We start from the raw sequence: 229261 nt of genomic DNA on the forward strand, positions 1-229261 counted from the left end.
TTTCCATTTGCTGTAGAACTGCGGGATGCGGCGATAGCCGGCATCGCGATCCTCGGGAATGTCAGGGATGTCGCCGAGCGGCTCGTCCAGCGCCACCCAGACATAGCCGTAGCGCGTGGTGCTGCGGAACGCGCGCGCCTTGGCCTCAGGGATCGGCTGCTCGAACGGGAATTGTGGGATCATCACCAGCTTGCCGTCGCGATCGTATTCCCAACCGTGATAGCCGCAGACGATATTGCCGTCGCGGCACCAGCCTTTCGAGAGTTTTGCCGTCCGGTGGCAGCAGCGGTCTTCCAGCGCGGCGGGTTCGCCATTGCCGTCGAGGAACAGCACGATCGGCTCGCCGAGCAGGGTGAAGGGTTTCGGGCCATCTGCGAGATCGGCCAGCGGCACGGTCGCGTACCAGAATTTGCGCAGGACGGGTTGCTTGGTGTTCAGCATGGCAATCTCCGAAAACGGCGGTGGTGCGTTACAGGCCTTGCAGGATGCGGATGTCGTCGGCGTCGAGTTCGACGCGCTCGCCGCCGCGGATCAGCTCGGCAAAGCCCTCGTTCGGGGTCATCACCGTCAGCGTGTAGAGCTTGTCGGTGCCGGTGTTCTCGATGACGTGTTCGGAGCCGGGATGCAGCAGCAGCGAGTCGCCCTTCTTGATCGGCAGCGTCTTGCCGTCGCAGCGGGCGATGCCTTCGCCGTGCAGCACATGAAAGAACTCATGGGCCGCGGCGTGTTCGTTGGGTGGCGTCGCGCCGCCGGGCTGGAAGATCTCGATGACGAAGATGTTGTCGATCTTGTCGGTGTCGCGATCGAACAGCATGGCGAAATAGTTGGTGTCGCCAGGCGAAATGCGGAACGCCTGGACCTTTGAAATATCGGCGACGCTGAAAGCCATGAAAAATCCTCTGGATTACGTCTTGTCGAAAGCGGTCGCTGTCGCAATGCGTGACAGCGGATAGCGGCTGATCTCGTCGATCAAGACCAGCAGGCGCCGCGCCGCGCGCTCCACGGTCTCCTTTCCGAGTTCGGCCGTGGCTTGCGTGGCGTCGCCGCAGGCGCCCTTCGGATGCAGGTCCTGCGCCTGCCAGCCGAACCCCACCGCACCTTCCGGGCTGAGCAGCTCGGACTCATCAGCGATCTGTACCGACAGCGGCACAAAATTCTCCGCGCGATCCATCTCGACCAGATCGGGATGCAGATGCAGCATCACGCTGGTCTCGCTCTGGCCGCCGTGAATGCCGTGGCGGTTCTCGTCGGCGCTGTAGAGCGCGTCCATGTCGATCAGGCTCGACCACATCGCCGACACCGCGAACATGCCGAGCTTCACGCGCAGCTCGCGGCAGACGATGTCGAGCAGTTGCGGCTGGCCGCCGTGGGAATTGAGGAACAGGATTTTTCGGACGCCGGCACGGTGCACGCTTTCGCCAAGCTGGAACCACACCCGCGCCAGCGTCTCGTAGGACAGCGTCAGCGTGCCCGGAAAGGCGAGGTGCTCGTCGGACTTGCCGATCGGCAGCGCCGGCAGCACCAGCGCCGGGCAGTCGGCGGGCATCAGTTCGACGGCGCGGGCGATGATTCCGGCATTGATGGCGGCATCGACGCGCACCGGCAGATGCGGCCCGTGCTGCTCGACAGCGCCGACCGGCAGGATGGCGACCACGCTGCCCGCGTCGAGTTCGGCGAAGTCGCGGGTCGACAGGTCCCACCACCAGTGTGATTTCAGTTTCGTCATGGCGGCGGCTCGGCCTCGCGGGGTGGTCCAGGGGCGGTTCAGTTGCCTGACCGCCGCTGCGATTGAGCACGACGGCCGGGGCGCTAGGAAGCGCGTTGTTTCGGCAGCAAAGTCGGCTTTTTAAGCAATCACGACCGGGTTCCAGCTTTGTGCCTTGCAACGCTGCCGCGGACATCGGCGGCGACGCTGGCTTCCAGCTGGGCGCGCAGCCGGCTGTGCGCCGGGTCCTTCTGGAAACGCTGGTGCCAGACCATGTACATCGGCAATGCCGTCATTGCCCCGGCGCCGGCAGCCAGCGGGATCCGCACGCTGGCAAAATCGCGCATCAATTGCTGGCCGAGCAGGCTTGGCATGCTCGCCAGCAGGTCCGAACCGCGCAAAAAGGCCGGCACGGCCGTGAAGTTCGGCACCGAGATGGCGATATCCCGAACGATGCCGCTGGCGCCAAGCCGGCGGTCGAAGTCCAGCCGCTCGTTGTCGGTGTAGACCACGGTGACGTGCCGGGCCGCGAGGTATTGCGCGCGGGTCGCGGGCGGCCTGACGGCGGGATCGTAGAAGCAGACGTAGTGATCCTGCAGCAGGCGCTTCTGCACGATATCGATCCCCACGGGCGGCACCGGGGTGATCAGCAGGTCGCAGCGGTTGTCGCGCAGCATGGCCGGGGAGGGCGATTGCGATGGGATCACCCGCAGGCTGAATTTCTGCACCGCCGCCGTGACCCGGCGCACCAGGCCGGGCAGCAGCAGGTCGCGCTGGAAGTCGTTGGCGGCGATGGTGATGGAAAGCTGCGCCGTGGCCGGGTCGAATGACGCGCCGCTGCCGAACGCCTTCATGGCGTCAAGCAGCGCGCGGGCCTCGGGCGCCAGTGCATGGGCGTGGGCGGTGGCCACGATGCCGCGGCCGGACTTGGCGAACAAGGGATCGTGGATCACCCGGCGCAATTTCTGCAGACCGTGGCTCACCGCCGACTGGGTCACGCCCAGCCGCCGCGCCGCCGATGTCACCGAGCCTTCCTCCAGCACCGCGAGAAACAGCGCTAGGACGTGGCCGTCGATGTCCAAATGATCGATCTTGCTCATGCAATACATGATAACCGATCTATTTATCTTGGGAATGGGGCAGAACATGCTGGCGCAAAGGCGAGCCGCCGACGTGGCGGTCGCTGCCATAGGGAGGCCACCCATGAACATCCATAGCGGACGGATCGACGCGCCCGCCGACGCCGGCAGCAACCGGGTCGAATCCTTTGCATCGCCACTGCGCGCCAGTGGTTTTCTGGCGCGCGACCGCTCGGTGCATCCGCCGGCCCACGCGCCCGGCTACAAGTCCTCGGTGCTGCGCTCGCCGCGCAATGCGCTGCTGTCGCTGGAGACGTCGCTGTCGGAATTCACCGGTCCGGTGTTCGGTCACAACGATCTCGGCCCGCTCGACAACGACCTGATCCGCAACTATGCCAAGTCAGGCGAGCCGATCGGCGAACGCATCGTGGTGCACGGCCGGGTGCTCGACGAGAACGGACGCGGCGTGCCCAACACGCTGGTGGAATTCTGGCAGGCCAATGCCGGTGGCCGTTACCGCCACAAAAAGGACACCTATCTCGCGCCGGTCGATCCGAATTTCGGCGGCTGCGGCAGGGCCCTCACTGACGACAGCGGCTATTATTATTTCCGCACCATCAAGCCCGGCCCCTATCCCTGGCGCAATTACGTCAACGAGCTGGCGCCCGGCGCATATCCACTTCTCGGTATTCGGCTCGGGCTTTGCGCAGCGCCTGATCACCCAGATGTATTTCGAGGGCGACCCGCTGATCAAGATCTGCCCGATTCTCACCACGGTGCCGGACCAGGACGCGCTCGACCGCCTGGTGGCACCTCTCGACCTCAACGCCAGCGCGCCGTTCGATCTGCTGGCCTACCGCTTCGATATCGTGCTGCGCGGCCAGCGCTCGACGTTCTTCGAAAACCGCCCGGAAGGAAACTGAGCCATGGTGCAGGCATTGCCCTATCTCAAGGAAACCGCATCGCAGACCGCTGGGCCCTACGTGCATATCGGGCTCATCCCCGACATGGCCGGCTTCGAGATCTTCGAGAAAAACTTCGGTGCGGTGCTGGCCGGGCCGAACACAGCAGGCGAGCACATCACCCTGGAAGGGACGGTGTTCGACGGCACCGGTACGCCGCTGCGCGACGTGCTGCTGGAAATCTGGCAGGCCAACGCCGCCGGCCGCTACAACCATCCGGCCGACCAGGGCACGGGTCCGCTGGATGCCGAGTTTCGCGGCTGGGGCCGTGGCGGCTCGGACTTCTCCACCGGTCTGATCCGCTTCGAGACCGTCAAGCCCGGTGCCGTCACCGAGCGCAACGGCCAAGTCGACGCCCCGCACATCAACGTGTGGATCGTCGCCCGCGGCATCAACATCGGCCTCAATACGAGGATCTATTTTTCCGACGAGGAGGAGGCCAACGCCGCCGATCCGGTGCTGAACCTGATCGAGCAGCCGGTGCGGCGTTCCACCTTGATCGCGCAACGCAGCGAGCGCGACGGCAAGGCGGTCTACAGCTTCAACATCCACCTGCAGGGGCCGAACGAGACGGTGTTCTTCGACGTCTGACGAGTCTTGCTCATGACAGCCGTCTGGCCGGGGATCAGCTTCGGCCAGACGGCGACAGACGTATGTCAGCCGTTGTTACTTTCGCTTATATCGACAACATCCGGATAGACCGGCTCGCGATGGATTTCAGCGCCAACCTCATTGATGACTGAAACGTGGAGGTTCGGGTCCCCCGGTGGGTCCGCTTCGCTCAGTTTCAGGGCGATCTCCCTGCTGTGCGCGATGGCGGCATCCGAGGTGATGAACTCAAGTCCCAGCCTGTCGCGGACTGCGACGCCATCCTTTAAGTCGAAAAAATAGGTACGTTTCACGTGATGATGCCACTGCTAAAAGTCAGGTCAATGAATCGGTGACACCCGCCACCGGAGGCTAATCCAGCTACGATCTTCATCAATCGGGACGGTCCGCATTGTGCTAGGTCAATTTCAGGGTCTTCCGATCCGTCTCTGACCGGGGCAAACGATGGGACACGGGGCGCCAGCTCTGTCACTGCTCCGCCAGCGCCAGCCTGGCGCCGAGCGCGGCGAAGGCGCCGGCAAAGCTGCGGCGCATCCAGGTCAGCACGCGCGGACGCGAGATGACATGGTCGCGGATCCCGGCTGCGAACAGGCCGTAGATCGCGAACACGACGAACGTCATCAGCATGAACACCGCGCTGAGCGTCAGCATCTCCGCCAGCGGATGCGCTTCGTCGGCGCGCACGAACTGCGGCAGGAAAGCCAGGAAGAAGATCGACAGTTTCGGATTGAGGATGTTGAGCAGGATCGCGTTTACGGTGACCTGCAGTGCCGAACGTGCGTCGACCTTGTCGTCCACCTTCAGCGCGCCGTGCTCCTGCAGCGTATTCCACGCCATGTACAGCAGGTAGGCGACGCCGAGATACTTGAAGACCTGAAACGCCAGGGCACTGGCGTGCAGCAGCGCCGCCAGTCCCAAAATGGCTGCTGCCATGTGCGGGACGATGCCCAGCGTGCAGCCGAACGCCGCGACCACGCTGGCGCGCGAGCCGCGCGAAAAGCCGGCGGCCAGGGTGTACAGAGCGCCGGTGCCGGGTGAGGCGATCACGATCAGCGAGGTGATCAGGAATTCGATGGTCATGGCCGGGCCCTGGATTGCGATGTCCGGCAAGCATGGCTCGGCGCCGCGGGCCATGCAACCAGGATCGGGGGTGACGCCTGACGGTAAAATGGCGTAGATGCCGGGCTTGGAGGATCGTTTCATGATAAAGCCGACCGGCAGGGCGCTGCTGTTCGATATCGACGGCACGCTGACGGATACCGATGCACTGCATCTCGACGCGTTCAACCAGGTATTCGGGCCTTACGGCCATAGCTTCGATCGCGCCCGGTTCGGTCGTGAGGTGCAGGGATTTTCCACGGCATCGATCCAGCAGAGGTTTCTCGCCGACGAGTCGCCGGAGCAACAACTCGCCGTCATGGAGCGCAAGGAAGCCGTGTTCCGCGACCTCGCGGCGGCGGAGATCCGGCCGTTGCCCGGTCTGATGGCACTCCTCGACGTCGCCGACCGGGCCGGCGTGCCGATGGCGGCCGTGACCAACGCGCCGCGCCTCAATGCCGAGATGATGCTGGCCGGCCTGGGCATCGCCGACCGTTTCGCGGTGCTGGTGATCGGCGACGAACTGGCGCATGGCAAGCCGCATCCGTTGCCCTACCTGGAGGGCCTCCGTGCCCTCGGCGCGGACCCGAAGGCCTCGGTAGCGTTCGAGGATTCCCGTGCCGGCGTGCAGGCGGCCTCGGCCGCCGGCATCGCCACCGTCGGCATCCGGACCAGTGTCGGCCATGACGATCTGCTCGCGGCGGGGGCCGCGACGACGGCCAATTCCTTCGATACGCCGGAACTGGTCGGCTGGCTCGCAGAACGGATGCAGTGGTAGCGACAACGGCGGCTCCGGCCCGAAGCCGCCGTTTTTTCGTTGTGATGACGAAGATGTGTTTGCAGAGGTCTGGCAGCAGCCACAGATTGACGGTTTTGCGACCGCGGCGCTGAATGCATGCACTTGCATCTTTCGGCGAAGGGGGGGTAGGTGAAGGCGGTTGGAATCTTCGCCGACATCTCACTTTAGAGGACTTCTCATGAGCACTCCGTACAGCGTTGCCGTCATCGTCGGCAGCCTTCGCAAGCAATCGTTTTCGTTGAAGATCGCCAAGGCTTTCGCCAGGCTGGCGCCGGCGACGCTGAAGCTGAACATCGTGACGCTGGAAGGGCTGTCGTTCTTCAACCAGGACCTCGAGGCGGCTCCGCCGGCCGACTGGGTCAAGTTTCGCGAGACCATCCAGGCCTCGGACGCCGTGCTGTTCGTGAGCCCAGAGTATAACCGCGGCACGTCCGGCGTTCTGAAGAACGCCATCGACGTTGCCTCGCGGCCTTACGGCAAGAGCGCGTTCCTCGGCAAGCCGACCGGCATCGTCGGCAACTCGCCGAGCCCGCAGGGCGGCGTCTCCGCGGCGCTGGACTTGAAGCGGATCCTGCCCGGGATCACCGGTCCGATCCTGCAGCAGCCGGAAATCTACCTCAACCACATCGGCGACGCGTTCGACGACAACGGCGAGATCGTCAAGGACGGCCTGCAGCCGGTCATGCAGGCCTATATCGACGCTTTCGCGGCATGGGTCGCGCAGATCAAGAAATAGGCGGCTGATTCGCGGCGACGGCCTGGTTTTTAGCAGTCCCTTAACCAGGTCGTCGCATGTTTCCGCCATGGTCAAGCATACCCGACTCAAATCGCTTCTCACCGGGCTCGCGCTCTATGCGCTGGCGGCGATGCTGATCGGCTATTTCGGCGTCAACGCCTACACGGGCAAATACGGCCTCAATGCCCGCCAGGAGCTCGATCAGGAAATCGTGGCGCTGACCTCGGAACTGGTGCGCCTGAAAAAGGAGCGCGCCGAGGGCGAACAGCGGGTGTCGCTGCTGCGCTCCAGCGGTGTCGATCCCGACATGCTCGACGAGCGGGTGCGCTACCAACTCGACTACGCTCACCCGCGCGACCTGGTCAAAGTGATCAAGCCGAACTGATTTTCAATCTCGAGTCGGAGCGCGGCGCGGCATTCCCGGTTCGCCGCGCAACGTCTGCAGGACCTGCCCTCGGCTCGGTGCGTGGTTGCCATTCCGCAAATTACAAAACACGCTTCATTCAATCGCGAATGTTGCTCTTCGCTGCAGTGCGACATGACTTGCCGATACTCCGCGACAGGCAGTCCCTTTCATGCCGCTGGTAGTTGGAGTAGAGAGGGCCATTCACTCTCGTATCCGGAATTCTCATGGCCGCACCGAAAAAGAGCGTCGCGCAAACGGCACAGGCAACCAGCAATGGCGCAAGCCATCCTGCGCCGCCTGACTTCAACCGGGAGCAGGAGCTGCGCGCGCTGCGCGACATGTTGCTGATCCGGCGTTTCGAGGAAAAGGCCGGCCAGTTGTACGGCATGGGCGCGATCGGCGGCTTCTGCCACCTCTACATCGGCCAGGAAGCCATCGTGGTCGGCATGCAGATGGCGCTGAAGCAGGGCGATCAGGTGATCACCGGCTATCGCGACCACGGCCACATGCTGGCCTGCGGCATGGAAGCCAAGGGCGTCATGGCCGAGCTGACCGGACGCCGGGGCGGCTATTCCAAGGGCAAGGGCGGCTCCATGCACATGTTCAGCAAGGAGAAGAACTTTTTCGGCGGTCACGGCATCGTCGGCGCCCAGGTGTCGCTCGGCACCGGCCTGGCCTTCGCCAACCGTTACCGCGGCAATGACCTCGTGAGCCTGGCCTATTTCGGCGACGGCGCGTCGAACCAGGGCCAGGTCTATGAGAGCTTCAACATGGCCGAGCTGTGGAAGCTGCCGGTGGTCTACATCATCGAGAACAACCGCTATGCCATGGGGACCTCGGTGACCCGTTCCTCCGCGCAGACCGACTTCTCCAAGCGCGGCATCTCCTTCAACATTCCGGGCGAGCAGGTCGACGGCATGGACGTCCGCGCGGTGAAAGCCGCCGGCGACAAGGCCGTGGCATGGTGCCGCGCCGGCAAGGGTCCGTTCATCCTGGAGATGCAGACCTATCGCTACCGCGGCCATTCCATGTCGGATCCGGCCAAGTACCGCACCCGTGAAGAGGTGGACAAGGTTCGCCACGATTCCGATCCCATCGAGCAGGTCCGCAACCGGCTGCTCGCCGCCAAGATGACCGAGCAGGACCTGAAGGCGATCGACGCAGAGGTTCGCGACATCGTCAACGAAGCCGCGGATTTCGCCCAGCACGATCCCGAGCCGGATGCGTCCGAGCTTTACACTGACATCTACCGCTAAGCGCGCGCAGCCCTGAAGATCGATCCGGAGTTCCTATGCCCATTCAAGTGCTGATGCCCGCGCTGTCCCCGACCATGGAGAAGGGCAACCTCTCCAAATGGCTGAAGAAGGAAGGCGACGCGATCAAGTCCGGCGATGTCATCGCCGAGATCGAGACCGACAAGGCGACCATGGAAGTCGAGGCCACCGATGAGGGCACCCTCGGCAAGATCCTGGTCGCGGAAGGCACCCAAGACGTCGCGGTGAACACGCCGATTGCGACCATTCTGGCCGACGGCGAAGATGCCTCGGCGGCTGCCGAGGCATCCAAGGAAGCCAAGGCCGCGGCCGAGCCCGCCGCGCAGATGAAGGCGGATCAGTCCGCGCCGCCGGCGGCCGACACCAAACCGGCGCCTGCCCCGCAGGGCGACACCGCCGCGGTGGCGCCGAAGGCCACGGTCGAGTCCGATCCGGAAATTCCGGAAGGCACCGAGATGGTCACCATGACCATCCGCGAAGCGTTGCGCGACGCGATGGCCGAAGAGATGCGCCGCGATGAAGACGTTTTCATCATGGGCGAGGAAGTCGCGGAGTATCAGGGCGCCTACAAGGTGACCCAGGGCCTGCTGCAGGAATTCGGCGCCCGCCGCGTCATCGACACCCCGATTACCGAGCACGGCTTTGCCGGCGTCGGCGTCGGCGCGGCGATGGCCGGCCTGAAGCCGATCGTCGAGTTCATGACCTTCAACTTCGCCATGCAGGCGATCGACCAGATCATCAACTCCGCTGCCAAGACGCTCTATATGTCCGGCGGCCAGATGACCGCCCAGCTCGTGTTCCGCGGACCCAACGGTGCCGCTGCCCGGGTCGGCGCGCAGCACAGCCAGGACTACTCGGCCTGGTACTCGCAGATCCCCGGCCTCAAGGTGGTCGCGCCGCATTCCGCCGCCGACTACAAGGGCCTGCTCAAGGCCGCGATCCGCGATCCCAACCCGGTGATCTTCCTCGAAAACGAAATGCTGTACGGCCACACCGGCGAAGTGCCGAAGCTCGATGAATACATCGTGCCGATCGGCAAGGCGAAGATCGCCCGCAAGGGCAAGGACGTTACCCTGATCTCGTGGTCCAACGGCATGAACTACGCGCTCAAGGCCGCCGAGGAACTGGCCAAGGAAGGCATCGACGCCGAAGTCATCGACCTGCGCACCCTACGTCCGATGGATACCGACACCATCGTCGAGTCCGTGAAGAAGACCGGCCGCGCGGTGACGGTGGAGGAGGGCTGGGCGCAGTCCGGCGTCGGTGCCGAAATCGCCGCCCGGATCATGGAACACGCCTTCGACTATCTTGACGCGCCGGTCGGCCGGGTGTCGGGCAAGGATGTGCCGATGCCCTATGCCGCCAATCTCGAGAAGCTGGCGCTGCCGTCCGTGGCCGACGTCGTCGCGGCTGCCAAAGCCGTTTGCTATCGGTGACGCATGGCGGGGCCTAAGGAGCAACCGCTGCCGCCAGACGTCGTGGGCCGCGATGACGCCGTCGAAGTGTTGCGTGCGTTTGTGGTCGACGGCGGCCTGTCGATCGCGTTCACCCGCGCCTTCGAGGAGCCCGACATGTGGGGCATGTTGCTGGTCGACATCGCCCGCCACGCCGCGCGCGCCTACGGGCGCGAGAGCGAGTTTTCCGAGGACGAGGCGCTGAGCCGCATCGTCGATATGTTCGAAGCCGAAATCGCGCGGCCCACTGACGTGGGCACCACGTCGCAGTCGCAACAAGGTGGTCACTGACAATGCCAATCAACATCCTGATGCCCGCGCTGTCGCCGACGATGGAAAAGGGCAACCTTGCCAAGTGGCTCAAGAAAGAGGGCGACAAGGTCAAGTCAGGCGACGTGATCGCCGAGATCGAGACCGATAAGGCGACCATGGAAGTGGAAGCCGTTGATGAGGGCACCATCGCCAAGATTCTGGTGCCGGAAGGCACCCAGGACGTGGCGGTCAACGCCATCATCGCGGTGCTGGCTGCGGACGGTGAAGATGTGAAGGCGGCAGGGGCAGGGGCCTCTGACGCAAAGCCGGCGCCGGCTGCGGCCGAAGCGCCCAGGGAACCGTCGAAGCCTGCTGCCGCGCCTGTGCCTGCGCCGGCCGCGGAGAAGGCGCCGGCGCCCGCCGCGGCCGCACCGGCTCCGGCGAAAGAAGCTGCGCCGGCGAGCAATGGCGCGCGCGTCTTCGCCTCGCCGCTGGCCAAGCGCCTGGCCAAGGAAGCCGGCATCGAACTCGGCCGCATCAACGGCTCCGGTCCGCACGGCCGCGTCATCGCCAAGGATGTCGAAACCGCCAAGTCCGGCGGCGGCCTCAAGGCGGCAGCGGCATCGTCGGCTGGTGCTCCCGCCGGCGCGACGGCGTTGATCGGTGCGCCGGCCATGTCCGATCAGCAGATTCTCGGTCTGTACGAGCAGGGCGATTACCAAAGCGTGCCGCATGACTCGATGCGCAGGACCATCGCGCAACGTCTCACGGCTGCAACCAACTCGATGCCGACCTTCTATCTCACCGTCGACTGTGATCTCGGCAAGCTCTCTTCCGCGCGGGAAGAGATCAACGCTGCGGCCGGCAAGGACAAGGATGGCAAGCCGCTTTACAAGCTGTCGGTCAACGATTTCGTCATCAAGGCAATGGCGGTTGCTCTGCAGAAGATTCCGGAAGCGAACGTATCGTGGACCGAGGCCGCCATGCTTCGCCACAAGCACTCGGACATCGGCGTCGCTGTGGCGTTGCCGTTCGGCCTGATCACGCCGATCATTCGCCAGGCCGAGATCAAGTCGATTTCGGCGATCTCCAACGAGATGAAGGAGCTTGCCGGGCGCGCCCGGGCCAAGAAGCTCAAGCCCAATGAATACCAGGGTGGCGCGTCGTCGGTCTCCAATCTTGGCATGTTCGGCATCAAGGATTTTACCGCGGTGATCAACCCGCCGCAGTCCTCGATCCTGGCGGTCGGCACCGGCGAGGAACGCGCCGTCGTGCGTAACGGCCAGATTGTCGCCGCCACCATGATGAGCGTGACGCTGTCCTGCGACCACCGCGCCATCGACGGCGCGCTCGGCGCGGAATTGATCACCGCCTTCAAGAAGCTGATCGAAAATCCCGTGATGATGGTGGTGTGAGGCTCAGGTCCGGTGGCTCATGAAAGTCAGAACTTCATGGCCCTGGATATGGCTGCTGATCGCCGCCGCGGCGGCGTTGAATCCGGTCGGATACGACATCCTCTACAACGCCTACAATTCCGGTGAGCAACTGGCGCGCAGCCTCGGACAGTTCCTGATCTATTGCGCGCTGGGAATCCTTGCGGCGACGGGATTGATCGAATTCGGAATCCGTCGATTTTTGATTTCAAGACAGCGCCGGTCGGCGCGCGGAGTGCAACATGGCTGATACATCCTTCGACGTCGTCGTCATCGGCTCCGGCCCCGGTGGCTATGTCACCGCGATCCGCGCCGCGCAGCTCGGCTTCAAGACGGCGATCGTCGAGAAGGCCTATCTTGGCGGCATCTGCAACAACTGGGGCTGCATTCCGACCAAGGCGCTGCTGCGCTCGGCGGAGATCTATCACTACATGCAGCACGCCAAGGACTACGGCCTGTCGGCGGACAACGTGTCGTTCGACATCAAGGCGGTGATCGCGCGCTCGCGCGGCGTCGTGAAGCGCCTCAATGGCGGTGTCGAATACCTGATGAACAAGAACAAGGTCTCGATCATCTGGGGCGAGGCGATGCTGGACGCGCCCGGCAAGTTCACGGTGAAGAAGTCGGAAGCCGCTGCGCCGAAGGGCGCGCTGGGGCCGGGCGCCTATACTGCCAAGCATATCATCGTCGCCACCGGCGCGCGGCCTCGCGCGCTGCCGGGCCTCGAGCCCGACAAGAAGCTGGTCTGGACCTATTTCGAGGCGATGAACCCGGACAGGATGCCGAAGTCGCTGCTGGTGGTCGGCTCCGGCGCCATCGGCATCGAGTTCGCGTCGTTCTATCGCACCATGGGCGCCGAAGTGACCGTGGTCGAGGTGCTGCCGCAGATCCTGCCGGTCGAGGACGCCGAGATCGCCGCCGTCGCGCGAAAACAGTTCGAGAAGCAGGGCATCAAGATCCTTGCCAATACCAAGGTGACGAAGCTCGACAAGAAGGCCGACAGCGTCGTCGCCACCATCGACGACGGCAAGAAGCCGGTGACCCAGGAATTCGACCGCGTCATTTCCGCGGTCGGCGTAGTCGGCAACATCGAGGGCTTTGGCCTGGAGAAGCTCGGGGTCAAGACCGAGCGTGGCTGCATCGTCATCGACGGCTATGGCAAGACCAACGTGCCGGGCATCTACGCCATCGGCGACGTCGCGGGGCCGCCGATGCTGGCGCACAAGGCCGAGCATGAAGGCGTGATCTGCGTCGAGGCCATCAAGGGAATGCATCCGCATCCGATGGACAAGCTGCTGATCCCCGGCTGCACCTACTGCCAGCCGCAGGTGGCTTCCGTCGGCCTCACCGAGGCCAAGGCCAAGGAGAGCGGTCGCGAGATCCGCGTCGGCCGCTTCCCCTTCGTCGGTAACGGCAAGGCCATCGCCATGGGCGAAGATCAGGGCCTGGCCAAGGTGATCTTCGACAAGAAGACCGGGCGGCTGCTCGGCGCGCATCTGGTCGGCGCGGAGGTCACCGAACTGATCCAGGGGTTTGTGGTGGCCATGAACCTGGAAACCACGGAAGAAGAGCTCTTCCACACCATCTTCCCGCATCCTACCATTTCGGAGACGATGAAGGAGGCGGTCCTCGACGCCTACGGGCGCGTCCTGAATATGTAGAAAACCCGAGCGCGGGTCGCGATGGCAGGCTCCCGAGCCGGCCATCGTCGTTTGGACTGTACCTTAGTCGCATTCCAGAGGGTTGCTGTGCGGCAACGAATGTTGCGCCCAAGCAACAGTTCCCCAACATTTGGCCGGTGCCACCGCCGGCCCTTGCGTGCGCCGCTATTTAGCCACACGCCTCCGTGAAATCATTCTTCGTCAGCTAACGGCCACGGCGCTCGCGAAGACAATGGGAAATCACAAGATTTTCCGGGTTCAGGGAGATGGCCGGGGAAACGGGTTCAAGATGGACGCCAAGACGCCAGCCAGCAACCTCAAGTCGCGCCTGCCCAGCCGTCATGTGACGGAAGGGCCGGAGCGGGCGCCGCATCGCTCCTATCTCTACGCGATGGGGCTGACCACCCAGCAGATCCACCAGCCGTTCGTTGGCGTGGCGTCGTGCTGGAACGAAGCCGCTCCCTGCAATATCTCGCTGATGCGTCAGGCCCAGGCCGTCAAGAAGGGCGTCGCCTCCGCCGGCGGCACGCCGCGCGAATTCTGCACCATCACTGTCACCGACGGCATCGCCATGGGCCATGACGGCATGCGTTCGTCGCTGCCGTCCCGGGAGTGCATCGCCGACTCGGTCGAGCTGACCATGCGGGGCCACGCCTATGACGCGCTGGTCGGGCTCGCCGGCTGCGACAAGTCGCTGCCGGGCATGATGATGGCCATGGTCCGGCTCAACGTGCCCTCGATATTCATCTATGGCGGCTCGATCCTGCCCGGAAATTTCCGTGGCCAGCAGGTCACCGTGCAGGACATGTTCGAGGCGGTCGGCAAGCATTCGGTCGGCGAGATGTCCGACGAGGATCTCGACGAGATCGAGCGCGTGGCCTGTCCGTCGGCCGGCGCCTGCGGCGCCCAGTTCACGGCCAACACCATGGCGACGGTATCGGAAGCGATCGGTCTGGCGCTGCCCTATTCCGCCGGGGCGCCTGCGCCCTATGAGATCCGCGATGCGTTCTGCACCACTGCCGGCGAGAAGGTGATGGAGCTGATCGCGCGCAACATCCGGCCGCGCGACATCGTCACCCGCAAAGCCCTGGAGAATGCTGCTGCCGTCGTTGCCGCGTCCGGCGGCTCGACCAATGCTGCACTGCATCTGCCAGCCATCGCGCACGAGTGCGGTATCAAGTTCGACCTGTTTGACGTGGCGGAAATCTTCAAAAAGACACCCTATGTCGCGGATTTGAAACCGGGTGGCCGTTATGTCGCCAAAGACATGTTTGAAGTTGGCGGCATACCGTTGCTGATGAAGACATTGCTCGATCACGGCTACCTGCACGGCGATTGCCTGACCGTTACCGGCCGTACGATTGCGGAGAATTTGAAGAACGTGAAATGGAATCCCCACCAGGACGTCGTTCGTTCTGCCGACAAGCCGATCACCGTCACCGGTGGCGTTGTCGGACTCAAGGGGAATCTGGCTCCGGAGGGCGCGATCGTGAAGGTCGCCGGCATGTCCAACCTGAAATTCACCGGACCTGCGCGCTGCTTCGACCGCGAGGAAGATGCGTTCGAGTCGGTGAAGAGCAAGACCTACAAAGAGGGCGAAGTCCTCGTGATTCGCTATGAGGGGCCGCGCGGCGGTCCCGGCATGCGCGAGATGCTCTCGACCACGGCAGCCCTGACCGGGCAGGGCATGGGCGGCAAGATCGCCCTGATCACTGACGGTCGTTTCTCCGGTGCCACCCGTGGCTTCTGCATCGGCCATGTCGGCCCTGAAGCCGCCATCGGCGGCCCGATTGCTTTGCTCGCAGATGGCGACATCATCGAGATCGACGCAGACAACGGCACACTTAACGTAAAATTGACTGACGCGGAATTGGCCGAGCGCAAGACCAAATGGAAGCCGCGTGCGACAGACCACACGACCGGTGCGCTTTGGAAATATGCCCAGCAGGTTGGACCGGCGGTCGATGGTGCCGTCACCCATCCGGGCGGGGCGCACGAGAAACAGTGTTATGCGGACATCTAGGCGTATCATTCTTGTAGCGTTTGCTTTGGGAGCCGCAGCCGTGGCCGGTCCCGCGTCCGCCTTTGATGGCGCCGCGGTGAACGGCACGGATACGGCGATCCCGGTGGTATCGGCGCAGTCAGGTACCGCCGCCGCCTTGAAGAAGGCGGCCCCCTCGGATAATTCGACCCAGCCGACCGCCCTGCAATATGCCGCCGAAGGCGGTCACCCGATCGCCCAGTGGAAGCTCGGCCGGATGTATGCCGACGGCAACGGCGTGATGCAGGACGACCTGCGCGCCTTCGAATATTTCAGCCGCATCGCCAATGCGCACGCCGAGGATAGCCCGTCGGCGCCGCAGGCGGCGATCGTCGCCAACGCCTTTGTGGCGCTAGGCCGCTACTACCTCGACGGCATTCCGAATTCCAAGGTCAAGGTCGACACCGAGCGGGCGCGCGAGATGTTCTCCTATGCCGCGTCCTATTTCGGCAATGCCGATGCGCAATACGATCTGGCCCGCCTGTACCTCAAGGGCATCGGCGCGCCGCGCGACACCAAGTATGGCGCGCGCTGGCTCGGCCTTGCCGCGCAAAAGGGCCAGCACCAGGCCCAGGCCATGCTCGGCCAGATGCTGTTCAACGGCGAACAACTGCCCAGGCAGGCGGCGCGCGGCCTGATGTGGCTGACGCTGGCGCGCGACAGCGCTGCGCCGGACGAGACCTGGATCAAGGACAGCTACAACAAGGCGATCGCCAAGGCCTCCGAAGACGACCGCGCCATGGCGCTGCAGATGCTCGAGCACTGGGTGCAGGGCCGCAAGGACTGAGGCTGGGGAAAGCGCCTCGGGCTCGGTTGTCGTCACCCGGCTTGACCGGGTGACCCAGTAAACGCCGGCTTCAGTTTGGATTTCGACACTGCTGGCAGTTGTCTTCGTATTTTCCCAATTCCTTCACGGAATACTGGGTCGCCCGGTCAAGCCGGGCGATAACAGCTGCGTCTGTGGATCAGGCCGCGCGCGATCAACTCACGCGACCTCAAGATCCAGATCAATCCATACCGGCACGTGGTCCGACGGCTTTTCCCAGGCGCGGACATACTTGTCGATGCCGACATTGGTGAGCCGGTCGCTGGCCTGCGGCGATAGTAGGAGATGGTCGATGCGGATGCCCCAGTTCTTCTGCCAGGCGCCGGCCTGGTAGTCCCAGAACGTGTACTGGCCGGGCTCGTCGGTGACGGCGCGCAGGGCGTCGGTGAGGCCGAGACCGAGCAGGGCCTGGAAGCTTTCGCGGGTCTGCGGCTTGAACAGCGCATCATTGGCCCAGGCGGCGGGGTTGTGGACGTCAGCCGCCGCAGGGATCACGTTGAAGTCACCAGCCAGGATCAGCGGCTCTTCGGTCTTCAACCGTTGCTGCGCGTAGTCGTGCAGCCGCGACATCCATTTCAGCTTATAGGGGTATTTCTCGGTCTCAACCGGATTACCGTTGGGCAGATACAGACAGGCGACGCGCACCACGCCCGATTTCAGCGACACCACGCCTTCGATGAAGCGAGCGTGCAAATCCTCGGCGTCGCCGGCCAGCCCCGGATTTGCTTCCTCGAGCGGATACTTCGAGAGCAGCGCGACCCCGTTAAAAGTTTTCTGGCCGTGGGTGACCACGTTGTAGCCGAGTGCCTCGATGGCCTCCCGCGGGAATGCCTCGTCGACGCATTTGATCTCCTGCAGACAGACCACGTCTGGCGCGCAATCGCGCAGCCAGGTCAATAGATGGTCAAGCCGCTGCCGGACCGAATTCACGTTCCACGTTGCAATTCTCATTGGATGGGATTCCGGTAACAACAATGGCAAAAATAAGTCAGGCTGGCATACCATCGGATGGAGGGGCATGATACGCTTTAAGCATAAAGCGCACTAAGTCGCTGTGAGGGACGGAGAATCGAGGAGTGCTCCCGATGCTCCAGACCGGTTGACGTGGGATGTGATGAAGAAACGTACATGGATCTTCGTGGGCCTGTTGGGGGCCGTCGCACTGACGGCCTATCTGACAAAATCGTCCTGGACCACCGGGAATACGGCAGCCCAGAAGGCGCCGCGCCCTCGTGTCGTTTCGGTGGAACTGGCCAAGGCCGAACGCAAACCGATTCCTTATGAAGTGGATTCCATTGGCTCCGTGACGCCGATCTCCAGCGTCGCTTTGAAATCCCGCGTCGAGACCACCATTGTCTCCGTGCATTTCGAGGACGGCGCCAAGGTCAACGAGGGCGACCTGCTGTTCACCCTCGATTCTGCGCCAGATCGATGCCCAGATCGAGCAGGCCGAAGGCACGCTGGCCCGCGATCGCGCGCAGCTCGCCGGCGCAGAACGCGACCTCAAGCGCTTCAGCGACCTGATCGGCAAGGGCGCCACGACCCAGGTCAATGTCGACAACGCCAAAACCCAGTCCGACATTCTCGCCGGCACGATCCAGGCCGACCAGTCGGCGCTCGACAATCTCAGGGTGCAAAAAAGCTTCACGACTATCCGCGCACCATTCGCTGGCCGGATCAGCGCCGCCAACGTGAAGGTGGGCAACTTCGTTCGTCCGGCGGACACGGCGCCGCTGGCAACCATCAACCAGATGGCGCCGGTCTATGTGTCCTTCGCGATTCCCCAGCGCATTCTCGGCGATCTCCGCGAGGCCATGGCTGCGGGATCGACCACGGTGATCGCCACCATTCCCAACAGCGGCCGCTCCGAGGACGGCAAGGTGGCCATGGTGGAGAATAGCGTGGACTCCACCACCGGCATGGTCACAGTGCGGGGCATCATGAACAACGGCAATGAGACGCTGTGGCCTGGGACTCTCGTTCAGACCAAGCTGATTGTGCGCACCGTGGATGGCGTGGTGGTGCCGACGGTCGCGGTGCAGCGCAGCCAGACCGGCAACTTCGTGTTCGTGGTGAAGGAGGGCGTCGCCCAGGTTCAGCCGGTTACCGTTGAACGCACCTTCCAGGGCTTGTCGGCGATCTCCTCCGGCCTCTCCGGCAGTGAGGACGTGGTGGTCGACGGCCAGTTGCTGCTGTCGAGCGGGACGCGCGTCGAAGCGCGGCCGCGCAAGGCTGGAGCCTGAGCCATGACCCTTTCGGAGCTGTGCATTCGCCGACCGGTGATGACCACGCTCATCACCGCATCGATCATCGCCTTTGGCATTTTCGGCTTTCGTCTGCTGCCGGTCTCGGCGCTGCCCAAGGTCGATTTCCCGACCATTGCCGTAACGGCGACCCTGCCGGGCGCCAGCGCCGACACCATGGCGGCATCGGTCGCCGGCGTCATCGAGCGCCAGCTCTCGACCATCGCCGGCATCTCGTCGATGTCGTCGAGCTCGTCGCAGGGCACCACCGCGATCACCATCCAGTTCGACCTCAACCGCAGTATCGACGCCGCGGCGCTGGACGTGCAGACCGCGCTGACCATCGCGCAACGCCGCCTGCCGATCGAAATGACGACGCCGCCGAGTTTCCGCAAAGTGAACCCCGGTGATTTCCCGGTACTTTTTGTGGCCCTCAGTTCGTCGACGCTGCCGCTGTCGACGGTCAACGAATATGGCGACATCACCATCGGGCAGGCGTTGTCGCAGATTCCGGGCGTTGCCCAGGTCACGATCTACGGCGCGCAGAAATTCGCTATACGCGTCCAGGCCGATCCCGAGGCCGCTGCGGCGCGTGGTCTGTCGCTGGAAGACATCCGCACGGCGGTGTCCCGCGCCAACTCCTCGACGCCGGTCGGCACCCTCAACGGCCCCAAGCAGGACATCTCGCTGCAGGCGTCCGGACAGATGGACAAGGCGATCGACTACCGCCAGGTGGTCGTGGCCTGGCGCAACGGCTCGCCGGTCAAGCTCGACGAGGTCGCCAAGATCTATGACAGCGTCGAGAACGACAAGGTCGCAACCTGGCTGAACAGCGAACGCGCCATCGTGCTGGCGATCCAGAAACAGCCCGACGCCAATACCGTGGCAGTGGTCGATGGCGTGCGCGCCAAGCTGCCGTCGCTGCGCGCGCAAATCCCGCCGTCGATCGCCGTCAACGTCATGATGGACCGCTCGGTGTCGATCCGCCAGGCGGTCAGCGACGTCGAGGAGACCCTGCTGATCGCCGTGGCGCTGGTGATCATGGTGATCTTCCTGTTCCTGCGCTCCGCATCCGCCACCTTCATCCCGGCGCTGGCGGTGCCGATCTCGCTGCTCGGCACCTGCGCCGTGATGTACATGCTGGATTTCTCCATCAACAACATGACGCTGCTGGCGCTCACGTTGTCGGTCGGCTTCGTGGTCGACGACGCCATCGTGATGCTGGAAAATATCGTCCGCCATATAGAGCACGGCATGCGACCGTTCGAGGCGGCGCTGAAGGGCGCGCGCGAGATCGGCTTTACCATCATCTCGATCACCTTCTCGCTGATTGCCGTGTTCATTCCCGTGCTGCTGATGGGCGGCATTGTCGGGCGCGTGTTCCGCGAATTTGCGATCACCATCGCCGCGGCCATTATTGTGTCGGGCTTCGTGTCGCTGACGCTGACTCCCATGCTCTGCGCGCGCGTGCTCAAGGCGCACGACCCGCACAAGAAGGACAACATCATCCTCCGCGCCTTCGAGGCGATGTTCGCTGCCTGGTTGAGGGGCTATGAGTGGGCGCTCGACCATGTCCTGGCGCACAAGGCGGTGATGCTGCTGCTGACCATCGCCACCCTGGGCGGCACGGTCTATCTCTACATGATCGTGCCGAAGGGCTTTTTCCCGCAGGAAGACACCGGCTTCCTCACCGGTGTCACCGAAGCCGCCACCGACACCTCGTTCGAGGCGATGAAGGCACGGCAGCAGGCACTGACCGAAGTGCTGAAATCCGACCCCGCGGTCGATTACATCAACTCGACGGTCGGATCCGGCGGGCCGAATCCGACCGCGAATTACGGCCGGCTGTTCATTGCGCTCAAGCCGCAGAAGGAGCGCGACAGCGCCCAGGCGGTGATGACACGGCTGCGCCAGAAGGCCACCGCGGTGCCGGGCCTGCAGGCGTTCTTCCAGAGCATTCAGAACCTCAATATCGGCGGCCGGCCCTCGAAGAGTCAGTACCAGTATGTGCTGCAGAGCGGCGACACCGAGTCGCTGTACCGGCTGGCGCCGGAAATGCGCGACAAGATCGCCCAGGTGCCCGGACTGCTCGACGTGACCACGGATCTCTACATCAAGAATCCGCAGATGACCGTCGACATCGACCGCGAGAAGGCCGCGGTCTACGGCATCACCGTCGATCAGGTGCGCAACCAGCTCTACAATGCCTTCGGCTCGCGCCAGGTCGGCACTATCTACATGCCGTCCAACGACTACCAGATCATCCTGGAAGCGCAGCCGCAGTTCCGGATCGACCCGTCGGACATCTCAAAACTCTACATGAAGACGGGCAACAACCAGACCATTCCGCTCAGCGCGGTGGCGAGGCTGGTGCCGACGGTGGGGCCGCTGCAGATTAATCATCAGGGCCAGCAGCCGGCGGTGACCATCTCGTTCAACCTGGTGCCGGGAACCTCCCTCGGCTATGCGGTGGACCAGATCACCGCCATCGAGGGCGCATCCAACCTGCCAGTGACCATCGCGACCGGCTTCTCCGGCACCGCGCAGGTGTTCCAGGACAGCTTGCGCGGGCAGGGCGTGCTGATCCTCGCCGCCGTGTTCGCCGCCTTCGTGATCCTGGGCATTCTCTACGAGAGCTTCATTCACCCGATCACCATTATCTCCGGCCTGCCGTCGGCGGGCATCGGTGCGATCCTGACGCTGATGCTGTTCAACATGGAGATGTCCGTCATCGCCATGATCGGCATCGTCATGCTGGTCGGTATCGTCAAGAAGAACGCCATCATGATGGTCGACTTTGCGCTGGAGCGCCGCCGCGTCGGACTGTCGGCCGAGCACGCGATCCGCGAAGCGGCGCTGCTCCGGTTCCGACCGATCATGATGACCACCTTCGCAGCGATCTTCGGCACGCTGCCGATTGCGCTCGGTGCCGGTGCCGGCGCCGAATTGCGCCAGCCGCTTGGCATCGCCGTGGTCGGCGGCCTCTGCGTGTCGCAGCTGCTGACGCTGTTCATTACCCCCGTGATCTACATCTATCTCGACCGCATCGATCGCAAGCTGAAGCGCCGCCTCGAGCCGCAATACGACGAAGCCGAAGAGGCTGGGCGGCAGCACGGGATCGCGGCGGAGTAATCCGCACCGACTTTGCATCCGCGCCGCGACGCTGGGCTAAAATTCGCGACTCGCGCGGCGCGTTGTCGGATCGCAGCGGAACGCCGCGCCAGCTAATTGCAACGAACTCGTGACGCGCCGGCGATAAAGCATGGCGAGTTTGACGGGGAGGAACTTTCCGCAAGGTTGAACGCGCACGGCGAAGGTCGTAGCAAGATCAATGAAAAAGTTCTTGGGCGTCCTGTTCGTGTGCCTCGCTGGCATCGTCTTCACGCTCGCCGACGGCGCCCCGCTGTCGATTGTGCGCCATCGATGGCAGGAGATCATCACCGAGAGCAACCACGCCGCGCTGCGGCCGGGCTCGGTCTACGACATCCTCACACATTTCGAGCAGGACTTCGGCTTCTCGCGTCCGAAATTCAAATACCTGTTCTTCGATACCGGCCTGGGCGCGGCCGATCCGATCTATCCGGTGTTCCAGCTCGGCTACCAGCAGAGCTGGCCGCAGCCGGTCAAGGCCGGCTTCTCCGAGCTGAACCGTCACATCGATCACTTCTCGACCGGCGACACGCCGGAGGGCTGCCGCATCCAGTCGGTCTACTGGGTTCGCCACATCGACGAATTCCCCGACATGTACGGCGAGCTGCGCGCTGCCGGCTACAGTCTGATCGACATCAGTTTCGACTACTATGTGAAGCTGCGTCCCGACGCCCAGTGCGGCAAGCACCATGCCCACGAACTCAGCGAGCTGTTCGATCCGGTCAAATCCATCTACGGCTATGCGCAGAGCTTCAGGACATTCGCGGACATTCCGCCGGAGCTGCTCGCGCACTACGAAGCCAAGGTCGGCGTGCTCAAGTTGATTTCCGAAAAGTTCAAGACGTCGCAGGACCAGTGGGCGAGCTACGACGATAGCTACAGCCTGCGGCACAATTCCATGTGGTTCTACCCCGACGGCTTCGCGCCCGACCATGGCATCGATACGCCGCGCACGCAGAGCGGCCTGCGCTTCCTGACCCAGCCGAAGCATCTGTTCTTCGCGGCCGAGCCGGTGCTTGAACAGCGCTTTGCCCTCGGGGCGACGTTAGGCAAGGACGGCTTTGCGCAGGTCCTGAAATTCCTCAACGGCCAGCCGGTGGCCGGCTTCGATCCGGCGACGGAGCCCGGCGGCGACACGCTCAACATCGCCACGCAGGTCAGCCCGAAGAATTTCTACACCTCGGGCACGACCATCGAACCGATCCGCGACGTGACGGCCGACGTCTCCGACCCCGGGCATTTCAAGCTGGTGTCGGTGATCCTGCGTCCGGGCGAGCCGGAGACCGACGTGCACTTCGCGGCCCCCCAGGAGATTCCCCAGCTCCGCATGGTCTACCAGCTGATGAGCCCGCGATTTCCAGGCCGGGCCTACGAGCAGTTGTTCATCCATCTCGATTTTGACGCCGTCGACCGGCTGCTGCCCGCGCCGGAACGGCGCGTCGCCATTGCCGAATTCCTGCACTGGGCGGACGCCTTGACGGGAGTCCGCGCGGCCGGCGGATCGGGGACCGACACGGCCACCGCAGACTTCATTCGGGATTCGATCGGGCCCCGGCCGGTTCAGACCGTGGCCTGGAGTTCGTCGCTGACGGGGCTCTGGGTGTTCGGGACGCTGAGCCGATCCTACAATTTGGACAGGGTGCTGGAAGCGGTGGCGGTGGTGCGGGAGGGGGTGAACGTCGGCTTCTATTCCAGCGCCTTCGACACCCCGCTGTTCCGTCTCGCTGCCGACAAGTCCGTCGGCTCTCGGAAAGCCGAGCTGCAAAGCGTGCTCGACGACCTCATGCCCACAACTTACCGCGATCCCCGGCGCCACGATCCGGAGGCACTGACCTTCAACCGCATGACCTGCGCCCAATGCCATCAGATGGCCGGGCGTGACGGCGTGCACGTGCTGCTCAACGATGGCCTGGATCGCCGGATTTCGACGCCCTACAAGGCGACGGAATATGTCTTTCGCGAGCTGGATCGGCAGCTGCGACGCATACCCAGGCTTGACGAGTCTGAGCCGACGGCCATCTCAGGGAGCGTGGGACGGACTAGATAGACGGAAGCCGATACACCGGACGTGGGAGCGGCGCATGACACGCGCCATTCCGGCGATCGACGATCAGATCGAAAAACTCGTGCCGCAGCCGCACGACGCCGTGGCATTCGGATTGACCACCCGGAACGACGCGCCGATCAGGTCATCGACGAAGTCGACCTCGGAGCCGGCCAGGAACGGCACCGAAGCCGAGTCCACCAGCACCACGGCATTCTCGCGGGCGATCACCATGTCATCATCGGCCTTGGCGCGATCGACATCGAACTTGTAGGAAAAGCCGGAGCAGCCGCCGCCTTCGACGGAAATGCGCAGCATGGCGCCGTCGCCCTCGGTCTTCAGGATCTCGCCGATGCGGCGGGCCGCCCGCTCGCTGATGGTGACGTTGGCTGCAGTCATGATCTGGCTCCGTGACGCGGGTATTCATTGGTTTGAATATGCCGCCGTCCATAGTTAAGTGCGCCGGGCCGTGGAATCAATTGGATAGAGGATAAACACCCTTGTCGGTCGGAATGGCGGCTCCCCGCGCTCCCTATGCCTGTGATCCCGCGCACAGCCGCGGGCGACTGTTCGCGGAGCCGGAAAGCCGAACCCGGAGCGCGTTCCGGCGCGACTGCGACCGGGTAATCCATTCCACCGCCTTCCGCCGCCTCAAACACAAGACCCAGGTGTTCGTGTTCCACGAAGGCGATCACTACCGAACACGGCTGACCCATACGCTGGAGGTGGCGCAGATTGCCCGGGCGATCGCCCGCCAGCTCGGCCTCGACGAGGATCTCACCGAAACCCTGGCGCTGGCCCACGATCTCGGCCATCCGCCGTTCGGCCATGCCGGCGAGCGGGCGCTGGACGAATGCCTGAAGGATCACGGCGGCTTCGACCACAACGCCCAGACCTTGCGCGTCCTGACCTCGCTGGAACATCGCTACCCCGACTTCGACGGTCTCAACTTGACCTGGGAGGCGCTGGAAGGCGTGGTCAAGCACAACGGCCCGCTCACCGACGCGTCCGGTGCCGCCATCGGGCGCTATGCCGAACATGGCCTGCCGTTCGGAATCACCGACTACGACCGCACCTACGATCTGGAACTCTCGAGCTTCGCCTCGCTGGAGGCGCAGGTCGCCGCCCTGGCTGACGATATCGCCTACGACGCCCATGACATTGACGATGGCCTGCGCGCCCGCCTGTTCGGCGTCGACGATCTCAAGGAGATCCCGCTCACTGCCGGGATGATCGCCGAGATCGCGCAGCACTACCCCGATCTCGATGAAAGCCGGCGCGGCGCCGAACTGGTGCGCGAACTGATCTCCTATCTGATCGGGGCGGTGGTCGGCGAGACCGAGAGGCGCCTCGCCGATGCGCGACCGGCTTCGGCCGCGGACGTCCGTCATCACGGCGAGGTGCTGGTCGCGTTCCCGCCGGAGGCCGCCGCTGCCGAGGCCGCCATCAAGGCGTTCCTCAAGCTGCGCATGTATCGACATGAGCGGGTGATGCGGGTGATGGGCGAGGCCGAGTGCATCCTGTTCGACCTTTTCGCACGCTATCAACGGGCGCCCGAGGATCTGCCGCCGGAATGGCTTCCGGTTCGCGGCGCCGGGCCGGAGAGCGAGACCGATCGGGCACGCCGGATCGGCAACTTCATCGCCGGGATGACTGACCGCTTTGCCATTACCGAGCATATGCGACTGTTCGATTCATCTCCCGAGTTACGTTAAAGTGTCGATATAAGTATCTGATTATATGTATTATTGGCAGTTTCGGTAGTGCGGCGCCGACTCCATCAAAGAAATGGCGGTGAGCCCGCAAAACGTCTATCCAACCCCCTGCAATCCAGCCGGAATCGTCCGGCGCAAGTTCTGGTTTCAGCGATGTCCGTTCCGTCTCCGCATCTGTTCGCCAATGTCCTCGCGCGTGTCCATGCGGCCTGCCAGGCGCTCGCCGCCGAAGGCGCGCTGCCGGCCGGGCTCGATCTGTCGCGGGTGGTGGTCGAGCCGACCCGCGAGGCATCCCATGGCGACATGGCGACCAACGCCGCCATGGTGCTGGCCAAGGAAGCCAAAGCCAAGCCGCGCGACCTCGCCGACATCATCGCCGCCAGGTTGCGCAACGATGATCTGATTGCGTCGGTCGACGTCGCCGGACCCGGCTTCATCAACCTGACCCTGAAGACCGTGGCTTGGGCGGATGCGCTGCGTGCGGTACTGCGCGACGGCGTGCGCTACGGCCACAGCGCAGTCGGCGCGGCCGAGAAGGTCAATGTCGAATACGTCTCCGCCAACCCGACCGGGCCCATGCATGTCGGCCATTGCCGCGGCGCGGTGTTCGGCGACGCGCTGGCCAGCCTGCTGGAGACCGCCGGCTATGACGTCAACCGCGAATATTACATCAACGACGCCGGCGCCCAGGTCGACGTGCTCGCGCGCTCGGCGTTCCTGCGCTACCGCGAGGCGCTCGGCGAAGAGATCGGTGCGATCCCCGAAGGTCTGTATCCCGGAGACTATCTGGTCCCGGTGGGGCAGGCGCTGGCCGCCGAATTTGGCGACAAGCTGAGGGCACAGCCGGAGACCGAATGGCTGCCGACCGTGCGGGCGAAGGCCATTGCCGGGATGATGGAAATGATCCGCGGCGATCTCGCGGCGCTCAACATCACCCATGAGGTTTTCTTCTCGGAGCGCTCGCTGATCGACGGCGACGCCGATCTTGTCGCTGCCACCATCGATTTCCTGCGCGCCAAGGGAGACGTCTATCTGGGTCGGCTGCCGCCGCCCAAGGGCAAGCCGGTCGACGATTACGAAGACCGCGAGCAGACACTGTTCCGCGCCACCGCCTATGGCGATGACGTCGACCGTCCGCTGCTGAAGTCGGACGGCGGCTACACCTATTTCGCCTCCGACATCGCGTATCACAAGACCAAGTTCGACCGCGGCTTCCGCAACATGGTCGACGTCTGGGGCTCCGATCACGGTGGCTACATCAAGCGGGTGCAGGCGGCCATCAAGGCGGTGACCGACGGGCAGGGCGTGCTCGACGTCAAGATCGTGCAGCTGGTCAAGCTGCTGCGCAACGGCGAGCCGGTGAAGATGTCGAAGCGCTCTGGCGATTTCGTCACCCTGCGCGAGGTCGTCGACGAGGTCGGCTCCGACGCGGTGCGCTTCATGATGCTGTTTCGCAAGAACGACGCGGTGCTGGATTTCGACCTCGCCAAGGTGATCGAGCAGTCCAAGGACAATCCGGTCTTCTACGTCCAGTACGGCCACGCGCGCGGCCATTCGATCTTCCGCAATGCCCGCGAAATGCTGACTGACCTGCCTCTGGAAACCGGCGCCCGGGTTGCCTATCTCACGGATGCGGCGGTCGAGCGGCTGGACGATCCGGCCGAGCTGGGGTTGATGCGGCAGCTGGCGTTGTATCCGCGGATGATTGAATCTGCGGCATTGGCGCATGAGCCGCACCGTATCGCTTTCTACCTGTATGATCTTGCCAGCGATTTTCATGCGCTGTGGACCCGGGGGCGCGATATGCCTCATTTACGCTTCATTATCACTAATGATGCAGTACTTACCAAGGCGCGGCTGGCATTGGTCCAGAGCGTTGTCTCGGTTCTGGCCTCGGGCCTCGCCGTACTCGGCGTTACCGCACCGGACGAGATGCGTTAGGCAGGGGACGGTCGGTCACGTGGGGATCCGTGGCGGCTTAAGCAGCAGTCTGTTTCGTCTTGAAAAGCGGGCCGGCAGCTTTCCCGAAGGGGATGCGACATCACGATGGCTAATCTGTACCAGGACCGACCCTTTCCCGCGGACGCCGATTACGATCGCGGCGATGCCCATGCGCGTCCCAAGGCGGAGGGCGATCCGCTGGCCGAGCTGGCGCGCCTGATCGGCCAGACCGATCCGTTCGCCAACTTCGGTCGCGACAATCCCGCGCCGGGCCGCGATGACAGTGCGCAGGAGCAGGACGACGATAACTCGCCGTCCAGCCCGCCGCCGTGGATGCAGCGCGCCAATGCTCACGATGCGCGGCATGATACCAGGCAGGATTATTCCCCGCAGCCACCCGCGCAGCGCTATCAGGACGAGCATTACGAGGCCGGTGCGGACTATCATCAGGCGCCGTCCTTTGCGGCTGCGAGCCATGACGCGCCGCAGGCGGATCCCGGTCGCTATGACGACGCGCTTTACGGCCAGTTGCCGGGCCACGACGTTCACGCCCAGGATGAGAACTATCAGGACGACTCCTATGCCTATCCGGACGGATATGGCGAAGTGGCCGAAGAGCCGCAGAAACGCCGCGGCGGGATGATGACGGTTGCCGTCGTGCTGGCGCTGGCCGTGGTCGGTACCGGTGCGGCCTTCGCCTACCGCACCTTTGTCGGATCGCCGCGCAGCGGCGAGCCGCCAGTGATCAAGGCCGATGCTGGTCCGAACAAGGTCGTGCCGCCGTCGGCCACGGGTTCGACGGACGCCAGCGGCAAACTGATCCAGGACCGCCTCGGCGGCGCCGCGCCGGAGAAGCTTGTGTCGCGCGAAGAACAGCCAGTCAATGTGCAGGACAACACCAAGGCCGGACCGCGCGTGGTGTTTCCGCCGCTGAACGTCAACGCCAATCCGCCGTCGACCGCCAGCGTTTCGCCGGCGGGCAAGGCGATGACGGGCAATACGAACGTTCAGGGGGCTGACGAACCGCGCAAGATCCGCACCTTTTCGGTGAAGGGCGACCAGGATCCCAACGCGACGCCTGCGGCCAAGCAGGTCCCAGGGCGCAATACGGCGGCTCCGGCCGCTGCGGTCCGCACGCCCGCTGCCAACGCAAACGCATCGGCCAACGCGCCATTGTCGCTGTCCCCGCAGGCTGCCCCCGCGACAGTGCCGGCCGCCCGCGTGGCGTCGACCACTGCGGCACCGACCCAGATTGCGCCGACGTCCGCCAGCGGAGGCTATCTGGTGCAGATCGCGTCACAGCGCAATGAAGCGGATGCTCAGGCATCGTTCAGGGCGCTGCAGGGCAAGTACCCGTCGGTACTGGGTTCCCGCACTGCGACGATCAAACGGGCGGATCTGGGCGAAAAAGGTACCTATTACCGCGCCATGGTCGGTCCGTTCGGGTCGCCCGATGAAGCCACCACGTTCTGCGGCAACCTGAAATCTGCCGGCGGACAGTGCGTCGTCCAAAGGAATTAACGGCCGTTTCCTTGACCCTGGACGTTGATGGGGGCTAATCGGCCCCATGAGCACGCGCGCATTTATCACCGGCATATCCGGACTGGAACTCACGGCCGACGAGCGCGATTTTCTTCGCGCCGAGCGGCCGTGGGGTTTCATCCTTTTCAAGCGCAACATCGACACGCCGGCGCAGGTCGCCCGGCTGGTGTCCGATCTGCGCGCCGCGGTCGGCGCGCCAGATGCCCCCGTCCTGATCGATCAGGAGGGCGGGCGGGTGCAGCGGCTTGGCCCGCCGCACTGGCCAGCCTATCCGCCGGGCGCGGTGTTCGGCACCCTCTACGATATCGATCCGCAGCTCGGCCTTGCCGCGGCGCGGCTGAGCTCGCGGCTGATCGCCGCCGATCTGATCGATCTCGGCATTACCGTCGACTGCCTGCCGCTGGCTGACGTGCCGGTGCCCGAGGCGGATGCGGTGATCGGCAACCGGGCCTATGGAACCGAGCCGGTCAAGGTCGCCGCCATCGCCCGCGCCGTCACCGACGGACTGGAGCAGGGCGGTGTGCTGCCGGTCCTCAAGCACATTCCCGGGCATGGCCGGGCCACCGCCGACACCCATTTCAAATTGCCGGTCGTGGATACCTCCACCGCGGAACTCGAGCGGGTGGATTTCGCCGCTTTCCGGCCCTTGGCCGATTTACCCATGGCGATGACTGCACATGTTGTGTTTAGCGCCCTCGACGCCGCCCAACCCGCGACGACATCTGCGACAATCATCGCTCAGGTGATTCGCGGCAGTATCGGGTTCCAAGGTTTGTTGATGAGTGATGACGTGTCCATGAATGCGCTGGCGGGATCGATCGCCGAGCGGACCAGGGCGATCGTCACGGCCGGCTGCGACATGGTCCTGCATTGCAACGGCAAGCTCGATGAGATGCGTGCGGTTGCCGCCGAGACGCCATTGCTGGCCGGTCAGGCCCTTGTGCGGGCCAATGCGGCGCTGGCTGCGCGAAAGCCGCCCGAGGCGTTCGACCGCGCGACCGGTCGTGCGGAACTGGATGCATTGATCGCTCGCGCAGGGATGGCCAGCACATGAGCGCAGAGATATTGTCGTTTGAAACCGGACGGCCCGCCGAAATCGCCGTGGACGACGAGCCGTCGCTGGTCGTCGACGTCGAAGGCTATGAAGGTCCGCTCGATCTGCTGCTGGCTTTGGCGCGGCAGCAGAAGGTCGACCTGCACAAGATCTCGATCCTGGCGCTGGCCGACCAGTATCTCATCTTCATCGAGGCGGCCCGAAAGATCCGCCTGGAACTTGCGGCCGACTATCTGGTGATGGCGGCGTGGCTGGCGTTCCTGAAGTCGCGGCTGCTGCTGCCGGAGGCGGCGACGCCCGACGGTCCGAGCGCCGAGGATATGGCCTCGGCACTGGCCAACCGGCTGCGCCGGCTCGAAGCCATCCGCGAGGCCTCCAACCGGCTGATGACCCGGCCGCAATTGATGCGCGATATTTTTCCGCGCGGCCAGCCGGAGTCGATTTCCGAGGTCAAGCATCCGCATTTCACCGCGACGCTGTACGATCTGTTATCCGCCTATGCTACCCAGCGCCAGGCGCGGGTACTGACCACGGTGCATCTGGCCAAGCGCACTGTGTGGTCGCTGTCCGAGGCGCGCGCCTCGCTCGAGCGACTGGTGGGCGTGGCCGAGGACTGGAGCCGGCTTGATGAGTATTTGCTGGCCTATGTGGTCGACCCCGCGCAGCGGGCCACGGTGATGGCGTCGAGTTTTGCCGCGGCGCTGGAAATGGTCCGCGAAGGCACCATGGACCTGCACCAGAAGGACGCGTTCGCACCTTTGTATTTCCGCAAGCACCCGGCGCAGTCTGCGTCGGCGGCGCTGGTGGAGCCGGACGCTCCGGTCGAGTAAGTGGAAGAAGGAGATTCACCCATGGCAAGCCGTGCCGAAAAACGCGTCGCTGACGACGACGCCGAGGTCGCTTCCGTGCAGGTCGATTCTGTTCAGGTCGACGCTGTGGACGTCGAAGCCGTGGCCGTCGAGGCAATCGTCGTCGAAGAAGCTGTCATCGTCGAAGACGCTGTCGTTGTCGATGATGCTGTCGTTGTCGATGATGCTGATGTCGCCGAAGATGCTGACGTTGTCGAAGAAGCCGTTGCTGTCGAAGAACCTGCCGTCGTCGAACCCGTAGCCGTCGAACCCGTAGCCGTCGAAGCCGCGCCGGAACAGCCTGCCGAGGTCGAGGTCACGGCCGGACGAATTGCGGCTGCTCGAAGCGTTGCTGTTCGCCGCCAGCGAGCCGCTGGATCAAGCGGCACTGGCGAAGCGCATGCCCGACGGCGTCGACATCAAGGCCGCTTTGGCCCGGCTGCAGGCCGATTATTCGTTGCGCGGGGTCAACCTCGTGCGCGTGGCCAACAAGTGGACGTTCCGCACCGCCGGCGATCTGTCGTGGCTGATGACGCGCGAGACCACCGAGACGCGAAAACTGTCGCGTGCGGCAATCGAGGTGCTCGCCATCATCGCCTATCACCAGCCGGTGACCCGCGCCGAGATCGAAGACATTCGCGGCGTCGTCACCTCCAAGGGCACCCTCGACGTGCTGCTGGAGACCGGCTGGATCCGGCCGCGCGGCCGTCGCAAGACGCCGGGCCGGCCGCTGACCTTCGGGACCACCGAGAGCTTCCTGTCGCAGTTCAGTCTCGAAGCGCTGGGCGATCTGCCAGGGCTGGAAGAGCTGAAGGGTACCGGCCTGCTGGATCTCGCGGCTGCCCTCGGGCTTCAGCGTGCCCAATCCGTCCGACGATCCTGCCTTGCGCGACGACGAGGATCCGCTGGAAGTCGACGATCTCCAGCCGATGCTGTCGCCTGCCGCCGAGCTGGAGTTCGAGAATCCCGCCGCTGCCGCACCGCAAGCCGTTGAATCCGTTGATGCTGTCGCATTCGAAGCCGAATCGGTCGAGATCGAGATCGAAGCAGAGACCGGCGAGGCTGAGGCCGTGCTGACGCTGGAGGATCTGGAGGCCGAGGATCTCGAGGAATCCGAAGCGCTCGACGTCGAAGATGCCGAAGCGGAACTGGACGAGCCCGAGGCGTTGGAAGCCGAAGCTTCGGCAGCGGACGAAACCGAGGCCGAGGCGGCGGACGCAGGCACTGCTGAGCCGAATGCCGTCGACGGCGACGACGCAAAGCCGGAAAAGGACCACGAAAGCTGATCCGTGCGGCCGGGTGGCGACACCCGCGCGAGACCACGGCGCGGGGATTAACGATCCCCGGAGCCTGCGGCATTATCAGCGATTCCACGCAGGTCTAAGTCCTTGTTTTTGCCACCTCCTGCGCCTACGTTCCGGTCAGATTGAGGTCGGGCAACCGGCCTGACGCTTGGAGGATTGCAGGATGGGTTCACTCAGCATTTGGCACTGGATCGTAGTGATCGGGGTGGTCCTGCTGCTTTTCGGGCGCGGCAAGATTTCCGACCTGATGGGCGACGTTGCCCAGGGCATCAAGGCCTTCAAGAAGGGCATGCAGGACGACGACAAGGTGGCGGAAAAGCCCGCCGAGCCGGTCCGCACCATCGACAATCCGCCGCCGCAGCCGGCTGCACGGACCGACGTCGGCAGCAAGGCTGTCTGAACGCATTGTGACGGCTTGCGGCAAACCCGTGGCAGGCCTAGGTCTTGCGGCAGCTTTGTGGCGGGCCAGTTGAGGGAACGCGGGGGCCCCGATGGTCGGGCAACGTGCCTCGCGTGAGCGGAAGTTTTCATGTTCGACATCGGGTGGAGTGAACTGGTCGTCATCGCGGTGGTCGCGTTGATCGCCATCGGCCCGAAGGAATTGCCCGGCGTGCTGCGCATGGTCGGGCAATGGATGGGCAAGGCGCGCAAGATGGCCGCCGAGTTCCAAGGCCAGTTCAACGAGGCCATGCGCGAAGCCGAGATGGCCGATGTCAAGAAGGCGTTCGACGACATCAAGGACACCGCCTCCGGATTCTCCAAGAACAACATCATGACCTCGCTGACCAAGGACGTCAGCGACGCCATGACCATCGACAAGATCGAGAACATCGACACGCCCGTGGCGACACCGACCACGCCGGAGCCGCCGACGCCGGAGACCTTTGTCGAGGCTGAGGCCCACGCGGCCCAGATGGAGCCGCTGGCCATCACCCAGGAAGTGCAAGCCACGCAGGACGTACAAGCCGTGACCCCCGAGACGCCGCCGGCCGGGCTTCCGGTCGTGGCCGAGAGCCACGCGCTGGCCGATCCCGAACTCACCAAGGACACCCGCGCATCATGAGCGCCGAGGACATCGAAGCCTCCAAGGCGCCGCTGATGGATCACCTGATCGAGCTGCGGTCGCGGCTGATCAAGGCGCTGCTGGCCTTCGCCGTGGCGTTCATCTTCTGCTTCTTCTTCGCCAAGCAGATCTACAACGTGCTGGTCTGGCCGTTCGTCTGGGTCGCCGGCCCCGAGAATTCCAAGTTCATCTACACCGCGCTGCTCGAATACTTCCTCACCCAGCTCAAGCTGGCGATGTTCGGCGCCGGCTTCATCTCGTTCCCGATCATCGCCGCGCAGATCTACATGTTCGTGGCGCCCGGCCTCTACAAGCACGAGCGCGGCGCGTTCCTGCCGTACCTGATCGCAACGCCGGTGTTCTTCGCGCTCGGCTCGCTGCTGGTGTATTTCCTGGTGCTGCCGATGCTGATCCGCTTCTCGCTGGGCATGCAGCAGACCGGCAGTTCCGAGACCGCCCAGATCCAGCTGCTGCCGAAAGTCGGCGAATACCTGTCGCTGATGATGTCGCTGATCTTCGCCTTCGGCGTCGCGTTCCAGCTGCCGGTGGTGCTGACCTTGCTCGGCCGCATGGGCGTGATCACCGCCAAGCAGTTGAAGGACAAGCGCCGCTACTTCATCGTCGTCGCCTTCGTCATCGCCGCGGTGCTGACGCCGCCCGACGTCATCAGCCAGGCCTCGCTGGCGATCCCGCTGCTGGTGCTCTACGAGGGCTCCATCATCGCCGTCGGCATGGTCGAAAAGAACGCCGCCAAGGCCGCCGCCGCGAAGGCTGCTGCAGACGGCACGTCGCCGCCGGACGTCACGCCGACGGAGTAGGGACTGCCGCCCACTCTGCCGTCATCCCCGCCGAAACGCAATTGCGTTTCGGCTGGAGGCGCCGTCGCAACTTGCGGCGGCCTCGAAGGATGGCCGCAAGCGAGTTCGTGGCCGCATCCTTCGAGGCTCGCCCCAAGCGAAGCAAGGGCTCCGCCTGGGGGCGAGCACCTCAGGATGACGACAGTTTTTTCCATTTCATGTTCCAAATCAGGGGTATTCGGGCTACTGGATGCGCAATGCTGACTCTCCGTATTCTTGCGGAAGGTCAACGTCGCCACGCTCAGGACCCCTGCCATGCACGACATCAAAGCGATCCGCGACAATCCCGAGGCTTTCGACGCTGCGCTGAAGCGGCGCGGGCTGGCGCCGCTTTCGGCGTCGCTGATGGCCATCGACGAGCAGAGGCGGACGGCGATCCTGGCATCCGAGCAGGCGCAGGCGCGGCGCAATGCGGCTTCCAAGGAAATCGGCGAGGCCAAGAAGAACAAGGACACCGCGCGCGCCGATGCGCTGATGGCCGAAGTCACCGAACTCAAGACCACCATGCCGGCGATGGAAGCCGCGGTGAAGGACGCCGAAGAGCAACTCAAGACCGCGCTGGCCGGCATTCCCAACCTGCCGCTCGCCGAAGTGCCCGAAGGCAGCGACGAGCACGGCAACATTGAGCGTCACAAGTTCGGCGCCAAGCGCAGTTACGCCTTCGCGCCCAAGGCTCACTACGATCTCGGCGAGGCCATGGGCTTCATGGACTTTGAAGCGGCGGCGAAACTGTCGGGCGCGCGCTTCGTCGTTCTGAAGAAGGGGCTGGCGCGGCTCGAGCGGGCGATCGGGCAGTTCATGCTCGACCTGCACACCAACGAACACGGCTATATGGAAGTGAACCCGCCGCTGCTGGTGCGCGACGATGCGATGTTCGGCACGGCGCAGTTGCCGAAGTTTCACGATGATCAGTTTGCCGTATACGCAGAACCAGATTTGCGTGCGAATTTTGAATCCGATTTGAAGCGAAGCAGAAATTCCGCCTTGGATCATGCGCAGTTACTTGGATTTGATGCTGCTCGTCAGGCTCCGTTCCAAGAACTGAAACTTCACAATGATCCCACGCGCTACTGGCTCATCCCCACCGCCGAAGTCCCGCTCACAAACCTCGTCCGCGAATCCATCCTCGACGAAAAAGAACTGCCGCTGCGCATGACCGCGCTGACGCCGTGTTTTCGCGCCGAAGCCGGCGCTGCCGGACGCGACACCCGCGGCATGATCCGCCAGCATCAGTTCACCAAGGTCGAGCTGGTGTCGGTAACCACGCCGGAAGAGAGCAGTAACGAGCACGAGCGCATGCTGGCCTGCGCCGAAGAGGTGCTGCGCCGTCTGGAACTGCACTACCGCGTCATGACCCTGTGCACCGGCGACATGGGGTTTGCCGCGCAGAAGACTTACGACATCGAGGTGTGGATGCCCGGGCAGGGCGACGGCGGCGCCTATCGCGAGATCTCGTCGTGCTCGGTGTGCGGTGATTTCCAGGCGCGTCGCATGGACGCGCGGTCGCGCGGCCCCGACGGCAAGCCGCGCTTCGTGCACACGCTGAACGGCTCCGGCACCGCGGTCGGCCGCGCGTTGATCGCGGTGATGGAAACCTATCAGCAGGAAGACGGCTCGATCGCCGTACCGACGGTGCTGCAGCCCTATATGGGCGGGCTGAAAACGATCTCGGCCGCGTGAGGATCTGTCGCATGGCATTGCGGATCGCGGCGCCGGCCGCGCTGGCGCTGTTCGCCTTTCTGATGGCGTCGCTTGCGCCGGCGCTGGCGCAATCCTCGCCCGCCGAACTGATCTCGCAGTTCCGCGCCAAGAACGGCGAGGGCCCGGTGACGATCGACGCGACGCTGAATGGGATCGCCCAGCAGCAGGCGTCGGCGATGGCGGCGAAGGACGTGCTCGATCACGATGTCGCCGGCAATTTCAACGTGCGCGTGGCGCCGTCCAAGGCCGGCAGCGCCGCCGAGAACATCGCCTATGGCTATGCCGATTTTCCGCGCACGCTCGGGCAGTGGATCAATTCGTCCGGCCATCGCCGCAATCTGCTGCTCAAAGACGCGTCGAAAGTCGGCATCGCCAACGCCAAAAGCGCCAGTGGGAAGACCTATTGGGCGATGGTGATCGCCGGCGCTTACGAGAAGCCGAGGCCCAAAGCGAAGCCGCCGGCGCAGGGCGCCGCAAAGGGAGCGGCCAGGGACAAGCCTGCGAAGCGGGCGCCGCGCGACTGCACAGTCAAGATGCTCGGCCTCTGTTTCTGAGCCGATGGCAAGGCGCGCGCCGCACGACTTGCCAGCAGTGACGTCGACAGCCTGCTCTGTCTTCGGCTGGATTAGGTCCAACCACTGACTTGGTTCGGCATCATACCCGCGCCGCCGCCAGCAGCCGGCATTTTGCCTTGGCAGCCGTGATGCTGACGTGGCCGACATGGATCTTCGGAAATGCCTTGCGGCTTTTCGGCGCGATGGTTTCGGGGATGGTGCGGCGGCGCTCGGTAACGACGCGGCCGTCGCGTCCGCGGAATGCGCAGAGCAGTTCGAAATCCTTGACGGCATAATCGTTGCGGTTGCGGATGGTGAAGGTCATCAGCGCTTTCGCGCCAAGTCCGCCGCGGCGGAACGATTGCCTGGAGATGCTGAGGCGCTGCAGGGACGCGGTGGCCTCCGGCTCCGCTTGGCGGCTGGTCGGCAGCGCCGATGTGGTGGCCGGCTCGGACCCATCGTCATCCGCCGTGCTGGCCAGAACGACGCCTAGTGGCGGCAGCGGCGGCGCGGGTGCGGCGGGGTAGTTGCGCGATTCCGTCCACATCCAGCCGGCCAGCGCTGCGATCAGAATCGGCGGCAGTCCTGCATCCATCAACCTGCTAAATCGTTCGGTCGGCATTGCGCGATCCCGACGGGGGCGGGCGCAACCGGCTTCGGCCGCGCTGTCGCGCCTCGGACGTCCATCGTAATGGACTTGCGTGACAAACCGGGCTCGGACGGGAATGTTCCGGCGGCCGGCCCTGTGCGCTGCAATACGACCGGGGGAAAATTAGCTTGGCAAAACCGGCCGCGTGCTGGCAAAAGTCCGCTGCCCGGCCCCGGCTGCCCAATGACCTCTGAAAAGGCGCGCGAATGCGGATTCTCTGTACCAATGACGATGGCATTCACGCGCCGGGCCTGAAAATCCTCGAACAGATCGCCAGGGAATTGTCCGACGACGTCTGGGTGGTGGCGCCCGAGCTCGACCAGTCCGGTGTCTCGCATTCGTTGTCGCTCAACGATCCGCTCCGCCTGCGCGAAATCGGCCCGCGTCATTTTGCTGTCAGGGGTACGCCGACCGATTGCGTGATCATGGGCGCGCGGCACATCCTGCTCGACAAGCAGCCGGACCTCGTGCTGTCCGGCGTCAACAAGGGCCGCAACGTCGCCGAGGACGTGGTCTATTCCGGCACCATCGCCGGCGCTTTGGAAGGCACTATTCTCGGGCTGCCGTCCTTCGCGCTGAGCCAGGAATTCAGCCTCGAGACCCGCCACAAGCCGCTGTGGGAGGCGGCGCTGAAGTTTGGGCCCGGCATTATCAGCAAGGTGCTTGCCGCCGGCGTGCCGAAGAACACCGTGATCAACGTCAACTTCCCGGCCTGCGCGCCGGAGGAAGTGCAGGGCGTGATGGTGACCCGGCAGGGCAAGCGCAACCAGGGCTTCCTGCGCGTCGACGAGCGCCGCGACGGCCGCGGCAACCCGTATTTCTGGATCGGCTTCGAACGCGTCGCGGTGGTGGACATGCCGGCCGAGGGCACCGACCTTGCAGCCCTCGCCGCGCGCTTCGTCTCGGTGACCCCGCTGCGGCTCGACCGCACCGACGACGCATTCTCCGCCGCGCTGACGAAGACGCTGGGGTAGCTGAGCTGGCGGCCCATCCTTCGAGGATCGCCGAAGACGGCGAGCGCCTCCAGTCTGAACGCAATTGCGTTCAGACGAGGATGATGGCGGAGTGTGTTGCGATTCGGGGGAGGGTGATTTGAGCCTGCCAGCCCCATACTCCACCGTCATCCTGAGGCGCTCGCCCGCAGGGCGAGCCTCGAAGGATGCATGTTCAGCGCTCTCTACCGCCACGACGCCGGGACAGCTGCTGCAAAGCGGACCAGTCGGACCGGATCAAAGCTTCCTTCTTGGCGCGGCTCCAGCCCTTGACCTTTCGCTCGGCAGCGATGCCATCGGTGATACGGTCGAAATAATCGGACCACACGACGACGACCGGGCGTCTGGAGTAGGTGTAGCCCTTGTAGACCCCGGCGTTGTGCTGGTGGATGCGAGGCTCGAGGTCTTCGCCGGTCGCACTGCCGACGTAATACGAGCCGTCTGAGCAGCGCAGCATATAGACGAAAACACCCATCGCCGTCGTCCTTCGAGGCTCGCTACGCGAGCGCCTCAGGATGACGTCGATTAGTCTGTTGTCAATTTGGGTAGCTTAAACCGCGACGCCCTTCAGTGTGGTGGCCAGCACCTGCGCCAGGGTTTCCATCTGGAAAGGCTTCTGCAGGGTGGGGCGGTCGCGGTACATTTCAGGCAGGCCCTGGGCGCCATAGCCGGTGGCGAAGACGAATGGCCGGTTGCGGGCATGGATGACGTCGGCGACCGGCGAGATCACCTTGCCGTTGACGTTGACATCGAGGATGGCGATGTCGAATTCGGTGGTCTCGGCCAGGCGAATGGCTTCTGTGATCTCGCCGGCTTCAGCGGCAACACTGTAGCCCAGCTCTTCGAGCATATCGGCGACCATCATGCGGATCATCACCTCGTCCTCGACGAGGAAGACCGAGCCGCCGGGCGGCTTCGATGAAGTCATAGCCGGTTTCCTTGGTTCATTACGTGACAAAATCGCAAATTACGGGATTGAAGGCAATCACGCCGTTGTCTCGCTTCAACCACAGTGAGGCGACCAAATCCCCAATGTCGGGCGATGACAAGCCTCAACAATTTTCTGGATTAACGCCCCGCGGTGCAACGATCTGGATCGGTTCTGGTTCCCCGAGGGGATCCCGATCCGGCGCCGCCTCGGCGCTGCCATTGCGTCAACCTATCTGCGCTAATGGGTAGACGATCAAGTGAAGTATTGCGTGAGGTCGCCATGCCGCCGGTCAGTCCGCCGCCCGAAAAGATGATGTTTCGGCTGTCGTTGCGCCGTCGCGGGATCAGCGACCTGCGCGTGCTGCGGGCGATGGACGCGATTCCGCGCGAGGTATTCGTCGAGGCCGCCGACCGCGCCGAAGCCTGGCGCGACACCGCGCTGCCGATCGCCTGCGGCCAGACCATCAGCCAGCCCTTCGTCGTGGCCTATATGACCGAGCAATTGCGGCTCGAGGCGACCCATCGCGTGCTCGAAATTGGCACAGGCTCGGGATACCAGGCCGCGGTTCTGGCGCATCTTTGCAAGACAGTCCTGACTGTTGAGCGGTTCCGAACCTTGGCTGACACCGCGCGGGCGCGGTTGGAAAAGCTCGGCCTGCACAATGTCGAGGTGATGCTCGGCGACGGATTCGATTTGCCCGCCAATCTCGGCGCTTTCGACCGCATCATGGTGACCGCGGCGATGGCCGAGGTGCCGGCGGCGCTGACGGACCGGCTCGAGGTCGACGGTATCCTTATCGCACCGGTCGGGCCGCATAACGGCGTCCAGACCCTGGTCCAGATCCGCAAGACGGCCGACGGACTGGAGCGGAAGCCGCTGGTGGATGTGAGGTTTGTGCCGGCGCTGCCCGGCATTGCGCGCGAACTCTGACAAAAGTTCGACGCCCCCCACAGCTCCTGCCGGCAGGGTTAAAGGCTTGGTAACGCGGACGGTGTTTACTCTTTTCAGTAATCAGTTGTTGCGTATGAGTGAGTAACCCATGTCCAGCGTTGTCGAGTTGCTTTGCTCGCGCCGCGCCCCGCAGGCTGCGGTGCTGGCGCTGATGTCGATCGGTTTTGCCGGCTGCAGCGCCGATATGCAGACGCGATTGTCACAAGCCCCAAGTTTTGATTCCGGTCAGTCCCGCGGCTTCGGCTGGCAGGGTGAGGCGACCGGTTCGGTACCGCGGTCGGCGCCGACCGCGCCGGTGCAGCGCAGCGAACTGCCGCAGTATCAGCGCCCGCAGTATCAGCCGCAGCCGCAATACCAGTCGCAGGCCCTGCCGCCGCCGATCGCTGCGCCGCAGTCCTATCCGACCGGTCGCCCGATGGCCGCCGCAACCACCGCCGCGCCGGTTTCCGGCGGCGGGCGTGGCCTGGCGTCCTATACGCCGCCGACCCATGCGCCGATCGAGACCACCGGCACCGTCGCGCCGAAATCCATTGCCGCCACCAACGGTCTGGCCCGCGATGGCGGCACCCGGATCATTGTCGGGACGTCGGATACGCTCGAGACCCTGTCGCGCCGCTACAACGTGTCGTCGGCGGCCATCCTGCAGGCCAACGGCTACAAGGGGCCGCGCGCGCTGTCGCCGGGCCAGCAGCTGATCATTCCGCGCCAGACCGCCGCTGCTGCGCCGGCTCCGCTTGTCGTTCCTGCTGCCAAGCCGGTGGCGATGGCGGCGCCTGTCGCCGGGCCCGCGTCGGTTCACGTGGTCAACAATGGCGACACGCTGAACAGCATTGCCCGCCGCAATCACATTCCGGTCGCCGATCTGGCGCGGGCCAATGGCCTCGACACCAAGGCGCAGTTGAAGATCGGCTCCAGGGTCACCGTGCCGTCGGCGCGAGCCGCCGTCGCAGCCGCACCGGTTGCCGCACAGCCGGTGGTCGCCGCGGCGCCTGCCGGTGCGGTCGCCACCGCGCCCGCCACCAAGCTGGCTTCCGCCGAACCGGCGCAGAAGGCACGCATGGCGGTTGCCACCACCACGCCGGAAGAGGCCGCACCGGAAACGCCGGCTAAGGCCGCCGATGCCACCGGCGCGCTGCCGACGTTCCGCTGGCCGGTGCGCGGCCGCGTGGTCACCGGCTACGGCGCCAAGACCAACGGCAAGTCCAATGACGGCATCAACGTCGCGGTGCCCGAGGGCACCCCGATCAAGGCCGCCGAAGACGGCGTCGTCGCTTACTCCGGCAACGAACTGAAGGGCTACGGCAACCTGGTCCTGGTGCGCCATTCCAACGGCTACGTCACCGCATATGCCCATGCGAGTGAGCTGATGGTGAAGCGCGGAGAGACCATCAAGCGCGGCCAGGTCATCGCCAAGTCCGGCCAGTCCGGCGAGGTGGGATCACCGCAGCTGCACTTCGAGATCCGCAAGGGCTCGTCGCCGGTCGATCCGCTGCAGTTCCTCAATGGCGCGTAAGCGCGGTTGATATCAGTGAAGTAGCAAGGGCGCCGTCTGGAAACAGGCGGCGCCCTTTTTTGCTGCTGTCTCGTGTCCCGGACGCGGCGCAGCACGAAGTGCTGCTCCGCAGATCCGGGACCGTCACGAACGCTGGCGCTTGGTAAGGCCCCGGATCTGCAGCGCACCACGCTGCCTGCGGCAGCGCGTTGCGCAGCGTCCGGGGCACGAGCGCGGAGTTGACTGCTACTTCCCCGCCAGCCTGACGCCCAGGCGGCCCGCCAGTTCCTGGGTGAACTGCCACGCCACGCGGCCGGAGCGCGAGCCGCGGGTGGTCGACCATTCCAGTGCGTCGCGCTGCAGTTCGGCGTCGTCGAGCCTGATGCCGTAATGGCTGCAATACCCGTTGACCATGGCGAGGTACTCGTCCTGGCTGCATTTGTGGAAGCCGAGCCACAGGCCGAAACGGTCGGACAGCGAGACCTTTTCCTCGACAGCTTCGCCGGGATTGATGGCGGTGGAGCGCTCGTTCTCGACCATTTCGCGCGCCAGCAGGTGGCGGCGGTTGGAGGTGGCGTAGAGGATGACGTTGTCGGGCCGGCCCTCGATGCCACCTTCCAGCACCGCCTTCAGCGACTTGTAGGAGGCGTCGTTGCCGTCGAAGGACAGGTCGTCGCAGAACACGATGAAATGGAAGTCCGAGGCGCGCACCACGGCCATCAGCGCCGGCAGGCTCTCGATGTCCTCGCGATGAATCTCCACCAGCTTCAACCGGCCGGCGACGCGCTTGTCGGCATTGACGCTGGCGTGGGCCGCCTTCACCAGCGACGACTTGCCCATGCCGCGCGCTCCCCAGAGCAGGGCGTTGTTGGCGGGCAGGCCGGTGGCGAAGCGCTCGGTGTTCTCGATCAGGGTGTCGCGCATCCGGTCGATGCCCTTGAGCAGCGCGATGTCGACGCGGCTGACCTTGGGCACCGGCGCCAGCCGCCCGTCGGGATGCCAGATGAAGGCGTCGGCGGATTTCAGGGAATCGGCATTGGCCGCGGTCGGCGAGGCGGCGGCCATGCTGGCAGCGATCGTCTCCAGGGCGCGGGCGATGCGCTCGTCCATGGCGGGCGGTTTGGTCGCACGCGGACGTTTTGCCGCGGCTTTCGCCGGTTTCCGGGCTGCAGGCTTCGCAACGGCGCGACGGCTTGTTTTATTGGGCTTTTTTGTCATTTGGGGCCTTCCTTGGCGCGAACCCATATCGGCCCCCGCGGGCGCCCGCAAGCGGGCAAAATGAGGGCCAAATCAACGGTCTGGCAGCGTTGCAATTGGGCGGCCGGTGGTTATAGTCCGCGCGAATTCGCCCCCGGGCCGGTCAGAGCACCGCCGCGGCACCGGGTGGCTCCTGTTTTCACGAGGAATTTCCGATGTTCATTACCCCAGCCTTTGCCCAGGCCGCTGCGGCCGGCGGCGACACCAACAGCATGCTGATGTCGCTGCTGCCCTTCGCGCTGATCTTCGTGATCATGTACTTCCTGATCCTGCGTCCGCAGCAGAAGAAGGTGAAGGACCACGCCGAACTGGTGAAGAACATCCGCCGCGGCGATACCGTGGTCACCTCCGGCGGCCTCGTCGGCAAGGTCACCAAGGTGGTCGACGACGACCAGATCGAATTCGAGATCTCCGACGGCGTCCGCGTGCGCCAGATGCGCCAGATGATTTCGGGCGTGCGCACCAAGGGCGAGCCGGCCAAGGAAAAGGCCGACAAGTCGGAGAAGGTCGAGAAAATCGAGAAGGCCGACGCCGGCAAGGACGAGACCTCCGCGAGCTGAGGCTCATCATCGGCGCGGCTCCGGCCGCGTCTTCGCGTCGCCATTTCAGGATCTGACGGGTTAACTCGATGTTGTATTTCACGCGGTGGAAGGCGCTGGCGATCATTCTGACAGCGCTGGTGGTCTGCCTGTGCGCGGTTCCGAACTTCTTCCCCGAAGCCACCGTCAAGACCTGGCCCAAATGGGCGCAGCGCCATCTGGTGCTGGGCCTCGATCTGCAGGGCGGCGCCCATCTGCTGTTCGAGGTGGATGCCAACTCGATCAAGAAGGACAAGCTCGAGCAGGTCCGCGACGACGTCCGCCGCACCCTGCGCGATGCCAAGATCGCCTATACCGGCCTCAGCGCGCGCAATGACAGCGTCGAGGTCCGTATCGGCAAGGACACCGATGTGCCGACCGCGCTGACCAAGCTGCGCGAGCTGTCGCAGCCGCTCGGCGGATTGCTCGGTTCCAACGGCCAGCGCAGCCTTGAAGTGGCCGACGCCGGCGGCGGGCTGATCCGCCTGACTGTGCCGCCCGCGGCCATTGCCGACCGCGTGCGCCAGACCGTCGAGCAGTCGATCCAGATCGTCGAGAAGCGCGTCAACGAACTCGGCACCGTGGAACCGGTGATCCAGCGCCAGGGCGCCGATCGCATCCTGATCCAGGCTCCCGGCGAACAGAATCCGCAGCGGCTGATCGATATCATCGGCAAGACCGCCAAGATGGACTTCCGGATGGTCGACTCGTCGGTGCCGGCCGATCAGGCCCAGCAGGGCCGCGTGCCGCCGGACTCCGAAGTCCTGCTCGGCGCCGAACCGCCGAACGCGCCTTACGTCATCAAGAAGCAGGTGCTGGTGCCCGGCTCGGATCTGATCGATGCGCAGCCCGGCTTTGACCAGCGCACCAACGAACCGATCGTCAGCTTCAGGTTCAACACCTCCGGCGCCCGCAAGTTCTCCGAGGCCACCCTCGCCAATGTCGGCCAGCCCTTCGCCATCGTGCTCGACAACAAGGTGATCTCGGCTCCGGTCATCCGCGAGCCGATCACCGGCGGTTCGGGCCAGATTTCCGGCAGCTTCACCGTGCAGGCCGCCAACGATCTGGCGATCCTGCTGCGCGCCGGCGCGCTGCCGGCGCCCCTGACCATCATCGAACAGCGGACCGTTGGCCCCGGCCTCGGCGCCGACTCGATCGCCAAGGGCGAGCTCGCCGCCTATGTCGGCTCGATTCTGGTCATCATCTTCATGCTGCTGACCTACCGGCTGTTCGGCCTGTTCGCCAACATCGCGGTGGCGATCAACGTCGCCATGATCTTCGGCATCCTGTCGCTGCTCAACGCCACGCTGACGTTGCCCGGCATCGCCGGCATCGTGCTCACCGTCGGCATTGCGGTGGACTCCAACGTGCTGATCTATGAGCGCATCCGCGAGGAAATCCGCGGCGGCCGTACCGCGATCTCGGCTATCGATGCCGGTTTCAAGCGCGCGCTGTCGACCATCCTGGATTCCAACATCACCACCTTCATCGCCGCTGCGGTGCTGTTCTATATCGGGACTGGTCCGGTGCGCGGCTTCGCCGTGACGCTCGGCATCGGCATCGTCACCACGGTCTTCACCGCCTTCACCGTCACCCGCCTCATCGTTGCGGCCTGGGTGCGCTGGAAGCGGCCGACCAGCGTGCCGATTTGAGATTGCGGAGCTGGCTGTGACACACATCGTTCTCTTCGGGCTGTTGGCCCTGATCATTGTCCTGAGCATCGTCAGCGCCTTCGGCTGGCTGCCCTCCTTGCGTATTGTTCCTGACGATACCAAGTTCGACTTCACGCGGTTTCGCCGCATCAGCTTTCCGATCTCGGCGTTGCTGTCGATTCTCGCGATCACGCTGTTCTTCACCCACGGGCTGAACTTCGGCATCGACTTCAAGGGCGGCACGCTGCTTGAAGTGCGCGCCAAGTCCGGCACCGCCGATATCTCCGCGATGCGCAAGACCCTGGGCGGGCTGGGCCTCGGCGAGGTGCAGCTGCAGCAGTTCGGCGGCCCCGCCGACGTGCTGATCCGCGTCGCGCAGCAGCCCGGCGGCGATGCCGCCCAGCAGGGCGCCGTGGAAAAGGTCCGCGGCGCGCTCGGCGACGCCGTCGAATACCGCCGCGTCGAAGTGGTGGGGCCGCGCGTGTCCAGCGAGCTGCTGGCCTATGGCATGCTCGGCCTGATGGTCGCGATCTTCGCGATCCTGGTCTACCTCTGGTTCAGGTTCGAATGGCAGTTCGCACTGGGCGCCATGATCGCCAACGTCCACGACATCGTGCTGACCATCGGCTTCATGTCGATCTCGCAGGTCGAGTTCGATCTCACCAGTATCGCGGCACTGCTGACGATCCTGGGCTATTCGCTGAACGATACGGTGGTCATCTACGATCGTATTCGCGAGATCCTGCGGCGCTACAAGAAGATGCCGATGCCGGAGCTGCTCAACGAGTCGATTAATTCGACGCTGTCGCGCTCGATCATAACCCACGTCACGGTGACGCTGGCGCTGCTGGCGCTGCTGTTGTTCGGCGGTAACGCCATCCACTCCTTCACGGCGGTGATGATGTTCGGCGTGGTGCTGGTCGGCACCTACACCTCGATCTTCATCGCGGCCCCGATCCTGATCTATCTCGGCGTCGGCGAAAATCGCGACACCGCGCCGGACAAGCCGAACAAGCCGAAGAAGGGCTGAGCATGCCGGTGCCTCCGGACGCACCGCACCTTCCACGCGCCGCCGCCATCGAGGCCTATGGCAAGGGCGGCTTCGTGTTCGACACGATGTCGCACACGGGGTCGCTGCTGTGCCTGCCGGATGCGATCTGGGCCTGGCCGGTGACATCAGCCGGCGACATCGACCGGGCCTCGCTGGCGCGCATCTTCGAGAATGCGCCCGTGATCGACACGCTGATCATCGGCACCGGCAATGACGTGTGGATCGTGCCGAAGGACCTGCGCGAGGCGCTGCGCGCCCGCCACGTGGTGATCGACGCCATGCAGACGGGGCCGGCGGTGCGCACCTGGAACATCATGATCGGCGAACGGCGGCGCGTCTCGGCGGCCTTGATCGCGGTACCATGAGCGAAGTCTCCGACCAGAACGCGGCGTTCACCGCGGATTTGGTGCGCAGCCACGATTTTGCGCGCTATGCCTCGACGCTGTTCGTGCCGGCCGACAAGCGCCGCGCGCTGCTGGCGCTGTATGCCTTCAAGGTCGAGATCGTGCGGGTGCGCGAGCAGGTCAGCCAGCCGCTGCCCGGCGAGATCCGGCTGCAATGGTGGACCGACATGCTGGCGGGGGCCGGCCACGGCGATGTCTCCAGCAATCCGGTTGCCGCCGAACTGCTATGGGCCATTGGCCAACATCAGTTGCCGGCCGACCGGCTGGCGAAACTGATCGATACGCACATCTTCGATCTCTATCACGACCCGATGCCGGATCTCACGGTGCTGGAAAGCCATTTTGCCGATACGTCATCGACGCTGTTGTCGCTGGCAGCAAGAATTCTTGGAGCGCCGTCGGAGGCTGCCGATCAGGTCGCCGATCATGGCGGGTTGGCGCAGGGCGTGGCCCAGGTGATCGCGCTGCTGCCCTACGACAGCGCGCGCGGGCAGTTGTTCCTGCCGCTGGATATTCTGACGCTGCACGGCAGCAGCGCCGCGGAAGTGTTTCTGGGCAAGCCGACGCCTGCGATCCGCGCCGCGCTCGACCAGTTGATTGAAGGCGCGCGCGCGCAACTGGCCACCGCGCAGTCGCTGCTGCCACAGGTGCCGGCCGAGGCGCGGCGCGCCTTCCTGCCGCTGGCGCTGGTGGCACGCGATCTCGACCGCATGGCGATGGCCGATACCGATCCGTTCGCGGTTTATGTGCCGTCGCGGCTGCGGATTTTGTGGACGCTTTGGCGGGCGTCGCGGAGCAAGATGTTTTCGTAAAGCAAGGTGGCCGCCAGGTCGCTGCACGCTCTCATGTCATCCTCCGCGAAAGCGGAGGATCCAGTATATGGCGGCTTCTCCGTTCTATCACCGCAGCCAGCGTTTACTGGGTCGCCCGCTTTCGCGGGCGATGACATCCGCGTGGGATAGCACGCGGTCGGTGTCGCTGGTCATCATTGGTTCGATCAAGTCGAGCTGGCTCATCGCCACCAGCTGCAGAATCCCGGTGCTGATATTTTCGACTTGGCTCGCGGAGCAAGATGTTTTCTTAGGTTCTCGCAAACTCCACTGCCGTCATCCTGAGGCGCTCGCCCGCAGGGCGAGCCTCGAAGGATGCGGAAGCGGGCGACAGAGTTAGCGGCGCATCCTTCGAGGCGCGCAAGAGCGCGCTCCTCAGGATGACGGCGAGTGTGTGGGGAGCAAGTAGCGTACCTACGGCGTGCCGTGCTCCGGCGATTCAAAATTGAAGCGGTCGCGCAGATTCTTTCGCGACTCGAGAATGCCTTTCAGGAACACGCGGTCGGTGTCGCTGGTCATCATGGGCTCGATCAGATCGAGCTGGTTCATCGCCACCAGTTGCAGGATCTCGTTGCGGATGTTGCCTTTGGCGTCGCGGGGCAGGGACGGGATGACCTGAATGTGTTCCGGCGGCTTTGCACCCTTCGCCGCGGCCATGGCGGCCTGCAGCTTTGTTTCCAGCGCGACGTCGTCGGCCTCGACGAAGGCGTAGAGGCCAACGCCGGTGCGGCGGTCGGCGAAGGCGACGATGGACGCGTCGCGCACCGCGGGATTGCTCTTGATGATGGCCAGCAGCGGCGGCGCGTCATTGACGAGACGGCGGCCGCCGCCCTCGCGATCGGTGAAATTGAAGATGCCGCGGGTGATGGCGCGGTAGACTTTCTTGCCGGTCATCAGCCAGATCCGCGCGAAAGCGGATTTCTTGGCGAGGATGCTGCGCTCCTTCGGCGTCAGCGCTTCCGGCGCGTAGGTGCGCTTGTGCTTCAGCAGATGGCGCAGGTCCTCATAGGCGGCGATGCGGAACAGCCGGCTGCGCGACTTGAAGCAGACCGCGAGCTGGAAGTCGGTGACGTAAGCGAGGCCGTCGGTGCCGCGCAGCCAGTTCTGCTCCTTGGCGAGATCGTTGTGGCAGACGCCCATGCGATGCAGTTTTCGCAAAGCCAGTTTGGCTGACTTGAAGTAGTTGATGTCGCCGACTGGCTTGGCCATCTGCAGCGCAACGCCGTCGATGAAACCGCGTACCAGCGCCTGATCGCCGGCCCACAGCAATTCCGGCCCGACGTGCAGCTCGCGCGCCAGGGTCAGCGCGCGACGCTCGCGCGTAAACAGGTGGCGCGCCACCACATAGGACCACCAGGGCACCTGGTCGAGGCGGCGCAGCACGGCGTCGACTTCGCCGGTGGCCGTGCGAAAGCGGCCGCGCTCCACGGTGGAGAATACGTCGCGCTTGAGCAGCACGCCTTCGGTCCATTGCGCGGACAGCAATGCTGCGTCCTGTTGCGGCAAACTCATGACATGGTCCTGGAATTCAAATCGACTGCTGTCACGCCGCCGCCGGGATGGCCGGCAGGCTGGCGGCGATCCATGCATCCATGTCGGCCAGCGCGCGGGCGCTCAGCGCCTGCTTCTTGGCGACGGTCTTTTCGTTGCCGCGCAGTCGCGAGCCGTCGGGCTTCTTGGTCGGCGGGGTGGCCAGCGGCGGGAACAGGCCGAAGTTGATGTTCATCGGCTGGAACGAGCGCGGGCCGGAATCGATGGTCTCGATATGACCGCCGGTGATGTGGCCGAGCAGCGAGCCCAGCGCCGTGGTGATCGGCGGCGGCGCCAGCGTCTCGCCCTTGACTTCGGCAGCGGTATAGAGCCCGGCCATCAGGCCGACGCTTGCGGATTCCACATAGCCTTCGCAGCCGGTCATCTGGCCGGCGAAGCGCAGCCGAGGTTGCGCGCGCAGCCGCAACTGCTGGTCGAGCAGCTTGGGCGAGTTCAGGAAGGTGTTGCGATGCAGGCCGCCGAGCCGGGCGAACTCGGCATTCTCGAGGCCGGGGATGGTACGGAATACGCGGGTCTGGGCGCCGTGCTTCAGCTTGGTCTGGAAACCCACGATGTTGTAGAGCGTGCCCAGCTTGTTGTCCTGGCGCAGCTGGACGATGGCATAGGCCTTCACGGTCGGATCGTGCGGATTGGTGAGACCGACCGGCTTCATCGGGCCGTGGCGCAGCGTCTCCTTGCCGCGCTCGGCCATGACTTCGATGGGCAGGCAGCCGTCGAAATAGGGCGTGTTGAGCTCCCATTCCTTGAAGTCGGTCTTCTCGCCGGTGACCAGCATGTCGACGAAGTTGTCGTACTGCTCCTTGTCCATGGGGCAGTTGATGTAGTCGGCGCCGGTGCCGCCGGGCCCGACCTTGTCGTAGCGCGACTGGAACCAGGCCTTGGACATGTCGATGGAATCGAAATGCACGATCGGCGCGATGGCGTCGAAGAAGGCCAGCGCCTTCTCGTCGGTAATGCCGCGGATGGCGTCCGCCAGCGCTGCCGAGGTCAGCGGCCCGGTGGCGACGATGACGTTGCCCCAGTCGGCAGGCGGCAGGCCCTCGACTTCGGCGCGGTCGATGGTGATCAGGGGATGGGCTTCCAGAGCCTTGGTAACCGCGTCGGAGAACCCATCGCGGTCGACCGCCAGCGCGCCGCCGGCGGGCACCTGGTTGGCATCGGCGCAGCGCATGATCAGCGAGCCTAATTTGCGCATCTCGGCATGCAGCAGGCCGACGGCATTGTTGGCAGCGTCGTCAGAGCGGAAGGAGTTGGAGCAAACCAGCTCCGCGAGGCCCTGGGTGAGGTGGGCCTCGGTCATGCGGTGCGGGCGCATCTCGTGCAGCACCACGGGAATACCGGCGCTGGCGACCTGCCAGGCGGCTTCCGAGCCGGCAAGACCGGCACCGATGATATGGACGTGATTTTGGGAGTGGGGGCCTGTTGTCATGGGCCTGCATGTAGCGTGTTTTCACGCGAAGTGGAATCCGCTTCAAGAGGAACCCACGTCTCATTGCCGTGGCATCAACGGCCCGGCATGCGATGCCCCGACACGACAACGCCCGCAAGACGCGGGCGCTATCCGGAAGGCATCAGCAACGGGATCAACCGTTGTAGGCGCCCGAGGCAACACGCGGAATGTCCGAACGGTCGAGACCGATATCGGAAAGCTCGCGGTCGGAGAGCTGGGACAGCTCGGCAACGTTGCGCTGATAGTCACGGAACGCCTGGATCATGCGAATGAAAGAAACCAACATTTTATTTCTCCTGAGTTTGGCGGTTCATCTCTTGAAGGTGTCCCGCCGTTGAAGTGAATATAGAGGACAATATCGCGTTGCGGCAGCGTAAATGTTGCGGTGCAGCTAGGCGTCGATTGCATGGCTAGCGCAAGAAATGATTAACCTGTTCGCACGCTGCCGCTTTTGCAGCGCCAACCCTGCGTAATCGGGCACCAGTGGTCCCTCGATTCAAGTTAATTAAGCAGTTAAATCATGGATTTGAAGGGTGTGCTGTCGCCAAGCCGCCGTCAGTGGCCGACTCGGCGCGGCGGCCTACCGATTGGCCCTTCGGGGCGCGCCGGGCGAACGTTTCTTCGAGATTTGTCGTGAAGCCGTCATGCGTGATTCGCATAGGACGTTTATAAATGAACAAAGATTCAGTTTCGTTTAAGAGATTCTGAATGGCCACCGGTTCCATTGCCTTGGAGGCTTGGACGCGCGGGTGGGAGTCGGCGATGTGTCTCTCTCTCTCTCTCTCTCTCTCTCTCTCTCTCTCTCTCTCTCTCTCTCGCTCTCGCTCTCGCTCTCGCTCTCGCTCTCGCGATGGCAATGTCCTGACTCGACCCGCGACCCTCGCGCATCCGGGCCGCTCGCCCGCCGGTTGTGTGGACCGATGGCAGATTCTGCGAGGTCTGCCGGTCAAGGTCAGCCGGTTCGAGACCGCCCGCCGAAGGCCCGTTCGCAAGGCGCGTGCACGAAGCCCGATCAATCATGCCCGTCCCATCGATCATCAACGAGCGCTGACGGGTCGAAGCGTGCTCGCGCGCATTGCAGTTTCGTAAGCTTGTGTCTGTACATGTCTATGCCGTCGTCCGAAGTGTAGTTCATGCAGCATCACGCGATGCTCACACGGAATTTATCGGCAACCGTTTTCCACCGTCGCGCATCAGTCGTATCAGTTTGCTCGCAGACTCCGGCAATGATGCCGGCTCTGCGCAACAGGGAAAAGTAACATGATGAAAAAGTTACTGGGCGCGGCCGCAATGGCCGCAGTGGTGCTATCCATCGCGCCGGCGTCGGCAGCGCGCATGGAAGGTTGCAGCGGTACCAACATCGGAAAGGTGGAGACCACCGTCGAGGGATGGGCTGATGGTCCTGCCAAGTGGGCCGCCTTCAAGGAAATTACCGATGCGCAGACGGCAATGCTCGATGGCAAGATGGGCCCCTGCAGCAGGCATCTCAGCAGCGCCATGCATGCCGGCATGACGAAATAACAAACCGGGCGAGGGGCCGCACGCGTACCTGCGGCGGCCCATCGTTCAATCGTGCATTACGGCATCCGCGACAGCTGGGTCGCGAAAGAAGCGATGGTCTTGGCGTAGACCTCGCTCTTGTTCCATTGCTGGATGACCGCGAAGTTGGCGCTGCCTGGCTCCCAGCCTTCTCCGCGCTTCCATCCGTAGCTGGCGAGATAGTTGGCCGTCGAGGCCAGAACGTCCGCGGCGCTGCGCAGCAGGTCGCGCTTGCCGTTGGCGTCGAAGTCCACCGCGAATTTGATGTAGGACGACGGCATGAACTGGGTCTGGCCGATCTCGCCGGCCCAGGCGCCGCGCATTTCGGCAGGCGTCAGATCGCCGCGATCGACGATGCGCAGCGCATCCATCAGCTCTGCACGGAACTGCGCGGCGCGCCGGCAGTCATAGGCCAGCGTCGCCACCGACCGGATGGTGGGATACTTGCCGATATTGACGCCGAAGTCGGTCTCCAATCCCCAGATCGCCACCAGCACCGGGCCGGGCACGCCGTACTGCTGTTCGATGCGCGACAGCATCGAACCGTAACGCTTCAGCATGTCACTGCCGCGGGTGAGGCGGGGTGGCACCATGCGGCCGGAGAATTGCTCGAAGCTCTGGCTGAACACCTGCTGTCCGCGGTCATGCGACAGCACGCTGGCGTCGGGCGTGAGGCCGTTGAGGCCGGCGGCGATGGCAGCCGCCGAGATACCCTTGGCGGCGGCTTCGGTTCTGACGTCGGCCAGCCAGGTGTCGAAGCTGCCGCTGCCGCAGGCCGATGCCGCCAATGCCGGAGAAGCGGTCGACAGCAGCAGCGCACTGAACAGCAGCACGCGGGCAAATGGGCGGACAGACATGCAAACGCTCGCTCTGAATTGAAGCCGGCTGGAGATGACCGGCTTCGAAATGTCAGGGCGAACAGCGGCCAAAGCAAGGCTTCTCTTGCGACGCACCCGCTCGGCCGAGCCAAACAATGCTTCGCCTGGTGGGAGAAGTTTAGGGAGCGCCGATCTCTGGCGATTCAGCGCTCCTTGATTCAGAGCCTAGTCATTCCGCCACTTGAACAGCGACACCGGGAAGTCCGCGGCCGAGCGCCGGATCTTGTTGCGCGGCGGCACTACGGGGGGCGTCGGATTGCGCTCGACCACCTTGCGATAGAGATGCCAGGTGGCGTGGCCGAGCAGCGGGATCACCACGGCGAGGCCGAGAAACAACGGCAGCGAGCCCAGCACCAGCAAGGCCGCGACGATCAGGCCCCAGGCGGCCATGGGCAGGGGATTTTGTGCGACGGCACGCACCGATGTTGTCATGGCGTCGATGACACCGGCATGACGGTCGAGCATCATCGGAAACGACACCACGCTGACGCATAGCGCCACCACGGCGAACAGGAAGCCGACGCCGCAGCCCGCCACGATCAGCCCCCAACCGGCTTTGGTTGTCAGTACCTGCGAGGCGAAGCCCTTGATTTCGGCGGCCGGCGTATAGCCGAAGGCTGCGACGTAGATGGCCTGCGCGCTGGCGATCCACACCGCGAACAGGATGAACAGCAGCGCACCGAGCCCGAGCATGGCGCCGAACGATGGCGAGCGTAGCACCTCGGTGGCATGCCAGGCGGACAGTTCCTCGCCGGTTTCGCGGCGGCGGCTGAGTTCGTAGAGGCCGAGTGCGGCGAACGGTCCGATCAGCGCGAAGCCCGCCGCCAGCGGAAACAGCAGCGGCAGGATCGAATAGCCGAGCACGGTGCGCGCGATCACCAGTCCGATGAAGGGATAGATGATGCAGACCATCACGGCATGACTGGGCACCGCCTTGAAGTCCTCCCAGCCGAGGCGCAGGGCATCGCGCAGATCCGCGAGGCCGATGGTTCGGATGGCGGGCGGGGCGGTGGCGGCGTCAGCGGTGCTGGCGGTGAATGGCGTGACATTGCCGGGGTAGAGTGTGGCCATGGTCGTTGTCTCCCTTGGCGCAGCCGCCTGTTTCACGCCAAATGATGGCGCGGAGCAGCTTGCGAAAAACGATCACGATCAAGCCAGACGCGAGTGCAATGAGACTGTCATAAAGAACTGGTCTTGCCGCGAACTGTCATAGGAGCGTACCGCCGATCATGGCGGGCCGCTCGTCACGCTTCAGTGACTGCGCGACGATTGTTGCACAGCGGCCGGGAGCGCCGCGATAACCGGCAGGTCGACTGCGACCATCGCAACCGCGGCGATGTATTGGCAAGCCGGCGGCAGACGGCTAAAACGCAGGTCCGGGCGAGCGGTTGTCACCACGCTCGGAACCAAGTGCGGCGCAATCTCTTTTACCCAGACATTTACCCATCAGGGAGCATCACCATGAGCATTTTCGGCAAGATCATGAGCGCGATTTTCGGCAGCAGCGCCACTGCCGCCACGCCCGCATCGACGCCCGGTGGCACCGCCGCCGGCGCTCCCCCGGCCGCAGGCGCAGCACCTGTCGCGCCGATGGACTCCGTCGACGTCGCGGCCCTGCTGGACAAGGCCGTTGCCGCCAAAGGCGAGAAGCTGGAATGGAAGACCTCGATCGTCGACCTGATGAAGGCGCTCGACATCGACTCCAGCCTGACCGCGCGCAAGGACCTTGCCAAGGAGCTCGGCTACACCGGCGACATGAACGACTCCGCCAGCATGAACATCTGGCTGCACAAGCAGATGATGGCCAAGCTGGCCGCCAATGGCGGCAAGCTGCCGGCCGACATCAAGCACTGATCGATCGCGTTTAGATCGACGACCAGGGCCCGCGTTCGCGCGGGCCTTTTGTTGTGCCGGCCTCGACAAGGGAATATTGGGCAATGCCGGGTGTTCGCCGGACAGTGCCATGCACAGAACGAAAAGGACGCGGGATGGGATTCATGGGACGTGGCGTGCTGGCGATCGCGCTGGCCTGGGGGCTGATGTTGCCGGCGCAGGCCGAGACGCTGAAGGTGTTGACCGCCGGCGCCTTCAAACAGGTGCTGCTGGCCATGCTGCCGCAGTTCCAGGCGATGGGGCACGACGTGCAATGGGAGACCGATACGGTCGGCGGCCTCGTCAAGCGGGTCGAGGCCGGCGAGACCTTTGACGTCCTGTTCGCCTCGCCCGCGGCGCTGGCGCAGCTGCGCAAATCCGGCAAGGTCGGCGACGGCGTCGATCTCGCCCGCGTCGGTGTCGGCGTCGCGGTGAAGGAGGGCGCTGCGAAGCCGGATATCGGCACCGTGGAGGGCTTCAAGCAGGCGCTGCTGGCGGCGCGGGCGGTGGCCTATATCGATCCGGCCGCGGGCGGCAGCAGCGGTATCTATGTGGCCGGGCTGATCGACAGGCTCGGCATCGGCGATGCCGTGCGCAAGAAGTCGGTGCTGGTGAAGGGTGGCTACTCCGCCGAGCGCGTGGTCTCAGGTGAGGCCGACATCGCGGTGCAGCAGATCAGCGAATTGCTGCCGGTGAAGGGCGTCGTGCTGGCCGGTCCTTTGCCTCTGGAGATCCAGAACTATACGGTCTACTCCGCGGCGCTGGCACCCGGCACCGCAAAGGCTGCGGCGGGGCAAGCGCTGATCGATCTGCTGCAGGGCAGGGACGGCGCCGCCGCGATGGCGACCAAAGGCATGGAAGCGGTCGACCGGGCGCCGGGCAAGTAAGACCACTGAGCAACAAAAACAAAAGACTGGAGAGAACGCCATGGACAACATCGACCGCAGGACGATTCTGACCACCGGCGCGCTGGCGCTCGCCGGCGCCGCCGCGCAGACGGCGCCGGCGCGCGCGCAGTCCGCGCCGAAGACATTGTTCGCCGTGCCGGCCGTCACCATCCCCATCGTCGGCGCGAGCGAGGTGTTTCCGGTGCGCCGGATCTACTGCATCGGCCGCAACTACGCGGCGCACGCCATCGAGCGCGGCTCCGATCCCACGCGCGAACCGCCGTTCTTCTTCCAGAAGCCCACCGACGCGATCCAGAATGTCGGCATCGGCGAGGTCGCCGAGCATCCCTATCCGTCGCTCACCAAGAACTATCACCACGAGGTCGAGCTGGTCGCGGCGCTGAAATCCGGCGGCACCAACATTCCCGCCGACAAGGCGCTGGACCACGTCTACGGCTATGCTGTCGGTCTCGACATGACCCGCCGCGATCTGCAGAACGCCCAAGCGGCCGAGAAGAAGCCATGGGAGATCGGCAAGAGTTTTGACCATGCCGCGGTGATCGGGCCGATCCATCCGGTCAGCAAGACCGGGCATTTCACCAAGGGCGCCATCTCGCTGGCGGTGAACGGCACGGTGCGGCAGAATTCCGACATGGACAAGATGATCTGGAGCGTCGCCGAGCAGATCGCCAAACTGTCGGAAGCGTTCGAGCTGAAGGCCGGCGACATCATCTATTCCGGCACCCCGGAGAATGTCGGCCCGGTGGTCAAGGGCGACGTGCTGCTGTGCAAGCTGCAGGGGCTGCCGGACATGTCGATCAGGATCGTCTGAGATCCGAGACAAGCGCGTCGCCTGCATCGAGGCTCCGTCATGGCCGGGCGTGTCCCGGGCATCCACGAGGTGATGAAGAGCGTGGATGCCCGGCACAAGGCCGGGCATGACAGCGTGAAGCGCTCGTCAGCCCTTCAGGTCCGCCACTTCCGGATGCTGCGCGAGATAGTCCACGACGAATGAACACCCGGCGACCACCTTGTGCCCGTCGGCCCGGATCAGCTCCAGCGCGCCCTTGACCAGCTCTGAGGCGATGCCGCGGCCGCGCAGGGCCGGCGGCGTCTCGGTGTGGTGGATGATCACGCGGTCGCCGGCCAGACGATAATTGGCGAAGGCGAGCGAGCCCTCGACGGCGAGTTCGAAACGCTGGCTGGTCTTGTTGTCGGTGACGTCGGTCATGTCTGCCTTCAGGTCTTGAGAGAATCGGTCAGCAACTGGCGCACCGACCATGCTTCGCCGTCGACCGCGCCGCGGATGTCGTCGATCTTCCAGTGCCCGCCGTCGCGCACGAAATCATAGCGGATGGTGTTGTCTTCGGCGTGCTTGCGCGGCTCCTGGGCGCTCGAGCTGGTGAGCGCCACGGCGACGGTGGCGAGGGCCGCGTCGAGCTTCTCTGCTGTCGCGGTGAAGGACTTGACGTCGGGATTTTGCGAATTGGTGACGGGATCGAAATCCACCGGCCCGACCTCACCCTTGGGCGTCCGCGCCTCCGCCTTGTTCCACAGCGCTGCCAGCGATTTCGACAGGTATTTGGCCCGTGCCGGCTTTTCCAGTGTGACGAAGCCGCCGCCTTCGTCGCCCTTGCCGGCGGTGACCCGGGCATAGATGGCGTTGACGATCGCCAGCGGATCGTTGGCGACCGGCGCGGCATGGGCTGAGGGCGTGGCGAGCAAAGCAAGTGCTGCGACCACAAAGGCACGGCGGGCGAGCATCAAATCCTCCAAACGGTCAGGTGTGACGCTTATAAACCGGAACTGGCGGCCGGTTAATGCTAAGAGGATGCATAGCGGCGCAGCATTTTCAGTATTGCGCATCCGTCTCACGGCGCGCCCCGACCGGGCGCGCCCACAACATCCATTGGAATTTTACGATGTCGAACGCGCCCAATCAAAAAGGCCCCAACACCAAGAAGAAGCAGAAATGCAAGAACTGCGAAGGCAAGGGCCTGCTCAAGAAGGGCGACAAGGTGGTGACCTGCCAGCGCTGCAAGGGCACGGGGCTGCGGTGACAGGTTAGGATCCCTCGTCGGGAATGTTCAGCACCGTGCCGCAGGCCTTGCAGTGCACTGCGTCGCTGTCGTGGCGCTGCAGGCCGCAGTCGGGGCAGGGAAAGCGTACCTTGCTCGGACTCAGCAGGGCACGGGCGAGATTGAAAAACAGCGTGACGCCGAAAATCATGATGACGACGCTGATCAACCGGCCCACCGTGCCAGGCAGAGTGATGTCGCCAAAGCCGGTCGTTGTCAGGGCGGTGACTGTGAAATACAGCGCATCTGCATAGTTGGCGATTTGCTCGTTGTGGAATTTCTGCGTCTCGTAGACCACCGCTGTCATCACGAAAATGAAGACCGCGAGGTTGGTCACGGCGCCGATGACCTCCTCGTTGCGCCGGAAGAAAACACTGTCGGCGCGCAGCCGTTCGACCATCTGATAATCGCGCAGCAGCCGCAGCGTCCGCAGAATGCGCAGGAACCCGGCGGCCTCGCCGGCAAACGGCGCCAGAAACGAAATGATCGCCACGATGTCGGCCCAGGTCGCCATCCGCGTGAATTCGCGCAGCCGATGCGGGCTGATAAACAGGCGCGCCGCGAAATCGGCCAGGATCAGCACGCCAAACATGACGTCCAGCGCCTCGAACAGGTCGCTCGATGGCAGGAACGACGTGGCGATGATGAACAGCACCGTGACGATATCGAACGCTAGATGTTTGGTCCCAGCATTTGATGGTGCATTATTCTCCGACGGTTGGAAGGATGCGCTATGGGACAGGTTCACCACGGGAGCGCCACAACGACAGCGGCGGTCCGTCGAGCGATACAACATAGTCAAGAGAGCCTGAGGGTCTTGGCCAGGCGGCATGGGATCAATCCCAAGACCGTCGCCAAGTGGAAGGCGCGGGCCTCGGTCGAAGATCTACGAACCGGGCCGAAAGACCCGAAGTCGACGGTTCTGACGGTCGAGGAAGAGGCGCTTATTGTCGCCTTCCGGCGGCACACGCTGCTGCCGCTCGATGACTGCTTGTATGCCCTGCAACCAACCATCCCGCATCTGACGCGCTCGTCACTGCATCGCTGCCTGCAGCGCCACGACATCTCGCGATTGCCTGAAGTCGAGGGCGACAAGCCAGATCGGCGTAAGTTCAAGACCTATCCGATCGGCTACTTTCACATCGACATCGCCGAGGTCCGCACCGAGCAGGGCAAGCTCTATCTGTTCGTGGGGATCGACCGGACCTCAAAGTTCGCCTTCGTCGAGTTGCACGAGAAAGCCACTCGGCGCATCGCCGGCGACTTCCTGCGCCACCTGATCGCGGCCGTGCCCTACAAGATCCACACCGTGCTGACCGACAATGGCACGCACTTCACCACGCCCGGTGCCGGTGGCTCAGCGGTCCCTGAGATCAAGCTGGCCCTCGAGCGTGGCGAGCCGGTCTGGGCCCATGGCTTTGAGTTGGCTTGCGCCCAGGCCGACATCGATCATCGCCTCACCAAGCCCAAGCACCCCTGGACCAATGGCCAGGTCGAACGGATGAACCGGACTATCAAGGAAGCGACCGTCAAGCGCTTCCACTACGAGACCCACGACCAACTCCGTCGCCACCTCGGCGACTTCATCGACGCCTACAACTTCGCGCGTCGGCTAAAGACCCTGCAGGGCCTCACACCCTACGAGTACGTTTGTAAGATCTGGACAAAAGAGCCCACCAGATTCAATGTTGATCCGACCCATCAAAGTCCGGGACTAAACATCTAGGATCTAAGCCATTAGGTCTCACTCCGCCGCCTCGACCTTCCGCTTCTTAGGCTTGCCGGCCTTCTCCAGCACCGGCTTCAGGAACTTGCCGGTGTAGCTCCGTGGCGCCTTGACGATGTCTTCGGGCGGGCCCCAGGCGACAATTTCGCCGCCGCCGTCGCCGCCTTCGGGGCCGAGGTCGATGACCCAGTCTGCGGTCTTGATGACTTCGAGATTGTGCTCGATCACCACCACCGTGTTGCCCTGCGACACCAGCTCGTGCAGCACTTCCAGCAGTTTTGCGACGTCGTGGAAGTGCAGGCCGGTGGTCGGCTCATCCAGGATGTACAGCGTGCGGCCGGTGGCGCGCTTGGACAGCTCCTTGGCCAGCTTGACGCGCTGCGCCTCGCCGCCGGACAAAGTCGTGGCCTGCTGGCCGACATGAATGTAGTCGAGGCCGACGCGCTGCAATGTCTTGAATGTCTCGCGGACGCGCGGCACCGCCTTGAAGAAGTCGGCGGCTTCTTCCACGGTCATGTCGAGCACGTCGGCGATCGACTTGTTCTTGAACAGCACTTCCAGGGTTTCGCGGTTGTAGCGCTTGCCCTTGCAGGTGTCGCAGGTGACGTAGACGTCCGGCAGGAAGTGCATCTCGATCTTGATGACACCGTCGCCCTGGCAGGCCTCGCAGCGGCCGCCCTTGACGTTGAACGAGAACCGGCCGGGCTCGTAGCCGCGCGCCTTGGATTCCGGCAGGCCGGCGAACCATTCGCGGATCGGCGTGAAGGCGCCGGTATAGGTCGCTGGATTGGAGCGCGGCGTGCGGCCGATCGGCGACTGGTCGATGTCGATGATCTTGTCGATATGCTCGAGGCCCTCGATGCGGTCGTGCGGGGCCGCGCCCTCGCTGGCATTGTTGAGTTTGCGCGCGATCGCCTTGTACAAAGTGTCGATCAGCAGCGTCGACTTGCCGCCGCCGGACACGCCGGTCACCGCGGTGAACAGGCCGAGCGGGATTTCCGCCGAGACGTTCTTGAGATTGTTGCCGCGGGCGTTGATCACCTTGATGGTACGGCGATGGTTCGGCGGCCGGCGCTCGGGCACCGGCACCGACAGTTCGCCGGTGAGATATTTGCCGGTCAGCGATTTCGGATTGGCCATCACCTGCGCGGGCGTGCCCTGGGCGACTATGTGGCCGCCATGGGTGCCGGCGCCGGGGCCGACGTCGACCACGTAGTCCGCCGCCAGCACCGCATCCTCGTCATGCTCGACCACGATCACGGTATTGCCGAGGTCGCGCAGCCGCCGCAGCGTGTCGAGCAGCCGGGCGTTGTCGCGTTGGTGCAGGCCGATGGACGGCTCGTCCAGCACATAGAGCACGCCGGTGAGGCCGGAGCCGATCTGCGACGCCAGCCGGATGCGCTGGCTCTCGCCGCCCGACAATGTGCCGGAGGCGCGCGCCAAAGTGAGATAGTTGAGGCCGACGTCGAGCAGGAACGACAGCCGCTCGCGGATCTCCTTGAGGATGCGGACGGCGATCTCGTTCTGCTGGGTGTTCAGCATGGTCGGCACGGTCTTGAACCATTCGCCGGCTGATCGTACCGACATCTCGGAGACCTCGCCGATATGCTTGCCGCCGATCTTGACCGACAGCGCTTCCGGCTTCAGGCGATAGCCGAGGCAGGCATCGCAGGGCACGTCGGAAAAATACTTGCCGAGCTCCTCGCGCGCCCACTCGCTCTCGGTCTCGCGGAAGCGGCGGTCGATATTGGTGACCACGCCCTCGAACGGCTTCTTGGTGTCGTAGGCGCGCACGCCGTCCTCGTAGGAGAATTTTATCTCGTCATCGCCGGAGCCATGGAGGAGGGCGTTCTGCGTCTTCTTCGGCAGGTCCTTCCACTTGGTATCCAGGGTGAACTTGTAGAATTTGCCGAGCGCGGTGAGCGTCTGGATGTAATAGGGCGACGACGACTTGGCCCAAGGCGCGATTGCGCCTTTTCGCAAGGTCAGTTCCTTGTCGGGGATCACCAGTTCGGCGTCGATGGTCTGCTCGATGCCGAGGCCGCCGCATTTCGGGCAGGCGCCATAGGGATTGTTGAACGAGAACAGCCGCGGCTCGACTTCCGGAATGGTGAAGCCGGACACCGGGCAGGCGAATTTTTCCGAGAACAGGATGCGTTCGGCGCCGGTCTTGTCGTGGATTTTTGCAACCTTCTTGTCGGCTTTCTTCTCAGCCGCGGGGGGCGCGGCCGGCGCCGCGGGAACGTCGGCGTATTCGATGACCGCGAGGCCTTCGGCGAGTTTTAGCGCGGTCTCAAAACTTTCGGCCAGGCGCTGGCCGATGTCCGGCCGCACAACGATGCGGTCGACCACCACGTCGATGTCGTGCGGGAATTTTTTGTCGAGCACCGGCGCTTCGGCGAGTTCGTGGAAGGCGCCGTCGATCTTGACGCGCTGGAAGCCCTTCTTGAGGTATTCCGCCATCTCCTTGCGGTATTCGCCCTTGCGGCCGCGCACCACCGGCGCCAGCAGATAGAGGCGCGTGCCTTCCGGCAGCGCCAGCACGCGATCGACCATCATGGAGACGGTCTGGCTTTCGATCGGCAGGCCGGTGGCCGGCGAGTAGGGCACGCCGACGCGGGCCCACAGCAGGCGCATGTAGTCGTAGATCTCGGTGACGGTGCCGACCGTGGAGCGCGGGTTCTTCGAGGTGGTCTTCTGCTCGATGGAGATGGCCGGCGACAGGCCGTCGATCTGGTCGACGTCCGGCTTCTGCATCATCTCCAGGAACTGGCGGGCATAGGCCGACAGCGATTCGACGTAGCGGCGCTGGCCCTCGGCATAGATGGTGTCGAAGGCGAGCGACGACTTGCCGGAGCCCGACAGGCCGGTGAATACCACCAGCTTGTCGCGCGGGATCTCCAGGTCGACGTTCTTGAGATTGTGCTCGCGGGCGCCGCGAATGGTGATCGAGCGCAGGTTGGCACCGGTCTGGCGCTTCGCCTTGATGACTTCATCCATGACAGACATTCCCAGACGCGCGAGACGCGCCGCATTCGGGCGCGCATCGCCGGCGGACCGGGATCGAACGCCAATTGATTGATTTCAGAACATAGGAAGAACGATGGCGGATTTCCAGTGCCGCCGGCGCTTCATCAACGATTTGTTGCACGGCCGCCTGGGGGGCGCGCAGTCGTGCAGATGGTGATGAAGGGCCACATAAAAAAGGCCGGCTTTTCAGCCGGCCTTTTCCAGATCAGAAGGCCTTGAAGGCCTGCGAAGCTCAGTACTTGGCGACGACCGGACCACCCCAGCGGTAGTTGATGCGGGCGGTGACCATATCGACGTCCTGACCGATGCGATCCGAGGTGGTCGCCGGCGAGGTGAAGGTCACGTTGCGCGAACCGAGGAAGATATGGTCGTATTCGACGCCGACCGACCAGTTCGGGGTGAAGCCGTATTCGAGGCCCACGCCAACCGTGCCGCCCCAGCGGGTTTCCGAAGCGGTGCCGGTGTTCACGGTCGCGCCGTTGAGGAAGTAGTTGTACTTGTCGGAAGCAACGCCGGCGCCGCCCTTCACGTAGAGCAGGGCGTTGTTCCAGGCGTAGCCGACCTGACCGGTGAACAGGCCGAGAGCCTGGATCTTCGAACGGTTGGTGAAGGCCGGGAAAGCGGTGCTGACGTTGGAGCCGGAGAGGTCAGCCCAGTCGCCCTGCGCTTCCAGACCGAACACCCAGGCGCTCGACTGCCAGCGGTAGCCGATCTGGCCACCGGCGACAGCGCCGGATGCGTCATGGCAACCTTCCGAAACCGCAAGGGTCGGTGCAGCGAGGCTGCCGAGCGAGTCCCAGCACTTGCGGCTGGTGCCGTAACCGGCGTTGGCGCCGATATAGAAGCCCGACCAGTCATACATCGCGACCATCATCGGCGGCGCCTTGGTGTAGGGGCGGGCGGCGAGATCAGCGGCGGAAGCGGACGTGGCCATCCCCAGGGTGGCGAGAGCTGCCGAAGCGAGCAAAAACTTTTTCATCGAATTTCCCCTCAGTACATGCGCTTCCAACCGAAGCGGCCAGGTGCAGCGCTGTCGCTGCCGATTCCATGCCGTAAATATACGCGAGGTTGCAAAAAAAGTCCGTCACCCAAAAGCAACAGTCGTCTGCGATCTGCGAAGCACCGTAAATTATTGTTCTGTTTACGAAAGTATTGATTTACCGCCCGCCCGCGGCAGCAACCGAGCGGTTGTGCGCTGCAGGCCACAGCGCAGCGGACGAGGCCGCCGTCCGGGCTCGGACGCCGGCAGTCTTGAGAACAAAAATGGAACATGCTACTGATGATCCCGTGGATAAGTCGTGATCGGCGGCCTGACGAAGCCCGGACCGTATAGGGTCGGAAAAATGGCGATCGCGCGGGGGCCTGACGGTCCGGCGGATATCCAATCAGCAATTTGAGTTTCGAGTGCAGGAGAACGGCGATGGCGGGAAGCGTGAACAAGGTGATTTTGGTCGGTAATCTCGGCAAGGATCCCGAGGTTCGGCGGATGCAGAACGGCAATCCGGTCGTGAACCTCACCGTTGCGACCTCCGACACCTGGCGCGACAAGGCGACCGGCGAGCGCAAGGAAAAGACCGAGTGGCATCGCGTGGTGATCTTCAGCGAGGGCCTCGCCAAGGTGGCTGAGCAATATCTCAAGAAGGGCGCCAAGGTTTACATCGAAGGCGCGCTGCAGACCCGCAAGTGGACCGATCCGCAGGGCGTAGAGAAGTACTCCACCGAGATCGTGCTGCAGGGCTTCAATTCGACGCTGACCATGCTGGACGGCAAGGGCGGCGGTGCGGGGGCCGGCGGTGGCGACAGCTACGGCGGCGACATGGGCGGCGACTTCGGCGCGAGCAGCCCGTCGAGCGCTCCGCCGCGCCGTGCCGCAGTGGCCGCCTCGTCGGGGGGCGGCCGCAGCAGCGACATGGATGACGACATTCCGTTCTGAGGCGCGCGTCTTAGAGCATCTTCCGGCACGCCGGCGTCCTCGGACGCCGGCGTTTTTTTTAAGCGGGATGACAATCCCGGATGATAATCCGGAGTCGTGCCGTCTCAGCACTCTCACGGTTCACGGATGCGCTCAGTCCCAGAGTGCGCCGCCGCGCCGCGAGCCCGCCGACTGCACCTCGGCAGCGGCCTACATGCGATGAACTTGACAATGGAAAGATTGATGTAAAAGATGTTTACATTCGTTCGAGCCCGTTCAGGTGCCTGTCATGTCGCTCCAGCCGTTGCTCGATGCTGCCACGCCCATCCCGCTGCACGCACTGGCGGCGATGGCCGCGTTCGTGCTCGGGGTGGTCCAGCTCGTCGCGCCCAAGGGCACGCTGCCGCATCGCACGTTGGGCTGGGTCTGGGTGGCGCTGATGGCCACCGTGGCGATCAGCTCGTTCTGGATCCATGGCCACAGTTTCCGCCTGTGGCGGAGCTGGAGTCCGATCCACCTGCTTTCGATTTTTGCCCCGTTGATGCTGGTGCTGGCGGTGGTCCGCGCCCGGCAGCACCAGGTCAGGGCGCACTCCATCATCATGATCTCGATCTTCACCGGCGCCCTGGTCATCGCCGGCCTGTTCACGCTGGTCCCGGGCCGGATCATGCATACGGCGATGTTCGGACCATAGCGCCGGCGCGGATTCGCCCGTCGCGGCATGGCCGATCGCGGGACCCGCTGCAAGGCCCGATAGCCTCCCTTAAGTGATTGGAAAACCGGAGATAAAATCCGCTGGCCGGGGACGGGCAGGGGTGGCTTGCGGGCGCGCGATGCGCTATATGATTCCCAGCAAAACCTGACCGGAAATCATCATTGTCCGACACTGAAGACAACAAGCCCGGGGAGCCGCCGGCCCCCTCGGATATTCGTCCCGTTTCGATTCTCGATGAGATGAAACGCTCGTACCTCGATTACGCCATGAGCGTGATCGTGGCGCGCGCGTTGCCCGATGCGCGCGACGGCCTCAAGCCCGTGCATCGTCGCATCCTGTTCGCCATGTACGAGAACGGCTTCGAATGGAACAAGCCGTACCGCAAGTCGGCTCGCACCGTCGGCGACGTCATCGGTAAGTATCATCCGCATGGCGACCAGTCGGTCTATGACGCCATGGTCCGCATGGCGCAGGACTTCTCCATGCGCGTGCCGCTGATCGACGGCCAGGGCAATTTCGGTTCGGTGGACGGCGATGCTGCGGCCGCCATGCGATATACGGAATCGCGCCTGACCAAGATCCGCGCAGCTGCTGATCGACGACATCGACAAGGACACCGTCGATTATCAGGATAACTACGACGGTTCGTTCCGCGAACCGCGGGTGCTGCCTGCCAAATTCCCCAACCTGCTGGTCAACGGTGCCGGCGGCATCGCCGTCGGCATGGCCACCAACATCCCGCCGCACAATCTCGGCGAAGTCATCGACGCCTGCACGGCGCTGATCGACGAGCCCGGCCTCACCATCGATGACCTGATCAAGATCATCCCCGGGCCGGACTTTCCGACCGGCGGCATCATTCTCGGCCGCGCCGGCATCCGGCAGGCCTATCTGACCGGCCGCGGTTCCATCGTGATGCGCGGCAAGGTGTCGATCGACACCATCCGCAAGGATCGCGAAGCGATCGTCATCTCGGAAATTCCCTACCAGGTGAACAAGGCCACCATGGTCGAGCGCATCGCCGAACTGGTGCGCGAGAAGAAGATCGAGGGCATCTCCGACCTGCGCGACGAATCCGACCGCGACGGTTTTCGCGTGGTCATCGAGATGAAACGCGACGCGGTGCCCGAGGTGGTGCTGAACCAGCTCTACAAGTTCACCCCGCTGCAGACCAATTTCAGCGCCAACGTGGTGGCGCTCGACGCCGGCCGGCCGCAGGTGATGAACCTGAAGGACCTGCTGACGCTGTTCATCGCGTTCCGCGAACAGGTCGTCACCCGGCGCACCAAGTTCCTGCTCAACAAGGCGCGCGATCGCGCCCATATCCTGGTCGGCCTGGCCATCGCGGTGGCCAATATCGACGAGGTTATTCGCGTGATCCGCACCTCGCCCGATCCGGCGACGGCGCGCGATATCCTGATGTCGCGCGACTGGCCGGCCAAGGACGTGGCCACGATGATCATGCTGATCGACGATCCCCGCCACACGCTTGCCGAGGACGGCACGGCGCGGCTGTCGTTCGAGCAGGCCAAGGCGATCCTCGATCTGCGCCTGGCGCGCCTGACGGCCCTCGGCCGCGAGGAAATTTCCGACGAGCTGGAAAAGCTCGCGGTGGAGATCGCCGACTATCTCGAGATCCTGCGTTCGCGCGCCCGCGTGCAGAGCATCATCAAGGACGAGTTGTCGGCGGTGAAGTCCGAATTCGCCACCCCGCGCAAGACCGTGATCATGGAGCACGAGGGCGAGGTCGAGGATGAGGACCTGATCCAGCGCGAGGACATGGTGGTGACCGTGTCCCATGCCGGCTACGTCAAGCGGGTGCCGCTGTCGACCTACCGCGCGCAGCGCCGCGGCGGCAAGGGTCGCTCCGGCATGGCGACGCGGGACGAGGATTTCGTCAGCCGGCTGTTCGTCGCCTCGACCCATACGCCGGTGCTGTTCTTCTCGTCGCGCGGCCAGGTCTACAAGGAAAAGGTCTGGCGGCTGCCGATCGCGCCGCCGAACGGCCGCGGCAAGGCGCTGATCAACATCCTGCCGCTGGAGCAGGGCGAGCGCATCACCACCATCATGCCGCTGCCCGAGGACGAGGCGACCTGGGAAACCCTCGACGTCATGTTCGCCACCACCGGCGGCGGCGTCCGGCGCAACAAGTTGTCGGACTTTGTCGACGTGCGCCGGTCCGGCATCATCGCCATGAAGCTCGACGAGGGCGAAGCCATCGTCGATGTGCAGATCTGCACCGAGCATGACGACGTGCTGCTGACGGCCGCGGGCGGCCAGTGCATCCGTTTCCCTGTCTCCGACGTGCGCGTGTTCCAGGGTCGCAGCTCCATGGGCGTGCGCGGCATCACGCTCGGCGACAAGGACAAGCTGATCTCGCTCACCATCCTGCGCCACATGGATGCGAATTCCGAGGAGCGTGCGGCCTATCTGCGGCGCGCCAATGCGGTGCGCCGTGGCGGCGTCGAGGAACGCGGTCTGGTCGAGGACGAGGCGGCCGCCGCCGAGACGGAAGAGGCGACCGCGGCGATCGAACTCGGCGAGCAACGCTATGTGGAGATGTCGGCCTCCGAGCAGTTCGTGCTGACCATCAGCGAGAACGGCTACGGCAAGCGGACCTCATCGTTCGAGTACCGGACCACCGGTCGCGGCGGCAAGGGCATCGTCGCCATGTCGGTCAACGGCCGTAACGGCCGGCTGGTCGCCTCGTTCCCGGTGGAGGACGACGACCAGATCATGCTGGTGACCGACAAGGGGCAGCCGATCCGCTGTCCGGTGGGCGGCATCCGCATTGCCGGCCGTTCGACCCAGGGCGTGACCGTGTTCGACACGGCCGAGGACGAGCATGTGGTGTCGGTTGAGCGGATCGGGGAAACTGGTGAGGAGCCGGAAGGCAACGGTACGGCACCGGTCGTCGACGAGTGAGTGACCGGACTTAAAAGCTCGCTGGAATCAAAAAGCCCCCGGTGGAAGCCGGGGGCTTTTTGATGGAGCGGGCAGGTGACGGACGGTTACTTGCGCTCGGCGGTCACCAGCCGGGCCTCGCGGATATTGGCAGACTTGGTGCCGGCGTTGCGCAGGCAGGAGGCCTCGAAATTGGGCCAGGCCTGCTGCGAGCAGTCGCGGCCGAGCGGCTTGATGTCGAGGCGGTCGCCTTTTGCCAGCGCCACCGGCACCGACGCTTCTACCTGCGGCGCGAAGCCCGGGAGAACGGTGAGGGCGGCGGCGACGAAAGCTGCGATCGCGATGGCTGAAAGTGTCTTGATCATGACGGTCCCCTGTCATTTGGGCCGTTTTGGCCCGTTTTGGCTTGTCGCTTCCTGTGGGTGCCTGAATAGTCAGGCGCTGTTTCAAGAAGTTGTCGTCACCTGGAAAACTGGTTTCGTCCGCCCCGAATTTCTGTTTCGTCCATCCTTCGGGACGACACATGAGGTCGGAAACCGCTGTCTTTTCAGCCACGTCGCCGGCTCCCCCAATAGACGCGCCAGCCCCCGTGTTGGTTCGATTCACGGCTTAAAATAAACCTTGGCAGAAGGTGGGGTTTTAGGGGAACCAACTCGGCTTGCAGCGTTTCCAAGGGCGCGCTAGAGGGGGGGATGCCCCGTATCGCGCTTTATCCCGGCTCATTCGACCCCGTTACCAATGGTCACCTCGACGTGGTCCGCCACGCCGTCGGCCTGTGCGACAGGCTGATCGTGGCGATCGGCGTGCACCCCGGCAAGAAGCCGCTGTTCTCCACCGAGGAGCGGCTGGAAATGGTGGAAGCAGTATTCGCGCCGCTGGCCGCCGCCGCCGGCTGCGCCTTCGACTGCACCACCTACGACAATCTGACCATCACCGCGGCGCAAAAGGCCGGCGCCACGATCATGATCCGCGGTCTGCGCGATGGCACCGACCTCGACTACGAAATGCAGATCGCCGGCATGAACGAGACCATGGCTCCCGCGGTGCAAACCGTTTTTCTGCCGGCTTCGGTGAGCGTTCGCCCGATCACCGCCACACTGGTGCGGCAAATCGCGGCCATGGGTGGTGACGTCTCGGCGTTCGTGCCGCCGGCGGTCGCCGAAAGCCTGAAGCTGAAATTCGCCTGACGTTCAAACTCGCCGGTTGACCGGCTTTCTCTGATCCGGAGTTTTCATGATCCGCATTTTCGCCGTCGCTGCTGCCCTGCTGGTCGCAGCTCCCGTGCTCGCGCAAGCGCCTGCCGCCATGGCGCCCGCCACCGCGCTGCCGGCTGGTCTCGACAAGGCCAATGCCGTGGTGATCGACACCACCAAGGGGCGCATCGTGTTCAAGCTGCGCACGGATCTGGCGCCCAAGCATGCCGAGCGCATCAAGCTGCTGACCCGCGAAGGCTATTACAACAACGTGCCGTTCCATCGCGTCATGGACGGCTTCATGGCGCAGACCGGCGACGGCCAGAATTTTAACGGCACCGGCGGCTCGAAGTATCCGAACCTGAAGGCCGAGTTTTCTTCGGTCCCGTTCAAGCGCGGCATCGTCGGTATGGCCCGCGCCGCCTCCGAGGATTCCGCCAATTCGCAGTTCTTCATCATGCTGGCGGAGAATGCCGGCCTGAACGGCAAGTACACCGTGGTCGGCGAAGTCGTCTCCGGCATGGATGTCGTCGACAAGCTCAAGAAGGCCCCGGCCGGTTCGCCGAGCGGCGCGGTCACCGACCCCGACAAGATGGTCAAGGTGCAGATCGCCTCCGACATCAAGTAACCATCAATGCTGCGACGATCGACTTCGGTTGTCGTCGCGGCAGGCCTGCTGGCCCTGACGTTTGCGGGCGCAGGCAAAGCGATCGCTCAGGATCGGCCGGTCGCCACGCTGGAGGAGATGTTTGCGAGGCTGCAACGCTGCTGGCGAGCGCCGGCGCTGCCCCGCGGACATCCGGGGATGCAGATCACGGTGCTGTTCAGCCTGCAGCGCGATGGACAGATCTTCGGCAAGCCGCGGATCACATTTGAAACGCCGGACGCTTCCGCGGCCGACAGCATTGCCTACCGAACGGCTGTGATGGAGACATTGCAACATTGCACGCCGATGCCATTTACCGGGGGCCTGGGCGACGCCGTCGCAGGACGCCCCTTCAGAGTGCGGTTTGACGACCGCAGAAACCAACCCAAACCAGCAGAGAAGCAAGCATGGCTGTTACCGAAAACACTTTGATCCTCGAAACCACCCAGGGTCCCGTTACCATCGAGATGCGCCCGGACCTCGCGCCGGGCCATGTCGCCCGCATCAAGGAACTGGTCCGCGAAGGATTCTATGACGGCATCGTGTTCCACCGCGTCATCGACGGCTTCATGGCGCAGACCGGCTGCCCGCAGGGCACCGGCACCGGCGGTTCCGGCAAGAAGCTGAAGGCCGAGTTCAACAAGGAGCCGCATGTCCGCGGCACCACCTCGATGGCCCGCGCGGCGAGCCCGGATTCCGGCGACAGCCAGTTCTTCATCTGCTTCGACGACGCCTCGTTCCTCAACAACCAGTACACGGTGTGGGGCAAGGTCGTGGAAGGCATGGAGAACGTCGACAAGATCAAGCGCGGCGAGCCGGTGCAGAACCCCGACAAGATCGTCAAGGCCCACATGGCCGCCGACGCCGCGGCGTAAGCAGAACGTCGCTCACTACCAGAGTTCGTCATGCCCGGGCTTGTCCCGGGCATCCACGTTTTAAGACGTCATCGCAAGCGACACGTGGATGGCCGGGACAAGCCCGGCCATGACGTACCCATAGAACGACAACGTATGCGCACCGACCTTTTCGACTTTCATCTGCCGCCTGAGAATATCGCGCTGCGCCCCGCCAGCCCGCGCGATTCTGCGCGGCTGCTGGTGGTGCAGCCCGGTGCTGGGCTGCAGGACCAGACCGTTGCCGATTTGCCGGGCTGGCTGCGGCCGGGCGATCAGCTGGTGGTCAACGACACCAAGGTGATTTCCGCGCAGCCTGGCCGGCCGCCGCATCGGCCGCGAGCCCGAGACCAGGATCGACGCCACGCTGATCAAGCGGCTCGACGGCTCACGCTGGCAGGCGCTGGTCAAACCGGCCAAGCGGCTGGTACCCGGCGATACCGTGCGTTTCGGCAGCGAGGGGCGGGTCTGCCTGCTCGGCCATCTCGATGCCGTCGTCGAGGCCAAGGGCGAGGCCGGCGAAGTGACGTTGTCGTTCAGCTTTCACGGTCCCGCACTCGACCAGGCCATCGCCGAACTCGGCGCGCCGCCGCTGCCGCCCTATATCGCCGCCCGCCGCAAGCCGGACGAGCGCGACGCCGAAGACTACCAGACCATGTTCGCGACCCAGGACGGCGCGGTGGCCGCGCCCACCGCCGGGCTGCATTTCACCCCGGCGCTGGAAGCCGCACTGCGCGAACGCGGCGTCGGCCTGCATCGGGTGACGCTGCATGTCGGGGCGGGCACCTTCCTGCCGGTCAAGGTCGAGGACACCACCGAGCACAAGATGCATTCGGAGTGGGGCACCATCTCGCGCGAGACCGCGGATGCGCTGAACGCCGCGCGCACGGCCGGCGGCCGGGTTGTCGCCGTCGGCACCACTTCGCTGCGGCTGCTGGAAAGCGCCGCCACCGAAGACAACATCATCCATCCCTTCGCCGACGAGACCGCGATCTTCATCACGCCGGGCTATCGCTTTCGCGCGGTCGACCTGCTGCTGACCAATTTTCATCTGCCGAAGTCGACGCTGTTCATGCTGGTCTCGGCCTTCAGCGGCTTCGAGACCATGACGAAGGCCTATGCCCACGCCATCGCGTCCGGCTATCGGTTCTATTCCTATGGCGACGCCAGCCTGCTGTTTCCGGATAAAACCAACTCATGACCGTACCCAATCATTTTGAACTGCTCGGCACCGACGGCGCCGCGCGTCTGGGCCGGTTGACCACGCCGCACGGCGAGGTTCGCACCCCGGCCTTCATGCCGGTCGGAACGCTCGGCGCCATGAAGGGCCTGCACTGGCGCGAGGTGCGCGACGCCGGCGCCGACATCGTGCTCGGCAACACCTATCACCTGATGCTGCGCCCCGGAGCGGAGCGGATCGCAGCCCTTGGCGGCCTGCAGAAATTCACCACCTGGAACGGGCCGATGCTGACCGATTCCGGCGGCTTCCAGGTGATGTCGCTGGCGCAGCTGCGCAAGGTCACGGAGCAGGGCGTCACCTTCCGCTCGCATATCGACGGCGCCAAGTTCGAGCTGACGCCGGAGCGCGCCATCGAGATCCAGCGGCTGCTGAATTCCGATATCGCCATGCAGCTCGACGAATGCGTGCGGCTGCCGGCCGAGCACGCCGACATCGACCGCGCCATGCAGCCGTCGCTGCGCTGGGCGGAGCGCTGCAAGCGCGCCTTCGAGACGGCGCCGGACGGCTACATGCTGTTCGGCATCGGGCAGGGCGGCGACGTGCCGGCGCTGCGTCGCCTGAGCGCGCAGGGCCTCGTCGATATCGGCTTTCATGGCTATGCCATCGGCGGCCTTGCGGTCGGCGAGCCGCAGGACGTCATGCTGGCGATGATCGAGGAAGTCGTGCCGATCCTGCCATCAGACCGGCCGCGCTATCTGATGGGCGTCGGCACGCCGGACGACATGCTGGAAGCGGTGGCGCGCGGCGTCGACATGTTCGACTGCGTGATGCCGACCCGCAACGGCCGCCACGGCATGGCCTTCACCCGCCACGGCCAGCTCAATATGCGCAACGCCCGCCACATCGACGATCCCCGTCCGCTGGATGAAGAAAGTACCTGGCCGTCGACGCGGGACTATTCCCGCGCCTACATCCATCATCTGGTGCGCTCCGGCGAGACGCTGGGCGCGATGCTGCTGTCGGAAATCAACATCGCCTATTACCAGAGCCTGATGCAGGGCATCCGTGCGGCGATCGCGAATGGGACCTTCGCCGAATTCCGCGAGCGCACCCGCGCGGGCTGGGCACAGGGCGATATCCCGCCGCGTTGACGGCGCAGGGGCTCGGTGAAGCCGGGAGCCCGGCGAAGCTAGTTGCGGGACGGCGATGACGCAGGTGCCGCGAGCACGTCGCACAAGACGTTCGTCAGTCGCGCGCGCGCTCCCGAATGGGTGAAATTGTGATCGGCATCAGGGATGATCGAAATCGAAGCGCTGGGATAGCGGCGGAGCCGCGCGCCCTTGCGTCCCATATAGGTGCGAAATTCGCCGAGAGCGTGATCGCCTTCCGCAAACAACATCGCCAGACCAACGCCTCGACTTTCGAGGGTCTGGAAACGGCGATGCCCCTCCTTGTAGAGCTGCTGGCCCGGCCCGCCCGCAAGAATCTCGCTTGGCTTCAGCGAGACCATGCGAGCAAGGCGTTTTGACACAAAGGCCGCTGCGGTCTTGAAACGCAAATTGCCCGACAGCAGCCGTCTCAGGCTTCGTTTGCTGAACAGCATCGCAACCGAACCGCTGATGGTGCGGTGGGCCGACTGCACCGCTTCTGCGACGGTCTCCCTGGGGTCCCAAACAAAACGCATGATGTTGATGACGACGACATTGCGAACGCGCACATCCTGCACGGCCGCCTGGAATGCTGCGTAAGCACCGCTGCAGCGTCCGACCAGAGCGATCGGGCCGGCATCGAGCTGCTCGACATAGTCGATCGCGTGGCCCATGTCGGCAATTGTCTCGTCCGAATAAAGCACTTCGGCCGGCGCGTTTGCCGAAGCCGGACTGTCACCGATGCCGCCTGCATCGAATCTCAACGAGGCGATGCCCCGCGCCGCGAGGGCGCGCGCCTGTTCCACTGCTGCGCGACCCCAGCCGATGTGATAGTCGCGTCCGGAGTTCGCCAGCACGGCAATAGCCAGCGACGTTCGGCCGAGCGGTCGGCACAGCACACCGAACAGCCGCTCGTCGGGCCCGAACCGGACTGGCAATTCCTCGAAGTGTGGGCCAGCGATCGGCCGCGCGGGCTCCGGCGCCTTGGCTGAAAGGTTGCCGTCAGCCATCGGAGAAGGCGCGAGGTCGTCGATCCATGACACGATGCGTGCCAGCGTGCCGAGCTGCGGTTCGGCCGGCGTGGGATCCTCCAGGATCGTTTCATATCCAGCGTAGTTGATGGAGCAAACATCGGCTCCGAGCGTCTTCAGGTGGTTGCCGATCGGGCTGCTCTGAGCCATTTGACCACGTTCGACCAGCAGGACCTTTGCGGCCGGGCGCTGCGTTGCCCGGGTGAGGTCGATGGCCTGGATGGCCGCGGCGCGGCTGCTCGCCAGTGGAATGCCGGCGACGTCGTAGCCGTTGTCACCCAAAGGGTCAGGTCCGATCCCCATCCGTTCGGTCACCATGCGCGACCAGGCTTGAAGTTCGCGAAGATAAGCGCGGCCCTTCACCAGCGGTGTCATCAGGACCGTCGCGGCGACGTCGGGCAGCTCCGGCCCGATCTGGGCTGCCAGACTGGCGCCAAGGCCTTGTCCGACCAGAACCAGCTCGATGCCGGGGTTATGTTCGCGCAGGAACGCAACGCCCTGACGGGCGGCAGCGAACCAGTCGGAGATGCCTTCGGGCGCGCCGACGGGATCGATGGCATCGGCGGTGCCGGGATAGTCGAATCGGAGGCAGGGGTGGCCGGCTGCGGCAATGCTCTCGGCCAGAACGCGCCATGTGGCGCGGGTACACAATTCCTCGTAGCCGATAGGCGCCAGCAATAACACCGCCTTGCGCCCTGGCCGATCGATGCGGCCCGGGTAGTAGAAGCCGCCGAAAGTGCCAAGCGTTACCGGTAGGCCATATCGAGAATTCATGATCTTCAAACTGTCACTGTTCGCCTGATCCAGTTCGCCAACCGAACGGGCCGGAACTTCGATATTCGCAATCCAGCAATCACCCTAGCGAAAGACCGATTTCATAGCTTACGGGCAACTACGGTGTCATTCGATATCGTTGTCCATCATTAACACGTGCTACTGCGCGTTAGAGGTCTTGTACCGCGATCTTCTTGAGGCGATGCAGTCGCCGCGAACGCGCCGACCGCCATGGGACGAGCGCGTCAATTTTGCGCGCCGAAATTTCCATTTCATTAAGCTTGACGCCGAAACGGTGCGTCGCATCCGGGAGTGTTTAAGATTCGCTCGACTTTTAGCTGATATTGGTCCGACAACTCTGACACCGCCCCGGCCTCAAGGGGACATAACTGTGGAGAAAAAGAATGCGTGATCGGGTGCGCGCCATTGTGGGATCGATGAACATTGTTCCCGTTCCGGTCGATGGCTTGTCCGACGAGGACAATCTGTTCGATGCGGGGATGACGTCGTTCGGTTCGGTTCAGCCGATGCTGGCGATCGAGGAGGAATTCGACATCGAATTTCCCAACAGCCTGTTGACCCGCAAAACCTTCGCGACGTTTGGCGGTCTGATTTCCGCCGTCGACCAGCTCGTCTCCGAGAAGGTCTGAGGTCATGATGCCGAGCGCGGTGAAGCAAGGCGTCGACGCGCCGGTGGCCGCGTCGTGGCGTGACGTAATGCGGCGGGTCGCCACCGACGTGGCGGCTCCGAATGCCGATGTTGCAGACCGGGATGGGACGTTCCCTGCGCAGACATTCGAGGCGCTTCGCGGCCACGGCATGCTCGGCCTGATGGTGCCGAAGAGCCTTGGCGGGGAAGATCTGGATTTGCGCAAGATCGCCAATCTTTGCGCGATCCTCGCGGGAGCCTGTGGCGCCAGCGGCATGATCTACGCCATGCACCAGATCAAGCTGTCGAGTCTGGTCGCCCATGGGATGGAGACCGATTATCACCGCGCTTTGATGCGCGATGTTGCGTCCAAACAGCTGCTGATTGCGTCGTCGACCACCGAAGCCGGCATCGGCGGCGATATGCGCGTGTCAAATTGCGCGATCGAGACGACGGGGGGTCGTGTCTCGCTGACCAAGCAGGCGACGGTCCTGTCCTACGCAGTTGAGGCCGACATCATCATGGCGACCGCGCGCCGCGGCCCGGCGTCGGTAGGGTCCGATCAGGTCCTGATCGCGCTGCGGCGTGACGACTATCAGCTGCAGCGTACCGGCGATTGGAATACGCTCGGCATGCGCGGCACCTGCTCCGGTGGCTTTCTGCTGACGGCAACGGCCGACGCCGAACAGATCTTCCCAAAACCCTTCCGCGAGATCGCCGTGCAATCCATGCTGGCCACCGCCCATGTGCTGTGGGCCAGCGTCTGGTTCGGCATCGCGAGCGATGCCTTGTCGCGCGCCCATGCTTCAGTTCGCGCGACCGCACGGCGCATGCCGTCGGACTTCGCGGGCCCGCTGCCCGGGGCGGTGCGGTTGGCCGAGGCCACCGCAAAGCTGCAGACGTTCAAAGCGACCCTCGTCGCCCATATCGATCGGTTCGAGACGGCGAAGTCCGACGAAGACGACCTCAGCTCGATCAATTTCGCGATCGAAATGAACAATCTCAAGATCATGGCTTCGACGATGGCCGTCGACGTCGTGCGTGAGGCGCTGATGGTGACCGGCATCGCTGGCTATCGTAACGACGGTCCATTCTCCGTTGGCCGCCATCTCAGGGATGTGCTGTCGGCACCGCTGATGGTGGCGAACGACCGTATCCTCGCCAACACCGCCGGCCTGGTGGTCGCGAGCCGATTTGATTCAGATCTGGAGTGAGTGTGATGAACGCGCCTGCTAAAATCGTGCAAAGCCCGGAAGCATTTCTCACCGCCTTGTTCGACGAGTCGATCCTGATCAAGACCGGCGTCGACGGCCTCTACGGCCGCGCCGGCGTGTTCGAAGAGGTCATCGACGGGTTCGAAAACGCGGTCACCAAAATGGCCGTCGGCGATCAGGCCACGCGGATTCATTTTCCGCCGGGCATGCCTCGCAAGAATCTCGAGAAGGCCGGCTACATGAAGAGCTTCCCGCAGCCGGCCGGCTGCGTCCACTCCTTCATGGGCGACACCATCGCTCACGGCAAGCTCGTCGCCATGATCGATCGCGGCGAGGACTGGACCGAAATGCAGGACCCGACGGAAATCGCCCTGACGCCGGCGGCTTGCTATCCGCTGTATCCCACCGTCGCCGCGGAAGGTCCGGTGCCCGAGGGCGGCCGGCTGTTCGACCTCAAGTCCTACTGCTTCCGCCATGAGCCCTCGAAGGATCCCGGTCGGATGCAGCTGTTCCGGATGCGCGAATTCGTCCGCATCGGCACGGCCGGCGAGGTGACCTCGTTCCGGGCGACCTGGCTCGAGCGCGGCGAGAAGCTGATCTCCTCGCTCGGCCTGCCTTGCGTCATCGATGTGGCCAACGACCCGTTCTTCGGGCGCACCGGCCGCGTGCTGGCGTCGAGCCAGCGCGACCAGGGCCTGAAGTTCGAATTGCTGATCCCGGTCGCCAGCGATGACAATCCGACGGCGTGTCTGTCGTTCAACTATCATCAGAACCATTTCGGCAGCCTGTGGGGCATGAATTTCGCCGACGGCGAAGCCGTGCATTCGGCCTGCGTCGGCTTCGGCCTGGAGCGGACCGCGCTGGCGCTGTTCCGTCACCACGGCACCAAGGTCGATGCGTGGCCCGCGGACGTCCGCCGCGTGCTGTGGGGCTAGGCCTTGCACCCCGTCTGCGTCATCGAGGGACTGGATCCCGCCACCTATGCGCGTCACGCCTTGCATGACGCCGCGCGAAATTGGCCCGAGACCAACTGCTACGTCGATCTGTTGATCGAGGTGCTGGCCCAGCGCGGGCACGATCCGCGCGCAGCGCTGGCTTTCACGGTCGCGCAGGATTACGAGGGCGACCAGTTCACGTTCTTCAAGTTTCCGCCCGCCGATCTCGCGCTGCTGTACGGCGTCGAGGTTCTGGAGCTGGCGATCTTCGACCAGTTGGAAGAGCACGTCCGCGTGCAGCTGGCGCGCGGCCGTATCCCCATGATCGAGGTCGACTCCTGCTATCTGCCGGATACCCGCGGCATCACCTATCGCCAAAGCCACAGCAAGACGACCATCGGCGTCAACGTGCTGGATTCGGCGGGCCGCCGGATCGACTACTTCCACAATGGCGGTTACTTCCGCCTCGATGGCGAGGATTTCGACGCGCTGTTGCGACCCGCAAGCGACAACGGTCTGCCGCTGTTCCCCTATGTCGAATTCATCAAGTTCGGTGCAGCGCCGCCGGTGCACGCGCAGATGGACAAGTCCCGTACGCTGCTGGCGCACCATCTGCGTCGGCGGCCGTCGCAGAATCCCTTTACCGCATGGGGTGACGCGATCGGTGGCGACATTGCCAGGCTGATGGAACGGCCGGCCGGGTGGTTTCACACCTACGCGTTCAGCACCTTGCGTCAGGCCGGTGCAAATTTCGAACTGCTGGCGACCTATCTGGCATGGTTGCAGGAGCAGGGTGACCCGGCGCTGGAGCGCGCCCGGCTTGCCGCGGAAGCGATCGCCGGCGGCACCAAGATCATGCAGTTTCAGTTCGCCCGCGCCTCGGCCCGCGGCAAGGTCCCGGATGTCACCGAGGCCATCCGCCAGCTCGCTGATGATTACGACATCGCCCTCGACTGCCTCATGAACGGTTTCGCTGCGCGCGGCGCCGCAGCCTGATCGCCCCGCGACCTGATCGGCTATCATTGCCATGACCGACATCCGCGCCATGACGGGACGCAAGGTGCAGCCGCTCGACAGCGGCTGGGAACTGGCGCTGTCGCCTCCTCAGGCATGGCAGGCGCCCGGCGGGCTGGGTGACGCAGTCTGGTTACCCGCACTCGTTCCTGGAACGGCCGCCGGTGCGTTGCGGGCTCTCGGACAGTGGAGCCTCATTGAGCCGCAGCCGTTGCACGACAAGGACGTCTGGTATCGGCTCCGCGTCAATGGACAGGGCAAGCGCAAGCTGCGGTTCGAAGGGCTCGCGACGTTCGCCGAGGTTTTCCTCGACGGCCGGCTCATTCTGACCGGCAGTTCGATGTACGAACCCTACGAGGTCGACATCGGACTCGGCGGCGAGCATTGGATCCATATCGCATTCAGGAGCCTCCGCAGGGTGCTGGCGGGGACGAAGGGGCCACGTCCGCGCTGGAAAACCATGATGATCGAGGAGCCGAAGCTGCGGTTCCTGCGCACCACGCTGATCGGGCATATGCCCGGATGGTGCCCGCCGGTCGATGTGGTCGGCCCGTATCGGTCCGTGCTGCTCATCGAGGAGGGGACGGTTCGTGCCGGCAATGTCGATCTGCGCAGCCGGCTCGAACACAGCGAAGGCGTTGTGACGGTCGCGCTCGATCTGTCGGGAGTGGCCGAAGGCGTGACGCCGGTGCTGCACTGCGCGGGGGCGGAGGCGTCGCTGAGACTGCTCGGCGCCGAAGGCCAGACGACGCGCTGGCAGGGCAAGTTGCGGATTCCCGATGTGGACCTGTGGTGGCCTCACACCCACGGCAGCCCGACGCTGCATGCCGTGACCATTGACGTCGGCGCCGTTCGGATCGATCTCGGGGAAGTCGGATTTCGCCGGGTCGAAGTCGACCGCGGGGCTGACGGAAATAGCTTCACGCTGCATGTGAACGGCGTCCGCGTGTTTTGCCGCGGCGCGTGCTGGACGCCGATCGACGTGGTCAGCCTGCAGGCCTCCGATGCGGACTACGCCCGGGAGCTTGGCCTGATGCAGGCTGCCGGACTCAACATGCTCCGTCTCAGCGGCACCATGGTCTATGAAACGCCGGACTTTCACCACCTCTGCGACAGGCTCGGCATCATGGTGTGGCAGGACGCCATGATGGCCAATTTCGATTATCCGCCGGATGCAGCCTTTGCTGACATCATCCGCAGCGAAATCAAGACGCTGGTTCGCCGGCTGGGCGCGTCGCCGTCATTCGTGGTGATGTGCGGCGGCAGCGAGGTCGGCCAGCAGGCGGCGATGATGGGCCTGCCGCGCGAGCTGCGCGACGTGCCGCTGGCGGAATCCGTCATTCCCGAGGTCCTGGCGGACTTGAGTGACGTCGCCTATGTGCCGGGCTCGCCGTCCGGCGGCGCGCTGCCCTTCGTCGCCGAAGCCGGCCCGTCGCATTATTACGGCGTCGGCGCCTATCTGCGGCCGCTCGACGATGCGCGCCGTGCCAATGTCCGCTTTGCCTCCGAGTGCCTGGCTTTCGCCAACCTGCCGGATGATCGTCACTTCGCCGAGCATCGGCTCGATCCTGCCAGCGATCCGGACCGCTGGCTTGCCGGCGTGCCGCGCGACGGCGGCGCGTCCTGGGATTTCGACGACGTGCGCGAGCATTACCTGCAGGCGCTGTGGAACGAGGACGGCCGCAGCCTGCGCCACAGCGATCCCCGGCGCTGGCGCCAACTGTCGCGCGCCATTGCCGCCGAGGTGATCGAACGGACCATCGACGAATGGCGCCGTCCGGCCTCCACCACTGCGGGCGCGCTGCTCTGGCTGTGGCGCGATCTGCAGCCCGGCGCAGGGTGGGGCCTGGTGGATTGCGATGGCCGTCCGAAATCGACCTTCTACGCCCTGCGCCGCGCCGCGCTGCCGTTGCGTTTGTCGATCACGGATGAAGGCACCAACGGGCTTTATCTGCATCTGGTCAACGACACGCCGGAGGCGGTCACGGGCAGCCTTGCCTTGCGTTGCCTCCGAGACGGCAAGACGCCGGTGATCGAAGCCGAGCGCCACGTGACCGTGGCGCCGCACAGCGGGCTTTCCATCGGCGCGTTCGCGCTGTTCGACCGGTTCTTCGACGCCGGTCATTGCTATCGCTTCGGACCCGCGGCGCACGATACCGTGCATGCCACGTTCGCAGCCGAGAACTCCGATCGACCTCACGAGGCCTTCCATTTTCTGGGCCCCCCGACGTCAGCGGCGGATCAGACGATTGCCGTGGCGCTCGGGGAAGACGCGGCCGGTTTCTTTCTCGACTTGCAAGTCCCCACGGCAACGCGCTTCGTTGAAATCGCGGACAACGAGTTCCTGCCCGACGACAATTATTTCCATATGGCCTGTGGGCATCGCAGGATCGTGCGCCTGGCGCCGCCCCGGCATGCGTCCGGTCATTTGCGTCCGTCGGGGCGGGTCTCGGCGCTCACTCTGAGCGGTGACGTCAACTACTGACCAAGCGGCGGTCCGCAATTCTCTCCGACGCATTCGAATGGGACCGCCGGGCCGGCACGCGCCAATGGTCAGAAGGCCGCGCGGACGTCTCACTTAGTTGGAAACAACAATCTCCGCGCTGTGGAGAAAAGACTAGTCTGTCCATTAGAACGCTCGAAACCCCGCGTTTTGTGGGTTTTTCCTAACCCGCGTTCGAGTGTAATGTCCATGAATTGCAGCCTAGTTTGACCTTCAAAGAAGCAAAAAAAGCTCCCGAAAATGGGAGCTTTTAGTTTATCGGGTGATTGCTTAGATCTTAAGGTCAGATCGTTTGTAAAAAGTAGCTTCGAGACCCGCCAATTCCTCAGCCGGCATGATGTTGTCCGCTGCCAGTTTCCTCCGAACCCAACCGCCTTGGCGACCATCCCTCAGATGATTAAGAGAGACATAATCAAGGCGAAAGCGTTCAAGTTCCGCAAGCGGGAAAACAATTCGTGAACTGCGGTTTACAGGATCCGCGCATCGGATAGTTTTAATAATACCGCGGCGAGCAATCTCGCGAAGAACGGGTGCTGTGATCTGCAAAAAATGGCCTGCCGGGACGGCCGTCAAGCCTTCAAATGTTGGTCCTCTCACTACGGCTTTGACTTCGTCGAGTCTTAGCACGAGCGCTTCAATTCCTTTCACTTCGGGTAGCCTACCAACCCAGCTCACTTTCCGATCAAGAATCAGCTGAATGACGTCAGAAAGTGACCGCAGAGCATAGCGAGCGACGGATCGAATTTTCATGACGTTCCCATTTTCCTTTTTGATCGGTTGGGCATTGATCGAAAGATTGTCCAGGAACTGATCGATCTCGTAGTCAAAGTATCGGTCGCCCCTTTTACCGCTGGTAACGCGATGGCGGTTGATGAGGCCCGCCTTGAGCAAGACATTCATGGAGACTTCGCTAACGTTGAGGCGCTCTTGAGCCTGCAAAAGGGTCAAGCTATGCTTTTCGCGCAGAACGACTCGTTCTACGTCAGCAACATCGATCAGAACGTCGTGATCTGTAGCTGAAGGATCTGGCACCAATCCTTCGACCTCAAGCGCTTTCCGAAGACGCTTGGCGTAAACTCCATAAAACTTAGCTGCTGTTTGGATCGAGTGTAGCCGACGGGTCTTCACGGGCACGCCGAACAGGATTTCGCCAGGTCCAATTGGGAACTTTGACAAGATGTGATCGGTCACGATCGCATGTACCGGTGCGTACGTCGCCTGTTTCAAACCATGGGTCAGACGGGAAAAAGTTTGCCATAGACTGAGGCAGGGCCGGAGGTCTTCCAGCCGCCCACATATTCACGGTCTAACTGGGATAGGAGTTCAAGAATTCCTTTGGCACCTTCTTTGACAATTGGAAATCCAGCGACTGCCGCCGTACGCCTAAGCACCGACGCGGGGCCCCGAGTTGCACGAATGCCAACCTATTGATCTAGCGAGCGACTAGGTAAAAATGGGATCCGGATCGGCGCCGATCCGGATCCATCCCGAACAATTTCCCTTTGCCAGATCAAAGTACTGCGATCATCCGAGTGGGGTCCCATTCGGTGCTTATTCACACCAGAGGCCGAAGCACCTATGAACTACCTAAAACGCCGTTCGGTCCTCCCGTTCTGTCTCTGGCTCCTTTGCGTCTATACGTGTGTAGGCTTGCGTCCGGATGTCGCGGTCGGTGCCGAGGGCGAACAGCAAAACTATGCCATTCCATCTCAGGACCTGAAGGCTGCCTTGAACGCTTATGCCGAGACAAGCGGGCTGCAGGTCCTCTACGAGACCTCGCTGGTGGCGGGGCGCGTGTCCGCCGCCGTCACGGGATACCAACTATCGAAGGCCGCACTCGACAAGCTGCTATCGGGGACCGGCCTCGTCGGACGCCGAACGGATTTCGACGCGGTGACCGTCTCCCTCAGGCCGCAGGAGAGGGCGGAGCTGCTGTCCGATCAACAGCGCATGTTTCTTGGCCATGTACAGGCAGGGATCATCGGCGAGCTTTGCAACAGCGTTGAAACACGGTCCCGCGACTACCGGATCGCCGTCCAGCTTTGGCTCACCGACTATGGGACCGTGCGGCGCGCGAAGTTGCTGAGTTCGACCGGAAGTTTTCGTCGCGATGATGCAATCGCCCAGGCCCTTCAGCGCCTGAGCATCGGCGCTGTTCCGCCTCCGGGGATGCGACAACCGCTGACCATGGCCCTGTTGCCTCACGAGCCCGGTTGCGAGCCATGAAGTCGATGTGCTTCGCCTTGTAGCAGAACCGTCACAAAAGCGGGCTACATAGCGGCGCATCGGGGTGAGGGTTGTCTGGACGTGTGTTCTTTGCCGACATCTTCCCGGTTGTGGTGTTTGGGTCGCGGGGCCACGAGCTGGTGTGCGCCAATCCAGAGCGCCGATACGGTCGCGGCGCGATGAGCTGGGCGTCGCTGCGCGACTTGCTGACCGCCCGCTATGACGATTTCCGTGCGCGGCTGACCCGAAGGCTCGGCTCCGAGGAGCTGGCAAGAGAAAGTCTGCAGGAGACCTGGCTGCGTCTCAATCGCAGCGACGAGATCGGCATGGTGCAGAGTCCGGCCGGCTATGTGCTGCAGGTGGCGATGAACATCGCGACCGATCGTCGGCGCAGCGAACAGCGCATGTCGCGGCAGCATACAGGCAATGTGCCGCTCGATGCGGTGCCAGACGATGCGCCCGGGCCCGAGCGCGAGATTGAATCCCGGTCTGAGCTGGATGCGCTCAACCGCGCCATTGCGACTTTGTCGCCGCGGACCCGCGAGATCCTGATGGCCGCGCGGATCGAGGGACTGTCGCAGAACGAGATTGCCGATAGGTTCGGCATTTCGGCGCGCATGGTGCGGTTCGAACTGCGCAAGGCGCTGGATCACTGCGAAGCCTGCCTGGCCGATCACGGGGGCGACGAGCCGCCTCAACGGTGGCTAACATGAGCGGCCCGGTGCCAGATCCAGTGATCGTGATAACGGATGACCCCGCTGATTTGCGTGCGCGCGCCAAGGATTGGGTCGTGCAAATCGCGACATGCGATGCGAGCGAGGCCGAGTTGCGCGAATTCGAGCGCTGGCGCTCGGCGAGCCCTCAACATGCCGAAGCCTATGCGCAGGCGGAGAGGCTGTGGCGGATGCTCGAAGCTCCGTTACAGGCGGCGGGTCTTCAGAGCGGGAAGGCAAGCGCAGCGCGAACACGTACGATTGGCCGGCGTGGTTTCGTCGGCGGCGCCATCGCGGCATCGGTCGCAGCGGCGGGCGGCGCGATGCTGGTCCGTCCGCCGCTCGGTTTGTGGCCGTCGCTGTCGGAACTTGCATCTGATTATCGGACGGCTGTGGGAGAGCAGCGCAAGCTGGACCTGGCCGGGGGTGTTTCGGTGGAGATGAATACGCGTACAAGCCTGAATATTGGTGCGAGTCGCCCGGATCAGCAACGCATTGAACTCGTCGAGGGCGAAGCAGCGGTCACGGCAGGAGCGATGCCCGTTCGTGTTCGGGCCGGTGGCGGCACCGTTGCTGCGGCCAATGCCCAGTTTGTGGTGCGGTGCGACGCGGCGGGCGTGCAGGTGACTTGCCTTGCGGGCCGCGTCGATATCGCCGTGGGTGGAAAAGACGCCGATATCGGCGCCCGGCAGCAGATCGGCTATGGTCACGATCTCGGCACGGTCGTGAGCGTCGATCCCTTCGTCGCCGCCGGCTGGCGCGATGGCATGCTGGTGTTTGAGAACAAGCCACTCGCTTTTGTCATCGATGAAATCAATCGCTACCGGCCAGGTCGCATCGTGCTGACAAATGCCGAACTCGGCCGGCGTCAGGTCAGCGCACGCTTCAAGCTCGCGCGCCTAGACGCGGTGGCTACCCAATTCCGGGAAGTGTTCGGCGCAAAGGTCACAACACTTGCGGGTGGCATCGTTATCGTCGGCTGATTGCGACGATCACGTGACGTATATCGCGTTGTCCACACAGTATATTTTTGCGGTTTGCGTTTCCGCTTTCCGCAGGGGCGAGCGTCCTTAAGGCAGCCGGGGAGTCCGGCGAGCGCGTTGGTCGTCTGGTCCGCGCGCGGCTGCCTTTTTGAAAGATTGTCCGATGCTGCCTCGCATGTCTGGCTCCCAGTCGCGCTCTCCTCTGCGTCATAACAACAAGTCTGGCAGGCGGGGGGCGCGGCGTTGGCTGCTCGCGGGGAGCAGCGGGCTTGCAATCGGCATGATGCTGGTGTCGGGCGATGGGGCCCATGCGCGCGCGCTGAATGGCGGCTCCACAGCGCCGTCAGCGCCGAACATTGCGTCGGACGCAGCGGCCTATGCGGCGCAGCAGGCGGCTGCGGCGGCGAAGCAGACGCAGAACTCGCTGGCGCGTGCGGCGCGTACGATCCAGGACATTCAGGGGATGCAGGCTGCGGCGCGTGCGGCGGCAGCCGCGCAGCAGACGTCGCTGACGGCGCCCGTCGCGGTGCCAAATGGTCTCGGCGCCGGCGGCCTGCTGCCGGACGTGCCGGCGGGTTGGAGCGGCGCCAACACTCCGACGCAGGGCGTCGATAGTGCAGGCCAGACCCAGGTCGGCATCCGCCAGACGCAGTCGCAGGCGATTTTGAACTGGACGTCGTTCAATGTCGGCTCGCGCACCACGCTGACCTTCGACCAGCAGGGCCAAGCCAATTGGGTCGCGCTCAATCGCGTCACCAACGCCACCGCGCCGAGCCAGATCCTCGGCAATATCAAGGCCGATGGCCATGTCTATGTGATCAACCAGAGCGGCATCGTCTTCGGCGGCAACAGCCAGGTGAATGTCGGCTCGCTGGTCGCCGCAGCAGCGAAGATTACGGACGACCAGTTCCTCAAGGGTATCTATTCGACGCAGACTGGCGCGACCTGGACGCCGAGCTTTACCGAGGCGCTCGGTGCGATCCACGTCGAGGTGGGGGCGCAGATTACAACACGCGCGCCTGCATCGGTGACCGCGGGCGGCGGGTCGGTCGTACTGCTCGGCCACTCGGTCGGCAATGCCGGTACAATCTCGACGCCGAAGGGGCAGGCACTGCTCGCCGCCGGTGACAGTTTCATTCTGCGCGCCGGGTTCGGGACCGACGGAAACACCGCATCGACCACGCGCGGCAATGAGGTGTCGCCGGTCATCAATGTCGGAAGCACGAGCGGCCGGGTCGGCAATACGGGTCTGATCTTCGCGCAGCAGGGCGATATCACTCTTGCGGGTCGCGAACTGGTGCAGAGCGGGGCGCTGATCTCGACGACATCAGTCAACACCCGCGGCACCATTCATCTGCTGAATGCGGCGTCGGACAGCGCAGGGAGCATCACGCTTGGCGCCGGCAGCCTGACCAGCGTGGTTCCCGAACTGGATAGCAGCGAGACCGCGCTCGACAGCCAGCGTGACGCGCTGATCGCGGCCTCTGCTGCCGCCAATCCGGCCCGCGCCGGCAGCTCCGTCGGGGCGTTCGACAACCTCTCACTGCTGGCCGACCGCCAGGATCAGTCCCGCGTCGAGATCGTCACTGGCGGAACCGTCATCTTCAAGGGCGCTTCCTACACCGCGGCGCAAGGCGGCCAGATCGCAGTGTCCGCGAACAAGCGCATCTTTACGGAAGATGGCGCCGCGCTCGATGCATCGGGCGTGCGCAACGTCGCGCTGGCGATGGCGTCGAACAATATCAAGATTAACGTCCAGGGCAATGAACTCAGGGATTCGCCGCAGAACCGCGATTCCAACGTGCTCAAGAACAACGATGCCTGGATCGATGTGCGCAGACTCACGCTGGTGCCGGCCGGTACCGGCGGCTATGCCAGCGATCGCTACTACACCGCGGGCGGCTTGCTCGAAGTCGGCGGCTATCTCGGCAACATCGCGCATACGATCGGGGAATGGTCGGCGGTCGGCGGAACTATCACGCTGGCGGCACCCGAAGTCGTCGCGCGGCAGGGCGCGCGGTTCGACATTTCCGGCGGGGCGCTGGACTATGCGGCGGGCTGGATCCGCTCCACCAACCTCGTCGGCAGCGACGGCCGCCGCTACAGTGTCGACACGGCGCCGGCAAACATGACGTTCACAAGCTTCGCTGGCGGCTTCACCCGTACCCATAACATCCAGGGCAAGGTCGACGATCGTCTCACCGAAACCTGGACCTCTATCTTCGACCGCGGCCGTACCTCGCTGCGCTGGGAGGAGGGCTACAGCGTCGGCCGCGATGCCGGCAAACTCGTCCTCTCGACACCCACATCGATCTTCGAGGCGGATATCATCGCCGACGTCGTCAAGGGCGCGCGCCAGACCAGTGCGCGCGCCGCGGGCCTCTCCGACGGCTACAAGCAGGTGCAGAACGCCGTGCCGCTGCAGGGCACGCTCGGGCTGGGCCGCTATGACGCGACGCCAAGCCAGGTTGCCGCCTACGGCTCGGATGTCCGCTTCGGCAATGTCGCGGCCATCAGCGCCGGCCTGTCCGCCACCGACCTCCTGCCGTCGGTCCGCACCAATACCGCCTGGTTCGATGCGGACCGTCTCAGCGAACAGGGTCTCGGCGGCCTCACGATCGCCACCAGGGGCTCCATCGCGGTCGATGCGACGCTGACGCTGGCCAATGGCGGGCAGGTCAAGCTGCTCGCGCCGACCGTCGACATCAATGCCGGCATCGTCGCCCGCAGCGGCAGCGTCACCGTCCAGACAGATATCCTGGGCATGGTCGCAATCCTGCCCACGATGCCGGGCGTGACGCTGCGCACCGGCGCGATCATCGACGTGCGCGGACTCTGGACCAACGGTCGCACCGATCCGAACGAACTCTCCGGTCTCGCCTATGTCGATGGCGGCAGCGTCACCTTCGATTCCACCCGGAACGTCACGCTCGCGAGCGGCAGCACCATCGACGTCTCTTCCGGCGCCGCCATCCTGTCGACCGGGAAAACGCGCGGCGGCAAGGGCGGCGACGTTACGCTCTTGGCCGATCAAGGGAATGTTCGGTCTGGCGGCCGGCTGACCCTTGACGGCAAGATCGCCGGGTTCGGCGTCTCAGGCGGCGGCAAGCTCAGGATCGAATCCGGCCGGGTGATCGCGATCGGAAGCAAGGCTCAGCAAAGCGACGGCGATGCGAGCCTCGTGCTGAATCTCGATGCGTCGCTGTTCCGCAGCGGCTTCGCCAGCTACAGCGTCAACGGCCACAAGGGCCTGGCGGTCGCCGATGGTGCGACGATCGACGTCACCATGCCGGTCTATCGTTTCACTGCGGGCGCGTTCGCCGTGGCCACGGGCAGCGATCCGTCTGCGGGGCTCGAGCTTTGGACGCCGCCGCTGTATCTGGAGGATTCCGCCAAAGGCCGGTTGATCCAGCGCGGCGGGGCCAGCCTGTCGCTCTCCGCGGGCGTCCTATCGTCGGATCCGGCGGCGGTCGGTCTGGTCGTCGGCAAGGGCGCGGCACTCACCGTCGATCCCGGGCAGTCGATCGATATCTCCGGCGTCGGGCAGGTGACCGTCAACGGCACGCTGAACGCCTGGGGCGGTTCGATCCGCATCGGCGGCGGTGGCGGCATTTCTGACAGCAATTCGATCTGGATCGGCCAGACCGCCGTGCTCGATGTCGCAGGCCGCGCCTTCAGTGCTGTCGATATGCGGGGCCGACGCTATGGCACGGTGCTGGACGGCGGCAGCATCACCATCGGAGGCGCGATCAATCTGTCGTCGGGTCAGCCGGGCGGTCCCCTGGCGTTCGTCGTCGTGCGCGACGGAGCGCTGCTCGACGCATCCGGCGCCGCGACGACGTTGGATCTGTGGAACGGCGGTTCGACCGAGGTGGCCAGCCGTGGCGGCGCGATCTCCTTCGCATCTTCGGACGGCTTGGATCTCCGCGGAACCTGGCGGGCCAAAGCCGGCGGCGCGGGAGCTGCCGGCGGCACGTTGACGGTCAGTCTGGGCACTCCGCAATATCGGGATGTGAACGCCAGTGGGTACCGCTCGCGCGATCTCATCGTGACCCAGACGGCGCCAGGCAGCGCGCTGGCGGCCGACGCCACGCCGGCTTCGGCCAACGGCAGCCTGGTTTTTGGAAAGGCCGCGATCGGCGTCGACCAGATCGAGGCCGGCGGCTTCGGCAATCTCAATTTGCTCAGCTACGGCATCATCGCCTTCGATGGCGACGTGTCGCTGGCGATGAGCCAGAGCCTGCAGTTGTTCTCGACGTCGCTGGCGCTGGCGGAAACCTCAAAGGCCGACGCCCGCGTGACCCTCTCCGCGCCCTATATGCACCTCTCGGGCGTGCCTGATATCCGGTCGGACGGCGGCGGCCATCTACCGGTCATCAATGGCGGCATCTCATCGGCACGGCAGACCACCGCGCGGTTCAGCGCGACGGCGGGATTGCTGGATGTCCAGCGCTCCGTCACGTTCGGCGTCAGCGGCAAGGGACCGAGTTTCACGCTCGACCGGCGCGGGTTCGCGGATGTCGCGTTGCAGAGCAGCGGGGATATCCGCTTCCTGCACAGCGGCAGCCTGAATGCGACCTTGCTCCAGACCCGTGGCGATCTCGTCCTTGCCGCGCAGCAAATATATCCCGCGACCGGCGCAAGCGCCGAAGTCCGGGCCGGTTGGCTGAAAGGCCTCGACGAAAATCGTGCTTTTGATCCCGCCTACAGCCTCACCATTCGCGGCACCGGCCAGGCACCGGTGGCCCAGCCGTTTTCGGCGTTCGGAAAACTGACGCTGGGGGCTTACACGATCAACCAGGGCGGCGTGGTTCGCGCGCCGCTCGGGACGATTGGCCTGGGCAGTGAATCCGGAGCAAACACGATCAATCTCCTGCCCGGCAGCATCACCTCGACCAGCTCGAAGGGGCTGATCATGCCCTATGGCGGCACGGTCGATGGCATCGATTGGTACTATGCGGACAAGAAGATCGCGCTGGAAGGCGCTGTGTCCGCGACGCGCGGCGTCTCGCTCTTCGGCGTCAAGGTCGATGTCCAGAGTGGCGCGCTGATCGACTTGTCGGGCGGCGGCGATCTGACCGGGGCGGGCTTCGTCAGCGGCCGTGGCGGCTCGATCGATGTGCTGCGCAATCCGCTGATCAAGGCCAATCCGGTCTATGGGTTCAGCGCGTCCGGCAACACCGTCTATGCCATCGTGCCGAACCAGGCGTCCGGCTATGCGCCGGTCGGTCCGGACGCCGGCGCCGGCAATCCGTTGGTCGGCCAGCAGATCACGCTCGACGGCAGCGTGCCCGGTCTGCCGGCCGGTACCTACACGCTGATGCCATCGACCTATGCGCTGTTGCCGGGCGCCTTCCGGGTCGAGATCGCGGCGACGCCAGATCTCGCGCGGTCTCATCGGCCAGGCGGCGATGGCCGATGGCTCTTACCTCGCCGCCGCGCGGCTCGGCGTCGCCAACACCAACATCCGCGACAGTCTTGCGCGGCAGGTGATCCTGACTCCGGCCAAGGTGACGCGAACCTATTCGCTCTACAACGAGACGAACTACGCCAGGTTTGCGCTGGCGGATGCGGCGCGTCTCGGCGTGCCACGCGCGATGTTGCCGCTCGACGGCCAGAATCTCTATCTCAACCTCGTATCCGGCGCGGGTGCGAACGCCTTCCGGTTCCACGGCGCAGTGGATTTCAGCGCCGGACAAGGCGGCTATGCGGGTTCGGCAAGCCTGCTCGGAAGCAGCTCGAGCCGAGAGATCGAGATCCTGGCGGCGGGGGCGCCGGCGAGCGAGGGCTTCACGGGCGTCTCGGTCTACGCCGACGACCTCAACGCGCTGTCCGCGCGCCGGCTGACCATCGGTGCCAAGCCGACCATCACCTATGGGCAGACGGGCAATTACGTCGAGTTCGCGAGCGCCGACCAGACATTCGGCATCACGCTGCGTGAGGGCGCGATGCTGCGGGCGGCGGAGGTTTTCCTGGTCACGGGCTTTCAGTGGCCCTCCGGCCAAACGGGCGCGATCACGATCGAGGCCGGCGCCGGCATCAGCACATTGGGCATGGGGGCCACCCCGTTCGATTCGACGAGCGGATTCATCTACACACCAATGAACTACGGCCATGGTGGCTCGATGCTCGCCGTATCCAACGGCCGGTTGGACATATTGCCGGCGGGTTCCTCCATCACATCGCAAGGTGCGATCCTGATCGGCGCCTGCGGCGCGAGCGGCAATTGCAATGCGCCGACCACGCTCTACTCGGAAGGCACGATCGGGTTCGCCACGACCAACCGTTTTGAACTGGGCGACAATGTGCGGTTCGGCACCCGCAACCTCGCGCTCGGTGTCGGCGCGGTCAATGTCGGGACGCGCGAGGCGCTCGCCGCTGCTGCCGCGACGAACGTGCTGCCCTCGGGGCTCACGCTGAACCAGACGGTGCTCGACCGGTTGCTCAAGGGCGACACCTCGACCGGCGCTCCGGCGCTCGAAAGCCTGATCCTGACCGCGCGTGACGCGGTCAACTTCTTCGGCACGGTGAAGCTCGACACCTATGACGCTTCGGGCAAGTCCCGCATCGCCAATCTGGTGTTCGGCACCCCCGCCATCTACGGGGCAGGTGGCTCCGGCGATGTCGCGACGATCCACACCGAAAACCTGGTCTGGAGCGGCGGCACCGGCGGTCCGGGCTCTGTCATCACCGGCGGCGCCGGTGCCGGCAGCGGCTCGCTCGTCATCGACGCCGAACGGATCACCTTCGGCTACGGCCCCAAGACTCAGGTCAGCGGCGTGGACGATGCGGGACGGCTAACGCTCGGCTTCGCCAGCGTCAATCTCAACGCCAGCGATCGGATCACCGCCAATCACAAGGGAAGTCTCGCGGTTTATCAGAGCCAGGGCGCCTATGTGCCCGGTGCAGGCTACAGCTACAGCGGCGGCGCTCTCAACATCTCGACCCCGCTGCTGACCGGCGAGGCCGGCTCGGTCAACCGCATCACGGCGGGCGGCGCGATCTCCGTCACCGCGCCATCCGGCGCGATGGCCGGGACCGTGCTTGGAGCGGAGGCGTTGGGCGCCGAACTCGCACTCGACGGCGCGACCGTGTCGATTGCCACGGCGGTGACGCTGCCGAGCGGACGGCTGACGGTAAGCGCCACCGGCGACATCGTGCTTTCCGACGCGGCGCGGATCGACATGGCGGGCCGCGAGGTCACGTTCTCCGACGTCAAGAAATACAGCCGGGGCGGCGAGGTCATTCTCGAGAGCCGCAACGGCGACATCCGCCAGGCGGCCGGTTCGACCATCGACATTTCGGCCAAATACAATCACGCTGGCCGGCTGACGGCGTCGGCGCTCGGCGCGGGCGCCGGGAAGGTGGATCTGCAAGGTGCGATCCTCGGCGCGACCAGCGGCCAATACGTTGCCGGCGGCACGATCGTGCCTTATCGCGGTGGCTTCATCGACGTGCGCGCACAGCGGCTCGGCGGCAGCGGCACGCTCAGCGACCAATTCGCCGCGCTCAACGCGCGGCTCAATGCGGGCGAGGTGTTCGGCGGGCGCAGCTTCCAGCTCAAGCAAGGCGATCTCGTGATCGGCGACGGCCTGCGCGCGGGTGACGTCAACCTCTCGCTCGACGGCGGCCACCTCACCGTCACCGGGACGATCGACGCCAGCGGCGCGGAGGTCGGATCGATCCGGCTCGCGGCCAATGGCGGCTTGACGCTGACCGGCAGCGCGGTGCTCGATGCCCATGGCGAGCGGCTGCGCGTCGATAGTTATGGCAAGATCATCGACAGCCCGAACCGGGCCATCGTCCAACTCAGCTCCGGGAATGGATTGTTGACGCTGGCATCGGGCGTGCGGATCGATCTGCGGCACGGCACCAAGGCAACCGTCGGCACCGCACCCGGTCAGTATGACGGCGTCCTGCGCGGTACGCTGGAATTGAACGCGCCGCGTCTCGGCGCCGACGACATCGCCATCGACGCTTCCGGTACGCTGACCATTCAGGGCGCGCGCTCGATCGCGGTCAACGCGGTGCGGGTCTATTCCGGCGCCGAGGTGCCGGTCGGCCCGGAGACCACGGCGAGCGGCCGGCCTTATCAATTCATCGATCAGGACTGGCTGAATCACCGCCACACCGAAAGCAGCAACTTCATCAACGCAGCGCTCGGCAATGCGACGTTGATGAACGGCAAGCTGGCGGGACTGAACAACGCCGCCTATCGCGACGCCTTCCACCTGCGGCCGCTGGTCGAGGTGCGGACCGAGGGCGATCTGGTGGTCAAGGGCGACCTCGACCTGTCGGGCCATCGTTATGACGGGGTCAATCCGCACTTTCCGCACAACCCGTCGGTCTATGGATCGGGCGAGGTCGGCGTGCTCAATCTGCGCGCCGGCGGCAATCTCGACATCTATGGCAGCATCAACGACGGCTTCGCGCCGCCGCCCGCCACACCGGACGACGACGGCTGGATCCTGCGGCCCGGTCTGGTGTCGTTCGGCGGCGATGTGATCGTGCCCAACGGCAGTGTGACGCTCGCCGACGGCACCACCTTTACACCCGGCCGCACGCTCAATTACGATCTGCCGGTCAAGGCGCTGACCGTGCCGACGGGCACGCGACTGCCGGCCGCGGCGGTGCTGAACGGTGCCGTCCTCCTGCCGGCCAACACCATTCTGGCGGGCGACGTGTACGCGGCGGACGGCAGCCTGCTCTACGCCGCGGGCACACGTCTCGCGCAGGCCGTCACGCTCCCGGCCGGTACACGGCTCGGTGCGGGTTTCGTCGCGCCTGCCGCCCTGTCGCTGAAGGCGATGGTCTGGCCCAAGGGTGTCGCACTGCCATACGTCCCAGTGCCATACACCGTGACGCTCGACGGCAACCTGACGCTGCCGATGGGCGGCCTGATCCCGTCGCAGACCGTAGTCAAGCTGCCCAACGGCGCACTTTCCGTTCGATTGCGGCCCGCCGACGCGAACGGCCGTCAGGGCGCCAACTGGGCGGTGGCCAGCATGCTGCCGGCCGGCTCGCAAAGCTGGTCGATGCGGCTGGTCGCCGGTGCGGATCTCGGCGCCGCCGATAGCCGCATGCTGCGCCCGCGCGACGCGACCGGCAATCTGACGCTGGCCGATAGCCATTATTCGGTGTTCGACAAGTACCAGAAGACCATCATTAAGGGCACGCCGGCGCGGCCGGGCGGCAAATGGTATTGGAGCGACCAGGGAGCGGCTGATTTTGGAGCGGCACCGGGAACACCAGTTGGGGATGAATGGGGCCCTGACTTTCTTTGCGCCGACGCTCCCTACGCATGCGTCAACTACCACTATACTGTCACTGCGCTGGCCGTCGCAGATTTGGGTCTCGATACTGACTGGGCGTCATGGGGGCTCTCAGGTCCGATGAAAGCGGGCGATCCCGTGCCCCTCTATCTCGAATCTACCCTCGACTATCCAGGTTACCGCGTCTCGCTCGGCGAACCGATCCCCGCCACCCCGGACAAGGTGATCATCGGCGATTTCCTCGGCTATATTCCGCTCAATCCGATCTTCAGCGTGGTTCGCACCGGCACCGGCGATCTCGACCTCGTTGCCGGCGGCAATCTGGCCCAGCGTTCGCCCTATGGCGTCTATACCGCGGGCACACAGTCGCAGGGCGTTGGCGCGGCGTTCGATCAGCCACGGGCACTGATCCGCGATGGCAAGGTGCTGGGCAAGGAGGGCGCGGACTATGAAAGCCTCGTCAGTGGCGATGGCCGGCTCTCGCATGCCTGGTATCCGACGGGAGGCGGCAATCTGCTGTTGCGTGCCGGCGGCAATCTCACCGGCGATCTCTGGCAATTCGGTGGTTATTCGGAAGAATTCCGCATCTATCAGAAGCCGAGTGCGGATCCCACCAACTGGCTGTGGCGCCAGGGCGATGCGGCCGGCAGCGACGCGGGCGCGGCCTGGTGGATCAACTTCGGCAGCTATGTCAGAAGCGATGACTATCCGACCTTCGAATACGACAGGCTTCCCTATCTGGTGGGGTTCACCGGCTTTGGCACGCTCGGCGGCGGCGATCTGAAGGTCGAGGTCGGCGGCAACGCTGGCGCCATCGACAGGATCGTCGAGGCCAACCCGCGTCCTTTCCGCAGCCAGGGACTGGTGCTCGCGGTCGGATCGACCGGCCGGGTCAACGCCCAGGGCGATCTGGTATTGACGGGCGGCGGCGATCTCGATGTGCGCATCGGCGGCAGCCTCAATCCCAACCTGCTGGCGACCGCCACCGATCTCGTGGTCTCTGGATCGGCGCCGATGCTGGATGGCGTGATTGCCAATTTGCGGGGCAATAGCTCTGTCAGCGCAGCGAGCATCGGGAATATCCGTTTGCAATACGGAGCCAATGCAGTCGCCCAGAACCCCAGAGAGGTGCGCCCCTACGATCCCTTCACGGCGACGCAGGCCGGCATGTTCGGCGGGCCGACCCTGCTGCCGGGCGATGCGACCTTTGCCCTGACCACGCGCGCCGACCTGGTGGTCGGCGGCGTCATCGATGCCACCCGCCGCGAAACCATCGATCCGGATCCGAACACGCCCTCAGTCTGGTTCAGCCTGTGGAGCGATCAGACCGCGATCGATCTGTTCGCCGCCGGCGGCAATCTGACGCCGGGCAATGCAAAGATGCCGCTCATCAGTGGGGGAAGCGATGTGTCTTACCCGTCGATCCTGCGCGCCGTCGCGCCGTCCGGCAGCATCTATGCGGCCAGGGATGTGGCCGGGACGCTGATCCTCGCGCCGTCACCGCACGGCGAGCTCGAATGGCTGGCGGGCCAGTCGATCTATGGCGGCGTCGTGTCCCGATCCAGCGCCGATCCGGCAATACTCACGACGCCGTTCCGGCCCGCGACGCTGGCGAGCCTCGATCCGCAGGCGTTCAGGGACGGTAATAATCTGTTCGCCTTCGGGGCGAATACCGCCTCGGGCCTATATTCTCTGGATCCGGCGCGCTTCTATGCGCTGGGCGGCGACATCGTCGGCCTGATGACCGGCGAGTTGCAGACCGGTTTCTATGGCGAGCTCGCGGGGAAGACCTTTTACAGCGCGGGCGGCGCGGTCTGGATGAAGGCCGGGCGCGACATCGTCAACAGCGGCCACAATCTCGGCGAGTCTGGAGTCGCTGTCACTGGTTCCAGCAACACGGGCCAGACGAAGAGCAACCTGATTGTTCATACCGCCGAATCCGATGTATCGATCATCTCGGCCGGCCGCGACATCATCTATTCCAGCTTCAACATCGCAGGTCCCGGCACGCTGGAGATCAGCGCCGGGCGCAACATCCGGATGGAGGACCGCGCCAGCGTCACCTCGCTCGGCGCCTACAGTCCCGGCGACAGCCGCCCCGGCGCCAGCATCCTCCTGCAGGCCGGCGTCGGCGCTTCGGGGCCGGACTATGCGAAGCTCGCGGCGCTCTATCTCGATCCCGCCAATCTCGCGGTGACAGGCGTGCCGCTCGCCGACCAGAACGGCAAGGTCGCCAGAACTTACGAGAAGGAGTTGGCGGACTGGCTGAAGGAACGTCACGGTTTCGCGGGCAAGGTCGAGCAGGCTCTGGCCTATTTCAACGCCCTGAAGCCGGAGCAGCAGCGCATCTTCCTGCGAACGGTCTATTTCGCAGAGCTGCGGGAAGGCGGCCGCGAGTACAACGACCCGAGCAGCAGTCGCTTCAACTCCTATCTGCGCGGCCGTGCCGTGATCGCCACGCTGTTCCCGGGCAACGACTACGACGGCGACATCACCATGTTCGGCGGCGCCGGCGTGCGCACGCTGTTCGGTGGAAGCATTCAGATGCTGACTCCCGGCGGCAGTCAGGTGATCGGTGTCGAGGGGCAGGTGCCGCCGGCATCGGCGGGTCTGGTCACGCAAGGATCCGGCGACATCCAGCTCTACAGCAAAGGCAGCATTCTGCTCGGCCTGTCGCGCATCATGACGACGTTCGGCGGTGACATCCTCGCCTGGTCGGCGGAAGGCGATATCAACGCCGGACGCGGTTCGAAGACGACTGTGCTCTACACACCGCCGAAGCGCACTTACGATCTCTACGGCAATGTCACTTTGGCGCCGCAGGTGCCGTCGTCCGGTGCCGGCATTGCCACGCTCAATCCAATCCCCGAGGTGCCACCGGGCGACATCGATCTGATCGCACCGCTGGGTGCTATCGACGCCGGCGAAGCGGGCATCCGCGTCTCCGGCAATGTCAACCTCGCGGCCGTACAGATCCTGAATGCCGCCAACATCCAGGTGCAGGGCAAGTCCACGGGCATTCCCACCGTGCAGGCGCCCAGCATCAGCGCCGCGCTTGCGACCTCGAACGCCACCGCGGCGACGCAGCAGACGCCGACGCCGAACCAGGGCAGCGGCAATGCGCAGCCCTCGGTGATCATCGTCGAAGTGCTGGGCTATGGCGGAGGTAATGGCGGAGAGGAGCGTAAGATTGACGAGGAGGATCGCCGGTCCCGCGGCGAGCGGGCGCGGGGTTACGATGCTTCGGGCTCGGTGCAGTTCGTTGGAATGGGGCAGTTGTCGGAGAGCCAGAAGGACAAACTGACGGCTGAGGAGCGAGACCGACTGGTTGCGCAATAGGTGTGCAATGAGCGTGAACGTGAAAGTGCGACGCGATGTTACAATTGGACTGCTTCCGGTCTTGTGGACAAATCCCAGCCTCACGCCGCGGCGCATTCGAACGCCTCGGGACTGACGCCGCCCAGATGGCTGTGACGGCGGGTTCGATTGTAGAATGCCTCAATGTAGTCGAAGACGTCGGCCCGGGCCAGATCCCGGGTTGTGTAGACGCGTTTGTAAATCAGCGCCGAAGCGTGGGTCTGACTCACATCTGATGATTTTTCTGCCGAACTTGCGGTTCTCCAACGGGGAATCAGCGCCATGCAAGCCGGTATTCGAATTTCTTCGCTTGTGCCGAGTGGGTTGGTGATCGGGAGCGTAAGCGATTCATCTGACTCGATTATTTTAGCCGTCCGATCCGAAGACGGCATGGCGGAGTGCCCATTGTGCGGGGCGAGATCACGCCGAATCCATAGTCGATACGACAGACAAGTCGCGGATTTGCCATGTGCGGGCAAGCAAATGTGCCTCCGGGTGATCACGCGACGGTTCGTTTGCGAGGTTCCACATTGTCGGCGGCGGATCTTCGCTGAACGGTTCGGGGATGATGTTCTCCCGACCCGGTCGCGCCGGACGGCGCGGCTCGAATGCATCGTCCACCATCTCGGGCTGGCACTCGGCGGCAGACCGGCAGCGAGCTTCGCCAAGCGACTGATGCTGCCGGTGAGCAACGATAGGCAAAAAGACGAACGCGATCATATCCCTTTTCGGCGGTCAAACCGGCACCGCGGTCATCGACCTCGGTTATGATTCTCGCCGCAAATTCAATCGAGCCATAAACCAAGGTGAAGATTTTCAGTGCGCATTTTCGATCCCACTCAATGTGCAGGGTTCGAGGCCGTTGGAGGCGCTTTCGCTCCTACAACTCGCTCATAAAGCCAAACTAAACGATCTCCTTCCTGCATCCCGCGCCGCGGCCGAACGCATTTTTGGCCGAAAAGGTAATTGACGGTAGTGCACGGTTTCATATTCAATCGGTCGATGACGCGTTGCGAATTTTAGTCCTTGCGGACACACGACGGCTCGCACTTTCAAGCGCCCGACGGTTGCCTCGACGTCATTTTCCAACGTTCGCGGATTGCCGCATTTTTGACCCGGATCGAAGACTAGGCAGATCAGGGTATCGACCGTCGGCAACTGTGCGTACCGTGCCACGTCGATTAAGAGTTGATTGCCTACATCCCGTTGTCCCAAATTCGGTCTTGTCATCTTCGCCTCGACCACGATCCGTTCGCGAGGAAAAAAAGCGACGCGCGAAGCGTTTCCCGCATAACTGGGCGTCACCTCCTCAGGCCGCACGTCGTCGAAATGCAATTTGAGAATGGCATGCAACAAATCTTGGACGTCGTATTCGTCATCGACCGAGACGGGCGCTCGGCCTTGCTGCCGCTTCTGTAGCCGGTCCACGAAAAGAGGAAACCGTCGGCACAACGCGACGATGCGATCCACTGGATTGGTCTCTTGTCCATCTAAGACTGCTCAGTCTCCCGCCCTCGTCGCCAATACTGCGAAGACTGCAGCTTCGGCCGCATCGCCGATCGGAACCGCCTCCGTCAGTGCGCGCGACATCAGCGATCACTCAATGCGGATATCGTCGTCGGCTATAGGGTCGCAGAACGCCAGAGAGAGCCTGCTGGCGAGGCTGAACGGCTTCCGGCGCTTGTTGGTCAGCATTCGATTAAAACCGCTCCTGTAGTCCGCGCAAAGCGCCTCGTAAAGTATCGGGATGGCGCGAACGAGTGGTCCGGCTGTGGAAGTCCTCCGGCCTGGGTTAAGGCCAAGGGTGATTCGCTTGAGAACTTCCGCGTGTTCACCGTCAGCACCCTTGAGACAAATTGAGGGACTTCACGAAGGGAGGATTTCTGGTTCATCGTAGCCGTAAGGAGCGAAGATGAAACAGAAATCCGGACCGGGCAAAGCGCCCGCAGAACAAGTGCTGAAGGACATCCGGCGCCAGACGCGTCGGCATTATTCGGCCGAGGAGAAAATCCGCATCGTCCTGGAGGGGCTGCGTGGTGAGGAGAACATCTCGGAGCTTTGCCGCCGGGAAGGCATCGCCGCCTCGATGTATTACGGCTGGTCCAAGGAGTTCCTGGAGGCCGGCAAGCGTCGATTGGCCGGTGACACTGCGCGAGCTGCAACACCTGGCGAGGTGAAGGATCTTCGTCGCGAGGCTACAGCTCTGAAAGAAGTTGTTGCCGATCTCACCCTGGAGAACCGTCTGCTCAAAAAAAATATGAGCGAGGATGGGGAGGACGAGGCATGAGGTATCCCGCATCCGAGAAGGCCGAAATTATCGAGCTGGTGGAGCAATCGCATCTGCCCGCCAAGCGCACGCTGGACAAGCTCGGCATCCCGCGCGCCACGTTCTATCGCTGGTATGACCGTTACCGTGAGGGCGGGCTGGAGGCGTTGGCGGACCATCGCTCCCGACCGGATCGCGTCTGGAATCGCATCCCGGACGACGTCCGCGGGCAGATCATCGATCTGGCGTTGCAGGCTCCCGAACTGTCACCGAGGGAGCTGGCAGTGCGCTTCACCGACGAGAAAAAGTACTTCGTCTCCGAGGCGTCGGTCTATCGGCTGTTGAAGGCGCATGACCTGATCACCAGCCCGGCCTATGTGGTGATCAAGGCGGCGAACGAGTTCAAAGAAAAGACCACCGCGATCAACCAGCTCTGGCAGACCGACTTCACCTACCTCAAGATCACCGGCTGGGGCTGGTATTATCTGTCGACGGTGTTGGACGACTTCTCGCGCTACATCGTGGCGTGGCGGCTCGGCCCCACTATGTGCGCTTCCGACGTCACGGCTACGTTGGACCAGGCGCTGGCGGCATCGGGCCTTGACAGCGCCACGGTCGTGCACCGGCCGAGACTGCTCAGCGACAACGGCGCGTCTTATGTTGCAGGCGATCTCGCCGACTGGCTCGAAGACAAGGGCATGCGTCATGTGCGGGGAGCACCTTATCATCCGCAGACCCAGGGCAAGATCGAGCGCTGGCACCAGACCTTGAAGAACCGCATTCTGCTGGAAAACTACTATTTACCTGGAGATCTTGACCGACAGATTGGAGCCTTTGTCGAGCACTACAATCACGTCCGCTATCATGAGAGCATCGAAAACGTCACACCTGCCGACGTTTACTTCGGCAGAGCACAGACGATCCTCGCAGAACGCAGACGCATCAAACTCGCCACCATCGCAAACCGTCGCTTGCAGCATCGACTGCAGGCCGCTTAAACTCTAACCCTGATGAGCCAGAGCCTCTCTTCTCGAAGCGCCTGATCAGTCTCAAAGTGCCTGACGACGAACAGTGAGGGCCATTGGCCGGGATTGAAAACCTGGGAGCGGTGAGGGGCCTCAAATCCGTGGCCTGTGCAGAACTGGTGCCGGTACTCGACCTTCACTGGCTGACTGAGCTGGTTTGCAATCTCTTGGGCAGCCGCGGTCGCTTCGGCGGCGGTCAGCATTTCTTCAATAGCTGGGTGCTGGAATTCTTCGTCGGAAAACTGGTTGGGGCTGATGTATCCGAACTCGGGAAGCTCAACGGCATTGGTCGGATTGTTCGGATGTTTGTCGAGAAAATCTATGTAGTCCACGTCTGGTTCTTTCTGTTGCGAAAGAATCCTGCGCCGTGTTCAACTACCTGACAAGCGAAGTGCGAAAATAAACTGCAAACGTCGAAGGAGCGCGATGTTCTTGCAACAGAAAGACGCGCTCCTGCAACACGCCACCAAGAAAGGCGCGCTAAGATTTCGCGCACAAGCTGTTGTAACCGTCAATACAATCATTACACTCGTGCTTATAGAATCATCACTCTGGGTGTGTAATGCTGCTCGCATCTGAAGTTAACAAATGGCATTGGGTGATTACTTGGGATAACCCCGTTCCACCAAATTCTTCAAAAATGCTTGCAGCCTTAGGCAGGCTCGGCAAGTTGACCTCGCTTCAAACGAAAACCACTGTGCTGCTGGCTCCTCGAAAATTCGTTTCTGCTGCCAGAATACGGCGCGTTATCGTTGCGCACTTACATCCCATGAAAGGCAACGCCGTTTACGTCAATCTGCGCACCAAGAATGCGTGGCACTACGGCAAGGTGACGGGCCACCATTGGCAAAAGGTCAACTAGCTTATGGTGGAAAGGGGATGCCGAGCATCACCCCTGCCTCGCGGCGAGTAGCGGGGGTAGGCCGGTCAAGGGAGGCTCCGAACGCGGGCAGCCCGTAGGGATACGTTTGGATGGCCTTGACGGGCGAGGGGCAGCGCCCCTAAACGAAAAACCCCCGCCGAAGCGGGGGAGTGGCTCAATCGTAATCGTCGAGCATATCCTGGAGTTCTTCGTCCCGCATGGCCTGTTGGGCTTCTTCATGGCGGGAATGCTTGGTGTGGACTGGTTGTTCTTCTTTGTAGAAGTCGATCTCGATAAAAATAGTGAAGTCCTTGATACGCACAAACATCCCGAGTCCCTCGGTCAAATTTGGCTCTGTGGTGGGAGTGCCTTGGGGAATCCGAGGAACGACCACCTGACAAAGCCAGGTTGGCTGAATCCTCGATGTTCTGCTGTTTCCATCGAAGGCGAGGTAGGCTCGGATGCCGCTAGCTGTTTTGTCAGTCTGAGCGTGGTCTCGTTCAATCATAAGCGCCGCAAGCAGAATTGGCGCCGGGGGACTTTAACGAGGTTTGGCAATCCGATTTAGTTTGTATGGCATCTGTTCGCGGCAAATCAAGGGCATGTAAAACCCCGCCTAAGCGGGGATCTCCATGATGTCGGGCGCCATGATGGTGCGGGCGTGAGGCAGGATGGCGGGGCAGAACGACGCCACACGGAAGTCGATGGCGGAGTACAGCTCCTGCCAGAGATTCCGGCACATTAGGATTTGCTCCGCGGACGGCTGCAGCCCTTCGACCTGGACGAGAACCGGTGTGTCCGGCCGCAGCCGATGTTTGTGCAGCTTAGTTTGGCCGTCGTCGAAGATGATGACGCCGCCCGACCAGGGGTGTTCGACCATCTGGAAGTGCATTGAGTGTCCAGTGCTCATGTTGGCTCCTTCGCTGGCCAACCGTGGACACGCTTTCCCGCTGGCGCGAGAGGCGCCACGGGGCGGTAGGGTTCAGAAGAGGGTGAGTTGGACGGGGCCGCTTATTCCGTTGTCGGCCCTGTACTTGTCGGTGTCAGTGTCCTCACTTGCCCATGGCTCGCAGACTTTCTCGCACATAGGGCATGGTGAGTTCGATGTCTCACGGGTGGTAGTTGTCCACTGCGTGCAGCAGATGAACCAGTTTCGGAACGGCATACGGCCTCCGGGAAAAGATTCTCCGCGGCACATTGCGGGTCACAGGCTCTCAAAACGGCTTCTTAATCCCTCGCCGTTCCAGCGTGCCTAGCCGCTGTTCAGGGATGAATCGCACCGCCGATAGAAAGGTTGAGATGTCGGGTAGAGCGGGAATCTTGCGCCGATGGTGCGATGTCGTAAAGTCGAATCGAACCTGGGGGGCTCGACCTTGCAATATCTTCTGTATGCCGTGATTGCGCTCGCTTACCTTGGTATCGGCGCCTGCAATGTCTTCTTTTACTGGGCTGTGTATTTCAGGCCCGAGATGTTTCGAGAGCCATTGAGGTACAGTTCGTATGGTGGCTGGCAGGGCTTGATATTCATTCCGGTTTACATCGGCACGGGCATCTGCATTTACCACGGCGCGCTTGCGTGCCTCTCGTGGATTCCAGAGGGCTGGGACTTCGCAAGCTATGGCTCCGCAACATCGGCTGAAACGCTATCTATGATTTTCGCAGGCAATGCCGGGTGGATATTCCCGTTGGGGGCGGCCAACATGGCAATCAAGTTCACAAATCTGAATGACCAGCTTGAAGATTTGAGAGCACGTGGCAAGGCGTGATTTTTATTTAAGCGAAGCCGTTGAAGTATACGATTTGCGCCCGCACTCTGTTTCCAAGGAGCCGCATTCCAGTCGGTGTGGCTCCGCCGAAACTGCGACTGGCGGAAACAATGAAAGACTGGAGACGTGGATAAGCTACGCGCGCTTAAGGCCGCAAAATCATCACTTGAATTCTGGGGGACTAAAGAACCTCGCTGTCCCCACTGCGGAAAGCTGCAGAGCGTTGACCGTAACGAGTGGTATCACCTTTACGGTAGTGATGACCAACACACCGTCACATGCGGTGATTGCAGCCAAGATGTCGAGGTCTCGGTTCGAACCCAATACACCTTCAATACAGATGAGCAGGACGAGGACTAATGAGCCGCGTCTGGAGCTGGCGGCAAGCCATATGGGAGTCGCCCTTGGGGGCCACAACCAAAATCATCCTGCAGGCCTCGCAAGCCACCTGAACGATATGGGCGAGCCCATGTTTCCAAGCCAAGCCCGCCTGTCGCGCATGTGCTCACTATCGGAGCGCGCAGTTATCGCGCACCTTCACATTGCCGAGCAAGCTGGTTGGATTGCGCCGCGCAAACGTGACCTCAGGGCAGCAAATGGGCTGCGAACGAGTACGTCGCCACTTGGCCAGATGGGGTGCGCGTCGGGCGTAGGCTGCCGTCTATTGGAGGCAGCATGTCAAAGATCATAACCGACTTCAAAGCCCTTTCATTGGATGCCCAGACTGAGGCCTTCCCAGCGATCTTTGCCGCCTTTAACGCATCGAAAGATGCTCGGCGCGAAGAACTGGAAGCCCAAGTACGCCAGCTTGGCTTTAAAGCCGCCTTCATTGCCGACGTGAAGTTGGCCATTGGAGCAGGGGTGCTGGAGCGAAGAAAGCTTTTCGGTCGCATTTCCCTAAACTTAGACGCAGCAACTACTTGCGGACTGATCGCATTTAGGTTGTATTTGGACGTCTAACTTGGGCTTGGGGGAGCTGATGCCTCGTTTTGTTATTGCTCTGGTAGTTTGCTTGTTTTGGGCGGCATACGCACATGCACAGGAAACGGTCTACAAATACGATCTCGACACAATCGATTCATCCATCAAATGCGAGTTGAGCCGGGTAGCTTCACGCTACGGACCAGCTCGAGCTGGCAGGCCAACTATGAAGGTGTCGCTAGAGGTGACTGGGACAGAGACCGTCACCAAAAAGGTCTCCGTCGACTTCTTCGGAAACGCTTCGTACGAGACATCGCGCAAGAATATTGTTGGTAACAGTTGGACCCGCAATATCCATGAGAAGAACAGGGTCAATTGCGGAAAGTCCTTCGTGGTCGATGTCGGTCTTTACTCTTGTATGCAGCAAGAGCGGGGACGGTTCTTCGAAGGGCGGACCGTGACGTGCGGGACTTCGACATCCGCGTCTACTCAGGCAGGGGCTGGCGTGAAATTCGTTTGGTTTATTGAAACGAAGATTGAGGGCAATCTAGTCATTAAGCGGGAGTGGGAAATCAAACTCAAGGCTCCTCCCTCGGCTGCTTGACTCATGTTTCACTTTTTGTTCTCATGGCCCGAACCTGGGATGTAGCTTACTTCAACTCGGTACCCATCCGCATGGCGGCCTAACCCCGGGAGAGGTCCACTTATCGACGCGGGAAATCTGTTCAGACAAGCGGGACCTTTTTCCATCACGCAAACGCAGATCAGGAACCGATGGCATCTCCCAGGGGACAGAAGGAAGCTTTTGCCAAGTTCTTTGAAGAACCCACGCGAGACAAATTTCGTGGGATTCTCAAAGATCATTCAGGTGAAACAGAATTCCTTGATTTCAAACAGGAGTGGCCGAAGCATTCGGCACTAGCAAAGCAGATATTGGGTTTTGCAAACACCGGTAACGGTTGCATCATTGTTGGAATTCAGGAAACGCCGGAGGGGACGCTAGAGCCCATCGGAATGGCCTCTATCATCGACAAGGCAAATATTTTCGATGGGATCAAAGGATACCTACCTGCCGAAATGATGGGGCGAATTGATGTGCACGACTTTCACTTCGAGGCTTCAGAGTACCCGACACTGATCGGCAAAAAATTCCAGGTCATGTTCGTCGAGTTCAGCTCCGAACATATACCTATTGTTTCTCTTCGCGAGGGCGATGGTATTAAAGCTCCAGCCGTTTATGTACGGCGCGCAGGCCAAACATCCGAAGCCACGCATGACGAGCTACAAAAAATCATCAATCGGCGCATCGATACCAGGTATTCCACTTCCGAAGAAATTACGCTCAAGCAACATATGGAACAGCTCAAAGTTCTGTATTCCGAACGCGCTAGTAATAGCCCGCTGTTCTCGAATCTGGCTCGATTGTTCGCGTTCTCCCAATTCGACGATGATGGCGATGGGGATAACTACAATAATTTTGTAAAGAGGGCGATTTCGATCAAAAAGTCTATCATCTTGAAATCAATCGGATCATCGCCAGAGGTGTTGCAGGCGGACGCATTGGTCGCAAAACTTATGAAGTCGCCGGTGGCAAAACCAGTCAAATAAGCTCGCGTCATGCGGTGAGGGGCGGCAAGTCGTATAGGGTAGGCTCTCTGAATTCTTCTGGCGTCTTAATAGCATAGATCTTTCGCCCCATAGATGCCGTCGCCGCGCCTTTGAAGAGAGGATCGTCCTTCTCCCGGGGATAGGTCCAGCCACCCACACACGCAGCCCAGACGCCCGGTTGTGAATAGGCACGCCATTTGACCCAGATCGGCTTACAAGGTTGCCCCACCCGTGCCGCTCGATGTCCCTGACACTGTGATGGAAATCAGGCCAAGCGCCACCACGATGACGATCGAGCGCATGGGCCAAACAGCAGCGCCAGGCAATTGGACTGTCGCGCACCCCGCCTAAAGCATCTGCAGGCGTGTGGCCTCTCCGTTCGCATGAAAATCGTCTTGACGGGCGCGGATTCGATTGCAATCATAAATTGTGTTCCCGAAGGTCTGTCAGCGAGATCACCATGGCATCAAGCCCGAACGGCACTTTCTGTTACGTTCTGCTACCAATGATAATTGCTATGTTGTCCGATCCCGCTGTTGCCGCGGAAGTCACCAACCCACCCCAATGCAAGAACTGTTTTATCGGCGAGCTTCAACTCTCCCCAAATCCAGCTGACCCTTCTGGCAATACCAAGCTGTTGGCCGCCGATCTGCTGTACGTGGACGGCAACGCACAGGTCTGGAAGGCGGGCGCCGGGGATGTCACCGACGGCGCATCAATCCCGGGATTATTTCAGCCGATCATTGGCGGCCCCTGGGAAAAGGCCTACCTCCCCGCCGCTGTCATGCACGATCATTACACCAATAACGCCCACATGGTCCGGACCTGGCAGTCCACTGCGCGCATGTTCTTTTCCGCGATGGTGGTCGGTAATGTCGAAATCATCCGGGCCAAGCTCATGTACTACGCGGTGTATGTCTTCGGACCGCACTGGGACAAGCTGGCGCCTGGGGTTCCTTGTGGGACCAATTGCATTTTTTCCGCTACATCGCAAATGACATTCAAGCCTGCCGACTATGCGAACGCGCACGGGGCCGAGCTTGAGCAGTTGAAAGCAACTATTGCGGCCCGCGAGATTTCCGGGGACCCGCTGAACCTGAACGATATTGAGAATATGGCGAGAGCCAAACACCCGACCCACGTCTTCTTTGTGAATGATAATACGCGCTAGGCCTCTTCAGACAGCGAAAGAGTTTCTGACAGGAGTTTTCTAGGATCCGCACGCAGAGTGAGCATCGGCTCCGAGAATGTTGACCCCCGTCGGCGTCCAACTGCCCCCCCCGTAGCTCAGGAATCAAAAATAGGATCATGTCCGGGAACAGTTAGTATCCGGCAGCGCCAGGTAGCATATACGTGGTAGTTGGTTAGAATGGCGCCTTTCGGGGCGCTTTTACTTTGGGGATATGATGGTGTTTGATCCTGCCTACCTTGGACGTTCTCTCGATAACCGATTGCCTGACATTTACGAATCTGTGACGCGTGAAGTCAAAGCGCTACAGAACAAGCACGCTGCAGCCGGAAGGCTCCAGAGTGGTGCAACCCTCATTGCCTTTGAAGATATAGCGGTCAACATCCTAAAAACGACCATCTCTGACGCGTCGAAGTTTACATTTGAGTTTACAGGCGGCCATGAGCCAGAAGCTTTGGCTTATCTCAAGAATTTTGCTGGACGCGTGCAACACACCATCATGTCGGAGATCTCAGAAAAAGCAGATCGGCTCAGCCTGGGAGATGCAACGGCAAACCATCTTCACAAGGTTCGGACCAAGTTGGACCGATTGCGAGAACAGGCTCTGGATGATTTCTCACATGGCATGCAAGGGAGCGAGCGCTTGAAGAAAGACGCTGTGGTAAATATCGTAGCCAACCAGACGGGAAACGGAATTCAGCAGATCGGGGTCGGTAACTTCTCGCAGAAAGCGTTTGTCGAAAACCATCAACAGTTGATCGATGCCATTGCCAAAGCCTTGGCGTCATCCGAATTTGCGAAGCTCCTTCCTCAGCACAAAGAAGGATTTAAGGATATCGCGGACACCTTATTGGAAGAGGCCAAGAAGCCAACGCCAGATCCTGGAAAACTGAAAAGGTGGGGTGCGCGTCTCGGGGAGCTATCCGTCCAATTAGGTTTGGAGGTGGCTGCCTCCGAGATCGTTGAACTTATCGGACAGATGTTCCCTTAATCTCTCCCTAGTGGTTTGAGGACCATAGCGAGCGCGCTCGTGACTTCTCTGGCGGTCTTTGAACCTAAAATCGTAACCACCCTTTCCAATCTACCTGCAGCTAAAATGGATCCTGTTCGCGAATCAGGAGCACCCATGCGAGAAATCTTCCGGAGGTGGTGGGAGGGCCAATATGTCCCCTACGAGAATGATCCGAACGCCGCCGTGTTTTTCGTTGGCGGCGCCGATGAGCGCCATTGGACGGCTAACCTGGCCCGATGGGCATGGGGATTCTATCAGCGTGAGTGGAAGTGGACACTAAATACGCTGGCTTTTATCTGCAACCGGCCTGCTCACGTCGTGAAGCGCGCTCCGCCATCGCAGATCAGCGTCAGTGTGCCGCGCTCCTACTTGTGTTACACAAGATCTCTCGCCGTCCGCTGGAGGTAGCCACGACTTCCCGTGCTCATCGTGACGCGTCAGATTGCTCCAGTAGTCGCCGCGCCTCGGCCGCAATCTGATCATCAACGCGCGCCGATCGTAGCACCGCCTTTAAATCCGCTGCAGCTGCCGATGTGCTGACCCTGCTGGGCCAGCACATCGGCTCGCAGTAGCCGTGCTTTGGGTGAGTACTCGTCGTCCACGCCTGCTAGCTGCAGAACGGTCGTGTAATTGAAAGCTTCACCGGAGGGAGTCTTTGATGCGATCGACCCACCGGTTGTAGCGCGCGCAGGTAGGGGGGCTTTTGGGACCCAAAATCCGGAGGGCAACCTGCCGGCTCAGGCCGGCGAAGCCGACCGCTACCACTTTTAAGGTGACTAAGCCATCGGCTTTGGCTGGGATGTCGGCACTTACGGCGCGCCCTCCCTGTCTTCTTGTGCGCCGTTGCTGATTTCGCCAATGACGATGCCCGCAGCAATGGTGAGCATGGCGTCGAGGATCTGCCGCTTTAAGGCAGAAATTCCACTTATCGTCCTGTGCAGATTTCCGGGGCCACCTCTCTCACCAAGAAGAACAACTGTGACGCGTGTAAAGGATTGATGCAATTTTAGCTTGACACCAAAATCACATTTGGTGAAAATGCAGTTGTTAGAATTCGATCCGTTTTCATTGCGTGCTTTGGTACCTAACATTCTCAGCAAGGAGAAAAGTGTTATGGCAGCAGCAGCGGTTCAAGAAGCCAATATTCGTGAAGTTCTTAGTATTGCGATTTCAAAAAATCAGACAATTCAGCAGGCAATATCGAACTATGCCGATCCGCTCTCGCAGCAGGAAAAAGACCTCTTGCTTTCGATTACTCCTGCCGAACTCTCAGCGCTGAGAGACATAGAGACGAAAATAAAATCTGCTCATCAGTCGACCAGAGGCGTCTGGGCGGGAGCAATTTGGTAAATAGCAACGCATAGATGAACCATTGGTGGGTATGTTGCTATGGACCACTCGTTGGACCAAATCGGCAGTGTTGCGCCCAACGTGGAACAGTCCCTCTCCTTTGATGAGTACGAACAACTCCACTTCGGATTCTATAGAACTCTCTTTATTCAGCTGACCCTTGCCTGTCCGCTGGAATGTGATCATTGCTGTGTGAACTCTGGACCAAAGCGCCGCGAAGCACTTTCGGCGGACGTCATTGAAAGAGGAATCCGAAGCTTCGCGGCGCTGCCGGATGCCGAAGTAGTTTGCCTAACAGGCGGGGAACCATTTGTAGCACGCCGGGCACTGCATCGTGCGCTTGCCGTTTGCCAGGAGGTCGGTCTGCGAGCCTACGTTATTACTGCCGCCCATTGGGCTCCCACGGTAACGGCAGCGAGTAAGGTCTTGGACTCGTTGCCTCCCATCACGCTCCTCTCTGTCAGCGCTGATCGGTATCACGAAAAGTTCGTTCCGCTCGCGAATGTGCGAAATGCAATCGAGGCCGCCACTCGTCATCGCATTGCGGTCAATCTATTGCTGACGTTGGACCAGGACGATGACCCTTACCGTTCCACCGTCGCCACCGCTCTTGGTGGCTTCTGGCACGAGATTTCAATCCGGGTCACCTATTTCCAGCCAGTCGGTCGCGCGCAGCCGGAGGGGATAGGGTGCTACCCCGCCACCGAGCCCCTCCCAATGGGGTTATGTCCGATGATTGGTACGCCTGCAGTTACAGCCGATGGGTCAATAAGTGCGTGCTGCCAGGCACAGGAGACAAACCTCATAGTGACGGGAGTGCCGCATGCATTAAGGCTCGGCTACATGGGTGACACAGACTTCGCGACTGCACGGGACACGGTTCGGACCGATCCTTTGTTGCGTGCGATCCGCAACCTGGGGCCCGGCTGGGTATTTATGCGAGCGCTTGAGCGCGGTCGTGATTTGGGGGAACGCCGGTCGTTTGCGACCATTTGCGATGTGTGTTCGGAATTGGTTCGCAACGTCAAACGAGCGGATGACCTAAGAGGCATGCTGGCTGAGCCATCGCTGAAACTTCAATTGGATATTGCTGGAAGGAGTTCAGACGGTGTTTGATCTGATTGATCTTTTTGTGGGTAACGCGCAGCGGGCGTTCTCGAACTACTGCTCAGAAAATCCGAGTCCTGTTTCATATTGCGAGTTGCTCTACCAAACGCATTTTTACGTGAAGGAGACGGTTCCCGTCATGACCGCGGTGCACGCGGCGCGAATGGATCATCCGCTTGTGGCGCAACTGGCGGTTCATTGTGAGGAGGAACGTGGACACGATCAGCTACTCCTCGATGACCTACGTCGCCTTGGGCTGTCGCCTTCTGGCCAGGAAAGCCCACCGCTAAGAAAGCTAGTCAACCTCGAGTGGAGCGCGACGCAAGAACCGGATCCTGTGTCGGCCCTGTTCGGTCACATTCTAGTTATGGAGGGGTATCCCCCCAGTGAAGAAGACATTTCGCGACTTGTTTCGACGTTCGGTTTGAGCCTGGATGTGGCTCAGGGGTTCCTCGCTCATGCCGAGGCGGACGTTGCGCACTCGGAAACAGCGCGCGCACTTGCCTACCATCCCTCGATAGACAGGACCGTCCTGCTGAGCCGGGCACTGGCAACATGCCGGCTTCTCGGAGAGCACTGGCAATGGATGGCTACCCGGCAATCCCATGCCGTTCACTAGAGAGCTTGGATTTGAGATAACAACCCGGTGCCCGCTTGAATGTGCGCACTGCATAGTCGACTCCGGTCCTTGGCGCCGCGAACGCGCTTCCGATGAGCTGGAGCAGTGGCTGAACGACGGGGCCGGCCTGGCGGGTCTTGACACGGTCGTGGCTACCGGCGGAGAGCCGTTCCTCTATCCCAAGGCGCTTGTTTATCTGGCGGGAATTGCCCGCCGACACGAATGTCGGTTTCGTGTGGTGACGAGCGCATCCTGGGCGCACACGCTTCCGAAGGCAACCAAGATGTTGTCGCTGGTTCCTGTCGACCATCTGGTTGTGAGTGTGGACCGATACCATGAAGAATTTCTGCCCTTTGAAGCGGCGGTGAATGCGTTGCGGGCGGCGCTCAACCATAACATCTCCAGCACCGTGAATGTCTGTGCCTCGGTAGATGAGCTGGGTCACGAAGTGAAGGATATGAACGTCCGGTTGATCCACTCCTTGGGTGCAGCGGAAGCGGCATCGATTGAGATAACCGGACAACCCATCCTCACAGCCGGGCGAGCAAAGGCTGCACCAAACGGCAGTCTTTTGCCATGGCAGGTGTTCGACTCATGCCCAATGCTTCAGAAACATGTCGTGAAAACTGACGGAGATGTGATCGCTTGCTGCGGACCGCCGGCGTATCGAAGCAATCGTTCGACGGATTGGCTCAAGCTAGGTCGTCTTGGCAAAATGCCGATTGCCGAAATACTCGGCGCGGCAGAACGGAATTGGCTGGTGCGGGCGATCCATACTCTCGGGCCAGCGTTTCTGTATGAACTGGGCGGCGAGATTGCATCACGTCTCGGAGATCAGTTCGACACGCGATGTACTCTTTGCGTAGCGGCGCTCTCTGACGAAGAAATAATGAGCAGAGTAATTGCCCGTCTTGGGGAGCCCGCAATAAGACGCCGGATTGCGTTGGCCGCGGCACTGAAGTTTGGCGATCTTTCACTGCTCGAAAACAACGTCATTCCGGCTAACGCCGTAACTGCAACGGAAGATGTTGATCTCGGATCTTCGGATGTCAGCCCCGCGGATACCGGATTGCTTGATTTTTAATTGTTCCGTTGACTTGGGGGGGCAGATGGGCACCGCAAAGTGGACTTTCATGGTCTACATGGCCGCCAACAATGACTTGTCCGACTTTGCAAGTTCGAACCTTGATGACATGAGAAAGGTCGGCTCCAACGACGACGTCAAGGTTGTCGTATTCGTAAAGCAGCAGGGCGCGCCGGGCACTCCGACCAATGCCCGTCGTATCCAGATTGGAAAGAAAGGTCAGCCAGACGTTTTGGAAAACCTCGGTTCCGTCGATTCCGGCCATCCACAGACAGTGATAGATTTTATTCGCTGGGGCGTTCAAACGGCTCCCGCCGCCCGATATGCGGTTATTCTGTGGAGTCACGGCTCCGGCTGGAGTCCCGACGATATGGACCAGCTTTACAAGAAAGTGCAGTTTAATGCGGCAGCCCTGACAAGAGGCGAAGCGAAAGTTCTGGCGAACTCTTCCCTCGGTCGAGTGTTTTTTTCTACCACCTTGGCGACCGTGCTCGCCGCTCCCACGTCCCATGCAAGAGCCGTGCTTGCGGACGACGAAACCGGGCACTCGCTCGATACCTTGGAACTCGGCTCCGTTTTAAGCAGTGCAACAAGTGCAATGGGTCATCGAATCGATCTGCTAGGCATGGATGCGTGCTTGATGAACGATCTAGAAGTGGCCTATCAGGTGGCAAATGATGTTGGCGTGATTGTCGGCTCAGAGGAGCTGGAGCCGGGCGCCGGCTGGTCCTACGATTCAATCCTGAGTTTTCTCGTAAACGATGCTGATGCGCATGCAACCGATTTGGCCAAGACTATCGTCAGCAGTTACATCTCACGCCATGGCGGGAGTCCAGAGCTGTGGCCGGTCACGCAGTCTGCGCTGAAGAGCGATGAACTCGGAAATTTTGCGGATACACTCGATGCGCTAGTGGCGGCTTTGCGTCCACAGTTGCAGACCGGGTGGCCGATGATTCAGAGAGCGCACCTTGGCGGCGCACGGTTCAAGATGAATCTGGTGGACCTTCTGACGTTTTGCACGAAGCTGGAAGAGTCGGCTGTGGACGGAGGCGTGAAAGCGGCTGCAAGAAAAGTGGCCAGGGCGTTGAAGCCGGGTGGCTTGATCATTACCGAGGGCCATTTTGGCAAGACCGTCGCTGGGTGCGGGGGGGTCTCTATCTATTTTCCCCCGGCGGGCCTGGGCATATCAAAATACTATGGGGATCTGCAGTTCGCCAAAGAGCGAAGCTGGTCTCAGTTTCTGAGCGAGTATCAAGCAGCCGCAGGCGGGTAGAGGTTGCAACGTAAGCATCCGGAGAGGAGCAACAAAGTCCACGAGCACCGAACCCTGAGGCAAGCCCCGCGCGACAAGTTCGGCATTCTTTCCAAACAGATGTAGATAAATTCGATCCTCCGGGACCGATCTCGCGAGCGTGCGGTCTCAAGCGTTTCGATTGCTGCCCGCACGTGCTCCATTGCAAGAGCGCTCGTCGTATCCGTCAGACTGCCGGCCGATCTGAGCCTTGATCGCAGCAGGCGCCGCCGAAGCCGGCGTAGCGGCGTAGCTCCATTTCGACCCCAGTCAGCAGGACAAAGCCACTGTATCGCTGCAAGCGCTCGGCTGCCGATTCAATGCCCTTACGGCGTAGTACACAATCGTAAGCTCGGAGCGCTCGGCTCGGCGTAGTGCATCGGCTCCGAACTTTGACCCCTATCTGGAGTGGTCCCGATCCGATGCCGATTGACACCCTGAGATTGCCGCCGTCATCGTCGCCACTAAGGGGGTATGGCGAGGAAGCAGTGCACGCGCTGCAACGGCGGGTGCGGGCGAACCTGTCCTATCTGCGGGAGCGGCAGCGGGTGGTGAAGATGGGGGATCGGTTAACCGCCAGATGGGCGCTCCGATTAGGAGGTGCCACCATATAAAGCCTTGTATTCGTTTAGTCTTTGAATAATAGAACTTCATAAGATGCTGGAATCACTAGTCGAATCCCGGCGCCCCTATTGACTATGGGCAAAATTTCCCCCATATTAATAACTGCAACAGGCCCGACGTTGGGGTGGTGAGATCCCAAAGCCGAGCCTGCCGCTAACCCTATAACGCGCGGTTTTTCCGCACTACGCACCACCTGCCTTCCTATTTACCCTCGGTCAAAGGGCGGGTTAGTGGGCACCACCCACCAGATACGGGCCTTGGAGACTCATGATCTCCTTGGCCCGATTTCTTTTAGCTATTCAAAGCCAACTCCGGCTTCTGTGTTTCAAAATTTCCCGCACGTTCTGCCAGCGCCACTTTAAGCCCATCCCGAATGATCAGGCCGGAGCCTTTCATGTTGGAAAGCGTTGGCGACATCGTGGACATAGGGACCTCGCGGCCCTTCAATATGGAAACCCATTTTTGAAGGTCAGCTGAGGTTTGCCAAGGGTAGCTGACCGACTTCAAGCACAGCAAAATTAGGCTGTCGGTTGATTCTTTGCCCGTGATCCCTCGAGAAAGCTTAAACTTTTCCCACTGTTCTTTTTCAGTTGGCGGCGGCGACACTACTTTTGGTGCAGACTGAGAACCATGCTGTGAAGATCCCGCAGTCTTGTCGTCTACTGGCCCGCTTCTGGTGGCCATGCGCTCCAGCACATGGGCGGCGATCGACAGCTCGTTTGCCTCCGCTGCCAAAGCAGTTTCGCGTCGCGCGATCCCCTCCCGTTCCTCGGCAATCTCTGCCAAGCGGGCCTTCACATCTGAGAGCGTTGGGTTGGTGGTCATGGAACCTATATGACACAAACAATCGGCTTGTACAAGGCCCTTTATCGATCGGGCAAGAACTTAAAGTGAACTTCCCGCTACGGCGTCGTTAGCGAGAACTTGCAGCCCAAGGCGATTGATGCTGACAACGACAGAATTGGACTGCTTAGGCGCTAACCTGCCGTTGCCAGTAGCCGGTGAAATCCACCGACTTGCCGCGCTTCATAGCCAGCGACGCACCGCGGGTCCGCACATCGACAGCCTGCGGCTATTGCCCGCGACTTACCATGACGCCGTACGATGAGCCTCCCTTCGCTACCCGTCTACTATTCTCCATCATTTCAAGGAGATGCTCGACTTCGCCGCGGAGACCAACGCGTCAAGGTCCGTCCCGGATGGGGGGATCCGCGAGCAGGTTCGCTTCGATGGTGGCTGTGACCGCACTGCGGCCGGTCGGTCACTGGCACTTGGCCATCCGGATCAGAACGGGGAGTCGCGATAGGGACGGGTATCCATAAACGGTCGTTCGGGGTCGCCGCCGCCTTGATGCAGCGAAGCGGCTGCCATGCAGCGGTAGGTATAGATCTTGCGCTTGAACGAGAATTCATATAAGTGACCACAATGGTGTATAATCTATCTCGGTGACCATTGTGGTGTCGTATGGACCAGAATCCGTCAGAAGAGCTCACGCCGCAGGAAATTCGCCGCATCCGTGAGAAAATCGGATTGTCGCAAGTCGAGGCGGGCGAGTTGCTCGGCGGCGGCCCGCGCGCTTTCACCAAGTATGAGAGCGGTACCATCCGGCCCGCCATGGCGATCGCGAACCTGCTGCGGCTATTGGATGCCAAGCCTTCGGCCATAATCACGCTGTCCGGCGGGAAGGTCGCGCCGATGGAATCGGATGACACCCGATTGTTTGAGGTCACCGGCAAGCACATCGCTGCGCTCAGCCCGCGCAAACTCGTCCTTCTCATGCGTCGGCTCCTCGATGGCGAGGCCTTCAGCGGAGATCTCCCCATGGACGGCATCCATGTGGCTGCCAACATCACCGCCGCAGATGGTGGTGAAGACGCGCGCATCGAGTGGCAAGGCGGTCCCGACCGAACCAAGTTTTTGCCAAACCGCATTTCGCAATTCCAACTCAAGGCTGGAGCCATCGGACCCGCGGAGGCGGGGGGCGATGTATTGACCCCGAGCGGCGAGGTGAAGGCGATGGTGCGCGACGTCCTCGAGCAGGGCGGCGTCTACATCATGGCGAGCGGGCAATCATACGAAAACAAGCTCATCAAAGCACGGGCCGAAAGCATCCGAAAGGCGCTCGCGAAAGCCGGGATGAAGATCTTTCCGGAACAGGTCCAGTTTCGCGATGCCGACCAGCTTGCCTCATGGGTAAATTCTCTGCCGCCCGTCGCTGCTTGGGTTCTGGAGCAGACCCAGCCGGGGATCGTCGGTCCTTTCAAGGACTGGACGCACTGGGCGGGTCGCTACGATGCGTCGCCTTGGATTCCCGATCCGCGACTGCCCGCCTTCCGTGAAAAGCTGCGTTCGCTCATGACCAAGCCCAGAGGTGTCGCACGCATCGTCGGCTTGTCCGGTGTCGGCAAATCGCGGCTTACGCACGAGGCACTGGGACCGACGGAACAGGAAGAAACCTCGGGTGTGCGTCTGTGCGATCTGATCCTCTACTCGGTGGAGTCGGAAGTCGGATCCGTGGCGATCAAGAATGCCGTCCAGAGCTTGGTGGATTCTAATTTCCGGGCGATCGTTGTCGTTGATCGTTGCCCCTTGGATTCCCATCACGATCTGGTCGGCATGGTAAAGCGGACCGGCAGTCGTGTTTCGCTCGTGACCATCGACCATGAGGTGCCACCCACACTCAAGGGCGACGACACGCTGTTATTCGTTGAAGAGGCCGCGGATTCGGTCGTGGAAGGTATGATCAAGCAGATTGCCCCCGATTTGCCGAGTGAAGACTATCGCCGACTGCTGAATTTTGCCCGCGGTTATCCTCAGATGGCGATCTTGCTTGGGCAAGCGTGGCTGAAGGACATTCCGATCGCCGCTGCCACAGACGACGATCTCATCGACCGAATTCTGCTCGGCCGTAAGCCGTTCGATCAAGCCTTGCTGAAAGACGCGGGTATGTTGCTCGGAACGTTCCGGCTTCTGGGCACCAGCGGCGAACTGGACGATCTTCCACACGTCGCCAAATACGCGCGTGGTCGTTCGCCGGAAGATCTCCGCGCCGCACTGGCCGATCTGCAACAACGCGGCGTCGTGCAGCAGCACGGCCGCTTGGCAAGCCTTCAGCCCAAGTCGCTTGCCCTCAAGCTTGCTGAACGGCAGTGGCGGCATTGGGGGCAGCACACGTGGGATCAGGTGCTGGCGGGCGATCTACCCGACCGACTGCGCCGGAACCTGGCTCGTCAGCTCACATTTCTCAATACTGAGGCGATCGGGCCCCAGGTCGCGCGGCACGTAATGCGCCTGGGTGGTCCGTTTGCCTCGCTGGAAGCCCTTAGCCGCGAGGGTAATCCCGACGTCCTGAACGCAATGTCCGAGATCGACGCGGATGCGGTGGTCACTCTCATTGAGCGGCTGTTGAATCCTCTGACGCTCGATGAGATGAAGCGCATCGAAGGTGACCTCCGCCGGAGCCTTGTTCACGCACTGGAAAACGCTTGCTTCCTCAACGACACATTCGAGCGCGGGGCACTGCTTCTTCTGAAACTCGCAGTGGCTGAAAATGAAAGCTGGGGAAATAACTCGGTAGGTCAGTTCAAGGCGCTTTTTCCAGTCTTCGGCGCAAACACGACTGCCCCGGCGGAACCTCGTCGACGATTGCTTGATGAGCTGATCCATGACGACGATCCGGCGCAGATGCCATTGGTCGTGGATGCGCTGCTGGAAGCGTCGAGTTTGCATTCAAGCGCGCGCCTCGTTGGCCCCGAGACCCACGGCAGCCGACCGCAATTGATCCCGTGGCAGCCAAAGACGTGGCAGGAAGCGTGGGATTATATCATCCCCTGCGTCGATCGGCTCGTCGATATCAGCCTTCGCGACGATGCAGTCGGGGCCCAGGCTCGAGACGGCTTCCCTCAGCAGTTTCGCGCATACATCCAAGGGAGGCAGATTGACCAGATTGAGCGCTGGGTGGCGAAGGTCAGGACTGCGCACCCGTATTGGCCAACGGCACTCAACGCATTGGGCGACGTCATCCAGTATGACCTCAGCGGGCTGAGGGCAGGCGAGGAGGCGCGTGTCCGTAAGCTCATGGCCGATCTGTCCCCGCAAGATGCTTTCAGTCGCGTTCGTTTTCTTGTGACTGAAATGCCTTGGGACTATCCAGTGGGTGAGAAGCTCTCGTTCTCCCAGCGCGAAAAGCGGCAGGTCGAAGCCATCCGCGATCTGGCTCGAGATATGCTCGCGCAGCCGGAAGCCTTACACGCAGTACTCTCGGACCTCTCGATCGGTCAGCAGCGCATGTCGGTTCAATTCGGCAAGGCGATTGCCGAGATGGCAGTCGATTCGATGTCATGGGAGGAGCCGATCAAGTCTGCCTACTTGTCGATACCCCACGGAGACCGAAACTATGGACTTTTGTCTGGTTACTATGCCGGGCTGGAATCTCGCTACCCAGATGCGGTGGCGAAGTTCAAGCACGAAGCTGTTCAGTCGGTCGATTTCGCGGACACGCTGCCGTTCGTCTGCCTGATGATTGGCATTACCGCGGACGACGTGCGCTTGGTGTGCGCCGGTCTCAAGACAGGCATCCTTAAGCCAGGCGCGATGTCGCACTGGAGTATGGGCGGAGTTCTCGCCAAACTAGACCCGCCGTCAGCCTCACCATTGTTCGATCAGCTGCTCACAATGGATGGCGTAGGCTATTCGATTGGCCTCGATATCATGGGCATGTTTGTGCATGATGCGCTTGATCGCCTGAACGAACTGCGGCCACAGGTGATGATCGCCGTTCAGAACGTGGGCAGGCGGCCTAAGCGGCCGGGCTCGCACATGGATGCTCACCACTTCGAAAGGATCGTCGGCTGGTTGCTAGGCAAAGGGCTGGAGCACGCAGATGCGCGTGCCGCAGCTTCTAGCCTGGCGGTGTACCTTGCATCCGATCCCGATGGTAATGCGCGCGACCTCATTAAGCCGCTGCTCCCGATCATGATGAAAGAGTTCGCTTCTGTCACGTGGACGCCGTTCGGAAACGCCATCCTTCAAGACCGCGCCACCGCTTGGCGGATTGAGCATGCCCTTGGTGACGGCCTTTCTTTCGCCGACCCCAAGAATCCAGCGATTCTTTCTGTCCCGGAGGATGTTCTCTTTGCATGGGCGCACGCGAATCCAGAAACTGGTCCTGCGTTCTTGGCACGCGTTTTCCCGGCTCTGGCCAGCCGTGCCGAGGATGCGGAGCGGGCATTTCATCCATCGATGAGCCGACTTCTGAATGAATTTGGTGACCGAGATGATGTGCGCCGCTACCTCACGCAGAACATGCACACCTTCGGCTGGTCTGGCTCTCTGACGACCTACTATGCCTTGTACGAGGAGCCACTGCGTTCGCTCTTTGACCATCCGATCGGCTCCCTTCGTCGTTGGGCCAAGGAGGCTCACACGCATATCCGGAAGCAGGTTGAGGCTGCTAAGCAGGATGATGACGAGAAAGACGCGGAGTGGAAGGCTTAGGCCCCTAGTCGTCGCCCCACCGCGTTCGACGTGCTTTGGAAGTCCTCATTTCCCGTTCTGTGGCAGCCGAAAGGTGGCTGTTCGCGGAAGCGTCCCGGGGTGGACATCCTATACTTACCTGACCTGGCGCTTTGAGCGGGCCTGTGGAGGGGTTTTGACAATCGGATGACCTACGAGCGGGGAAAGTCGCTCAAGGCCACAAACACATAGCCTGTTTGAGCCCGTGTCTAATCGGAAAGCCCGGATACGGACCCACCATCGGGTGGGTGGGCTTTCTAATTAGCGCCTCGGCGGGGCGACCTGTGAATAGTGGGCTTAACCGGCCTTTCCATCCTGCCTCCCGCTAGAATGGGTGCTGTTCGCGAATCAGGAGCACCCATGCGAGATTTCTTCCGGAAGTGGTGGGAGGGCGAATACGTCCCCTACGAGAATAAGCCCAATTCACCCATCGTATTTATCGGCGGGGATTACGAGCGCCACTGGACTGTGAATAAGCACCGAAGCGGGACCCCGAGCTCCGTGAAGTCCAACCTGTTGATCTAGCGGGCGAAGTAGGCATACGACGGAGTCACGATCGGCACGGATCCGGACCCCATCCAGAACGAATTTCCCCGTGCTACATCAAAGCACTGCGATCATTCGAGTTGGGGGTCCCACTTCGGTGCTTATTCACAGCCGATCCGAGAAGCCTTCCGCCGAAAGGCCTTCGGACGCGAGATATCTACATTCCTGACCTGCACTTAGACAATACAAAGGTGAAGACCCAGGATCTCCGATGAACAGGGTAACGGCTTAATATTTAGCTATCGCGCCCTGAGGCTGGTGACTGCCCATCTGATATCTTTCCATAGGCGTTCATCTGGATCCTCAAGAAACTCAGTTCTAAATCGATCATGCTCAATGACTGGTGTCGGAGTCCCTTCGGGGTGTCGATCTATACCCTCAAATGCAACGCGCAACTTTCTCTTTCTTTCTCGGTAAATCTGGTCCGCATACCCCATCGTTTCGACGACGATGGTAGAATGTCGAACGCCTGTTCCGCTGGCGCGGAGCACGAAGTCAGGAAGGCAGGGGCCCCTTGATACGTCTGCCTCTTCGGTCCCCATGTCAAAAAGGGGCTTTTCGATAAGCATTGAAATCATAAACTTGTTGAAGAGCCAATCTCTACAATTCAGAATTTCTTGGAGGGAAGCCCTCTCAAGTCCGCTGTCCAATAACGTAAGACGATCCCACCGCACGCATGGGTGCGCGTAAGCGCGAACAATTGATGAAGCACCAGACTCAGGCGCATCTTTTGTCACCAATCCAATCACCAAGTATGGCGGCCTGTCTCCCGAATCGATTTCGCCGAAAATCGAAAGCGTGCCTTGAATCTCAATAGGCGGAATGTCCGAGCGCTGTGGAATCAGCCTCCCATTCTCGATCCGATTAAACGTCGATATAAAGATCCCATGAGGTCTGGCGCCGCCCCAGTCCTTTGTCTCAACAGCTAGCCTTGCCTTTAAGGTTTGAAGCTCGCCGAGCGACAAAGCAAGCCAACCATCGAGCGCAACGTTGTCTGCGATGTCCACTTTGGCGGCGGCCGCCCGAATCGCAGCCAATTGAGCAGCAAGGTCCCATGTCGGCCCTTCGTGCTTCTGGATCTTGTCCAAACCAGCCGCCACCATCAGTTCGCATAATAGTCTTGCCAATCCTGGTCGACTTCGATTGGTCGATACCCGATTGATTGTACGGGGTTGACGCGGCTCCGCCCGCACGAACGGGAGCGCCAGTCGGAAGCGCAGTCTATTTCCTGGATTTCTTGAGGATCGATAAGAATGATTGAGCTCGATCTGCGAGGCGGCATCCCTCGAGAATTCGCAGGTCTCAGCGTGTTCAACGCCGTCACCCCTATCTTCTCGCTGAATGCCGCCGCCTGACACCGGAAATAGCAGCGGAGGCCTGCCGTTAACGTTTCTGCAATCACAAGCAAGCCAGCGCCCCATCAATTTATAATTTATTGTCAGGGCGTCTCCCGCAGATCGAAATTGCGGTCGGGAAAATCTACCATACGCCTTTTTTAAGGTGACTACTTCGTGTTCGGGAAGCGGGGTCCCGTGTCTAAAACTTTCTTTCCTAACGCTTAGCACAGGTGGAGACCGCTGGTGTCATGCATGGAAAGGCCTTCCCTTTAGTGGTTGTCTAGACGAGGGCTTTTTGTTGTGATGTCAAGAAAATGAGAAAACCTATCATAAGTTATGAATCGGGACTGGAAATGCAATGGCCAAGCGGCTGGGTGCTGTTTGTGAGGTTGTCAGGTTCGTTGCCCCAGAATGCAGCGGCTCAGTGTAGTCTTGTGTCACCGGAGGGTGATGGCTATTGGAGTCACAGAAACATAAAAAATACAGATGAGTTCAGGATGGCGATTGGCAGGTTACTCTCGAGAGCGATGGATGACGGTTTCAGTCCACCACGTGTGGGACAGATAAACGATATCGTTCCAGATCGATATCTTGAGCATGAGATCAGAAGAGATTCTGAGCTTATGCGGATCCAATGATTACAAAAATCTCACCGGTTCGGCGACGCCGTGACACATCAAGGAAACGGCTGACGGCTCAAACGCGTGGCGGGTGATAGACCAACGCGTCGTTGTCGGGAATTCGGAGGCCGAAGTCGAGACCGCCTATGCGGATTGCGGGATAGCCTAAATGCTGTGCGTACCTCGCGTCGAGGGGCATCCTCATCACGGTGCGCCTGAAACGGGCCGACCGAACGCGTCCGGATTGACCGAGCCGAGTTTTGTGTCCGGAACGGCGGTTGGCGCCTTGAAGTATCGGACGCCTCCGGAAAGGTAATCTATCGGTCTTTCAAACCGGAGAGAATGAGACGGGTTAGGCTGGAAAGCCGAAGGCCGTTCGAGCCGAGATGCTACGTGCGGGAAGCAGCTCCCCGGCCAAGTTTGATCCAGGCCGGTGCATGGTCGCTCGCGTTCTGAACCCCTCGAAAGTCACGGTCCACGCCAGCGTCCCTCAGTCTCGAAGCGACTGCTGGGCTGAGCAGAAGGTGGTCAAGACGCAAGCCCGCGTCGCGCGGCCATCGGTTTCGCAGGTAGCTCCAGAAAGTGAACATCGGTTCGTCCGGATGAATCGACCGCAGACCATCGACCCAGCCCATGTCGATAAGCTGCGCAAAAGCCGCGCGCGGCTCCGGCTGGAGGAGTGCATTGTCAGAGAACGATCGGGTCGAGTAGATGTCGAAATCGGTCGGTACCACGTTGTAGTCCCCGGCCAAGACCGCCGGGATGCCCTCGAAAAGCAATGAGGCGGCATGGTCGAGAAAGCGATCAAACCAGTCCAGCTTGTATTGGAATTTCGGCCCGGGCTGTGGATTTCCGTTCGGCATGTAAATTGAACCAACCAGGACGCCATTGACCGCAGCCTCGTTGTATCGGCTCTGCTCGTCATCGGGATCGCCGGGCAGAGCGTTCCGGATAAGCACCGGCTCGGCTCCTCGGGCGAGGATCGCAACGCCGTTCCACGTCCGCTCGCCCTTCCAGACAGCGCCATAGCCAACGGCGCGGATCGCCTCAATGGGAAACGCCTTATCGGTGCTTTTTAGTTCTTGAAGACAAACCACATCAGGCTTTGACGCATCTAGCCATGCCAACAGGTTCGAGAGCCGCCGGTTAACGTCGTTGATGTTGAAGGTTGCGATTTTCAATCGAGCGGCTTGTCGTTATCGGCCGAAGGCTCCGCTTCTATCGAACAGATGTCGCCTCCGCCAAGATGATGTTCCAGAGCAGGATGCCCGCCAAGCTTCGCTTATAGATCCAGCTTTCGCGCCGCAGATGTCGTCCAGCCCTCGATGAACACGGGATGCTGCGCCATTTATTGTCTCCGAGTTGGGCAACGCGGTTCGCTGAGAGATCCGCGGATTGCAAAAACAGAAAAGCCTCTTCTACGAGCCAACGATTGGGAGCAGGTTCGGATGTATCTTCGATAGTCTTTCCAGATAGTGCGCGGCGGCATTTGTCGTACGAATGTGCACGCCGACTTCCCCTTCCGGAAAATCCGCATCCGACGTCGCCGATGCCCAGTTTACGCTGGTGATTACTAGGTCGTCATTGTCCCACGCGAGAAACTTGCCGTGTAGCGGAATCTTCCCAGATTTCACTACCCTCACACCGCTTGCTTCGCCTTCCTGCTCGAGATCGCGCACGTGGCGTGATTTGAGGGGTTTCGACACGACTGTATACATGAGCGTAGCCGTCACGCCGGGCTTTGCTGCAATTTGGCTTGGAAGAAATGCCCCTGGACGGACGGTCGACCCTAGTCGATGGCTGCCGACGACGAAACGTGCCTCAGCCTTTCCACTCGCTTCCCGGATGAGCTCGTCATGCGCTTCGCCAACAAGCACAGCGATTTTTGCGTTCGCTGAGGGGTCAACATCGCCAGCCCTCAGTTTTCGTCGCGCAAGTTCAAGTTCTTCAGCGACTGCGTCGGACAACCCTCGTCGACCGATGATCCGCTGCATAATCTTCATGGTGTCGCCAACCACCTGCTGGTCGCGAAGCAAAACGGTGACCTCCGTGCTACGGAAGGGCGACTTCAACCAGTTGCACGATCCGACGGCCGCGACCCAATCACCGGATTTGCTGTCGGCGAGCATGATTTTGGCATGTGATCCGGTCGTTCGCATGTTGATTCGGAAGCGCTCTGCCATGTCAGGGTCGGCCGCCACTAGCTGCATTATTTTGGCGGCCTCTTCAGCGTTTCGTATCTCGGTCTCGTCGTCGTATTCTGCGCCCCAGAACACGCTAAATTCCACCCCACGTCGGCATGCTTTCGCGAAGCATTCCATGAGGGGGCCGGAATCTTTGGCACTAAGAAACGTCGAGTGGATGATCACTCGTCGATCCGCATTCTCGATGAGCCCCTCGAACTCGGTGCGCTGTACGGACCCGCCTATTACGATATCAGCCGGATCGAAACGGCAGGTCCTGTAAATTGGGCCGTCACGAGGAGGACTTTCGCTGTATTCCACACGGACTGACGAATTCGGGGTGGAAGTGGCCGCTGCTCTGACGATGATGTCGCGGAGACCGTCCCGCGACGTGTCCGGCAGTCCCCGCGGCTCACCGTCTATGACCCGGACAACCATGTACTGATTGTCGATCACGTTCGCGCCGCGCCCAACAATGGCGCCCAGGTGTTCATCCCAACCGCCCGCGAAAATGGAGCTTAATCGGGCGATGTTGGCCTCCGGCGTCATCAAAGGGCCGTCACCTTCTATCGCCACGAAACGGACATCGGCACCGGCACTGCGGTCTTTTTCGAGGGATTGCAGTGATCTATAGCGAATCTCGGATGTCCGGAAGAAGGATCCGGCGGCGCGCTCGATAGAAAATCGGGCGGGCCGATACTGTTCCTTCGGAAATAGCGGTAGCGGTTTGCCGCCAGCGGTTGCATTGAATCCGAACGGACTGGCTCGGAAGGCGATTCCGTCTTCCGTCACTTTGCTCTCCACTAACCGGAACTTCATGAGCCGGGAGATAGTGGCGAGAATCAACTGTCGAGGCAGATTGCTTGCGCTCGCAAGCATGTCAATTGATTGGTATTTCCGTGCGATGGCGACCATCACAAGTTCGTCGACGATGCTCCACGGGGGCGCTTTGTCGATTCTTACACGGCAAGATATCCGAAAGATCGGTATCGCGACGGTGACGCTCATGACTTCACCCGCAATTCGTCGGGATTCATGATTGTCGCCAACGGAACGTCGATCCGTTTTTCTCCGGTGGCCTTGCGGATCTCTACGATCATGGTCGTAAGGAAATCAAGCTCGTGCTTCTCTTTTTCGTTATCGGGATTCACGCCGCGCACGGCTTCTTCGAGGAACTGAAAACTGGTTACTAGCACCAGCTTCCATTTCGCCCGACTTATCGCGACGTTCATCCGCCGACGGTCCCTGAGAAATCCGAGAGCCGACGAGCCGCTTCCTTCGTTGTTACGGACGAGGGACATCACCACAATATCGGCTTCGCTTCCTTGGAATGAATCGACCGTTCCGACGAAGCCCTGACCTTCGTCGCGGGCGGACCGGAAGCTGTTGAGATGCGCGAGCTCTCCGTTCTTGATCGCCCCGCCTATCCTTTCTGTTAACAAATCGACCTGTGCCGAATATGGGGAAAGGACGGCAAGCGTGGGAGCGTCGCCGGAGTCAGTGGCGCGTATTAATCTCAAAACGTCAACGACCGACTCGATTTCCGAGGGGTTGTGCCAACGCGGCTTGGCTTGCTCAAGACTTCTCCGCGAACCGGTTGCGTTCACATGCGGGAAATCGACAACGACTATCGGAGAAACCGGCAAGGGCGATAAGTGAAGGATCGGCGAAGGACCAGTTTCGGCCAGCTTCCGGCGTTTCGGCGCGGTCTGCAGATCGCCCTTGTAGAACGCTTGCGAGACAATCTCGGCTATTGCCGGGTCCATCCGGCGTTGCTCCGTGAGCGTAGCGGAGACGCGACGATGTAACGATGTCTCTTTAAGGCGTTTCTCGTCCTCTTCTACGGTAGATCTGAACGGCTCGAGCAGTCTGTAAGCCAGCATGCCGACCTCCCTGAGCTTTTCCGGGTTCGTACGCATCGTCTGAAGCTCCTCGATCTCGCCGTTCCGCAGCAGCGACCCGATATACTGTTCTGCGACATCCAGGGTGGTTTCGACGAGAGAATGGTCCTGGAGGATCTTGCCGGTCTGGTCGGCCCCGAACGGCGGGAGCTGCCGATGATCCCCGATCAGCAGACGACGGTTCGAAAGCATCATGGGACCGACGAGTTCGGGGCCGGTAGCCTTGGCGGCTTCCTCAATGATCACCCAGTCGAATTGCTCGCGGGCTTCGACGAAGCGTTCGATTTCGGAGGAGTTAGCGGCGGCGATCACAATATCGGCGCCGTCTAGGACGAGGTTTTGCATTGCCCTCAGTCCTGTCCGAATGTCCTCCGGCATTGTCTTCGACAATCTGGCTTGTGTGTTCTTGACGCTGTCACGGTTGGATTGCTTGATCTCCTTTGCAAGGGCGCCCACCCGTTCGCGTTGACCCTGCGGCGCTTCTGAAACCATGCGGCTGTGAGACAGTAGCTCTAGGTACTTTGCTGCAACGATCGGTGCGTCGTCTGGCGTCTTTTTCTTTCGGCCGAGCGATGGCGAGCGGACGAGGATCACGCTGTCGATGCCCTGCGTGACAAGAGCTTTCTTCACCTCCCTCTGTAGATTGTCGAGGGCATCGTGACCTTGCGAACTCAGGAGCACGCGCGCGGAGGTCGAATCGAAGCGACGCCATATGAATTCGGTCGCAAGCTTGGTTTTTCCGACGCCCGGCGGGCCCACGACGAAGAACGATGGCCGTGTATTCCAGATGGCTCGCAGCGCGACCTGCTTTGGGCCGTCCAGGTCGTCGAAGTTGGACTCGTCGACGGCATCGTTGGTCGACGTTCTCACGCGCCAAGAATCGTCGAGCATTTCGGCTAGATCGATACGGGTTTCCAGGGCTCTGATCGCCGCCAGGTGACGGCCCACGACGCGTTCGGTGCCCGTTTCGGAGTCCGCCCGAAGATAGAGCCGAGACTCCAAATTCACGTCGTCGTCGACCTCGAACTGATAGGCGTCCGCCCCCTTACGTGGGACGACATCGACGAAGGTGGCTACGACGTCGTCGTATCTGGAGCTTCCAAGGTCAGACGAACTGCTAATCCTCCATTGGCGCGCGGCATCGCGATGGTCTTCGCCGAATAGCCTATGCAACGCTGAGGCTGTCTCCAGAAGCCCGATTTTCTTTCCGATCTTGTCACGTTCGCTGCCGGGGAGGGCACGGATCACGGCGAGACGCCGCCCACCCGGTTCGACGCTCGTCTGCAAGACCTCGATCGGAAAGATGCCGAAGGCTTTCACCAGCGTGTCGACTATCTCAACAAGGTTGAGGGCTGTCCGAATGGTCCCGACACGGTCGAGCTCCTCGGTCTCGACTGGAGCCGAGAAGCCGCTCCAGTCGAGTGCATCCGGGCCTAGGCGGTCTCGCAGACGAACGGCGCCACGCACGCCTTCGACTTGGATGGACTGTCGAACAGCGTGCTCTTCTAAGGCACCGTATCCCATCAATCCGCCTTTCGCCTGAGCTCCGCCGCAAAAAGCGATCTGCCACGTCTGCCCGTCGTCCGCATCGAAGGATGACAGATTGTAGGCCATGATATCGGTCATTAGGGTCAGGCGTCCCGATTTCGGCCTAAAGCTCGAGGGAATGAGTAGAGAGGCCCCACCGGCCAGGTCGGCTCTAATGAAGTCAAGCTGGCCCCTGAAGTCGTCGACCGCTACCTGGCCTCCGCTCGCGACATAAATGGCGTCAGCTACGCCTTTCTGCACAAATGCAATGATGAAAGTACCGTTGCCGACGGTGCGCGTATGGGGAGTACTCGCGAGGATGTCGTCTATTGCCCGGCCGACGGTGGCCGCATCGTTGACGTCTTGACGTGTCGGCACGAACAGACTTTTGAATAATGCCCGCTCGGAAGTGTCGACATAGCTGGAATCGCTCCCTTCAGGTAGTACAAGATCTCCGGAGGCTTCCACCCGCAGGCCGAGGCAATCGGCGATCAGACTTCCAAAAGACCGCCAATCGTCTTCGAACGAGTAGTGTTTGCCTGCGCCAGCCGCTGCCCTTTCTGTTTGCAGCTTCGCATGTGATGCGTCGTCCTCTCCGGCACTGAACCACAAGCTCCATTCGAAACCACCGAGCACAAAGTCGGGTTGGTGGCTTCCCGTGGTCATCACCGCGCCTGTCCCAATATGTCCGTGGACCAAACCATGTAGGTGCACGATTCCTATCGCTTTCGCGATGCGGGCCACGTTGTGCCAAAAAAGTGTCCTGCTCTGCCGCAGCGCCAGATTTTTGAGCCAGTGGTCCGGCTTGGCGCGGACCATTCTGCTAGAAAGCGTTTGACCGACCTGACGAAGCACAATTCCGAAGCTTGTCTCGTCCTCCACGATGTCGACGACTTCTACAATGACGTCTCGGGCCCCTTCATACGCCCCGAGCCGCTGGATCTGCCGCATTTCGTGCAGCCAAAGTTTCCGCAGATCATCGTCGACCGCTGTCGAGGTTTTGGTCCAGAGCTTCAGGTTGAAGGGCGTTCCGGTTCGCCGGTCATCGACTTCGAAGATTGCCGAGCTGAGCGGTGATCCGCCTCCGGCCGTCATTCCATCGCCGAGAAACTCGAAACGCTCCTCTAACGGCGGCAGCCCCTTGGTGCGCATTCGAAATTCCCGCTCCGAATCAATTCTTTGACCAAAGCATAGGAACCTGCGGGTCGTGATCAACGAATAAGTTTAGCAAGGAGCCAACCATGGTTGATAGCGTACCTTTTGGCCGAACGGTGAGGTGGCCCCGGAAATCTGCACAGGACGATAAGTGGAATTTCTGCCTGACAGCGGCAATAATCGCCGCGTACAGGAGAGACCATGAGCAGACGACCACGCCGGAACCACACACCGGGCTTCAAGGCGAAGGTGGCATTAGCGGTCATCAAGGGTGATCGCACGATCACGCAGCCTGGCCGAGCATTTTGATGTTCATGCCAATCAGGTCACGACCTGGAAGGCGCAGCTCGAAGGTGCCGCTTCCGGGGTTTTTGGGGCGGGAGGCACTGCGCCGGCGGAGCCCGCCGTTGATGTCAAATCGCTGCATGCCAAGATCGGCGAACTGACGCTTGAGAATGATTTTTTAGAAGGCGCGCTCACCAAAGCGGGATGCTGAGCGCAAGACGATGATCGACCGTGAGAACGATCTGTCGATCTCACGGCAGGCGGAGGTTTTGCAGATCAGCCGCCGCAGCGTCTATATTATTGCGTTTGCATGCGAGACGCCGCCAACAATCATCGTTTGCAATGGTGTTTCGAAGGAAGAGGCCTCCGGTAGGTTTAGCCGGTTGATCGCCCGTGCTTACTTCGGTGAGATAAGCAGCACGAGTGAGTTCAGCTAGGAGATGCCATGGGGTGAGGGCTATCCTCAGCTCACGCAACCGAGGCGCAATAGCGACCATGACGGCGGCGCTTTTCGCGAATCGAACGAAGGTGGTTACCTGCGCTGGCGATCATCTTCAGTTAGAGCCCAATGTCAGAAGCATGATAACATTTAGTAAAAAATACCCGCACTTTTATGAAAATTCCATTCATCGCGGGAGCGGATCTGACACCGGGGTCGTGTAATCTACCCCGCGGCTGTCAGATTGGTCGTTTGCACCGCGCCCCGGCATCCTGATCTCAGCAATGGGAGAACGACATGAGCTATGAAGACATCAGGATCTCCGGAGATCTCGCCGAGGCGTTAGAAGCCTGGGTCGTGCAGAGGTACGGTAAGGTAGTCGATATCGAGGTGGGAGGGGTCAACGAGGGCGAATACGCCGCCGTCGCTTATGCGGCCGTTGAAGATGCGCAAGCCGGGGAGGGAACGGTGGAAGGCGTCGTTCTCCTGCTCAAGCACGATCCAGAAGGCGGGTCGGACAGCTACCTCATCAATGACATGGGGGAGAACGAGGGGCCGGTGGTCGACTTTTGCCCTATCAGAATTCTCGACCAGCTCTCGCCCACCGAGGACCAACTTGCCATCCACTGGAGGGACCGGTGCCGCGAGCAGGCGCTCAGGCAGAGCGGCCGGTCCGCATTTTCGTTGAATTCCTGAGAACCACTTTTGAAGACCCGCCGCTCTCGGCGGCGGCTTCACTTCAGACCGTATTCCAACTTAACGCCTGAAGGTCGCCGTCGAGGAGCGCACAAATCATCGACCCGTCGGCCTTGCATGGATACCCCCGCGCCGCTCGAAGGGCCGGTTACCAGATCGACGGATGTCGAAATTTTCAATGCGCTAGGCGTCACTGAACTCAGCGGGGCCGCCGCTCTCGGAGCTTCCCGTTGACCGCTTCACACTTCATGTGTGTCAATGGACACCTGCTATACTGATTTATGGACACAGAAATACGCGGGATGGACACACTAGTCTGGCCTCAACAACGCGCAAGCAATCCGCGGGATCATGTGCTTGGTCACGAACCCGTATCCGCAGGTGTCGCAGGTCCAGAGATAGCTGACCATGTCGCCCGGCAGGAATGCGGATGCCTCGGCTGCGACCATGGAGTCGGCGCAGACGGGGCAGGCGGGAAGATCGCTTCCACGCGGTGAGGGACGGGGGACTTTGGTCGATCGGATTGCAGCGCGGGCTGACATCGTGACCTCCTCGCCATCTGATATGTGTGGAACTTTACACTGATTTGCTTGACGATGTCGCAACACAAATGCGTTGGTTTTACGATTTTTAGGATCGACCATGTTTGCGGTGCAGCGAATGCGCTGCTGTTCTTGAAGGCTTGCGTCTGGTTGCGCGATACCACATCTGAACACAGATCACGGTACAGATCCGGGGTTGCCGAACGAAACGGAGGAGCGGTCATGGACACGTCGCCAGATAAGAATGCAGCGCACACGCAGCGTCCGGGTCGCGGACGGATTTTCGGCAGTATCGTGGAAGCCATCGGCGACACGCCGATCGTCCGGCTGGTGCGTCTGCCGCAGCAGCACGGCGTGCAGGCCACCATTCTCGCCAAGCTGGAATATTTCAATCCTGCGTCCAGCGTGAAGGACCGTATCGGCGCGGCGATGGTCATCGCCATGGAGAAGGCCGGCGTGATCAATGCGGACACCGTGCTGATCGAACCCACCTCGGGCAACACCGGCATCGCGCTGGCCTATGTGGCGGCGTCGCGCGGCTACCGGCTGAAGCTGGTGATGCCGGAGTCCATGTCGATCGAGCGCCGCAAGATGCTGGCGTTCCTCGGCGCCGAAATCGTACTGACACCGGCCGGGCAGGGCATGAAGGGCGCGATCGCCACGGCTGAAGAATTGGTGCGCACCACGCCCAACGCAGTGATGCCGCAGCAGTTCAAGAACCTCGCCAATCCCGAGATCCATCGCCGCACCACGGCGGAGGAAATCTGGAACGATACCGAAGGCAACATCGATTTCTTCGTGGCCGGCGTCGGCACCGGCGGCACCATCACCGGCGTCGGCCAGGTGCTGAAACCGCGGAAGCCGTCGCTGCAAGTTGTTGCAGTCGAGCCCGAGGAAAGTCCGGTGCTGTCCGGCGGCCAGCATTCCCCGCACAAGATCCAGGGCATCGGTGCCGGCTTCGTGCCTGATATCCTCGACCGCTCCGTCATTGACGAAATCGTCAAGATCAACAGCGCCACCGCCATCGAGACGTCCCGCGCGCTGGCGCGCAACGAAGGCATTGCCGGCGGCATTTCGTCGGGGGCCGCGATCGCTGCCGCGCTGCAGATCGGCAAGCGCCCGGAGAATGCCGGCAAGACCATCCTGGCCATCGTGCCATCGTTCTCGGAGCGTTACCTGTCAACCGCACTGTTCGAGGGAATTTGATATGTCACAGCCGCCGCGGCGTCCCCGCACACTCCACGACGCCCGCACCGAAGCCGAGGCCGCTTTCAAGCAGACCACCACCAAGGTGCCGGAGTTGCCCGAGAAGAAGCCGGCACTGCCGGGCGTCCGCGAGTTGGTGTCGTTGCGAATCGACCAGGACGTGCTGGAGCATTTCCAGGAGGGCGGTCCGGGCTGGCAGGACCGCATCAACGCCGCACTGCGCAAGGCCGCGGGCATGTGACCATGGTCAGGACGGCACGGGGGCGCGGAGCGGGGCCGGGCCCTTCAGGTTGAGCATGTTGCCGGCAAGGATGAGGGCGGCGCCGAGCGCGGTGTAGACGTCGATCTGCTCGGCATACAGCAGCCAGCCAATGATTGCGCTGAGCGGCACGCGCAGGAAGTCCATCGGCACCACCACAGTGGCATCGGCATAGAGCAGCGCCCGCGCCATGCAGAAGTGCGAGAACGTGCCGCAGAACGCGACCATCACCAGCCAGATCCATACTTGGGCCGTGGGCCATTGCCACAGGTAGATCGCGGGAATTAGTCCGGCAGCGCTCTGGACCACGATCATCCAGAAGATGATCCTGAGGCTACTTTCGGTTCGCGTCAGCGACTTGATGAGGATGATCGAAATTCCGAAGCCCAGGGCGGCCGCCAGTGCGATCACCTGGCCCGGATTGACGGTGGCGACAGCCGGTCGGACGATCACCAGCACGCCGATGAGGCCGAGCACGATCGCCACGATCTTCCAGACCGTCATGCGCTCGCCGAGAAAGAATGCGGCCATGATGGCGATCCAGATCGGCATGGTGAACTCGATCGACACCAACTGGCTCAGGGGAATCAGCGTGAGCCCATAGAACCAGCCGAGTTGCGCCAGATAGTGCACCAGGTTGCGCGCGACATGCGCCAGCGGCCGCGTGGTTTTCATGGCTGACAGGCCGCCGTTGAGCTGCACGATCGGCCACAGCATCAGCAGCCCGAGCACCGAGCGTACTTCCATCACCTGGAATACGTTGAGTTCGCGCAGGCTTTCGCGTCCGGCGACCGCGACGATCAGCATCAGCGACAGCCAGCCGCCCATCCACATCGCGGCTTTCGATTTCGAAGGTTCGCGGGTCATGTTGGACAGTTGATACTCGGCATTCGCGCTGCTGACTGCAGTAGCGGCAAGGCATATAGGGCCGCGTTGTATCGGTGACATCATCCGGCTTTGCAACGTGCAATTCTGCCGGGCAGCACTGCCCTCGTACCGCTGCAGCGCAAAAAAACCGGCCGCTCAGGTGAGCGGCCGGCGATGCGCGAGATAGCAAATGAGAAAGTTCTAGCTGCGCGACAGAGCGATGTTGGCACCCTTGAATGCGCCTTCCGAACTGATCGCCACGTTCTGCTTGTTGCCATTTGTGGTCATCGTCAGCGTCGCGGTGAAGGCGGGCGCGGAAACGATGACGTTGAACTTGCCATTGCCGGCGCGACCTTGCAGCGTTCCGCTGACGTTGCGCGTGGTTTCGGCCCAGGTTCCCGACAGTGTTCCGCCCTTGGCAAGCACGTCGCTCTTGAGCTCGAACTTGTAGCTGTCGCTGGCGCAGAGCAGGCTCTGGTTGAGCCCGGTGCCTTCGCTGCTCACCGCATAGGTCGCCTTGCACCGAATCCGCTCCTTGGAACCATCCTCCAGCGAAATGCTGCCGCTGCCGGACCAGACGCCCGCCATGCCGGCGAACGGTGCGGATTCCGCGCCGATCGCGGATGCCGAGGCGCCCATGGCTGCGCAAACAACAGCGGCGCGAGCGAGCAGTCGTGGAGAGACGAGAAAAGTGGTCATGCGCGAGTTCCCGTTGTGATGAAGGTTATTGGCGTGAGGCTTCCCATCGGCCGCTGCAGGGCACGCCGCCGGACGCGCCGCTCCATTTGCCGGAGCCGCTGTTGCCGCTGAGCTGGCCGTTCGCATAGGCGGCGCCGATCGACACCCGCACGGCGCCCTCGCGGCCGACCTTGCCGGATACGTCTGCGCCAGGCGCGGTCACCTTGCCGTCGGAGACGGTCAGGGGGTAACGCGCAGTCGGCTCGCAGCTGCCTGTCTTGGTGACGATGGTGACGTTCCACAGGCCGTCATACGTTGATTCAGCCAATGCCGGGGCGACGGACACGGCCGTGGCGCCCAAAATGATGGACATGCAAAAAATGTTGCGGATGCGGTTGTGACGCATGAATCAGATCCCCGATTTTATGATGGGCGTCTTATTCAGGGATATTGTGTTCAAATATTGCTGCACCGCGGCAATCTTGCCCTAAACGTCCCGCAATGAAACGAGCACGCCGGGCAATGGTTCCCCTTCAAGGGAAAATTGTGGGGAATTCAGTGGCTTGGCTCAGGCCAGCTTGGGCGCCTTGGTGGCAAACTGCTCGTCCTGCGGGGTCGCGGGAAGGCTGCTGTGGGCGATGGCATGGTCGATGACTTCAGCCAGCAGTTTCTGTCCGAGGGGCGCCAGCGCGCGTTCCCACAATTCGCGGGCGGTCTCGCCCTTCTTGACGAAGCACCATTCCTGCAGGGCGATGGCGCCAGCGTCCATATGGTCGGCGAGGTGGTAGATGGTGCCGCCGGCGATCGGGTCGCCCTCGCGGATGGTCCATTCCACCGCGGCGATGCCGCGGTGACGCGGCAGCAGCGACGGGTGGTAGCCGATGCCGCCCAGTCGGGAGGCGGCCAGCGCGTCCTTGCCGATGCGGGCGTGGCTGTGCGCGGTGACGATCAGGTCGGTGTCGGGGGCGATCTCGGAGGCCACCACCAGCTTCGGATCGGCCTGCACGGTCACTTCGATGCCGGCTGCACGCGCAGCTGCCGCCAAACGGTCCTCGGCGTCGGCGACGACCACCCGGGCGATCTCGACGTCATGGGTCCGCAGCATCTCCAGGGTGATGACGCCGAAATGACGGGAGCCGACGAGGGTAATGCGCATGAGTAAAAGTGTCCGTGTCTTGTGACGTCCGAGGCGGCCCCGTGGGTCTGTCTGGGCGGGCAGTGTGGTGATCGCGGTGGGACTCGAACCCACGACCATTCGATTAAAAGTCGAATGCTCTACCAGCCGAGCTACGCGATCTAAGCCCCCAAACGGCTCGCTCGAATGCAGCTTTCGCCACCGTCCGAGCGACGCCCCACGTGACGCGCTGTGTAGGGGGCGGGTCCGCGCGGGTCAATAGCGCGACCGGCCTGCGCTGCGGCCGTGCACAATTGACGGCGGGCAGGCCGGCCTAGCTGGCGTCCCGATGGACCTCCGAGGCCGCCGGCTGCGCGACAGTCGCTGCGGTCGGCATCGCCACCGGGCGCAGGCCGATCAGTTCCGCGGTCCGCACTGTGGTGGAACGCCAGAACGCAAAGTCGTTGGCGCGCGAGTTCTCGAGGATGGCGATCGCAACCGCCGACAGGAATGGCAGGCTTTGCAGCACCAGCACGGCGGCGAACACGTAGATCTCGTGCACCTGCTTGAAGCTGTTGGAAACGATCAGAAGTGCCGCGCCAGCCAGCAGCAGCACGCCGAGCACCGCTTCCCAGAACGCCTGGAACTCGATGGACATGCTGGATTTGCCGCCCTTCGAGGTGACCGCAAAGGGCAGATGCTCGGTAATCAACCCGTTGGCTACCGCGCGCGACACCGTCCACTGTACCGACATCGCGGCGATCATGGCGCCGAGCATCTGCCAGGTCTTCACGTGCACGCGCAGGCGGTACAGCGTGAGGAAATGGGCCAGCGACACCACGAAGGCGGCGATGATCGGGATCGTCAGGATCTTGTCGGGGATGGCGATGTCGGCGAACACGACGATCGGCACCCAGATCAGGTTCAGCATGGCCACCACCACACCGAGGCTCTCGGCGCCGAGCCAGTTCAGCCAGCCAAGGCCGAATTCGCGCTTCTGGTCCTGGGTCAGCCGGCTGGCGCCGGGCATGAACAGCCGCCAGTGCTTCTTGATGATCTGGAAGCCGCCATAGGCCCAGCGGTGGCGCTGCTTCTTGAACGCTTCGTAGGTGTCCGGCAGCAGGCCGTAGCCGTAGCGCTTGTTGGTGTAGTGGGTCAGCCAGCCGTGTTCCATGATGGCGAGACCGAGATCGCTGTCCTCGCAGATGGTGTCGCCGGCCCAGCCGCCCACCATGTCCATGGCGGCACGGCGGATGAGGCACATGGTGCCGTGAACGATGATGGCGTTGGCCTCGTTGCGCTGGACCATGCCGATGTCGAAGAAGCCGGCATATTCGCCGTTCATGATGTAGTGCATCAGCGAACGGTCGCCGTCGCGATGGTCCTGCGGCGCCTGCACCAGCCCGACGTTGGGATCGTTGAAGGCCGGCACCAGATCCTTCAGCCAGTCCGGCTCGACCACATAGTCGGCATCGATGATGCCGATGATTTCCGCGTCGACCGCAGTCCGCGCCATGGCGATGCGGAGGGCGCCGGCCTTGAATCCTTCGACCTTCTCGGCATTGATGAAGATGAAGCGCTCGCCCAGCGTGCGGCAATAGTCCTGGATCGGCTGCCAGAAGGCCGGGTCCGGTGTGTTGTTGATGATCACCACACATTCGAAATTCGGGTAATCAAGCCGCGCCACCGCGTCGAGCGTCTGTTTCAGCATATCCGGCTGTTCGCGATAGGCCGGGATGTGGATCGAAACCTTGGGGAACGTGCCGCCGGCCGGAATCGCCTGCACCGAGGTCTGCTCGGGCGTCAGCAGTCGACGGGGCGCGCGACCGAAGGCTATCGCGGCGATCTCCTCGATCCGCGCCATCGCGATCAGGATCAGCGGCACCAGCAGGATCAGGCCCAGCGTCAGCGCAAAGGCCGAGCCCCAGACGAAATAATGGCCCTGCTGATAGGCAAAGATGGTCGCGACCCAGGCGCCGACGCCGTTGGCGGCCACGGACAGCAGCAGCGCCTGCATCGCGGTGGGCGCGACCAGTTGCAGGATCGGCAGCGACAACAGGACGCCGACCAGCACGGCAATGAGAGCAAGCTTCCAGTAATCCTGGTTGACCACCGGACCGGCCCAGGCAAATTTCGGCTCGCGCGCCGCGTTCAGAATGCCCCAGTACGGGCCGACGCCGCCTTCGAAGAACTTCCAGGGCTGATCGATGGCCTCGACGATATTGTATTCCATGCCGACCGCTTCGGCGCGCGCGACGAAATTGCGCAGCACAACAGCTTGCTGGAACGGGCCAGGAACGGCGTTGCGCAGATTGTAGCCCGCGCTCGGCCAGCCGAACTCGGCGATCACGATACGCTTGCCGGGAAGCGCCTCGCGCAACAAGCCGTAAATATACATCGCCTGATCGACGGCCTGGGTATCCTTGAAGTTCTCCCAATAGGGCAGGATATGCGCGGCAATGAAATCGACGGAGGAGGCGAGCGTCGCCTTGCCGTCAGGTGTTTCCGCGAGATTGTCGCGCCAGATGTTCCAGATCTCGCCCGTCGTCACGGGGACATTCACCTGCCGCTTCACGCGGCGGATGTATTCGATCAGGTCGTCGGCCTTGAGTTCGCCGCGATAGATCGTTTCGTTGCCGACCACGATGGCGATGACGTTGGAATTGCGCTTGGCCAGGTCGACGGCCGCGGCGATTTCGCGTTCGTTGCGGTCGACGTTCTTGTCGATCCAGGCGCCGACGGTGACCTTGAGGCCGAATTCGTTGGCGATCGCCGGCACCATTTCGACGCCGCCCGTCGACGAATAGAGGCGAATGGCGCGCGTCATCGTCGCGAGCTTCTTCAGGTCCGCGCGTATCTTCTCGGCGCTGGGAATATTGTCGATATCGGGATGTGCCGTGCCGTCGAACGGGGCGTAGGAGACGCTGGGGAGCATGCCCTTGAAGTCCGGCGCTTCCTGCTTGTCCTGCAAGATGCCCCAAAGGGCGGCATGAGCGGCAGTCACGAACAACAGAACGGCGACGACGGCGCGCATCGCGGAAAAACCATAACGGGGCGAGGCGTGGCCGGTCAGCGGACCCGTCCCCTAGGTCCGACCAGTAAGACGGCAGCAAAAGAATATCGCTACCACCAGAATTAACAACTCGTATGACGCCGTGGCGTTTTAAGGGCGCCAAATATCCAAACCGCGAATATTTGCCGGCGTTCCGGCAGGCGGCGACTTATTTCGCGGGTTCTGCGGGAGGCGCCGGGGTCGCGGGCGCCGCCGGAGTCGCAGCGCCGGCAGCGGGCGGAGTCGCGGGCTGGGTGACGGCAGCGGTCTGCGGCTGTGCGTTGGGATTGATCCAGCAGGCGTGGACACGGCCATTCAGACTATCGGGCACTTTCGGATCCAGCGCACCGAATCGCACCAGGCAACGGAACGTGGCCTGGACGTGCCCGCCGGGGCAGCCGAAGCGATCGTACAGATCGAGGTGGCGAAATGCAGTGTCGAGATCGTCGCGCCACATCAGCACGACGACACGGCGACCGAGCCATACGCATTCCGGGTTGCCGGCCGGACCGTTGATCGCGGTGGACGCCTCAACGAACTCGTCGGTCTTCTTCTGGCTTTCCTTGGCGACGTCGGCGGGAGTGGCCGGCGCATTCGCGGCGGGCTTTTGGGCCTGATCCTGGGCGCGCAGCGCGCCGCTCTGGGCTATCGCGCCGCCGAGGCCAAGCAGCAACGCAAATCCCGGGATGGCAACACAACGCAGAACCGCATTTTGGAACCCGACCAGCACTCGACGCATAAAGTCCCCGATTTGTTGTCTGCCACGGTCGCTCCGACGCCCTGTCAGATGCCGCCAAAATAGGTCCCCAATACGGCGGAGACACTCCAGAATGCCATGACGGACATTTGAGATTTTGTCCAGCAATGCCGCAACGGGATTGCCCTTTTGGTAAAGCGAACGGCGACAGTTTGCCGCGTCCGGAGCGAATTGGCGAGGCCGCGCGCGTTGTTCCTGTTTGTTCGAGAGATCTACGGCCGATCTACTCTTGGCAGATCGGCGGCGACGGGCTAATCGACGGGGCTTCCTGGAGGACGGAACCCATTTCCTACCGCACGCCGCTGGCGCTTCTCCTAATATCCCTGAGCATGATCGCAGCGGTTTGGTGGTGGCTCGCCACGCCGGTGTCGCTGGTGCGCGCGCCGATCGATCCGGCGGCCAAGCTGGAATGCGTGTCCTATGCGCCGTTCCGCGGCGACCAAACCCCGCTGATCCCGTCGACCCAGATTTCGGCCGGGCAGATTGCACAGGATCTGGCCCGGCTGGCCAAGATCTCCAAATGCGTGCGCACCTATTCTGTCGACAACGGTCTCGACCAGGTGCCGGAACTGGCAGGCAAGGTCGGGCTCAAGGTGATCCAGGGCATCTGGCTCGGCAGCAATCGGCTCAAGAACCTCGCGCAGATCGCCACCGTTGTTAATTTGACCAAGGAATACCCCGGCGTGATCAGTGCTGTGGTGGTCGGTAACGAGGTGCTGCTGCGCGGCGAGATGACCGCGGCCGATTTGGAGGCGACAATTCGCTCTGTGAAGTCGCAGGTCCAGGTTCCCGTGACCTATGCTGACGTCTGGGAATACTGGCTGCGCAACCGTGAGATCTATAACGCGGTCGATTTCGTCACCATCCACATCCTGCCTTACTGGGAGGATTTTCCGATACGCGCGAGGAACGCCGCGGCGCATGTCGATTCGATCCGCAAGCGGGTGGCCGTGGCATTCCCTGCCAAGGAGATCCTGATCGGCGAGACCGGCTGGCCGAGCGCGGGCCGGATGCGCGATGGCGCATTGCCGTCACGCGCCAACCAGGCCCGGGTGGTCTCGGAAATTCTCGATCTGGCGAAGCGCGAGAACTTTCGCGTCAATCTCATCGAGGCCTATGACCAGCCGTGGAAGCGACAGCTCGAGGGCACCGTCGGCGGCTATTGGGGGCTGATCGATGCCGACCAGCGGGCGGAGAAATATCCGGCCGGTGTTCCGATCACCAATTATCCTGCCTGGAAGCTGCAGATGGGCGCCGGCCTCGGGCTGAGTGCGCTGGTGTTTGCGGTGGGGATGCTGACGCTGCGGCGCCGGCCCTGGCCGCCGCGCTTCGTCTCGTGGCTGACGGTGGCTATTTCAGCAACCGCCGCCGGCATCCTGCTGGGGGTCGCCATCGACAAGATGCTCTATGAGAGCTTTGGGCTCGGCGTCTGGATGCGTTGGGGCGGTTTGCTGGCCGCGGGTATCGCCTCGCCGCTGCTCTGCGCCTACGCGACCATGTCCGGCCGCTCGTTGCCGACATTCCTCGAACTGCTTGGTCCGCGCCCTGGCCGGACCCATTCGTGGTCGACGGTGCTGCTGGGGGTGACGCTGCTGGTGACCACGCTGATCGCGGCAGAGACCGCGCTCGGCTTCGTATTCGACCCGCGCTACCGGGATTTCCCTTTCGCGGCGCTGACCATGGCGGTGGTGCCGTTCGCCGGCCTGATGCTGGTGAACCGGCCGCAGCTCGGCCTGCGTCCGATTGCAGAATCGGTGTTCGCCGGGCTTCTGGTCGTCTCGGTGCTGTATATCGGCTTCAACGAAGGGCCGGACAACTGGCAGTCGCTGTGGACCTGCGCGATCTATCTGCTGTTCGGCGTTACGCTGTGGCGGGCGCGGGCCGCGCAAATCCCAGAATGAGCAGCCCGATCGCAACGCCGGAAAGTCCGATGTTGTAGAGCACGATGCCGAAGCCGGCGGCAACCAGGCCGCCGGTCATCAGCACGATCGACGGCCGGATGACATGCAGCACCGCGATCGCCAGTGCGACGATGCCGAACACCGAATTCTTGAACAGGTAGGTCACAAGCAGCCGCGTCTTGCACAGCATGGTGGGCAGTCCGGCGTCGCAGGCCAGTGCCACGGTGGAGAACTCCACCGCGAGATAGCGCAGATACAGCGCATAGCCGACGCTGCAGAAGCCCACGATGAGCAGCCACTGGACCTGGCGGGCGGTCAACCGAAACGGATCTTTTTTCATGGGCCAGTTATGGTTCGTATCCGGTGAGGAGACAAGTGATCGCGCGGGAATTGTCCGGCCCGATCTTCAATCTCGATGATAGGTTCTGACCTCAAGTCGTTGCGAAATTTGGCTTCTTTTGCGTGCTAGTTGAGGCCAAGAATTGAGGTCAGCGACGATTGCGGCTTCGGCGGCGGCGCCGGTTCTTCGACGGGCTTGGCCGCCGGCGGCAGCGCGCTGCGCTGCTCCGGTTTGGCGCTGCCGCGGTGACGCTGCGTCGGCGCGGCCGGCCGGGCGGCGGTTGCCGCAGGCGGCGTTGCCAGAGGCGGGCTCTCGTTCTTGAGCGCCAGGCGCTGGCCGTCGAACACCGAGGTATCGCAGCCGCGCCCGCTTTCGCTCATGACGGCGCACAGTTTGGCTGCCGCCGCCGCGTCGCCGAGCGGACCTGCCACCAGCCGCAGCCGCATGCCGTAACCGTTGGTGCGTTCCTTCACCATGATGACCGGCCGCAGGCCGGCGAGCGCCTTGTGGGAGGCGACAAGGCCGCGCCACAGCGCGCGCAGGCCGTCGACGGAATTGGCGCTGCCGAGGTCGACGCCGAATTCGGTGCGTTGAACGGGAACAGCAGGCAACTCGGCTTTGACCGCTGCAGTCTCGGGTGCGATCGCCGACGTGGTCTCGGCCATAGGCTCAGCGGCAGGCGGCGCGGCCGGCTCGCTGAGTTTGGTCGCGGCCGGATCCGGCGGCGCCATCATGGATCTCGCCGTCATCAAAGGTCCCGACATTGCGGGCAGCGCAGACGCCGCCACCAGCGACGGCGATGGCCTCGGCGCAGCCGGCTCGGCAGTGGCGGGGGCTGCGGTCGGAACGACTGCCGCCTGTTTGGCGGCAGGTTCCGCGACTTGCTTGGCCGGTGGTTCGGCAGGCGTCGCCGCCAGGACCGGGCCGATCAGTGGCGCCGCCGATGCCTGCGGGGCCGGCGGCTCCGCGACAGGCGACGGGGCGGGCGCCGCCGGGGCCGCAGCCTGGCGCTTGATCGAGCCTGTGACCGACTCCAGACCCTGCTCGACCGAGGTGACACGCGTGTACAGCCGGTCACGGTCCTGGTTAAGGGTTTCGATGGCGGCGGACAGTCGCCGCGCTTCGGCCTGGGTTTGCGCGGCGACCGACTGGATCTGCTCCGATTGCCGGCTCAGCAGATCGGCGGAGGCAATATGCTCGCGGCGCTGCTGCACCGATGACTGGCTGGCAAGAACCGCGACGACCACGGCACCCAGCGCGCCGACACCCCACAGGCCCAGACGCAATTTGGCACGCCGGTCGAAGCCATGCTCTTCAGCCAGAAAACTGGTGAGCCAGCCGCCGCCGGGCTCTGCCGAAAATCTGTCGGCCCACTGGTTGCGATCATCTGCCATTCGACGTCTGTGGCCCCCCGAGGCCGTCCGAATCATTGGCAAACATTACCAGCAAACCGCGCGCGAACTCATCTCCGGGTTGATGCGGATACCGCGAAACGGATTTCCACTTCAGGACAAAACCCACTATGAGGGCGGCGGCGCCATGCGAGCCGAGCCTGGGCGCCGCAACAACGGGGATTCGGATGACCGGCAGGACCAGCCTCACTATCGTGCTCGCGGCCGGCGAGGGGACGCGGATGCGCTCGTCGCTGCCGAAGGTGCTGCACCAGGTGGCCGGACAATCGTTGCTGGCCCATGTGCTCGCCGCCGCACCGCGCGGGGCCGGCGCTTCGCTGGCAGTCGTGGTCGGACCGGATCACCAGGCAGTGGCCGACGAGGCGGTGCGGGCGAGGTCCGACGCATCGACCTTCATCCAGCGCGAGCGGCTGGGTACCGCGCATGCCGTGCTGGCGGCGCGCGACGCCATTGCGGCGGGTGCCGACGATCTGCTGGTGGCGTTCGGCGACACGCCTTTGATTTCGGCGGCGACCTTCGAGCGGCTGCGCGCGCCGCTGCAGGCCGGCGCGGCACTGGCGGTGCTCGGCTTTCGTGCTGCCGATCCGACCGGCTACGGCCGGCTGCTGGTCGAGGGCCACCAGCTGGTGGCGATCCGCGAGCATGCCGATGCCACGGCAGCGGAGCGGGCCATCGACCTCTGCAATGCCGGCGTGATGGCGTTCGACGGCAAGACCGCGCTGAAGGTCATCGAGGCCATCGGCAAGGCCAACAGCAAGGGCGAATATTACCTGACCGATGCGGTCGAGGTGGTGCGTTCGCTTGGCCTCAAGGCCGCCGTGATCGAGACCGGCGAGGATGAAGTGCGCGGCATCAATACCAAGGCCCAGCTCGCGCAGGCCGAAGCGATCATGCAGACGCGGCTGCGCAACGCAGCGCTCGAGGCCGGCGTGACCCTGATTGCGCCCGAGACGGTCCATCTTGCCGCCGACACCAGCTTCGGCCAGAACGTCACGATCGAGCCTTTCGTGGTGATCGGCCCCGGCGTCAGCATCGCTGACGACGCAGTGATCCATGCATTTTCCCATGTGGTGCAGGCGGCGATCGGCAGGAATGCTTCGATCGGCCCCTATGCGCGGCTGCGCCCGGGCACCTCGGTGGGCGAGGGCGCGCGGATCGGCAATTTTGTCGAGACCAAGGCCGCCATTCTCGAAGCCGGCGTCAAGGTCAATCACCTCACTTATATCGGCGACACCCATATCGGCGCCGGCGCCAATATCGGGGCTGGCACCATCACCTGCAACTATGACGGCTTCAACAAGCACAAGACCACGATCGGCGCCGGGGCCTTCGTCGGCTCGAATTCATCGCTGGTGGCGCCGGTCAGGATCGGGGCGGGCGCCTATATCGGTTCGGGATCGGTCATCACCCGCGACGTGCCCGACGACGCGCTGGCGGTGGAGCGCAGCCCCCTGATCACGAAGGACGGCTGGGCGAACCGTTTCCGCGACATCAAAATGCGCGACAAGAAGAAGTAGCAGGCCCCACGGATCCGGCGGGATCGGCGTCAGTCGTCATTGCGGGTCAGAATGCCACGGGTGATCCGGAAACCGGCGGGCCTTTTGTAGTCCTCGTCCCGTTCCCGGTCTGCGACATACCTGATCAAAGCCGGCTTTTCCGCACCCAGCCGGAATGGCGGCGGCCAGTGAGCGAGTCGGGATGGCGCCCCCGGTTTCACCCTGTCGCGCGTCAGACAGCTCCAGTCAGTGGTTTTGGTCGGTCGCATGTCGGTCATGGACTCCCTTTGCGTGATGCTTCAGCAAAACCGTTGATGGTTTGTTAAACCCGTCGCCGAAAAAGGCAGGCGGTTACGGCTAAATCTGTCTCAATCGGCAATAATTATTGAGTAACAGAATGTCCGCGATTGTGGCTAAGAGGTTCCATCGTCGTCGTCGACTGTTTTCCCCAGCCGGAGTTATTGACCCGCATGTGCGGCATTGTTGGAATCCTGGGACGCGGTCCCGTTGCGGATCAGATCGTCGATTCGCTGAAGCGCCTTGAATATCGCGGCTATGATTCCGCCGGTGTCGCAACGCTGGAAGGCGACCACCTGGAACGCCGGCGAGCCGAAGGCAAGCTGAAGAACCTCGAAGCCGCGCTCGGCAAGTCGCCGCTGGCCGGCCACATCGGCATCGGCCACACCCGCTGGGCCACCCACGGCAAGCCGACCGTGGCCAACGCGCATCCGCATGCTGCTGGCGGCGTCGCGGTAGTTCACAACGGCATCATCGAGAATTTCCGCGAGTTGCGCATCCAGCTGGAGGCGCAGGGCGCCAGTTTCGCCAGCGAGACCGATACCGAGGTCGTTGCCCATCTGGTCAATTCGTACATCCTGCAGGGGATGTCGCCTCCCGACGCCGTCAAGGCGTCGCTGCCGCAGTTGCGCGGCGCGTTCGCGCTGGCGTTCCTGTTCAAGGATCATCCGAACCTGCTGATCGGCGCGCGAAAGGGCTCGCCGCTGGCGGTCGGCTATGGCGATGGCGAAATGTATCTTGGCTCCGATGCCATCGCGCTAGCGCCGTTCACCGACGATATCAGCTATCTCGAGGACGGCGACTGGGTGGTGCTGAACCGCAAGGGCGCTGTGGTGCACGATGAGCATGGCGCGGTCGTCAAGCGCGACGTGCTGAAGTCAGGCGCGTCGTCCTTCATGGTCGACAAGGCCAACTACCGCCACTTCATGGCCAAGGAAATCCACGAGCAGCCGGAAGTGGTCGGCCACACGCTGGCCCGCTATGTCGACATGGCCAGCGAACGGGTTCTGCTGCCGACGACGCTGCCGTTCGATTTCAAGGACATCCAGCGCATCTCGATCACCGCCTGCGGCACTGCCAGCTATGCCGGCTACGTGGCCAAGTACTGGTTCGAGCGGCTCGGCCGGGTGCCGGTCGAGCTCGATGTCGCCTCCGAATTCCGCTACCGCGAAGCGCCGGTCCGCAAGGGTGACCTGGCGATCTTCATCTCGCAGTCCGGCGAGACCGCCGACACCCTGGCGGCGTTGCGCTACGCCAAGGAGCAGGGCATGCACACCCTGTCGGTGGTCAACGTGGCGACCTCGACCATCGCCCGCGAAAGCGAGACGGTGATGCCGACGCTGGCCGGGCCTGAAATCGGTGTTGCCTCGACCAAGGCGTTCACCTGTCGGCCGATGGTGCTGGCCGCATTGGCTGTCGCCGCCGGCAAGGCGCGCGGCGAATTGTCGGATCAAGACGAGGCCAAACTGGTGCATGCGCTGGTGGAGGTCCCGCGGCTGATGGCCGAGGCGCTGACCACCGAGCCGCAGATCGAGAAGCTCGCGCGCGACATCGCCAAGTGCAAGGATGTGCTCTATCTCGGCCGCGGCACCTCCTATCCGCTGGCGCTGGAAGGCGCGCTGAAGCTGAAGGAAATCTCCTACATTCACGCGGAAGGCTACGCGGCCGGCGAGCTCAAGCATGGGCCGATCGCGCTGATCGACGAGAACATGCCGGTGGTGGTGATCGCGCCGTTCGATCTGGTGTTCGAGAAGACCGTATCCAACATGCAGGAGGTCGCCGCGCGCGGCGGCAAGATCATCCTGATGACCGACGCCAAGGGCGCGGAGGAGGCCACCGTCGATTCGCTGGTGACCATCGTGATGCCCGACATGGCCGCGACCTTCACGCCGCTGGTCTACGCCATTCCCGTGCAGCTGCTGGCCTATCATACGGCTGTGATCATGGGTACCGACGTCGATCAGCCGCGCAACCTGGCCAAGTCGGTGACCGTGGAATAGGCACTCCACGGATATATGGTTTCAGGAAGACTTGAATTGTGTGCATCGTCAGACTGGTTTAGTGCACCGGTGAAAATCAGTGCTGACGATGGAATACAAGAAAATGAGCAGAGAAGACCGCTTCCGACAAATTGCCGTTGAACTCGGCTATGATTTCGGCGGTGAGATCAAGGTGGGTGGAAACTACTCGCCGTTGGTCGTGCACGAGAATGTCACTTATATCAGCGGACAGATCCCGCGGGTCGGCGATACCGTCGTTATTCAGGGCGCCGTTGGCAAGGATGTTTCGCTGTCGCAGGGACAGTTGGCAGCAAAGATCTGCATCATGAGAGCTGTGGCTCTTCTGCTCGCGCGATTTGGGGCGCTGGATAACGTCAAACGAATCCTGTCCATCAATGTTTATGTCCAGTCGGCGGGCGGCTTCACCCAGCAGAGTGAGGTCTCCGATGGCGCATCGGAAGTTCTCTATGCGATCTTCGGAGAGGACGGCGTTCACGCCAGAACCTCGGTCGGGGTCTTTCAACTTCCCAAGAATGCTCCCGTTGAAATCAGTCTTGTGGTGGCGACGCACTGACGGACGTTTCCCAGCCAACTGAGGCGTGCCGAACAACCGGTCTTCCATGTGCCGGTTCCGCCGGAGGTCGAATTGGCGGTAGTGGTCAGCTGGCCCGACTGGCCAGGCTCTCGCTTCCTTCAAACGGCCGTTAAATGGGCTGATCGGGCGTCCGGTCGCAGTCCGGCTCGCCATATTGCCGCTACCGCACTGGCAAATTCTGCTAGACTGACGGTTCAATAGTCACGGCGCCCGGCAAAGGCCGCGCCGATCAGCAGGGACGTTCATGGACCGCACCAATATGTCATCGACAACGCCGTCCGGTGACCTTCCGCCGGAGGCGCCGCGCGGATTCATGGCCCGGATCCGCAATTACTTTCTCACCGGCCTCATCGTTGCCGGCCCCATCGCCATCACCTTCTACCTGACCTGGTGGTTCGTCACCTGGGTCGACGCGTTGGTCCGGCCGCTGGTGCCGGAGGCCTATCGGCCCGAGCAGTATCTGCCCTATGGCATTCCGGGCTCCGGCCTGATCGTCGCCTTCGTGGCGCTGACCCTTCTCGGCTTCCTTACCGCCAACCTGATCGGGCGCACCCTGGTCGATCTCGGCGAACGGCTGCTCGGCCGGATGCCGGTGGTCCGCGCGATCTATCGCGGGTTGAAGCAGGTGTTCGAGACGCTGTTCTCGGGCTCGGGCTCGAGCTTCCGCAAGGTCGGGCTGGTCGAATTCCCGTCGCCCGGCATGTGGTCGATCGTGCTGATCTCGCAGCCGCCGAGCGTGGAGATCAACAACAGTCTGCCGGGGCAGGAGGAGCACATCTCGGTGTTCCTGCCCTGCGCGCCGAACCCGACCACCGGCTTCTTCTTCTACGTGCCGAAGAGCAAGATCATCGACATCGACATGTCCGCCGAGGACGCCGCAACGCTGATCATGTCCGCCGGCGTGGTGCAGCCCGGTTCCGATCCGCAGAAGAAGATCGCGGCGCTGGCCGAGACCGCCAATGCCGCACGCATCGCCAACGAGGCGGCGATCAGGCCGGAGCCGGCGAAGGTGGATTGATTCACACGCTGTCATTCCGGGGCGCGAGCGCGCCAGCGCGAGCGAACCCGGAATCTTGACGTGATAGGCATCTCCGGTACCCAGTTCGCATGCCAGTGGCCACGCCGCTGTCCCGCGCCCCGGAATGACAGTGACGCTCGCTATCCGGCCCCCGATCAGGGGGAATGCCTCGTCGAATTACTTTCATGCAGCCATTGATTGTCAGGATCGGCTTTACAGCCTGTGCATGATTGATACTGTTTTACCGGGCGAGTTGATGACCTGACGAGCAGTTGGGTGGCTGCCCTCCAGGCAGCTTCTGATGTTGGCAGGCGAGTATCTATTTGTGGCAAAGATGCGTGAGGTTGCGTGGCGCGCAATCTTTACCGTGTTATTGGCCTCGGCCATTCTGGGACTGGCCGGGTGTGGCCCGTCTGAGCGAGATGACTTCAAGTTCGGCTGGTTCTACCGGATGGTCGTGGAGCTGGACCACGGCGACGAACCGCTCAACATTGAAGTCATCATCGCCTGCGGCTCGCAGGTCAGGCAGATCCTGGGCGAAGGGCGCAGTGCGCGCGGCGTCTGGGCGCCGTATATCTATGGTGTGCGCACGAGCAATGGCGAAGGGGTGCTGGTGCAGAGCCCCAATGTCTGCAACCGGGAGCTTGCCAAGCAACCAATGCCCGCGGATTTTCTCCCGGTCGTGTTCCTGGCACCCGATGCGAGCAATCTCGAATTCATGATCGCGTATCTGCACGAGCAGGCCTACGCACAGCCGTTTTCCAAACTTAAATTTCACCGGGCGACGTTCACGGAAGTGAGCCGGGCCGATTATGACATCTGGCGCCTGACAAAATGGAAAGAGAACATCGTTCCGATCGGCGATCGCAATGCCGAATATCTGCGAGGCAGCAGCTTCTTTCGTGGTGAAGGTTTTTTTCCTAGTGGCGATCCACGCAATGCGGGCGGTCTGCGGATGACCTGCCATTCCTTCATCCGCACCCCGTTGCCTGACGCACCGAAAGAGACCGTGCGTTCGCACTGGCCGGCGGACCATCCACAGTACTGGCTGCTGAACTGGGATGTTGTCAATCCGATCCTTACGCAATACGGGCAAGAAATGCGTGAAGACGCCCGGCGACTTCTGCTCTGGGACCGTGAAACGCTTGGTGGCCACGCCAGCTTCACGGAGGCAAAAGGTGTCAATCGCCGCTCTGGCGTGGGTCAGATCGAAGAAAACCCAAGCCCTTTCATCGTCACCTCAGGCCGAGCTCCGCGCATCCCCTATCGGGTGGACACTGGTTTTCCGTGGGCAAGCAAGGACCTCTTCGCGCGGACTACATTGGATGTTCACGCAGATACCGCAAACGGCGCGGATCAGGGCTTCGCCTACTGTTACCGCGATGTTTTCGCGTACTACTTTCCCAGGCCGCAAGGCGGAGAGGTCAGGTCTACTGATCGAAAAGTCTTTATCGATGATCAACTCATCGGAAGGTGGCCGGGTGCAACCCAGATGGGCGCTGGCGGTGTCATCGTTGAGAACGATGAGTTTCTCTGGCTGCAGAGCTATTTCGACCTAACGCATGAACTCGCGAGGATGCAATGAAAAGGTCCAAGCTGTAAGATGAAGCTGGATTGAAGCCGGCCCACACTGTCGTTCCGGGGCGCGCGCGCATCGACGCGAGCGAACCTCAGCCACTCCAATTGCAGTGGCGGGGAACCTCGATGTGGGACGATGAACATTTTGGGATTCCGGGTTCGCGTGCGGCTGTCGCCGCCCGCGCCCCGGAATGACAGTTAAGGGCTACCCCGCGCCGATCAGCGGCAGTGCCTCGTCGCGCTCATAGAGATACAGCAGGCAGCGCAGCGCTTCGCCGCGTTCGCCGGTCAGTTTCGGATTGTCCTGCAGGATCCGCATCGCCTCGTCGCGGGCTTGCGTCACCAACTGGGCGTGGACCTCGGAGCGGGCGATGCGGAAACCGGGCAGGCCGCTTTGTCTGGTGCCGAGCACGTCGCCTTCGCCGCGCAGTTTCAGGTCTTCCTCGGCAATGCGGAACCCGTCGGTGGTTTCCTTGATCACCTTGAGGCGCTTAGACGCGATCTCGCCGAGTGGCTCGCGATATAGCAGCAGGCAGTTCGAGGCTTCCGAGCCGCGGCCGATGCGGCCGCGCGGCCGGTGCAGTTGGGCGAGGCCGAAGCGCTCGGCATTCTCGATGACCATGATGGTGGCGGCGGGCACGTCGACGCCGACCTCTACCACGGTGGTGGCGACCAGGATCTGGGTTTCCGCTTCACTGAAGCGCGCCATGGCCGCATCCTTCTCGGTGCCGCGCATCCTTCCGTGCACCAGCCCCACTTTTTCGCCGAAGCGTTGCTGCAGGCTTTCGAAACGCTCCTCGGCATTGGTCAGCTTCGGGCCGTCCATCTCGGACTCTTCCACCAGCGGCACGATCCAGTACACCAGCTTGCCGGCGGCGACCTGACGGCCGACGCCGTCGATGACCTCCTGCAGACGGAGGCTCGACATGGTCCGGGTCTCGATCGGTTGGCGTCCGGCCGGTTTCTCACGCAGCTCCGAGATGTCCATGTCGCCGAAGTAGGTCAGCACCAGGGTCCGCGGGATCGGCGTCGCCGACAGCACCAGCACGTCGACGGCATCGCCCTTGTTGGTCAGGGTCAATCGCTCCCGCACGCCGAAGCGATGCTGCTCGTCGACCACCGCCAGCGCCAGCGACTGGTAGATCACGTCGTCCTGGATCAAGGCGTGGGTGCCGACCAGCATGTCGATCTCGCCGGCCGCGAGGCGCGCCAGGATGTCCTTGCGCTCGCGGCCCTTCTCGCGTCCGGTCAGGATCGCGACGCGCAGGCCGGCGCGTTCGGCCAGGGGCGCGATGGTCTTGATGTGCTGGCGCGCCAGGATTTCCGTCGGTGCCATCAGCGCGGTCTGCTTGCCGACCTCGGCGACGGCGGCGGCGGCCAGCAGTGCCACCACGGTCTTGCCGGAGCCGACATCGCCCTGCAGCAGCCGGAGCATGCGGACCGGCTGATTGAGATCGGCGGCGATGGCAGCGGTGGCCTCCTGCTGCGACTTGGTCAGGGAGTACGGCAGCGCGTCGATGATCTTGTGGCGCAAATGCCCGTCGCCGGCGTTGCGGTCGCCGGCCGGCCGACGCAGTTGCGCGCGCACCAGCGCCAGCGCCAGTTGCCCGGCCAGCAACTCGTCGAAGGCCAGCCGCGACCAGAACGGGCCTTCGGGCAGGATGTCGGTCAGTTCGAGCGGCACGTGGACGCGCTGCAGGGCCTCGGCGATCGGCGGGAACGAGCAGCGGCGCATCACGTCCGGGCTGATCCATTCCGGCAGTTCCGGCAGCCGCGTCAGCGCGAGGCCAACGGCACGGCGCAGGGCGCCGATGGCGAGGCCCTGGGTCAGCGGATAGACCGGGTCGATGCCGCTGAGCTTGGCAAAGCCTTCCTCGTCGATGACGCGGTCGGGATGAACGATCTGCAGCATGCCGTCGAACAACTGCCCGGTGCCGGAGACGTAGCGCTTCTCGCCGACCGGCAGCAGCTTCTCGACCTGACCGGGATAGGCCTTGAAATAGGCCAGGATCGCCGTGCCGGTGTCGTCGCTGACATAGACCAGATGCGGCGCGCGGGAGCGGCCGGCGGGGGCAGGGCGATGGCGGTCGACCGTGACCTCCAGCGTCACCATGGTACCGGGAACCGCATCGCAGATGGTCGGCCGCTGGCGGCGGTCGATGACGCTGACCGGCAGGTGCAGCAGCAGGTCGGCGATCCGCGGGGTCTCGTCGCGGCCGAGCAGGAACCGCAGCAGCTTGTCCAGCTTCGGTCCGATGCCGGGCATTGTGGTGACCGGCGCAAACAGCGGATTGAGCAGTGCAGGGCGCATCAAGCGACTCGGAAACTCGATTTCTGGCCAATTTCCCCAAGGCTTGAATGCATTTTGGCGCGAATGCAATGCGCCCAGGGCCGCATTGCGTCCCGTAGGTGCTGACAGCGGACCCTGCGGCGGCTATATCAACCGAGCCCGGCACGTCCGGGCTTTTGGCGTTCGGACGGGATGGGAAGATGACGGGAACGACACGATCGAGCAACGGGCTGGATGAACGCCGCAAGCGGCTGCTGTTCCGCTGCTGGCACCGCGGTACCCGCGAGATGGACCTGATCCTCGGCCGTTTTGCCGATGCGGAGATTGCCGGTCTGGCCGACCTTGAAGTCACGCAGCTCGAGGCTCTCGTGGGCCTGGAGGACCCGGACCTGTATCCGGCGTTTGTCGGCGACATCGAACTGCCGCCGGAGTTTCGCACGCCGCTGTTCGAACGCATCAAGACTTTCCGCAATCTGGACTACACCCTATGAAGGCGCCGACCGTTTCGCCTGCGGCGCAGCTTGCGCCCGGGCGTGCTCTGACGTTCGCCAATGTCGCCGAGGGCGCCGAGGGGCTGATCGTCAGCGATCTCGCCCGCGCGGTTGCCGCGCGGCCGAAACCGCCGGCGGTCAGTCTGGCGGTGACCTGTCGCGACGGGCCGCGCATGCAGAACCTGGCACGGGCGCTGGAATTCTTCGCACCCGATCTTCCGGTGCTGCAGTTTCCGGCCTGGGACTGCCAGCCCTACGACCGCGTGTCGCCCCATGGCGGCGTCCTGGCGCAACGCCTGACAACGCTGGCGCGCCTGTCCCGCCTCAAGGGCAGCGAAAAGCCACTGATCGTGCTCACCACGGTCAACGCGGCGGTGCAGCGGGTGCCGGCCCGCGAGGTCATTGCGGCGCAGGCGCTGTCGGTGGCACCCGGCCATATCGTGCCGATGGATTCGATTGTCGGCTGGCTGGAGCACAACGGCTATAACCGCTCCGGCACCGTGCGCGAGCCCGGCGAATACGCCGTCCGCGGCGGCATCCTCGATCTGTTTCCCGCCGGCCTCGAGCAGCCGGTCCGTTTCGACTTCTTCGGCGACACGCTGGAGTCGATCCGCACCTTCGACTCCGAGACCCAGCGCACCCATCTCGACATGCGCGCCCTCGATCTGGTGCCGATTTCCGAATTCCGGCTGGTCACCGAAACCATCAAGCGGTTTCGCATGGGCTATGTCGCGCAGTTCGGCGCACCCGAGCGCGACGACCAGCTCTACGAGACCGTCAGCGAAGGCCGCCGCTATCCCGGCATGGAGCACTGGCTGCCGCTGTTCCAGGACCGCATGGACACGTTCTTCGATTACCTCGACGGCGCACCGGTGATGCTGCAGCCGCAGAGCGAGGACGCGGCCTCCGAGCGCTTCAAGCAGATCAACGATTACTACGAGGCGCGGCGCGAGGCGCTGGAGCATCGCGGCGGCGGCGCATTGTACAAGCCGCTGCCGCCGGACCGGCTGTATCTCGCCGACGCCGAGTGGTCCAAGCGGCTGGAGACGGCGTCGCTGGCGCGGCTGACGCCGTTCGCACTGCCCGATGGCAAGGACATGGTGGATGCCGGCGCCCGCCAGGGTCGCAACTTCGCGCCCGAGCGCACTGACGGCAAGATCAACGTGTTCGAGGTGGTGGTCGCCCACGTCCAGGCGCTGCAGGCGCAGCGCAAGAAGGTGATCGTGGCGCTGTGGAGCGAAGGCTCGCGCGACCGCATGGCGAGCATGCTGAAGGACCACAAGCTGCTCAACGTCACGTCGGTTAATTCCTGGCGCACCGTGCAGGCGACGCCGCGCAACGAAACCATGCTGGCCGTGGTCGGCATGGAATCCGGCTTCGAGACCGACCAGGTCGCCATCATCAGCGAGCAGGACATCCTCGGCGATCGTCTCGTTCGCCCGCGCAAGGCCAGCCGCAAGCTCGACAACTTCATTTCCGAAGTCACCAGCCTCGCGGCTGGCGATATCGTGGTCCATGTCGAGCACGGCATCGGCCGTTTCGTCGGTCTGCAGACCCTGCAGGTCGGCGGCGCGCCGCATGATTGTCTCGAATTGCGCTACGCCAACGAAACAAAACTGTTTCTGCCGGTGGAGAATATTGAGCTTCTGTCGCGCTACGGCACCGACACCGCCAATGTCGAGCTCGACAAGCTCGGCGGTTCCGGCTGGCAGGCCCGCAAGGCCAAGCTGAAGAACCGCATCCAGGAAATCGCGGGCGAGCTGATCAAGATCGCCGCCGAACGACACCTGCGCGAGGCGCCGAAGACCTCGGTGCAGCCGCAGCTCTACGACGAATTCTGCGCGCGCTTCCCCTATGAGGAGACCGAGGACCAGCAGAACGCCATCAATGCCACCCTGGGCGATCTCGAAAGCGGCCGACCCATGGACCGGCTGATCTGCGGCGACGTCGGCTTCGGCAAGACCGAGGTGGCGCTGCGCGCGACCTTCGCGGTGGCGCTGGAGGGCAAGCAGGTGGCCGTCGTGGTGCCGACCACGCTGCTGGCGCGCCAGCATGCCAAGAATTTCACCGAGCGCTTCAAGGGCTTTCCGGTGAACGTGGCGCAGGCCTCGCGGCTGGTCACCACCAAGGACATGAACCAGGTCAAGAAGGGGTTGGCTGAAGGCAATATCGACATTGTCGTCGGCACCCATGCGTTGCTCGGCAAGTCGATCAAGTTCAAGGATCTCGGGCTCGTGGTCGTGGACGAAGAGCAACACTTCGGCGTCACTCACAAGGAGCGCCTGAAGCAGATGCGTGCCGACGTCCATGTGCTGACGCTGTCGGCGACGCCGATCCCGCGCACCCTGCAACTAGCCTTGAGCGGCGTCCGCGATCTCTCGATCATCGCGTCACCGCCGGTCGATCGCCTTGCTGTACGCACCTTCGTGGCGCCGCATGATCCGCTGATGATCCGCGAGGCGCTGCTGCGCGAGCGCTACCGTGGCGGCCAGGCCTTCTACGTGGTGCCGCGCATCGATGACCTCGCCGAGGTCAAGGACTTCCTCGACAAGCATGTGCCTGAGATGAAGGTGGCGGTGGCCCATGGCCAGATGGCGCCGACGGTGATCGAAGACATCATGTCGGCGTTCTACGACGGCAAGTACGACATCCTGCTGTCTACCACCATCGTCGAGTCCGGCCTCGATATTCCCACCGCCAATACGCTGATCATCCATCGCGCCGACATGTTCGGTCTGGCGCAGTTGTATCGGCTGCGCGGCCGGGTCGGCCGCTCCAAGCTGCGCGCCTATGCGCTGTTTACACTGCCGGCGCAGGCCAAGATCACCGCGCATGCGGAGCGTCGCCTCAAGGTGCTGCAGTCGCTGGAGACGCTGGGCGCCGGCTTCCAGCTCGCCTCGCACGATCTCGACATCCGCGGCGCCGGCAATCTGCTGGGCCAGGAGCAGTCCGGTCATATCAAGGAAGTTGGCTTCGAACTGTACCAGTCGATGCTGGAGGAGGCGATCCTCAACCTCAAGGCCGGCCTGTCCGAGCCTGTGGCCGACCGGTGGTCGCCGACCATCACCGTGGGCATGCCGGTGTTGATCCCCGACGATTTCGTCGCCGATCTCGCTGTGCGGCTGTCGCTGTACCGAAGGCTTGCGGATCTCGAAACCGACGCGGAGATCGAGAGCTTCGCGGCCGAGCTGCGCGACCGTTTCGGCGTGCTGCCTGACGAGGTGCGCTATCTGTTCAAGATCGCCGCCATCAAGGCCTATTGCCGTCGCGCCAACGTGGAGAAGGTGGATGCCGGCCCGAAGGGCGCGGTCATCACCTTCCGCGACAACAAGTTCGCGCAGCCGGATCGTCTGGTGTTCTTCATCCGCTCCTACGGCCAGGCCGCCAAGGTGCGTCCGGACATGAAGGTGGTGTTCCTGCAGGACTGGGAGACGCCGGAAGAACGCCTCGAAGGCGCCACCGAAATCCTGCGCGCGCTGGCCAATCTGGCGGAGAAGAAAAAGGCGGCGTGATTGCGGCTGCCTCGGTCGCCGCCGGCATCCTGAGGCGCTCGCCCACTTGGGCCAGCCTCGAAGGAGGCATGTTCAGCGCCTGCCACTATCCTTCGAGGCGCGCAAGTGCGCGCTCCTAAGGATGACGGCGGTGTGTGTTGCAGAAAATGAAAAACGGCCGCCGGCATTCCTGCCGACGGCCGTGTTTTATTGAAGCTTGACGCTTACTTCGGATACTTGAATTCCGGAGCGGCCTTCAGGGCTTCCTTGGTGGTGTTCATCGTGGCCAGCCACTTGTTGTTCTTGGTGTCGTACTTGACGTTGACCGACGACGGCGACACGGCGACGTAGTGTTCGCCCATGCCGAGGAAGCCGCCGACCGAGAGGATCATGGCTTCGATCTTGTCGTTCTTGAACGCCAGATCGCTGATCTCGCCGACGGTCTCGTCCTTCTGGTTGGTAATATTCAGGCCCTTGAGCTTGGAGCTGAACATCTCGTCCTTCGACACCGTCGAGAACTTTGCATCGGCCGGCGCCGTGCCGGTCGTGGTGGTGCTGGTCTGCGCCAGGACGGGAGTGGCAAGCAGAGCAAGCGAAGCGGTGATCAGTGCAAGTTTCTTCATGGTGTCCTCCATCGCAGAATGCGTGCTCTATAATGCGAGGAGGTAACAATCGTTCCGTACGCAGTTCTGGAACCCTACGAGGCGACGCGGCGCGCGTCCTTTCCGTGCAGGCGCGACAGCAGCGACTTCGCGGTATCGCCGGGCAGCAGGGTCGCGACCACGACACGCGGCTCGACCCGCTGGTCACGTTTGGCGCTGTGCAGGGTGTGCTTCATCACGCTGGAGAGACGCTTGGCGATCATATGGGCATTGCGCAGATCGGTTTCGGCAAACGCCACGATCACCGAGCCGTCGTCCTGCAGGGCGCCGAAATCCATCTGTCGCATCAGCCGGCTGAGGATGCGCGCCGCATCGAAGCGCGCGCGGTCGGGGATCTCGTCGAACGAGAAGCGCACCACCGACATGCCGCCGCCGCGCGACTGGGTCTGGTAGACGGCGGTGGAAAAATCGCGTTCGAACGCGGCGCGGGTCAGAAGGCCGGTGCGGGCATCCAGCAGGCCGTCGGAGTCCAGCGCCTTCAGGGTGCGGCTGAGGCGGGCTTCGAAGGCGTGTTGCCGAACCAGAGGCAACGCATGCGCTGCCACGTCGGCGGCTTCGCCGGAGATCATTTCGAGATTGGGCAGGTCATAGGCCGGCGCGAGACCGGCGGCGGTGACGGTCACAGGCAGATTGCGAAACCGGGCATCCTCGGTGAGCACCGTCAGGAAGGCATCGACCACCCGCAGGCTGAAACCCTCGCCGATAATGATGCCGTCGATGTCGCGTGCGTTGAGGTGCTTGGCGGCGGCCTCGATGCTGAGGGCGCCGATCACGCCGACGCGCTCTCCCAGCGCCACCGACAAAGCGGGGTAGCCGGCGCCGCGGCCGATCAGCAGCACATTGGCGTCTTCGAGCGGATCCGGAGTCTGCAGGGCGGTACGCTTGACGGCGTCTGCGGTGAGACGGCGAACCACTGTGGCGTGCAGGGTGCGGACCCGCAACGCGGCACGCAGGCGCGCGTTGAGGCGATCGAAGCTACCGGCAGACTGCACAAACGGAATGGCGTGGGCGGGAAGCGGCGCTATGGGATCGATGGCGATCAGCGGCACGTAAGGCTGCTTGGCCGCCAGTCGCCGCGCCAGCGCCTCGAACGTTGGCTCGTCGGCCGCCGTTGCCGAGACCAGCACGGCTGCGGGTTGCACGCGCGCGACCGCGTCCAGCGCTTCCGGCCAGGTCGCGTCGATGACCGGAAACATTTTGGTATCGGCAAGGGCAGCGGAAAACGTCGGCGGCCTGGTCGCGGAGATGGCGACGATGGGAGCCTGATCGGACATTGTCGATGACCTGGACTGAGCGATGATTGGGTCGCGTCAGGCTAGTCGGGCGTCCTTAATACGGCGTCAATGATATCCCTCGATTGCGATCAGTCGACGCTGGCGCGATCGCGAAACGCCTCCACCATCAGCGGGTTGAGGCCCAGTTCGGTCAAAGCGTCGCGCGCGCGCGTATTGTTTGCGGCGCGGCCGGCGAGCCGGTAGCCGCTGAGGCGATCGGGCAGGGCTGTCAGCATGGTGTTCTGGCCGAGCCGCCGGGCCCACTCGCTGAGATCCTGCGCCAGGAAGCGGTAGCCTCCGACGGCCATGATGCCCGATGGCGGCGCTGTGATGCAGATGGCGCCGGTGGAGCGGTCGAGCCGTGCGGCAAAGCCGGTATCAACGTGGTCGGCGGCCGGCCCGGCCGACATCAACGACTGGCTGGGCTCGACGGGGGCCGCGTAGGCTAGTACCGGCACCATCGGCCCGCGCAGGCCGAGCGTGCCCTTGGGCGTAATCAGGATCTCGCCGGCGATGGAGGAACTGGCCACCGCGCGCGGCGCGCCGTGGGAGCCGGGCATGATGGCAACGGGCAGGCCGTCGCTGCCGCGGCGCGCGCCGAACAGTCCGGCCTCGCCGAACAGATAGATGTCGGTCAGCACGGCCTGTTCGCTCGTCCACAGCGCGCTGGTGAACACCTGTTCCGGGGCGCGCCAGAGACCGACCACGTGGTGCAAGGTCGGCGTGCGCGCCAGCATGCCGGCATCGGCGAGCCGCTGCGCCAGCGGGGCGGGTGCCACCAGCACGTCACAGGCGAGACCGTTGATCTGCTGCTCCAGCACCTCGCTGTCGAACGGATGGTGTAGTGCCAGGGTGCCGCCTGACAGCAGCCAGGTCACCAGCGACGACGCGACGCTGGCGAAGGAGCATGGCGCCAGCGCCGACATGATGGTCGCGCCTTGCGGCAGGCCGCTTTCGAGGAACACTGAAAGTCCGCCGGAGATCAGGTTGAGATGGGTGCGCGGGACCGCGCGAAACCCGTCGGCGGTCACGTCGAAGGAAATGATCGCTGCGCGCCGCGCGTCCTGCGTCACCAGCAGCGGTTCGCTGAATTCGGCGGTCATCGCCGCATCGAGCGAGGCCATGCCTTCCGGCAGGTCGTTCCCGAAGCCGCAGACATGGCGGATCGAGAACGCCTCGGCGGCGGCGTTCATCGCCAGGTCGGCATGGCTGACGCCGTCGATCCGGCTCGATGTCACGATGGCGCGGGCACCGGTGCGGTTCAGCGCGATCGTCAGTTCGGCTTGCCGCCACAGTTGCGGCAGCAAAGCGACCACGAGACCTGCGCGGTGCGCGGCCAGCACGGTGAGCATGAATTCGACGGTGTTGGGCAACTGAACCGCGATCACCGAATTGGCCGGCAGCCCGCTGTTGATGAAATGCGCGGTCAGCGCCGCGATCCGCTGTTCGGCCTCGGCGAAGGTCAGGCGCAGCGGCGGCGTGCTGGTCACCCGCATCTTGTCGGCGGGGTCAATCAGCGCCAGCGCGCCCGGCTGGCGGGCGAGAATGCGGCGGAACAGGCCGTCGAGCGTGGGCGATGCGTTGGCTGTTGTCACGGGTCACTTCCGATCGGGTCTGTGCCACCAAGTCTCGGGGAGGTAGCCCGTCAACGCCGTGGCTGCAGGCCGTTCTATCCGATTCCATCGGGCAATCCATTGTTCCCCGACGTAGTAGAGCGGAATTGCGTAGAAGCCGGACATCAGCACCCGATCCAGTGCACGGACCGCCGTGACGAAATCGGGACGGTCGTGGGCTACCAGCATGGCCGAGATCATCGCATCGATGGCAGGATCCCGGGCGCCCATGTAGTTGCGGGTCCCCGTGAGGTCCGCCGCCTGGGTGCCCCAGTAGAAGGATTGTTCGTTGCCGGGCGACAGCGACTGGTCCCAGCGGTTCTGGATCATGTCGAAATCGAAGCTGAGACGGCGCTGGTCGAACTGCACGCCATCGACCGAACGCACCGAGGCCGTGATGCCGGCGCGCTTGAGATCGCGCCCATAGGCCAGCGCAATGCGCTCCTGGTCGCGGGTCGTCACCAGGATCTCGAAGGTGAAGGGAATCTTGGTGCCGCGCTGCCGCAGCAGGTTGCCGTCGAGATCGTAGCCGGCCTGTGACAGCAGCGCCAGCGCCGTGCGCAAGGCGCCGCGGTCGCGCCCGGAGCCGTCGCTGACCGGCAAGCGGAAGCTGCCGTCGAGGATCTCGGATGGCAGCCGGGCCAGATAGGGCTGCAGCAGGGCGCGTTCGCCGGAATCGGCGGCGCGGCCATAGGCGGACAGTTCGGATCCCGCGAAGAAGCCGCCGGAGCGGGTATAGAGGCCGAAGAAGTAGTTGCGGTTGATCCATTCGAAATCGAACAGCAGGGTCAGCGCGCGGCGGACCCGGACGTCGGCGAACATCGGCCGCCTTGTGTTGAACACCAGGAACTCGGACGGCTTCGGCAGCCCGGTCTTGATGCTGTCGCGGGCCACATCGCCGCCGCGCGCGGCGGGGAAGTCGTAGCCGTCATGCCAGCGCGACGGTTCGTTCTCGACGCGGTAGTCGTACAGGCCGCGCTTGAACGCCTCGAAATGGCCGTTGGCCTCGCGATAGAAATCCAGCCGGATCTCGTCGAAATTCCACAGCCCGCGATTGACCGGCAGGTCGCGGCCCCAATAATCGGGGTTGCGGGTCAGGGTGACGCTGGCGCCGGGCTTGACGGTGGTGACGCGATACGGCCCGGAGCCCAGCGGCGCGGCCATCGAGGTGTCCTCGAAGGTGGCGACGTCGATGGCGTGCTTCGGCAGCACCGGCATCAGGCCGAGGATCAGTGGCAATTCGCGGTCGCCCTGGCCGCCGAAATCGAACCGCACCGTGCGTGCGTCCAGGGCCTCGGCCTTGGTCACCTTGGCGTAGAACTGGCGGTGGTTGGGGCGGCCTTTGTCGCGCAGCAGCTCCCAGGAGAACAGCACGTCGTCCGCCGTGACCGGCCGGCCGTCGGAGAATTGCGCCCGCGGATTGATCCGGAAGGTGACATAGGTCCGGGCGTCGTTGGTCTCGATGCTCTCGGCCAGCAGGCCATAGAGCGTAAAGGCTTCGTCGTTGCCGCGGGTCATCAGGCTTTCGATGACGAAACCGCGGACCTGCTGCACCGCCTGGCCGCGCACGATCAGGGGATTGAGGCTGTCGAAGGTGCCGAGAATGCCCTGGATCAGGCGGCCGCCCTTGGGGGCGTCCGGATTGGCGTAGGGCATGTGCGTGAAACCGGCTGGCAGGGCAGGCGAACCGTGCATGGCGATGCCCTGAGCGCCCTCAGCCCGTACCGGAACCAGGCCTGCCAGCATGGCCAGCCACGTGACGGCAACGCAACTCCAGCGCGGACGGCTGCGGACATGCGATGCAACGGCACGGTTTGATTCGGCGGGGTTCACCCGGAAATACTAGCATGACCGCCATGCGCACCGCCGCGGCCTATCAAATATGGTTGTCGCCATTGATCTTTTCGTCCGCCGATGTATTGAAGGCGGGCAATTGACGAGGTCGGCGCGGCTTGTCACGTAAGGGCCTCAATTGGCAACGAGACACCGGCCAACGGGTCAGAGTCAGAACTCGCTTTGGCGAGGCGCCACCGTTCAGAAAGGGTTTTCCGCAATGAATTTCCGTCTCTTGGCCGCGTCGGTGTTTCCGCGCAGGCGGGTTTTCACCCTGCTGACGGCAACGGCACTGACCGCCACGATCACCGTTTCCGCCGCCCAGGCCCAGGCGCCCGCGCCGGGTGCGCCCGCCGCTGCCCCGAAGGCCGCTCCCAAGGCTGCGCCGAAGGCCGCTCCGAAGGCCGCGCCTGCTGCCCCCGCGGCCCAGGCCCCGGCCGGTGCTCCGCCCGCCGGCGCGACGCCGCCCGAACAGCAGGTTCAGCCGATCTATGCGCCCTGGACCAAGTTCTGCCTCAAGGGCCAGGATGCAGCGGCGAAGCAGGTCTGCTTCACCGGCAAGGACGGCCGTATCGAATCCGGCCAGCCGGTCATCGCTGCCGTGATCATCGAGCCGGAAGGCGAACCGAAGAAGATCCTGCGCGTGACCCTGCCTCTGGGCATGCAGCTGGTGCACGGCACCCGCGTCATCGTCGATGCCAATGCGCCCGCGCAGAGCCCCTACGTGATCTGCTTCGCCAATGGCTGCATGTCCGATTACGAAGTCACCCCGGAATTGCTGGCCAATATGAAGAAGGGCCAGAACCTGATCGTCCAGGCGATAAACTCCAACGGTGCGCCGCTGACCCTGCCGCTGCCGCTGGCAGAATTCGCCAAGGCCTACGACGGTCCGCCGACCGATCCGAAGGTGTTCGAGGAAACCCAGAAGAAGCTGCAGGAAGAGCTGCAGAAGCGCGCGGAAGAAGCACGCAAGAAGCTTGAAGCTGCAGCCCCCTCGGGCGGCGCGCCAGCCAACCCCGCTGCGAAGTAAGTTTCGCCAAAGCAATGCTAAAAGGCGCTCAGAAATGAGCGCCTTTTTTGTATCGGTCATTCCGGGGCGCGAACGGCATCAGCCGACCGCACTCCGGAATGACAGTATAGGAATTCAGTTTAGCGAGGGATTGCGTGGCCGGTAGCCGCCGCTCTTGTCCTTGACGAAGATCTCGGCGACCTGGGAATGCCGGATCGGTTCGCCGGAGTCATCGGGCAGCAGGTTCTGCTCGGACACATAGGCGACGTATTCGGATTCCGAATTCTCGGCCAGCAGATGGTAAAATGGCTGGTCCTTGTGCGGCCGGACTTCTTCGGGAATCGACAGCCACCATTCCTCGGTGTTGTTGAATTCCGGATCGATATCGAAAACCACGCCCCGGAACGAGAAGATCCGGTGGCGTACGATCTGTCCGATCTGAAATTTGGCGGTCCGCGCTACGATCATGCCTCGTCGAATAGACCAGGATTGTGGCCGATGCTAGAGGCCGCGCGATGATTTAATGCGGCCAGGCCGACTAACCGCCGTCTCGAATGACTGGAAACCCTCGGCTCGGCACTATCAAGGATTGTATTCCGATTTGTAAGCGGAGCTTTATCGGGGCTAACCAAAGTGCTTCGTAACGGATGGACGCGAGATCGCGGGCATCTGCGGCCGGCATGGGGCAATCGGTCGCGTGAAAACCGAGACTGGGCAGGGATTTCGGCGCGTCTGTGATAGTGTTCGCATGCGATCTTCGTTATCATTGTCGAATGGAACGCAACGCAAATCAAAGTTTGCCTGTCAGGCAGTCGAACGGGCTACGCCGTTCGATGCTGATGTTCCTTGCGTTCGTTTACCTGTTCGTTGGTATCGCTCACAATATCTCCTGCCTCGATCAAGCGGTCGCTTCGAGCGTCGCGATCGAGCATGTCTCCGACGCCACTGACGACGGCGGGACAAAGACGGGCGTCGCCATTTGCGATCATTGCCCGACCTGCGTTCCCGCCGTGCTCCCGGCGCCTTCTGTCGCTGCCGCGCCGTCCGCCGTTCCGGCCCCACCCGTCGTGACGATCGCGTCCGTGTTGCTTGCGGGCCAGTCCCGGCTCGACACCCCACCGCCCAAAATCCTGACCTGAACGCCTTCGCCGGGCGCGCGAGCGCCTAGACTCGACCGTTCTTCAGGTTCCTGAATTCATGTTTATGAGAAGCGTCGCCACGCTGTTCGCGTGCGCGTCGGCACTGCTTGTCAGCCCGTTGCTGACCGCCGTGTCCTATTCGCAGACCATCATTTTGCAAACCGCACTTCAGCGTGCGCTGGCCACCAGTCCACGGCTGACGGCAGCGGAGCGCGATGTCGGCATCGCGTCGGGCCAGCGGATCCAGGCCGGAGCGCTGATCAATCCGGAGGTGTCCTACGAGCAGGACAATTCGTTTGGCTCGCGCACCTATCGCGGCACGCGCTCGGCGGAGACCACACTGCAGATAAGCCAACTGTTCGAATTGTTCGGCAAGCGCGACGCGCGCATTGCAGCCGGGCAGGCGGGCGTCGAAACCGCCGCGATCCAGCGCAAGGCAATCCGGCTGGAAGTGCTGGCGGAAACCGCCGGCGCATTCCTCAACGTGCTCGGCGCCCAGCGCCGGATACAGATCCTTGACGAACAGATCGCCGAGATCGACCGGATTGCGCCCCTGCTGCAACGGCGCACGGAGGCGGGTGCTTCATCCGTGGCCGAGACCGGACGTGCGGAAGTGGCCTCCGCTTTGGTCAAGGCCGATCGTGAACGGGTTCGGTCGCTCCTTGCCACTTCGAAACGAGAACTGGCCGTGCTGATGGGGGATACGACGCCCAAGTTCTCGGCCGTCTCCGGGCGGCTCGATGCCACCGGGCGCCCGCCGTCCTTCAGCGCCGTGATTGCGGCTATCGATGCAGAATCCGCAACTGATGCGCTGGACCGCCATCTATGCTCAGCGCAACGCCGAGCTTCTCATCGCGCGGCTGCGTCCCTATCCGGACGTGCGGGTCAACGCCGGTTGGCGGCATTTTAACGACACCGGCGACGACGCCGTTCGGCTGGGGGTCACGGTTGCGATCCCGGTGTTCGATCAGAACCAGGGCAATATCCTTTCGGCGCAGGAGAGCCTCGCCAAGACGCGCGCCGAGCGGGAGGCCAACCGCAATGCACTGATCGTACTGGCAGGACGTGCGTACGACACCTTGCAGGGGTCGCTCCGCGAACTGGCCATCCTCCGGGAGTCCGCGATCCCGAAGTCGCGCCAGGCATCCGATGCGATCTTCGAGGGATACGGTCAAGGGCGGTTTTCGCTGCTCGAGGTGCTAGACGCCCAGGCCAGTGTCGCCCAGGCCCGGCTGCGCGAACAGGAGGCCCAGCAGAATTTTCATGTCGCCGTCGCCATCATCGAGGGGCTCGTCGGCAATCCATTTGCACTGGCGCGGGAGAGCGCACGATGAAGAAACTTGTCGTCATGATCGTCGGCGCGCTCGCGGTCTTCGCCGTGGGAACTGGCGTCTACGTCGCATCGTCGGAGAAGCCATCCGCCTCGACGGCGGAGCCGTCGAAGCACGAGGAGAAGGGCCACGAGGAAGAGGGCCACGAGAAGGAGGGCGTCGTCGAGATGAGCGACGACAAGGTCGTGTCTTCGACCATCGAAATCCTTCCGGTCTCCGAGGCGACCTTGAAGGACTCTATCACGCTGAACGGCATCATCCAGCCCAACCAGGAAATGCTGGTCCAGGTTACGCCGCGTTTTCCGGGCGTCGTCCGCGAGATCAGGAAGCGCATCGGCGATCCCGTCGAAAAGGGCGAACTGCTTGCGAAAATCGAGAGCAACCAGAGCCTCACCACGTATGAAATGCGCGCTCCAATTTCGGGAACGGTGATCGACCGCCAGATCTCGCTCGGCGAATATGCCTCGGAGCAGAAGCCTTCCTTCATCGTCGCCGATCTGTCGACGGTTTGGGTCGATCTGTCCGTCTACCGGCGCGACCTGTCGCGCGTGAAGGTAGGCGATACCGTGGTCATCGATGTCGGTGACGGCGGAAAGCCGATCGAGACCTGGATCTCCTATGTCTCGCCGGTGGGAAGCAGCGATACCCAGAGCGCGTTGGTACGCGCGGTCGTCCAGAACGAGGGCCTGCGGCTGCGCACGGGACTGTTCGTGTCGGCGCGGCTGATCCTCTCCGCAAAGAAGGTGCCGATGGCCGTGAAGGCGACCGCGATCCAGTCGGTGGAGAACCGGAACGTCGTCTTCGTCCGGAACGGCAAGAAGTTCGAAGTGCGGGAGGTCGAGATTGGCGCCCGGGATCGGGAAAATGTCGAGATCCTGTTCGGTCTTCTGGAGGGCGACAAGTACGCGGCGCGGAACAGTTTCATCGTGAAGGCCGAACTCGGAAAGGGCAGTGCCGGTCATGAGCACTAACCCCAGCCTTTGGGCGTCAGCGCCTGACTCCGCAATCCAGCACCGTTCGCTTTCCGCTCTTGAGAATCCGCCGCAGGACTACGTTTCCGGAGCTTCACGATGATCGACGCCGTCCTGGCCTTTTCTGTCCGCCAGCGTTGGCTGGTGATGATCGGCGTTGTGCTTATGGGGGCCTTCGGCGCCTGGAATTTCAGCAGGTTGCCGATCGATGCCGTTCCCGACATCACGAACGTGCAGGTTCAGATCAACACGAATGCGCCGGGCTATTCGCCCCTCGAAGTCGAGCAGCGCATCACCTTTCCCATCGAGACCGCGATGGGCGGCCTGCCGAACCTGGTCAACACCCGCTCGCTTTCCCGCTACGGCCTCAGCCAGGTGACGATCGTTTTCAAGGACGGGATCGACATCTATTTCGCGCGGCAGCTCGTCAACGAGCGCGTGCAGCGCGTGAAGGACATGCTCCCGACCGGTATCGAGACCGCCATGGGACCGGTCTCGACCGGGCTTGGCGAGATCTATCTCTATACGGTTGAGGCGAAGCCGGGCACCAGGAACGCCGAGGGTCAGCCATTCAGCCCGTCCGACCTGCGGACGGTTCAGGACTGGATCATCAAACCGCAGCTCCGCAACGTCACCGGTGTCAACGAGGTCAACACGATCGGCGGTTTCGAGAAGCAATTCCATGTGCTTCCGGACCCCAGCAAGCTGATGGCCTACAGGCTCAGCTTCCGCGATGTGATGGCCGCGTTGGCTGCCAACAATGCCAACGTCGGCGCTGGCTATATCGAGAAGAACGGCGAGCAGTACCTCGTCCGTACGCCCGGCCAGGTCGCTAATCTCGATGAGATCGGGCAGATCGTCATCGGGTCTCGCGGCGGTGTCCCCGTCAGGATCTTCGACGTTGCCGACGTGAAGGAAGGAAAGGATCTCCGCACCGGCGCGGCCACGCTCGACGGGAATGAAACGGTCATGGGAACCGCGATGCTTCTGATCGGCGAGAACAGCCGGACGGTTGCGCAGCGTGTTGCCGCCAAGCTCGAGCAGATCGGCAAGTCGCTTCCTGACGGCGTGTCCGTCCGGGCGATCTACGACCGGACGCATCTGGTCGATGCGACCATTGCGACCGTGGAGAAGAATCTCGTCGAAGGGGCGCTGCTGGTCATCGTCATCCTGTTTCTCATCCTCGGCAACTTCAAGGCGGCCATTGCTACGGCCCTGGTCATTCCGCTCGCCATGCTGTTCACGATCACGGGGATGTTCGAGAACAAGGTCAGCGCCAACCTGATGAGTCTCGGGGCGATCGACTTCGGCATCATCATCGACGGCGCCGTGATCATCGTCGAGAACTGCCTGCGCCTGCTCGCCCACGAACAGGTGAAGCGCGGACGGATACTGACGCGCGACGAGCGTTTCGAGACGATCATCGCGGGCTCGCGCGAGGTCATCAAACCGAGCCTGTTCGGCACGCTGATTATCGCTGTCGTGTATCTGCCGGTCCTGACCCTGACAGGCGTCGAGGGCAAGATGTTCACGCCGATGGCGTTGACGGTCCTGATCGCGCTTCTCGGGGCCAGCATCCTTTCGATGACGTTCGTTCCCGCCGCCGTGGCGCTGATGGTCACGGGCAGGGTGTCGGAGAAAGAGAACTGGTTCATGCGGCTGGCCCATCGGTCCTACGTGCCGATCCTGAACCTCGCTATCCGGTTCCGAGGGGCCGTGGCCGTGATGGCCGTCGTGCTGATGGGCGCCAGCGGCTATGCGGCATCGCGCATGGGCGGCGAGTTCATCCCGAGCCTGGACGAGGGCGACGTCGCCATCCAGGCCATCCGTATCCCCGGGACGAGCCTGACGCAGTCGCTGGAGATGCAGCAGGCTCTGGAGCGGCGTCTGCTGAAGATTCCGGAGGTGAAGGAAACCTTTGCGCGCACCGGCACCGCCGAGGTTGCCACCGATCCCATGCCGCCGTCGATCTCGGACGGCTATGTGATGTTGAAGCCGCGCGACCAATGGCCGGATCCGCAGAAGCCGAAGGCCGACGTGGTGAAGGCGATCGAGGAGGCGGCCGAGGAGGTCGCCGGTAGCAGCTATGAATTGTCTCAGCCCATCCAGCTGCGCTTCAACGAACTGATCTCCGGCGTCCGGAGCGACGTCGGCGTGAAGATCTTCGGGGATGACCTGGACGTGCTCGCGCAGATGGCCGGCAAGGTCCAGACCGTGCTGCAGGCGGTGCCGGGAGCCGCAGACGTGAAGACGGAGCAGGTCGCCGGTCTGCCGGTTCTGACGGTGAAGCTCGACCGCAAGGCGCTGGCGCGCCTCGGCATCAGCGTCGCGGACGTCCAGAGCCTGGTCGAAATCGCGGTCGGCGGCAAGAGCGCGGGCCTTGTTTTTGAAGGCGACCGCCGGTTCGATCTGGTCGTGCGATTGCCCGAGGACAGCCGCTCGGACATCGAAGCGATGAAGGCGCTGCCGATCCCGCTGCCGCCGCTGGACGGGCAGGCCAAGGTCCAGCCCGCCGTGCTGGGCACTTCGCCGCTGAGCCAGATGCGCTACGCGCCGCTGTCCGAACTCGCGGAGATCACCGTGTCACCTGGTCCGAACCAGATCAGCCGCGAGGACGGCAAGCGACGCATCGTCGTGTCCGCCAACGTCCGTGGCAAGGATCTCGGCTCCTTCGTGACCGATGCCCAGAACCAGATCGCCCAGAAGGTGAAGTTGCCCGCGGGATACTGGATCGGGTGGGGCGGGCAGTTCGAGCAGCTGGTTTCGGCGTCACAGCGTCTCATGATCGTCGTCCCGATTGCGTTGCTTCTGATCCTGCTCTTGCTGTTCATCAGCCTCGGATCGGTCGCCGACGCATTCCTTGTCTTCAGCGGCGTGCCGCTCGCGCTGACCGGAGGCATCTTCGCATTGCTGCTGAGGGGGATTCCGCTTTCGATCAGCGCGGGCATCGGGTTCATCGCCCTTTCCGGCGTCGCGGTACTCAACGGTCTGGTGATCATCACCTTCATCGAGCGTCTGCGTCATGAGGGCAAGACGATCATGGAGGCGGTCCATCAGGGGGCACTCACCCGACTGAGGCCAGTTCTGATGACGGCGCTTGTTGCCTCGCTTGGCTTCGTTCCGATGGCTATTGCAACCGGCGCCGGTGCCGAGGTCCAGCGGCCGCTGGCCACTGTCGTCATCGGCGGAATCATCTCCTCGACCATCCTGACGCTTCTCGTTCTTCCGGCGCTCTACATCCTGTTCCGTCGGGAATCTTCGCCTGCCGCCGGGCCGGCGATGCATATCCTGGCCGCCAATGGAGACCGCTAGATGAGGAAAATACTGCTCGTCGCGAACAAAACATTGGCTCATAAGACCGGAATTATGAGTCCCCACCAAATCGGGCCAACAGCAAGAAGAACACGCCCCCATGATGGACGTCCTTAACCTGGCGCTGCCGTATTTCGGTTTGATCTTCATCGGCTTCGCCTGCGGGAAGCTGAAGAAACTACCGGAGGCCGGGCTCAGCTGGATGAATTTCTTCCTGCTGTATGTGTCGCTGCCGGCGCTGTTCTTCCGGATCATGTCGAAGACCCCGTTCGAGGAGTTGAACAACCTGCCGTTCGTGGTCGCGACGACCGCGGCGACGGCGACGGCATTCTTTCTGTCGGCCTTTGTCGGGCGGCTGATCAGCGGGCTGCCGGTGCGGCAGGCCACCATGGCCGGGCTGTCGGGGGGCTACGGCAATATCGGCTATATGGGGCCGGGACTGGCGCTCGCGGTGCTCGGCACCCAGGCGGCGGTGCCGACGGCGCTGGTGTTCTGCTTCGACAGCATTTTCCTGTTCTCGATCGTGCCGTTGGCGATGGCCCTGACGGCCGCAGAGAAGCGACCGCTGCTGCCGACCATCGGCATCGTCATCAAGCATATTCTGCTGCACCCGCTGATCGTGGCTGCCTATCTTGGTGCACTGGCGGCGGCGCTGCATGTCCAGCTTCCCGTGGCCATCGACGGCATGCTGGTTTTCCTGCAGAACTCCGCGGCGCCGGTGGCGCTGTTCGTGCTCGGCGTCACCGTGGCGCTGCGGCCCATGGGGCGCGTGCCCTGGGAGGTTCCGGGCGTGATCGCCGTCAAGCTGATCGTGCATCCGCTGATCGTGTTCGCCCTGATGTGGCTCACGGGGCCGTTCCCGCCGGAATGGGCGGCCACCGCTGTGCTGCTGGCGTCGCTGCCGCCGGCGCTCAACGTGTTCATCATCGCCCGGCAATACGATACCTGGATCGAGCCCGCCTCGGTGGCGGTGCTGATCGGCACCTTCATGTCGGTGATCACGCTGACGTCGGTGATGTATCTGCTGAAGACCGGCCAGATCGCGTTCTGAGCGCGCGCGCTAGCGGGCGCGCCATGACAGCGCCAGGCCCTCGCGCATGGCGAGGCGGCGGATCGGCCCGACCGAACCCATCAGATGCATGCCGAGCGCGCGCATCGTCTGCACCGGCAGGAGATCGCTGAGCAGCGAGCGGTTGGCCATGTCGATGGCGAAGGTGCGGCTGGAAATGTCGCTGCGCCGCGCCTGCTCGAATTTCGTCAGCACCATTGGCGCGCCGGGATCGTCGCCCGCGGCGAGGGCGTCGCCGACGATGGCGGCAATGTCGCCGGCGTCGCGCAGCCCGAGATTGAGGCCCTGTGCGCCGATCGGCGGCACCACATGGGCGGCTTCGCCGGCCAGTACGATCCGGTTCCGCGCGACCTGTTTGGGCTGCTCGATGGCCAGCGGGAACAGATAGCGGCCGGGCTCCACCTGCATGCGGCCGAGGATCGAATGGGCCTGCTTTTCCACGGCCTGCGACAGCGCCTCGTCACTGAGGGCCATCAGCTGCTCGGCTTCCCTGGGCTCGGCGACCCAGACCACGCTGGAGCGATCGCCTGGCAACGGCACGAATACGCAGGGGCCGTGCGGGGTGTGGAATTCGGTGGAGACGTTGCGATGCGGCCGGGTGTGACTGACGTTGAAGGTGAGGGCGGCCTGGCCGAGCGTGCGGCGCTTCACCTCGATGCCGGCGGCGTCGCGGCACATCGACTGCCGTCCGTCGGCGCCGACCACCAGGCTGGCCGAGAGGGAAGGCCCGCCGCGCAGGCGCACGACCGCGCCGATGTCGTCGACCGCGACCGACTCCGCCTCGTCGTCGAAACGGGTGAGCCTGTCCATTTCCGCGGCGCGCGCTTCCAGCGCGATCATCAATTCGCGGTTCTGGATATTGTAGCCGAACGTCTCCATGCCGATCTCGTCGGACTGGAACTTGACCTCCGGGGCGCGGATCAGCCGTCCGGTGTCGTCGACCAGCCGCATGGTCGTCAGCGCCGCAGCCTTGTCCGCGCAGCGCGACCAGACGTCGAGCCGCTCCAGCAGATCGACGGAGCCGCCGAGCAGGGCGGTGGTGCGGTTGTCCGCATAGGGCAGTTGGCGGGCGACCAGCGCCGTGGCGGCACCGGCTGCGGTCAGCGCGATGGCCGCCGCGAGGCCGGCGGGGCCGCCGCCGATCACCACGACATCGTAAACAATGGGATTTTCAGCTTGGTCGGTCATGCCCGAACCATCGGCCTTTGCGCGGATATTTTCAAGGCCGCAGCGCCGCCGCCGAGCGTTCCCGCGCGGCAGAACGACGCAAACCGGCATGTGCAATTGCGAGTGATTCCTGATAGCACTGGGCGGGAAATGACCGCCAGCCCGCACGATGTTCCGATCTCTTCCCGATCCGCGCGCGCGGCGGCGTTTTCCGTTCACATCTTCACCGCGCTGGGCGCCGGCGTCGCGCTGATCGCCATGCTGGAGGCGGTGCGCATGCACTGGGCCGGCATGTTCGGCTGGCTCGGCGTGGCGCTGGTGATCGACGCCATCGACGGACCCGTCGCGCGGCGCCTGAACGTCGGTCAGGTGTTGCCGGACTGGTCCGGCGAGGCGCTCGATTTCGTGGTCGATTTCATCACCTACGTGTTCGTGCCGGCCTATGCGATCACCGCCAGCGGCATTCTGGCGCCGATGAGCGCGGCGCCGCTCGGCGTCGGCATCGTGGTGTCGAGCGCGCTGTATTTCGCCGACCGGCGCATGAAGACCTCGGACAATCATTTCCGCGGCTTTCCGGCGCTGTGGAATGCCGTGGCGTTCTATCTGTTCCTGCTGCACCCCGCGCAATGGGTCGGCAGCCTCGCGGTGCTGGCGCTGATCGTTTTGACCTTCGTGCCGCTGCACGTCATCCACCCCGTGCGGGTGTCGCGGTTGCGCCGGCTCAACCTGGCGCTGATCGCGCTGTGGGGCGTGCTGGCCATCGTGGCACTGGTGCAGGATTTCAGGGTTGCGACGCCGGTGAGTGCGGCGCTGTGCGCCATTGCCGTCTACATTGTCTGCGGCGACACGGTCATCCGCCTGCTGACGCCCACAGCTCGATAGTCGCGTTCGGCCGATCCCAGCTGCGCTGCCGATCCTGATCGCCGGGGCTCTCCATGGTTTCGTTGGCGTCGTCGCGGTGTGCGCAAAGCACAGCATATTTTGCGAACCGGTGGCCGCGCCAGCGGGCCGCAGTTGACAACGATGGCTCGTCGGCTATCGCATTGGTGAGAAGAAATTCAAGGGAGCCAGATGATGACCAAGGCCGTGCGCGTTCACAAGGTGGGGGGCCCCGAAGCTCTCGTTTACGAGGCCGTCGATGTGGCCGCCCCCGGCCCGGGTGAGGTCCGCATCCGGCAGCACGCCATCGGCGTCAACTTCATCGACGTGTACTTCCGCACCGGCCTCTACAAGGCGCCGCAGCTGCCGTTCATCGCCGGCAACGAGGCGTCCGGCGAAGTGGTCGAGGTCGGCCCCGGCGTCACCGGTTTCCATCCCGGCGACCGCGTCGCCTATTATTCGGCGCTCGGCAGCTACGCCACCGACCGCGTGTTCGCCGCCGACCGCCTGGTCAAGCTGCCCGACCGCATCACCTACGAGCAGGGCGCCGTCCTGATGCTCAAGGGCCTGACGGTTTGGTATCTGCTGCACAAGACCTTCAAGGTCGAGCCGCACCATCGCGTGCTGATCCATGCCGCGGCCGGCGGCATCGGCCTGCTGGCCTGCCAATGGGCCAAGGCGATGGGCGCCCATGTCATCGGCACCGTCGGCTCCAAGGAGAAGGGCGAACTGGCGCTGGCCAATGGCTGCGATCACGTCATCTACTACAACGAGGAAAACTTCGTCGATCGCGTCAAGCAGATCAGCCGCAACGAGTTGTGCGACGTGGTCTATGACGGCGTCGGCAAGACCACTTTTCCGGGTTCGCTGTCGTGCATCAAGCCGCGCGGCATGTGGGTGTCGTTCGGCAACGCCTCCGGCCCTGTGCCGCCGTTCTCGATCGCTGAACTCAACAATCACGGCTCGCTGTTCGCGACCCGGCCGAAGCTCAACGACTACGTCGCCAAGCGCTCGGACTTGCTGGAAGGCGCCGACACGCTGTTCTCGGCTGTCATCGACGGCAAGCTGCACGTGCCGATCAACCACGCCTATGCGCTGAAGGATGCCGCAAAGGCGCATATCGATCTGGAAGCGCGCAACACGACGGGTGCGTCGATTTTGAAGCCGTAGGGATTGGAGGCGACGCGGCGCATTTTTCTTCACCCTCCCCTTTGAGGGGGGGTCGACAACACGGCGCGCAGCGCGGTGTTGTCGGGGTGGGGTGACACCGTGTTTGTTCAGCATCGAAGCTGACATCAGCGCTGTCACCCCACCCCGCCGCGCATCCGCTGCGCGGACTGCGCGCCGACCCTCCCCCTCAAAAGGGGAGGGTGAAGATGCGCGCCTTCGCGCCAAATCTCTATTCGAATGTCAAACAGCCAGGTGCTCTTGTTCTCGCGGCGCCGATGACGTCCGAGGTGTGAGCAGTCCTCCCCTCCAGACATGAGGGGAGCGGCGCGCCGGCAGGCGCGGTTGTGGTGGTTGGGACGCGATCCGTCACGCCGTCGCAACGGCGAAGCGGGTCGCGGCGCATGCGGGCGCGCCACCGCGGGATTTAGGGCCACGGGACCGTGCTTCCGGGACAGTGCGTGCGCGCCCCTGAGAGACGCCACTGCGGCGGGATTTCGCCCGCCTTTACTGTCCGCGTCCAGCCACTCAAGGCAGACCCTCTTAGTGGGGCCGGACGGTTCCCCGCGCCTCCCGGGGGCGTGCTTGCGAGGCACGCGCGCGGGACACCGCATCCTGCTCCACTACCAAGACGCCTCATGACAGCGCCCCTCGGTGAACAGGACGGGGAGACTATAAGGCTTAAATAGGATAATAGTCAATAGTCTCTGTGAGAGATTCTTGCGCTCGCCGTTGCCGGCCTCGTGTCCCGGACGCGCCGCGACATGGCGATGCGCAGCATCGCATGCTGCTGCGCAGATCCGGGACCGTATCAGGCGCCGTGATTGGACCGACCCCGGATCTGCGAAGCACCACGCCGCCGAGCGGCGTAGTGCATCGCGTCCGGGGAACGCGCAGTCGCACAAGCCAACGACGGACAACACGGACTCGCAAGAGATCTCATGGCCAAAGGGGTGCGCCGTCCAGCCCCGTGGTTTCCGGCAGGCCGCAGATCAGGTTCGCATTCTGTACCGCCTGACCGGCCGCGCCCTTGCCGAGATTGTCGACGACGCCCATCGCGATCACCAGATTGCGCTCCGGATCGGCGGCATAGCTGACGAATGCGAGGTTCGAGCCGGTCGCCCATTTGGTCTGCGGCGGCTTGTCGGTCACGCGGACGAACGCCCGCCCGGCATAGAAGCGCCGGGCCGCGTCCAGGCACTGGTCCGTGGTGGCGCGGCCGCGGCAGTAGATGGTGACGAGCACGCCGCGGGTCATCGGCACCAGGTGTGGCGTGAACACCAGCCCGGCCGCGCTGCCGCCACTCAGCCGCTCGATCGTCTCCGCGATCTCGGGCATGTGGACGTGCTTGAGCAGACCGTAGGGCTGCAGGTTCTCGTTGCTATCGGCGTAGCCGAACCTGCTGTCGGCGCCGCCACGGCCGGCACCGGAGATGCCGGTCTTGGCGTCGATCACGATGTTGCCAGGCTCGATCAGCTTGTTGACCAGCAGCGGCGCGAGAGCGTTCAGCGTCGCCGCGGGAAAGCAGCCCGGGTTGGCAACGCGGGTCTGCCCCCCGATCTGGACTGGCCAGACATCAGCCAGCCCGTACGTCCAACCCTCGACGTAGCGGTGGTCGCCGCCGATATCGACGATCTTCACGTCCCTGGGGACGCGCGCCAGCGCCTCGGCTGAGGCGCCCGTCGGCAGCGACGCGAACAGCACGTCGAGCTTCGGCAGGGTCGCGGGATCCCACTTCTCAATCACCAGCTCGGCCAGCATGGCCGGGACACCGGGGAAGCGGTCCACCAACCGGCTGTCGGCGCTGCCGTCGCCCGCGGCGTAGACGAGTTCGAAAGACGGGTGGCTCGCGATCAGGCGCATCGCCTCGCCGCCGCCAAAACCACTGATCCCGACAATACCGACGCGAATACTCATCATTGTGTCCTCATGTTTGAATTTTGGGAGCGATGCCCCGGGTGGCGCACACGCGCATAGAGCCGGTCGAATTCTGGTGGATCACGCCTGGCGCCTCATCCGACGCATCTGGCAGCGCCCATCCGCGTCAGGATCGCATCGAGCATGGCGATCATCTGGCTGATCTCGGCGCGGGTGACGTTGAGTGCCGGCATCAGCCGCAGCGCGTCGGGCCGCGGCGCGTTGAGCAGCAAACCGTCCTCAAGCGCTGCGGCGACCACGGCGGCAGCAATCGGCCGCTTCAGGTCGAGCGCCAGCAACAGCCCGCTGCCGCGCACGCCGCCGAGTCCGTGCCGCGCCGAGATGCGCTGCAGCTCGTCGGCGAGAAACAGGCCGTGGTCGCGCACCGACTTCAGGAAGGCCGGCTCGGCGATGTGCGTGAGTACCGCAAGTCCCGCCGCGCACATCAGCGGATTGCCGTTGAAGGTACCGCCCTGGTCGCCGTGCTCGAACACGGCTGCATGATTTGTCGCGAGCAGGGCGCCGAGCGGCGCGCCGCCGCCGATGCCCTTGCCCAGCGTCATGATATCCGGCGCGATGCTGGCCTGCTCGTAGTTGAACAGCGTGCCGGTGCGTCCCATGCCGGTCTGGATCTCGTCGACGATCAGCAGCAGCCCGTGCTCTTTGGTCAGCGCGCGTAGCGCCTGGAGGAATTCCGGCGTCGCCGGCCACACGCCGGATTCTCCCTGGATCGGCTCCAGCATGACCGCGATGGTGTTGGCGCCAATCAGCCGTTCCACCGAGGCGATGTCATTGGTGATAGCCTTGGGGAATCCCGGCACCTTCGGCTCGAACAGCGGCTCAAAGGCTTTCTTGCCCGACGCCGACATGGTCGCCAGCGTGCGGCCGTGAAACGAGTTCTCGAAGGTGATGATCTCGTAAGCGCCATTGCGATGCAGCGCGCCAAACTTGCGCGCGAGCTTGATGGCGCCCTCGTTGGCTTCGGCGCCGGAGCTGGTGAAGAACACTTGGTCGAAAGCGCTATGGGCGATCAGCGCCGCGGCGAGCTTGAGGCTGGCGTCGTTGTAGAACGCCGGACTCGGCGTGATCAGCCGTTTGGCTTGCGCGGTCAGTGCGTCGATGAGAACGGGCGGCGAATGGCCGAGGCTGTTCACCGCCCAGCCCTGGATGAAGTCGAGATAGCGCTTGCCGGTGTCGTCCCACAGCCGGCTGCCTTCGCCCCTGGCGAAGACGATATGCGGGCGCGGGGTGATATCCATCAGGGCGTCGAACGGATGGGTGGCGATGGTCATGGCGGTCTCCTGTGCTGGGAATGAACAGGCGGCCCCGAAACGGAAGAAGGCCGCACTGCGGGTGCGGCCTTCTCGAAACGTACTGAACGTCAGGCGTTCAGCGTCGTCTTCGGACATGGCGCAACCCGGCATCGTCGCAGGAGCGACGACGGAGGGCAGCGCGGGTCAAGGTCCGGTTGAAGGTCATGGCGGGCGAATACAGCCGAGGGGTGAGGTGTGTCAAGTGGAGTTGCGGAATCGATGCGGCGGCGGTGTCGCATTCTCTGGTGTCATCCCCCGCGAAAGCGGGGGATCCAGTATCCGGAAGCATCGCGGTTCTATCGCCTGCGCCGGCGTTTACTGGGTCGCCCGGTCCTGGCGCGCAAGTGCGTGCAGGCCGGGCGACGACAGTTCGCGTGGTATCAAAACCCCGCGACACTCCCATGCAGGTCATACGCGTCGGCGCGTTCGATCTTGGCGGTGACGATCTCGCCGACCTTGAGCGGGCGACGTGCGGAGACATAGACCGCGCCGTCGATGGCCGGCGCGTCGGACTTCGAGCGGCCCTTCGACACGGTCGGGCCGACCTCGTCGATGATCACCTGCTGGCGGGTGCCGACCTTGCGCTTGAGGCGACGCGCGGAGATCTTCTGCTGGCGCTCCATCAGCGCGTTCCAGCGCTGCTGCTTGATCTCTTCCGGCACGGCGTTGCCGAGCGCATTGGACGGCGCGCCGGCCACCGACTCGTACTTGAACGCGCCGACGCGATCGATCTGCGCTTCCTCGAGCCAGTCGAGCAGGTACTGGAAATCGCTCTCGGTCTCGCCGGGAAAGCCGACGATGAAGGTCGAACGCAAGGTCAGGTCCGGGCACTCCTCGCGCCACTTCTTGATCCGTGCCAGGGTCTTGTCCTGGGCCGCCGGGCGCTTCATCGCCTTCAGCACCTCGGGTGCGGCGTGCTGGAACGGGATGTCGAGATAGGGTAGCACGTTCTTGTTGGCGTTCATCAGGCCGATGACTTCGTCGACATGCGGGTAGGGGTAGACGTATTGCAGGCGCACCCAGGCGCCGAGCTCGCCGAGTTCCTTGGCTAGATCGTAGAATTTTGCGCGGACCTCACGGTCCTTCCAGATGGAGGTCGCGTACTTCACATCGACGCCGTAGGCCGAGGTGTCCTGCGACACCACCAGCAGTTCCTTGACGCCGGCCTTCACCAGGTTCTCGGCCTCGCGCAGCACCTCGGCAGCCGGGCGCGACACCAGATCGCCGCGCAGCTTCGGGATGATGCAGAAGCTGCAGCGGTTGTTGCAGCCTTCGGAGATCTTCAGATAGGCGTAATGCCGCGGCGTCAGCTTGATGCCCTGCGGCGGCATCAGGTCGAGATGCGGATTGTAGACCGGCGGCAGCGCGCGGTGCACCGCCTCCAGCACGCTCTCATATTGCTGCGGGCCGGTGATGGAGAGCACGTTGGGATAGGCCGCCTCGATCTGCTCGGGCTCGGCGCCCATGCAGCCGGTGACGATCACCTTGCCGTTCTGCGCCATGGCGTCGCCGATGGCCCCCAGCGACTCCGCCTTGGCGCTGTCGAGGAAGCCGCAGGTGTTGACGATGACGATGTCGGCGCCGTCATGCTTGCGCGCCAGTTCATAGCCCTCGGCGCGCAGCCGCGTGATGATGCGTTCGGAATCCACCAGGGCCTTGGGGCATCCCAGCGAAACAAAGGAGATTTTGGGCGCGGGGGCCTGCTGCATGTTCGATCTGCCTGATTGAAGGGCAGGAGCTAGTCCTATTTACTCATAAATACAAGGCTTTAAGCGGCCTGAGCCCGTGTTATGGATGGACCAGCAGGGAATCCCGACACCGATGCCGAACGAAACGTCGCCAAAGATCGTCATCGTCGACGAAAGCCCGATCCGGGCCGCGATCCTCGAGGAGGGGCTGCGCGAGGCCGGCTATCTGGATGTCCAGCATATCAGCGAGATGCACAACCTGCTGGCGCGGATCTACGCGCTGGACCCGGACGTCATCCTGATCGATCTCGAAAACCCCAGCCGCGATATTCTGGAACAAATGTTCCAGGTCAGCCGCGCGGTGCGCCGGCCGGTGGCGATGTTCGTCGACCAGAGCGATTCCGAGTCGGCGCGCGCCTCGGTGGACGCCGGGGTATCGTCCTATATCGTGGACGGGCTCAAGAAGGAGCGCATCAAGCCGATTCTCGATCTGTGCATCTCGCGCTTCAATGCCTTCTCCAAGCTGCAGGACGAACTCGAGCGCACCAAGTCGGCGCTGGAGGACCGCAAGATCATCGATCGCGCCAAGGGCATCGTGATGAAACTGAAAGGCCTCACCGAAGAGGAGGCCTATGTGCTGCTGCGCTCCACCGCGATGCGCGAGAAAAAGAAAATCGGCGATATCGCGCAGTCGATCATCACCGCGGCGGAGTTGCTGAAATGACCGGTCAACCGCTTCACATCGGCTTCATCCCGCTGGTCGATGCGGCCTCGCTGATCGTCGCTGTCGACAAGGGCTTTGCCAGGGACGAAGGCCTCGATGTCACCCTGGTGCGCGAGGTGTCGTGGTCGAACGTGCGCGACAAGCTGAATATCGGCCTGTTCGATGCCGCCCATCTGCTGGCGCCGGTGGCGATCGCCTCGAGCCTCGGGCTCGGCCATGTGAAGGTGCCGATCATTTCGCCGTTCACGCTCAATCTCAACGGCAACGCCATCACGGTGTCGCCGGCGCTGCACGACCAGATCGTGGCGCATCTGCAGGGCGACATCGCCGATCCCCTGGCGACCGCGCAGGCGCTGGCCCGCGTCGCGGCGGACAGGCGCAAGAGCGGCGCCGAACCCCTGACATTCGGCATGACGTTCCCGTTCTCGACGCATAATTACCAGCTGCGGTTCTGGATGGCCGCCGGCGGCGTCGATCCCGACGAGGACGTGCATCTGGTGGTGCTGCCGCCGCCCTACATGGTGGACAGCCTGACCAACGGCCATGTGGACGGTTTTTGCGTCGGCGCGCCGTGGAACGCGGTGGCGGTTGAACGCGGCATCGGTCGCATCCTGCATTTCGGCCCGGACATTCTGACCCGCGCCGTCGAGAAGGTGCTGGCCGTGCGCAGCCGCTGGGCCGAGGAGCATCCGGACACCGTGTCGGCGCTGATCCGCGCGCACCAGAAGGCCGCCGACTTCATCGATGAGCCGGGCAACCGCGACGAGGTCGCGGCGCTGCTGGCGCGTCCCGACCGCGTCGATGCCGACGCCGCGATCATTCATGCGGTGCTGGCGGGGCGTTTGGCGACGGCGAAAGGCGGGGCGCCGCGTGAAAATTCGAACTTCATGGCCTTCGGCCGCAATGGCGCGGCAAGGCCCGACCCCACCCAGGCGGCCTGGCTCTATGCCCAGATGGTGCGCTGGGGCCAGGCGCCATTCAACCCGGAGGCGTTGAAGACTGCCGAGGCGGTGTTCCGGCCGGATCTCTACGACGCCGCGCTGGGCCTCGCGGCCCCGCCGGCCGCCGACGGTGACGCTATCGGCGCATTTGCCGGCCCGGCCTTCGACCCCCGCAATATCGCCGCGCATCTGGCGGCGTTCGAGATCGCGCGCGTGAAGGGGTGAGGCTCATCCGCGCGGTTCGAGGCGGCGCCGACGAACGTGCCTGACCCGAGTGACTGCGATTTAGTCGCCGTCTAATTATTGAGCGTGCGGTGCAAAATGCCGGCATGCCGCGCTAAGCCGACCGCCGCAGAGCGACATAACGTTCTGAAGTTTATGACGAATATTTTTCCGAGCCGCTGGCACGAGACTTGAATGTCTTGTCCCAGCCGGCGTTCGCAGATGCCCGCCGGCCACTATCCAAGATGGATTTCCGCAGCAACGAGGCTGATCGGACCGCTCCAGACATCAGACGCGCTATGTGCCCTGAGTTCTGTGCGGTTAGTCGTTCCGTTTCCCCGTTGGCGCCACGCGAGTGGCTGCAGGAGCTTCGTCGCAATCATGAAAATCGAGACCGTCTCCGTCGATTTCACCGACGACCAGAAGCGCTACCTGGAAGGCTTTACCACCGGGCTGCAGATCAGCCGCGTCGGCAAGGGCTTTGGCGGCGGCGCATCCCCTAAGGCGACTGCCGAACCGACCGGGCCGGAAGCGGCGCATATCAGGGCGCAGGATCGCACGCTGGCGGCCGGCAAGAAGCTGGTCGATCAGGAAAAGTGGAAGCGCGAATATCACCCGTTCGATGCCTATCACAGGCTGAAGGAGCAGGCGCAGAGCGATGCGCGGCCGTCACCGGCCGACAACTTTCGCTGGCGCTATTACGGCCTGTTCTATGTGGGACCGACGCAGGATTCCTATATGTGCCGGCTGCGCATTCCCAACGGCATCCTGACCCACTGGCAGTTCGCGGGCATGGCCGACCTGCAGGACCGGCTGTGCGCGCCGTTCGCCAATGTCACCACCCGCGCCAACCTGCAGTTGCGCGAGATCCCGCCGAAGCATGCGGTAGCGTTGATCGAAGGCATCCAGGATCTTGGCCTGTGCTCGCGCGGCTCCGGCGCCGACAACATCCGCAACGTCACGGGCACGCCGACCGCCGGCATCGATCCGCAGGAGCTGCTGGACACAAGGCCTTATGCGCGCGAGTGGCACTATCACATCCTCAACGACCGCTCGCTGATCGGCCTGCCGCGAAAATTCAACGTGGCCTTCGATGGCGCCGGCAAGATCGCGGTGCTCGAAGACACCAACGACATCGCGTTCCAGGCCGTCGAGGTGAAGGATGGTTTCGGCGTCGAGTCGGGCATCTGGTTCAAGCTGGGGATCGGCGGCATCACCGGCCACAAGGATTTTGCCAAAGACACCGGCATCATCGTCAAGCCGGCCGATGCGACAAAAGTGTCGGACGCCATCGTGCGTGTGTTCACCGATCTCGGCGACCGCACCAACCGGCTCAAGGCGCGGCTGAAATACGTCATCGACGGCATGGGCATGGACAAGTTTCTGCTGCTGGTGGAGGAGAAGCTCGGCCACGCCTTCACCCGCGTGCCGGCCGAGGCACTGGCACCGCGCCCGGCCTTCGACCGCAACGCGCATCTCGGCGTGCACCAGCAGAAGCAGGCGGGGCTGAACTGGATCGGCGTGGCGCTGCCGCTGGGCAAAGTGACCTCGTACCAGATGCGCGGCCTGGCTAAGATCGCGCGGGATCTCGGCGACGGCGATATCCGCCTCACGGTCTGGCAGAACCTGCTGATCCCAGGCGTGCCCGACGACAAGGTGGCGCTGGCCACCGCCGCCATCGAAGCCATCGGCCTTTCCATCGCCACCACCGAAATCCGCGCTGGGCTGATCGCCTGCACCGGCCGCGCCGGCTGCAAGTTCGGCAATGCCGATACCAAGGCCACCGCGGCCACATTGGCCGACTGGTGCGATCCGCGCGTCACCTTGGATACGCCGATCAACATCCATCTCACCGGCTGCCACCATTCCTGCGCGCAGCATTACATCAGCGACGTCGGCATGATCGGCGCGCGCGTCGCGGTGGGCGACGGCGATGATACGGTCGACGGTTTTCATATCTTCACCGGCGGCAGCTTCGGGCCCGGTGCGGATGTCGGGCAGGAGGTCTATCGCGACATCAAGTCGGACGACGCGCCGCTCGTGGTGGAAAAACTGCTCAAGGCCTACATGGCGAACCGCGCCTCGCCCGATGAAACCTTTCTCACTTTCGCGCGCCGCCACGACGGCGAGACGCTGCGCAAACTCGCCGACGCACAGGTGTCCGCATGAACCAGATGACGCCGCCTCCCAAAGTCGAGATCATTCCCGCGTCTGCGCCGTTCTCGGAAGCGCAGCGTTCGTGGCTGAACGGCTTCTTCGCCGGCCTGCTGTCGGATGCGCCCACGCCGCTGTCGGCGGAGCAGGGCGCTGCCGTGATGGCGGAAGAGGACGACGGCGCGCCGTGGCACGACCAGACCATGCCGATCGCCGACCGCATGAAGCTCGCCGAGGGCAAGCCGATCAGGCGCAAGATGATGGCGGCGATGGCGCAGCAGGACTGCGGCCAGTGCGGCTACAACTGCAACGACTACGCAGATGCGCTGGCCGGCAAGGCCGAGGCGCGGCTCAACCTCTGTGTGCCCGGCGGCAAGGAAACCGCGCGGATGCTGAAGACGCTGCACGAGGAGCTGGAGAAGGCGCCGGCGGCAGGTGGTGCACCAGCCGCCAAAGCGGTGGACGAGCCGGCGGCGCCTGCCGCGCCCGATCCCGCGACGCTCGGCCGCTCCCGCGACAATCCGGCGCCTGCGACCTTCCTTGGCCGCCGCCTGCTCAACGGCAAGGGCTCGGAGAAGGAAACCTGGCATATCGATTTCGACCTGTCGGGCTGCGGGCTCGACTATGTGGTCGGCGACAGCTTCGGCATCTTCGCGTCCAATGATCTCGGTCATGTCGACCAGATCATCGCGCTGCTCGGCGCGTCGCACACCACCGAGGTGCGCGGCAAGACGCTGCGCGAGGTGCTGCAGAACGAGGTGTCGCTGGCGCCGGCGCCGGACAGCCTGTTCGAGCTGATCTCCTATCTCACCGGTGGCACGACGCGCGCCAAGGCACGCGCGCTGGCGCAGGGCGAAGACCCCGACGGCGATGCCGCGACGCTCGACGTGATGGCGGCGCTGCAGAAATTCTCCAATGTGCGGCCGCATCCGGAAGCCTTCGTCGAGGCGCTGGAGCCGCTGCAGCCGCGATTGTATTCGATCTCGTCGTCGCACAATGCCACGCCTGGCAAGTTGTCGCTGACGGTGGACGTCGTCCGCTATGTGGTGGGCAAGCGCAAGCGGCACGGGCTGGCTTCCAGCTTTCTCGCCGATCGCATCCAGCCCGGCGACCAGCTCAAGGTCTACGTGCAGAAGGCGCACGGTTTTGCGTTGCCGGAGAACCCGGAAACGCCGATCATCATGGTCGGACCTGGCACCGGCGTCGCGCCGTTCCGCGCCTTCCTGCACGACCGCAAGGCGACCAGGGCGCCGGGCAAGAACTGGCTGTTCTTCGGCCACCAGCGCAGCGCCTCGGACTTCTTCTATGCCGATGAGCTCAACGCCATGAAGAGCGAGGGTTTTCTCACCCGGCTGTCGCTGGCGTGGTCGCGCGATGCCGGCGAAAAATTCTACGTGCAGGATCGCATGCGCGAGGTCGGCCGCGACCTCTGGACCTGGCTCGCCGAGGGCGCCCACGTCTATATCTGCGGCGACGCCAAGCGCATGGCCAAGGATGTCGAACGCGCCATGGTCGACATCGTCGCCCAGCACGGCGCGCGCTCCACCGACGAGGCGGTGCTGTTCGTCGCCAACCTCAAGAAGAGCGGGCGCTTCCAGCAGGACGTGTACTGAGACTGCCGGGGGCGACGATCAGGAATACCGTCAGTCCATAAAACTTGAGCGAATAAAATTCTCGCGATGAATCGATCCGGAGATGTTTCGTCTCTGCAGCGTGGTTTTGCGGAGTCCGTATCGTTATTTTCGAGGCGCGCTTGCTTCAGGGGCAAATCAGCATTTTGTTATGCGTGAGATGCCCGATTGGAGAACCACGATGCGTGAACTGTCTGCGGAAGCCCGCTTGCATGGACGTGCCCGCATGGCATCGCGCGGCTCGGCCGTCCATATCCAGACCTTCGCGCTGTACAGCTCGCTGGCGCTGATCGCCGCCATCGTGCTGGGGACACTGTCGGTCCATCCGTTCTGATCGTCCCGCGTAGGAGCCTTCCTGCATCCGCGAATCCACGTATGGCTGCGCGACCGTAGCTGGCTGACTGTAGCGCCCGTTCGACGCGGCGCGATGTCGGTGGCCTGGTCCTCCTTGCATGACGCCGACAGACGTCGGTTCTGGCAGGGAGTTCAGCGATGCACCACGGCGATATTTCATCCAGCAAGGACACCGTCGGCGTCGCCGTCGTGAACTACAAGATGCCGCGGCTGCATACCAAGGCCGAGGTGCTGGCCAACGCGCAGAAGATCGCCGACATGATCGTCGGCATGAAGTCCGGACTGCCCGGCATGGATCTGGTGATCTTTCCGGAATATTCCACGCAAGGGATCATGTACGACTCCGCGGAGATGTACGAGACGGCGTCACAGGTTCCGGGCGAGGAGACTGACATTTTTGCCGCAGCGTGCCGCAAGGCCAAGGTGTGGGGCGTGTTCTCGCTGACCGGCGAGCGCCATGAGCAGCATCCGCACAAGGCGCCGTACAACACGCTCATTCTGATGAACGATCAGGGCGAGATCGTGCAGAAGTATCGCAAGATCATGCCGTGGGTGCCGATCGAGGGCTGGTATCCCGGCAACTGCACCTACGTCTCGGAAGGCCCGAAGGGCCTCAAGGTCTCGCTGATCATCTGCGATGACGGCAACTATCCGGAGATCTGGCGCGACTGCGCCATGAAGGGCGCCGAACTGATCGTGCGCTGCCAGGGCTACATGTATCCGGCCAAGGACCAGCAGGTCCTGATGGCCAAGGCGATGGCCTGGGCCAACAACGTCTATGTCGCAGTTGCCAATGCGTCGGGCTTCGACGGCGTCTATTCTTATTTCGGTCATTCGGCAATCATCGGCTTCGACGGGCGCACCCTCGGCGAATGCGGCGAAGAGGATTACGGCATCCAGTACGCCGCGCTGTCGAAATCATTGATCCGCGACGCCCGCCGCAACGGCCAGTCGGAAAACCATCTCTTCAAGCTGCTGCACCGCGGCTACACCGGCACCATCAATTCCGGCGAAAGCAACAAGGGCGTCAGCGGCTGCCCGTTCGATTTCTACTCGACCTGGGTCTCTGATCCCGAAAAGGCGCGCGAGAACGTCGAGGCGTTCACGCGCACCACGGTGGGTGTGGAAGAATGCCCGATCGAGGGTCTGCCGCATGAGGGGATGTTGAACGACAGGTGATGTAGGCCTGAGCAAGGCCACAACCTCCGACCTCATCCTGAGGAGCGGCGTCTTCGCCGCGTCTCGAAGGATGCCACGCGCGTCATGGTTCGAGACGCGCGCCGAGGAGACGCGCTCCTCACCATGAGGGCGGTGCTTGCCGTGGTGGAGGTTTATCCCGCCTTGAACGGCTTCACATCGATCCCCGCCGCCTTCAACCCGTCGCGTACGTGGCGGCCGAGCTCCACGGCGCCCGGCGTGTCGCCGTGAATGCAGACCGTGTCCATCTTCATCTTGATGACCTTGCCGGTGATCGACGTCACCGCGCCGTCCTGCACCATGCGCACCACGCGTTCGGCGACCATGACGGGATCGTGCAGCACCGCGCCGGGCTTCTTGCGTGACACCAGGTTGCCATTGTCCTCGTAGGCGCGGTCGGCGAACACTTCGTGCGCCGGCTGCAGGCCGGCGGCTTCGCCGGCGCTGACCAGCTTGGAATTCGACAGCACCACGAACACCAGGTTGCGGTCGACGCCCTTGATGCCAGCGGCGATGGCGCGCGCCGTCATGTCGTCCTCGCAGGCGACGTTGGAGATGGCGCCGTGCGCCTTCACGTGGGTGACCTTGTAGCCTTCCATGGCGGCGATCGATTGCAGCGCGCCGATCTGGTAGGCGACCAGGTTCTCGATCTCCAGTGCCGTCAGGCCGACGATCGGCCGGCGCCCGAAGCCGTGCAGGTCGCGGTAGCCGGGATGTGCGCCGATCGAGACGTTGCGTGCTTTGGCGAGTTGCACCGTCTTGCGCATCACGTCGGCGTCGCCTGCGTGATAGCCGCAGGCGATGTTGACCGAACTCGCCAGATCGATCATGGCGGCGTCGTTGCCCATCTCCCAGACACCGAAACTTTCGCCCAGATCGCAGTTCAGATCGATGCTCATGGTTGTGCTTTCCGCTTCGCAGGGTTTTGAAAACTAGTCGCCGGCCTCCGCCGGCATTTGGGTCTGCCAGCTCCAGGCGTCGGTGGCGCTGACGGCGACGCCGGCGACATTGGCCGAGGTCAGCGCCTCGATGTCGAGCGACTGCGTATCGGCGTCCTGGACGCGGCCGGGCAGGCTGCGCAGCAAGTCGGCGGTGGCGCGGTATTCCGCCTGCGCTTCCGCCATGCTGATGGCCTTGAAGCGGAAGCCGCGGCCGGGCTGGGTCTGGCCGAAGCGGCCAAGGTCCGTCGAGATCACCGTGGCGATCTTCGGATAGCCGCCCGAGGTGCCCCGATCCGGCATCAACATGATCGGCGCGCCGTTGCCGGGCACCTGGATGCTGCCATTGACGGTGCCGTCGGAGACGATGTTGTGGCCGTGCAGGTGCTTGATCGCCGGACCTTCGAGGCGATAGCCCATGCGGTCGCTCATGGCCGAGATTTTCCACTCGCTGTCGAGAAACGCCCGTATGGCGTCGTCGCCGAACTCGTCGTCCTGCGGGCCCATCACCACGCGAATGGGGCCATCCGCCGGTGCCGGCAGATCGATGCGCTTCTCACTGCCACTGCTGCCGACGGCCGTGGCGAGCTGCAACTCGTCGCCCGGCTGCAGCGGGCGCGGATAGGGGCTGCCGAGTCCGGCGCGGGCATTGACCGCAAGGCTGCCGAACATCGGCTCGCCCTGCACGCCGCCGACGATGGCGAGGTAGCCGAACACGCCGCCGCGGGCGACACCGATGTTCAGGCTCTCGCCGTCATTGAGCGTCACCGACGTATTCAGCGCGACCGGTTGTCCGGCGATGTCGGCCGGGCGCGTGGCGCCGGTGAGGGCGACGCGGACTGCGCCGCCGTGCGCGGTGACGACGGCATTGAGCGGACCGATCTCGATGGCGGCGGCAAACAGCGCATTGCCGAGCAGCGCATTGGCGGCAGCGAGCGCCACCCGGTCGACGGCGCCGGACGGCACCAGGCCGTAACGTTGCGCGCCGAACCGGCCGGCGTCCTGCACTGAGCTTCCGGGACTGATGGCGGTGATGAGGAGCTTGCTCATGAGGGCATCAGTTCGGCGACGAACTCGCCGGCGTCGGCGGCGCGCTCCTGTTCGGCGAAGGTTTTTTCGTCCACTGCCGAGAAGGTGATGGCATCGCCGGGCTCCAGCAGGAAGATCGGATCGCGATGCGGCTGATAGGTGCGGACTGCTGTACGCCCGAGCAGGTGCCAGCCGCTGGGGCCGGCGAGACACTGGATGCCGGTCTGGATGCCGCCGATCGAGACGGTGCCGGCCGGCGTCAACAGCCGGGGATTTTGTCGTCGCGACATCTGCATGTCCGGCGACAGGCCGCTGAGATAGGACCAGCCCGGCGTGAAGCCGATCATGGCGACGCGATAGTCGCCGGCGACATGGCGCGCCACCACCTCGTCCGGGGTGATGTTCAGGGTCCTGGCGACATCTTCGAGATCGATGCCGTTCTCGCCGCCATAGGCCACCGGAACGCGCCAGCGCCGCGCCGGGGCGGCCGCAGGCACCGGCAGCTGGCCCAGCACCGCCAGCTGTTCGCCGAGCATGTCGAAGGGGATCTGCAGCGGATCGTAATGCACCAGCAGCGAGCGATAGGTCGGGACGGTCTCGGTGATCCCCGCGATCGGCTCGCGCGCCAAATGGCGATCGAGCGCCAGCACGCGGCGATTGGCGTCGGCGTCGATGGTGCGGCTGAACTCGACCGTGATCGCGGCGTCGCCACTGGGCAGGATACGGGGCGGGGAAAGGGGCGCGATCATGGCCTCACAACATCGGTGTTGGACGCTGCGGCTGTAGCGCGTTTCACCGCGGAACGGAATTCGCTTTCTTGCAAATAGCCGTGCGACTTCAATAAATTAATGCACATCAGTGCGATAAGCTGGGGTGATCGATTGCCATGCGTGGCGCGCCTTGCGATGCGCGCTGACGCCCCTTGACGCGGCGGCCTTGCCCCGCAAGATGCGCCGCCAATCAAACCTCACCGGAAGAAGCCGCGCCATGTCCCTGACCCCCGAAGCCATCGCCATTCTGTCGAAAGTCTCAACGGCGACCATCACCACGGTCCTGCTGAAGAAGGGGCTGCGGAACGTCTGGCTGCGCGGCGCCCGGCCGCTGCGTCCCGGCGCACCGCGCCTGGTCGGCCCGGCCTTCACGCTGCGCTTCGTGCCGGCGCGCGAGGATCTCGCCACGCCCGAGTCGTGGTCGTCGCCGATCTCGACCCGCACCGCCATCGAAGCCATGCCGGATGGCTGCATCGCGGTGGTGGACGCCATGGGCGTCGTCGATGCCGGCATCTTCGGCGACATCCTCTGCGCGCGCATGAAGAAGCGCGGCGTGACTGCATTGGTCACCGATGGCGCCGTCCGCGATCTCGAAGGCGTGCTCGGTACCGACCTGCCGGTGTGGTGTGCCGGCTATGCCGCGCCGCCGTCGGTCGCCGGCCTCACCTTCGTCGGCTGGGGCGAACCGATCGGCTGCGGCGGCGTTGCCATTTTCCCGGATGACGTCATCGTCGCCGACCAGGACGGCGCGGTGGTCATCCCCAAGGCCTTCCTCGACCTGATCCTCGCCGAAGGCGCGGAGCAGGAGCGCATGGAGGCGTGGATCGTCGACGAGGTCAACAACGGCGCCGTGCTGCCGGGCCTGTATCCGATGAACGCCGAGACCAAGGCGCGCTACGCCGCGTCGAAGAAGTAACGACTGTTGTTATCAACCCTCATCCTGAGGAGCGGCGGCTTCGCCGCGTCTCGAAGGATGGGGGAATGTTCATCCCTCATGGTTCGAGACTCGCGCCAAGAGCGCGCTCCTCACCATGAGGGTTGCTCAGGAGGTCATGCCATGAAGATCATCGCCGCCGGTTCGCGTCCTACGGCACGCGCGCCGCAGGACTATTTCACCGGCACTGTCTGGCAGGACCCGATCGTCGCGGCGGAAGCGCCGGCGCGGCTGGTGGCGACCCGCGTCGGCTTCGAGCCCGGCGCCCGCACCGCCTGGCACAGCCATCCGCTTGGCCAGACCCTGTATGTGATCTCCGGCGTTGGCCGGGTGCAGACGCTGGGCGAGCCCGTCAGGGAAATCAGGCCCGGCGACACCGTGTGGATTCCGCCTGGCGAGAAGCACTGGCACGGCGCCTCGCCGAGCAACGGCATGGTCCATATCGCCATGCAGGAATCCCTCGACGGCAGCTTTGCCACCTGGATGGAGCAGGTGTCCGACGCGGACTACAATGCAGCGGTGGGCGGCTGACAAACGTCTGTTGTCGTTCGGGGCAGGCGCAACGTCCGCAGTGGGGCGAAGTGACGCTCAGTTCACCCGGCTCCAGGTCTGGCCGCCGCAGAACATCCCGCCGAAGGCGCAGCCCTGTACGCGCAGGCTGTCCGGGCTCTTCAGCGCGGTGGTGGAATCATATGTGCTGCCGCTGTTGGGATCGAAGATCCGGCCGCTCCATTTGATATCGCTCACAGGCTTCATGTTGATCAGCACCTGATCGGCATTGGCGTCGGTCTGTGTGTTCACAGAATAGCCGCACAGGTTGGTGCCGCAAGGCTCGATGCGAACCTTGCCTTCCTTCTCCTCGGTGAGCCAGACCCCGAGCGGGGAACTCGGCGGACGCGGAGCCACGGGCTGCTGTTTCTGCAGCGACGCCACAACCGCGGGGTTGGTCACCGCGGGCGTCGCCGGCTTGGCCACCGGCATTTCGGCGCGCGCCGCGGCCACCGAAGCCGGCACCGCGCTCAGTTTGGTGACCTTGTCGGCGGACTTGGCCGCGTTCGCGGCGTGCGGTTTCACCTGAACCGCGGCCGGTGCGGCGGCGCTGTGTTTGGCGGGTGATGGCGTACGCGCCGGAATCGCCGTCGCAGGGCAGGGTGTATTACGGCAATCGGTGCTATTGGCTATCGAGACATCGGTCGCCTGGGCGGCGGTGCCGGCCAATAGCAGTGTGGCGAGGGTCACAAGCCGTTTCATGATGACCTCCTGAGCGGTTTGCTATCAGTCTGGTTTCATACGCGGCGCGCAGCGTCGGTGATCTGCCGCAGGCGCGTTGGCGACGGCCGCGATGCGCGACCGGTCAATGCCGAAGCCACGCCAAGGCGTGCCGACGCCGCACAAGGTGCCCGCGGATGGCGACATTTTCTTGGCGAAATGCGACCGCCGATGTGATGAAAATCTAGTCGAACCAGCGGCTGTAGATGGACTTGTAGCTGCCGTCCTCGATGACGATGTGCAGCCACTGATCGACGAACGCCTTCAGCGGTACATCGCGCTGCAGCCAGTAGGCCTTTTCGGCGAAGTCGAACGGCTTGCCGGGATGTACCGCGCACAGCACGCCGCGATGCAGTTTCTGCTGGTACAAAGTCTCCGATGAATCGGTCATCATCAGGTCGGCGCGGCCGTTGGCGATCTCATCGAAGATGGTCACATTGTCGTTGTGCATCCTGATCTCGGCGTTCTTCACATGGGCCCGCGCAAAGCGCTCGTTGGTGCCGCCGGGATTGACGATCACGCGGACGCCGGGCCGATCGATCTCGGCGAGCGTCTCGAACTTGCCATTGTCGGCGCAGCGGGCGATCGGCGTCTTGCCCTCGCGCATGATCGGGGTCGAGAACAGTCCCTTCTTCTGGCGATCGAGGGTGATGGATACGCCGCCCATGGCCATGTCGAATTGATCGGCCTCGAAATCCGCCATCAGTTTCGGCCAGCTGGTCTTGACGTATTCGGCCTTGACGCCGAGAGCCTTCGCCAGGGCTTCCGCCATGTCGACGTCGAAGCCGCGAAAGGTCGATGTGTCGCCCTGGTACGAACTGAACGGCATGTAATCGCCGGTCAGGCCGACGCGAATGGTCCCGCGCTTGACGATGTCGTCGAGCCGCGACGGCGTCTGAGCGAGCAACGGCGCGGTCATGAACATCAGCGCGGCGCACAGGCCGGCTGCGAGGCGTCCCCTCATATTGTGTCCCCCATTGTCCCACATCACCGCGATTGGATGCGCAGGTTGACGGCCATTCTACAGGGATGCCGGCGCGTTTCAACGCGGGGAAGCGATCGACACACCGTTGTCCGACGGTGGGATGCGTCAGCTCTCGCCGGCTTCGTAGCCGTCGTGGTCGGCGTCGTGCGGGCGGAGTGTCATCTGGCTTTTCAGCGCGTCAAAGCGCTGCTGCGCCTCGCGGGCTCGCGCGTCGATGAAACCGATCACCTCGTCCTTCGGCATCGGCCCGCTGCTCAGCGGCCGTGAATTCGAACCGATGGTCTCGTCGACGAAGTAGCGGCCTTCGTCGTCGCGCCGCGCTGCCCAGCGAAACCGGATCGCCTCGAGCGGACCAGGGCCGAGTTTCACGTAGTGATCGACGTCGATGGCCTCCGGTTCGGGGGCAATGCTCGGAGCCGGCTCCTCCACCGGTTCGGCAGCGTGGGCCGGTTCGTCAGCCGCCGGCGGGGCAGCGGACTCCGTCCTGGGGCTCAGGTTCTCGGCGGGATGATCGAGAATGCTCGCAATCGCCGCGAGTGCATGATCGGTCGGATCGTTCTGGTTCAAAAACGCATCTCCCGGCAACCTGCTGAACTACAAATATGACTCCATCAACTATAGCAGGTTCCTTGTTAAGAAAGGCTTTTGGCCGAATTCAGGCGCAGATCGGCGGCCGCTTGTGCCGCCACGGACGGATCTGCTCGAGCTGCGCTGCAACGCAAAACAGCGTCGCCTCGTCGCCAAAATGACCGGTGAACATCATGCCGAGAGGCAGTCCACTAGCGCTCCAGGCCAGCGGCACCGACATCGACGGCTGGCCGGTCATGTTGGCCATGCTGGTGCCCGGCATATAGCGCCGCAGCAACGGCGCGATGCCGCCGAGATTGTCCGACATCGTGTCGATCTCGCCAAGCCGCACCGGCGGCAGGCACAGCGTCGGCGACAGGAATACATCGCAGCCCGCGAAGAAGGCGGTCACGGCGCGTGAGATCAGGAAAGCATTTTGCTGCGCGGCGACATAGTCGACCGCGCTGGCTTTTCGCGCATTGTGGGCGCTGCCCAGGGTCAGTTTCTCGAAATCATCCGCGGTCACGGCACGGCCCAGTTTCTGCTCGGCGAGCCGCACCGTCAGGGCGGTGTTGGCGGCGACGATCGCCGCGATCACCTGCGCCGGATCGGCCGGCAACACCGGCGCGCGCTCCTCGATGTGGTGGCCAAGTCCTTCCAGCAGGGTGGCGACGTCGCGTACCGCGGCGGCAATCTCGGGATCGATGGCGTCGCCATAGGGCGACTTGTCGGTGAAGGAGATGCGCAACCGGCCGGGCTCGCGGCTGATCTCGTCGAGGAACGGACGCTGCGGCACCGGCGCGTGATAGGGGCTGGTCGGCTCCGGGCCGTGCACGGCGTCGAGCATCGCCGCGCTGTCGCGCACGCTGATGCTGACCACATGGCTGCAGGAAAAGCCGCCCCAGCCTTCGCCGCGATCGGGGCCGACAGGATTGCGGGCGCGGGTCGGCTTCAGGCCGAACACGCCGCAGGCCGCAGCCGGAATCCGGATCGAGCCGCCGCCGTCGCTGGCATGGGCCACCGGCAGGATCCGCGCGGCTACGGCGGCTGCGGCGCCGCCGGATGAGCCGCCGGAGGAGTGTGCGAGATTCCAGGGATTGCGGGTCGGGCCATGCAGGCGGCATTCGGTGGTCGGCATCAGCCCGAATTCCGGGCTCGCGCTCTTGCCGAAGATGGTCAGGCCGGCCTTGAGGAAACGCCCGGCGAGGGTGCCGGTGTGGTCGGCGACGTTGTCCCTGAAGAGATTGGCGCCGAAGGTGGTGCGGGTGCCGTCGAGCAGGTCGAGGTCCTTGAGCAGGAACGGCACGCCGGCGAACGGCGCGTCGGGCAGGCCGTCCCTGATCTGCTGTCGTGCGTAATCGTCGTGCCGGACCACGACCGCGTTGATGGCGGGGTTGACCGCGTCGGTGCGCGCGACGGCTTCATCCAGCAGTTCGCCGGCACTGACCTGCTTGCTGCGCACCAGTTCGGCGAGACCGACGGCGTCGAACTCGGCATATTCCTTGAAAGCCATGCGGGATACTCGGAGGAGGGAGTCCGTTGCTAGCGCGGACGGGCCGCGCCAGCAATGCACAGTGAGGCGATGCAGAGTTGCGCGGCGCTCCGCAGTGTGTCGTCGCGCAACTCTCGCAGTTTCAGTGCGATCGCCTAACCCAGCACGTCCACATTGATGACGTTCTGGCGGATCGGTTCGCCGTCAAGCACGCTGAGCATGTTGCGCGCGGTCTGTTCGCCCATACGGTCGAGCGCCTCGCGGGTGACGCCGGCGACGTGCGGCGCGATGATCACGTTGGGCAGATCGAACAGCGCATGGCCGAGCGGCGGCGGCTCCTGCTCGAACACGTCGAGCCCGGCGCCGGCGAGTTTTCCCGACACCAGCGCGTCGTGCAATGCGGCTTCCACCACGATGCCGCCGCGTGCCGTGTTGATCAGATAGGCGGTGGGCTTCATCCGTGCGAGCCTGCTGGCATCGATCAGGCCGGTGGTCTCTGGCGTCTTCGGACAATGCAGGGTGACGAAGTCGGCGCGCGCCAGCGCCGCGTCGAGATCGCTCACCGCCACGCAACCGGCGGCCTCGATCTCGTCGGCCGTCTTGTAGGGATCGTAGACCAGCACGGTCATTTCCATCGCCAGGCAGCGCTTGGCCATGCGGCTGCCGATGCGGCCGAAGCCGACAATCAGCACGGTCTTGCCGAACAGGTCGAAGGGCAACGCGCCGAGTCGCGTGCTCCATTTGCCATCCTTCACCAGCGCATGCAGCTCGACCGCGCGCTTGGCCAGCGTCAGCATCATGAACAGCGCCTGTTCGGCTACCGAGGGTGAGTTGGCGGTCCCGGCCACCATCAGCGGCACCTTGTGGCGGCTCAGCGCGGGCACGTCGACGGAGTCGTAGCCGACGCCGATCCGCGCCACCACCTTCATGTCGCGCGAGGCCGCGAGCTCCGGCTCGCCGAACCGGGTGGCGCCGAGCGCCACGCCATGCACCGGCGCCTCGCTCTTCAGAAGGGCGTCGAAATCGCCTGCCGAAATCAGGTTGGAAAACTCCACGATTTCGATGTCGCCGCGCTCGTTGAACAGCGACCAGCCCTGTTGCGACATGGATTCGGTGATCAGCAGTTTCTTCTTGTTGGTGGTCATTCCCGGCCCTTTATGATGTTTTTCATTCTTGCGCACTGCAGCACGACGACCGCATGTGGCTTGTTTAGCAGGACGGCGCCGGCCGGGTCCACAACGGAACCGATGCTCCCGCGGCCCGTTGGATGGACTTGTGATCGCGCCAAACGGTATTGTGGCCTGTGGCGATTGACCTGTGAGCGCCGCGAGGGGGAGACCACGACATGATCCGATTGATGCGGCCGATGCGCATGCGCGCGGTGTTCGGCGCTGGCGCGATGTTGCTGCTCGGACACCTCGCGACCGCTCAGGCGCAGGGCCTGGTGCAGGGCGTAGAGCAGGGCGCCAAGGCCGGCAACAAGGCCGCCGGCCCCATCGGCGGCGTGCTCGGCGGCGCCATCGGCGGTGTTGTCGGCGTGGTCGGCGGCGTGCTCGGCGTGCCCGCCAACGGCAACAGGAACGTGCAGGGTCCGGCCGGCGCCAAGCAGGCCGAGACCGCCAAGGGTGCCAAGGCCAAGGGTAAGAATGCCAAGACCGCAAAAGCGGCCGAGGCGGCGCCGCCGCAGGAACTCACGGCCGATCAGATCGTCGCCGAAAGCGACGCCAACATCGCCCGTATCAAGAGCGCGCTGAACCTGACGCCGGAGCAGGAGAAGCACTGGACCGGCTTCAACAGCGCGATGCATTACCTCGGCCATAACGGCGCCGACCGGCTCAACCTGCGTATTGCCCGCGCCAAGCGCGACCCGCCGGACGACATCATCGAGCAAATGCGCAACGAGGCCCAGTTCCTCAACGATCGCGCCGTCGACCAGCGCGCCGTGGCCGACGCCGCAGAGCCGCTGTTCGCCAGTCTCGACGCCAAACAGAAGGCGCTGTTCATCGAGGAAATGGTGCGACTGAGCCGCGAACGCGCACTCGACTAGGCGCGGCGCCGGCAGGCGGTCGCGCGGTTCATCCCGTTCCAGATGGGAACCAGTTGTTCTCCGATACGTTTGATTTGAAACGGAGAGCGACATCATGACCGAGAAATTCGATCCCGCACCGCATGACAAATACGCTGTCGGTGTCAAGGAAGCGGCGCGCGCAGACCGCGCCAAGCACCAGGAGCTGAAGACTGGCCTGGAAGATTCATTCCCCGCATCGGATCCGGTCAGCGCCACCCAGCCGGCCAAGAGCAAACAGGACGGCGACGAGGACCCCTCGCTGTGGGACAAGATCACCGGCGCCTTCCGCTAGCGCGGCGGCCCTCTCGCGCTAACTCCTCGTTAACCAAGACGCCGCAGTATTGGCGAAGGCATGCGGCGAGCGATGGAGGATTCCGTTGGCGACGATGATCTTGGATACGGTTCTCGAGCGGCCGGCACGGCCGTTCACGGCGGAAGCCGCCGGTGTTTACACCATTCACGCGGTTCGTAACGATCAGGCCATCGTCACGCACAGGATCATTCCCGATGTCGCGGTGGCACAGGCGCGCACGCTGAAGGCTGCCGGCTGGCGGGTCAGCATTTCGACCGCCGCTGGCCGCCAATACGCGCCGTCCGAATTCGACCAGTTGCTCAGCTTCGATCTCATCTGAGGCTTCTCGCCAAGCGGCTGTCTTACAGCCGGTCGACGCGCATCAGGCACGCCCAGATCGCGGCGAGGATGGCTGCGACCACCAGCCATGTCGGGTTCATGCAGAAAACATCGCCATAGCGGCACACCTGTGCGGCCCATCCGGCGCTGTTGACGCTGGCGGCGGAAAATACCGCGGCGGCGATGGCGAGCAGGGCTGCGATAAGAAACATCCGGCGCACTCCAGAGACACGCCAGCGTGGTCCGCATTCTTGAAACGCCCGTAAATCCGATCGCTGAAATATCGGGGTATCGGCCTTAATCTCGTCGTTTCGCGGGCCGATGCTTCACGTCCATGGTTTGCGGTTTGTTAACTGCGAGTCGTCGAGACTTACCGAGAGTAGCAATTGCGGGAGACAGGCTGTTGGCGACGTTCGAAACCACCGATTATGCGCAGATGCGTCGCTGCCGGATGGCCCATCTGCACGGGCAGCCCGTCGATGAGATGTTCGAGCATGGCGCTTGCGCCACCGGCTTTGTCCAGACGATTCGGCCGGATCTGACTTGCTGGCCGCTGCGCTGGACGATCACCATCGCTCAAAAATCCGCTGCTCAGCAGTCTACGGAGACCCCGGCGCTGCTGCTGCAGGCCTGAACCGCGCGGCATGGTCGGCCCAGCAAAAAGCCCCGCAGTGCGGGGCTTTTATTTTGCATCGATTGCAGGGCCGACGCGGATCAGTAGCGCGCCACCGGGGCGCCGCCGAAATGGTAGTTCAGCCCGCCGCGCAAGGTATTGGCCTTGAGATCCACGCCCTGGTTGACGATCGCCCCGGTCGGGGTCTGGCCGGCCAGCACCGGGCTCGCCACGGACTGCTTGCCGAAGTCGGTGTAGAGATATTCGACCTTTGCCGACCAGTTGTCCGTGAAGGCATGTTCGACACCGGCGCCGGCGGTCCAGCCCGCCACCGTCCTGGAGAAGCTTGCAGCCTCGTTGGCGCCGGTGGTGTCGGCAAAGCTGCCGCTGTATTTCATTTCGGTCAACGCCAGTCCGCCGGTGGCGTAGAACAGCGTGCGATCGACGGCATAGCCGACCCGCGGCCGCAGTGTCATCAGCCAGTCGGCGGTGACGGCATTGTTGGTGGAGAAGGCGCCGACGCTGACCGGGAAGGGCGCGGTCGTGCTGCGCGACTGCCGCAGGCCGAGATAGCTGACGTCGGCCTCGACGCCGAACAGCCAGCGATCGACCTGGTGATTGTAGCCGACCTGGCCGCCGCCGGTGAAGCCATCGGACTTCAGGCCGGGCGAACCAGCCGCGGCGGCGGCCTGCTGGTTGGCGATCGGCGCGGTGCCGTTGACGAAGGCGCTCGACACGTCGCTGCGGCCCCACGCGCCCCCGGCATTGCCGCCCACATACCAGCCGCCCCAGTTATAGGAGGCATCGGTGACCGCGGGCGCCTTGGTCCAGCCATGCGACGGCAGATCGGCTGCGCCAGCCGAAGCGGCGCCCAATGCTGCGACGATCGCGGCGAACCAGGGAAGTTTCATCAAGAAGGCCTTTCACCGCCCTCAAGATGCTGGCGATTTCAGTTCCTTCCTAGCGAACTTCGCCGTCGAAGGCTGTGACATGAGGGCCACAGCACCGCCTTGATTCCGGCCATGGTCAACGAAATCCCGGCCGCGCCAGGCGACAAGCGTCGCCCGGGACGGCCGGGATTTGCCGGGAAGCCGATCAGAAGGCGCAGACGTTGACGAGGCGGACCCGCTCTCCGCGGCGGGTCTGCACCACCCGGCGCTGCCAGCAGTCGTCGGTCAGGCCGCCCACATAGAGCCCCGGGGCGCCATAGAAGCCGTGATGGCCGAAGCCGCCGTGCCAGCCGCCATGCCAGCCGTGGTGCCAGCCATGGGCGGAAGCCGCGGTCGGGGCGAGGGCAGCGGCACCGAGCGAGGCTGCCGCGATCAGTCCGAGGGTCATTTTGCGAAACATGGTCGTTCTCCGTAGGTTGGCGCGCTGCGCCGCTGTGGTGTCCCTGCCGATCTGTCGCGCCCCACGCGGAGCGCGTTCAAGCCGCAGCCAGGGTTTCTGGTTTCAGGCGTGTTTCGCGGGCAGGGAGACGACGTCCCGGCGGACGGAGCGGTCGCGCCCGACTCGCCCCCACCGCACCCCGGCAATCAAAGCTTCCCCGGCGGGGCCGGCTTTGCTAAGTCGAATCCCACGCGGAAGGGTGGCCGAGTGGTTTAAGGCAGCGGTCTTGAAAACCGCCGTGCGGGAAACCGTACCGTGGGTTCGAATCCCACCCCTTCCGCCACCGACGTTGGGCTCCCAGGGCCGTCTACCGCCAAAGTCCCCAAATTCCCCAATAAAAACAGTCTTTTTTGAATTGATGCCGTACGAGAGAACCGCCGATTTCGGAGATTTGAGGCTGGAGACGCCGTTTTTCTCCAAAGCTTAGTACTGCGGCGATTTAGTACGGTTTCCAAAGGCAGCCATCTAAGGTGTTTGAAGCCGCAGTCTCGCTGACGGTTCGAATCCCTGTCGGACAAGCGCCACCGACTGAGACCACGGTGTCACGGTAGAAGACGTGAAAAATGTCTGTGCAATCAACGGCAACAGCGCACTTTCTGCGTGCAACCTCATTTGGTTTCGTATTGTGTTTAGCACGTTCCCCTGCGTTTGGGGCGCGCAACCTAACGCTTAGGTAAGTCTCGAGATGTCTTTCAAGCGGCCAAAGGCGGCGGGCGCACCGGAACGCGGAAGCGGTGACGGCAGTGGCGCCATTGTCGAAATGGTGCGTGAGGGCATTCTAAAGGCCCGCGAAAAGCTGATCGATCTCAGCCTTCGAAACGGCATGTTGAATTACCGCCATTCGGAATCCTCCAGCCGCCATGTTCGTGTCGTGCATCAATTGCCGAGCGCGGTCGTAGATTGCCTTGCCTCCGAGAAGAGCATCGATCTCGTGCCGTTACCCCCGCTCGAAAGCATACCTCGCGACGAGGAAACCGACGTCTTTCGTGCGGCATTGAGGGACGCTAAGGCAGTCGACCCCGAATGGCTTGCGACGGAAGATGCCAAGCGCGCTGCGGGCAATCGGCGCCGCAGTAAAGATAAGGCGGCTGAACGCTCCCTCAGGAATCGCGTTCGCGGACTGCTCGGCATGCAAGAATGGCAGGCTGCGACAGATCCCAAAGTCCGGGCTCATGAACTCGGAATTGAACCGTCCTATGATCTGAAGGATGGAATAGCAAGCGGGGATGCATCCTCGGGGCATCTCCAGCTTCAAACTCTGTTCTTCCCCGACAGGCTCGAGCCGAAACTTTCTGCCATCCATGCGGCTACGCGGACTTTACAAGAAGACGCTGGCATTGCCGCGCTATCGTGCGCGGTGGGCTTCCTGGAATGGTACGAGACCGACGACGGACCCACGGCTGCCTTTGCACCACTTTTGTTGCTGCCGATCAACATGGAGAAGCGCGTTTCCGGAGGCGAATACGTATTCTCCATTGTGGGCCGGGACGACGATGAGACGACGAACGTCGCCCTTCGCGAGAAGCTGCGGCAGCACGGGATCGAACTGCCCGAATACGATCCGGAACAAGGCGCTGAGCACTATCTCGCTTCGGTCACCGCCGCAGTACGAAACCGCCCACGTTGGCGCGTACGACGGTGGGTTACGATAGGGATTTTTTCGTTCTCGCGGCAGGCCATGTGGACCGATCTCGACCCAGAACGTTGGCCAGCAGCGGGACGGCCGGAACAACACCTTCTGCTTCAACAGATTTACGGCGATGCACCAGTCGGAGACCTGAATACGCTCGCCCCGGTACACGACATCGATCATCCGGAGGTCGAGCTGCAAGCGCCGGTGCTCGTGACCGATGCCGACGCGTCGCAGGTAAGCGCCGTGATCGACGCGGCTGCTGGGACCAGCCTCGTGATACAAGGGCCGCCCGGCACGGGAAAGTCGCAGACCATCACCAACATCATCGCGAATGCGTTCTGGCAGGGAAAGTCGATCCTCTTCGTATCCGAGAAGATGGCGGCCCTCGGGGTGGTGAAGGATCGGCTCGACCACATGGGGCTCGGTCTTTTTTGTCTAGAGGTTCATTCCGCCAAAGCGTCGAAGGCTCAGGTTCTCAAGGCCCTGAAGGAGCGAATGGATGCGGGCCGCGTCCGCTCTAATGCCGAGGAAATTGAACGCGCAAGAACGGCGCTTCAGGAGGCGCGTCAGCGGCTGACAGACTACGCCGGCGTGATCAATTCCCCAGCGGGCGATACCGGCCTCACGACGCACGATATCCTTTGGGGCGATGCCAGCCGCGGAACGCTGCCGGCCGGTGTGCCTGTGTCGGCCCTCGATTTTCGGTTTCCGGATGCTGTCTACATCGATCGATTCAGACTGCGAGAGCTCGTCAGTGCGGGCAAGGCACTGGACGACCAGGCGGCCGCCATGGGAGCTTTCGCGGAACCTGCGCGTCAGCCGTGGCGCGGTGTCGGTAATCTTAACATCACTCGCTTTGACCGGGCGAGTGCCATCGAAGCCGTGCAGGAGTGGTCGTCCGCTCTCGCCGACTTGTTGCACGCGGTGCGGGCCATCCGTGCCGCCACGCAATGGGAAGGAATCGATACGACAGAAGCCTCAGGGCAAGCCGTCCAACTCATCCGAGCCTTGCCGCCGCCCGAACCGGAGATCGCCTGCGGGTTGCTGGCCAAGACGCTTGATCCATCATCGGCGGCTGCATTGTCGCGTTGGGCCGATTTGATAATGTCTGCGCGCCAATTCGAAGCGTCGGCCGATGCGATCTGTAAACGTGAAGCAATGCAATCCTCGCTGGGTAGCGTTCGGACGTTGCTCGAGGCGGCCGAAACCCTCGAGGTGGAAGGAGCAACGCTTGATGAACTGGTAGTGATTCATGCGAAGTCCCGCGCTCGCGCTGAGGAGCTTGCCGGGGCCGTCGGTTTGATGCGGCAAGTCTTGAGCGTCACAGACCGCGATTCGGCAGCCGGCCTCGACGTCCGAGCCGAGGCGCTCGCCGCGAGCTTCCTCCGCAACGTTCAGGCTTTTCCGCACGCCAAGGCCCATTTGCGCTCGATGCGCCTGGCCGAAGACGGCGTGCTGGAAGACGTTCGGGTCGCGCTCGGGTTTGCGACAGAGGCTTCCGACGCGGCTGCCAAGGCGGGGTTCGGCGAACCTCCGACGGCCGCCCTCGCGGCATCGCTCCCGAGCGCGCGGGAAGTGCGCGCGGCCGCCGCCGTCATCAAGAGCACCTCGTTTGTCGGGAGGCTCTTCAGCGGCGAAGGGCGGCGGGCCAAGGCTATTTGGCGACAGTGCTTTCCTGGCGAGAAGGTGTCTGGATCGAGTGCTGAACGGCTCATAGCAGTGGCAAAGTGGAAGGAAGGGCTGGAGTCGCTCGAAGGCTGTTTGACTGCCAAGGACGCCATAGCATCCCATTGGCGGGGGAGTGCCACACCCTTCGCAGACATTTTGGTCGTGGGCGAATGGATGAAGGCTGTTCAGAAAGTGACGCCTGTTGCCGTTGACGGCGCGCGAGCCTTGCGGCGGCTGTTGTTCGATGGCCCTTCGGAGGACGTCAGGAACTTGGCCGAGGCGGCCGGCAGTGCCGAGGCGATGGACCTGATCGGGATCTTCGGTGCGTGCTACGGGAAGCAAAGCACGGTCAGCGAGGAAGCTAAGCGCGAGTCCGACCGTGTCAACCGAATGGGAACGCTGCTCGATCAGGCGCATGCGAGCGGACTTAGGCCTGGCGTTGCCCTCCGAAAACTCAGCGAGGCGGCGACGAGCTTTGCCCAGGCGTTAGAGTGCCGGGCCGCGATCGCGGCGCAGCCGACCGGCGCGATCACGGTTTGCGAAACGTCAGGCGAAAACGAGCTCGCTCAGGTGCTCTCGGTTCGAGCAACGCTCGCTCGTGCGGAAAAAATCGGCGGCGCCGGGCTCCCCGCAGGCGCCGTGAAATGGCTCCTTCATCCGGACCATATCTCACGCGCCGAAATACTTTCGCGGATGGCGTCGGCGGTGGAAAGGGCCATCAAGGCAGAAGGCGCGGCCCGCGAGCGAGCGGATGCCCTGCTTCAAATCGATGCGGCCTCGTGGTCCGGTGGGCCGTTCGCCGTTGTTCCTATCGAAAGACTGCTGGAAAAAGTTCAGCGTGCGGTCCAAGCGCCTGACAGTCTCGAGAAGCAGATCACGTTGCTCGCAACCGAGGACGAGGCGCGTCGATTGGGACTCGACGACCTGATCGCCGCCTGGAGCAACGAGGGATTGCCATACCAAGGCGTATCATGGACGGTCGAAGCCGCGTTCTACCGTTCGGCCGCAGCGCATCTGATGCGCGAGCAGCCCGCCCTTGCGAGGCATACCGGAAGCACGCACGAGCAGGTTCGCAAGAGATTCCAGGAGCTCGACAAGGAAATCCTATCGTTGAACCGTCGCCTGGTGGCAGCGAAGCTGTTCGCCCGGCAGGTGCCCATGGGACAGCGCGCCCAGTCGACGCGCGACTACACCGATAATCAGATGCTCGATCACCAGACGAGTTTGCAGAAGCCACGCATCGCTCTCCGCCGGCTTTTCGGGAATGCGGGTGCCGCCATCCGCGCCTACAAGCCCTGCATCATGATGAGCCCGATGTCGGTCGCGCAGTATCTCGAACCGGGCAAGCACCGCTTTGACGTCCTGATCATCGATGAAGCCTCGCAGATGCGCCCTGAAGATGCGCTTGGGGCGCTTATCCGCTGCGCGCAGGCTGTGGTGGTCGGTGACCCCGAACAGTTACCGCCGAGCGACTTTTTCGTCGCGGCGGAAACCCGCGACGAACAGGATATCGAGGATTCTCCGGAAGAGTCCATCCTCGAACTCGGACGGCGCTGCTGGCGTCCGATGCGAATGCTGGGCGTTCACTATCGCTCGCGTCATCAATCGCTCATCGCATATTCAAACCGTGAGTTCTATGATGATCGGTTGCTCGTCTATCCGAGCCCGGTCCTTAACGATCCCGACTTCGGAGTTACCTGTCACAGGGTCGCTGATGGCGGGTACGAGGCCGGCCAAGGCCGCAATCCGTTGGAAGCCCAAGCGATCGTGGCCGAAGCCGCGGACCTCATGAGGAGGCGGATCGATAGATCGATCGGCATCGTGGCCGTCAATAAGGCGCAAAGCGAGCTGATCGAGACGTTGATGGACGAGGTGGCCGCGTCCGACCCCGAGATCCAGGCTTATCGCCAGCGTTGGGACGATACGCTTGAGTCGTTCTTCGTGAAGAACCTCGAAAACGTGCAGGGCGACGAGCGCGACATAATCTTAGTCTCCACTGTGTACGGCAGAACGGCCGAAGGCATTTTCCATCAGAATTTCGGACCCATCAATAAGGCCTACGGGCATCGCCGCCTTAACGTGCTATTTACGCGCGCAAAGCGCAGGCTGGCGCTGTTCACCTCTCTCGACCCATCGCAGATCCTTGCCGAAGGCAAACAGCGCGGTGTGCGCGTGCTCAAGGAATTCCTCGAATACGCTGCGAGCGGTACGATCCAACACGGGCGGCAAACGGGGCAGGAGCCGGACAGCGACTTCGAGCGATGGTTTCTCTCGCGTCTCAAGTCGGCGGGGTATGTCGCCCATCCACAGGTCGGCGTGGCCCAATATAGAATCGATATCGGAGTTGTCCATCCAGACCGGCCAGGGAGCTACATCATCGGTCTTGAATGCGATGGAGCGACGTATCATTCCTCGAAGTCCGCCCGCGACAGGGATCGATTGCGGCAATCCGTTCTTGAGGAATTAAATTGGAGAATCCACCGCGTGTGGTCGACCGACTGGTATCGCGACCCCGAGCGAGAATTCAAACGTCTGGTGGATAAGATCGAAAGCTTCCGAGACAGCACCCGAAGCAAAGATGCAATGCTGGAGACGACCGTAGTCAAATGACGCTCCGCTCTTGAGGTCTGAAGATTCGTAACGCAGATTTAAGTGAGAGCCGCAACCTCTTGGTAAAGTTTGCGCAGGTGCTCGTCTGACATGTCTATGATGGGCTCGTACATGAACGAGTTCAGGTGAATGTTCTCAGGGGTCATTAGAATGACTCGCTCAACTGTCGATATGGCCGCAACCTCTGCGCCGAACCGTCGCTTGTATTCACTCAGAAGTTTGGGTGTTTGAGTCGACTTGATTGTAGCCAAAAATGCTGCGTCGTTTATCTTCGTTACCATGAACTTCTCAGCGCTCAGTCGAACAGCGATCGACAGCACAACCTTGTTCTCGAAATTTGCGCCATCCGCGGCCTGCAAGCATTCGTCCGCAAGAGTATGAACTAGATCGAGCACGGAAAGACTCGGTTCTTGTGAAGTGATCGCGGTTCCAAATAAGGTATTATAGATCGCGACAAGGTCTCCCTGAGTTATGGCTGACGAATCCGCCTTCCAGTGCAACAGCGAAGTGAGTTTCAGGTAGTCGGGATCCTGGTCACCCTTGGTGAACTCAATCAGGTTCCTGATGAATGGAATCGATGCAATTCGCTTCTTGCCGTCCGATGCAAAGTTCTTCTTCCAGTCATTGACGAATACATTCTGAATGCCGGCGGCCTTCGTCAAGGTGAGTCCAGTGGACGTCTTCGAGGCCATATAGCAATATGAATATTTGACAAATCGACTGTTCACTGTGCGGAAGAAATCAAAGTTATGAGTCAATATGATTTGGTCAAACGTCGTGTCATCAGCAATATCTTTTAGATACTGGATAATAGCGTATTTGTTTTTGTAATCGAATGAATCTGCAATGTCGTCCACGACTAGCACTGTTTTCTGTGCTGCCTTCCTGCGTGCCTGGATCTCAAAAATAATATTGAGAACATAGAGAGCCTTCTTCTCTCCGGTGCTCAACACGCCCATCAACGCGGCGCGATCAATCGAGGCGGATTCGGTGCCATCCTTAAAGATGAAGCCGAGGCTAAGCACTGCTTCTTGACCAAGAATGACCGAAACCCGGTTCTTGGCCGTCAGGGTGAACGGAACAAAGAATCGAGAATTGAAGATATCGATCACTTCTTCCCACTGCGTTCGCTCGCTCGCAGCCTGTTTTTCGATCTCCCCCTTTCTCTTCTGAGCGGCTTTGTATTTTTCCAGCAAGTCTTTGTAGAGATCAAGGTGAGAATAAATGTAAGATTTCCAGACTTCTTCCTTGAAGACGTCGATGTTCGCCAAGCTAGCCAACAGTTCTTCGTGCTCTTCAATGTATGCCTGGAAGTCTCGAACCGTCGCATTCTTTAGAATTAGCTTGTCTATGTCGGCAAACTTCTTGCGAAGGTCTGCGTCGGTTGAGATGCTGTCCTTTTCCTTTTTGACTAGCAGTCTGCTGAAAAACCCTAGATTTGAGAGTTTTCTTGTCTCTCTGCGGTCGTTATCGAAGTGGGGAGCGGTGAGGGAGCGCGCTTATCGGCGGGGTGCCGGGGTTGTCCCCGAAGCCGGTGGCCTATGCTGCGAGCAGTTTGGGGATGCGGATCAGATTGTAGGCGATCAGGTTAAGGAGAAAGTCGGCGGCGACGCGACCGATGCCGCGATGCTTGGTCTTGCGCATGGTGCCGTGTTGTTTGCCCCAGCCGAAGATGCACTCGATCATCGCTCGGCGTGATTGCGACATGCCATAGCCGGGATGTCGTGTGGTGCGATCGTCGATGGCGCTGGTGCGGGTCTTGCCGGCTTTGGTGACGGCGTTGTTTTGCGTCACATGCGGCGTCACGTCGATGGCGCGAAGCTTGGCCACATGATCGGCGGTGTCGTAGGCCTTGTCCTCACCGGCCGTGATGCGGCGGCGGGCCGTCTTGCGCCGAGCCTTCAACATCGTCTCCGAAGCGCGGCGCTCGGCCGTGCCATTGGCGTGCGTAACCATGCCGGCGACTGCCAGGCCATGCCGGTTCTCCATGGTCGCGTGGCCCATATAGCAAAGCCTGGCCTCGCGCCCGGCCGCCTTGCGGTAGAGCCTGCTGTCGGGATCGCTGGTGCTGGCATGGGTGTCGTTCTTGCGCTTCTGGCCATGGAAATTGGCGCCGTTGTCATCGTCGCCACTGCCGTCCTTGGGACGAAAGCTCTTCTGCGAAGCCCAGGCTTCGATCAGCGTCCCGTCCACCGAAAAATGCTCGTTCGACAATAGCGGCCTGACCTGGGAATGGTTCAGGAGCCTGGCCATGAACTTCGCAAACACCTCGCCGTTCTGCAGCCTGTCGCGGTTCTTGGTGAAGGTGGTCGGGTCCCAGACCGGATCGTCCGGTGAAAGCCCTACGAACCAGCGATATAAAAGATTATAGTTCGGCTGCTCCATCGGCTGGCGTTCCGAGCGGATGCCGTAGAACACCTGCAGCAACAGCGCGCTCAGTAATTGTTCGGGAGGAATCGAAGGACGTCCCTCGCTGGCGTAAAGCTTCGCCAGGCTACGGCTCAACTCACCCAGCACATCCCGGACAAGCTCGCGGATCTTCCTCAGAGGGTGGTTCGTCGGCACCCGCTTGTCTGGTGAAATGTACGAAAACAACCCGCCCTGATCCACAAAATTGCCGCGCATGCTCGTCTCCACCGATTCGAGATGACAAAGTGAATCATCAAGAAAACCGCTTGGCGAGCTGGTTTTTCAGCAGACTGCTAGAGCTTCAAGTTCCTTCTCATCGCTAATTTCCAATCGTGCGTCTGCGTTGAGATTGATAGAGTGCTTTGCCTTGAAGAATCCGTGATCCGCAAGAATCTTCGCGATAGTGGAAGCGTTGTAGTAATTGAATACACCCTTCTTAAAATACGTAGAGGCGGCCAATAGCTCGTTATATTTGGTGATGTAGGCTTCGATCGCTGTTTTGAAGTCTTTAGTTCCTAGGAAGGCTATTACCTTATCGTCGAAAATTGTGTCGTATTGAACGTCGGAAAACGGAGCTGCTGTTTGAGTGAGCATCTCAGGTTCGATCCGAACTAAAGCTCGTTGCAGGTTTTCCTCTGTCTTGGTGAAAGTGAGAGACAATTCCTTTTCCAAGTCCCTCTTTGACCCAGATTGCTCCTTGAGTGCTTTCAGAAACTTCGCCTTAGCCTCGTCAATCTCGATGTGTAGCTTTTCATATTCTTGCCTTAACGTTGCATTGTGTTCACCGTCAGCACCCTTGAGACAAATTGAGGGACTTCACGAAGGGAGGATTTCTGGTTCATCGTAGCCGTAAGGAGCGAAGATGAAACAGAAATCCGGACCGGGCAAAGCGCCCGCAGAACAAGTGCTGAAGGACATCCGGCGCCAGACGCGTCGGCATTATTCGGCCGAGGAGAAAATCCGCATCGTCCTGGAGGGGCTGCGTGGTGAGGAGAACATCTCGGAGCTTTGCCGCCGGGAAGGCATCGCCGCCTCGATGTATTACGGCTGGTCCAAGGAGTTCCTGGAGGCCGGCAAGCGTCGATTGGCCGGTGACACTGCGCGAGCTGCAACACCTGGCGAGGTGAAGGATCTTCGTCGCGAGGCTACAGCTCTGAAAGAAGTTGTTGCCGATCTCACCCTGGAGAACCGTCTGCTCAAAAAAAATATGAGCGAGGATGGGGAGGACGAGGCATGAGGTATCCCGCATCCGAGAAGGCCGAAATTATCGAGCTGGTGGAGCAATCGCATCTGCCCGCCAAGCGCACGCTGGACAAGCTCGGCATCCCGCGCGCCACGTTCTATCGCTGGTATGACCGTTACCGTGAGGGCGGGCTGGAGGCGTTGGCGGACCATCGCTCCCGACCGGATCGCGTCTGGAATCGCATCCCGGACGACGTCCGCGGGCAGATCATCGATCTGGCGTTGCAGGCTCCCGAACTGTCACCGAGGGAGCTGGCAGTGCGCTTCACCGACGAGAAAAAGTACTTCGTCTCCGAGGCGTCGGTCTATCGGCTGTTGAAGGCGCATGACCTGATCACCAGCCCGGCCTATGTGGTGATCAAGGCGGCGAACGAGTTCAAAGAAAAGACCACCGCGATCAACCAGCTCTGGCAGACCGACTTCACCTACCTCAAGATCACCGGCTGGGGCTGGTATTATCTGTCGACGGTGTTGGACGACTTCTCGCGCTACATCGTGGCGTGGCGGCTCGGCCCCACTATGTGCGCTTCCGACGTCACGGCTACGTTGGACCAGGCGCTGGCGGCATCGGGCCTTGACAGCGCCACGGTCGTGCACCGGCCGAGACTGCTCAGCGACAACGGCGCGTCTTATGTTGCAGGCGATCTCGCCGACTGGCTCGAAGACAAGGGCATGCGTCATGTGCGGGGAGCACCTTATCATCCGCAGACCCAGGGCAAGATCGAGCGCTGGCACCAGACCTTGAAGAACCGCATTCTGCTGGAAAACTACTATTTACCTGGAGATCTTGACCGACAGATTGGAGCCTTTGTCGAGCACTACAATCACGTCCGCTATCATGAGAGCATCGAAAACGTCACACCTGCCGACGTTTACTTCGGCAGAGCACAGACGATCCTCGCAGAACGCAGACGCATCAAACTCGCCACCATCGCAAACCGTCGCTTGCAGCATCGACTGCAGGCCGCTTAAACTCTAACCCTGATGAGCCAGAGCCTCTCTTCTCGAAGCGCCTGATCAGTCTCAAAGTGCCTGACGACGAACAATCATGGTCGATGCGATGGCGATCTGGTTGGCCATCTTGGTGTGCTGACCCGCGCCCGCGGCACCCTGATGGACGATATTATTCCCCATTAGCGCCAGCAACGGCATCACGCGCTGCAGGGCTTCGGCATCGCCGCCGACCATGATCGCAAGCTTGGCGTTGCGTGCACCGACGTCGCCGCCCGAGACGGGAGCGTCCAGCACGTGGCAGCCATGCCCGAGTCCCGTTTCGGCGATGCGTTGCGCCAGCAACGGGCTGGATGTGGTCATGTCGATCAGGATGGAATCTCGTCGAGCCCTGGTGATAAGGCCATCGGCGCCGAGATAGATCGCTTCGACGTCGGCGGGATAGCCGACCATGGTGATGACAACGTCGCAGACCGCCGCGATTTCACCGGGCGCGTCGTGCCAGACCGCGCCTCTGGCCAGGAGGTTATCGACTTTGGCGCGGGTTCGATTGAACACGTGCAGTTCATGGCCGCCAGCCAGTAGATGCCCGGCCATGCTATTGCCCATGATGCCGAGCCCGATGAAGCCGACCTTTTGAAGAGGCATTGGATTTGGCACGATGTCAGTTCCTGTCATTAGATGTGGCCGCGCAGCAGGCTGCGGATATAGGGAGGTGTCAGGGGAAGCTTGTCGGCGGTCACGCCGAATGGCGCAAGCGCGTCATTGACGGCACCGGTCAGAGCGCCGATGGCGCCCATCACGCCTCCTTCGGCCATGCCCTTGATTCCTGCAGGCGTGCGCCGGTTCGGCGTATGCATCGGCAGGATCTCGAAGTTTGGTAATTCGCAGGCCGTCGCCACCAGATAGTCGGCCAGCGTGCTGCTCAGGTTCTGGCCGCTTTCGTCGTAGTAGACCTGCTCCAGCAACGAGCCGCTCAGCCCCATGGCAATTGCCCCGCGCTGTTGCCCCGCCACCACGATGGGATTCAACACTGTGCCGCAATCCTCGGCCACGACGTAGCGCAGGATTTCAATGCGGCCGGTCTGCGGATCGATCTCGATTTCGCACGCATGCGCGGAATTCGAATAGGTCATCGGCGGCGGGTCGTAGGTCAGCGAGAAATCAAGACCGGGCGGAATTCCATCCGGCAGTGCTGTTGGATCGAGGTAGCTGATCCGCGCCACGTCAGCCAGAGCCACGCCGGTCGCAGACCACGCGCCGTCGATCAACCGCTGGACCGTGGCACCGGTGAGCCGGAGGTCCGCTGCGCTGTTCAACGCCAGCAGATGCGCAGCGATCCGCAGCACTTGATCCTGCGCCTTGCGCGCGCACAGATACAGCGCGCCGCCTCCGGCGGTCGCGCCCCGGGCGCCGCGCGTCCCCATGCCGTAAGGAGAGACGTCGGTATTGCCCAGGTCGATGCGCACTACCTCCGCGTCGACGCCGAGCCCTTCGGCGACGGCCTGGGCCAGCGATGTTTCATAGCCTTGTCCGGCGCCCATCAGGCCGACCGAGGCGTTGACGGCGCCGCTCGGTTCGATGCGCACCCATGCAGCTTCGTGGCCGGAACCGGCGATGCCGGCTTCCTTGTAGAACCGCGAGCCGTAGGTGGTGGATTCCACCACCGAGCAAAGGCCAATCCCCCGCAGGCGCGCGCGCGCCTTTCCTTCTTTGCGGCGCGCGGCAAGTCCGGCGTAGTCGATGCTCTCCGCTACGGCGGCGAGGGTCTGGCTGGGCGTGATGTCATCCACCACCTCGCCAGTCGCCATCGTGTAGGGGAATTCGCCGGGCTGCAGCATGTTGATCTGCCGAACCGCCAGCCGGTCGAGCCCAAGACGACGGGCGATCGCGTCGAGGGTCCCGTCCATCACCCAGCTTGTCATGGCCATGGGTGCCCGCATCGGGCCGGCGCCGCATTTGTTGGTCATGGCGACGCGTATTTCGTAAGAGTAGTCGCTGATTCGGTAAGGACCCGTCAAAATCAGGGCCACGACGCGGGCAATGTAGTTGCCGGGAAAAAAGCTGTAGGCGCCAAAATCCTCGGAGATATCGAGCTCCAGCGCGAGGATGCGGCCGTCTTCGGCGACTGCCGCGCGGGTCCGGCAAGTGGCTTCGCGCGCATGACAGGCCGCCTGGAGGTTTTCCATGCGGTCTTCCCGCCAGCGCACCGGCCGTCGGAGCTGCCGGGCCATCGCCGCCACGATCAATTCTTCCCGGTACAGCACGATCTTCTGGCCGAACGCTCCTCCGACATCCGGACAGATGACCGTCACCTGCGACTCCGACAGCGACAGCCGGCGGGCGAGTTGCGTGCGCAGTGGATGTGGCGCCTGATTTCCGATGTGCAGTGTCAGGTGCTGGCGACCTTCATTCCATATCGCCGCACAGCCGCGCGTCTCCAGCGGCAGGTGAGTCTGGCGCTGTTGCGAAAAGCTCGCTTCGACGATGGCGTGCGCGGCGCGCATGCCGCCCGCGACGTCGCCTGCCGCGAAGGATTGCTGTGCCAACAAGTTGCCAGGCACCGCATCGTCGACCAGTGCGGCACCGGCGGCAAAGGCCGACGGCAGATCGGTGATCGCAGGCAGCATATCGTAGTCGACCTCGATCGCCTCGATCGCGTCTTCGGCAAGGTAGCGATCGCGGGCGATGACACAGGCGACGATGTCTCCCTGGAAACGCACCTTGTCGATCGGCATCGCCGGCATCGCGGTCGGGGCGAGGCCGTCGATGGGTGGTGCCATCTGCAGGATGGTGGTCCATGCGGCGACGTCGCGGCCCGTCACCACCTTCACGACGCCCGGAAGCGCCGCAGCGGCTTCGGTGCCGATCGAGATAATGCGGGCATGGGCGTGGGGCGAGCGAAGAAATGCCGCATGCAGGGCGCCGGCGATTGTCATGTCGTCGAGGTACTGGCCCTGACCGGTCAGAAAGCGGCGATCCTCCCGCCGCGGCAAGTCGCGGCCGATTTCGGTGAAGGTATCGGTGGGCGCCTTCATGACCGGCGCCTCAGGTCAGCGGCAGCCTTGAACACGGCTGCGACAATGCCCTGATATCCGGTGCAGCGGCAGAGGTTGCCGGACAGCACATCCCGGATGTCTGCTTCGCTGGGATCTGGATTGTCGCGCAGATAGGCTTCGAACGTCATGATGATGCCTGGTGTACAGAAGCCGCACTGCAACCCGTGTTCTTCGTGCATGGCCTGTTGCAACGGGCTGTAAACGTCGTCATGCGCCACGGCCTCGATGGTCGTCACCTCATGCCGCTCCATCTGGATGGCGAAAGTGATGCAGGCGCGGGCGGGCCGACCGTCGATTAGGATGGTGCACGCGCCGCAGACGCCGTGCTCGCATCCAACATGGGTGCCGGTCAGGCCGAGATCTTCACGGAGCACATCGCTCAGCAGGCGGCGCGGCGTCACGTCGACGACATGACGGGACCCATTGACGGACAGGTTGATCCTGGCGGATTCTGCTCATCGCTCGGATACTCCCTCCGCCCGCTGTGCCGCCATAGTCAGCGCGCGCTCGGTCAGCGTCGCGGCCAGCTCCCGACGGTAGGCGACAGGAATCCGCGCGTCGTCGTCGGCTGTCACCGCCGCTGCCGCAAAACGGCTGATCTCTTCGCTTAACGCATGGTCGGGTACGCGGCCGACAGCCGCCAGCTCTGCGTCCGGAAGTCGGATCGGCACGACGCCGGTGCCGCCGAGGGCGAGCCGCAGGGATTTCACCACACCGGCTGCTGACAACTCGACCGTTGCGGCGACCGAGACGATGGCAAAATCGCCTTGCCGTTGCGCAAATATCTCGATGCCCCAGCCGGATCGGCTGGGAAATACCGGGAATTCGATGGCCGTGATCAGCTCGTCTTCGGCAAGCTCGGTGACGAGGCTGGAAACAAAAAAGCACTGCGCATCGACGGTCCGGCTTCCGTGTTGCGAACCGACGCGGATGCCGGCGTCGAGCAGAACCGCGATGAGCGGCAGTTGCGCTGCGGGATCGGCATGGGCCAGGCTTCCGCCGATCGTGCCACGCTGGCGGATGGCATAGTGGCCGATCGATGAGGCCGCAGCCGACAGGATGGGGCAGGCCGCGGCGATCTGTGGATCGGTCGCCAGCCGGTGGTGACGAACCAGGCTGCCGATCTCGATCCGATCACCATTGACGTTGACCGATTCAAGATCGGAAAGGTCGTTGATATCGATCACGTGCGACGGTCGCGCGACGCGCAGGTTCATCATCGGCCCAAGACTCTGGCCGCCAGCCAGTAATTTCACGTCGTCGCCAAGCGTGGCGAGCAGGCCGAGCGCATCGGTCACGGTCTTCGGGCGATGGTAGGTAAATTCAGCGGGTTTCACAGCTTCACCAGACCAGATTCACGCCGCTGTCCGCGTCGAAGAGATGCAGGCGCTCTGTGTTGACCGACAGCGCGATCACTTCGCGCTCGGAATGGCGCACGCTTTTGCCGATCCGGAAGAACATCTCAATGCCTTCGACGCGCATGCCGAGGAACTGGTCGGAGCCAACCGGCAAAATCGAGGTCACTGGACCGCTGAGGGTGCTGCCATCCACGTGAGGCGCTGCCTCGCTGATATCCTCGGCGCGAATCCCCAGCCGCACAGGGCGACCCTCGATGTTTGCCAGACGTTCGGTGACAGCCGATGGGAGCGCGAGCTGCAGGCCGCCGCTGCGAAACCGGGCGCCCTCGATTCTGCCATCGATGTAATTGATCGGCGGGTTGCCGAGAAATGACGCAACGAACGTATTGGCCGGCTTCTCATAGATCTGATCAGGCGTGCCGATCTGCTGGACGACGCCGTGCTGCATGACGACGATACGGTCGGCGAGAGTCAGCGCCTCGGCCTGGTCATGGGTCACGTAAACGAAAGTCGTCTGCATCGCCCGATGCAGTTCCTTGATCTCAGCGCGCATGGAGATGCGAAGCGCGGCGTCGAGATTCGACAGGGGTTCGTCCATCAGGAAAACGCCCGGACGCCGGACCATGGCGCGGCCTAGAGCGACGCGCTGGCGCTGCCCGCCGGACAGTTGGCTCGGGCGGCGTTCCAGCAGATGGGTGATCTCCAGGCGTTCGGCGATGTCGCGCACGCGGCGATCGATCTCATCGGCCTTCGTCTTGCGCATGCGCAGGCCGAAGGCGAGATTTTCATAGACGGATTTGTGCGGATAGAGCGCATAGCTCTGGAACACCATTGCCACATCCCGGCGATGCGGCGGCGTGAAGTTGACGATGTCGTCGTCGAAGCACAGTTCTCCGTCGCTGACTTCTTCGAGACCGGCGATTATGTTGAGCGTCGTCGATTTTCCGCAGCCGGACGGACCAAGCAGGACGATGAATTCCTTGTCCTTGATGGAGAGATTGAGATTGTCCACGGCAAGGACGCCGCCGGCATAGCGCTTGTTGACATTCTTGAAGGTAATGCTGGTCACTGAGTTATCCGATCTAGCCCTTGACGGCGCCGGCGGTCAGACCGGAAACGATATAACGCTCGAAGAGAATGGCGACGAGGACGGGCGGCACGATGGCCAGCACCCCGGCGGCGTTGATGAACGAGAAGCTGATCGTGAAGTCCGATGTGAACGACGCCACGAGGATCGGCAGCGTTTGTGACTTCGCAGTCTGGGTGAACATCAGCGCGAACAGGAACTCGTTCCGGCTGGTCAGGAACGTGAACAGGATCACGGCTACCAGCGACGGCATGGCCAGCGGAATGAAGATCCGGATCAGGGCCTGGAACCGGGAGCAGCCGTCGACACGCGCCGCCTTGTCCAGTTCGTCGGGAATGCCTTCGAAATATTGCAGTAGGATGAACACTGTGAACGGGACGGTGACGGCCAGATAGGTGATGACCAGCGACCAGATATTGTCCAGCAGCCCGAGCTTCCGGATGACCAGGAAGAACGGCACGACCAGCGCGATGTCCGGCACGACCCGCGTCAGCAGGATGAAGTAGATCGAGCCGTTACGTCCCCAATAGTGGATCTTGGCCATTGCATAGGCTGCCGGGGTGCCGATCAGCAGATTGAGGATTACCACGATGCTGGCAATCAGAAAACTGTTCCACATGGCCGGCAACAGGTTGCTGGCCGTCGGAGGAATGTAGCCGCCGGACGATGCATCGCCAACCTTGCGGTTTTCGTAGGTGACCTTCTCGCTACCTGCGGAAAAGATGGCGCGGAAGTTCTGCGCCGTCGGTTCATCGGGGATCCAGTGCGGCGGCACCGACACAATTTCCTTCTCGGTCTGGAATGAGGATGAGACCAGCCATGCCACCGGCGCAAGCACGTAGGTTAGCAGTACAAGCGATCCAACGAAGATGGCCAGGTTGCGCGTCCATCGGGACAATGCGGCTCGCCGACGGTAGTCGGGGCTGCTCTTCCGCCGGGCTGGCGCGACGATCTCGTTCATGTCAGGTCGTCCTGGCAAAGGCGCGTATGATGAAATAGGCGAGGCCGAAAGTGATCATGGCCAGCATGTAGGACATCGCCGCGCCCGTGCCGAACGACAGGCTGCGGAAGGTCTCCACATAGATGTGCCAGGACAGCGTATGGGTCGCGTTGGCGGGGCCCCCTTCGGTCAGCACGAAGAACAGGTCGAAATGGCGGATCGCGACCATGGTCTCGTAGATCAGCACCAGCATGAAGCCGGGCCGCATCGATGGAAGCGTGATATGGACGAAGCGGGCCCAGACTGTCGCGCCGTCAACCCTGGCCGCCCCATACAGATCCTCGGGAATGGATTTCAGCGTGACCAGCAACAGGATTGCCGCCAGCGGCACTTCCTTCCAGACAAAGGCATTGGCGATCAGCCACATCGTCTTGTGCTGGTCGCCGAGCCAGATCAGATATTTGTCGATCAGGCCGAGCTGGTACAGCAACCCGTTCAGGGCGCCGTAGCCGGAGTCATAGATCCACTTCCACATTAGGGCGTCGGCGACATAGGGAATCGCCCAAGGGATCAGAATGACGGTGCTGAGGATGCGTCGGCCGCGAAAATTCTGGTTCAGCAGTAGCGCAACCAGCAGCGCGATCACGGTCACCGCCGCGACCGATATCACGGTGAATGCCACTGTGTGCCGAACGGAGGTCCAGAACAGCGGCAGCTGCAACAATTCGGTGTAGTTCTCGAACCAGACGAACGGCATCCGGTTCGGCCGCGTCAGCTTGACCTCGAAGAAACTCAGGTAAAACGAATACAGGATCGGAAATACCGCGACGGTCATCAGCACGGTCATGACCGGCAGCAACAGAAAAAATGCGCTGCGTTCCTCGTAGTTGAAGCGGCGCCGGGTATTGCTGACGGCTATCTGGGGCTGGCTCATCGCCTTGGGCTTTCCTGGCAAATCCAGCCTTGTTCGGACGGTGTCGATGCACGCGGGCGCGCATCGGCCGTTGTTTGCCATCGACCGCGCGAGCAGCGGCGGCCGATGGCGATCATGGGCGGGTGGGCGGTCAGGCGCGTGACTTCAGCTTGTTCCAGGCCTTGGCGGACTGGTCGAGCGCTGCTGCCGGCGTCGTGTTGCCGACGATGGCCGCCTGCCAGGCCGAACCGTTCGTCTCGTTCCACTCGCCGAACCACGGCTGGATCGTATCCTTCTTGCGGGCGAGCGCCTGCTGCTTCTTGATCATTTCGAAATCGGCATACTTCGCATAGGCCGCCTGAACCTCGGGGTCCTGGTACAGCGGCGTGACTGCGAAGTCGGAACCGGCGTCGAGGAACACCAGCTTCTGGAACGTGTACTTTCCGTCCGCCTTGCCGCCGAACCATTCAAGGAGGCGGGCGGCATTGTCGGCGCGCGTCTTGTTCTTTGCAGTCTGCGCGGTCATGCCATGGAAGCGCATCCAGCCGACGGTCTCGTGCGAGCCGCCGGGTCCCATCGGCATCAGGGCTTCCTTGATCTTGCCGGCGACCTTGGACTGGGCGGGATCGTTGAGCGTGCGCAGCCGGTATTTCGGCAGCAGCGCAAAGGCGTGGTTGCCCGCCGAGAGCGCCTTGAGCCCCGCCAGTTCGCCGGTCTCAACGCAGGCCGGCGACACGATCTTGTGCTTGCGAACGGCATCGACCACCCACTGCAGCGCCGTTACGGCGCCATCCTTGGGATGCTGCATGATAGCGTTGTTGCTGGCGTCGGTGAAATGGCCGCCATGCGAATAGATCAACGCGGTCATGAATTCGATCAGCCAGCTCTCCTGCGCCATGGACAGCATCATCGGGAATTCCGCGATTCCCTTCTGCTTCATGACGATGGACTGCTGCACCACTTCTTCCCAGCTCGACGGCGGTGCGCTGAAGCCGGCGGCGGCGAGCTTGTCGGCGTCGTACAGGAACGCCATGAAATCCGTGTAGTAGGTCAGCCCGTACTGGTGGCCCTTGTAGGTCATCGATTCCGTGCAGAACGGAATTGCGTCTGCGTTGTACTGCATGAGGGAGCTGTAGCCGTCGATCGGTGCGATCCATCCGGCCTCGGCCCATTCAGGAAGCCATGCGTCCGACACCCAGAGCAGGTCGACGGGCGCGCCGCCGGCGAACTTCGCCACCATGGCTTCGCGATATTGCGCGTAGGGGCCGTTGCCGTAGTCGACGTGAATGCCTGTTTTCGACTCGAAAGCCGCCAGATGGCTTTTCACCACATCGACAGCGGCCGACCATGTCTGCATGTTGAGGGAGTCTGCGGCGGCTGCCGGTCTCACCAGCCCCGGCGCCGCAAAAGCCGCGGCGCCGATGGCAGCGCCCTTGAGGAACTGACGTCGTGCTACGCCGTGAGCGGGCGGGGTGAGCGTGCCTGAATTCTTCATCGATATGCCCTGTCGGATCGGATTGCGGCAACCTCCCGGCGTATCGACCCCCCGCGCCGTTGGCCAACGAACATCGAAAGCCTAGTGAAAGGCCAATAAGTCGTCAACTGACGATTTATACCGGTCGCGTCGTCAGGCCGGCTTTTGGCCCGCCGCGGCGACAGCGGCCCGAAAGCCGCCGAGAAACTGGGCGATGTGGATTGCCACCACGCTTTCCTCGGGGACCGACTGGTCGAACCGGTAGAGGTGTCGTCGAATTGCGTAGTGCGAAAGCGCCCCATGCAGGGTCCAGGCGATCTCGTGCAGAAGGTCCTTGTCGGCTGGCAGCTTGATCGATTGCTCGTGGGCCGCTTCCGCCATGATGGTCTCGAGCAACTGGATCACCACGGTGGAGGTGTAATTCGGCGCCATCCCGATATCCGCCAAAGATGCATACATAAATAGACGCAGCCAGCGACTGGTGAAAATGGTTGCGAAATAGTCGCGGTAGAAGACCGTAAGCCGGGTTTCCAAGGGAATAGTGCGGTCCGCGAGTTCCGCAAACCACACTGCCTTGAAAGGCCCGGCGATGGCGCTCTTGTAGACCTCGTCGAGCAGCGCCTCCTTTGTCGGGAAGTAACGATACAGCAGCCGCTGCGAAATTCCGCACGCTGCCGCCAAACCCCGGGTCTGGGCCGTCAGCCCGAATTGCGAGAAGAAGTCGGCGGCCTCGTCGAGGATCTGGCGCCGGCGGTCCTGCGGGCTCATCCGGACCTGTTCGGGTTTGCCACGCTTGGCTAGTTTGGTTGCGGCTTTTTTGCCCGCCCCGGCGCGCAGCTTGGTTGATTGTGCCTTCACAGCATACCCTTGGTCTGATGCCTCTGAAACCGGCGTGTCATGCATCAAAACGCGCCGGATTGCAATTTTTCAGGGCAACAAGTATTCACTTGACGACTAATTCGCGCATGGTAGTACGCGTCGTCGGCGGGCTACGCCATCGCTATACAGGCGGCTCTTGCGGGCGTGGCGATCGGGAGGGAGAGACAACGATGATTTTCGAACATCGCACATATCGGGTTCATCCCGGCCAGGCGCCGGCCCTGTTGGCGCTATACGAGCGTGAGGGGCTGCCGATCATTTCGAAGTATGCCAAGCTTATCGGTTGCTGGACAACGGAGAGCGGGGTCTTGAACTCTATCGTCTTCATCTGGGCGTATAACGATCTTGCAGCCCGAACCGCCCGGCGTGCCGAACTTGGACAAGATGAGGACTGGAAAGTCTTTGTGCCGAAGATGTTGCCTTACCTGGTGCATCAGGAAAGCTTTTTTCTGGCGCCCGCCGCGTTCTCACCAGTCCGCTGATCGCGCCTTTATCTTTTGATGATCTCAGCCCACGGCGTGGCAAGGAGTCACGCACAAATGAGTTGCCAAGGCGGTGCCCACTGGGCGAGACACTCGGGATGCGAGTGATGGACAGCAATGCCTGGCGGGTTATCGCCGGCCGATCGATGAGCAGGCTTCGTGCGCTCGTCGCGTTGTTGTGCGTGCTGTGTATCGTTATCTCGGCGGTGTTTGTGATCCGTCCTGTGCCGGCTGCCGCTAGGGCTTTCCAGGGGTATGAGGCGATTTTGACGGTGTCGCAGAGTTCCGGAAGCAAGAAACCGTGCGAACGCGGCGGTCTGTCCCGCGTCGGTACCACCTGCAACACCGTGGTCTTTCTCGATGCATCGGCGGGCGCCGTCGGCGTGATCGAGCGCTCCGCCAGCGCCGCGGGCATCCGCCCGCTGTCTGGTAACGCCCTTGGCGTACAATGGCTGGCGGGCTCTCCCTTCCGACCTCCCAGGGATTTGGCGTAGCACCGCCGCGTCAGCGGCCGATAGCCTAGCTGCGTCCGAAATCCCTGGAGATCTTCATGATAACGCAATTCGCCGCGCGTCGCGCGGCACGTCCGCTGCTGCGTGGGCTTTCTCTTGCGGGGCTTGCCGTGTTGCTGGGGGCCTGCAACCAGACCTTCGCTCCGCCCGAAGCCCATTTAGCTGCCGCCGTGCCGCCGCAATACGCCGCCATGTCGAACGAAAAATTCCCGGTTCCGGCGGTCGAGGCCAATACGGTCTCGTCCAGGTATCTCAAGCAGCGCGTGAGTTATGTGACTGAGCAGCAACCGGGGACAGTCGTGGTCGACCCCGGCGCCAAGTTTCTCTATTTGGTGATGGAGGGCGGATACGCGATGCGTTACGGCATCGGTGTCGGCCGCGAAGGCTTTGGCTGGAGCGGCACCGCGGAAATCCGCCACAAGGCGTCGTGGCCGACCTGGACGCCGCCAGCGCCGATGATCAAGCGGCAGCCCGAGCTTGAACAGTATCGACGCGGCATGCAGGCGGGGATCGACAACCCGCTCGGCGCCCGTGCGCTGTATTTGTACCAGAACGGCAAGGACACGCTGTACCGGATCCACGGCACCAACGATCCCGGCAGCATCGGCAGCAACGTCTCCAGTGGCTGCGTGCGGCTGATCAACCAGGACGTCATCGACCTGTTCAACCGGCTGCCGGTGGGCACCAAGGTCGTCGTGCTGACTGACCGCAAGCATGGGGCGCCCACGGTGCGCCTCGATCAGGCCGCGCCGGCCGACGCGCCTGCGAAGGAGGGCTAACGATGACTGTCCGCTCCCGCTGCTGGTCGATGCTCGTTTTCATTCCGCTGCTCGCCGGTTTCGCCGCTCCGCCGTCCGCGGCGGCGCCCGCGAGGCCCGATATCACCGCCAACCTCATTGTCGGCAACACCGATATTGCGGACCCGCATTCGATCTGGCTAGGCGTCCGCGTCTTGCTCGGTCCGGGCTGGAAGACCTATTGGAAATCGCCAGGCGATGCCGGGCTGCCGCCTGAGTTCGACTGGACGGCGTCGTCCAACATCAAGGCTCCCGAGGTGAACTGGCCGCTGCCGCATCGCACGTCCATCCTCGGTCTCGACACCATCGGTTATTCCGGCGAGGTCGTATTTCCGGTGAAGATCGTGCGGCGCGATCCGGCGGCAGACACCGCGATCGTCCTCAAGCTCGCGATCTATGCCTGCAGCAACGTTTGCGTGCGGGAGGAATATGCCCTCAAGGCCACGTTCGGCCCGGATCTGGCGCCGCGCGCCGGCCAGCAGCAGATCGTAGCGTGGCTGGCAAAGGTGCCGTTGCCACAATCGCCGGCGATCACGGTCCACTCCATCACCCGGCTCGGCACCGATCCGGAGAAGCTGCAGATCACGGCGTCGGCAATTGCGCCGTTCGCCAGCCCGGACGTGTTGATCGACAGCGATCCGCCGATCGTCGCGGCCAGGCCCGAACTGGTGCTGGACGGCGACGGTGTGGCGACGTTTACCGTGGTGCTGCCGGACAGCACCGCGGCCGGCCTCGCGGAACGCACGCTGAATGCAGTCGTGGTCAACGGTGACCAGGCGGTCACGGCCAGTTCCTCGCGGCGGTCCGCGCCGGTCGCGCAGCCGGAGGCCCCGACAGCGGTGTCCTGGCTCGCACTGCTGGTGATCATCGCCACCGCGCTGCTGGGCGGGCTGACGCTCAATCTGATGCCCTGCGTGTTTCCGGTGCTGTCGCTGAAGCTGATGGGGTTCGTGCAGGAGGACAGCAGTGACCGTCGCCGGGTACGCGCTGGCTTTGCGGCCTGCGCGGCCGGCATGATCGTCTCGTTTCTGGTTCTGGCGGCGGCGCTGGTGCTGATGAAATGGGCCGGGGTCAGTCTTGGCTGGGGCATTCAGTTCCAGCAGCCGCTGTTTCTCGCGGCGATGGCAATCGTGCTCGCACTGTTCGCCGCCAGCCTGTTCGACCTGCTGTCGTTCAATCTGCCGTTCGGGCTGAACAACCGGCTGGCGGCGAAGGCCCACGGCACGTCGCTCGGTTCGCATTTCATGGCAGGGTTTGTCGCCACGCTGCTCGCGACACCGTGCTCGGCGCCGTTCGTCGGCACCGCGGTGGGCTTTGCACTGGCGCGCGGCGCGCCGGAAATCTTCGCGATCTTTACAGCTTTGGGGATCGGGATGGCGTCTCCCTACCTGCTGGTGGCGGCGTTTCCGTCGATGGCAAGGTTTATTCCGCGTCCTGGCCGCTGGTTGCTGCTGGTGAAGCGGGTACTGGCGGTCGGACTTCTCGGCACCGCGGCCTGGCTGGTGACGGTGCTCGGCAGCGTCGGTGGCGCCCGGCCGGCGATAGCCGTGGGCGGAGCGATCGTCATTGGCCTGGCCGGACTGCGCCTGGCGCGCGCGGCGCGGCCGGCGCTGGCTGCCGGCATTGCCATCGTTGCAGTAACGCTACTGGCGTGGCTCGGTCCGCTGGCATTGTCGTCGCAAACCGGCGGCCAGGCGATTGCGTGGCAATCGTTCTCCAAGTCCAAAGTCGACGAACTGGTCCGCGCGGGCCGCACCGTATTCGTCGATATCACCGCCGACTGGTGCGTAACCTGCAAGGTCAACAGACTGCTGGTGATCGACACCGCCGAGATCGCGCAGCGGCTCGGCTCCGACGTGACGCCGGTGCAGGGCAACTGGACCCGGCCCGACGAATCCATCGCGCGGTTCATGCGCGCACACGGCCGCTACGGTATTCCGTTCAACATCGTGTTCGGGCCTAACGCTCCGGACGGCATCGCGCTGCCCGAATTGCTGTCGACATCTGCCCTTATCGCCGCCTTCGATCAGGCGGAAAAAGTTCCTCTTGCATCATCCAAACCAACGGAGACCACGAAATGAAAACGCGCAGAAACTTTCTGGCGACGGCCTTCATCGGCATGGGCGGCCTCTATCTGACGGGCGTCGATGCGGCGGCGCAATCGGCGGCCGACGCGGCGCTATCCCGCGATGCCGTTTTGCGCGACAAGGAAAATCCGATTCTGGGTAATCCCGACGGCAATCTTACCGTCGCCAGCTACTTCGACTACCAGTGTCCGTACTGCAAGAGAGCGGAAAAGGACCTGCGAAATGTCGCGGGCGAGGACGGCCAGTTGCGCATCGTGCTGAAGGACTGGCCGATCCTCGGCGGCGCCTCCGGCTATGCGGCGAAGTTGACGCTGGCGACCAAGTATCAGGGCAAGCACGCTGAGGCGCATGCGGCGCTGATGCAGACCTCCGGGCGGCTGAGCGAAGGCAGCGTGCGCGACTATCTGCAGAAGGCCGGGATCGACGTCGCCCGTGCCACGCAGGATCTCGCCACCTATCAGGCCGCGGTCGACGCTGTGTTGGCGCGCAACAACGCGCAGGCCGAAGCATTCGGATTCCAGGGCACGCCGGCGTTCATCATCGGCACTTTCCGCGTGCCGGGCGTGCTCGATGCTGCCGGATTCAAACTGGCTATAGCCGACGCTCGTAAAGCGGCGGCGAAGTAAGCGGGGGAGGCGGCGTCACCGTCTGGTGGTGGCGCCCGCCGCAACATCGAACCCGGTTCAGCGGGTATTCCGGATTTATCGCCCATCGATCCATCCGATCGCCATGTTAGCAGAGGTAGCTGTTGAACAAAAAGCTCAGATACATCAACATGCCTAATGATTGTTTGGCCGAGCCGATCGATCAATCGGAGTCGTCGAGTCGGCAAGGCATCCACAAAGCGAGCGGAGAAAAGATGAGCGAACACGATGTCTGGGAGACTCGTTTCGGCGGACCAGATTTCATCTTCGGCAAGGAGCCAAACCATTTTCTGGCGTCTTGCAAAATGTTGCTGCCCAGATATGGCAAGGCGCTTGCGATTGCCGACGGCGAAGGACGCAATGGCGTTTGGCTGGCCGAGCAGGGGCTCGACGTCGTGTCGCTCGATTTTTCAGAATCGGCGCAAATCAAGGCCGCCGCGCTGGCAAGGGAGCGCGGCGTCGATATCGCGCTGATCCGGTCGGATGTCCAGGCGTGGGATTATCCGGCGGATACCTTTGACGTCGTGATCGATATCTTTACCCAGTTCAGTTCGCCGGCGGGGCGCGCGGAGAAGTGGCGCGGTGTCCTTCGTACGCTCAAGCCAAATGGACTGCTGATCCTCCAAGGATACACCCCCAAGCAGCTCGAATACGGGACCGGGGGCCCGAAGAACGTCGAAAACCTGTACACGCGCGAAATGCTGCAGGAGGCTTTCAGCGCTTGCCGCGAGATTACCATCACTCAAGAAGAACGTGAGATGCACGAAGGCGCAGCCCACAGCGGGATGTCGGCCGTCATAGGACTGACGGCACGTAAAGCGCCGTAATGGCGATCATTCCGGAACGCCCTGAACGCCAGGTCACGAAACATCGGAAGGACTGGCGTTCCGGGTGCGGAACGCCAGTCCTTCGGAGGGGCGGTCTCGAATGCCGCTGCGTCAATCGACGTTGGTCAGCCGCAGGTAGGGGCGCGGCGCGTCCCAGCCCTGAGGAAAGGCTTTGACCGCATCGTCGTCCACAATCGAAAGCGGAATAATGACCTTGTTACCGGGGTGCCAGTCCGCTGGCGTGGCTATATGCTGCCGATCGGCCAACTGCAGGGCATTAATCACGCGGAGAATCTCGTCGAAATTTCTGCCCACATTCATTGGATAGGTCATCATCAGGCGGATCTTCTGCTTGGGATCGATGATGAAGACCGACCGGACTGCCGCGGTGTCACTTTGGCTGGGGTGGATCATATCGTAGAGCCGGGCGATCTTCAGGTCTGCGTCGGCGATGATCGGAAATTGGAGGTCGGTGTCCTGGGTGTCGTTGACATCTTCGATCCACTTGAGATGCTCGGCCACCGTGTCGGTAGAGAGCCCGAGCGGTCTCGTGTTGCGGGCCGCGAACTGCTGCGCGAGCTTGGCAGTCTTGCCCATTTCCGTCGTGCAAACCGGTGTAAAATCCGCCGGATGGCTGAAGAAAAACACCCAGGAGCCCGCGGCCCACTTATGGAAAGAAATCTCGCCTTTTGTGGTTTCGACCGTAAAGTCAGGTGCTGTATCGCCGATATGAAGAGACATCATTATTCATCCTCGTGGTTGTAGATAGCTGCGTCCCGGAAGTGCGACAGACGCAATCGCCGCCGGGCGGCAACGTCGGGTTCCCCTAGCGGTGGGGTGTCAGTGGGACTCGAATGACCTCGTTTACTTCGAAGTCGCCATGGGTCGAGTAGATAACAATCCGACCCGCCAATTCCGACAGCGTGCGTTTCAACAGCCGTGTCGCTTGCCCGGAATCCAGATGTTCGACGGGTTCATCGAGAAGCACGATTGGGCTATCGCTGAGAAGCGCGCGGGCGAGATTTAAGCGCTGACACTCGCCGAGCGAAAACATGTCCTGTGTGATCCATGCATCGAGCCCGCCGGCCAGCTCCATCCGGTCCTCGAGTTCGACGATGGCGAGGGCTCGCCAGCAATCGGCATCCGACCGGTGAGACGCAAACAGGTTTTCGCGGACTGTGTCGGACAGAATTGCCGCGTCGTGGAGGCACAGATGCGACAAGGCCCGACGATATGCGCTGAGCATGACGACGCCGTTGCCAATGAATTGACCGCGGCTGTCTGCGCCAACCCAACCAGCGATCTGCTTAAGCAGGGTCGTTTTGCCTGAACCGCTTGCGCCGAGCAGGGCGGTAGGGTGTCCGGCCCGGAAAGTCAGGTTGACCGGGTCGCCGAGTCGGCGGCCATCCGGCGCCTGCCGCGGCACATTCCGCAGGACCATTGTTTGGAGCCTTGGCGTGTCGGACGATAACGCTGGTTCGGAGCCCGTCGAAGCCCAGTCCCGAAGGCTCTCCGTGGCTGCTTCCTGTCGCACCCGTCCAAGCACGATGCGCGAGACGTTCTGGACCGTCTCCCCCAGAGCAAGCCAGCCGAACGCGATAAAAGCCGGGACCAGAAGCGCGGCGCCGCGGTCTCCCGCATACCACGCTGCGAGCAGGATGCTGACGGCCGCAAGCGGGCCGGCCAGACCCGCAACCATGTCAAGAACAGCCAATGCGCGCTTTTGCGCCAGACGATTGGATTCGACCTCATTGAAGTGCGCGAAACCGGCCGCAAGAACGACCGGAAATGCGCGCTCCGCCTGCAGCGGGACGACGGCACCAAGCGCGGCTCCGAGCCGGCGTCCTGCTGAGCGTTGGGATGACCTGGCCGCGGTCCATAGAGCCGTCGCCCGAGGCATGGCATGACGTAACGCCATCGCGATGGCGGCGAGCACGACCGCGATGGGCACCAGAGCAAGTGGGGCGAGGAGGGCCGTTGCTCCGGTCAGAACCACCAATCCCGCCAACAGGACAGCCGCGGGCATTCCTACGCGCAAACGCGCATAGTCGACGTCCTCGACGTCCTCCATGTAGTCGGACAGTCTGTCCTGATTGCCGAGCTGCCAACTGGCAGCGCGTGTCATCGGCGCTCGCGCCATGGCGATGAAGAGCTGCGAGCGGCGTCGAACTTGGTCCAGCAAAGCAGCGCGATGACCCACCACCCGTTCGCCATATTTGCCCACCGTCTTGCTCAATGCGAACAGTCGCACGAAGGCGGCCGGCGTATGAAAATTGAACAAAAGTGCAGCCGGGCCCAATCCTGCCAAGGCAACGGCACCCAGGAACCAGACCGAGATGCCGGTCAGCAAGATGCCGGAAGCCGCGGTCGCAGCGGCGAGCACCAATGCCAGCCGCCATGGCGATTTCGCGGCTACCGGGGAGAGGGGGTGTTCCGCTCTGACGAGTATGGGAATCGGTTGCGCAGTCATGCCGCGACGGCCTTCCGGGATTGTTGCTGCAGGACGAGCGTGAAGCGAAGGTTCGCAGCCTGGATGAGCGCCTCATCGTGGGTCGCTACGATAACGAGACGCTGTCCTGCCACCTCGATCAGTGCCCGCCGGACCGATTGGGCGGTCAGTGGATCGAGCTTGGCTGTGGGTTCATCGGCTAGAACCACACCATGGGAAAGCAGCGCGCGCGCAATCCCGATCCGCATGCGCTGACCTCCGGAGAGATTGCCGCCCCCTTCGACGATTCGCGCATCGAGACCGCCCGGCAGCAAGTTTTCATCGATCAGCCCGACGTTTTCACACGCTTCCTGCAAGGCGAAGCGTCTCACGGGGCCGCGGTTCCATGCGACGACCTCCGCCAGAGTCCCCGCCGGCACGTAGATGTCCGTCGCGATCCAGTCGCATCCGGAGGTCTCGATCGGCAGGGGAGCGGCGATGTCGGACGATGGCGTCTCGATGCCGGCCAGCATGCGCAGCATGGTCGACTTTCCGGATCCGCTCGGGCCGGAGACGACGACAAGGCCCGCCGGCGGCAGTGTGGTCGTCTCGCCGGCGCAGAGAGGAACGAATGGCCATACGGTATCCGTGTCGCTTCGCTGCGCGGCATTCCTGCCGTCGAAAAACCAATCCAATTCCTTGGCCGCGGCCTGGCCTTCGGCCTTGACGTGATACAGCTCTGCGTAGCGCCGGAAAGGCACGAAAAACTCAGCCGCGATGATCAGAACGAACAGGGTCTGCCACAGCGCGAGTCCCGAAAAGCCCGGAACATGAGCCAGTCCGAGATGGCCGAGTCCGAGCAGCACGGCGAGTACGGCGATGGCGAGCGCCGAGAAAAAGTCGATGATGCCGGCATTCAGGAATGCGACCTTGAGAACGCCCATCGTGCTGTCAGCGTAGGCCGTCATCCTGCGTTCGATTTTGCCGTGCTCGCTTTGCAAGGCGTGATTGGCGAGGACCGTCGGCAGCGTCCGGATGCGGTCAGAAAATTGCGCAGCCAGCCGACCGAACGCCTTTTCCTGAATCTCGGCCTTGCCGCGGATCATGCTACCGAGCATCACAAAGAAGACGATCATCACGGGGATCGCCAATAGCAGCATCAGCGTCGCTTCCCATGACACGAACGCGAGCGTCGCGGCGACGAGCAGGGGACCGATCCCGAGCAGCGACTTCGCGGCAGTGTGGCTGATCACCAGACTGGCGAGCGCAGGTGGATGCCGTTGAAGGCCGGCGATCAAATCTCCGGCAGGCTTTGTTCGGATACGCGCAGGCGACATTCTAGCCGTGGCGTCCTGCAGTGATGCGCGGATCCCATCGACCAGCTCGGCCTCGGCGCTCGCCGCCCGCAGATCGGCGAACAGTCCGCCAATGGCCGTCAGGCCGAGGCTGGCAAGCGTGAAGGCCAGCACAACCGAGTCGAAGATACCGCTTTGGATCAGGCGCCCGGCAAAGACCGCCAGCGAGCCGGCGAACAGAAGTCGAAGCAATGATCGTGCGACCTGCCACGCCAACGTCGCGCGAAACCCGGCGGCGCCGATACGGCGCGCAAGGTCAAAAGCACCCTCATCGGCTGTGGTGCTATTTTGGACGGACTGGAGATTTTTCACCATGTGACCGATCGGCTGCCGCTGATTCATCATCCACTATTTATCGTCGGGTTTCCGTCGCTCTATATTGATTCATCACAATATGGCCCGTCGGAGCGGCCTGTCCGTCCATATTGGAGTGCAGCCGCTGCGCACACTTTGCGGTTGATTGACCTGTCGCAATGCGCCGCCATCTCGGACTTTTCATAAGGTTAAAGGCCTGCCTCCCGATCCGCTCCGGAGCTGGAGATGGTCGTTCGAGGACAATTCCTATGAAGCTTGGCCGGTCACTGTCTGCGAGCATCGGAGCCTCTGTCATTCTTGGCGTTGCCTGGATGACGGCTGCACTTGCAGCGGAGGAAAGAGCCATTCTCCAGCCAGCTTCCGATTCCGCGCAAGTTTCCTCGCTGATCAAGCGCGGCGAATACGTCGCGCAGCTCGGCGATTGCATCGCGTGCCATACGGCGGCCAACGGTCCGGCGATGGCTGGCGGGCGCGAGCTTATGACGCCGTTCGGAGCGCTGTACTCGACCAACATCACGCCCGACCCCGAAACCGGTATCGGTAAATACTCGTTCGAACAATTCGATCGCGCGATGCGACGCGGCGTGGCCGCCGACGGGCACAACCTCTACCCAGCGATGCCGTATCCCTCCTATGCCAGGATCACGGAAACGGACATGCGCGCGCTGTTTACGTACCTGAAGGACGGGCAGGCGCCGGTCAAACAGACGAACAAGCCGTTGGCCATGAGCTGGCCCTTCAACATGCGCTGGACGCTGTCGTTCTGGAATTTTGCATTCCTGGATGCCGCGCCGTTCCAACCGGATGCGGAGAAGGACGCGGTCTGGAATCGCGGCGCCTACCTTGTCCAGGGCCCGGGCCATTGCGGCGCTTGCCACACGCCGCGCGGCATCGGTTTCCAGGAAAAGGCCATGGGCGACGCCGGATCCAGCGGCAAGTTCTTTCTGGCGGGCGAGACGGTCGAGGCCTGGCGTGCTGTCAGCCTTCGAAACCTCTGGACGGTGGAAGAGACCGCACTGCTTCTGAAGACCGGCCAGAATGCCTTTGCAACAGCCTCCGGTGGAATGACGGAGGTCATTCACAACAGTACCCAGCATTTTGCTGATGCCGATCTGACCGCTATTGCCACCTACCTGAAATCGCTGCCGCCGGGAGAGGGCGATTTGCCAGCCCCCGCCGCGTCGGTCGCCGAAGCGGATACGGTGCCAGCCACCCTGTTCACCACGCGTGGAGGCTTGGGCTATGCTCAGTTCTGCGTCGATTGCCACCGTCCGGACGGTGCCGGCGTAAAGGGCGTGTTCCCGCCGCTCACGCAAAATCCCACGGTCGCGACGGCTGATCCGGCAACGCTCATCCATCTGACATTGACTGGCTGGAAGACCGCCGCAACAGCCACCCATGCGCGCGTCTATACGATGCCAGCCTTCAGCAGGCTGTCCGACGGGGAAATCTCCGAAATCCTGAGCTTCGTTCGGGAAGGTTTCGGCAATCACGCCGCGCCGGTTGCCGCTTCTGCGGTCAAAAAGATGCGGGCTGAACTCGATCCAAAGGAGACGGATTCTTCCGCTTTCGACACACCTCGACTGGCGGATCTCCTCGCGTTGCCTAACGCCGACC

Annotated in this window: 188 protein-coding genes, 2 tRNA genes and 13 pseudogenes (2 of these 203 only partly in view); 121 read left to right on the forward strand and 82 right to left on the reverse strand. The window is 62.9% G+C overall.

Annotation, left to right across the window (positions count from 1 at the left end; all coding sequences use genetic code 11):
- The 4 genes from ACUXVA_RS20305 to ACUXVA_RS20320 all read right to left on the reverse strand — a co-directional run.
- Window positions 1-441 carry the 5' end (the start) of an aromatic ring-hydroxylating dioxygenase subunit alpha gene (locus ACUXVA_RS20305; RefSeq protein ID WP_265078701.1) on the reverse strand. The gene continues 585 nt to the left of window position 1, outside the view, so 441 of the gene's 1026 nt are visible here — the first part of the coding sequence; the start codon lies at window positions 439-441; the stop codon falls past the left edge of the window.
- A 28-nt stretch (window positions 442-469) separates the two neighbouring features.
- Window positions 470-889, reverse strand: coding sequence for a cupin domain-containing protein (locus tag ACUXVA_RS20310; RefSeq protein ID WP_265078700.1), 420 nt, complete (start codon window positions 887-889; stop codon window positions 470-472).
- Between the two features lie 15 nt (window positions 890-904).
- Window positions 905-1726 (reverse strand): creatininase family protein, encoded by an 822-nt coding sequence (locus tag ACUXVA_RS20315; protein WP_445487761.1) that lies wholly within the window; start codon window positions 1724-1726, stop codon window positions 905-907.
- 128 nt (window positions 1727-1854) lie between these two features.
- Complete coding sequence (locus ACUXVA_RS20320) at window positions 1855-2814, reverse strand: LysR family transcriptional regulator (protein ID WP_445487763.1); 960 nt, start codon at window positions 2812-2814, stop codon at window positions 1855-1857.
- Window positions 2815-2908: 94 nt separating this feature from the next.
- On the opposite strand from ACUXVA_RS20320, the pseudogene pcaH reads away from it, so the two are divergent.
- Both pcaH and pcaG read left to right on the forward strand, forming a co-directional pair.
- Window positions 2909-3707: pseudogene (pcaH, locus tag ACUXVA_RS20325) on the forward strand (protocatechuate 3,4-dioxygenase subunit beta).
- 3 nt (window positions 3708-3710) lie between these two features.
- A complete protein-coding gene (gene pcaG / locus ACUXVA_RS20330) occupies window positions 3711-4337 on the forward strand; it encodes a protocatechuate 3,4-dioxygenase subunit alpha (RefSeq protein ID WP_265078696.1) in 627 nt (208 codons plus the stop codon).
- Window positions 4338-4402: 65 nt separating this feature from the next.
- Here pcaG and ACUXVA_RS20335 read toward each other — a convergent pair whose 3' ends face one another.
- Both ACUXVA_RS20335 and ACUXVA_RS20340 read right to left on the reverse strand, forming a co-directional pair.
- A complete protein-coding gene (locus ACUXVA_RS20335; RefSeq protein ID WP_445487765.1) occupies window positions 4403-4648 on the reverse strand; it encodes a DUF6894 family protein in 246 nt (81 codons plus the stop codon).
- Window positions 4649-4823: 175 nt separating this feature from the next.
- Window positions 4824-5435: a LysE family translocator gene (locus ACUXVA_RS20340; protein ID WP_445493317.1), complete on the reverse strand. Its 612-nt coding sequence runs from the start codon at window positions 5433-5435 to the stop codon at window positions 4824-4826.
- Between the two features lie 121 nt (window positions 5436-5556).
- On the opposite strand from ACUXVA_RS20340, the gene ACUXVA_RS20345 reads away from it, so the two are divergent.
- The 11 genes from ACUXVA_RS20345 to ACUXVA_RS20395 all read left to right on the forward strand — a co-directional run bounded on the left by ACUXVA_RS20345 (window position 5557) and on the right by ACUXVA_RS20395 (window position 16296).
- Window positions 5557-6231 carry an HAD family hydrolase gene (locus ACUXVA_RS20345; RefSeq protein ID WP_265078694.1) on the forward strand — a complete coding sequence of 225 codons (675 nt, stop codon included), beginning with the start codon at window positions 5557-5559 and terminating at the stop codon, window positions 6229-6231.
- A 199-nt stretch (window positions 6232-6430) separates the two neighbouring features.
- Complete coding sequence (locus tag ACUXVA_RS20350) at window positions 6431-6988, forward strand: NADPH-dependent FMN reductase (RefSeq protein WP_265078693.1); 558 nt, start codon at window positions 6431-6433, stop codon at window positions 6986-6988.
- A gap of 67 nt (window positions 6989-7055) precedes the next feature.
- Complete coding sequence (locus tag ACUXVA_RS20355) at window positions 7056-7373, forward strand: FtsB family cell division protein (RefSeq protein WP_265078692.1); 318 nt, start codon at window positions 7056-7058, stop codon at window positions 7371-7373.
- Window positions 7374-7618: 245 nt separating this feature from the next.
- On the forward strand, window positions 7619-8650 hold the full coding sequence (gene pdhA, locus ACUXVA_RS20360) for a pyruvate dehydrogenase (acetyl-transferring) E1 component subunit alpha (protein ID WP_265078691.1): 1032 nt from the start codon (window positions 7619-7621) through the stop codon (window positions 8648-8650).
- Window positions 8651-8685: 35 nt separating this feature from the next.
- Window positions 8686-10104, forward strand: coding sequence for a pyruvate dehydrogenase complex E1 component subunit beta (locus ACUXVA_RS20365; protein WP_265078690.1), 1419 nt, complete (start codon window positions 8686-8688; stop codon window positions 10102-10104).
- A gap of 3 nt (window positions 10105-10107) precedes the next feature.
- Window positions 10108-10413 carry a DUF5076 domain-containing protein gene (locus tag ACUXVA_RS20370; RefSeq protein WP_265078689.1) on the forward strand — a complete coding sequence of 102 codons (306 nt, stop codon included), beginning with the start codon at window positions 10108-10110 and terminating at the stop codon, window positions 10411-10413.
- A 2-nt stretch (window positions 10414-10415) separates the two neighbouring features.
- Window positions 10416-11789 carry a pyruvate dehydrogenase complex dihydrolipoamide acetyltransferase gene (locus ACUXVA_RS20375; protein ID WP_445487770.1) on the forward strand — a complete coding sequence of 458 codons (1374 nt, stop codon included), beginning with the start codon at window positions 10416-10418 and terminating at the stop codon, window positions 11787-11789.
- Between the two features lie 19 nt (window positions 11790-11808).
- Complete coding sequence (locus ACUXVA_RS20380) at window positions 11809-12057, forward strand: hypothetical protein (RefSeq protein ID WP_445487772.1); 249 nt, start codon at window positions 11809-11811, stop codon at window positions 12055-12057.
- Entirely contained in the window at window positions 12050-13468 is a 1419-nt protein-coding gene (lpdA, locus tag ACUXVA_RS20385) for a dihydrolipoyl dehydrogenase (RefSeq protein WP_445487774.1), read from the forward strand. Before ACUXVA_RS20380 ends, lpdA begins: the two co-directional genes overlap by 8 nt.
- 289 nt (window positions 13469-13757) lie before the next feature.
- On the forward strand, window positions 13758-15491 hold the full coding sequence (gene ilvD, locus ACUXVA_RS20390) for a dihydroxy-acid dehydratase (protein ID WP_445487776.1): 1734 nt from the start codon (window positions 13758-13760) through the stop codon (window positions 15489-15491).
- Window positions 15478-16296 carry a tetratricopeptide repeat protein gene (locus ACUXVA_RS20395; RefSeq protein WP_445487778.1) on the forward strand — a complete coding sequence of 273 codons (819 nt, stop codon included), beginning with the start codon at window positions 15478-15480 and terminating at the stop codon, window positions 16294-16296. The genes ilvD and ACUXVA_RS20395 overlap by 14 nt, the downstream gene beginning before the upstream one ends.
- 198 nt (window positions 16297-16494) lie before the next feature.
- Here the strand turns inward: ACUXVA_RS20395 and xth (ACUXVA_RS20400) are convergent, their stop codons facing one another.
- Window positions 16495-17286 carry an exodeoxyribonuclease III gene (xth, locus tag ACUXVA_RS20400; protein ID WP_265078684.1) on the reverse strand — a complete coding sequence of 264 codons (792 nt, stop codon included), beginning with the start codon at window positions 17284-17286 and terminating at the stop codon, window positions 16495-16497.
- Between the two features lie 163 nt (window positions 17287-17449).
- Between xth (ACUXVA_RS20400) and ACUXVA_RS20405 the strand changes: the two are divergent.
- From ACUXVA_RS20405 to ACUXVA_RS20415, 3 genes and pseudogenes are all read left to right on the forward strand, one after another.
- A pseudogene (locus ACUXVA_RS20405) lies at window positions 17450-18578 on the forward strand (efflux RND transporter periplasmic adaptor subunit).
- A 3-nt stretch (window positions 18579-18581) separates the two neighbouring features.
- On the forward strand, window positions 18582-21710 hold the full coding sequence (locus ACUXVA_RS20410; protein ID WP_265078683.1) for an efflux RND transporter permease subunit: 3129 nt from the start codon (window positions 18582-18584) through the stop codon (window positions 21708-21710).
- Between the two features lie 199 nt (window positions 21711-21909).
- A complete protein-coding gene (locus ACUXVA_RS20415; protein ID WP_445487781.1) occupies window positions 21910-23775 on the forward strand; it encodes a hypothetical protein in 1866 nt (621 codons plus the stop codon).
- Window positions 23776-23838: 63 nt separating this feature from the next.
- Here ACUXVA_RS20415 and erpA read toward each other — a convergent pair whose 3' ends face one another.
- The gene (erpA, locus tag ACUXVA_RS20420) at window positions 23839-24171 is read right to left on the reverse strand and encodes an iron-sulfur cluster insertion protein ErpA (RefSeq protein WP_265078681.1); all 333 of its coding nucleotides are present in this window, start codon (window positions 24169-24171) and stop codon (window positions 23839-23841) included.
- A gap of 101 nt (window positions 24172-24272) precedes the next feature.
- Here erpA and ACUXVA_RS20425 point away from each other — a divergent pair, with 101 nt between their 5' ends.
- The 14 genes and pseudogenes from ACUXVA_RS20425 to ACUXVA_RS20490 all read left to right on the forward strand — a co-directional run bounded on the left by ACUXVA_RS20425 (window position 24273) and on the right by ACUXVA_RS20490 (window position 36351).
- The gene (locus ACUXVA_RS20425; protein WP_265078680.1) at window positions 24273-25487 is read left to right on the forward strand and encodes a deoxyguanosinetriphosphate triphosphohydrolase; all 1215 of its coding nucleotides are present in this window, start codon (window positions 24273-24275) and stop codon (window positions 25485-25487) included.
- 153 nt (window positions 25488-25640) lie between these two features.
- Window positions 25641-27428, forward strand: coding sequence for an arginine--tRNA ligase (argS, locus tag ACUXVA_RS20430; protein ID WP_265078679.1), 1788 nt, complete (start codon window positions 25641-25643; stop codon window positions 27426-27428).
- A gap of 105 nt (window positions 27429-27533) precedes the next feature.
- The gene (locus ACUXVA_RS20435; protein ID WP_265078678.1) at window positions 27534-28949 is read left to right on the forward strand and encodes an SPOR domain-containing protein; all 1416 of its coding nucleotides are present in this window, start codon (window positions 27534-27536) and stop codon (window positions 28947-28949) included.
- 46 nt (window positions 28950-28995) lie between these two features.
- On the forward strand, window positions 28996-30024 hold the full coding sequence (gene nagZ / locus ACUXVA_RS20440) for a beta-N-acetylhexosaminidase (RefSeq protein WP_265078677.1): 1029 nt from the start codon (window positions 28996-28998) through the stop codon (window positions 30022-30024).
- Complete coding sequence (locus tag ACUXVA_RS20445) at window positions 30021-30854, forward strand: segregation and condensation protein A (protein WP_265078676.1); 834 nt, start codon at window positions 30021-30023, stop codon at window positions 30852-30854. Before nagZ ends, ACUXVA_RS20445 begins: the two co-directional genes overlap by 4 nt.
- 31 nt (window positions 30855-30885) lie before the next feature.
- Window positions 30886-31134, forward strand: a complete 249-nt coding sequence (locus tag ACUXVA_RS20450) for a hypothetical protein (protein WP_445487785.1) — start codon at window positions 30886-30888, stop codon at window positions 31132-31134.
- A 39-nt stretch (window positions 31135-31173) separates the two neighbouring features.
- Window positions 31174-31828: pseudogene (gene scpB, locus ACUXVA_RS20455) on the forward strand (SMC-Scp complex subunit ScpB); the annotation flags it as partial.
- Window positions 31802-32158: a hypothetical protein gene (locus tag ACUXVA_RS20460; RefSeq protein WP_445493387.1), complete on the forward strand. Its 357-nt coding sequence runs from the start codon at window positions 31802-31804 to the stop codon at window positions 32156-32158. The pseudogene scpB and the gene ACUXVA_RS20460, both read left to right, overlap by 27 nt.
- Before the next feature lie 181 nt (window positions 32159-32339).
- On the forward strand, window positions 32340-32576 hold the full coding sequence (locus tag ACUXVA_RS20465) for a twin-arginine translocase TatA/TatE family subunit (protein ID WP_265078674.1): 237 nt from the start codon (window positions 32340-32342) through the stop codon (window positions 32574-32576).
- Between the two features lie 129 nt (window positions 32577-32705).
- Window positions 32706-33239 (forward strand): Sec-independent protein translocase protein TatB, encoded by a 534-nt coding sequence (gene tatB, locus ACUXVA_RS20470; protein WP_265078673.1) that lies wholly within the window; start codon window positions 32706-32708, stop codon window positions 33237-33239.
- The gene (tatC, locus tag ACUXVA_RS20475; RefSeq protein ID WP_265078672.1) at window positions 33236-34057 is read left to right on the forward strand and encodes a twin-arginine translocase subunit TatC; all 822 of its coding nucleotides are present in this window, start codon (window positions 33236-33238) and stop codon (window positions 34055-34057) included. The genes tatB and tatC overlap by 4 nt, the downstream gene beginning before the upstream one ends.
- A 294-nt stretch (window positions 34058-34351) precedes the next feature.
- Window positions 34352-35023, forward strand: a pseudogene (locus tag ACUXVA_RS20480) (serine--tRNA ligase); the annotation flags it as partial.
- Window positions 35024-35107: 84 nt separating this feature from the next.
- A pseudogene (gene serS / locus ACUXVA_RS20485) lies at window positions 35108-35776 on the forward strand (serine--tRNA ligase); the annotation flags it as partial.
- Between the two features lie 11 nt (window positions 35777-35787).
- Complete coding sequence (locus ACUXVA_RS20490) at window positions 35788-36351, forward strand: CAP domain-containing protein (protein ID WP_265078670.1); 564 nt, start codon at window positions 35788-35790, stop codon at window positions 36349-36351.
- A 100-nt stretch (window positions 36352-36451) separates the two neighbouring features.
- On the opposite strand, the gene ACUXVA_RS20495 is transcribed toward ACUXVA_RS20490, so the two are convergent.
- On the reverse strand, window positions 36452-36973 hold the full coding sequence (locus ACUXVA_RS20495; RefSeq protein WP_265078669.1) for a hypothetical protein: 522 nt from the start codon (window positions 36971-36973) through the stop codon (window positions 36452-36454).
- Window positions 36974-37206: 233 nt separating this feature from the next.
- Between ACUXVA_RS20495 and surE the strand changes: the two genes are divergently transcribed.
- Window positions 37207-37974 carry a 5'/3'-nucleotidase SurE gene (gene surE / locus ACUXVA_RS20500; RefSeq protein WP_265078668.1) on the forward strand — a complete coding sequence of 256 codons (768 nt, stop codon included), beginning with the start codon at window positions 37207-37209 and terminating at the stop codon, window positions 37972-37974.
- Between the two features lie 193 nt (window positions 37975-38167).
- Here the strand turns inward: surE and ACUXVA_RS20505 are convergent, their stop codons facing one another.
- Together ACUXVA_RS20505 and ACUXVA_RS20510 are read right to left on the reverse strand one after the other, a co-directional pair.
- Window positions 38168-38467, reverse strand: a complete 300-nt coding sequence (locus ACUXVA_RS20505; protein WP_445487790.1) for a GIY-YIG nuclease family protein — start codon at window positions 38465-38467, stop codon at window positions 38168-38170.
- Between the two features lie 75 nt (window positions 38468-38542).
- The gene (locus tag ACUXVA_RS20510; RefSeq protein ID WP_265078666.1) at window positions 38543-38920 is read right to left on the reverse strand and encodes a response regulator; all 378 of its coding nucleotides are present in this window, start codon (window positions 38918-38920) and stop codon (window positions 38543-38545) included.
- Window positions 38921-39202: 282 nt separating this feature from the next.
- Here ACUXVA_RS20510 and ACUXVA_RS20515 point away from each other — a divergent pair, with 282 nt between their 5' ends.
- Both ACUXVA_RS20515 and ACUXVA_RS20520 read left to right on the forward strand, forming a co-directional pair.
- Window positions 39203-39853, forward strand: a complete 651-nt coding sequence (locus tag ACUXVA_RS20515; protein WP_445487792.1) for a protein-L-isoaspartate(D-aspartate) O-methyltransferase — start codon at window positions 39203-39205, stop codon at window positions 39851-39853.
- Window positions 39854-39962: 109 nt separating this feature from the next.
- On the forward strand, window positions 39963-41387 hold the full coding sequence (locus tag ACUXVA_RS20520) for a peptidoglycan DD-metalloendopeptidase family protein (RefSeq protein WP_445487794.1): 1425 nt from the start codon (window positions 39963-39965) through the stop codon (window positions 41385-41387).
- A gap of 225 nt (window positions 41388-41612) precedes the next feature.
- Here the strand turns inward: ACUXVA_RS20520 and ACUXVA_RS20525 are convergent, their stop codons facing one another.
- Window positions 41613-42584: an ATP-binding protein gene (locus ACUXVA_RS20525; RefSeq protein WP_445487796.1), complete on the reverse strand. Its 972-nt coding sequence runs from the start codon at window positions 42582-42584 to the stop codon at window positions 41613-41615.
- Between the two features lie 194 nt (window positions 42585-42778).
- On the opposite strand from ACUXVA_RS20525, the gene yajC reads away from it, so the two are divergent.
- The 5 genes from yajC (at window position 42779) to ACUXVA_RS20550 (ending at window position 47120) form a co-directional block, all read left to right on the forward strand.
- On the forward strand, window positions 42779-43183 hold the full coding sequence (gene yajC, locus ACUXVA_RS20530) for a preprotein translocase subunit YajC (RefSeq protein WP_265078662.1): 405 nt from the start codon (window positions 42779-42781) through the stop codon (window positions 43181-43183).
- Window positions 43184-43251: 68 nt separating this feature from the next.
- Complete coding sequence (gene secD, locus ACUXVA_RS20535) at window positions 43252-44853, forward strand: protein translocase subunit SecD (protein ID WP_265078661.1); 1602 nt, start codon at window positions 43252-43254, stop codon at window positions 44851-44853.
- A 16-nt stretch (window positions 44854-44869) separates the two neighbouring features.
- The gene (gene secF, locus ACUXVA_RS20540) at window positions 44870-45883 is read left to right on the forward strand and encodes a protein translocase subunit SecF (RefSeq protein ID WP_265078660.1); all 1014 of its coding nucleotides are present in this window, start codon (window positions 44870-44872) and stop codon (window positions 45881-45883) included.
- 2 nt (window positions 45884-45885) lie between these two features.
- Complete coding sequence (locus ACUXVA_RS20545; RefSeq protein ID WP_265078659.1) at window positions 45886-46269, forward strand: Mth938-like domain-containing protein; 384 nt, start codon at window positions 45886-45888, stop codon at window positions 46267-46269.
- A complete protein-coding gene (locus tag ACUXVA_RS20550) occupies window positions 46266-47120 on the forward strand; it encodes a phytoene/squalene synthase family protein (RefSeq protein ID WP_445487800.1) in 855 nt (284 codons plus the stop codon). The genes ACUXVA_RS20545 and ACUXVA_RS20550 overlap by 4 nt, the downstream gene beginning before the upstream one ends.
- A gap of 432 nt (window positions 47121-47552) precedes the next feature.
- On the opposite strand, the gene ACUXVA_RS20555 is transcribed toward ACUXVA_RS20550, so the two are convergent.
- From ACUXVA_RS20555 to ACUXVA_RS20565, 3 genes are all read right to left on the reverse strand, one after another.
- Window positions 47553-48650 carry a serine/threonine protein kinase gene (locus tag ACUXVA_RS20555; RefSeq protein WP_265078657.1) on the reverse strand — a complete coding sequence of 366 codons (1098 nt, stop codon included), beginning with the start codon at window positions 48648-48650 and terminating at the stop codon, window positions 47553-47555.
- A gap of 31 nt (window positions 48651-48681) precedes the next feature.
- The gene (gene trmFO, locus ACUXVA_RS20560) at window positions 48682-50118 is read right to left on the reverse strand and encodes a methylenetetrahydrofolate--tRNA-(uracil(54)-C(5))-methyltransferase (FADH(2)-oxidizing) TrmFO (RefSeq protein ID WP_265078656.1); all 1437 of its coding nucleotides are present in this window, start codon (window positions 50116-50118) and stop codon (window positions 48682-48684) included.
- Window positions 50119-50272: 154 nt separating this feature from the next.
- Entirely contained in the window at window positions 50273-50425 is a 153-nt protein-coding gene (locus ACUXVA_RS20565) for a DUF1127 domain-containing protein (protein WP_265078655.1), read from the reverse strand.
- 974 nt (window positions 50426-51399) lie between these two features.
- Here ACUXVA_RS20565 and ACUXVA_RS20570 point away from each other — a divergent pair.
- Window positions 51400-51660 (forward strand): hypothetical protein, encoded by a 261-nt coding sequence (locus ACUXVA_RS20570; RefSeq protein ID WP_445487803.1) that lies wholly within the window; start codon window positions 51400-51402, stop codon window positions 51658-51660.
- Window positions 51661-51716: 56 nt separating this feature from the next.
- Here the strand turns inward: ACUXVA_RS20570 and ACUXVA_RS20575 are convergent, their stop codons facing one another.
- Together ACUXVA_RS20575 and ACUXVA_RS20580 are read right to left on the reverse strand one after the other, a co-directional pair.
- A complete protein-coding gene (locus ACUXVA_RS20575) occupies window positions 51717-52535 on the reverse strand; it encodes a lytic murein transglycosylase (RefSeq protein ID WP_265078653.1) in 819 nt (272 codons plus the stop codon).
- 186 nt (window positions 52536-52721) lie between these two features.
- Window positions 52722-53627: a DUF2189 domain-containing protein gene (locus tag ACUXVA_RS20580; RefSeq protein WP_265078652.1), complete on the reverse strand. Its 906-nt coding sequence runs from the start codon at window positions 53625-53627 to the stop codon at window positions 52722-52724.
- A gap of 390 nt (window positions 53628-54017) precedes the next feature.
- Here ACUXVA_RS20580 and ACUXVA_RS20585 point away from each other — a divergent pair, with 390 nt between their 5' ends.
- The 3 genes from ACUXVA_RS20585 (at window position 54018) to ACUXVA_RS20595 (ending at window position 56147) form a co-directional block, all read left to right on the forward strand.
- Complete coding sequence (locus tag ACUXVA_RS20585) at window positions 54018-54410, forward strand: DUF3597 domain-containing protein (protein WP_445487805.1); 393 nt, start codon at window positions 54018-54020, stop codon at window positions 54408-54410.
- 143 nt (window positions 54411-54553) lie between these two features.
- Window positions 54554-55315: a molybdate ABC transporter substrate-binding protein gene (locus ACUXVA_RS20590; protein WP_265078651.1), complete on the forward strand. Its 762-nt coding sequence runs from the start codon at window positions 54554-54556 to the stop codon at window positions 55313-55315.
- A 40-nt stretch (window positions 55316-55355) separates the two neighbouring features.
- Window positions 55356-56147, forward strand: a complete 792-nt coding sequence (locus ACUXVA_RS20595) for a fumarylacetoacetate hydrolase family protein (protein ID WP_445487808.1) — start codon at window positions 55356-55358, stop codon at window positions 56145-56147.
- 126 nt (window positions 56148-56273) lie between these two features.
- Here the strand turns inward: ACUXVA_RS20595 and ACUXVA_RS20600 are convergent, their stop codons facing one another.
- Window positions 56274-56546 (reverse strand): GNAT family N-acetyltransferase, encoded by a 273-nt coding sequence (locus tag ACUXVA_RS20600; RefSeq protein ID WP_265078649.1) that lies wholly within the window; start codon window positions 56544-56546, stop codon window positions 56274-56276.
- An 8-nt stretch (window positions 56547-56554) separates the two neighbouring features.
- Window positions 56555-57079, reverse strand: coding sequence for a DUF3828 domain-containing protein (locus ACUXVA_RS20605; protein ID WP_265078648.1), 525 nt, complete (start codon window positions 57077-57079; stop codon window positions 56555-56557).
- 158 nt (window positions 57080-57237) lie between these two features.
- Here ACUXVA_RS20605 and ACUXVA_RS20610 point away from each other — a divergent pair, with 158 nt between their 5' ends.
- Entirely contained in the window at window positions 57238-57375 is a 138-nt protein-coding gene (locus ACUXVA_RS20610) for a hypothetical protein (protein WP_265078647.1), read from the forward strand.
- Window positions 57376-57379: 4 nt separating this feature from the next.
- Here the strand turns inward: ACUXVA_RS20610 and ACUXVA_RS20615 are convergent.
- Window positions 57380-58069, reverse strand: a pseudogene (locus tag ACUXVA_RS20615) (potassium channel family protein); the annotation flags it as partial.
- A gap of 57 nt (window positions 58070-58126) precedes the next feature.
- Between ACUXVA_RS20615 and ACUXVA_RS20620 the strand changes: the two are divergent.
- The gene (locus ACUXVA_RS20620; protein ID WP_265078738.1) at window positions 58127-59119 is read left to right on the forward strand and encodes an IS481 family transposase; all 993 of its coding nucleotides are present in this window, start codon (window positions 58127-58129) and stop codon (window positions 59117-59119) included.
- Between the two features lie 18 nt (window positions 59120-59137).
- Here ACUXVA_RS20620 and uvrA read toward each other — a convergent pair whose 3' ends face one another.
- A complete protein-coding gene (gene uvrA, locus ACUXVA_RS20625) occupies window positions 59138-62119 on the reverse strand; it encodes an excinuclease ABC subunit UvrA (protein WP_445487811.1) in 2982 nt (993 codons plus the stop codon).
- Window positions 62120-62381: 262 nt separating this feature from the next.
- Entirely contained in the window at window positions 62382-63128 is a 747-nt protein-coding gene (locus ACUXVA_RS20630) for an outer membrane protein (RefSeq protein ID WP_445487813.1), read from the reverse strand.
- A gap of 441 nt (window positions 63129-63569) precedes the next feature.
- Here ACUXVA_RS20630 and ACUXVA_RS20635 point away from each other — a divergent pair, with 441 nt between their 5' ends.
- The 3 genes and pseudogenes from ACUXVA_RS20635 (at window position 63570) to gyrA (ending at window position 67701) form a co-directional block, all read left to right on the forward strand.
- The gene (locus tag ACUXVA_RS20635; RefSeq protein WP_445487815.1) at window positions 63570-64082 is read left to right on the forward strand and encodes a single-stranded DNA-binding protein; all 513 of its coding nucleotides are present in this window, start codon (window positions 63570-63572) and stop codon (window positions 64080-64082) included.
- Between the two features lie 268 nt (window positions 64083-64350).
- Window positions 64351-64755, forward strand: coding sequence for a DUF2306 domain-containing protein (locus ACUXVA_RS20640; RefSeq protein ID WP_265078644.1), 405 nt, complete (start codon window positions 64351-64353; stop codon window positions 64753-64755).
- Window positions 64756-64937: 182 nt separating this feature from the next.
- Window positions 64938-67701, forward strand: a pseudogene (gene gyrA / locus ACUXVA_RS20645) (DNA gyrase subunit A).
- 86 nt (window positions 67702-67787) lie between these two features.
- Here gyrA and ACUXVA_RS20650 read toward each other — a convergent pair.
- Entirely contained in the window at window positions 67788-68045 is a 258-nt protein-coding gene (locus tag ACUXVA_RS20650; RefSeq protein ID WP_265078642.1) for a hypothetical protein, read from the reverse strand.
- Window positions 68046-68372: 327 nt separating this feature from the next.
- Between ACUXVA_RS20650 and coaD the strand changes: the two genes are divergently transcribed.
- The 6 genes and pseudogenes from coaD to tgt all read left to right on the forward strand — a co-directional run bounded on the left by coaD (window position 68373) and on the right by tgt (window position 72743).
- The gene (gene coaD, locus ACUXVA_RS20655; RefSeq protein ID WP_265078641.1) at window positions 68373-68867 is read left to right on the forward strand and encodes a pantetheine-phosphate adenylyltransferase; all 495 of its coding nucleotides are present in this window, start codon (window positions 68373-68375) and stop codon (window positions 68865-68867) included.
- A 46-nt stretch (window positions 68868-68913) separates the two neighbouring features.
- The gene (locus tag ACUXVA_RS20660) at window positions 68914-69501 is read left to right on the forward strand and encodes a peptidylprolyl isomerase (protein ID WP_265078640.1); all 588 of its coding nucleotides are present in this window, start codon (window positions 68914-68916) and stop codon (window positions 69499-69501) included.
- A gap of 6 nt (window positions 69502-69507) precedes the next feature.
- Complete coding sequence (locus tag ACUXVA_RS20665; RefSeq protein ID WP_445487819.1) at window positions 69508-69951, forward strand: hypothetical protein; 444 nt, start codon at window positions 69508-69510, stop codon at window positions 69949-69951.
- Complete coding sequence (locus tag ACUXVA_RS20670; protein WP_265078638.1) at window positions 69927-70394, forward strand: peptidylprolyl isomerase; 468 nt, start codon at window positions 69927-69929, stop codon at window positions 70392-70394. Before ACUXVA_RS20665 ends, ACUXVA_RS20670 begins: the two co-directional genes overlap by 25 nt.
- 135 nt (window positions 70395-70529) lie before the next feature.
- Window positions 70530-71613, forward strand: a pseudogene (gene queA, locus ACUXVA_RS20675) (tRNA preQ1(34) S-adenosylmethionine ribosyltransferase-isomerase QueA).
- A complete protein-coding gene (tgt, locus tag ACUXVA_RS20680) occupies window positions 71610-72743 on the forward strand; it encodes a tRNA guanosine(34) transglycosylase Tgt (RefSeq protein WP_445487821.1) in 1134 nt (377 codons plus the stop codon). Before queA ends, tgt begins: the two are co-directional and overlap by 4 nt.
- Window positions 72744-72781: 38 nt before the next feature.
- Here tgt and ACUXVA_RS20685 read toward each other — a convergent pair whose 3' ends face one another.
- Both ACUXVA_RS20685 and ACUXVA_RS20690 read right to left on the reverse strand, forming a co-directional pair.
- Complete coding sequence (locus ACUXVA_RS20685) at window positions 72782-74089, reverse strand: hypothetical protein (RefSeq protein ID WP_445493388.1); 1308 nt, start codon at window positions 74087-74089, stop codon at window positions 72782-72784.
- A gap of 48 nt (window positions 74090-74137) precedes the next feature.
- A pseudogene (locus ACUXVA_RS20690) lies at window positions 74138-74545 on the reverse strand (alpha/beta hydrolase); the annotation flags it as partial.
- Between the two features lie 404 nt (window positions 74546-74949).
- On the opposite strand from ACUXVA_RS20690, the gene ACUXVA_RS20695 reads away from it, so the two are divergent.
- The 5 genes from ACUXVA_RS20695 to ACUXVA_RS20715 are packed head-to-tail and all read left to right on the forward strand — an operon-like array spanning window position 74950 to window position 80842.
- On the forward strand, window positions 74950-75195 hold the full coding sequence (locus ACUXVA_RS20695; RefSeq protein ID WP_445487823.1) for an acyl carrier protein: 246 nt from the start codon (window positions 74950-74952) through the stop codon (window positions 75193-75195).
- A 7-nt stretch (window positions 75196-75202) separates the two neighbouring features.
- Window positions 75203-76408 carry an acyl-CoA dehydrogenase family protein gene (locus ACUXVA_RS20700; protein WP_445493318.1) on the forward strand — a complete coding sequence of 402 codons (1206 nt, stop codon included), beginning with the start codon at window positions 75203-75205 and terminating at the stop codon, window positions 76406-76408.
- A gap of 26 nt (window positions 76409-76434) precedes the next feature.
- Complete coding sequence (locus ACUXVA_RS20705; protein ID WP_445493319.1) at window positions 76435-77343, forward strand: amino acid--[acyl-carrier-protein] ligase; 909 nt, start codon at window positions 76435-76437, stop codon at window positions 77341-77343.
- Between the two features lie 3 nt (window positions 77344-77346).
- The gene (locus ACUXVA_RS20710; RefSeq protein WP_445487825.1) at window positions 77347-78339 is read left to right on the forward strand and encodes a DUF1839 family protein; all 993 of its coding nucleotides are present in this window, start codon (window positions 77347-77349) and stop codon (window positions 78337-78339) included.
- A gap of 31 nt (window positions 78340-78370) precedes the next feature.
- A complete protein-coding gene (locus ACUXVA_RS20715) occupies window positions 78371-80842 on the forward strand; it encodes a glycoside hydrolase family 2 protein (RefSeq protein WP_445487827.1) in 2472 nt (823 codons plus the stop codon).
- Window positions 80843-81130: 288 nt separating this feature from the next.
- Here ACUXVA_RS20715 and ACUXVA_RS20720 read toward each other — a convergent pair whose 3' ends face one another.
- Entirely contained in the window at window positions 81131-82051 is a 921-nt protein-coding gene (locus tag ACUXVA_RS20720; protein ID WP_445487829.1) for a hypothetical protein, read from the reverse strand.
- 387 nt (window positions 82052-82438) lie between these two features.
- Here ACUXVA_RS20720 and ACUXVA_RS20725 point away from each other — a divergent pair, with 387 nt between their 5' ends.
- The 5 genes from ACUXVA_RS20725 (at window position 82439) to ACUXVA_RS20745 (ending at window position 97393) form a co-directional block, all read left to right on the forward strand.
- Window positions 82439-83086: an STN domain-containing protein gene (locus tag ACUXVA_RS20725; RefSeq protein WP_265078625.1), complete on the forward strand. Its 648-nt coding sequence runs from the start codon at window positions 82439-82441 to the stop codon at window positions 83084-83086.
- A gap of 71 nt (window positions 83087-83157) precedes the next feature.
- On the forward strand, window positions 83158-83799 hold the full coding sequence (locus ACUXVA_RS20730; RefSeq protein ID WP_265078624.1) for an RNA polymerase sigma factor: 642 nt from the start codon (window positions 83158-83160) through the stop codon (window positions 83797-83799).
- Window positions 83796-84782, forward strand: coding sequence for a FecR family protein (locus ACUXVA_RS20735; RefSeq protein WP_265078623.1), 987 nt, complete (start codon window positions 83796-83798; stop codon window positions 84780-84782). The genes ACUXVA_RS20730 and ACUXVA_RS20735 overlap by 4 nt, the downstream gene beginning before the upstream one ends.
- Window positions 84783-85062: 280 nt before the next feature.
- Window positions 85063-90723, forward strand: coding sequence for a two-partner secretion domain-containing protein (locus ACUXVA_RS20740; protein WP_445487832.1), 5661 nt, complete (start codon window positions 85063-85065; stop codon window positions 90721-90723).
- 6013 nt (window positions 90724-96736) lie between these two features.
- Window positions 96737-97393: a filamentous hemagglutinin family protein gene (locus ACUXVA_RS20745; RefSeq protein WP_445493320.1), complete on the forward strand. Its 657-nt coding sequence runs from the start codon at window positions 96737-96739 to the stop codon at window positions 97391-97393.
- A gap of 80 nt (window positions 97394-97473) precedes the next feature.
- Here the strand turns inward: ACUXVA_RS20745 and ACUXVA_RS20750 are convergent.
- A pseudogene (locus tag ACUXVA_RS20750) lies at window positions 97474-97614 on the reverse strand (IS3 family transposase); the annotation flags it as partial.
- 79 nt (window positions 97615-97693) lie between these two features.
- Here ACUXVA_RS20750 and ACUXVA_RS20755 point away from each other — a divergent pair.
- A pseudogene (locus ACUXVA_RS20755) lies at window positions 97694-98107 on the forward strand (transposase family protein); the annotation flags it as partial.
- Between the two features lie 195 nt (window positions 98108-98302).
- Here ACUXVA_RS20755 and ACUXVA_RS20760 read toward each other — a convergent pair.
- The gene (locus tag ACUXVA_RS20760) at window positions 98303-98881 is read right to left on the reverse strand and encodes a PD-(D/E)XK nuclease domain-containing protein (protein ID WP_445487834.1); all 579 of its coding nucleotides are present in this window, start codon (window positions 98879-98881) and stop codon (window positions 98303-98305) included.
- 442 nt (window positions 98882-99323) lie between these two features.
- Here ACUXVA_RS20760 and ACUXVA_RS20765 point away from each other — a divergent pair.
- Window positions 99324-100675 (forward strand): IS3 family transposase gene (locus ACUXVA_RS20765; protein ID WP_445487836.1). Its coding sequence is split into 2 segments (ribosomal slippage): window positions 99324-99660 and window positions 99660-100675, totalling 1353 coding nucleotides; the frame shifts between segments, so codons are not numbered across the junction.
- On the opposite strand, the gene ACUXVA_RS20770 is transcribed toward ACUXVA_RS20765, so the two are convergent.
- The gene (locus ACUXVA_RS20770) at window positions 100672-101034 is read right to left on the reverse strand and encodes a hypothetical protein (RefSeq protein ID WP_445487838.1); all 363 of its coding nucleotides are present in this window, start codon (window positions 101032-101034) and stop codon (window positions 100672-100674) included. The two genes, ACUXVA_RS20765 and ACUXVA_RS20770, sit on opposite strands and share 4 nt — an antisense overlap.
- Window positions 101035-101264: 230 nt before the next feature.
- On the opposite strand from ACUXVA_RS20770, the gene ACUXVA_RS20775 reads away from it, so the two are divergent.
- A complete protein-coding gene (locus ACUXVA_RS20775) occupies window positions 101265-101564 on the forward strand; it encodes a hypothetical protein (protein WP_445487840.1) in 300 nt (99 codons plus the stop codon).
- 175 nt (window positions 101565-101739) lie between these two features.
- Here the strand turns inward: ACUXVA_RS20775 and ACUXVA_RS20780 are convergent, their stop codons facing one another.
- Both ACUXVA_RS20780 and ACUXVA_RS20785 read right to left on the reverse strand, forming a co-directional pair.
- Window positions 101740-101910 carry a hypothetical protein gene (locus ACUXVA_RS20780; protein ID WP_445487842.1) on the reverse strand — a complete coding sequence of 57 codons (171 nt, stop codon included), beginning with the start codon at window positions 101908-101910 and terminating at the stop codon, window positions 101740-101742.
- A gap of 270 nt (window positions 101911-102180) precedes the next feature.
- Window positions 102181-102474: a hypothetical protein gene (locus ACUXVA_RS20785; RefSeq protein WP_445487844.1), complete on the reverse strand. Its 294-nt coding sequence runs from the start codon at window positions 102472-102474 to the stop codon at window positions 102181-102183.
- A gap of 463 nt (window positions 102475-102937) precedes the next feature.
- On the opposite strand from ACUXVA_RS20785, the gene ACUXVA_RS20790 reads away from it, so the two are divergent.
- The 12 genes from ACUXVA_RS20790 to ACUXVA_RS20845 all read left to right on the forward strand — a co-directional run bounded on the left by ACUXVA_RS20790 (window position 102938) and on the right by ACUXVA_RS20845 (window position 113493).
- Window positions 102938-103330, forward strand: coding sequence for a hypothetical protein (locus ACUXVA_RS20790; protein WP_445487846.1), 393 nt, complete (start codon window positions 102938-102940; stop codon window positions 103328-103330).
- 391 nt (window positions 103331-103721) lie between these two features.
- Window positions 103722-104021: a helix-turn-helix domain-containing protein gene (locus ACUXVA_RS20795; RefSeq protein ID WP_445493321.1), complete on the forward strand. Its 300-nt coding sequence runs from the start codon at window positions 103722-103724 to the stop codon at window positions 104019-104021.
- On the forward strand, window positions 104006-104290 hold the full coding sequence (locus tag ACUXVA_RS20800) for a hypothetical protein (protein WP_445487848.1): 285 nt from the start codon (window positions 104006-104008) through the stop codon (window positions 104288-104290). Before ACUXVA_RS20795 ends, ACUXVA_RS20800 begins: the two co-directional genes overlap by 16 nt.
- A gap of 19 nt (window positions 104291-104309) precedes the next feature.
- Window positions 104310-104855 carry a hypothetical protein gene (locus tag ACUXVA_RS20805; RefSeq protein ID WP_445487850.1) on the forward strand — a complete coding sequence of 182 codons (546 nt, stop codon included), beginning with the start codon at window positions 104310-104312 and terminating at the stop codon, window positions 104853-104855.
- 170 nt (window positions 104856-105025) lie between these two features.
- Complete coding sequence (locus ACUXVA_RS20810; RefSeq protein WP_445487852.1) at window positions 105026-105859, forward strand: AlbA family DNA-binding domain-containing protein; 834 nt, start codon at window positions 105026-105028, stop codon at window positions 105857-105859.
- Window positions 105860-106376: 517 nt separating this feature from the next.
- Window positions 106377-107030, forward strand: coding sequence for a DUF1353 domain-containing protein (locus ACUXVA_RS20815; protein WP_445487854.1), 654 nt, complete (start codon window positions 106377-106379; stop codon window positions 107028-107030).
- Window positions 107031-107268: 238 nt separating this feature from the next.
- Complete coding sequence (locus ACUXVA_RS20820) at window positions 107269-108039, forward strand: hypothetical protein (protein ID WP_445487856.1); 771 nt, start codon at window positions 107269-107271, stop codon at window positions 108037-108039.
- Window positions 108040-109092: 1053 nt separating this feature from the next.
- Complete coding sequence (locus ACUXVA_RS20825) at window positions 109093-109410, forward strand: hypothetical protein (protein ID WP_445487858.1); 318 nt, start codon at window positions 109093-109095, stop codon at window positions 109408-109410.
- Window positions 109411-109461: 51 nt separating this feature from the next.
- Window positions 109462-110526: a radical SAM protein gene (locus ACUXVA_RS20830; RefSeq protein WP_445487860.1), complete on the forward strand. Its 1065-nt coding sequence runs from the start codon at window positions 109462-109464 to the stop codon at window positions 110524-110526.
- Window positions 110519-111136 carry an iron-containing redox enzyme family protein gene (locus ACUXVA_RS20835; protein WP_445487862.1) on the forward strand — a complete coding sequence of 206 codons (618 nt, stop codon included), beginning with the start codon at window positions 110519-110521 and terminating at the stop codon, window positions 111134-111136. The genes ACUXVA_RS20830 and ACUXVA_RS20835 overlap by 8 nt, the downstream gene beginning before the upstream one ends.
- Entirely contained in the window at window positions 111123-112220 is a 1098-nt protein-coding gene (locus ACUXVA_RS20840) for a radical SAM protein (RefSeq protein WP_445487864.1), read from the forward strand. The genes ACUXVA_RS20835 and ACUXVA_RS20840 overlap by 14 nt, the downstream gene beginning before the upstream one ends.
- A gap of 25 nt (window positions 112221-112245) precedes the next feature.
- Entirely contained in the window at window positions 112246-113493 is a 1248-nt protein-coding gene (locus ACUXVA_RS20845; protein ID WP_445487866.1) for a clostripain-related cysteine peptidase, read from the forward strand.
- 933 nt (window positions 113494-114426) lie between these two features.
- On the opposite strand, the gene ACUXVA_RS20850 is transcribed toward ACUXVA_RS20845, so the two are convergent.
- Complete coding sequence (locus tag ACUXVA_RS20850; RefSeq protein ID WP_445487868.1) at window positions 114427-114960, reverse strand: hypothetical protein; 534 nt, start codon at window positions 114958-114960, stop codon at window positions 114427-114429.
- Between the two features lie 639 nt (window positions 114961-115599).
- Between ACUXVA_RS20850 and ACUXVA_RS20855 the strand changes: the two genes are divergently transcribed.
- Window positions 115600-119631 carry a type II TA system antitoxin MqsA family protein gene (locus ACUXVA_RS20855; protein ID WP_445487870.1) on the forward strand — a complete coding sequence of 1344 codons (4032 nt, stop codon included), beginning with the start codon at window positions 115600-115602 and terminating at the stop codon, window positions 119629-119631.
- Between the two features lie 803 nt (window positions 119632-120434).
- On the opposite strand, the gene ACUXVA_RS20860 is transcribed toward ACUXVA_RS20855, so the two are convergent.
- The 4 genes from ACUXVA_RS20860 to ACUXVA_RS20875 all read right to left on the reverse strand — a co-directional run bounded on the left by ACUXVA_RS20860 (window position 120435) and on the right by ACUXVA_RS20875 (window position 128915).
- On the reverse strand, window positions 120435-121283 hold the full coding sequence (locus tag ACUXVA_RS20860; protein ID WP_445487872.1) for a hypothetical protein: 849 nt from the start codon (window positions 121281-121283) through the stop codon (window positions 120435-120437).
- A gap of 1258 nt (window positions 121284-122541) precedes the next feature.
- A complete protein-coding gene (xth, locus tag ACUXVA_RS20865) occupies window positions 122542-123333 on the reverse strand; it encodes an exodeoxyribonuclease III (RefSeq protein ID WP_445487874.1) in 792 nt (263 codons plus the stop codon).
- 237 nt (window positions 123334-123570) lie between these two features.
- Window positions 123571-125343, reverse strand: a complete 1773-nt coding sequence (locus ACUXVA_RS20870; protein WP_445487876.1) for a phospholipase D-like domain-containing protein — start codon at window positions 125341-125343, stop codon at window positions 123571-123573.
- Window positions 125340-128915 (reverse strand): DEAD/DEAH box helicase, encoded by a 3576-nt coding sequence (locus ACUXVA_RS20875; RefSeq protein WP_445487878.1) that lies wholly within the window; start codon window positions 128913-128915, stop codon window positions 125340-125342. Before ACUXVA_RS20875 ends, ACUXVA_RS20870 begins: the two co-directional genes overlap by 4 nt.
- A gap of 204 nt (window positions 128916-129119) precedes the next feature.
- On the opposite strand from ACUXVA_RS20875, the pseudogene ACUXVA_RS20880 reads away from it, so the two are divergent.
- Together ACUXVA_RS20880 and ACUXVA_RS20885 are read left to right on the forward strand one after the other, a co-directional pair.
- A pseudogene (locus tag ACUXVA_RS20880) lies at window positions 129120-129505 on the forward strand (transposase); the annotation flags it as partial.
- Window positions 129506-129939: 434 nt separating this feature from the next.
- Window positions 129940-130338: a hypothetical protein gene (locus ACUXVA_RS20885; protein WP_445487880.1), complete on the forward strand. Its 399-nt coding sequence runs from the start codon at window positions 129940-129942 to the stop codon at window positions 130336-130338.
- 311 nt (window positions 130339-130649) lie between these two features.
- Here the strand turns inward: ACUXVA_RS20885 and ACUXVA_RS20890 are convergent, their stop codons facing one another.
- Window positions 130650-130880 carry a hypothetical protein gene (locus tag ACUXVA_RS20890; protein WP_445493322.1) on the reverse strand — a complete coding sequence of 77 codons (231 nt, stop codon included), beginning with the start codon at window positions 130878-130880 and terminating at the stop codon, window positions 130650-130652.
- Window positions 130881-131102: 222 nt separating this feature from the next.
- Here ACUXVA_RS20890 and cysK point away from each other — a divergent pair, with 222 nt between their 5' ends.
- Both cysK and ACUXVA_RS20900 read left to right on the forward strand, forming a co-directional pair.
- Window positions 131103-132086: a cysteine synthase A gene (cysK, locus tag ACUXVA_RS20895; RefSeq protein WP_265078617.1), complete on the forward strand. Its 984-nt coding sequence runs from the start codon at window positions 131103-131105 to the stop codon at window positions 132084-132086.
- 1 nt (window position 132087) lies between these two features.
- Window positions 132088-132327: a BrnA antitoxin family protein gene (locus ACUXVA_RS20900; RefSeq protein WP_445487882.1), complete on the forward strand. Its 240-nt coding sequence runs from the start codon at window positions 132088-132090 to the stop codon at window positions 132325-132327.
- A 6-nt stretch (window positions 132328-132333) separates the two neighbouring features.
- Here the strand turns inward: ACUXVA_RS20900 and ACUXVA_RS20905 are convergent, their stop codons facing one another.
- From ACUXVA_RS20905 to ACUXVA_RS20935, 7 genes are all read right to left on the reverse strand, one after another.
- The gene (locus ACUXVA_RS20905; RefSeq protein WP_445487884.1) at window positions 132334-133212 is read right to left on the reverse strand and encodes a DMT family transporter; all 879 of its coding nucleotides are present in this window, start codon (window positions 133210-133212) and stop codon (window positions 132334-132336) included.
- Window positions 133213-133413: 201 nt separating this feature from the next.
- Window positions 133414-133911 carry a hypothetical protein gene (locus tag ACUXVA_RS20910; protein WP_265078614.1) on the reverse strand — a complete coding sequence of 166 codons (498 nt, stop codon included), beginning with the start codon at window positions 133909-133911 and terminating at the stop codon, window positions 133414-133416.
- Between the two features lie 25 nt (window positions 133912-133936).
- Entirely contained in the window at window positions 133937-134296 is a 360-nt protein-coding gene (locus ACUXVA_RS20915; protein ID WP_445487887.1) for a hypothetical protein, read from the reverse strand.
- A 162-nt stretch (window positions 134297-134458) separates the two neighbouring features.
- Window positions 134459-135046, reverse strand: coding sequence for a formyltransferase family protein (locus tag ACUXVA_RS20920; protein WP_265078613.1), 588 nt, complete (start codon window positions 135044-135046; stop codon window positions 134459-134461).
- A 65-nt stretch (window positions 135047-135111) separates the two neighbouring features.
- A tRNA-Lys gene (locus ACUXVA_RS20925) sits at window positions 135112-135187 on the reverse strand.
- Between the two features lie 151 nt (window positions 135188-135338).
- Window positions 135339-138038 carry a glycosyltransferase gene (locus ACUXVA_RS20930; RefSeq protein WP_265078612.1) on the reverse strand — a complete coding sequence of 900 codons (2700 nt, stop codon included), beginning with the start codon at window positions 138036-138038 and terminating at the stop codon, window positions 135339-135341.
- Window positions 138039-138225: 187 nt separating this feature from the next.
- Window positions 138226-138795, reverse strand: coding sequence for a beta-1-3, beta-1-6-glucan biosynthesis protein (locus ACUXVA_RS20935; RefSeq protein ID WP_265083727.1), 570 nt, complete (start codon window positions 138793-138795; stop codon window positions 138226-138228).
- A 347-nt stretch (window positions 138796-139142) separates the two neighbouring features.
- On the opposite strand from ACUXVA_RS20935, the gene ACUXVA_RS20940 reads away from it, so the two are divergent.
- A complete protein-coding gene (locus ACUXVA_RS20940) occupies window positions 139143-140714 on the forward strand; it encodes a glycoside hydrolase family 17 protein (RefSeq protein ID WP_445493323.1) in 1572 nt (523 codons plus the stop codon).
- On the opposite strand, the gene ACUXVA_RS20945 is transcribed toward ACUXVA_RS20940, so the two are convergent.
- Window positions 140674-141054 (reverse strand): hypothetical protein, encoded by a 381-nt coding sequence (locus ACUXVA_RS20945; RefSeq protein ID WP_265078611.1) that lies wholly within the window; start codon window positions 141052-141054, stop codon window positions 140674-140676. The two genes, ACUXVA_RS20940 and ACUXVA_RS20945, sit on opposite strands and share 41 nt — an antisense overlap.
- A gap of 125 nt (window positions 141055-141179) precedes the next feature.
- Complete coding sequence (locus tag ACUXVA_RS20950; RefSeq protein WP_445487890.1) at window positions 141180-142448, reverse strand: hypothetical protein; 1269 nt, start codon at window positions 142446-142448, stop codon at window positions 141180-141182.
- Between the two features lie 185 nt (window positions 142449-142633).
- Here ACUXVA_RS20950 and glmU point away from each other — a divergent pair, with 185 nt between their 5' ends.
- The 5 genes from glmU to ACUXVA_RS20975 all read left to right on the forward strand — a co-directional run bounded on the left by glmU (window position 142634) and on the right by ACUXVA_RS20975 (window position 149457).
- Window positions 142634-143983 (forward strand): bifunctional UDP-N-acetylglucosamine diphosphorylase/glucosamine-1-phosphate N-acetyltransferase GlmU, encoded by a 1350-nt coding sequence (gene glmU, locus ACUXVA_RS20955; RefSeq protein ID WP_445487892.1) that lies wholly within the window; start codon window positions 142634-142636, stop codon window positions 143981-143983.
- Window positions 143984-144432: 449 nt separating this feature from the next.
- Window positions 144433-146259 carry a glutamine--fructose-6-phosphate transaminase (isomerizing) gene (glmS, locus tag ACUXVA_RS20960; RefSeq protein ID WP_445487894.1) on the forward strand — a complete coding sequence of 609 codons (1827 nt, stop codon included), beginning with the start codon at window positions 144433-144435 and terminating at the stop codon, window positions 146257-146259.
- Window positions 146260-146347: 88 nt separating this feature from the next.
- Window positions 146348-146833: a RidA family protein gene (locus tag ACUXVA_RS20965; protein WP_445493324.1), complete on the forward strand. Its 486-nt coding sequence runs from the start codon at window positions 146348-146350 to the stop codon at window positions 146831-146833.
- 265 nt (window positions 146834-147098) lie between these two features.
- Window positions 147099-147872 (forward strand): DUF502 domain-containing protein, encoded by a 774-nt coding sequence (locus ACUXVA_RS20970; protein ID WP_413776365.1) that lies wholly within the window; start codon window positions 147099-147101, stop codon window positions 147870-147872.
- Between the two features lie 301 nt (window positions 147873-148173).
- On the forward strand, window positions 148174-149457 hold the full coding sequence (locus tag ACUXVA_RS20975) for a hypothetical protein (protein WP_445487897.1): 1284 nt from the start codon (window positions 148174-148176) through the stop codon (window positions 149455-149457).
- Between the two features lie 198 nt (window positions 149458-149655).
- Here ACUXVA_RS20975 and recG read toward each other — a convergent pair whose 3' ends face one another.
- Window positions 149656-151761 (reverse strand): ATP-dependent DNA helicase RecG, encoded by a 2106-nt coding sequence (gene recG / locus ACUXVA_RS20980; protein ID WP_445487899.1) that lies wholly within the window; start codon window positions 151759-151761, stop codon window positions 149656-149658.
- A gap of 179 nt (window positions 151762-151940) precedes the next feature.
- On the opposite strand from recG, the gene ACUXVA_RS20985 reads away from it, so the two are divergent.
- Window positions 151941-152231, forward strand: coding sequence for an FAD assembly factor SdhE (locus ACUXVA_RS20985; protein ID WP_265078605.1), 291 nt, complete (start codon window positions 151941-151943; stop codon window positions 152229-152231).
- A complete protein-coding gene (gene mfd / locus ACUXVA_RS20990) occupies window positions 152228-155743 on the forward strand; it encodes a transcription-repair coupling factor (RefSeq protein WP_445487901.1) in 3516 nt (1171 codons plus the stop codon). Before ACUXVA_RS20985 ends, mfd begins: the two co-directional genes overlap by 4 nt.
- 203 nt (window positions 155744-155946) lie before the next feature.
- Here mfd and ACUXVA_RS20995 read toward each other — a convergent pair whose 3' ends face one another.
- From ACUXVA_RS20995 to ACUXVA_RS21010, 4 genes are all read right to left on the reverse strand, one after another.
- Complete coding sequence (locus tag ACUXVA_RS20995) at window positions 155947-156345, reverse strand: PRC-barrel domain-containing protein (protein WP_265078603.1); 399 nt, start codon at window positions 156343-156345, stop codon at window positions 155947-155949.
- A 74-nt stretch (window positions 156346-156419) separates the two neighbouring features.
- Complete coding sequence (locus ACUXVA_RS21000) at window positions 156420-157658, reverse strand: GGDEF domain-containing protein (RefSeq protein ID WP_265078602.1); 1239 nt, start codon at window positions 157656-157658, stop codon at window positions 156420-156422.
- A gap of 89 nt (window positions 157659-157747) precedes the next feature.
- Complete coding sequence (locus tag ACUXVA_RS21005) at window positions 157748-159253, reverse strand: AMP-binding protein (RefSeq protein WP_445487904.1); 1506 nt, start codon at window positions 159251-159253, stop codon at window positions 157748-157750.
- Between the two features lie 3 nt (window positions 159254-159256).
- On the reverse strand, window positions 159257-161017 hold the full coding sequence (locus ACUXVA_RS21010) for an extracellular solute-binding protein (RefSeq protein WP_445487906.1): 1761 nt from the start codon (window positions 161015-161017) through the stop codon (window positions 159257-159259).
- Between the two features lie 307 nt (window positions 161018-161324).
- Between ACUXVA_RS21010 and ACUXVA_RS21015 the strand changes: the two genes are divergently transcribed.
- Window positions 161325-162134 (forward strand): invasion associated locus B family protein, encoded by an 810-nt coding sequence (locus tag ACUXVA_RS21015; RefSeq protein ID WP_445487909.1) that lies wholly within the window; start codon window positions 161325-161327, stop codon window positions 162132-162134.
- Window positions 162135-162248: 114 nt separating this feature from the next.
- Here ACUXVA_RS21015 and hspQ read toward each other — a convergent pair whose 3' ends face one another.
- Window positions 162249-162581 carry a heat shock protein HspQ gene (gene hspQ, locus ACUXVA_RS21020; RefSeq protein ID WP_265078598.1) on the reverse strand — a complete coding sequence of 111 codons (333 nt, stop codon included), beginning with the start codon at window positions 162579-162581 and terminating at the stop codon, window positions 162249-162251.
- Between the two features lie 305 nt (window positions 162582-162886).
- Between hspQ and ACUXVA_RS21025 the strand changes: the two genes are divergently transcribed.
- The 5 genes and pseudogenes from ACUXVA_RS21025 (at window position 162887) to ACUXVA_RS21045 (ending at window position 169917) form a co-directional block, all read left to right on the forward strand.
- Window positions 162887-163252, forward strand: coding sequence for a hypothetical protein (locus ACUXVA_RS21025; protein WP_265078597.1), 366 nt, complete (start codon window positions 162887-162889; stop codon window positions 163250-163252).
- 58 nt (window positions 163253-163310) lie between these two features.
- Window positions 163311-164586, forward strand: a pseudogene (gene ihpA, locus ACUXVA_RS21030) (divalent metal ion exporter subunit IhpA).
- Window positions 164583-165554, forward strand: coding sequence for a divalent metal ion exporter adaptor subunit IhpB (gene ihpB / locus ACUXVA_RS21035; RefSeq protein ID WP_265078595.1), 972 nt, complete (start codon window positions 164583-164585; stop codon window positions 165552-165554). The pseudogene ihpA and the gene ihpB overlap by 4 nt, the downstream one beginning before the upstream one ends.
- A 99-nt stretch (window positions 165555-165653) precedes the next feature.
- Window positions 165654-168866, forward strand: a complete 3213-nt coding sequence (locus ACUXVA_RS21040) for an efflux RND transporter permease subunit (RefSeq protein WP_445487912.1) — start codon at window positions 165654-165656, stop codon at window positions 168864-168866.
- Window positions 168867-168966: 100 nt separating this feature from the next.
- A complete protein-coding gene (locus tag ACUXVA_RS21045; protein WP_265078594.1) occupies window positions 168967-169917 on the forward strand; it encodes an AEC family transporter in 951 nt (316 codons plus the stop codon).
- A gap of 9 nt (window positions 169918-169926) precedes the next feature.
- Here the strand turns inward: ACUXVA_RS21045 and ACUXVA_RS21050 are convergent, their stop codons facing one another.
- Complete coding sequence (locus tag ACUXVA_RS21050) at window positions 169927-171123, reverse strand: UbiH/UbiF family hydroxylase (RefSeq protein WP_445487914.1); 1197 nt, start codon at window positions 171121-171123, stop codon at window positions 169927-169929.
- 129 nt (window positions 171124-171252) lie between these two features.
- Here ACUXVA_RS21050 and pcsA point away from each other — a divergent pair, with 129 nt between their 5' ends.
- Both pcsA and ACUXVA_RS21060 read left to right on the forward strand, forming a co-directional pair.
- Window positions 171253-171984, forward strand: a complete 732-nt coding sequence (pcsA, locus tag ACUXVA_RS21055; protein WP_445487916.1) for a phosphatidylcholine synthase — start codon at window positions 171253-171255, stop codon at window positions 171982-171984.
- Window positions 171985-172176: 192 nt separating this feature from the next.
- Window positions 172177-173151 (forward strand): quinone oxidoreductase family protein, encoded by a 975-nt coding sequence (locus ACUXVA_RS21060; protein ID WP_445487918.1) that lies wholly within the window; start codon window positions 172177-172179, stop codon window positions 173149-173151.
- Window positions 173152-174087: 936 nt separating this feature from the next.
- On the opposite strand, the gene argC is transcribed toward ACUXVA_RS21060, so the two are convergent.
- From argC to rimO, 3 genes are all read right to left on the reverse strand, one after another.
- Window positions 174088-175065 carry an N-acetyl-gamma-glutamyl-phosphate reductase gene (gene argC, locus ACUXVA_RS21065; protein WP_445487920.1) on the reverse strand — a complete coding sequence of 326 codons (978 nt, stop codon included), beginning with the start codon at window positions 175063-175065 and terminating at the stop codon, window positions 174088-174090.
- Between the two features lie 95 nt (window positions 175066-175160).
- Window positions 175161-176357 (reverse strand): acetylornithine transaminase, encoded by a 1197-nt coding sequence (locus ACUXVA_RS21070; protein WP_445487922.1) that lies wholly within the window; start codon window positions 176355-176357, stop codon window positions 175161-175163.
- A 401-nt stretch (window positions 176358-176758) separates the two neighbouring features.
- Entirely contained in the window at window positions 176759-178087 is a 1329-nt protein-coding gene (gene rimO, locus ACUXVA_RS21075) for a 30S ribosomal protein S12 methylthiotransferase RimO (RefSeq protein WP_265078589.1), read from the reverse strand.
- 112 nt (window positions 178088-178199) lie between these two features.
- Here rimO and ACUXVA_RS21080 point away from each other — a divergent pair, with 112 nt between their 5' ends.
- The 6 genes from ACUXVA_RS21080 to ACUXVA_RS21105 all read left to right on the forward strand — a co-directional run bounded on the left by ACUXVA_RS21080 (window position 178200) and on the right by ACUXVA_RS21105 (window position 185271).
- Window positions 178200-178790 carry an ANTAR domain-containing response regulator gene (locus tag ACUXVA_RS21080; protein ID WP_265078588.1) on the forward strand — a complete coding sequence of 197 codons (591 nt, stop codon included), beginning with the start codon at window positions 178200-178202 and terminating at the stop codon, window positions 178788-178790.
- Window positions 178787-179956, forward strand: coding sequence for a CmpA/NrtA family ABC transporter substrate-binding protein (locus ACUXVA_RS21085; protein ID WP_265078587.1), 1170 nt, complete (start codon window positions 178787-178789; stop codon window positions 179954-179956). Before ACUXVA_RS21080 ends, ACUXVA_RS21085 begins: the two co-directional genes overlap by 4 nt.
- Before the next feature lie 378 nt (window positions 179957-180334).
- On the forward strand, window positions 180335-182122 hold the full coding sequence (locus ACUXVA_RS21090) for a NirA family protein (protein WP_265078586.1): 1788 nt from the start codon (window positions 180335-180337) through the stop codon (window positions 182120-182122).
- A complete protein-coding gene (locus tag ACUXVA_RS21095; protein ID WP_445487926.1) occupies window positions 182119-183720 on the forward strand; it encodes a sulfite reductase subunit alpha in 1602 nt (533 codons plus the stop codon). Before ACUXVA_RS21090 ends, ACUXVA_RS21095 begins: the two co-directional genes overlap by 4 nt.
- A 199-nt stretch (window positions 183721-183919) precedes the next feature.
- On the forward strand, window positions 183920-184072 hold the full coding sequence (locus ACUXVA_RS21100; protein WP_265078584.1) for a hypothetical protein: 153 nt from the start codon (window positions 183920-183922) through the stop codon (window positions 184070-184072).
- 158 nt (window positions 184073-184230) lie between these two features.
- Window positions 184231-185271, forward strand: coding sequence for an aliphatic amidase (locus tag ACUXVA_RS21105; RefSeq protein ID WP_265078583.1), 1041 nt, complete (start codon window positions 184231-184233; stop codon window positions 185269-185271).
- A 152-nt stretch (window positions 185272-185423) separates the two neighbouring features.
- Here ACUXVA_RS21105 and ACUXVA_RS21110 read toward each other — a convergent pair whose 3' ends face one another.
- Genes ACUXVA_RS21110 through pxpB form a run of 3 tightly spaced genes read right to left on the reverse strand, consistent with a single transcriptional unit; the run spans window position 185424 to window position 188005 of the window.
- On the reverse strand, window positions 185424-186188 hold the full coding sequence (locus ACUXVA_RS21110; protein ID WP_445487929.1) for a LamB/YcsF family protein: 765 nt from the start codon (window positions 186186-186188) through the stop codon (window positions 185424-185426).
- A gap of 33 nt (window positions 186189-186221) precedes the next feature.
- Window positions 186222-187277 carry a 5-oxoprolinase subunit C family protein gene (locus ACUXVA_RS21115; protein ID WP_265078581.1) on the reverse strand — a complete coding sequence of 352 codons (1056 nt, stop codon included), beginning with the start codon at window positions 187275-187277 and terminating at the stop codon, window positions 186222-186224.
- Window positions 187274-188005 (reverse strand): 5-oxoprolinase subunit PxpB, encoded by a 732-nt coding sequence (gene pxpB / locus ACUXVA_RS21120; RefSeq protein WP_445487931.1) that lies wholly within the window; start codon window positions 188003-188005, stop codon window positions 187274-187276. The genes ACUXVA_RS21115 and pxpB overlap by 4 nt, the downstream gene beginning before the upstream one ends.
- Before the next feature lie 238 nt (window positions 188006-188243).
- On the opposite strand from pxpB, the gene ACUXVA_RS21125 reads away from it, so the two are divergent.
- Both ACUXVA_RS21125 and ACUXVA_RS21130 read left to right on the forward strand, forming a co-directional pair.
- The gene (locus tag ACUXVA_RS21125) at window positions 188244-188942 is read left to right on the forward strand and encodes a ribonuclease activity regulator RraA (protein ID WP_265078579.1); all 699 of its coding nucleotides are present in this window, start codon (window positions 188244-188246) and stop codon (window positions 188940-188942) included.
- Between the two features lie 141 nt (window positions 188943-189083).
- Window positions 189084-189491, forward strand: coding sequence for a (R)-mandelonitrile lyase (locus ACUXVA_RS21130; protein WP_265078578.1), 408 nt, complete (start codon window positions 189084-189086; stop codon window positions 189489-189491).
- Window positions 189492-189548: 57 nt separating this feature from the next.
- On the opposite strand, the gene ACUXVA_RS21135 is transcribed toward ACUXVA_RS21130, so the two are convergent.
- From ACUXVA_RS21135 to ACUXVA_RS21155, 5 genes are all read right to left on the reverse strand, one after another.
- Window positions 189549-190211 carry a DUF2147 domain-containing protein gene (locus tag ACUXVA_RS21135; protein WP_445487934.1) on the reverse strand — a complete coding sequence of 221 codons (663 nt, stop codon included), beginning with the start codon at window positions 190209-190211 and terminating at the stop codon, window positions 189549-189551.
- A 202-nt stretch (window positions 190212-190413) separates the two neighbouring features.
- Window positions 190414-191193 (reverse strand): transporter substrate-binding domain-containing protein, encoded by a 780-nt coding sequence (locus ACUXVA_RS21140; RefSeq protein WP_413776364.1) that lies wholly within the window; start codon window positions 191191-191193, stop codon window positions 190414-190416.
- 126 nt (window positions 191194-191319) lie between these two features.
- A complete protein-coding gene (locus ACUXVA_RS21145; protein ID WP_265078576.1) occupies window positions 191320-191781 on the reverse strand; it encodes a hypothetical protein in 462 nt (153 codons plus the stop codon).
- 88 nt (window positions 191782-191869) lie between these two features.
- Window positions 191870-193294 carry an amidase gene (locus ACUXVA_RS21150; protein WP_265078575.1) on the reverse strand — a complete coding sequence of 475 codons (1425 nt, stop codon included), beginning with the start codon at window positions 193292-193294 and terminating at the stop codon, window positions 191870-191872.
- A 134-nt stretch (window positions 193295-193428) separates the two neighbouring features.
- A complete protein-coding gene (locus ACUXVA_RS21155; protein WP_265078574.1) occupies window positions 193429-194418 on the reverse strand; it encodes a hydroxyacid dehydrogenase in 990 nt (329 codons plus the stop codon).
- A gap of 200 nt (window positions 194419-194618) precedes the next feature.
- Between ACUXVA_RS21155 and ACUXVA_RS21160 the strand changes: the two genes are divergently transcribed.
- The 3 genes from ACUXVA_RS21160 (at window position 194619) to ACUXVA_RS21170 (ending at window position 195973) form a co-directional block, all read left to right on the forward strand.
- A complete protein-coding gene (locus tag ACUXVA_RS21160; RefSeq protein WP_445487937.1) occupies window positions 194619-195320 on the forward strand; it encodes a Spy/CpxP family protein refolding chaperone in 702 nt (233 codons plus the stop codon).
- Between the two features lie 94 nt (window positions 195321-195414).
- Window positions 195415-195633: a hypothetical protein gene (locus tag ACUXVA_RS21165; RefSeq protein WP_445487939.1), complete on the forward strand. Its 219-nt coding sequence runs from the start codon at window positions 195415-195417 to the stop codon at window positions 195631-195633.
- 85 nt (window positions 195634-195718) lie between these two features.
- Complete coding sequence (locus tag ACUXVA_RS21170; RefSeq protein ID WP_445487941.1) at window positions 195719-195973, forward strand: hypothetical protein; 255 nt, start codon at window positions 195719-195721, stop codon at window positions 195971-195973.
- A gap of 22 nt (window positions 195974-195995) precedes the next feature.
- Here the strand turns inward: ACUXVA_RS21170 and ACUXVA_RS21175 are convergent, their stop codons facing one another.
- Window positions 195996-196184 (reverse strand): hypothetical protein, encoded by a 189-nt coding sequence (locus ACUXVA_RS21175; RefSeq protein WP_265078570.1) that lies wholly within the window; start codon window positions 196182-196184, stop codon window positions 195996-195998.
- Window positions 196185-196375: 191 nt separating this feature from the next.
- On the opposite strand from ACUXVA_RS21175, the gene ACUXVA_RS21180 reads away from it, so the two are divergent.
- Entirely contained in the window at window positions 196376-196606 is a 231-nt protein-coding gene (locus ACUXVA_RS21180) for a hypothetical protein (protein WP_265078569.1), read from the forward strand.
- Window positions 196607-196686: 80 nt separating this feature from the next.
- On the opposite strand, the gene ACUXVA_RS21185 is transcribed toward ACUXVA_RS21180, so the two are convergent.
- A complete protein-coding gene (locus ACUXVA_RS21185; protein WP_265078568.1) occupies window positions 196687-197496 on the reverse strand; it encodes an outer membrane protein in 810 nt (269 codons plus the stop codon).
- A gap of 184 nt (window positions 197497-197680) precedes the next feature.
- Window positions 197681-197935: a hypothetical protein gene (locus ACUXVA_RS21190; RefSeq protein WP_445487944.1), complete on the reverse strand. Its 255-nt coding sequence runs from the start codon at window positions 197933-197935 to the stop codon at window positions 197681-197683.
- A 232-nt stretch (window positions 197936-198167) separates the two neighbouring features.
- Here ACUXVA_RS21190 and ACUXVA_RS21195 point away from each other — a divergent pair.
- Window positions 198168-198257: transfer RNA gene (locus tag ACUXVA_RS21195), tRNA-Ser, on the forward strand.
- 402 nt (window positions 198258-198659) lie between these two features.
- Window positions 198660-203885: a DUF4011 domain-containing protein gene (locus ACUXVA_RS21200; protein WP_445487946.1), complete on the forward strand. Its 5226-nt coding sequence runs from the start codon at window positions 198660-198662 to the stop codon at window positions 203883-203885.
- Between the two features lie 38 nt (window positions 203886-203923).
- On the opposite strand, the gene ACUXVA_RS21205 is transcribed toward ACUXVA_RS21200, so the two are convergent.
- The 3 genes from ACUXVA_RS21205 to ACUXVA_RS21215 all read right to left on the reverse strand — a co-directional run bounded on the left by ACUXVA_RS21205 (window position 203924) and on the right by ACUXVA_RS21215 (window position 206966).
- Window positions 203924-205303: an AAA family ATPase gene (locus tag ACUXVA_RS21205; protein ID WP_445493325.1), complete on the reverse strand. Its 1380-nt coding sequence runs from the start codon at window positions 205301-205303 to the stop codon at window positions 203924-203926.
- 121 nt (window positions 205304-205424) lie between these two features.
- Complete coding sequence (locus tag ACUXVA_RS21210; protein WP_445487948.1) at window positions 205425-206510, reverse strand: IS5 family transposase; 1086 nt, start codon at window positions 206508-206510, stop codon at window positions 205425-205427.
- A gap of 66 nt (window positions 206511-206576) precedes the next feature.
- The gene (locus tag ACUXVA_RS21215) at window positions 206577-206966 is read right to left on the reverse strand and encodes a hypothetical protein (RefSeq protein ID WP_445487950.1); all 390 of its coding nucleotides are present in this window, start codon (window positions 206964-206966) and stop codon (window positions 206577-206579) included.
- Window positions 206967-207156: 190 nt separating this feature from the next.
- Here ACUXVA_RS21215 and ACUXVA_RS21220 point away from each other — a divergent pair.
- A protein-coding gene (locus ACUXVA_RS21220) for an IS3 family transposase (protein ID WP_445487836.1) occupies window positions 207157-208508 on the forward strand; the annotation gives its coding sequence in 2 pieces (ribosomal slippage) (window positions 207157-207493 and window positions 207493-208508; 1353 coding nt in all).
- Window positions 208509-208559: 51 nt separating this feature from the next.
- Here the strand turns inward: ACUXVA_RS21220 and ACUXVA_RS21225 are convergent.
- The 9 genes from ACUXVA_RS21225 to ACUXVA_RS21265 form a co-directional block, all read right to left on the reverse strand.
- Entirely contained in the window at window positions 208560-209147 is a 588-nt protein-coding gene (locus tag ACUXVA_RS21225; RefSeq protein WP_445487952.1) for an NAD(P)-dependent oxidoreductase, read from the reverse strand.
- A 17-nt stretch (window positions 209148-209164) separates the two neighbouring features.
- Entirely contained in the window at window positions 209165-211525 is a 2361-nt protein-coding gene (locus tag ACUXVA_RS21230) for a xanthine dehydrogenase family protein molybdopterin-binding subunit (protein ID WP_445487954.1), read from the reverse strand.
- A complete protein-coding gene (locus ACUXVA_RS21235) occupies window positions 211522-211986 on the reverse strand; it encodes a (2Fe-2S)-binding protein (RefSeq protein WP_445493326.1) in 465 nt (154 codons plus the stop codon). Before ACUXVA_RS21235 ends, ACUXVA_RS21230 begins: the two co-directional genes overlap by 4 nt.
- 15 nt (window positions 211987-212001) lie before the next feature.
- Window positions 212002-212883 carry an FAD binding domain-containing protein gene (locus tag ACUXVA_RS21240; protein WP_445487956.1) on the reverse strand — a complete coding sequence of 294 codons (882 nt, stop codon included), beginning with the start codon at window positions 212881-212883 and terminating at the stop codon, window positions 212002-212004.
- A gap of 4 nt (window positions 212884-212887) precedes the next feature.
- Window positions 212888-213973, reverse strand: coding sequence for an ABC transporter ATP-binding protein (locus tag ACUXVA_RS21245; protein ID WP_445487958.1), 1086 nt, complete (start codon window positions 213971-213973; stop codon window positions 212888-212890).
- Between the two features lie 13 nt (window positions 213974-213986).
- Window positions 213987-214952 carry a carbohydrate ABC transporter permease gene (locus tag ACUXVA_RS21250; RefSeq protein WP_445487960.1) on the reverse strand — a complete coding sequence of 322 codons (966 nt, stop codon included), beginning with the start codon at window positions 214950-214952 and terminating at the stop codon, window positions 213987-213989.
- Between the two features lies 1 nt (window position 214953).
- Window positions 214954-215865, reverse strand: coding sequence for a carbohydrate ABC transporter permease (locus ACUXVA_RS21255; protein ID WP_265078484.1), 912 nt, complete (start codon window positions 215863-215865; stop codon window positions 214954-214956).
- 130 nt (window positions 215866-215995) lie between these two features.
- Window positions 215996-217339 carry an extracellular solute-binding protein gene (locus ACUXVA_RS21260; protein WP_445487963.1) on the reverse strand — a complete coding sequence of 448 codons (1344 nt, stop codon included), beginning with the start codon at window positions 217337-217339 and terminating at the stop codon, window positions 215996-215998.
- A gap of 132 nt (window positions 217340-217471) precedes the next feature.
- The gene (locus tag ACUXVA_RS21265; RefSeq protein WP_265078481.1) at window positions 217472-218221 is read right to left on the reverse strand and encodes a TetR/AcrR family transcriptional regulator; all 750 of its coding nucleotides are present in this window, start codon (window positions 218219-218221) and stop codon (window positions 217472-217474) included.
- 146 nt (window positions 218222-218367) lie between these two features.
- Between ACUXVA_RS21265 and ACUXVA_RS21270 the strand changes: the two genes are divergently transcribed.
- The 6 genes from ACUXVA_RS21270 to ACUXVA_RS21295 all read left to right on the forward strand — a co-directional run bounded on the left by ACUXVA_RS21270 (window position 218368) and on the right by ACUXVA_RS21295 (window position 223546).
- Window positions 218368-218679: an NIPSNAP family protein gene (locus ACUXVA_RS21270; protein WP_445487965.1), complete on the forward strand. Its 312-nt coding sequence runs from the start codon at window positions 218368-218370 to the stop codon at window positions 218677-218679.
- 107 nt (window positions 218680-218786) lie between these two features.
- The gene (locus ACUXVA_RS21275) at window positions 218787-219173 is read left to right on the forward strand and encodes a hypothetical protein (protein WP_265078479.1); all 387 of its coding nucleotides are present in this window, start codon (window positions 218787-218789) and stop codon (window positions 219171-219173) included.
- A gap of 56 nt (window positions 219174-219229) precedes the next feature.
- On the forward strand, window positions 219230-219970 hold the full coding sequence (locus ACUXVA_RS21280; RefSeq protein WP_265078478.1) for a L,D-transpeptidase: 741 nt from the start codon (window positions 219230-219232) through the stop codon (window positions 219968-219970).
- Between the two features lie 2 nt (window positions 219971-219972).
- Window positions 219973-222069 carry a protein-disulfide reductase DsbD family protein gene (locus ACUXVA_RS21285; protein ID WP_265078477.1) on the forward strand — a complete coding sequence of 699 codons (2097 nt, stop codon included), beginning with the start codon at window positions 219973-219975 and terminating at the stop codon, window positions 222067-222069.
- Window positions 222066-222701 (forward strand): DsbA family protein, encoded by a 636-nt coding sequence (locus tag ACUXVA_RS21290; RefSeq protein WP_265078476.1) that lies wholly within the window; start codon window positions 222066-222068, stop codon window positions 222699-222701. Before ACUXVA_RS21285 ends, ACUXVA_RS21290 begins: the two co-directional genes overlap by 4 nt.
- Before the next feature lie 122 nt (window positions 222702-222823).
- On the forward strand, window positions 222824-223546 hold the full coding sequence (locus ACUXVA_RS21295; protein ID WP_265078475.1) for a class I SAM-dependent methyltransferase: 723 nt from the start codon (window positions 222824-222826) through the stop codon (window positions 223544-223546).
- 111 nt (window positions 223547-223657) lie between these two features.
- On the opposite strand, the gene ACUXVA_RS21300 is transcribed toward ACUXVA_RS21295, so the two are convergent.
- The 3 genes from ACUXVA_RS21300 to ACUXVA_RS21310 all read right to left on the reverse strand — a co-directional run bounded on the left by ACUXVA_RS21300 (window position 223658) and on the right by ACUXVA_RS21310 (window position 227674).
- The gene (locus ACUXVA_RS21300; protein WP_445493327.1) at window positions 223658-224287 is read right to left on the reverse strand and encodes a peroxiredoxin; all 630 of its coding nucleotides are present in this window, start codon (window positions 224285-224287) and stop codon (window positions 223658-223660) included.
- 85 nt (window positions 224288-224372) lie between these two features.
- Window positions 224373-226016 (reverse strand): ATP-binding cassette domain-containing protein, encoded by a 1644-nt coding sequence (locus tag ACUXVA_RS21305; RefSeq protein WP_445487969.1) that lies wholly within the window; start codon window positions 226014-226016, stop codon window positions 224373-224375.
- Window positions 226013-227674: an ATP-binding cassette domain-containing protein gene (locus ACUXVA_RS21310; RefSeq protein WP_445487971.1), complete on the reverse strand. Its 1662-nt coding sequence runs from the start codon at window positions 227672-227674 to the stop codon at window positions 226013-226015. The genes ACUXVA_RS21305 and ACUXVA_RS21310 overlap by 4 nt, the downstream gene beginning before the upstream one ends.
- Window positions 227675-227892: 218 nt before the next feature.
- Here ACUXVA_RS21310 and ACUXVA_RS21315 point away from each other — a divergent pair, with 218 nt between their 5' ends.
- Window positions 227893-229261: the 5' portion of a c-type cytochrome gene (locus tag ACUXVA_RS21315; RefSeq protein WP_265078474.1), read on the forward strand. Its footprint extends 707 nt past the window's final position; only the first 1369 of its 2076 coding nucleotides appear in the window; its start codon is at window positions 227893-227895; the stop codon falls past the right edge of the window.

Source organism: Rhodopseudomonas sp. RCAM05734 (assembly GCF_052658035.1).

What these genes read in the sequence shown, in the direction of transcription:
- ACUXVA_RS20310 (WP_265078700.1), bottom strand. Translation starts at nt 889, where the DNA reads ATGGCTTTCAGCGTCGCCGATATTTCAAAGGTCCAGGCGTTCCGCATT.
- ACUXVA_RS20315 (WP_445487761.1), bottom strand. Translation starts at nt 1,726, where the DNA reads ATGACGAAACTGAAATCACACTGGTGGTGGGACCTGTCGACCCGCGAC.
- ACUXVA_RS20320 (WP_445487763.1), bottom strand. Translation starts at nt 2,814, where the DNA reads ATGTATTGCATGAGCAAGATCGATCATTTGGACATCGACGGCCACGTC.
- pcaG (WP_265078696.1), top strand. Translation starts at nt 3,711, where the DNA reads ATGGTGCAGGCATTGCCCTATCTCAAGGAAACCGCATCGCAGACCGCT.
- ACUXVA_RS20340 (WP_445493317.1), bottom strand. Translation starts at nt 5,435, where the DNA reads ATGACCATCGAATTCCTGATCACCTCGCTGATCGTGATCGCCTCACCC.
- ACUXVA_RS20345 (WP_265078694.1), top strand. Translation starts at nt 5,557, where the DNA reads ATGATAAAGCCGACCGGCAGGGCGCTGCTGTTCGATATCGACGGCACG.
- ACUXVA_RS20350 (WP_265078693.1), top strand. Translation starts at nt 6,431, where the DNA reads ATGAGCACTCCGTACAGCGTTGCCGTCATCGTCGGCAGCCTTCGCAAG.
- ACUXVA_RS20355 (WP_265078692.1), top strand. Translation starts at nt 7,056, where the DNA reads ATGGTCAAGCATACCCGACTCAAATCGCTTCTCACCGGGCTCGCGCTC.
- pdhA (WP_265078691.1), top strand. Translation starts at nt 7,619, where the DNA reads ATGGCCGCACCGAAAAAGAGCGTCGCGCAAACGGCACAGGCAACCAGC.
- ACUXVA_RS20365 (WP_265078690.1), top strand. Translation starts at nt 8,686, where the DNA reads ATGCCCATTCAAGTGCTGATGCCCGCGCTGTCCCCGACCATGGAGAAG.
- ACUXVA_RS20370 (WP_265078689.1), top strand. Translation starts at nt 10,108, where the DNA reads ATGGCGGGGCCTAAGGAGCAACCGCTGCCGCCAGACGTCGTGGGCCGC.
- ACUXVA_RS20375 (WP_445487770.1), top strand. Translation starts at nt 10,416, where the DNA reads ATGCCAATCAACATCCTGATGCCCGCGCTGTCGCCGACGATGGAAAAG.
- ACUXVA_RS20380 (WP_445487772.1), top strand. Translation starts at nt 11,809, where the DNA reads ATGAAAGTCAGAACTTCATGGCCCTGGATATGGCTGCTGATCGCCGCC.
- lpdA (WP_445487774.1), top strand. Translation starts at nt 12,050, where the DNA reads ATGGCTGATACATCCTTCGACGTCGTCGTCATCGGCTCCGGCCCCGGT.
- ilvD (WP_445487776.1), top strand. Translation starts at nt 13,758, where the DNA reads ATGGACGCCAAGACGCCAGCCAGCAACCTCAAGTCGCGCCTGCCCAGC.
- ACUXVA_RS20395 (WP_445487778.1), top strand. Translation starts at nt 15,478, where the DNA reads ATGCGGACATCTAGGCGTATCATTCTTGTAGCGTTTGCTTTGGGAGCC.
- xth (WP_265078684.1), bottom strand. Translation starts at nt 17,286, where the DNA reads ATGAGAATTGCAACGTGGAACGTGAATTCGGTCCGGCAGCGGCTTGAC.
- ACUXVA_RS20410 (WP_265078683.1), top strand. Translation starts at nt 18,582, where the DNA reads ATGACCCTTTCGGAGCTGTGCATTCGCCGACCGGTGATGACCACGCTC.
- ACUXVA_RS20415 (WP_445487781.1), top strand. Translation starts at nt 21,910, where the DNA reads ATGAAAAAGTTCTTGGGCGTCCTGTTCGTGTGCCTCGCTGGCATCGTC.
- erpA (WP_265078681.1), bottom strand. Translation starts at nt 24,171, where the DNA reads ATGACTGCAGCCAACGTCACCATCAGCGAGCGGGCGGCCCGCCGCATC.
- argS (WP_265078679.1), top strand. Translation starts at nt 25,641, where the DNA reads ATGTCCGTTCCGTCTCCGCATCTGTTCGCCAATGTCCTCGCGCGTGTC.
- ACUXVA_RS20435 (WP_265078678.1), top strand. Translation starts at nt 27,534, where the DNA reads ATGGCTAATCTGTACCAGGACCGACCCTTTCCCGCGGACGCCGATTAC.
- nagZ (WP_265078677.1), top strand. Translation starts at nt 28,996, where the DNA reads ATGAGCACGCGCGCATTTATCACCGGCATATCCGGACTGGAACTCACG.
- ACUXVA_RS20445 (WP_265078676.1), top strand. Translation starts at nt 30,021, where the DNA reads ATGAGCGCAGAGATATTGTCGTTTGAAACCGGACGGCCCGCCGAAATC.
- ACUXVA_RS20460 (WP_445493387.1), top strand. Translation starts at nt 31,802, where the DNA reads ATGCTGTCGCCTGCCGCCGAGCTGGAGTTCGAGAATCCCGCCGCTGCC.
- ACUXVA_RS20465 (WP_265078674.1), top strand. Translation starts at nt 32,340, where the DNA reads ATGGGTTCACTCAGCATTTGGCACTGGATCGTAGTGATCGGGGTGGTC.
- tatB (WP_265078673.1), top strand. Translation starts at nt 32,706, where the DNA reads ATGTTCGACATCGGGTGGAGTGAACTGGTCGTCATCGCGGTGGTCGCG.
- tatC (WP_265078672.1), top strand. Translation starts at nt 33,236, where the DNA reads ATGAGCGCCGAGGACATCGAAGCCTCCAAGGCGCCGCTGATGGATCAC.
- ACUXVA_RS20490 (WP_265078670.1), top strand. Translation starts at nt 35,788, where the DNA reads ATGGCATTGCGGATCGCGGCGCCGGCCGCGCTGGCGCTGTTCGCCTTT.
- ACUXVA_RS20495 (WP_265078669.1), bottom strand. Translation starts at nt 36,973, where the DNA reads ATGCCGACCGAACGATTTAGCAGGTTGATGGATGCAGGACTGCCGCCG.
- surE (WP_265078668.1), top strand. Translation starts at nt 37,207, where the DNA reads ATGCGGATTCTCTGTACCAATGACGATGGCATTCACGCGCCGGGCCTG.
- ACUXVA_RS20505 (WP_445487790.1), bottom strand. Translation starts at nt 38,467, where the DNA reads ATGGGTGTTTTCGTCTATATGCTGCGCTGCTCAGACGGCTCGTATTAC.
- ACUXVA_RS20510 (WP_265078666.1), bottom strand. Translation starts at nt 38,920, where the DNA reads ATGACTTCATCGAAGCCGCCCGGCGGCTCGGTCTTCCTCGTCGAGGAC.
- ACUXVA_RS20515 (WP_445487792.1), top strand. Translation starts at nt 39,203, where the DNA reads ATGCCGCCGGTCAGTCCGCCGCCCGAAAAGATGATGTTTCGGCTGTCG.
- ACUXVA_RS20520 (WP_445487794.1), top strand. Translation starts at nt 39,963, where the DNA reads ATGTCCAGCGTTGTCGAGTTGCTTTGCTCGCGCCGCGCCCCGCAGGCT.
- ACUXVA_RS20525 (WP_445487796.1), bottom strand. Translation starts at nt 42,584, where the DNA reads ATGACAAAAAAGCCCAATAAAACAAGCCGTCGCGCCGTTGCGAAGCCT.
- yajC (WP_265078662.1), top strand. Translation starts at nt 42,779, where the DNA reads ATGTTCATTACCCCAGCCTTTGCCCAGGCCGCTGCGGCCGGCGGCGAC.
- secD (WP_265078661.1), top strand. Translation starts at nt 43,252, where the DNA reads ATGTTGTATTTCACGCGGTGGAAGGCGCTGGCGATCATTCTGACAGCG.
- ACUXVA_RS20545 (WP_265078659.1), top strand. Translation starts at nt 45,886, where the DNA reads ATGCCGGTGCCTCCGGACGCACCGCACCTTCCACGCGCCGCCGCCATC.
- ACUXVA_RS20550 (WP_445487800.1), top strand. Translation starts at nt 46,266, where the DNA reads ATGAGCGAAGTCTCCGACCAGAACGCGGCGTTCACCGCGGATTTGGTG.
- ACUXVA_RS20555 (WP_265078657.1), bottom strand. Translation starts at nt 48,650, where the DNA reads ATGAGTTTGCCGCAACAGGACGCAGCATTGCTGTCCGCGCAATGGACC.
- trmFO (WP_265078656.1), bottom strand. Translation starts at nt 50,118, where the DNA reads ATGACAACAGGCCCCCACTCCCAAAATCACGTCCATATCATCGGTGCC.
- ACUXVA_RS20565 (WP_265078655.1), bottom strand. Translation starts at nt 50,425, where the DNA reads ATGTTGGTTTCTTTCATTCGCATGATCCAGGCGTTCCGTGACTATCAG.
- ACUXVA_RS20570 (WP_445487803.1), top strand. Translation starts at nt 51,400, where the DNA reads ATGATGAAAAAGTTACTGGGCGCGGCCGCAATGGCCGCAGTGGTGCTA.
- ACUXVA_RS20575 (WP_265078653.1), bottom strand. Translation starts at nt 52,535, where the DNA reads ATGTCTGTCCGCCCATTTGCCCGCGTGCTGCTGTTCAGTGCGCTGCTG.
- ACUXVA_RS20580 (WP_265078652.1), bottom strand. Translation starts at nt 53,627, where the DNA reads ATGGCCACACTCTACCCCGGCAATGTCACGCCATTCACCGCCAGCACC.
- ACUXVA_RS20585 (WP_445487805.1), top strand. Translation starts at nt 54,018, where the DNA reads ATGAGCATTTTCGGCAAGATCATGAGCGCGATTTTCGGCAGCAGCGCC.
- ACUXVA_RS20590 (WP_265078651.1), top strand. Translation starts at nt 54,554, where the DNA reads ATGGGACGTGGCGTGCTGGCGATCGCGCTGGCCTGGGGGCTGATGTTG.
- ACUXVA_RS20595 (WP_445487808.1), top strand. Translation starts at nt 55,356, where the DNA reads ATGGACAACATCGACCGCAGGACGATTCTGACCACCGGCGCGCTGGCG.
- ACUXVA_RS20600 (WP_265078649.1), bottom strand. Translation starts at nt 56,546, where the DNA reads ATGACCGACGTCACCGACAACAAGACCAGCCAGCGTTTCGAACTCGCC.
- ACUXVA_RS20605 (WP_265078648.1), bottom strand. Translation starts at nt 57,079, where the DNA reads ATGCTCGCCCGCCGTGCCTTTGTGGTCGCAGCACTTGCTTTGCTCGCC.
- ACUXVA_RS20610 (WP_265078647.1), top strand. Translation starts at nt 57,238, where the DNA reads ATGTCGAACGCGCCCAATCAAAAAGGCCCCAACACCAAGAAGAAGCAG.
- ACUXVA_RS20620 (WP_265078738.1), top strand. Translation starts at nt 58,127, where the DNA reads ATGGGACAGGTTCACCACGGGAGCGCCACAACGACAGCGGCGGTCCGT.
- uvrA (WP_445487811.1), bottom strand. Translation starts at nt 62,119, where the DNA reads ATGGATGAAGTCATCAAGGCGAAGCGCCAGACCGGTGCCAACCTGCGC.
- ACUXVA_RS20630 (WP_445487813.1), bottom strand. Translation starts at nt 63,128, where the DNA reads ATGAAAAAGTTTTTGCTCGCTTCGGCAGCTCTCGCCACCCTGGGGATG.
- ACUXVA_RS20635 (WP_445487815.1), top strand. Translation starts at nt 63,570, where the DNA reads ATGGCGGGAAGCGTGAACAAGGTGATTTTGGTCGGTAATCTCGGCAAG.
- ACUXVA_RS20640 (WP_265078644.1), top strand. Translation starts at nt 64,351, where the DNA reads ATGTCGCTCCAGCCGTTGCTCGATGCTGCCACGCCCATCCCGCTGCAC.
- ACUXVA_RS20650 (WP_265078642.1), bottom strand. Translation starts at nt 68,045, where the DNA reads ATGATCAAGACACTTTCAGCCATCGCGATCGCAGCTTTCGTCGCCGCC.
- coaD (WP_265078641.1), top strand. Translation starts at nt 68,373, where the DNA reads ATGCCCCGTATCGCGCTTTATCCCGGCTCATTCGACCCCGTTACCAAT.
- ACUXVA_RS20660 (WP_265078640.1), top strand. Translation starts at nt 68,914, where the DNA reads ATGATCCGCATTTTCGCCGTCGCTGCTGCCCTGCTGGTCGCAGCTCCC.
- ACUXVA_RS20665 (WP_445487819.1), top strand. Translation starts at nt 69,508, where the DNA reads ATGCTGCGACGATCGACTTCGGTTGTCGTCGCGGCAGGCCTGCTGGCC.
- ACUXVA_RS20670 (WP_265078638.1), top strand. Translation starts at nt 69,927, where the DNA reads ATGGCTGTTACCGAAAACACTTTGATCCTCGAAACCACCCAGGGTCCC.
- tgt (WP_445487821.1), top strand. Translation starts at nt 71,610, where the DNA reads ATGACCGTACCCAATCATTTTGAACTGCTCGGCACCGACGGCGCCGCG.
- ACUXVA_RS20685 (WP_445493388.1), bottom strand. Translation starts at nt 74,089, where the DNA reads ATGGTGACCGAACGGATGGGGATCGGACCTGACCCTTTGGGTGACAAC.
- ACUXVA_RS20695 (WP_445487823.1), top strand. Translation starts at nt 74,950, where the DNA reads ATGCGTGATCGGGTGCGCGCCATTGTGGGATCGATGAACATTGTTCCC.
- ACUXVA_RS20700 (WP_445493318.1), top strand. Translation starts at nt 75,203, where the DNA reads ATGCCGAGCGCGGTGAAGCAAGGCGTCGACGCGCCGGTGGCCGCGTCG.
- ACUXVA_RS20715 (WP_445487827.1), top strand. Translation starts at nt 78,371, where the DNA reads ATGACCGACATCCGCGCCATGACGGGACGCAAGGTGCAGCCGCTCGAC.
- ACUXVA_RS20725 (WP_265078625.1), top strand. Translation starts at nt 82,439, where the DNA reads ATGAACTACCTAAAACGCCGTTCGGTCCTCCCGTTCTGTCTCTGGCTC.
- ACUXVA_RS20735 (WP_265078623.1), top strand. Translation starts at nt 83,796, where the DNA reads ATGAGCGGCCCGGTGCCAGATCCAGTGATCGTGATAACGGATGACCCC.
- ACUXVA_RS20740 (WP_445487832.1), top strand. Translation starts at nt 85,063, where the DNA reads ATGATGCTGGTGTCGGGCGATGGGGCCCATGCGCGCGCGCTGAATGGC.
- ACUXVA_RS20745 (WP_445493320.1), top strand. Translation starts at nt 96,737, where the DNA reads ATGACGACGTTCGGCGGTGACATCCTCGCCTGGTCGGCGGAAGGCGAT.
- ACUXVA_RS20775 (WP_445487840.1), top strand. Translation starts at nt 101,265, where the DNA reads ATGCTGCTCGCATCTGAAGTTAACAAATGGCATTGGGTGATTACTTGG.
- ACUXVA_RS20785 (WP_445487844.1), bottom strand. Translation starts at nt 102,474, where the DNA reads ATGAGCACTGGACACTCAATGCACTTCCAGATGGTCGAACACCCCTGG.
- ACUXVA_RS20795 (WP_445493321.1), top strand. Translation starts at nt 103,722, where the DNA reads ATGGGAGTCGCCCTTGGGGGCCACAACCAAAATCATCCTGCAGGCCTC.
- ACUXVA_RS20800 (WP_445487848.1), top strand. Translation starts at nt 104,006, where the DNA reads ATGTCAAAGATCATAACCGACTTCAAAGCCCTTTCATTGGATGCCCAG.
- ACUXVA_RS20805 (WP_445487850.1), top strand. Translation starts at nt 104,310, where the DNA reads ATGCCTCGTTTTGTTATTGCTCTGGTAGTTTGCTTGTTTTGGGCGGCA.
- ACUXVA_RS20810 (WP_445487852.1), top strand. Translation starts at nt 105,026, where the DNA reads ATGGCATCTCCCAGGGGACAGAAGGAAGCTTTTGCCAAGTTCTTTGAA.
- ACUXVA_RS20815 (WP_445487854.1), top strand. Translation starts at nt 106,377, where the DNA reads ATGTTGTCCGATCCCGCTGTTGCCGCGGAAGTCACCAACCCACCCCAA.
- ACUXVA_RS20840 (WP_445487864.1), top strand. Translation starts at nt 111,123, where the DNA reads ATGCCGTTCACTAGAGAGCTTGGATTTGAGATAACAACCCGGTGCCCG.
- ACUXVA_RS20845 (WP_445487866.1), top strand. Translation starts at nt 112,246, where the DNA reads ATGGGCACCGCAAAGTGGACTTTCATGGTCTACATGGCCGCCAACAAT.
- ACUXVA_RS20850 (WP_445487868.1), bottom strand. Translation starts at nt 114,960, where the DNA reads ATGACCACCAACCCAACGCTCTCAGATGTGAAGGCCCGCTTGGCAGAG.
- ACUXVA_RS20855 (WP_445487870.1), top strand. Translation starts at nt 115,600, where the DNA reads ATGGACCAGAATCCGTCAGAAGAGCTCACGCCGCAGGAAATTCGCCGC.
- ACUXVA_RS20870 (WP_445487876.1), bottom strand. Translation starts at nt 125,343, where the DNA reads ATGAGCGTCACCGTCGCGATACCGATCTTTCGGATATCTTGCCGTGTA.
- ACUXVA_RS20875 (WP_445487878.1), bottom strand. Translation starts at nt 128,915, where the DNA reads ATGCGCACCAAGGGGCTGCCGCCGTTAGAGGAGCGTTTCGAGTTTCTC.
- ACUXVA_RS20885 (WP_445487880.1), top strand. Translation starts at nt 129,940, where the DNA reads ATGAGCTATGAAGACATCAGGATCTCCGGAGATCTCGCCGAGGCGTTA.
- ACUXVA_RS20890 (WP_445493322.1), bottom strand. Translation starts at nt 130,880, where the DNA reads ATGTCAGCCCGCGCTGCAATCCGATCGACCAAAGTCCCCCGTCCCTCA.
- cysK (WP_265078617.1), top strand. Translation starts at nt 131,103, where the DNA reads ATGGACACGTCGCCAGATAAGAATGCAGCGCACACGCAGCGTCCGGGT.
- ACUXVA_RS20900 (WP_445487882.1), top strand. Translation starts at nt 132,088, where the DNA reads ATGTCACAGCCGCCGCGGCGTCCCCGCACACTCCACGACGCCCGCACC.
- ACUXVA_RS20905 (WP_445487884.1), bottom strand. Translation starts at nt 133,212, where the DNA reads ATGACCCGCGAACCTTCGAAATCGAAAGCCGCGATGTGGATGGGCGGC.
- ACUXVA_RS20910 (WP_265078614.1), bottom strand. Translation starts at nt 133,911, where the DNA reads ATGACCACTTTTCTCGTCTCTCCACGACTGCTCGCTCGCGCCGCTGTT.
- ACUXVA_RS20915 (WP_445487887.1), bottom strand. Translation starts at nt 134,296, where the DNA reads ATGCGTCACAACCGCATCCGCAACATTTTTTGCATGTCCATCATTTTG.
- ACUXVA_RS20920 (WP_265078613.1), bottom strand. Translation starts at nt 135,046, where the DNA reads ATGCGCATTACCCTCGTCGGCTCCCGTCATTTCGGCGTCATCACCCTG.
- ACUXVA_RS20930 (WP_265078612.1), bottom strand. Translation starts at nt 138,038, where the DNA reads ATGCGCGCCGTCGTCGCCGTTCTGTTGTTCGTGACTGCCGCTCATGCC.
- ACUXVA_RS20935 (WP_265083727.1), bottom strand. Translation starts at nt 138,795, where the DNA reads ATGCGTCGAGTGCTGGTCGGGTTCCAAAATGCGGTTCTGCGTTGTGTT.
- ACUXVA_RS20940 (WP_445493323.1), top strand. Translation starts at nt 139,143, where the DNA reads ATGATCGCAGCGGTTTGGTGGTGGCTCGCCACGCCGGTGTCGCTGGTG.
- ACUXVA_RS20945 (WP_265078611.1), bottom strand. Translation starts at nt 141,054, where the DNA reads ATGAAAAAAGATCCGTTTCGGTTGACCGCCCGCCAGGTCCAGTGGCTG.
- ACUXVA_RS20950 (WP_445487890.1), bottom strand. Translation starts at nt 142,448, where the DNA reads ATGGCAGATGATCGCAACCAGTGGGCCGACAGATTTTCGGCAGAGCCC.
- glmU (WP_445487892.1), top strand. Translation starts at nt 142,634, where the DNA reads ATGACCGGCAGGACCAGCCTCACTATCGTGCTCGCGGCCGGCGAGGGG.
- glmS (WP_445487894.1), top strand. Translation starts at nt 144,433, where the DNA reads ATGTGCGGCATTGTTGGAATCCTGGGACGCGGTCCCGTTGCGGATCAG.
- ACUXVA_RS20965 (WP_445493324.1), top strand. Translation starts at nt 146,348, where the DNA reads ATGGAATACAAGAAAATGAGCAGAGAAGACCGCTTCCGACAAATTGCC.
- ACUXVA_RS20970 (WP_413776365.1), top strand. Translation starts at nt 147,099, where the DNA reads ATGGACCGCACCAATATGTCATCGACAACGCCGTCCGGTGACCTTCCG.
- ACUXVA_RS20975 (WP_445487897.1), top strand. Translation starts at nt 148,174, where the DNA reads ATGTTGGCAGGCGAGTATCTATTTGTGGCAAAGATGCGTGAGGTTGCG.
- recG (WP_445487899.1), bottom strand. Translation starts at nt 151,761, where the DNA reads ATGCGCCCTGCACTGCTCAATCCGCTGTTTGCGCCGGTCACCACAATG.
- ACUXVA_RS20985 (WP_265078605.1), top strand. Translation starts at nt 151,941, where the DNA reads ATGACGGGAACGACACGATCGAGCAACGGGCTGGATGAACGCCGCAAG.
- mfd (WP_445487901.1), top strand. Translation starts at nt 152,228, where the DNA reads ATGAAGGCGCCGACCGTTTCGCCTGCGGCGCAGCTTGCGCCCGGGCGT.
- ACUXVA_RS20995 (WP_265078603.1), bottom strand. Translation starts at nt 156,345, where the DNA reads ATGAAGAAACTTGCACTGATCACCGCTTCGCTTGCTCTGCTTGCCACT.
- ACUXVA_RS21000 (WP_265078602.1), bottom strand. Translation starts at nt 157,658, where the DNA reads ATGTCCGATCAGGCTCCCATCGTCGCCATCTCCGCGACCAGGCCGCCG.
- ACUXVA_RS21010 (WP_445487906.1), bottom strand. Translation starts at nt 161,017, where the DNA reads ATGCTGGCAGGCCTGGTTCCGGTACGGGCTGAGGGCGCTCAGGGCATC.
- ACUXVA_RS21015 (WP_445487909.1), top strand. Translation starts at nt 161,325, where the DNA reads ATGAATTTCCGTCTCTTGGCCGCGTCGGTGTTTCCGCGCAGGCGGGTT.
- hspQ (WP_265078598.1), bottom strand. Translation starts at nt 162,581, where the DNA reads ATGATCGTAGCGCGGACCGCCAAATTTCAGATCGGACAGATCGTACGC.
- ACUXVA_RS21025 (WP_265078597.1), top strand. Translation starts at nt 162,887, where the DNA reads ATGGAACGCAACGCAAATCAAAGTTTGCCTGTCAGGCAGTCGAACGGG.
- ihpB (WP_265078595.1), top strand. Translation starts at nt 164,583, where the DNA reads ATGAAGAAACTTGTCGTCATGATCGTCGGCGCGCTCGCGGTCTTCGCC.
- ACUXVA_RS21040 (WP_445487912.1), top strand. Translation starts at nt 165,654, where the DNA reads ATGATCGACGCCGTCCTGGCCTTTTCTGTCCGCCAGCGTTGGCTGGTG.
- ACUXVA_RS21045 (WP_265078594.1), top strand. Translation starts at nt 168,967, where the DNA reads ATGATGGACGTCCTTAACCTGGCGCTGCCGTATTTCGGTTTGATCTTC.
- ACUXVA_RS21050 (WP_445487914.1), bottom strand. Translation starts at nt 171,123, where the DNA reads ATGACCGACCAAGCTGAAAATCCCATTGTTTACGATGTCGTGGTGATC.
- pcsA (WP_445487916.1), top strand. Translation starts at nt 171,253, where the DNA reads ATGACCGCCAGCCCGCACGATGTTCCGATCTCTTCCCGATCCGCGCGC.
- ACUXVA_RS21060 (WP_445487918.1), top strand. Translation starts at nt 172,177, where the DNA reads ATGACCAAGGCCGTGCGCGTTCACAAGGTGGGGGGCCCCGAAGCTCTC.
- argC (WP_445487920.1), bottom strand. Translation starts at nt 175,065, where the DNA reads ATGAGTATTCGCGTCGGTATTGTCGGGATCAGTGGTTTTGGCGGCGGC.
- ACUXVA_RS21070 (WP_445487922.1), bottom strand. Translation starts at nt 176,357, where the DNA reads ATGACCATCGCCACCCATCCGTTCGACGCCCTGATGGATATCACCCCG.
- rimO (WP_265078589.1), bottom strand. Translation starts at nt 178,087, where the DNA reads ATGCAGCAGGCCCCCGCGCCCAAAATCTCCTTTGTTTCGCTGGGATGC.
- ACUXVA_RS21080 (WP_265078588.1), top strand. Translation starts at nt 178,200, where the DNA reads ATGCCGAACGAAACGTCGCCAAAGATCGTCATCGTCGACGAAAGCCCG.
- ACUXVA_RS21085 (WP_265078587.1), top strand. Translation starts at nt 178,787, where the DNA reads ATGACCGGTCAACCGCTTCACATCGGCTTCATCCCGCTGGTCGATGCG.
- ACUXVA_RS21090 (WP_265078586.1), top strand. Translation starts at nt 180,335, where the DNA reads ATGAAAATCGAGACCGTCTCCGTCGATTTCACCGACGACCAGAAGCGC.
- ACUXVA_RS21095 (WP_445487926.1), top strand. Translation starts at nt 182,119, where the DNA reads ATGAACCAGATGACGCCGCCTCCCAAAGTCGAGATCATTCCCGCGTCT.
- ACUXVA_RS21100 (WP_265078584.1), top strand. Translation starts at nt 183,920, where the DNA reads ATGCGTGAACTGTCTGCGGAAGCCCGCTTGCATGGACGTGCCCGCATG.
- ACUXVA_RS21105 (WP_265078583.1), top strand. Translation starts at nt 184,231, where the DNA reads ATGCACCACGGCGATATTTCATCCAGCAAGGACACCGTCGGCGTCGCC.
- ACUXVA_RS21110 (WP_445487929.1), bottom strand. Translation starts at nt 186,188, where the DNA reads ATGAGCATCGATCTGAACTGCGATCTGGGCGAAAGTTTCGGTGTCTGG.
- ACUXVA_RS21115 (WP_265078581.1), bottom strand. Translation starts at nt 187,277, where the DNA reads ATGAGCAAGCTCCTCATCACCGCCATCAGTCCCGGAAGCTCAGTGCAG.
- pxpB (WP_445487931.1), bottom strand. Translation starts at nt 188,005, where the DNA reads ATGATCGCGCCCCTTTCCCCGCCCCGTATCCTGCCCAGTGGCGACGCC.
- ACUXVA_RS21125 (WP_265078579.1), top strand. Translation starts at nt 188,244, where the DNA reads ATGTCCCTGACCCCCGAAGCCATCGCCATTCTGTCGAAAGTCTCAACG.
- ACUXVA_RS21130 (WP_265078578.1), top strand. Translation starts at nt 189,084, where the DNA reads ATGAAGATCATCGCCGCCGGTTCGCGTCCTACGGCACGCGCGCCGCAG.
- ACUXVA_RS21135 (WP_445487934.1), bottom strand. Translation starts at nt 190,211, where the DNA reads ATGAAACGGCTTGTGACCCTCGCCACACTGCTATTGGCCGGCACCGCC.
- ACUXVA_RS21140 (WP_413776364.1), bottom strand. Translation starts at nt 191,193, where the DNA reads ATGAGGGGACGCCTCGCAGCCGGCCTGTGCGCCGCGCTGATGTTCATG.
- ACUXVA_RS21150 (WP_265078575.1), bottom strand. Translation starts at nt 193,294, where the DNA reads ATGGCTTTCAAGGAATATGCCGAGTTCGACGCCGTCGGTCTCGCCGAA.
- ACUXVA_RS21155 (WP_265078574.1), bottom strand. Translation starts at nt 194,418, where the DNA reads ATGACCACCAACAAGAAGAAACTGCTGATCACCGAATCCATGTCGCAA.
- ACUXVA_RS21160 (WP_445487937.1), top strand. Translation starts at nt 194,619, where the DNA reads ATGATCCGATTGATGCGGCCGATGCGCATGCGCGCGGTGTTCGGCGCT.
- ACUXVA_RS21165 (WP_445487939.1), top strand. Translation starts at nt 195,415, where the DNA reads ATGACCGAGAAATTCGATCCCGCACCGCATGACAAATACGCTGTCGGT.
- ACUXVA_RS21175 (WP_265078570.1), bottom strand. Translation starts at nt 196,184, where the DNA reads ATGTTTCTTATCGCAGCCCTGCTCGCCATCGCCGCCGCGGTATTTTCC.
- ACUXVA_RS21185 (WP_265078568.1), bottom strand. Translation starts at nt 197,496, where the DNA reads ATGAAACTTCCCTGGTTCGCCGCGATCGTCGCAGCATTGGGCGCCGCT.
- ACUXVA_RS21190 (WP_445487944.1), bottom strand. Translation starts at nt 197,935, where the DNA reads ATGTTTCGCAAAATGACCCTCGGACTGATCGCGGCAGCCTCGCTCGGT.
- ACUXVA_RS21200 (WP_445487946.1), top strand. Translation starts at nt 198,660, where the DNA reads ATGTCTTTCAAGCGGCCAAAGGCGGCGGGCGCACCGGAACGCGGAAGC.
- ACUXVA_RS21210 (WP_445487948.1), bottom strand. Translation starts at nt 206,510, where the DNA reads ATGCGCGGCAATTTTGTGGATCAGGGCGGGTTGTTTTCGTACATTTCA.
- ACUXVA_RS21230 (WP_445487954.1), bottom strand. Translation starts at nt 211,525, where the DNA reads ATGAAGGCGCCCACCGATACCTTCACCGAAATCGGCCGCGACTTGCCG.
- ACUXVA_RS21250 (WP_445487960.1), bottom strand. Translation starts at nt 214,952, where the DNA reads ATGAACGAGATCGTCGCGCCAGCCCGGCGGAAGAGCAGCCCCGACTAC.
- ACUXVA_RS21255 (WP_265078484.1), bottom strand. Translation starts at nt 215,865, where the DNA reads ATGAGCCAGCCCCAGATAGCCGTCAGCAATACCCGGCGCCGCTTCAAC.
- ACUXVA_RS21260 (WP_445487963.1), bottom strand. Translation starts at nt 217,339, where the DNA reads ATGAAGAATTCAGGCACGCTCACCCCGCCCGCTCACGGCGTAGCACGA.
- ACUXVA_RS21265 (WP_265078481.1), bottom strand. Translation starts at nt 218,221, where the DNA reads ATGCATGACACGCCGGTTTCAGAGGCATCAGACCAAGGGTATGCTGTG.
- ACUXVA_RS21270 (WP_445487965.1), top strand. Translation starts at nt 218,368, where the DNA reads ATGATTTTCGAACATCGCACATATCGGGTTCATCCCGGCCAGGCGCCG.
- ACUXVA_RS21275 (WP_265078479.1), top strand. Translation starts at nt 218,787, where the DNA reads ATGGACAGCAATGCCTGGCGGGTTATCGCCGGCCGATCGATGAGCAGG.
- ACUXVA_RS21280 (WP_265078478.1), top strand. Translation starts at nt 219,230, where the DNA reads ATGATAACGCAATTCGCCGCGCGTCGCGCGGCACGTCCGCTGCTGCGT.
- ACUXVA_RS21285 (WP_265078477.1), top strand. Translation starts at nt 219,973, where the DNA reads ATGACTGTCCGCTCCCGCTGCTGGTCGATGCTCGTTTTCATTCCGCTG.
- ACUXVA_RS21290 (WP_265078476.1), top strand. Translation starts at nt 222,066, where the DNA reads ATGAAAACGCGCAGAAACTTTCTGGCGACGGCCTTCATCGGCATGGGC.
- ACUXVA_RS21300 (WP_445493327.1), bottom strand. Translation starts at nt 224,287, where the DNA reads ATGTCTCTTCATATCGGCGATACAGCACCTGACTTTACGGTCGAAACC.
- ACUXVA_RS21305 (WP_445487969.1), bottom strand. Translation starts at nt 226,016, where the DNA reads ATGACTGCGCAACCGATTCCCATACTCGTCAGAGCGGAACACCCCCTC.
- ACUXVA_RS21310 (WP_445487971.1), bottom strand. Translation starts at nt 227,674, where the DNA reads ATGATGAATCAGCGGCAGCCGATCGGTCACATGGTGAAAAATCTCCAG.